Annotated in this window: 178 protein-coding genes, 4 pseudogenes and 1 riboswitch (1 of these 183 running past the window's edge); of the genes and pseudogenes, 94 read left to right on the top strand and 88 right to left on the bottom strand. The window is 70.6% G+C overall.

Annotated features, from left to right (window positions below; all coding sequences use genetic code 11):
* The first annotated feature begins 54 nt into the window (after positions 1-54).
* The 10 genes from ACSMXX_RS08660 (at position 55) to ACSMXX_RS08615 (ending at position 8,594) form a co-directional block, all read left to right on the top strand.
* Positions 55-510, top strand: a complete 456-nt coding sequence (locus tag ACSMXX_RS08660; RefSeq protein WP_473183446.1) for a hypothetical protein — start codon at positions 55-57, stop codon at positions 508-510.
* 285 nt (positions 511-795) lie between these two features.
* Positions 796-1,602 carry a F0F1 ATP synthase subunit A gene (gene atpB / locus ACSMXX_RS08655; protein ID WP_473183445.1) on the top strand — a complete coding sequence of 269 codons (807 nt, stop codon included), beginning with the start codon at positions 796-798 and terminating at the stop codon, positions 1,600-1,602.
* Between the two features lie 87 nt (positions 1,603-1,689).
* Entirely contained in the window at positions 1,690-1,938 is a 249-nt protein-coding gene (atpE, locus tag ACSMXX_RS08650) for an ATP synthase F0 subunit C (protein ID WP_473183444.1), read from the top strand.
* Between the two features lie 41 nt (positions 1,939-1,979).
* Positions 1,980-2,519 carry a F0F1 ATP synthase subunit B gene (locus ACSMXX_RS08645; protein ID WP_473183443.1) on the top strand — a complete coding sequence of 180 codons (540 nt, stop codon included), beginning with the start codon at positions 1,980-1,982 and terminating at the stop codon, positions 2,517-2,519.
* Positions 2,516-3,331 (top strand): F0F1 ATP synthase subunit delta, encoded by an 816-nt coding sequence (locus ACSMXX_RS08640; protein WP_473183442.1) that lies wholly within the window; start codon positions 2,516-2,518, stop codon positions 3,329-3,331. The genes ACSMXX_RS08645 and ACSMXX_RS08640 overlap by 4 nt, the downstream gene beginning before the upstream one ends.
* A 105-nt stretch (positions 3,332-3,436) precedes the next feature.
* Complete coding sequence (gene atpA / locus ACSMXX_RS08635) at positions 3,437-5,008, top strand: F0F1 ATP synthase subunit alpha (protein WP_473183441.1); 1,572 nt, start codon at positions 3,437-3,439, stop codon at positions 5,006-5,008.
* A gap of 3 nt (positions 5,009-5,011) precedes the next feature.
* Positions 5,012-5,956, top strand: coding sequence for a F0F1 ATP synthase subunit gamma (locus ACSMXX_RS08630; protein ID WP_473183440.1), 945 nt, complete (start codon positions 5,012-5,014; stop codon positions 5,954-5,956).
* 2 nt (positions 5,957-5,958) lie between these two features.
* Positions 5,959-7,401, top strand: coding sequence for a F0F1 ATP synthase subunit beta (gene atpD, locus ACSMXX_RS08625; protein WP_473183439.1), 1,443 nt, complete (start codon positions 5,959-5,961; stop codon positions 7,399-7,401).
* Positions 7,402-7,507: 106 nt separating this feature from the next.
* Entirely contained in the window at positions 7,508-7,888 is a 381-nt protein-coding gene (locus tag ACSMXX_RS08620; RefSeq protein ID WP_473183438.1) for a F0F1 ATP synthase subunit epsilon, read from the top strand.
* Positions 7,889-8,078: 190 nt separating this feature from the next.
* On the top strand, positions 8,079-8,594 hold the full coding sequence (locus tag ACSMXX_RS08615; protein ID WP_473184700.1) for a DUF2550 domain-containing protein: 516 nt from the start codon (positions 8,079-8,081) through the stop codon (positions 8,592-8,594).
* Here ACSMXX_RS08615 and ACSMXX_RS08610 read toward each other — a convergent pair.
* Positions 8,533-9,501, bottom strand: a complete 969-nt coding sequence (locus ACSMXX_RS08610) for an EamA family transporter (RefSeq protein ID WP_473183437.1) — start codon at positions 9,499-9,501, stop codon at positions 8,533-8,535. The two genes, ACSMXX_RS08615 and ACSMXX_RS08610, sit on opposite strands and share 62 nt — an antisense overlap.
* A gap of 74 nt (positions 9,502-9,575) precedes the next feature.
* On the opposite strand from ACSMXX_RS08610, the gene ACSMXX_RS08605 reads away from it, so the two are divergent.
* Positions 9,576-10,478 carry a LysR family transcriptional regulator gene (locus tag ACSMXX_RS08605; protein WP_473183436.1) on the top strand — a complete coding sequence of 301 codons (903 nt, stop codon included), beginning with the start codon at positions 9,576-9,578 and terminating at the stop codon, positions 10,476-10,478.
* Here the strand turns inward: ACSMXX_RS08605 and ACSMXX_RS08600 are convergent, their stop codons facing one another.
* From ACSMXX_RS08600 to ACSMXX_RS08590, 3 genes are all read right to left on the bottom strand, one after another.
* Positions 10,479-11,402 carry an AEC family transporter gene (locus tag ACSMXX_RS08600; protein WP_473184699.1) on the bottom strand — a complete coding sequence of 308 codons (924 nt, stop codon included), beginning with the start codon at positions 11,400-11,402 and terminating at the stop codon, positions 10,479-10,481.
* Positions 11,403-11,582: 180 nt separating this feature from the next.
* Positions 11,583-12,245: a response regulator gene (locus ACSMXX_RS08595; RefSeq protein ID WP_473184698.1), complete on the bottom strand. Its 663-nt coding sequence runs from the start codon at positions 12,243-12,245 to the stop codon at positions 11,583-11,585.
* A gap of 158 nt (positions 12,246-12,403) precedes the next feature.
* Positions 12,404-13,699, bottom strand: a complete 1,296-nt coding sequence (locus ACSMXX_RS08590; protein WP_473183435.1) for a sensor histidine kinase — start codon at positions 13,697-13,699, stop codon at positions 12,404-12,406.
* Positions 13,700-13,873: 174 nt separating this feature from the next.
* On the opposite strand from ACSMXX_RS08590, the gene ACSMXX_RS08585 reads away from it, so the two are divergent.
* Positions 13,874-14,593 (top strand): hypothetical protein, encoded by a 720-nt coding sequence (locus ACSMXX_RS08585; RefSeq protein WP_473183434.1) that lies wholly within the window; start codon positions 13,874-13,876, stop codon positions 14,591-14,593.
* 113 nt (positions 14,594-14,706) lie between these two features.
* Here ACSMXX_RS08585 and ACSMXX_RS08580 read toward each other — a convergent pair whose 3' ends face one another.
* From ACSMXX_RS08580 to ACSMXX_RS08560, 5 genes are all read right to left on the bottom strand, one after another.
* Positions 14,707-14,910: a hypothetical protein gene (locus tag ACSMXX_RS08580; RefSeq protein ID WP_473183433.1), complete on the bottom strand. Its 204-nt coding sequence runs from the start codon at positions 14,908-14,910 to the stop codon at positions 14,707-14,709.
* A 186-nt stretch (positions 14,911-15,096) separates the two neighbouring features.
* Positions 15,097-16,158: a hypothetical protein gene (locus ACSMXX_RS08575; protein WP_473183432.1), complete on the bottom strand. Its 1,062-nt coding sequence runs from the start codon at positions 16,156-16,158 to the stop codon at positions 15,097-15,099.
* A gap of 180 nt (positions 16,159-16,338) precedes the next feature.
* Entirely contained in the window at positions 16,339-16,959 is a 621-nt protein-coding gene (locus ACSMXX_RS08570; RefSeq protein WP_473183431.1) for a hypothetical protein, read from the bottom strand.
* A 179-nt stretch (positions 16,960-17,138) separates the two neighbouring features.
* On the bottom strand, positions 17,139-17,759 hold the full coding sequence (locus ACSMXX_RS08565) for a hypothetical protein (protein WP_473183430.1): 621 nt from the start codon (positions 17,757-17,759) through the stop codon (positions 17,139-17,141).
* Between the two features lie 65 nt (positions 17,760-17,824).
* Entirely contained in the window at positions 17,825-18,445 is a 621-nt protein-coding gene (locus ACSMXX_RS08560; RefSeq protein ID WP_473183429.1) for a hypothetical protein, read from the bottom strand.
* Between the two features lie 840 nt (positions 18,446-19,285).
* On the opposite strand from ACSMXX_RS08560, the gene ACSMXX_RS08555 reads away from it, so the two are divergent.
* A complete protein-coding gene (locus ACSMXX_RS08555; RefSeq protein ID WP_473183428.1) occupies positions 19,286-20,482 on the top strand; it encodes a glycoside hydrolase family 3 N-terminal domain-containing protein in 1,197 nt (398 codons plus the stop codon).
* Between the two features lie 67 nt (positions 20,483-20,549).
* On the opposite strand, the gene ACSMXX_RS08550 is transcribed toward ACSMXX_RS08555, so the two are convergent.
* Together ACSMXX_RS08550 and ACSMXX_RS08545 are read right to left on the bottom strand one after the other, a co-directional pair.
* Entirely contained in the window at positions 20,550-21,122 is a 573-nt protein-coding gene (locus ACSMXX_RS08550) for a cob(I)yrinic acid a,c-diamide adenosyltransferase (RefSeq protein WP_473183427.1), read from the bottom strand.
* 226 nt (positions 21,123-21,348) lie between these two features.
* Positions 21,349-23,061 (bottom strand): APC family permease, encoded by a 1,713-nt coding sequence (locus ACSMXX_RS08545; RefSeq protein ID WP_473183426.1) that lies wholly within the window; start codon positions 23,059-23,061, stop codon positions 21,349-21,351.
* A 953-nt stretch (positions 23,062-24,014) separates the two neighbouring features.
* Here ACSMXX_RS08545 and ACSMXX_RS08540 point away from each other — a divergent pair.
* The 3 genes from ACSMXX_RS08540 to ACSMXX_RS08530 all read left to right on the top strand — a co-directional run bounded on the left by ACSMXX_RS08540 (position 24,015) and on the right by ACSMXX_RS08530 (position 28,358).
* Positions 24,015-24,863, top strand: coding sequence for a 3-hydroxyacyl-CoA dehydrogenase family protein (locus ACSMXX_RS08540; RefSeq protein WP_473183425.1), 849 nt, complete (start codon positions 24,015-24,017; stop codon positions 24,861-24,863).
* A 190-nt stretch (positions 24,864-25,053) separates the two neighbouring features.
* The gene (locus ACSMXX_RS08535) at positions 25,054-25,386 is read left to right on the top strand and encodes an STAS domain-containing protein (RefSeq protein ID WP_070010883.1); all 333 of its coding nucleotides are present in this window, start codon (positions 25,054-25,056) and stop codon (positions 25,384-25,386) included.
* A gap of 197 nt (positions 25,387-25,583) precedes the next feature.
* Positions 25,584-28,358 carry an ATP-binding protein gene (locus tag ACSMXX_RS08530; protein WP_473183424.1) on the top strand — a complete coding sequence of 925 codons (2,775 nt, stop codon included), beginning with the start codon at positions 25,584-25,586 and terminating at the stop codon, positions 28,356-28,358.
* A gap of 97 nt (positions 28,359-28,455) precedes the next feature.
* On the opposite strand, the gene ACSMXX_RS08525 is transcribed toward ACSMXX_RS08530, so the two are convergent.
* Both ACSMXX_RS08525 and nucS read right to left on the bottom strand, forming a co-directional pair.
* A complete protein-coding gene (locus ACSMXX_RS08525; RefSeq protein ID WP_473183423.1) occupies positions 28,456-30,255 on the bottom strand; it encodes a hydrogenase maturation protein in 1,800 nt (599 codons plus the stop codon).
* A gap of 209 nt (positions 30,256-30,464) precedes the next feature.
* Positions 30,465-31,136 (bottom strand): endonuclease NucS, encoded by a 672-nt coding sequence (gene nucS / locus ACSMXX_RS08520; RefSeq protein WP_473183422.1) that lies wholly within the window; start codon positions 31,134-31,136, stop codon positions 30,465-30,467.
* Between the two features lie 231 nt (positions 31,137-31,367).
* Here nucS and ACSMXX_RS08515 point away from each other — a divergent pair, with 231 nt between their 5' ends.
* Positions 31,368-31,760 carry an SCO5389 family protein gene (locus ACSMXX_RS08515; protein ID WP_473183421.1) on the top strand — a complete coding sequence of 131 codons (393 nt, stop codon included), beginning with the start codon at positions 31,368-31,370 and terminating at the stop codon, positions 31,758-31,760.
* Positions 31,761-31,873: 113 nt separating this feature from the next.
* Here the strand turns inward: ACSMXX_RS08515 and ACSMXX_RS08510 are convergent, their stop codons facing one another.
* Positions 31,874-32,953: an LLM class flavin-dependent oxidoreductase gene (locus tag ACSMXX_RS08510; protein ID WP_473183420.1), complete on the bottom strand. Its 1,080-nt coding sequence runs from the start codon at positions 32,951-32,953 to the stop codon at positions 31,874-31,876.
* Between the two features lie 214 nt (positions 32,954-33,167).
* Here ACSMXX_RS08510 and ACSMXX_RS08505 point away from each other — a divergent pair, with 214 nt between their 5' ends.
* The gene (locus ACSMXX_RS08505; protein WP_473183419.1) at positions 33,168-33,497 is read left to right on the top strand and encodes an ATP/GTP-binding protein; all 330 of its coding nucleotides are present in this window, start codon (positions 33,168-33,170) and stop codon (positions 33,495-33,497) included.
* Positions 33,498-33,792: 295 nt separating this feature from the next.
* A pseudogene (locus ACSMXX_RS08500) lies at positions 33,793-35,471 on the top strand (ATP-binding cassette domain-containing protein).
* A gap of 584 nt (positions 35,472-36,055) precedes the next feature.
* Here ACSMXX_RS08500 and nrfD read toward each other — a convergent pair.
* The 10 genes from nrfD to mce all read right to left on the bottom strand — a co-directional run bounded on the left by nrfD (position 36,056) and on the right by mce (position 51,915).
* The gene (gene nrfD / locus ACSMXX_RS08495) at positions 36,056-37,048 is read right to left on the bottom strand and encodes an NrfD/PsrC family molybdoenzyme membrane anchor subunit (protein ID WP_473184697.1); all 993 of its coding nucleotides are present in this window, start codon (positions 37,046-37,048) and stop codon (positions 36,056-36,058) included.
* A gap of 311 nt (positions 37,049-37,359) precedes the next feature.
* Positions 37,360-38,445: a 4Fe-4S dicluster domain-containing protein gene (locus ACSMXX_RS08490; RefSeq protein ID WP_473183418.1), complete on the bottom strand. Its 1,086-nt coding sequence runs from the start codon at positions 38,443-38,445 to the stop codon at positions 37,360-37,362.
* Positions 38,442-41,711: a formate dehydrogenase gene (fdh, locus tag ACSMXX_RS08485; RefSeq protein ID WP_473183417.1), complete on the bottom strand. Its 3,270-nt coding sequence runs from the start codon at positions 41,709-41,711 to the stop codon at positions 38,442-38,444. The genes ACSMXX_RS08490 and fdh overlap by 4 nt, the downstream gene beginning before the upstream one ends.
* Positions 41,712-41,941: 230 nt before the next feature.
* A complete protein-coding gene (locus tag ACSMXX_RS08480; RefSeq protein WP_473183416.1) occupies positions 41,942-42,991 on the bottom strand; it encodes an ABC transporter permease in 1,050 nt (349 codons plus the stop codon).
* Positions 42,988-44,286, bottom strand: coding sequence for an ATP-binding cassette domain-containing protein (locus ACSMXX_RS08475; protein WP_473183415.1), 1,299 nt, complete (start codon positions 44,284-44,286; stop codon positions 42,988-42,990). The genes ACSMXX_RS08480 and ACSMXX_RS08475 overlap by 4 nt, the downstream gene beginning before the upstream one ends.
* A gap of 580 nt (positions 44,287-44,866) precedes the next feature.
* Positions 44,867-45,637: an ABC transporter permease gene (locus ACSMXX_RS08470; protein WP_473183414.1), complete on the bottom strand. Its 771-nt coding sequence runs from the start codon at positions 45,635-45,637 to the stop codon at positions 44,867-44,869.
* Positions 45,638-45,640: 3 nt separating this feature from the next.
* Positions 45,641-46,654, bottom strand: coding sequence for an ABC transporter ATP-binding protein (locus ACSMXX_RS08465; RefSeq protein ID WP_473183413.1), 1,014 nt, complete (start codon positions 46,652-46,654; stop codon positions 45,641-45,643).
* A 192-nt stretch (positions 46,655-46,846) separates the two neighbouring features.
* On the bottom strand, positions 46,847-47,806 hold the full coding sequence (locus tag ACSMXX_RS08460) for a coiled-coil domain-containing protein (protein WP_070010873.1): 960 nt from the start codon (positions 47,804-47,806) through the stop codon (positions 46,847-46,849).
* Between the two features lie 124 nt (positions 47,807-47,930).
* Positions 47,931-51,284 carry a polarized growth protein Scy gene (scy, locus tag ACSMXX_RS08455; protein WP_473183412.1) on the bottom strand — a complete coding sequence of 1,118 codons (3,354 nt, stop codon included), beginning with the start codon at positions 51,282-51,284 and terminating at the stop codon, positions 47,931-47,933.
* A gap of 169 nt (positions 51,285-51,453) precedes the next feature.
* Positions 51,454-51,915, bottom strand: a complete 462-nt coding sequence (mce, locus tag ACSMXX_RS08450; RefSeq protein WP_473183411.1) for a methylmalonyl-CoA epimerase — start codon at positions 51,913-51,915, stop codon at positions 51,454-51,456.
* A gap of 246 nt (positions 51,916-52,161) precedes the next feature.
* Between mce and ACSMXX_RS08445 the strand changes: the two genes are divergently transcribed.
* Both ACSMXX_RS08445 and meaB read left to right on the top strand, forming a co-directional pair.
* A complete protein-coding gene (locus ACSMXX_RS08445) occupies positions 52,162-53,352 on the top strand; it encodes an acetyl-CoA C-acetyltransferase (RefSeq protein ID WP_473184696.1) in 1,191 nt (396 codons plus the stop codon).
* Between the two features lie 199 nt (positions 53,353-53,551).
* A complete protein-coding gene (gene meaB, locus ACSMXX_RS08440; protein WP_473183410.1) occupies positions 53,552-54,511 on the top strand; it encodes a methylmalonyl Co-A mutase-associated GTPase MeaB in 960 nt (319 codons plus the stop codon).
* A gap of 98 nt (positions 54,512-54,609) precedes the next feature.
* On the opposite strand, the gene ACSMXX_RS08435 is transcribed toward meaB, so the two are convergent.
* Positions 54,610-55,164 (bottom strand): PepSY domain-containing protein, encoded by a 555-nt coding sequence (locus tag ACSMXX_RS08435; protein ID WP_473183409.1) that lies wholly within the window; start codon positions 55,162-55,164, stop codon positions 54,610-54,612.
* A 121-nt stretch (positions 55,165-55,285) separates the two neighbouring features.
* On the opposite strand from ACSMXX_RS08435, the gene ACSMXX_RS08430 reads away from it, so the two are divergent.
* On the top strand, positions 55,286-55,951 hold the full coding sequence (locus tag ACSMXX_RS08430) for a response regulator transcription factor (RefSeq protein ID WP_473183408.1): 666 nt from the start codon (positions 55,286-55,288) through the stop codon (positions 55,949-55,951).
* A complete protein-coding gene (locus tag ACSMXX_RS08425; protein WP_473183407.1) occupies positions 55,944-57,500 on the top strand; it encodes a sensor histidine kinase in 1,557 nt (518 codons plus the stop codon). Before ACSMXX_RS08430 ends, ACSMXX_RS08425 begins: the two co-directional genes overlap by 8 nt.
* Positions 57,501-57,638: 138 nt before the next feature.
* On the opposite strand, the gene ACSMXX_RS08420 is transcribed toward ACSMXX_RS08425, so the two are convergent.
* The 4 genes from ACSMXX_RS08420 to ACSMXX_RS08405 are packed head-to-tail and all read right to left on the bottom strand — an operon-like array spanning position 57,639 to position 60,234.
* Positions 57,639-58,124 (bottom strand): MarR family winged helix-turn-helix transcriptional regulator, encoded by a 486-nt coding sequence (locus ACSMXX_RS08420; RefSeq protein ID WP_473183406.1) that lies wholly within the window; start codon positions 58,122-58,124, stop codon positions 57,639-57,641.
* 48 nt (positions 58,125-58,172) lie between these two features.
* Positions 58,173-58,949: an AIM24 family protein gene (locus ACSMXX_RS08415; protein WP_473183405.1), complete on the bottom strand. Its 777-nt coding sequence runs from the start codon at positions 58,947-58,949 to the stop codon at positions 58,173-58,175.
* Positions 58,946-59,596 (bottom strand): AIM24 family protein, encoded by a 651-nt coding sequence (locus tag ACSMXX_RS08410; protein ID WP_473183404.1) that lies wholly within the window; start codon positions 59,594-59,596, stop codon positions 58,946-58,948. Before ACSMXX_RS08410 ends, ACSMXX_RS08415 begins: the two co-directional genes overlap by 4 nt.
* Entirely contained in the window at positions 59,596-60,234 is a 639-nt protein-coding gene (locus tag ACSMXX_RS08405; RefSeq protein WP_473183403.1) for an AIM24 family protein, read from the bottom strand. Before ACSMXX_RS08405 ends, ACSMXX_RS08410 begins: the two co-directional genes overlap by 1 nt.
* A gap of 92 nt (positions 60,235-60,326) precedes the next feature.
* Between ACSMXX_RS08405 and ACSMXX_RS08400 the strand changes: the two genes are divergently transcribed.
* Positions 60,327-60,716 carry a DUF3817 domain-containing protein gene (locus ACSMXX_RS08400; RefSeq protein ID WP_473183402.1) on the top strand — a complete coding sequence of 130 codons (390 nt, stop codon included), beginning with the start codon at positions 60,327-60,329 and terminating at the stop codon, positions 60,714-60,716.
* Entirely contained in the window at positions 60,713-61,012 is a 300-nt protein-coding gene (locus ACSMXX_RS08395; protein ID WP_473183401.1) for an MTH1187 family thiamine-binding protein, read from the top strand. The genes ACSMXX_RS08400 and ACSMXX_RS08395 overlap by 4 nt, the downstream gene beginning before the upstream one ends.
* 10 nt (positions 61,013-61,022) lie before the next feature.
* Here ACSMXX_RS08395 and ACSMXX_RS08390 read toward each other — a convergent pair whose 3' ends face one another.
* On the bottom strand, positions 61,023-62,039 hold the full coding sequence (locus ACSMXX_RS08390) for an ArsR/SmtB family transcription factor (RefSeq protein ID WP_473183400.1): 1,017 nt from the start codon (positions 62,037-62,039) through the stop codon (positions 61,023-61,025).
* A 73-nt stretch (positions 62,040-62,112) separates the two neighbouring features.
* On the opposite strand from ACSMXX_RS08390, the gene ACSMXX_RS08385 reads away from it, so the two are divergent.
* From ACSMXX_RS08385 to ACSMXX_RS08365, 5 genes are all read left to right on the top strand, one after another.
* Positions 62,113-63,384 carry an MFS transporter gene (locus ACSMXX_RS08385; RefSeq protein ID WP_473183399.1) on the top strand — a complete coding sequence of 424 codons (1,272 nt, stop codon included), beginning with the start codon at positions 62,113-62,115 and terminating at the stop codon, positions 63,382-63,384.
* A 21-nt stretch (positions 63,385-63,405) separates the two neighbouring features.
* Positions 63,406-63,924, top strand: a complete 519-nt coding sequence (locus tag ACSMXX_RS08380; RefSeq protein WP_473183398.1) for a MarR family winged helix-turn-helix transcriptional regulator — start codon at positions 63,406-63,408, stop codon at positions 63,922-63,924.
* Between the two features lie 34 nt (positions 63,925-63,958).
* Positions 63,959-64,291 (top strand): DUF3817 domain-containing protein, encoded by a 333-nt coding sequence (locus ACSMXX_RS08375; RefSeq protein ID WP_473183397.1) that lies wholly within the window; start codon positions 63,959-63,961, stop codon positions 64,289-64,291.
* Positions 64,292-64,387: 96 nt separating this feature from the next.
* Positions 64,388-66,088 (top strand): acyl-CoA mutase large subunit family protein, encoded by a 1,701-nt coding sequence (locus tag ACSMXX_RS08370; protein ID WP_473183396.1) that lies wholly within the window; start codon positions 64,388-64,390, stop codon positions 66,086-66,088.
* 179 nt (positions 66,089-66,267) lie between these two features.
* Positions 66,268-67,491: an APC family permease gene (locus ACSMXX_RS08365; protein WP_473184695.1), complete on the top strand. Its 1,224-nt coding sequence runs from the start codon at positions 66,268-66,270 to the stop codon at positions 67,489-67,491.
* 346 nt (positions 67,492-67,837) lie between these two features.
* Here the strand turns inward: ACSMXX_RS08365 and ACSMXX_RS08360 are convergent, their stop codons facing one another.
* On the bottom strand, positions 67,838-68,467 hold the full coding sequence (locus tag ACSMXX_RS08360) for a TetR/AcrR family transcriptional regulator (RefSeq protein WP_473183395.1): 630 nt from the start codon (positions 68,465-68,467) through the stop codon (positions 67,838-67,840).
* 318 nt (positions 68,468-68,785) lie between these two features.
* Here ACSMXX_RS08360 and ACSMXX_RS08355 point away from each other — a divergent pair, with 318 nt between their 5' ends.
* From ACSMXX_RS08355 to ACSMXX_RS08340, 4 genes are all read left to right on the top strand, one after another.
* Complete coding sequence (locus ACSMXX_RS08355; protein WP_473183394.1) at positions 68,786-69,748, top strand: tetratricopeptide repeat protein; 963 nt, start codon at positions 68,786-68,788, stop codon at positions 69,746-69,748.
* 643 nt (positions 69,749-70,391) lie between these two features.
* Positions 70,392-71,009 (top strand): DUF6230 family protein, encoded by a 618-nt coding sequence (locus ACSMXX_RS08350; protein WP_473183393.1) that lies wholly within the window; start codon positions 70,392-70,394, stop codon positions 71,007-71,009.
* Between the two features lie 111 nt (positions 71,010-71,120).
* Complete coding sequence (locus ACSMXX_RS08345; protein WP_473183392.1) at positions 71,121-71,747, top strand: DUF6114 domain-containing protein; 627 nt, start codon at positions 71,121-71,123, stop codon at positions 71,745-71,747.
* Positions 71,748-71,892: 145 nt separating this feature from the next.
* The gene (locus ACSMXX_RS08340) at positions 71,893-73,038 is read left to right on the top strand and encodes a hypothetical protein (protein ID WP_473183391.1); all 1,146 of its coding nucleotides are present in this window, start codon (positions 71,893-71,895) and stop codon (positions 73,036-73,038) included.
* A gap of 180 nt (positions 73,039-73,218) precedes the next feature.
* Here ACSMXX_RS08340 and pyk read toward each other — a convergent pair whose 3' ends face one another.
* From pyk to pta, 3 genes are all read right to left on the bottom strand, one after another.
* Positions 73,219-74,646, bottom strand: coding sequence for a pyruvate kinase (pyk, locus tag ACSMXX_RS08335; RefSeq protein WP_070035350.1), 1,428 nt, complete (start codon positions 74,644-74,646; stop codon positions 73,219-73,221).
* A gap of 62 nt (positions 74,647-74,708) precedes the next feature.
* Positions 74,709-75,950, bottom strand: a complete 1,242-nt coding sequence (locus ACSMXX_RS08330; protein WP_473183390.1) for an acetate kinase — start codon at positions 75,948-75,950, stop codon at positions 74,709-74,711.
* 404 nt (positions 75,951-76,354) lie between these two features.
* Positions 76,355-78,490 carry a phosphate acetyltransferase gene (gene pta, locus ACSMXX_RS08325; RefSeq protein WP_473183389.1) on the bottom strand — a complete coding sequence of 712 codons (2,136 nt, stop codon included), beginning with the start codon at positions 78,488-78,490 and terminating at the stop codon, positions 76,355-76,357.
* A gap of 366 nt (positions 78,491-78,856) precedes the next feature.
* Between pta and ACSMXX_RS08320 the strand changes: the two genes are divergently transcribed.
* On the top strand, positions 78,857-79,882 hold the full coding sequence (locus ACSMXX_RS08320) for an ATP-dependent 6-phosphofructokinase (protein WP_473183388.1): 1,026 nt from the start codon (positions 78,857-78,859) through the stop codon (positions 79,880-79,882).
* A 43-nt stretch (positions 79,883-79,925) separates the two neighbouring features.
* Here the strand turns inward: ACSMXX_RS08320 and ACSMXX_RS08315 are convergent, their stop codons facing one another.
* The 7 genes from ACSMXX_RS08315 to ACSMXX_RS08285 all read right to left on the bottom strand — a co-directional run bounded on the left by ACSMXX_RS08315 (position 79,926) and on the right by ACSMXX_RS08285 (position 87,829).
* Complete coding sequence (locus tag ACSMXX_RS08315; protein ID WP_473183387.1) at positions 79,926-80,264, bottom strand: hypothetical protein; 339 nt, start codon at positions 80,262-80,264, stop codon at positions 79,926-79,928.
* An 85-nt stretch (positions 80,265-80,349) separates the two neighbouring features.
* The gene (locus ACSMXX_RS08310; RefSeq protein ID WP_473183386.1) at positions 80,350-81,288 is read right to left on the bottom strand and encodes a carbohydrate ABC transporter permease; all 939 of its coding nucleotides are present in this window, start codon (positions 81,286-81,288) and stop codon (positions 80,350-80,352) included.
* Positions 81,289-81,294: 6 nt separating this feature from the next.
* Positions 81,295-82,128, bottom strand: coding sequence for a carbohydrate ABC transporter permease (locus ACSMXX_RS08305; RefSeq protein ID WP_473184694.1), 834 nt, complete (start codon positions 82,126-82,128; stop codon positions 81,295-81,297).
* A 98-nt stretch (positions 82,129-82,226) separates the two neighbouring features.
* Positions 82,227-83,609: an extracellular solute-binding protein gene (locus ACSMXX_RS08300; protein WP_473183385.1), complete on the bottom strand. Its 1,383-nt coding sequence runs from the start codon at positions 83,607-83,609 to the stop codon at positions 82,227-82,229.
* A gap of 197 nt (positions 83,610-83,806) precedes the next feature.
* On the bottom strand, positions 83,807-84,844 hold the full coding sequence (locus ACSMXX_RS08295) for a chitinase (RefSeq protein ID WP_473183384.1): 1,038 nt from the start codon (positions 84,842-84,844) through the stop codon (positions 83,807-83,809).
* A gap of 607 nt (positions 84,845-85,451) precedes the next feature.
* Positions 85,452-86,183 (bottom strand): response regulator, encoded by a 732-nt coding sequence (locus tag ACSMXX_RS08290; protein WP_473183383.1) that lies wholly within the window; start codon positions 86,181-86,183, stop codon positions 85,452-85,454.
* Complete coding sequence (locus ACSMXX_RS08285) at positions 86,180-87,829, bottom strand: sensor histidine kinase (RefSeq protein WP_473183382.1); 1,650 nt, start codon at positions 87,827-87,829, stop codon at positions 86,180-86,182. Before ACSMXX_RS08285 ends, ACSMXX_RS08290 begins: the two co-directional genes overlap by 4 nt.
* Before the next feature lie 344 nt (positions 87,830-88,173).
* On the opposite strand from ACSMXX_RS08285, the gene ACSMXX_RS08280 reads away from it, so the two are divergent.
* Positions 88,174-89,595 carry a cation:dicarboxylate symporter family transporter gene (locus ACSMXX_RS08280; RefSeq protein WP_473183381.1) on the top strand — a complete coding sequence of 474 codons (1,422 nt, stop codon included), beginning with the start codon at positions 88,174-88,176 and terminating at the stop codon, positions 89,593-89,595.
* 151 nt (positions 89,596-89,746) lie between these two features.
* Here the strand turns inward: ACSMXX_RS08280 and glgB are convergent, their stop codons facing one another.
* From glgB to ACSMXX_RS08250, 6 genes are all read right to left on the bottom strand, one after another.
* Complete coding sequence (gene glgB / locus ACSMXX_RS08275; protein ID WP_473183380.1) at positions 89,747-92,446, bottom strand: 1,4-alpha-glucan branching protein GlgB; 2,700 nt, start codon at positions 92,444-92,446, stop codon at positions 89,747-89,749.
* Positions 92,447-92,512: 66 nt separating this feature from the next.
* Entirely contained in the window at positions 92,513-94,099 is a 1,587-nt protein-coding gene (locus tag ACSMXX_RS08270) for a maltokinase N-terminal cap-like domain-containing protein (RefSeq protein WP_473183379.1), read from the bottom strand.
* 277 nt (positions 94,100-94,376) lie between these two features.
* Entirely contained in the window at positions 94,377-96,089 is a 1,713-nt protein-coding gene (treS, locus tag ACSMXX_RS08265) for a maltose alpha-D-glucosyltransferase (protein ID WP_473183378.1), read from the bottom strand.
* Positions 96,086-98,173, bottom strand: coding sequence for an alpha-1,4-glucan--maltose-1-phosphate maltosyltransferase (locus tag ACSMXX_RS08260; RefSeq protein ID WP_473183377.1), 2,088 nt, complete (start codon positions 98,171-98,173; stop codon positions 96,086-96,088). Before ACSMXX_RS08260 ends, treS begins: the two co-directional genes overlap by 4 nt.
* 409 nt (positions 98,174-98,582) lie before the next feature.
* The gene (locus tag ACSMXX_RS08255; RefSeq protein WP_473183376.1) at positions 98,583-99,839 is read right to left on the bottom strand and encodes a cytochrome P450 family protein; all 1,257 of its coding nucleotides are present in this window, start codon (positions 99,837-99,839) and stop codon (positions 98,583-98,585) included.
* Positions 99,836-101,101, bottom strand: coding sequence for a cytochrome P450 (locus ACSMXX_RS08250; protein WP_473184693.1), 1,266 nt, complete (start codon positions 101,099-101,101; stop codon positions 99,836-99,838). Before ACSMXX_RS08250 ends, ACSMXX_RS08255 begins: the two co-directional genes overlap by 4 nt.
* Positions 101,102-101,718: 617 nt before the next feature.
* Here ACSMXX_RS08250 and glgP point away from each other — a divergent pair.
* The gene (glgP, locus tag ACSMXX_RS08245) at positions 101,719-104,421 is read left to right on the top strand and encodes an alpha-glucan family phosphorylase (RefSeq protein WP_473183375.1); all 2,703 of its coding nucleotides are present in this window, start codon (positions 101,719-101,721) and stop codon (positions 104,419-104,421) included.
* Positions 104,422-104,533: 112 nt separating this feature from the next.
* Here the strand turns inward: glgP and ACSMXX_RS08240 are convergent, their stop codons facing one another.
* From ACSMXX_RS08240 to ACSMXX_RS08230, 3 genes are all read right to left on the bottom strand, one after another.
* Positions 104,534-106,141 (bottom strand): M4 family metallopeptidase, encoded by a 1,608-nt coding sequence (locus tag ACSMXX_RS08240; protein ID WP_473184692.1) that lies wholly within the window; start codon positions 106,139-106,141, stop codon positions 104,534-104,536.
* A 350-nt stretch (positions 106,142-106,491) separates the two neighbouring features.
* Positions 106,492-108,330 carry an ABC transporter ATP-binding protein gene (locus ACSMXX_RS08235; RefSeq protein WP_473184691.1) on the bottom strand — a complete coding sequence of 613 codons (1,839 nt, stop codon included), beginning with the start codon at positions 108,328-108,330 and terminating at the stop codon, positions 106,492-106,494.
* Positions 108,331-108,566: 236 nt separating this feature from the next.
* Complete coding sequence (locus tag ACSMXX_RS08230) at positions 108,567-110,603, bottom strand: ABC transporter ATP-binding protein (RefSeq protein ID WP_473183374.1); 2,037 nt, start codon at positions 110,601-110,603, stop codon at positions 108,567-108,569.
* Between the two features lie 277 nt (positions 110,604-110,880).
* On the opposite strand from ACSMXX_RS08230, the gene ACSMXX_RS08225 reads away from it, so the two are divergent.
* From ACSMXX_RS08225 to ACSMXX_RS08210, 4 genes are all read left to right on the top strand, one after another.
* The gene (locus ACSMXX_RS08225; protein ID WP_473183373.1) at positions 110,881-112,065 is read left to right on the top strand and encodes a L,D-transpeptidase; all 1,185 of its coding nucleotides are present in this window, start codon (positions 110,881-110,883) and stop codon (positions 112,063-112,065) included.
* Between the two features lie 167 nt (positions 112,066-112,232).
* Positions 112,233-113,537, top strand: a complete 1,305-nt coding sequence (locus ACSMXX_RS08220; protein ID WP_473183372.1) for a L,D-transpeptidase — start codon at positions 112,233-112,235, stop codon at positions 113,535-113,537.
* 121 nt (positions 113,538-113,658) lie between these two features.
* Positions 113,659-114,426, top strand: a complete 768-nt coding sequence (locus ACSMXX_RS08215) for an enoyl-CoA hydratase/isomerase family protein (RefSeq protein ID WP_473183371.1) — start codon at positions 113,659-113,661, stop codon at positions 114,424-114,426.
* A gap of 407 nt (positions 114,427-114,833) precedes the next feature.
* Positions 114,834-115,286, top strand: coding sequence for an ATP-binding protein (locus tag ACSMXX_RS08210; RefSeq protein WP_473184690.1), 453 nt, complete (start codon positions 114,834-114,836; stop codon positions 115,284-115,286).
* Between the two features lie 55 nt (positions 115,287-115,341).
* Here the strand turns inward: ACSMXX_RS08210 and ACSMXX_RS08205 are convergent, their stop codons facing one another.
* The 4 genes from ACSMXX_RS08205 to ACSMXX_RS08190 all read right to left on the bottom strand — a co-directional run bounded on the left by ACSMXX_RS08205 (position 115,342) and on the right by ACSMXX_RS08190 (position 119,545).
* Positions 115,342-116,403 carry a LacI family DNA-binding transcriptional regulator gene (locus ACSMXX_RS08205; protein WP_473183370.1) on the bottom strand — a complete coding sequence of 354 codons (1,062 nt, stop codon included), beginning with the start codon at positions 116,401-116,403 and terminating at the stop codon, positions 115,342-115,344.
* Between the two features lie 40 nt (positions 116,404-116,443).
* The gene (locus ACSMXX_RS08200) at positions 116,444-117,214 is read right to left on the bottom strand and encodes a carbohydrate ABC transporter permease (protein ID WP_473184689.1); all 771 of its coding nucleotides are present in this window, start codon (positions 117,212-117,214) and stop codon (positions 116,444-116,446) included.
* Positions 117,215-117,353: 139 nt separating this feature from the next.
* Positions 117,354-118,286 (bottom strand): carbohydrate ABC transporter permease, encoded by a 933-nt coding sequence (locus tag ACSMXX_RS08195; protein WP_473183369.1) that lies wholly within the window; start codon positions 118,284-118,286, stop codon positions 117,354-117,356.
* Between the two features lie 14 nt (positions 118,287-118,300).
* A complete protein-coding gene (locus ACSMXX_RS08190; RefSeq protein ID WP_473183368.1) occupies positions 118,301-119,545 on the bottom strand; it encodes an ABC transporter substrate-binding protein in 1,245 nt (414 codons plus the stop codon).
* Positions 119,546-119,786: 241 nt separating this feature from the next.
* On the opposite strand from ACSMXX_RS08190, the gene ACSMXX_RS08185 reads away from it, so the two are divergent.
* Together ACSMXX_RS08185 and manD are read left to right on the top strand one after the other, a co-directional pair.
* Positions 119,787-121,736 carry a glycoside hydrolase 5 family protein gene (locus ACSMXX_RS08185; protein ID WP_473183367.1) on the top strand — a complete coding sequence of 650 codons (1,950 nt, stop codon included), beginning with the start codon at positions 119,787-119,789 and terminating at the stop codon, positions 121,734-121,736.
* 104 nt (positions 121,737-121,840) lie between these two features.
* Positions 121,841-123,082, top strand: a complete 1,242-nt coding sequence (gene manD, locus ACSMXX_RS08180) for a D-mannonate dehydratase ManD (RefSeq protein ID WP_473183366.1) — start codon at positions 121,841-121,843, stop codon at positions 123,080-123,082.
* A 31-nt stretch (positions 123,083-123,113) separates the two neighbouring features.
* Here the strand turns inward: manD and ACSMXX_RS08175 are convergent, their stop codons facing one another.
* The 3 genes and pseudogenes from ACSMXX_RS08175 to ACSMXX_RS08165 form a co-directional block, all read right to left on the bottom strand.
* Positions 123,114-124,442, bottom strand: coding sequence for an ABC transporter substrate-binding protein (locus ACSMXX_RS08175; RefSeq protein ID WP_473183365.1), 1,329 nt, complete (start codon positions 124,440-124,442; stop codon positions 123,114-123,116).
* Positions 124,443-124,930: 488 nt separating this feature from the next.
* Complete coding sequence (locus ACSMXX_RS08170; RefSeq protein WP_473183364.1) at positions 124,931-125,596, bottom strand: class I SAM-dependent methyltransferase; 666 nt, start codon at positions 125,594-125,596, stop codon at positions 124,931-124,933.
* 487 nt (positions 125,597-126,083) lie between these two features.
* Positions 126,084-126,197, bottom strand: a pseudogene (locus tag ACSMXX_RS08165) (transcriptional regulator); the annotation flags it as partial.
* Here ACSMXX_RS08165 and ACSMXX_RS08160 point away from each other — a divergent pair.
* A pseudogene (locus tag ACSMXX_RS08160) lies at positions 126,192-126,691 on the top strand (zinc-binding dehydrogenase); the annotation flags it as partial. The pseudogenes ACSMXX_RS08165 and ACSMXX_RS08160 sit on opposite strands and share 6 nt — an antisense overlap.
* 216 nt (positions 126,692-126,907) lie before the next feature.
* Here the strand turns inward: ACSMXX_RS08160 and ACSMXX_RS08155 are convergent.
* The 5 genes from ACSMXX_RS08155 to gcvT form a co-directional block, all read right to left on the bottom strand.
* Positions 126,908-127,639 carry a DUF899 domain-containing protein gene (locus ACSMXX_RS08155; protein WP_473183363.1) on the bottom strand — a complete coding sequence of 244 codons (732 nt, stop codon included), beginning with the start codon at positions 127,637-127,639 and terminating at the stop codon, positions 126,908-126,910.
* 300 nt (positions 127,640-127,939) lie between these two features.
* Positions 127,940-129,334, bottom strand: coding sequence for an L-serine ammonia-lyase (locus tag ACSMXX_RS08150; protein WP_473183362.1), 1,395 nt, complete (start codon positions 129,332-129,334; stop codon positions 127,940-127,942).
* A gap of 176 nt (positions 129,335-129,510) precedes the next feature.
* On the bottom strand, positions 129,511-130,785 hold the full coding sequence (locus ACSMXX_RS08145) for a serine hydroxymethyltransferase (RefSeq protein WP_473183361.1): 1,275 nt from the start codon (positions 130,783-130,785) through the stop codon (positions 129,511-129,513).
* 135 nt (positions 130,786-130,920) lie between these two features.
* Positions 130,921-131,301 carry a glycine cleavage system protein GcvH gene (gcvH, locus tag ACSMXX_RS08140; protein WP_473183360.1) on the bottom strand — a complete coding sequence of 127 codons (381 nt, stop codon included), beginning with the start codon at positions 131,299-131,301 and terminating at the stop codon, positions 130,921-130,923.
* 136 nt (positions 131,302-131,437) lie between these two features.
* Positions 131,438-132,613: a glycine cleavage system aminomethyltransferase GcvT gene (gene gcvT, locus ACSMXX_RS08135; protein WP_473183359.1), complete on the bottom strand. Its 1,176-nt coding sequence runs from the start codon at positions 132,611-132,613 to the stop codon at positions 131,438-131,440.
* A 144-nt stretch (positions 132,614-132,757) separates the two neighbouring features.
* Positions 132,758-132,866: riboswitch (glycine riboswitch) on the bottom strand.
* Positions 132,867-133,230: 364 nt separating this feature from the next.
* Here gcvT and ACSMXX_RS08130 point away from each other — a divergent pair.
* From ACSMXX_RS08130 to ACSMXX_RS08095, 8 genes are all read left to right on the top strand, one after another.
* Positions 133,231-133,923 (top strand): AAA family ATPase, encoded by a 693-nt coding sequence (locus ACSMXX_RS08130; protein WP_473184688.1) that lies wholly within the window; start codon positions 133,231-133,233, stop codon positions 133,921-133,923.
* 114 nt (positions 133,924-134,037) lie between these two features.
* On the top strand, positions 134,038-134,808 hold the full coding sequence (locus ACSMXX_RS08125; protein WP_473183358.1) for an enhanced serine sensitivity protein SseB: 771 nt from the start codon (positions 134,038-134,040) through the stop codon (positions 134,806-134,808).
* Positions 134,809-135,197: 389 nt separating this feature from the next.
* Positions 135,198-135,956 (top strand): enhanced serine sensitivity protein SseB C-terminal domain-containing protein, encoded by a 759-nt coding sequence (locus ACSMXX_RS08120; RefSeq protein WP_473183357.1) that lies wholly within the window; start codon positions 135,198-135,200, stop codon positions 135,954-135,956.
* Between the two features lie 312 nt (positions 135,957-136,268).
* Positions 136,269-137,270 (top strand): ABC transporter permease, encoded by a 1,002-nt coding sequence (locus tag ACSMXX_RS08115; protein WP_473183356.1) that lies wholly within the window; start codon positions 136,269-136,271, stop codon positions 137,268-137,270.
* 86 nt (positions 137,271-137,356) lie between these two features.
* Positions 137,357-139,126, top strand: coding sequence for an ABC transporter substrate-binding protein (locus ACSMXX_RS08110; RefSeq protein ID WP_473183355.1), 1,770 nt, complete (start codon positions 137,357-137,359; stop codon positions 139,124-139,126).
* Between the two features lie 127 nt (positions 139,127-139,253).
* Positions 139,254-140,252, top strand: coding sequence for an ABC transporter permease (locus tag ACSMXX_RS08105; protein ID WP_473183354.1), 999 nt, complete (start codon positions 139,254-139,256; stop codon positions 140,250-140,252).
* Entirely contained in the window at positions 140,249-141,346 is a 1,098-nt protein-coding gene (locus ACSMXX_RS08100) for an ABC transporter ATP-binding protein (protein WP_473183353.1), read from the top strand. The genes ACSMXX_RS08105 and ACSMXX_RS08100 overlap by 4 nt, the downstream gene beginning before the upstream one ends.
* A 14-nt stretch (positions 141,347-141,360) precedes the next feature.
* Entirely contained in the window at positions 141,361-142,461 is a 1,101-nt protein-coding gene (locus ACSMXX_RS08095) for an ABC transporter ATP-binding protein (protein ID WP_473183352.1), read from the top strand.
* A gap of 178 nt (positions 142,462-142,639) precedes the next feature.
* Here ACSMXX_RS08095 and ACSMXX_RS08090 read toward each other — a convergent pair whose 3' ends face one another.
* Positions 142,640-143,407 (bottom strand): transglycosylase SLT domain-containing protein, encoded by a 768-nt coding sequence (locus tag ACSMXX_RS08090; RefSeq protein WP_473183351.1) that lies wholly within the window; start codon positions 143,405-143,407, stop codon positions 142,640-142,642.
* A 481-nt stretch (positions 143,408-143,888) separates the two neighbouring features.
* On the opposite strand from ACSMXX_RS08090, the gene ACSMXX_RS08085 reads away from it, so the two are divergent.
* On the top strand, positions 143,889-144,566 hold the full coding sequence (locus ACSMXX_RS08085) for a trimeric intracellular cation channel family protein (protein ID WP_473183350.1): 678 nt from the start codon (positions 143,889-143,891) through the stop codon (positions 144,564-144,566).
* 79 nt (positions 144,567-144,645) lie between these two features.
* Complete coding sequence (locus ACSMXX_RS08080; protein ID WP_473183349.1) at positions 144,646-145,500, top strand: thioesterase family protein; 855 nt, start codon at positions 144,646-144,648, stop codon at positions 145,498-145,500.
* Positions 145,501-145,572: 72 nt separating this feature from the next.
* On the opposite strand, the gene ACSMXX_RS08075 is transcribed toward ACSMXX_RS08080, so the two are convergent.
* From ACSMXX_RS08075 to ACSMXX_RS08065, 3 genes are all read right to left on the bottom strand, one after another.
* Complete coding sequence (locus ACSMXX_RS08075; protein ID WP_473183348.1) at positions 145,573-146,784, bottom strand: MFS transporter; 1,212 nt, start codon at positions 146,782-146,784, stop codon at positions 145,573-145,575.
* Between the two features lie 268 nt (positions 146,785-147,052).
* On the bottom strand, positions 147,053-148,360 hold the full coding sequence (locus tag ACSMXX_RS08070) for an acyltransferase family protein (RefSeq protein ID WP_473183347.1): 1,308 nt from the start codon (positions 148,358-148,360) through the stop codon (positions 147,053-147,055).
* Positions 148,361-148,609: 249 nt separating this feature from the next.
* Positions 148,610-149,497 carry an alpha/beta fold hydrolase gene (locus tag ACSMXX_RS08065; protein WP_473183346.1) on the bottom strand — a complete coding sequence of 296 codons (888 nt, stop codon included), beginning with the start codon at positions 149,495-149,497 and terminating at the stop codon, positions 148,610-148,612.
* A 192-nt stretch (positions 149,498-149,689) separates the two neighbouring features.
* Here ACSMXX_RS08065 and ACSMXX_RS08060 point away from each other — a divergent pair, with 192 nt between their 5' ends.
* On the top strand, positions 149,690-150,166 hold the full coding sequence (locus ACSMXX_RS08060) for a Dps family protein (RefSeq protein WP_473183345.1): 477 nt from the start codon (positions 149,690-149,692) through the stop codon (positions 150,164-150,166).
* Positions 150,167-150,301: 135 nt separating this feature from the next.
* On the opposite strand, the gene ACSMXX_RS08055 is transcribed toward ACSMXX_RS08060, so the two are convergent.
* Positions 150,302-151,156, bottom strand: a complete 855-nt coding sequence (locus ACSMXX_RS08055) for a M23 family metallopeptidase (protein WP_473183344.1) — start codon at positions 151,154-151,156, stop codon at positions 150,302-150,304.
* A 52-nt stretch (positions 151,157-151,208) separates the two neighbouring features.
* Entirely contained in the window at positions 151,209-151,988 is a 780-nt protein-coding gene (locus ACSMXX_RS08050) for a prepilin peptidase (protein WP_473183343.1), read from the bottom strand.
* Between the two features lie 536 nt (positions 151,989-152,524).
* On the opposite strand from ACSMXX_RS08050, the gene ACSMXX_RS08045 reads away from it, so the two are divergent.
* The gene (locus ACSMXX_RS08045; protein ID WP_473183342.1) at positions 152,525-153,946 is read left to right on the top strand and encodes an ATP-binding protein; all 1,422 of its coding nucleotides are present in this window, start codon (positions 152,525-152,527) and stop codon (positions 153,944-153,946) included.
* A gap of 78 nt (positions 153,947-154,024) precedes the next feature.
* Positions 154,025-154,762 carry a Clp protease N-terminal domain-containing protein gene (locus ACSMXX_RS08040; protein WP_473183341.1) on the top strand — a complete coding sequence of 246 codons (738 nt, stop codon included), beginning with the start codon at positions 154,025-154,027 and terminating at the stop codon, positions 154,760-154,762.
* A gap of 25 nt (positions 154,763-154,787) precedes the next feature.
* Here the strand turns inward: ACSMXX_RS08040 and ACSMXX_RS08035 are convergent, their stop codons facing one another.
* Entirely contained in the window at positions 154,788-156,179 is a 1,392-nt protein-coding gene (locus ACSMXX_RS08035) for a hypothetical protein (RefSeq protein WP_473183340.1), read from the bottom strand.
* A gap of 229 nt (positions 156,180-156,408) precedes the next feature.
* Between ACSMXX_RS08035 and ACSMXX_RS08030 the strand changes: the two genes are divergently transcribed.
* The 4 genes from ACSMXX_RS08030 to ACSMXX_RS08015 all read left to right on the top strand — a co-directional run bounded on the left by ACSMXX_RS08030 (position 156,409) and on the right by ACSMXX_RS08015 (position 163,753).
* Positions 156,409-157,587 (top strand): cysteine desulfurase family protein, encoded by a 1,179-nt coding sequence (locus ACSMXX_RS08030; RefSeq protein ID WP_473183339.1) that lies wholly within the window; start codon positions 156,409-156,411, stop codon positions 157,585-157,587.
* Between the two features lie 160 nt (positions 157,588-157,747).
* Positions 157,748-159,148, top strand: coding sequence for an MFS transporter (locus ACSMXX_RS08025; protein ID WP_473183338.1), 1,401 nt, complete (start codon positions 157,748-157,750; stop codon positions 159,146-159,148).
* The gene (locus ACSMXX_RS08020) at positions 159,138-160,640 is read left to right on the top strand and encodes a pyridoxal phosphate-dependent decarboxylase family protein (protein WP_473183337.1); all 1,503 of its coding nucleotides are present in this window, start codon (positions 159,138-159,140) and stop codon (positions 160,638-160,640) included. Before ACSMXX_RS08025 ends, ACSMXX_RS08020 begins: the two co-directional genes overlap by 11 nt.
* A gap of 254 nt (positions 160,641-160,894) precedes the next feature.
* A complete protein-coding gene (locus ACSMXX_RS08015) occupies positions 160,895-163,753 on the top strand; it encodes a penicillin acylase family protein (RefSeq protein WP_473184687.1) in 2,859 nt (952 codons plus the stop codon).
* A gap of 24 nt (positions 163,754-163,777) precedes the next feature.
* Here the strand turns inward: ACSMXX_RS08015 and ACSMXX_RS08010 are convergent, their stop codons facing one another.
* Positions 163,778-164,431, bottom strand: a complete 654-nt coding sequence (locus ACSMXX_RS08010; protein WP_473183336.1) for an N-acetylmuramoyl-L-alanine amidase — start codon at positions 164,429-164,431, stop codon at positions 163,778-163,780.
* Positions 164,432-164,518: 87 nt separating this feature from the next.
* Here ACSMXX_RS08010 and mnmA point away from each other — a divergent pair, with 87 nt between their 5' ends.
* Positions 164,519-165,718 (top strand): tRNA 2-thiouridine(34) synthase MnmA, encoded by a 1,200-nt coding sequence (gene mnmA, locus ACSMXX_RS08005; RefSeq protein WP_473183335.1) that lies wholly within the window; start codon positions 164,519-164,521, stop codon positions 165,716-165,718.
* A gap of 299 nt (positions 165,719-166,017) precedes the next feature.
* Here mnmA and mreB read toward each other — a convergent pair whose 3' ends face one another.
* A complete protein-coding gene (gene mreB, locus ACSMXX_RS08000; RefSeq protein WP_473183334.1) occupies positions 166,018-167,031 on the bottom strand; it encodes a rod shape-determining protein MreB in 1,014 nt (337 codons plus the stop codon).
* Between the two features lie 224 nt (positions 167,032-167,255).
* On the opposite strand from mreB, the gene ACSMXX_RS07995 reads away from it, so the two are divergent.
* Positions 167,256-168,992 carry a glycine/sarcosine N-methyltransferase gene (locus ACSMXX_RS07995; protein ID WP_473183333.1) on the top strand — a complete coding sequence of 579 codons (1,737 nt, stop codon included), beginning with the start codon at positions 167,256-167,258 and terminating at the stop codon, positions 168,990-168,992.
* 142 nt (positions 168,993-169,134) lie between these two features.
* Here the strand turns inward: ACSMXX_RS07995 and ACSMXX_RS07990 are convergent, their stop codons facing one another.
* Positions 169,135-171,306 carry an NAD-binding protein gene (locus ACSMXX_RS07990; protein ID WP_473183332.1) on the bottom strand — a complete coding sequence of 724 codons (2,172 nt, stop codon included), beginning with the start codon at positions 171,304-171,306 and terminating at the stop codon, positions 169,135-169,137.
* A gap of 22 nt (positions 171,307-171,328) precedes the next feature.
* Between ACSMXX_RS07990 and ACSMXX_RS07985 the strand changes: the two genes are divergently transcribed.
* Together ACSMXX_RS07985 and ACSMXX_RS07980 are read left to right on the top strand one after the other, a co-directional pair.
* Positions 171,329-171,853 carry an LOG family protein gene (locus ACSMXX_RS07985; protein ID WP_473184686.1) on the top strand — a complete coding sequence of 175 codons (525 nt, stop codon included), beginning with the start codon at positions 171,329-171,331 and terminating at the stop codon, positions 171,851-171,853.
* A 152-nt stretch (positions 171,854-172,005) separates the two neighbouring features.
* Positions 172,006-173,289 carry an RNA-guided endonuclease InsQ/TnpB family protein gene (locus tag ACSMXX_RS07980; protein WP_473183331.1) on the top strand — a complete coding sequence of 428 codons (1,284 nt, stop codon included), beginning with the start codon at positions 172,006-172,008 and terminating at the stop codon, positions 173,287-173,289.
* A 36-nt stretch (positions 173,290-173,325) separates the two neighbouring features.
* Here ACSMXX_RS07980 and ACSMXX_RS07975 read toward each other — a convergent pair whose 3' ends face one another.
* Positions 173,326-174,186 (bottom strand): ABC transporter permease, encoded by an 861-nt coding sequence (locus tag ACSMXX_RS07975; protein WP_473183330.1) that lies wholly within the window; start codon positions 174,184-174,186, stop codon positions 173,326-173,328.
* Positions 174,183-175,328, bottom strand: a complete 1,146-nt coding sequence (locus ACSMXX_RS07970; RefSeq protein WP_473183329.1) for an ATP-binding cassette domain-containing protein — start codon at positions 175,326-175,328, stop codon at positions 174,183-174,185. The genes ACSMXX_RS07975 and ACSMXX_RS07970 overlap by 4 nt, the downstream gene beginning before the upstream one ends.
* Positions 175,329-175,484: 156 nt before the next feature.
* On the opposite strand from ACSMXX_RS07970, the gene ACSMXX_RS07965 reads away from it, so the two are divergent.
* The 5 genes from ACSMXX_RS07965 (at position 175,485) to ACSMXX_RS07945 (ending at position 182,606) form a co-directional block, all read left to right on the top strand.
* On the top strand, positions 175,485-176,174 hold the full coding sequence (locus ACSMXX_RS07965) for an SDR family oxidoreductase (RefSeq protein ID WP_473183328.1): 690 nt from the start codon (positions 175,485-175,487) through the stop codon (positions 176,172-176,174).
* A complete protein-coding gene (locus ACSMXX_RS07960; RefSeq protein ID WP_473183327.1) occupies positions 176,171-177,205 on the top strand; it encodes a methionine synthase in 1,035 nt (344 codons plus the stop codon). The genes ACSMXX_RS07965 and ACSMXX_RS07960 overlap by 4 nt, the downstream gene beginning before the upstream one ends.
* Before the next feature lie 15 nt (positions 177,206-177,220).
* Positions 177,221-179,416, top strand: a complete 2,196-nt coding sequence (gene ligA / locus ACSMXX_RS07955; protein WP_473183326.1) for an NAD-dependent DNA ligase LigA — start codon at positions 177,221-177,223, stop codon at positions 179,414-179,416.
* A 241-nt stretch (positions 179,417-179,657) separates the two neighbouring features.
* The gene (locus ACSMXX_RS07950; RefSeq protein ID WP_473183325.1) at positions 179,658-181,946 is read left to right on the top strand and encodes a putative bifunctional diguanylate cyclase/phosphodiesterase; all 2,289 of its coding nucleotides are present in this window, start codon (positions 179,658-179,660) and stop codon (positions 181,944-181,946) included.
* A 273-nt stretch (positions 181,947-182,219) separates the two neighbouring features.
* The gene (locus tag ACSMXX_RS07945) at positions 182,220-182,606 is read left to right on the top strand and encodes a hypothetical protein (RefSeq protein ID WP_473183324.1); all 387 of its coding nucleotides are present in this window, start codon (positions 182,220-182,222) and stop codon (positions 182,604-182,606) included.
* A gap of 41 nt (positions 182,607-182,647) precedes the next feature.
* Here ACSMXX_RS07945 and dnaK read toward each other — a convergent pair whose 3' ends face one another.
* Positions 182,648-184,570, bottom strand: coding sequence for a molecular chaperone DnaK (gene dnaK / locus ACSMXX_RS07940; RefSeq protein WP_473183323.1), 1,923 nt, complete (start codon positions 184,568-184,570; stop codon positions 182,648-182,650).
* A 293-nt stretch (positions 184,571-184,863) separates the two neighbouring features.
* On the opposite strand from dnaK, the gene ACSMXX_RS07935 reads away from it, so the two are divergent.
* The 9 genes from ACSMXX_RS07935 to ACSMXX_RS07895 all read left to right on the top strand — a co-directional run bounded on the left by ACSMXX_RS07935 (position 184,864) and on the right by ACSMXX_RS07895 (position 196,768).
* Positions 184,864-185,229: a PH domain-containing protein gene (locus ACSMXX_RS07935; RefSeq protein ID WP_473183322.1), complete on the top strand. Its 366-nt coding sequence runs from the start codon at positions 184,864-184,866 to the stop codon at positions 185,227-185,229.
* A gap of 468 nt (positions 185,230-185,697) precedes the next feature.
* Positions 185,698-185,994 (top strand): Asp-tRNA(Asn)/Glu-tRNA(Gln) amidotransferase subunit GatC, encoded by a 297-nt coding sequence (gatC, locus tag ACSMXX_RS07930; RefSeq protein WP_241061675.1) that lies wholly within the window; start codon positions 185,698-185,700, stop codon positions 185,992-185,994.
* A 3-nt stretch (positions 185,995-185,997) separates the two neighbouring features.
* On the top strand, positions 185,998-187,491 hold the full coding sequence (gatA, locus tag ACSMXX_RS07925; protein ID WP_473183321.1) for an Asp-tRNA(Asn)/Glu-tRNA(Gln) amidotransferase subunit GatA: 1,494 nt from the start codon (positions 185,998-186,000) through the stop codon (positions 187,489-187,491).
* Positions 187,488-187,733: a hypothetical protein gene (locus tag ACSMXX_RS07920; protein ID WP_070010789.1), complete on the top strand. Its 246-nt coding sequence runs from the start codon at positions 187,488-187,490 to the stop codon at positions 187,731-187,733. Before gatA ends, ACSMXX_RS07920 begins: the two co-directional genes overlap by 4 nt.
* 14 nt (positions 187,734-187,747) lie before the next feature.
* The gene (gene gatB, locus ACSMXX_RS07915) at positions 187,748-189,256 is read left to right on the top strand and encodes an Asp-tRNA(Asn)/Glu-tRNA(Gln) amidotransferase subunit GatB (protein ID WP_473183320.1); all 1,509 of its coding nucleotides are present in this window, start codon (positions 187,748-187,750) and stop codon (positions 189,254-189,256) included.
* A 698-nt stretch (positions 189,257-189,954) separates the two neighbouring features.
* Positions 189,955-192,405 (top strand): MMPL family transporter, encoded by a 2,451-nt coding sequence (locus tag ACSMXX_RS07910; RefSeq protein ID WP_473183319.1) that lies wholly within the window; start codon positions 189,955-189,957, stop codon positions 192,403-192,405.
* Complete coding sequence (locus tag ACSMXX_RS07905; RefSeq protein WP_473183318.1) at positions 192,386-193,015, top strand: hypothetical protein; 630 nt, start codon at positions 192,386-192,388, stop codon at positions 193,013-193,015. Before ACSMXX_RS07910 ends, ACSMXX_RS07905 begins: the two co-directional genes overlap by 20 nt.
* 355 nt (positions 193,016-193,370) lie before the next feature.
* Positions 193,371-193,535 carry a hypothetical protein gene (locus ACSMXX_RS07900; protein ID WP_473183317.1) on the top strand — a complete coding sequence of 55 codons (165 nt, stop codon included), beginning with the start codon at positions 193,371-193,373 and terminating at the stop codon, positions 193,533-193,535.
* A gap of 83 nt (positions 193,536-193,618) precedes the next feature.
* The gene (locus ACSMXX_RS07895; RefSeq protein ID WP_473184685.1) at positions 193,619-196,768 is read left to right on the top strand and encodes a helix-turn-helix transcriptional regulator; all 3,150 of its coding nucleotides are present in this window, start codon (positions 193,619-193,621) and stop codon (positions 196,766-196,768) included.
* An 83-nt stretch (positions 196,769-196,851) separates the two neighbouring features.
* On the opposite strand, the gene ACSMXX_RS07890 is transcribed toward ACSMXX_RS07895, so the two are convergent.
* From ACSMXX_RS07890 to ACSMXX_RS07875, 4 genes are all read right to left on the bottom strand, one after another.
* The gene (locus ACSMXX_RS07890) at positions 196,852-197,112 is read right to left on the bottom strand and encodes a DUF6191 domain-containing protein (RefSeq protein ID WP_473183316.1); all 261 of its coding nucleotides are present in this window, start codon (positions 197,110-197,112) and stop codon (positions 196,852-196,854) included.
* Entirely contained in the window at positions 197,103-197,309 is a 207-nt protein-coding gene (locus ACSMXX_RS07885) for a DUF6191 domain-containing protein (protein ID WP_473183315.1), read from the bottom strand. The genes ACSMXX_RS07890 and ACSMXX_RS07885 overlap by 10 nt, the downstream gene beginning before the upstream one ends.
* Positions 197,310-197,348: 39 nt before the next feature.
* Positions 197,349-198,548 (bottom strand): PQQ-dependent sugar dehydrogenase, encoded by a 1,200-nt coding sequence (locus tag ACSMXX_RS07880; RefSeq protein ID WP_473183314.1) that lies wholly within the window; start codon positions 198,546-198,548, stop codon positions 197,349-197,351.
* Between the two features lie 111 nt (positions 198,549-198,659).
* Positions 198,660-199,670, bottom strand: coding sequence for an aldo/keto reductase (locus ACSMXX_RS07875; RefSeq protein ID WP_473183313.1), 1,011 nt, complete (start codon positions 199,668-199,670; stop codon positions 198,660-198,662).
* Positions 199,671-199,774: 104 nt separating this feature from the next.
* Between ACSMXX_RS07875 and ACSMXX_RS07870 the strand changes: the two genes are divergently transcribed.
* From ACSMXX_RS07870 to ACSMXX_RS07845, 6 genes are all read left to right on the top strand, one after another.
* Complete coding sequence (locus tag ACSMXX_RS07870; protein WP_473183312.1) at positions 199,775-200,752, top strand: 2-hydroxyacid dehydrogenase; 978 nt, start codon at positions 199,775-199,777, stop codon at positions 200,750-200,752.
* A 489-nt stretch (positions 200,753-201,241) separates the two neighbouring features.
* On the top strand, positions 201,242-204,727 hold the full coding sequence (locus ACSMXX_RS07865; RefSeq protein WP_473183311.1) for a putative bifunctional diguanylate cyclase/phosphodiesterase: 3,486 nt from the start codon (positions 201,242-201,244) through the stop codon (positions 204,725-204,727).
* A gap of 237 nt (positions 204,728-204,964) precedes the next feature.
* Positions 204,965-206,833, top strand: coding sequence for an acetolactate synthase large subunit (locus ACSMXX_RS07860; RefSeq protein ID WP_473183310.1), 1,869 nt, complete (start codon positions 204,965-204,967; stop codon positions 206,831-206,833).
* A 102-nt stretch (positions 206,834-206,935) separates the two neighbouring features.
* Entirely contained in the window at positions 206,936-207,460 is a 525-nt protein-coding gene (gene ilvN / locus ACSMXX_RS07855; protein ID WP_473183309.1) for an acetolactate synthase small subunit, read from the top strand.
* 145 nt (positions 207,461-207,605) lie between these two features.
* Positions 207,606-208,604 (top strand): ketol-acid reductoisomerase, encoded by a 999-nt coding sequence (gene ilvC, locus ACSMXX_RS07850; protein ID WP_473183308.1) that lies wholly within the window; start codon positions 207,606-207,608, stop codon positions 208,602-208,604.
* 164 nt (positions 208,605-208,768) lie between these two features.
* On the top strand, positions 208,769-209,392 hold the full coding sequence (locus tag ACSMXX_RS07845) for a histidine phosphatase family protein (protein ID WP_473183307.1): 624 nt from the start codon (positions 208,769-208,771) through the stop codon (positions 209,390-209,392).
* Positions 209,393-209,428: 36 nt separating this feature from the next.
* Here the strand turns inward: ACSMXX_RS07845 and ACSMXX_RS07840 are convergent, their stop codons facing one another.
* Positions 209,429-210,055 (bottom strand): DJ-1/PfpI family protein, encoded by a 627-nt coding sequence (locus ACSMXX_RS07840; protein WP_473183306.1) that lies wholly within the window; start codon positions 210,053-210,055, stop codon positions 209,429-209,431.
* 111 nt (positions 210,056-210,166) lie between these two features.
* Positions 210,167-211,177 carry a GlxA family transcriptional regulator gene (locus ACSMXX_RS07835; protein WP_473183305.1) on the bottom strand — a complete coding sequence of 337 codons (1,011 nt, stop codon included), beginning with the start codon at positions 211,175-211,177 and terminating at the stop codon, positions 210,167-210,169.
* 178 nt (positions 211,178-211,355) lie between these two features.
* Here ACSMXX_RS07835 and ACSMXX_RS07830 point away from each other — a divergent pair, with 178 nt between their 5' ends.
* The 3 genes from ACSMXX_RS07830 (at position 211,356) to ACSMXX_RS07820 (ending at position 216,603) form a co-directional block, all read left to right on the top strand.
* Positions 211,356-214,124 (top strand): beta-glucosidase, encoded by a 2,769-nt coding sequence (locus ACSMXX_RS07830; protein ID WP_473183304.1) that lies wholly within the window; start codon positions 211,356-211,358, stop codon positions 214,122-214,124.
* Positions 214,125-214,387: 263 nt separating this feature from the next.
* Positions 214,388-215,977, top strand: coding sequence for a phosphoglycerate dehydrogenase (gene serA, locus ACSMXX_RS07825; protein WP_473183303.1), 1,590 nt, complete (start codon positions 214,388-214,390; stop codon positions 215,975-215,977).
* 119 nt (positions 215,978-216,096) lie between these two features.
* Complete coding sequence (locus ACSMXX_RS07820) at positions 216,097-216,603, top strand: DinB family protein (protein WP_473183302.1); 507 nt, start codon at positions 216,097-216,099, stop codon at positions 216,601-216,603.
* Between the two features lie 340 nt (positions 216,604-216,943).
* Here ACSMXX_RS07820 and ACSMXX_RS07815 read toward each other — a convergent pair whose 3' ends face one another.
* Entirely contained in the window at positions 216,944-217,813 is an 870-nt protein-coding gene (locus tag ACSMXX_RS07815; RefSeq protein WP_473183301.1) for a LysR family transcriptional regulator, read from the bottom strand.
* 149 nt (positions 217,814-217,962) lie between these two features.
* On the opposite strand from ACSMXX_RS07815, the gene ACSMXX_RS07810 reads away from it, so the two are divergent.
* Positions 217,963-218,928: an EamA family transporter gene (locus tag ACSMXX_RS07810; protein WP_473184684.1), complete on the top strand. Its 966-nt coding sequence runs from the start codon at positions 217,963-217,965 to the stop codon at positions 218,926-218,928.
* Here ACSMXX_RS07810 and ACSMXX_RS07805 read toward each other — a convergent pair.
* Positions 218,877-219,644: a hypothetical protein gene (locus ACSMXX_RS07805; RefSeq protein ID WP_473183300.1), complete on the bottom strand. Its 768-nt coding sequence runs from the start codon at positions 219,642-219,644 to the stop codon at positions 218,877-218,879. The genes ACSMXX_RS07810 and ACSMXX_RS07805 overlap by 52 nt on opposite strands.
* 289 nt (positions 219,645-219,933) lie before the next feature.
* Here ACSMXX_RS07805 and ACSMXX_RS07800 point away from each other — a divergent pair, with 289 nt between their 5' ends.
* On the top strand, positions 219,934-221,328 hold the full coding sequence (locus ACSMXX_RS07800; protein WP_473183299.1) for a hypothetical protein: 1,395 nt from the start codon (positions 219,934-219,936) through the stop codon (positions 221,326-221,328).
* A 219-nt stretch (positions 221,329-221,547) separates the two neighbouring features.
* Positions 221,548-221,667: pseudogene (locus ACSMXX_RS07795) on the top strand (DNA-binding response regulator); the annotation flags it as partial.
* Positions 221,668-221,805: 138 nt separating this feature from the next.
* Here ACSMXX_RS07795 and ACSMXX_RS07790 read toward each other — a convergent pair.
* Entirely contained in the window at positions 221,806-222,582 is a 777-nt protein-coding gene (locus ACSMXX_RS07790; protein ID WP_473183298.1) for an SDR family NAD(P)-dependent oxidoreductase, read from the bottom strand.
* Positions 222,583-223,055: 473 nt separating this feature from the next.
* Here ACSMXX_RS07790 and ACSMXX_RS07785 point away from each other — a divergent pair, with 473 nt between their 5' ends.
* Positions 223,056-224,360: a phospholipase D-like domain-containing protein gene (locus ACSMXX_RS07785; protein WP_473183297.1), complete on the top strand. Its 1,305-nt coding sequence runs from the start codon at positions 223,056-223,058 to the stop codon at positions 224,358-224,360.
* Positions 224,361-224,683: 323 nt separating this feature from the next.
* On the opposite strand, the gene ACSMXX_RS07780 is transcribed toward ACSMXX_RS07785, so the two are convergent.
* Together ACSMXX_RS07780 and ACSMXX_RS07775 are read right to left on the bottom strand one after the other, a co-directional pair.
* A complete protein-coding gene (locus ACSMXX_RS07780; RefSeq protein ID WP_473183296.1) occupies positions 224,684-225,433 on the bottom strand; it encodes an SDR family oxidoreductase in 750 nt (249 codons plus the stop codon).
* Positions 225,434-225,604: 171 nt separating this feature from the next.
* Positions 225,605-226,510 carry an AraC family transcriptional regulator gene (locus ACSMXX_RS07775; RefSeq protein ID WP_473183295.1) on the bottom strand — a complete coding sequence of 302 codons (906 nt, stop codon included), beginning with the start codon at positions 226,508-226,510 and terminating at the stop codon, positions 225,605-225,607.
* A 422-nt stretch (positions 226,511-226,932) separates the two neighbouring features.
* On the opposite strand from ACSMXX_RS07775, the gene ACSMXX_RS07770 reads away from it, so the two are divergent.
* Entirely contained in the window at positions 226,933-227,835 is a 903-nt protein-coding gene (locus ACSMXX_RS07770) for a S1 family peptidase (RefSeq protein WP_473183294.1), read from the top strand.
* Between the two features lie 131 nt (positions 227,836-227,966).
* Here the strand turns inward: ACSMXX_RS07770 and ACSMXX_RS07765 are convergent, their stop codons facing one another.
* On the bottom strand, positions 227,967-228,482 hold the full coding sequence (locus tag ACSMXX_RS07765; RefSeq protein WP_473183293.1) for a hypothetical protein: 516 nt from the start codon (positions 228,480-228,482) through the stop codon (positions 227,967-227,969).
* A gap of 405 nt (positions 228,483-228,887) precedes the next feature.
* Positions 228,888-230,180: a helix-turn-helix domain-containing protein gene (locus tag ACSMXX_RS07760; protein ID WP_473183292.1), complete on the bottom strand. Its 1,293-nt coding sequence runs from the start codon at positions 230,178-230,180 to the stop codon at positions 228,888-228,890.
* A 274-nt stretch (positions 230,181-230,454) separates the two neighbouring features.
* Between ACSMXX_RS07760 and ACSMXX_RS07755 the strand changes: the two genes are divergently transcribed.
* On the top strand, positions 230,455-230,686 hold the 5' portion of the coding sequence (locus tag ACSMXX_RS07755; protein ID WP_473183291.1) for a proline dehydrogenase family protein. The gene runs 698 nt beyond the window's last position; the window shows 232 of its 930 coding nt (coding positions 1-232); its start codon is at positions 230,455-230,457; its stop codon lies off the right edge, out of view.

Below are 230,686 nucleotides of genomic sequence, written 5' to 3'. Positions count from 1 at the left end.
TGTGGCCCGTCAAGGCGAGCATCACCCGCCCCCGACCTCGCCGGAGCTGCCCTCATGCAGTCCAACGATGCCCGGATCCTCCGGGGCGCCGCGGTCTTCGCCGCCCCAGTGGGAGCCGTCGCCACCGTTGTCAGTGCGCTGACGGCCGGGGGGAAGGGCCTCATCGGCGCGCTCGTGGCGCTGACGGTCGTAGCCGTCTTCTTCGGACTTGGGTTCGCCGCGCTCATGCGCATCACCCAGGACAAGCCGCAAGTGACGATGATGGCCGGGATGTTGGTCTACACGGTGCAGATGCTGCTCATCGGCGTCTTCATCATCGTCTTCAACGGGACCGCGCTGTTCAACAGCCGGGCCTTCGCCCTCACTCTGCTCGTCACCGCCCTGGCCTGGGTCGGCGGGCAGGTCCGTCACAGCCTCACGAGCAAGATGCTCTACGTCGATCCCGTACCGTCGGCACCGGCCAAGGAGCCTGCCCACACGGCGAAGTCGGAGTCGCGGGATGAGACGTGAGGGGAGGCGGAAGGGGCTTGATCCGGATCTGCTATCGTCCGGAAACGCATCCGGCCGTGTGGGGCCCGCTCGCCAGAGGAGCGCAGTGCCCCGGCGGCCTGCGGTGTACTCGGATCCGGAGCTGTGGCCGCAGCGTGGATCCAGGATGCCCGGTCCTCGGTGCACGCTCCGAGTTGACCACAGTGGCACCGCCACACTCTGTCCCCCGTGCCGACAAGCGGTCTCACCAGCCGCGCTGACACACAAGGTTGCCGTCACTTATGCGTCACGACGAAGGAGTCACGGGTGAGCGCCCTAACGCTGCTGGCTAAGACTGACTGCCACATCAATGCCGACTGCGCCTTTCCCGCGCCGGGCCTCCACTCGTTCCAGTTCAAGCCGATCTTCACCGTCGGCGGCGTCGAGTTCACCAAGCCGATGCTGCTCACGATCATCTGCATGGTGATCGTCGTCGGGTTCTTCTGGTCCGCGTTCAGCAAGCCGAAGCTGGTCCCGGGGAAGCTGCAACTGGTCGGCGAGATCGGCTACAACTTCATCGCGAAGAGCATCGCCGGCGATGTGATCGGCAAGAAGGGGAAGCAGTACGTCCCCTTCCTGATGTCGATCTTCTTCTTCGTATGGCTCATGAACATCATGGCCATCATCCCGCTGGCGAACTTCCCGTCGACGTCACGCTTCGCCTACCCCGTGGCACTGGCGCTGCTGGTGTTCGTGACGTACATGTTCCTGACGTTCAAGACCCACGGCTTCAAGGGCGGCGTCAAGAACCTGGTGTGGATCGAGGGCCTGCCCAAGGGCCTCGTGCCGCTGATCGTGCTCCTGGAGTTCATCCAGAACGTGATCACCCGGCCGTTCACCCTCGCGGTGCGGCTGTGGGCCAACATGTTCGCCGGCCACATGCTGATCGTGATGTTCAGCGCCGCCGCCTGGTATCTCGTGACCCCGTCGTTCCTGGCCGCCGTCGCGGGTGGATCCTTCCTCCTGGCGGTCGGTATGACGGCGTTCGAGGTTCTGATCCAGTTCCTCCAGGCGTATATCTTCACGCTGCTCGCCGCGATCTACATCAGTGGAGCGCTCGAAGAGGCCCACTGATCCGCCTGATCCGACCGATCTCCCCTCGTACCAACGGAACTTCGCTGGGAAGGCCCCCAGCGGACCGCATCACACAGGAAGAAGAAGATGTCTGCCGAGCTTGTCAACATCGCTGCCACGAACATCGACATCAAGGGCAACCTGGGTGCCATCGCCTACGGTCTCGCCGCCATCGGCCCCGGTGTCGGTATCGGCGTGGTCTTCGGCCACTCGATCGAGGCCATGGCCCGCCAGCCCGAGGCCATGGGCATCATCCGGACCAACATGTTCCTCGGCTTCGCGCTCTGTGAGGTCCTCGCGCTCCTCGGTCTGGTCGTCCCCTTCATCTTCTCTTGAGCCGGGACGGCCGGTAGCCAAACCCGACGAAAGGTTCGGACATGATGACTTTCCTGGCTCAGGAGGGGGCGCAGAACCCTCTGATCCCTGAGACCGTCGAGCTGGTCGTCGGCCTGATCGCCTTCTTCATCGTCTTCGGCGTCCTCGGTAAGAAGCTGCTGCCCACCATCCAGAAGACCCTGGACGAGCGGCAGGACGCGATCGAGGGTGGCCTGGAGCGAGCGCAGGAGGCTCAGACCGAGGCCAACCAGACTCTTGAGGAGTACAAGGCCCAGCTCGCCGAGGCCCGTCACGAGGCGGCCCGGATCACCGAGCAGGCGCGTGAGCAGGGCGCTGCGATCATCGCGGAGATGCGCGAGGAGGGGCAGCGCCAGCGCGACACCATCATCGCCGCGGGCCACACGCAGACGGAGGCGGACCGCCGCCAGGTGACGGTCGCGCTGCGCCAGGAAGTCGGCCGCATGGCCACCGACCTGGCCGGCCGAGTCGTCGGCGAGTCCCTTGAGGACGCCGCACGGCAGAGCCGCGTCATCGACCGGTTCCTCGAGGAGCTCGAGGAGAAGGCAGAGGCCGCCCGATGATCGGCGCGAGCCGTGCCGCACTCGCCGCCGCTCGCGAGAGCCTGACGGCGCTGACCGACAGCACGTCGGCCGACCCGAAGGTGCTCGCGGACGAGCTGGCCGCGGTGACGGTGCTTCTGGACCGCGAGGTCTCGCTGCGCCGCGTCCTGGCCGACCCGTCGCGCAGCGGCGAACGCAAGGCCGAGCTGGTCGCGACGGTGCTCGGCGAGCAGGTGGGCGGTTCGGCCGTCGACCTGGTCTCCGGCATGGTGCGCTCCCGCTGGTCCGCCCCGCGCGACCTGGTGGACGCGACCGAGGAGCTGGCGGACACCGCGGAGCTCATCGCCGCGGAGCGTGACGGCACGCTGGACGAGACCGAGGACGAACTCTTCCGGTTCTCCCGTACGGTCGCGTCCGCACCCGACCTGCGGGCGGCACTGGCCAGCGACACGGCCGCGCCCTCGGCGAAGGTGCAGCTGCTGCACACGCTGCTCGGCGGCAAGTCCAGGCCGGCCACGGAGCGTCTCGTCACGCGACTCGTGGCCCAGCCGCGGGGACGTAGCCTGGAAGGCGGGCTGGAGGCCCTCTCCCGGCTGGCAGCGGAGCGGCGCGGCCGCTCGGTGGCCGTCGTCACCTCCGCGGTGCCGCTGAGTGACCAGCAGCGGCAGCGTCTCGGTTCGGCGCTGGCGAAGCTGTACGGACGCCAGATGCACCTGAATCTCGACGTGGACCCGGAGATCCTCGGCGGGATCAGGGTGCGTGTCGGTGACGAGGTCATCAACGGCTCCGTCGCGGACCGCCTCAGCGAGGCCGAACGGCGCCTGACCGGCTGACATCACACGGCGGTCGCGTCACACCAACTCAACAGCATCACTTAGCGGCCCGAGTTGGGCCGTAGAAGATCGATACGGTCCCAACAAGGAGAGCAGGGAACCCAGATGGCGGAGCTCACGATCCGGCCGGAGGAGATCCGGGACGCGCTGGAGAATTTCGTCCAGTCGTACGAGCCGGACGCGGCCTCGCGCGAAGAGGTCGGGACGGTCAGCGTTGCCGGTGACGGCATCGCGAAGGTCGAGGGTCTTCCCTCGGCCATGGCTAACGAGCTGCTGAAGTTCGAGGACGGCACCCTCGGCCTCGCCCTCAACCTCGAGGAGCGCGAGGTCGGTGCGGTTGTCCTCGGTGAGTTCAGCGGCATCGAGGAGGGCCAGCAGGTGCGCCGCACCGGCGAGGTCCTGTCGGTTCCGGTCGGCGACGGCTACCTCGGCCGCGTCGTGGACCCGCTGGGCGCCCCGGTGGACGGCCTCGGTGACATCGAGGCCGAGGGCCGCCGCGCCCTCGAGCTGCAGGCACCCTCGGTCATGGACCGCAAGTCGGTCCACGAGGCGATGGAGACGGGCTACAAGGCCGTCGACACCATGACCCCGATCGGCCGCGGCCAGCGTCAGCTGATCATCGGCGACCGGCAGACCGGCAAGACCGCGCTCTGCGTCGACACGATCATCAACCAGCGCGACAACTGGCGCTCCGGCGACCCGGACAAGCAGGTCCGCTGCATCTACGTCGCCGTCGGCCAGAAGGGCTCCACCATCGCCTCCGTGCGAGGCGCTCTGGAGGAGGCCGGTGCGCTGGAGTACACGACGATCGTGGCGGCCCCGGCGTCCGACCCGGCCGGCTTCAAGTACATCGCCCCGTACACCGGTAGCTCCATCGGGCAGCACTGGATGTACCAGGGCAAGCACGTCCTCGTCGTCTTCGACGACCTGACCAAGCAGGCGGACGCCTACCGCGCCGTGTCCCTGCTGCTGCGCCGCCCGCCGGGGCGTGAGGCCTACCCGGGCGACGTCTTCTACCTCCACTCCCGTCTGCTGGAGCGGTGCGCCAAGCTCTCCGACGACATGGGCAAGGGCTCGATGACGGGTCTGCCGATCGTCGAGACCAAGGCCAACGACGTGTCGGCGTTCATTCCGACCAACGTCATCTCCATCACCGACGGCCAGTGCTTCCTGGAGTCCGACCTTTTCAACGCCGGCCAGCGGCCCGCGCTGAACGTCGGCATCTCCGTCTCCCGTGTCGGCGGTTCCGCGCAGCACAAGGCGATCAGGCAGATCACCGGTTCGCTCCGTGTGGACCTCGCCCAGTACCGCGAGCTCGAGGCGTTCGCCGCTTTCGGCTCCGACCTGGACGACGCCTCGAAGGGCGCCCTGGAGCGCGGCAAGCGGATGACTGAGCTGCTCAAGCAGCCGCAGTACAACCCGTACTCGACCGAGGACCAGGTCGTCTCCGTCTGGTCCGGCACCAACGGCAAGATGGACAACGTGCCTGTCGAGGACATCCGCCGCTTCGAGCGCGAGCTGCTGGAGCACATGCACCGTGAGCACAAGGGGCTTCTGACCAGCATCGTCGAGGGCGGCAAGATGTCCGACGACACGCTGCAGGAACTCGGCGAAGCGGTGGACAACTTCAAGAAGCAGTTCCAGACCGCGGACGGCAAGCTGCTGGGCGAGGACTGAGCGATGGGTGCTCAGACCAGGGTCTACAAGCGGCGGATCAAGTCCGTCACGGCGACCAAGAAGATCACCAGGGCGATGGAGATGATCGCCGCGTCGCGCATCATCAAGGCGCAGCGCCGGGTGGCGGCCTCCGAGCCGTACGCCACGGAGCTGACCAACGCCGTGCGCGCGGTCGCCACCGGCTCGAACGTGAAGCACGCTCTCACCACGGAGATCGAGCGCCCGACGCGGGCCGCGGTCCTGCTCATCGTGAGCGACCGCGGTCTGGCGGGCGGCTACAACTCCAACGCCATCAAGGCGGCCGACCGGCTGACCAACCGGCTGATCGGCGAGGGCAAGGAAGTCGTCAACTACATCGTGGGCACCCGCGGTGTGACGTACTACCGCTTCCGTGAGCGTGCGATCAGGGAGTCCTGGAGCGGATTCACCGACAACCCGACGTACGCCGACGCCAAGGCGGTGGCCGCTCCGCTGATCGAAGCGATCACCGCGGACACGGGCGCGGAGAACGGCGTGGACGAACTCCACATCGTCTACACGGAGTTCATCTCCATGATGACGCAGACGCCGGTCGACGACCGGATGCTGCCGCTCACCCTGAAGGAGACCGCGGAGGAGTCCGCCGGGGTCATCCAGGACAACATCAAGCGAGGCCCGGAGGTCCGTCCGCTCTTCGACTTCGAGCCGTCGGCCGAGCAGGTCCTCGACGCGCTGCTTCCGCGGTACGTCGAGAGCCGCGTCTACAACGCGCTGCTGCAGGCCGCAGCCTCCAAGCACGCCGCCACGCGCCGTGCGATGAAGTCGGCGACGGACAACGCCGAAGACCTCATCAAGTCGCTCACGCGGCTTGCCAACGCGGCCCGCCAGGCCGACATCACCCAGGAAATCAGCGAGATCGTCGGTGGCGCGAGCGCGCTGGCTGACGCTTCTGCGGGGAGTGACCGCTAACCATGACCGAAACTCTTGAGAAGGCCACGGCGGCGGGCCGCGTCGCACGCGTCATCGGCCCGGTGGTCGACGTGGAGTTCCCCGTCGACCAGATGCCGGAGATCTACAACGCCCTGACCGTCGAGGTCGCCGACCCTGCTCAGGCAGGGAAGAAGAAGACCCTCACCCTCGAGGTCGCGCAGCACCTCGGTGAGGGCATCGTCAAGGCCATTTCCATGGAGCCCACCGACGGTCTGGTCCGCCAGGCCGAGGTGACCGACACCGGCGCGGGCATCACCGTGCCCGTGGGCGACGTCACCAAGGGCCGGGTGTTCAACACCCTGGGCAAGATCCTCAACGAGCCCGAGGCCGAGTCCGAGGTCACCGAGCGGTGGTCCATCCACCGCAAGGCCCCGGCCTTCGACCAGCTCGAGTCCAAGACCGAGATGTTCGAGACGGGCCTGAAGGTCGTCGACCTGCTGACCCCGTACGTCAAGGGCGGAAAGATCGGCCTGTTCGGCGGCGCCGGCGTCGGCAAGACCGTTCTCATCCAGGAAATGATCATGCGTGTGGCGAAGCTGCACGAGGGTGTTTCCGTCTTCGCGGGTGTCGGCGAGCGCACGCGTGAGGGCAACGACCTCATCGACGAGATGACCGAGTCGGGCGTCCTCCCGCAGACCGCGCTGGTATTCGGGCAGATGGACGAGCCGCCGGGCACCCGTCTCCGGGTCGCCCTGGCCGGTCTGACCATGGCGGAGTACTTCCGCGATGTGCAGAAGCAGGACGTGCTGTTCTTCATCGACAACATCTTCCGCTTCACCCAGGCCGGTTCCGAGGTCTCCACGCTGCTCGGCCGGATGCCCTCCGCGGTGGGCTACCAGCCGAACCTGGCGGACGAGATGGGTGTGCTCCAGGAGCGCATCACCTCGACCCGTGGTCACTCCATCACCTCGATGCAGGCGATCTACGTGCCCGCGGACGACCTCACCGACCCGGCCCCGGCGACCACGTTCGCGCACCTCGACGCGACGACGGTGCTCTCGCGGCCGATCTCGGAGAAGGGCATCTACCCGGCGGTGGACCCGCTGGACTCGACGTCCCGGATCCTGGACCCGCGCTACATCTCGCAGGACCACTACGACTGCGCGAACCGCGTGATCGGAATCCTGCAGAAGTACAAGGACCTCCAGGACATCATCTCGATTCTCGGCATCGACGAGCTGTCCGAAGAGGACAAGCTCACCGTCAGCCGGGCCCGCCGTATCGAGCGCTTCCTGTCGCAGAACACCCACGCGGCGAAGCAGTTCACGGGCCTGGACGGATCGGACGTCCCGCTGGACGAGTCGATCTCGGCCTTCAACGCGATCGCCGACGGTGACTTCGACCACTATCCGGAGCAGGCGTTCTTCATGTGCGGTGGCCTGGACGACCTCAAGGCAGCGGCCAAGCGCCTCGGCGTCTCCTGACGCCCGGGTCCGGCGCCGGGCGGGGCCGGACCGAGGGGGCACAGCCCTCCGGTCCGTCCCCGTCTCCGCACCCCTTATCCTTTTCCTAACCTACGAAGGAGCCACAGTGGCTGAGCTGCACGTCGAGTTGGTCGCCGCGGACCGCAAGGTCTGGTCCGGCGAGGCCGGCCTGGTCGTCGCGCGAACCACGTCCGGCGACATCGGCGTCATGCCCGGTCACCAGCCGCTTCTCGGTGTGCTGGAGCCGGGCGCGGTCGTGATCCGCACGGCCGGCGAGACCGGCGAGGGCACCGTCTCCGCCGCGGTGCACGGCGGCTTCATCACCTTCGCGGAGGACAAGCTGTCGCTGGTGGCGGAGATCGCCGAGCTGTCCGAGGACATCGACGTCGACCGTGCCCAGCGGGCGCTGGACCGGGCGAAGTCGGAGGCCGACGAAGCCGCCGAACGGCGTGCCGAGGTCCGTATGCGAGCGGTGGCGGTCCGCTGAGGAGGCGGCCGACGCCGGGCGCGGAGCCTGGCACGACATGTACGAAGCTCAGCCGCGGGCTGTTCCGGGTACCCCCGGAGCAACCCGCGGCTGAGCCCATACAGAGGGGGACGTGGGGTCCACGAGACCTCACGGCTCCGCGAGCACCGCGCCATGCGTGGTACGAGAGAGTGCGAGGAGGTCGGTGATGATGGTCCTCGTTCTGTCCCTGTGCGGCGCGGCCCTGCTGCTGGCGCTGGCGGGTCTGTTCGCCTTCGGTCTGCGGCGCCGCCTGCTGCAGCGCTCGGGCGGCACCTTCGACTGCAACCTGCGCTGGAATGCTCCGGCGCCGCCCGCCGAGTACGCCGACGAGGCGAGGCCCGACGAGCACTCCGGCAGCCCCGGCACCGGCGGTCGCCCTGCGGGCGGCGGCGGCAAAGGCTGGGCGTACGGCGTCGCGCGCTACAACGGTGACCAGATCGAGTGGTTCCGGGTCTTCTCGTACGCGCCCCGCCCCCGCCGTTTTCTGGAGCGCAGCCGCATCGAGGTGCTCCAGCGGCGCGACCCCGAGGGCGAGGAGGAGCTGGCCCTGCTCTCCGACGCCGTGGTCCTCGCCTGCTCCTTGTACGGAACCCGAGTCGAGCTGGCCATGAGCGAGGACGCGCTCACCGGTTTCCTGGCCTGGCTGGAGGCGGCTCCTCCGGGCCAGCGCGTGAACGTGGCGTAGCGGGAAGTCCCCCCGGGCGGCGAAGAGGCGAGCGCGGACTTGCGCCGCGCAGCCGCCCGCCGCTCCGGCCCGCGGACAGCACGGCGCCTGCGCTCGCCGCTCCCACACAGCCGAGCGCCAGCCACTGCACGAGGCGCAGGTCCTCGCCGAGCACGAGGATGCCTGCCGCCCCGGCCGCGGCCGGTTCGAGACTCTGCAGCACCCCGACCGTACGAAGGGGAAGGCGCCGCAGCGCTGCGAGTTCGAGGGAGTACGGCAGCGCCGCGGACACCACGGCGACCAGGAGGCCGCCGAGCAGAAGGTCCGGCTCCAGCAGCGCGGTGCCGCTGTCCGCGACTCCGAACGGTGCCGTGAGGAGAGCCGCCCACACGAGCGCCGAAGCGAGCGGTGCCCCGCCCGAAGCCCTGGCGCCCGCGCGCCTGCTGAGCAGCAGATACGCGGCCATCGCCACGCCCGCCGCCAGGGCAGGCAGCACGCCCTGCGCCGGGTGGTGAGCACCGTCGTGTACGTGGAACAGCCATACGCCCGCACCCGCCAGCACCGCTGTCAGCACGTCCCGGGGTCTCCGCGAGGTGAGCACCGCGAGCGAGACCGGGCCCAGGAGCTGGAGCGAGACGGCGAGCCCCAGCGGCAGGTGCTGCATCGCCGGGTAGATCAGGTTCATCCCGGCTATCGCGGTGCCGAAGGCCATTGCGGGCCGGGCCTCTGCCCAGGAACGCGGCAGCGGGGGCCGGTGTACGAGTACGAGGACCAGAGCCGCCAGCCCGAGCCGCAGGGTGACGACGCCGCCGGGACCGACCGACAAGGCGAGCTGCTTGCCGAGGGCCTGCCCGAACTGGACGCTGACGACGGCACCGAGCACCAGAAGCGGTGCGGGCGCCGGGGTGCGTACTGCTGCTGTGGCCATGACGCCAGCGTTCAGCCCTGCGCTCGTGCACGTCCATCGAATGTTTTCGGGGAGAACCCTTTAGGGTTCACTGCATGATTGACCTCCGCCGTCTGGGGGTGCTGCGGGCGCTGGCCGAGCACGGGACCGTCACCGCCGCCGCTGCCGCCCTTCATCTGACGCCCTCGGCGGTCTCGCAGCAGCTGCGGCTCCTGGCCCGGGACGTCGACGCCGAGTTCCTGCGCCACGAGGGCCGCCTCGTACGGCTGACACCGGCGGCGCGCATCCTCCTCCGGCACTCCGAATCGCTGTACGCGCAGTGGGAGTCGGCGCAGGCCGAGATCGCGGCGGGCAGCGGGCGGGTCACGGGGACCCTGCGGCTGTGCGGTGTCTCCTCGGCGATCGCGGCGCTCGCCGCGCCCACGGTGGAACGTCTCCGCCGCACGCATCCGGATCTCGGCCTGAGGGTGCGGGAGGAAGAGAGCCGCGACTGCTATTCGCTGCTGCTGACCGAGGAGAGCGACCTGGCGGTCGTACTGCCCACTCCGGACGCGCCTCCGGTCACCGACGAGCGCTTCTCCTCGTACCCGCTGCTGGAGGACCCGCAGGATCTGCTGGTGCGGGAAGGACACCCCCTCTCCCGCGCGGAAGGAGTCGAGCTGGCCGAGGCGGCGGGCGAGGAGTGGATCGTCAAGCGGCATCTGAACGACACGTACGCGCTGCTGACCGTCGCCTGCGCGGCGGCCGGTTTCACACCGCGCATCACTCATGAGGTGAAGGAGTGGTTCGCGGTCTCGGCACTGGTGGCGCAGGGACTCGGGGTCTGCCTGCTGCCGCGCATCGTGCCCCTCCCGGCCGGTCATCCCGTGGTGCGCGTGCCGTTGCGGGGCCGGACGGTGCCGCACCGGCGGATCGTCGCCTGCGTGCGCCGCGGCAGTGCGGAGCACCCCGCTGTCGCCGCCGGGCTTTCGGCGCTGCGCGAGTCCGCGGCAGCCTGATCAGCCCAGCAGCGCGGCGATCAGGACGAGCACCGGCGCGGCCACCAGCGTCGAGAGGAGGATCGATTCGCGGGCGACGCGTGTGCCCGTCCCGTAGCGCGAGGCATACGTGAACAGGTTCTGCGCCGAGGGCAGCGCGGACGTCACGACCACAGCGAACAGTGCCGCGGACGGCAGCCGGAAGACGCCGTAGCCCAGTGCCCACGCCACCGCCGGCTGCGCCACCACCTTGCACGCGACCGCCAGCAGCACCGGAAGCCGGTCGTGCTCCCGTGCGAGTACGGCGCTGCCGCGCAACGACATCCCGAAGGCGAGCAGCACCGCGGGCACCGACATCGCCCCCACGAGGTGGAACGGTTCGAGCACGGGGCCGGGGAGGGTCCGTCCCGTCGCCGCCACCGCGACGCCGCTCAGCGAGCCGATGACGACCGGGTTGCGGAAGGGCGTGGTCAGCAGCCGCAGCGGGCCGCTGCGTTCGGCGGGAGCGGAGAAGAGGTCGAGCGCGGTCAGCGCGACCGGGGAGACCACCAGCTGCTGGAAGAGGATCACGGGCGCGACGAGGGAGGCGTCGCCGAGAACGTACGCCGCGATGGGGATCCCGAGGTTGCCCGCGTTGACGTAGCTCGCGCACATGGCGCCGACGGTGCTCTCGCCGGCAGGCCACCGCCGCAGCGCGGCCACCGCGCAGTAGAGCGCCGCGACGGCCAAGGTGCTCAGCGCCGTGATCAGAAGCTGCCCCGAGACGAGCACGCTGAGGTCCGCCCTGGCCATCGTCTCGAACAGCAGCGCGGGTGTGGCCACGTGGAAGGCGAGCCTGGTGAGGATCTCGGGGCCGTTGCTGCCGAGCAACCCGTGTCTGCCGAGCACGTATCCGGTGGCTATGACGCACGTGATGACGGCGAAGCCGGCTATCACCCCGCCCATGGCGGGCCGTTCACGGGCTCGTTGCACGCCCGCGTCGTATCGACTGTCACGGATCGATTGTCCGCGGGCGTCCGCAACCGCTTGCGGCCGGGTACGGGCGGGCGCGCGTGGGCTCTCCTGGGCCCGGCCGGCGTGGGCCCGGAGGCGGGTGCGGGGTCCGGGTCCGGACCCGGGGGCGTGTCAGATTCCGGTGAGGCCCGACTCCTGTGCCAGCACCGCCGCCTGCGTACGGCTGCGCAGTCCCAGCTTTCCCAGCAGGCGGCTGACGTGTGTCTTCACCGTCGCCTCCGCCATGCCTAGGCGCTGTGCGGTCTCCGCGTTGGACAGGCCCTGCCCCAGGCAGCGCAGCACGTCGCCTTCCCGGGGGGTCAGCTCGTCGAGCCCGGGGACGCCGGCCGTGCCCGTGCCGGGCAGCGGCGGCCGTCCGGTGCCGCCCGGGCGTGCGAACTCCGCGATCAGGCGCCGCGTCACCGAGGGAGCGATCATGCCGTCGCCACGCGCCACCGTCCGTACCGCGTCGACGACTTGAGACGCCTCGCTGTCCTTGAGCAGGAACCCGGAGGCCCCGGCGCGCAGCGCCCCGAACACGTACTCGTCGAGGTCGAAGGTGGTCAGCACCAGCACGTCCGCCAGCCCCTCCTCCGTGATGCGCGCGGTCGCGGAGACGCCGTCGAGGCGCGGCATCTGGACGTCCATCAGCACGATGTCCGGCCGCAGTTCCCGGGCGAGGCGCACCGCTTCCTCTCCGTCGCCGGCCTCGCCTGCCACCTCGATTCCGGGGGCGCCGCGAAGGATGAGGACGAGCCCCGCCCGTACGGCCCGCTGGTCCTCGGCGACGAGCACCCGGACCGGGGACGAGGCCTGGTCCTGGGCCCCGCCCCGGGCCTGGTCCTGGGCGAGGCCTTGGTCCTGGGCCGCGCCTTGGTCCTGGGCCCGCGTCCGGGTCTCGGCCCGCGCCCGGGTCCCGGATTCGGCTTCCGGCGCCGCGTCCTTGTCCGCCGTCACCGGGAACTCCCTTCCTCGACGGGCAGTTCGGCCCGTACTTCCCAGATCCGCGTGCCCCTGTCCGAGCCGTCCGCCGGGCCGGCGCGCAGCACTCCGCCGAGCAGCTCGACGCGCTCGCGCATGCCGATCAGCCCCGCGCCGGAGCCCGGGGCGCGCGGAGCGGGGAACCGGTCCGTACCGCCGGAGTCACGGGTGTCGCGGAGCGGGCTCGTGACGCGGACCGTGAGCGGCCCGGGCCTGCGGGCGCTTCCCCAGACTCCGTCCGGGGGGACCCCCAGCAGCTCGACGGTGACGGTGCCCGGAGCGGAGTGCTTGAGCGCGTTCGTCACGGACTCCTGTACGACGCGGTACGCCGCAAGTTCGACGGGCGCGGGCAGCGAGGAGGCTGCCCCGTGCTCGTAATGAAGCGAGAACTTGAGCCCGGGGTTGCCGGCGCCGGAGCGTGCGCGCTCCAGCAGGGCGTCGAGGCCGGCCAGGGTCGGGGAGGCCGTGGGCTCCGCCGTACCGTCGCCGCCGGCGGCGTCGCGGAGCAGTCCGATGAGACGGCGCATCTCCGCGAGGCCCTGCACGCTGTTCTCGCGGATCACGGTGAGCGAGTCCCGGGTGGCCGTTCCGTCGGGGGACTCGAGCGAGAGCGCGGCCGTGGAGTGGATGGCGATGGCGGACAGGTGGTTGGCGACCACGTCGTGCAACTCCCGTGCCATGCGGCCCCGTTCGGCGGTCACTGCCTGGACGCGGTCCATCTCCGCGAGCAGCGCGGTCTGTTCGGCGCGCAGCCGCTCGGCAGCTGCGACGTTGCGGTGGTCGCGGATGACGACTCCCGTCCAGGCGGGCGCGATCGTGATGCCCCCGCAGAACACGCCGAGCAGCAGCGTCGCGGGACTGCGGAGCACGGCCATCAGCCCCAGTGTCACCGCTACCGTCACGGCGACGCTCGCGGGCAGCAGCGCGCGGGCCAGGCGCGACGGTCCGTACAGCACGGCCGAGTAGACGATGTCGGTGAAGACGATGATGGTCGCCAGCAGCGAGCCCATCGCGATGTCCGCCGCGAGCGCTGCGCACGCGACCACCAGCGCCCAGGGCTGCGCGGATCTGCGGCCGAGCGCGGTCAGGCACATGACGGCGAGGGGGAGCAGCAGCCATGCGCCGTAACTCCTGCCGACCCGCGGGTTGTTGTAGAGGCCGAACCACCAAAGGATCAGCCCGCCGGTGAGACCGGCGAGCGCGATGAGCACGCCGTCGCGGTGCGGGCGCACCGACGGCGGCGGGAGGAGTGGCAGGCGGCGTCGCATGGGTCCATCTCAGCACGCCCGCCGGGCGGAGTCGTCGGCTCCGGGGACCAGCCTGCGGGCCCGCGTACTACATCGAAGGATGCAGCCGCCTACGTACGGATCATCGCTGGTGAGGACGTGCGCGAGGCGTCCGCCTGTGAACGTGGAGGGAACACCGAGAGCAAGGGGGCAGGCGTGATCGTCACGCTGATCATCATCTGCGAGGTCGCCTTCTGGGTGCTGCTGGCGGGCGGTCTCGCGCTGCGCTATGTGGCGCGGATGCCGCGCACGGGGGCCGCGGTCCTGCTGTGCGAGCCACTGCTGGAGGTGGTCCTGCTGATCGTCACGGCCATCGATCTGCGAGGGGGCGCCGAGCCCGACTGGAAGCACGGCCTGGCCGCCGTCTACATCGGTTTCACCGCCACCCACGGCCACTACATGATCAAGTGGGCCGACGGTCACTTCCTGCACCGCTTCGGGGGCGGGCCGCGGCCCGTCAAGCCGCCGCGGTACGGCATGCCACGCGCCGTGCACGAGTGGAAGATGAGCGGACGTGCCATCGGCGCGGCGGCGATCGCGGCGGCGCTGCTGCAGCTCGCGAGCTGGTATGTGGACGACGCGGGCCAGAGCGAGTCGCTGCGGATGTGGCAGGGGCGGATGGGCCTGGTCGCGGGCATCAGCCTGATCGTCGCGCTCAGCTACACGATCTGGCCGAAGCGGGGCCCGGAGACGGACGGCGCGCGGGCTGACCGCGATCCGGCGGGCTCGGGGGCGGGGTCCGGGTCGGGGCCCGCCTCGGGACCGGGGTCGGGACCCGCCTCGGGGTCCGGGTCGGGCGCGGCTTCCGGCGCCTCGGGGTCCGCGTCCGGACCCCCGTACGGGCCCGCGTCCGATCCCGTCAGCGGACCGCGCTGACCAGCCAGGCGGTACTGCGCAACCGGACGCCGTGGGGCGTCTCGAAGAGCCGGGCCACCGCGGTGAGCGCACTGGGGACGGGGCGAGAGGAGCGCTGCGGGGCGGTGGCGCTGCTACGGCCGGTCTCCGCTGCCGGGCTCCCGGAGCGGGGTCTCCGGGGCGTCCTGGTCTTCCGGTTCGTCCCCGTTCCGGTCGTCCCGGGCGTCCCCGTCCCGGTCCCGGTCCGGGTCGTCCCCGTCCCGGTCCCGGTCGTCCCCGTCCTGTCGGTTCTCCGGGGCCTCGGTGGGGCGGAGCGCCGTGGCCAGGCGGTAGTCCACACGTACGTCGCGGTAGTCGACGCCGGCCTCGACCGGCTCGGGGAGGTTCGTACGGTCGGAGCCCGAGGACGACTCGCGCCCCGGGGAGCCGTGGAAGCGGACCTCGGTCTCCGGAGGGCTCCTGAAGCGGAGCTGATCGGCCCCGAACGCGCTGCTCAGCTCGATGTCAGGCCTGCCCGTGCCGTTTCATGGCGGCTCTTCGCGTTCGCGCCTGCGCGCGGTACGGCGCTTGGGGCGCTCCTCGGAGCCGCCGGACCGGCCTGGACGGCCTGAGCGGCCGGAGCCGTCCCCGGCCGTTCTCTTCGCAGTACGGGTGGCGGTCGTCCCGGCCTCCCGTACCGTACGGCCGGACTCGTCGATCGTCTTGCCCGCGCTCTCCCCGACGTCCCGGGTCGTCTCCGCGGCCTCTTCTCCGACGTCCTCGACGGCCTTGCCCGCGCCCTTGCCGACTTCCTTGGCGGTCTCTCCGGCGCCTTCTCCGACGTCCTCGACGGCCTTGCCCGCGCCCTTGCCGACTTCCTTGGCGGTCTCTCCGGCGCCTTCTCCGACGTCCTCGACTGCTCCGCCGGCGCCCTCACCGACCTCCTCGACGGCCTTCCCGGCGCTCTTGCCGACGTCCTGGACCGCTCCGCCCGCGCCCTCGCCGACCTCCTCGACCGCGGAGCTCGCTCCCCGCCCGAGCTCGCCGACCGCTTCGCCCGCACCACTGCCCAGCTCGCGCGTCGCGGAGCCGAGGCCTGCGGTGATCTGTTCCAGGATCTGGGGGTTGCGGTCGATCGTCGTCAGTACCCGGCCGATGACCTGGGCGACATTGTCGAGGCGCACCTTCAGCAGCGCCTGTGCGTCCACGCCCTTGATTTCCAGCTGGACTCTGCCCAGGGCGACGTCCGCGCCCACGTTGAGCTTGAGTATGTCCAGGACCTCCGCCTGCAGCGACACCCGTGCCCGCAGGTCGTCGACCTCCAGGCTGATCTCGTCGACGTGCAGCTGCGGGACGTCGAGCAGGACGTCGGGGTCCTCGCCCCTGGAGACCGCGGGCAGCGCCTCGGCGCCGTACTCCCCGCCGGTCTCGCCGCGGTCGTCCCCACCGCCGCTGCTCTCAGCGTCGTACGGCTCCTCGTACGGCTCGTCGTACGGCTCCTCGTACTCCGCGTCGGAACCGCCGTCGTGCTCGTCGTCGTACCCCTCGCCGTACTCCTCGTACTCCTCCGGTTCCCCCTGCTCGGAACCCCTGCCCTTGTCGTTCATGCCGCTCCCTCAGGGGTGTGAATACGTACAGAACCCTTCTTTTCACCATAGGACGGGTCCCCGGTGTCCGCCCGGCCGCGCATGGAACGGCCCGGCCTCGCGTGCAGGGGAACGCGGGGCCGGGCCGATCTACGTGGGGGGTGGCGACCCGGGGGAGCCGGAGGGAGTCCGCGGGAGGGGTCAGCCGCAGTGTTCCTTCTTCTCCTTCTTGGTCATCTTCCGGGTGTGCTGGGTCTTGGTGCTGGGTGCGTCGGCCTTGGGGCCTTTGGCGGTGAAGGGGACGTACCAGATGTGGTGGCCGTAGAACTTGTCCTCGAAGTGCATCTCGTAGGTGCCCTGGACTTCTTCCATGGCTGCTTCGCGGGTGATCCAGCCGACTTCGCCGGGCTTGACCTCGACGTTGGTCTGCTCCTGCTCGGTGTGCGAGCTCTCCCAGCTGTGGCTGTAGCTCGCCTCGATGGTCACGCTGAACAGCTTGGTGAAGCCGTACTGGGCCTTCATGGAGACGCCGACGGTGTTGGTCTCTCCGGTGGTGTCGGACCATCCGACGGTCGAACGCTGAAGGTCTTTGGTGCAGTTGAAGGCGCTGTCACCGACCTGGTGGGGTTCGCCCATGGAGTCGACGGGCGCGCCTGAGGGGTGGAAGACGCACTTGTCGGTGCCGTTGTCGCACTGTTCGAGCAGTTCTCTGGTGGTGGGCTGCTCTTCGTCGTCCGCTTGTGCGGCGGACGGGGCCATCGCTGTGGCGCCCAGGGTGGCGAGGGCGACCACCAGCATCGACAGCTTGTTGCGGCGGTTCATGATGCCTCCGACGAGGGTGGGGGTAAGGCAGTTGTTGCTGGGAGCGTCTCCGCGCGCGCTGCGCCTCAGCCGAAGCCGACGGGCTGCGCCCGGTCGTCCGTCACGTTGCCGACTTTCGGTTGGCTCATCGAAGGACCTGGCGGGCGGGGTGGCTGCCTTGAGGAACGTGGACTGGGGCGTCAGCCGCAGTGTTCCTTCTTCTCCTTCTTGGTCATCTTCCGGGTGTGCTGGGTCTTGGTGCTGGGTGCGTCGGCCTTGGGGCCTTTGGCGGTGAAGGGGACGTACCAGATGTGGTGGCCGTAGAACTTGTCCTCGAAGTGCATCTCGTAGGTGCCCTGGATCTCTTCCATGGCTGCTTCGCGGGTGATCCAGCCGACTTCGCCGGGCTTGACCTCGACGTTGGTCTGCTGCTCCTCGGTGTGCGAGCTCTGCCAGGAGTGCTCGTAGCTCGCGGTGATGGTCACCTTGAACAGCTCGGTGAAGCCGTACTCGGCGCTCATGGAGACGCCGACGGTGTTGGTCTCTCCGGTGGTGTCGGACCATCCGACGGTCGAACGCTGAAGGTCTTTGGTGCAGTTGAAGGCGCTGTCACCGACCTGGTGGGGTTCGCCCATGGAGTCGACGGGCGCGCCTGAGGGGTGGAAGACGCACTTGTCGGTGCCGTTGTCGCACTGTTCGAGCAGTTCTCTGGTGGTGGGCTGCTCTTCGTCGTCCGCTTGTGCGGCGGACGGGGCCATCGCTGTGGCGCCCAGGGTGGCGAGGGCGACCACCAGCATCGACAGCTTGTTGCGGCGGTTCATGATGCCTCCGACGAGGGTGGGGGTAAGGCGGATGACGCTCGCGCGGTCTCTGTGTGCACTGCCGATCAGCTGAAGCTGATCGACTTCGTGCGGTTGTCCATCACGTCACCGAGGTTCGGCGTCAGCTCGGCGAAGGGCCCGTCGCGCTCACCCTCTTTTCCTGCCTCGGAGTACAGGTTGAGCGTGCAGTTGCCCCAGGGCTGGATGGACGAGATCTTGTCCTTCCACTCGTCGCTCAGGTCGATCTCGAAGTCGACGTCGTCGGCATCGCCGTCGCACAGCGCGGTGTTGGTGATCGTCAGCGAGGCGCCGCCGTACCTGGTGTCCTCGAAGACGGTCGCGCCGATGATGTTGCTCTCCTCGCCCTCGCCGTCCTTCGTCGAGACTCCGGACGACGCGACGGGCGCCTCTCCCGCTCGGGTCTCGCCGGCCGCCTTCGCCTTGCCTGTCGACGCGTCGAGGAGGCGCTGGCTGCCCGGGATGCCGGTCGCCGCGTCGAGGCTCTCGAAGCACTGCGTCTTGCCGCTCTTGGCGTTCAGCGTGCAGTGGTTCCCCTGCCCCTTGGCGTCCGCGCCTCCCTCGTCGCCGGAGACCGCGCCGTTCGCTACCGGTACGGCAACGATGCCCGCCAGCAGCGCCGCGGCCGCGACGGTGATGCGCATGCGCCTTCTTGTGTCGGTGGCCATGAACAACTCCAACCCCTCATGCCTGACCAGCACTTTTTTGGTCCAGGCCTTGTACGAGTGATGGTACTCACAGAAAGCAGAATGGAAAGGGAATCCGGAAATCGTCCGCTGCCCGACGGACGCTACGCGTGAAAACCACGAGGTCGCCCACTGTGAATGTGGTGTACCTCTCACCTGGGCGTACGAGGCAACCATGGAAGGGAAATGCCGTACGTCCGGATTCGGCCCCTTCCATCCGGCGGGCGGTGTTTTGCAGAAACTGTCGATGCAATGCGGATTGCGGGCAAGAATGCGCTCTGACCAGGGGGTTCGTGTGAGTCAAAGACTGGAGCCGGGGTAATTCCTGGAGAAACCTCAGCGCAGCCTCAAATTATTCTTAAGGGAGTCTTAAGAAGGGAAGTGCGCGCCGTCGGACGGAGAAAGCAGCCGCCTCGGCAGACCGGTCGGGAAAAGTTCTGCCCATTCGGCTTCCCGCGTATGCGGAGGCGTGCCCGCGGAACTCCGGAACGTAACAGAAACGGGCACCGGGCGGGCCTCGACGGGCCTCATCGGGCGGGTACCACCCGGCCTCAACGGGCGGAGACCACCGGGCCTCACCGAGCGGGCCCTCATTGGGCGTACCGGTGACCCGGCCGGGCACGGTCCGGTCACGCGACGGGCTCTCGCCCCGCCCTGCTGCGCGGGCGGCCGCCGGACCCCTACGGTGCTGCGTGCCGCATGCGCGTCTCCCGGCACTTCGGTACGGGCCCCGCCGCGCCGGCCGCCGCCGTGCGCTCCCCGTCCGGCCCGATCCCGTTCCCCGACCGCGTTCCCCGATCCCGGCCAGGAGGCCCCCGGAAGATGCTGAAGAAGCCGAATGTCCGCGTCTGCGCGGTCACCGCGGTCGCTGCCGGAACCGCCGCCCTCGCCGCCGTCCTTCCGCCGGCGCTGTCCGCCGACGCCTCCCCGGCCGACGCCCCGCCCTCGGACGCCAACGGGCGGGCGTCCGCACCGGCGTGCGCCGCACGGCAGTTGGCGGAGATGAGTCTGGAACAGAAGACGGGTCAGCTCTTCATCAGCGGGGTCGACGCCGACGAGCCCGCGGACGCCGAGATCGCCGCCGTATCGGACCTCCACCTCGGCGGCGTCATCCTCACCGGCGGCAGCAGCGCCGGTACGGAGACGACGCGGCAGGTCAGCGACCGCGCACAGGCCGCCGCGACGACGGACGGCGTGCCGCTGTGGGTCTCCGCGGACCAGGAGGGCGGCAAGGTCCAGCACTTGAAGGGTCCCGGCTTCGACGCGATGCCCACGGCGGTGGAGCAGGGCAAGCTCGGTGCGGACGAGCTCCGCTCGCGGGCGAAGGGCTGGGGCGGGCAGCTGAGGACGGCGGGCGTCAACGTCAACCTCGCGCCCGTACTGGACACCGTCCCCGCGGAACTGGGCAGTGACAACAAGCCCATCGGCTTCCTCGAACGCAACTACGGCACGACACCCGGGGCGGTCGCCACCCACGGCACCGCCTACCAGGCGGGCATGACGGACGCGGGTGTGACGGCGGCGGTCAAGCACTTCCCGGGTCTGGGCCGGGTGCTGGGGAACACCGACGACACCAAGGACGTGAAGGACGAGGTCACGACGCGGGACGACGCCTACCTCGAACCGTTCCGTACGGCCGTCGCCGCCCGGAAGGCGCCGCTCGTGATGATCTCCAGCGCCCGATACACCCGGATCGACCCGGACAACATGGCCGCCTTCTCCCCGACGGTACTCACCGGGATGCTCCGCGAGGACCTCGGCTTCGACGGCGTCATCGTCTCCGACGACCTCGGTGCGGCCGCCGCCGTCGAGGACGTCCCCGTCGGCGAGCGGGCGCTGCGCTTCCGCACGGCGGGCGGGACCGTCGTGCTCAGCGTCGATGCCGGGAAGCTGCCCGCGATGGTCGACGCGGTGCTCCAACGGGCCCGTTCCGACGAGCAGTTCCGCGCACGGGTGGAGGCGGACGCGGAGCGTGTGGTCGAGGCGAAGGGCGCCGCGGGCCTTCTCCGGTGCGGGTAGGCGCGCGCCGGCTCAGCGGCTCGTACAGGCCCGCACCGGGTGGCTCGCCCCCGGCGCCCGCGCCGCCTCAGCGGTTCTCGCCGGGCACCCACATCACGTCGCCGACCTCCTTGTTGGCGGAACGCGCCAGGATGAAGAGCAGGTCGGAGAGGCGGTTGAGATACGTGGCCGTCAGCGAGTTCATGATCTCGCCGTGCTCGTCCAGGGCGGCCCATGTGGAGCGCTCGGCCCGGCGTACGACGGTGCACGCCTGGTGCAGCAGCGCGGCGCCCGCTGAGCCTCCGGGGAGGATGAAGCTGCGCAGCTTCTCCAGGTCCTGCAGGAAGGCGTCGCAGTCGGCCTCCAGCTTGTCGATGTAGCTCTGTTCGACGCGCAAGGGCGGGAACTCCGGGTCCTCCACGACGGGGGTGGCCAGGTCGGCGCCGACGTCGAAGAGGTCGTTCTGTACGCGGACGAGTACCGTCGTGATCTCCTGCGGCAGCTCCCCGAGTGCGAGTGCCACCCCGATCGCCGCGTTGGCCTCGTTGGCGTCGGCGTAGGCCGCGATGCGCGTGTCGGTCTTGGCGGTGCGGCTCATGTCGCCGAGGGCGGTGGTGCCGGAGTCGCCGGTACGGGTGTAGATGCGCGTCAGATTGACCATGCCCCGAGAGTACGGCGTACCGGCGGACCCCGGAGCGACGGGCGGCCTCCCGTCCGGGCACAGGTGAGCCGGCGTCAGGGCGACGGCGGTGTCACGGCGACTGACGGCATCACGGTGACGACGGGCATCAGGGGCGACTGCGACATCCCTGTGACAACGGCGAAGGGCGGGCCCGCGGCGCGTGTACGCCGTGGGCCCGCCCCGGGGCGACTGAGCAGCGTGCTGGTCAGTGCTGCTTCGGCGGTGCGTCCTCCTCCTCGCCGGCGTCCTGCTGGTCGAGGATTTCCTGCACGCGCACGGTCGGCAGGGCGTAGCGGAGCGCCAGCCAGATCACGATCGCGGTGAGGCCGAGGCAGGCCACGGCGCCGAGGTTGAAGTCGAGGACTCCGAGATTTCCGGCCTTCTCCTTCTGCTCCGGGTAGTCGCCCAGGTAGCTGATGACCGCCAGTCCGGCGTACCACACCAGGAGCCACCAGCCGTGCTTGAAGTCGAGCGGTGGCGTCTTCTGCTTGGCGACCGAGTAGTAGACGCCCATCAGGACGTAACCCAGGACGATCGCGAGGAAGAGCTTCCAGTTGGTGTCCCAGCCCGTCCAGTAGACGATCAGGTTCGTCGACCACAGGGCGAGGAAGCCGATGATCCACACCCACTTGTCGCCGAGCTTGAACGGCCGCGGGTGCTCCGGCATCTGCTTGCGCATGGCCAGCAGGACCAGCGGCCCGCAGCCGAATGAGAGGACGGTGGAGTTGGTGACGAACTCGACCAGCTTGCTCCAGCCGGGGAACGGCAGGAAGAAGAAGCATCCGACGATGAAGGCCAGGACCAGGCTGACCCATGGGACGCCGGCGCTGTTCACCTTGGCGAGGCCGGCGGGCGCGTTGCGGTTGCGGCCCATCGCGTACGAGATGCGGGCCGTGACACCGGCGTAGATCATGCCGGTGTCTCCGGGGGAGATGATCGCGTCCGCGTAGAGGACGCCGGCCAGCCACACGGCGCCGAGGATGCCCGCGATGGCGGCGAGCGGGCCGAAGGTGGCCAGCACGTCGCCGTGGGAGCTGAAGTGCGCACCGACGGCCTGCCAGCCCTCGGCCTTGATGGCGCTGCTCGGCACGGCACCGAGGAAGGCGATCTGCAGACCGATGTAGATGATGCCGCAGATGACGACGGAGCCGATGAGCGTCAGCGGGACATTGCGCTTGGGATTGTCCGTCTCACCGGCGAGTTCGACGCCCTGGCGGAATCCGAAGAACGAGAAGGCGATGCCCGCCGTGGCGACCGCCGAGAAGACACCTTGCGAGCCGTACGGGGCGAAGCCGCCGAATTCGGGGGACGTGATGTGGTCCGGATTGAAGCTCAACGCGAAGAACACCGCGATGACCACCACGATTACGGCGAGTTTCCACCACACCAGGATGTTGTTGAGGCGGGCGAACCACCGCACACCGAAGAAGTTGACGAGGACGAAGACCGCCATCAGCACGACCGATACGACGGTGCCTTCCGGGGTGAGGACTGCTTCCCCGCTCTTGATCTCCTGCAGCCACGGAACCCAGTTCGTGGAGTACTGGACGACTGCCAGTACTTCCACGGGCGCTACGGCCGCGGCCGCGATCCAGGTGACCCACCCGATGGAGAAGCTGGTGAAGGAGCCGAACGAATAGTGCGGGTACCGCGCGACACCTCCCGAGTGCGGGAACATCGTGCCGAGTTCCGAGTACGTCATACCGATGATGACGAACATGACGCAGCCGATGGCCCAGGATATTATTGCCGCCGGTCCGGCGAGTTGGGCCGCATCCAGTGCCCCGAAGAGCCAGCCCGAGCCGATGATCGAGCCGACTGCCGTGAACAGCAGCCCGATGGTGCCGAATTCGCGTTTGAGTTTCTTGTCGTCGCCGCCCTCGTGGAGTGGTGCTTCGGGGCTGCTTTCCACGGCCATGTAACGGCCTCCTCCTGATTCCGTGTCGTACTTGCCGGCGGAACCGCGATCGGGTGGACGGCCCGGCGGAACCACAGCAGCCTGCGCGCATTACCCCATATCTGTCCAGCACGAAGTGTGTTCCGTGGAAAATCCCGGGCGCACCGGTCTGGATTTTCGGGCGAATTCCGACGATGGCGTGATGAAAAGAGCGGCCGGAGTTGTGAGAGTCATGCGCCCGCACGGCGGAAGAAATGTGTGCCGAATGTCATGGCAATCCGCGCATGCGGAATCGCGACCGGCGCCCGAGCGCGCCTTTCCGTCCCCGTAATCCCCGGCGAAGGCAGTCCGCACGGCGTCCACGGGAAACCGGGACCGCACACAGCGCGAGACGGCGTCGAGCCACCCCGGCGCCAGGGTCATGGGCAGCAGGATCCCGGGGAGCGGAATCGCGGGAAGGCTGAACGGCTTGGTTGCCGGCAGAGCCGGCCCAGCGCACCGCCGACCGTCTCGCGTGCACGCTGCGTGAGGAGATCCGGCGCGCCCCCGGGTACTCCGCGTCCCGATCGGTGGCCGGCCAGTTCGTGCACTTCAGCAACGCCCTTTTCCGTGCCACGACGGTGGCCGTCTGCCGGGGGTGGCCCCGGAGCAGGCCGTACGGGAGGCGCTGCACCGGATCGCCGTCCTCGAGTCCTCGTCTCGGACGAACTCCTCAACTACGCGGAGCGGCCCGCCGAATGAGACGGCATGCCCTGGTGTGGCGGGGCGTGGCGGAGGTGTGCGGCCGCCGGGTGGGCCTGCCGAGGCGGTGCCGGACCGGGCCAAGCCGTGCGGATCGGACAGCCCCGGTGTGATGTCCGCCATGTGAGACGTGACGCGTGTCTCTTCGCCGCCACAAGGTTGTCGCGAAGCGCTAATGTCCGCCCAACAGGCGTTCACGCAAAGCAAAGGGCAGGTAGGGCCAGGTGGCAGTCGTGGGGAAGAAGCTCGCCGTCGTCGGTGCCGGTCTCATGGGGTCCGGCATCGCTCAGGTCTCGGCTCAGGCGGGGTGGGACGTGACCCTCCGCGACGTGACCGGCGAAGCGCTCACCCGTGGCACGGACGGTATCAAGGCGTCGTATGAGAAGTTCGTGAGCAAGGGCAAGCTGGAGGCCTCCGCGGCGGAGGCCGCGCTCTCGCGCATCACCACCACCACCGATCTGGACGCGGCCGCCGAGGCGGACGTGGTCGTCGAGGCGGTCTTCGAGAGGATCGAGGTCAAGCGTGAGATCTTCGGCAGGCTCGACACGCTGGTGAAGGACGGCGCGGTTCTCGCGTCCAACACCTCGGCGATTCCGATCACCAAGATCGCCGCCGCGACGTCGCGTCCCGAACGGGTCGTCGGCACACACTTCTTCTCGCCCGTGCCGATGATGGCGCTGTGCGAGCTCGTACGCGGACACCGCACCAGCGACGAAACCCTCGCCGCCGCACGCGAGTTCGCCGAGTCCGTCGGCAAGACCTGCGTCGTCGTCAACCGTGACGTGGCCGGCTTCGTCACCACACGGCTCATCTCCGCGCTCGTGGTGGAGGCGGCGAAGCTGCACGAGTCCGGCGTGGCCACTGCCGAAGACATCGACACGGCCTGCAAGCTGGGGTTCGGGCACGCGATGGGGCCGTTGGCCACCGCCGACCTCACCGGAGTCGACATCCTGCTTCATGCCAGCGAGAACATCTACACCGAGTCGCGGGACCCGAAGTTCGCGCCGCCGGAATCGATGCGGAGGATGGTCGACGCGGGCGACATCGGCCGCAAGAGCGGCCGCGGTTACTACGACCACTGATACACACACGCAAAGACGACGGACCGACTACCGCTCCACGGGGGCGCGTTCGAGAGGGCATCGCCCGCGAGGGTGATTTCCGTATCGGTTCGAGCACGGACGGCAACCAGGTTGCGGTAATCGCAGTCAGTTGTAGTGAGACATTCAGACGTGAAGGTACGCGCAGCAGAGACACATCCGGGGAGCGGTTATGCAGATCAGGGGCGACCACGCCGAGCTGGCCGTCGGGGGTCGCCTCGACGTCCGGAGCGCGGCGGACGCCCGTACGGTCCTTCACTCCGCCGTCGACTCCGGCGACGGCGACCTGGTGCTGGATCTGGCCGGACTCGACTCCTGGGACGCGACCGGCCTCGGCGTGATCATGGGCGCGCACCGAAGGGCGGGCCGCTGCGGCCGCAGGCTCGTGCTGCGTGACGTTCCGCCGCAGATGCAGCGGCTGTTGGTGGCCACCCGTCTGCACCGCATTCTTGCGATCGAGGGTGGTTTGACTGCCTCCGAGGCGCAGATTCTCACCAAGCCTTGACGTGCACGGCGGTTCAGCCTGAGCCCTCGCGGTAATACTGTGCCGGAAGCAGCGCCCGGTGCTGCCGTTCGCGCCGACCTGCGACGGGAGATGCCGATGGTGCCGTGACCGGCAATGTTTGCGCGACAGGGCAAAGCTTGCCGGGAGGGGTACTGGGCGGGGCGTGCTCGTACCGGAGTATCTGGGGGCATTCCACCATGGTTCAGCACGGCAACACTCAGCACGGCGGTGAGTACGAGGGCAGCGACACGGGCGCGGGGCCGGACGGCCGGCGTCCGCTGAAGCTCGTCGTCGGCAGACAGCTGCTGACGGTGAACCCGGTCGACGGCAGCGAAGTCGAGCCGTGTCCGCCCACCGAACTTCCCCGTGAGCCACGAAGACTGACCCACCGCGAAAGAGCGGTGCACGAGCGTGGCACGGCAGCGGCCACGCAGCGGGAAGGGCCCGCCTCCGAGACTTCGGGCGGTGCGGCGTCGGGCTCGCCCGGCGCGCCGGGCAGACGCGTCATACCCATGCTGGAGCGGGACGAGGAGCGCGAGCGGCTGGCCGGGCAGCTCGCCTGCGGGCGTTCCATACGACTGACCGGACTCCCCGGCTCCGGGCGCACCACACTCCTCGACGCCGTCGCGGCGGACGTCGCGGACCTCGCCCCCGACGGCGTGGTGCGGCTGAACGGATACCGCCGCACCTCCTCGGATCTTCTGCAGGAACTTTTCGCCGCAGTTCACGAGGCGCCCCGCCACCGTCCCGGCGACGAGGAGATACGCGCGGCGCTGCAAGGCGTCGGCGCCGTCGTCATCGTCGACGACCTCGGGTTCGGCGGAGAAGCCCTCGACCAACTCCTCGACGCCACGCCCGAATGCGCCTTCCTGCTCGCCGTCACCCCGGACGTCGCCCCTCCCTCCGGCGACGTACACGTGGAGGAGTTCAGGCTCACCGGCCTCAGCCGCACCGCCTGTCTGGAACTGCTCGAACATGCCGTGCGAAGGCCACTCACGAACGAGGAGACGGACGCCGCGCAGGACATGTGGTTCGCCTCGGAGGAGTCCTCCGGAGGGCTGCCGCTCCGCTTCGTACAGGCGGGTGCTCTGCTGCGCTACGGCGGCCGCGCAGGCGAACTGAGCGGCAGCCGAAGCAGCGCCATGAGCGCCCGCGTCGCCGAGCGGCTCTCGTCCGCCGCACGTGACGCGCTGCGCTTCGCGCTCTCCCTCGGCGGCGAACTCCCGCATCACACGCAGCTGCCCGCGCTCATCGGCGATCCGCGTGCCGACGAGGCGGAGGGCGAGCTCGCACGCGCCGGGCTCGTCACCGCCGCGGGCGGGCACTACAAGCTGGCGGCCGGCGTCGCCGACGCCCTGTCCTCCGCGGGCTTCGCGGAGGGCACGGACGGACGTGCTCTGATGGCGGCGCATCACTACGGCTGGTGGGTCGACCACCAGTCCGTCACCCCCGCACGGGTGGCCGCCGAGGCGGACGTGGTGCTCGCCGCCCTCCACGGCGCACACCGCGGCGGACAGGCGAGCGCGGCGGTGCTGCTGGCCCGCTCGGCGGCGCCGGTGCTGGCCGGCTCGCTGCGCTGGAGTGCCTGGGACAAGGTGCTGCGCGGCGGCCTGGAAGCGGCGCGCATCTCGGGTGAGGTTGCCCAAGAGGCGTATTTCCACCACGAGTTGGGGGTGCTCGCTCTCTGTACCGAGCAGCTTCCGCGCGCGGTCGCGGAACTGGAGGCGTCCATCGCGCTGCGCGGCGCGCTCGCGGACCAGCAGGGCACGCTCACCGGACGCCGGGCGCTCGCGCTCGCCACGGATCTCCTCGTCGCGCAGCATCCGGCCGCCTCCGCCGGGCCCCGGGAACCGGGCGGGCCGGACCGGCCGGACGGGCAGCCGGTGCAGCCTGCACAGCCCGGGCAGCCTGCACAGCCGGGGAAGCCCGTTCCCGGTGCCGCCCCCGCTGTCCCCGCCGCCGCGGCCGTCGCGCCCGGTGCGCACGCGGGCGCGGAAGTCGCGGCGTACGAGAGCAGCGACAAGCCCACGCGTTCACTGGCCGCTTCCCTCCGGGGCCACAGGCGTGGCGAACAGCGCGACGGCGGCGCGGATTCCGCGCGTACGGTCGCCGCGTCGCTCGCCAACCCGACGGCAGGCGCGGCGGGCGGCGGCGTGGACACCACGCCCACGCTCATCCATCCCGCTCATGGCTCGGTGGCCTACGGCGCCCGCCGGAATCTGGCCGCGGCGGGAGCGGGCGCGGTGCTGATCGCCGTGCTCGCGACGATCGTGGGGCTCGGACGTATGCCGGACGACGGCTCCGGGCCGCTGGACCGCGGCAAGCCGGGGTCCAGCTCGCAGCGGGACGATCACAGCGACGTCAACGCCGAGGATCCGGAAAGCCGCAGCCCCAGGACCGGCGAGAGCAGCAAGTCGGGCAGCCCGAGCGAGTCCAGCAAGTCCCCGGACGCCTCGGACAGCGCAAGCAAGGAGTCGCCGAGCGAGAGCAGCTCGCAGCCGGACGAGGACCCCTCCAGCAGCGAGCCCGGCGACGCGGGCGGCTCCGGAGGCTCACCGACCGGCAGCCCTGGCAACAGCGGCGGCTCGGACAGCGGCGGCACCGACACCGGCGGCACCGACGACGGCGGCACCGACGACGGCGGCACCGACACCGGTGGCACCGACGACGGCGGTACGGACAACGGTGGCACTGACGACGGCGGTACGGACAACGGTGGCACTGACGACGGCGGTACGGACAACGGCGGTACCGACGACGGCGGTACGGACACCGGCGGTACGGACACCGGCGGTACGGACACCGGAGGCACGGATACCGGAGGGACCGACACCGGGGGTACGGACACCGGTGGCACGGACAACGGAGGCAACGACAGCGGCGGCGGCGAAAGCGGAGGGATACTCGGCGGGACGGTCCTCGGCGCCGTGGGCCTCGCACCGTCGACGGATCCGACGTCGTTCGTCGTCTGACTTCCCCGTCTGATCCCGGCGTCCGACCCGTCGTCCGGCCGTGGCGAACGGCCCTGGCGCACCGGGCCCGGACCGTCCCGGACCCGGTGGGCTGCTCTCAGCCGCCCGCGCCGCAAGCGCGGCGGCCGCCCGCACCCCTCGTTCCGCCTGCTCCGTCCGCCTTCCGCACCGGCTCTTTGCGTACGAACGCCCTGCGCAGCGCGTGGTATGGCTCGTGCCGCCCGGAGAACTGGCGATACATCCGTGCCAGTTCCTCCCTGCGGTAGTCCGCCAGCGGCTTCGCCGCCTCGTCGCGGACGCGAGTCGCGGCCTTGCCGGCCACCCGATCCGCCGGCCCCGGTGCGTGTGCCAGCTCCGCCGCCATCCGGGACGTCTCTCCCGCGAAGTCCCCGGGCGCGGCGGCCACCAGACGGTCCACCAGTCCGGCATCGGCAGCGGCCGCCGCACTCATCGGGAGCGCCTCGCGCATGAGGCACTCCGCCGCCTCCGGGCCGACGCGGCGGGGGAGCGTGTACGTCCAGTACTCCGACCCGTACAGGCCCATGAGCCGGTAGTGCGGGTTCAGCACCGCTCCCGTTCTGCACCACACCTCGTCCGCCGCGAGTGCGAGCATCACGCCGCCGGCTGCGGCGTTGCCGCCGAGGGCGGCGACCACCAGCCGGTCCGTGGTGCGCAGTACGGCCTCGACCAGGTCGTCCATGGCGTCGATGTTGGCCCGGGACTCCTCGGCCGGATCGGCTGCGGCTTCGATGACGCCGAGATGGATGCCGTTGGAGAAGAAGTCGCGACGGCTGCCGAACACGAGCACCGGAGTGGGCCGGGACAGCGCGTGCCGGTACGCCGCCAGCAGCCGGCGGCAGTGGTCCGTGCTCATCGCGCCGCCCGGGAAGGAGAACCAGATGAACCCGGCCCCGCCCCGCTGTTCGTAGCGGATGTCGCTCCAGCCCCCGCCCCCGCCTTCGTCCCCACTGCCGTCCTCGCCCTCGCCCCCGCCGCCGTCCCCACCACCGGATTCCGCTGCGGACGGTGCCGGCCGTGCGGGCACCTCCGGCACGGAACCGGGCAGGCGTGCGCCCAGCGCGTCCACCGCCGGCATCTTGAACGTGACCGGCCCGCCCGGCTTCCGGCGCGGCCGCAGCTCGGGAATCCACACGGCCCCGTCGCGGGTCGCACGGCACACGGCGCCCGCCCGGGTCGCCACGATCTCGCCGGGTGCGGCACGCGGGCGCAGCACGTCCTCGGAACGTCCGCCGTGCAGGAACCACTCGGCGCCGAGCAGTTCGTCGAGCACGCCCGGCTGGGAGTCGGCCGCGCGCAGCTTGCGCAGCACGGTCCCAGTGGAGTCCGCGGCCCAGTCGATGCGGCGCAGTTCCTGACGGAAGTACGGGCGCGTGCACGGCTCGGCGGCGATGTCCTCCTGGCGCTGCGGCTTCCAGTCGCCCGAGGCGAAGCGGGCGACGGCGAGTCTCACGGCTGCGGTCGCGGCGTCTGCTGCCTCGTTGCGGTACACGTCGCTCTTCCCGGCCGCCTCCGGCACGGCGAAGGGGACCGTGGCCCAGACGTCCCCGGCGTCCATCTCGGCTTCCGCCTGAAGCACCGTCACCGCCCAGTGGCGGGCGCCGGCGGAGATCGCCCAGTCCAGGGAGGAGGGGCCGCGGTCGCCCGGGGGACCGGGATGGACGATGAGGCAGACGTACCGCGACCACACGTCTTCGGGGATCGCCCTCCGGAGCATCGGCGCGATGATCAGCTCGGGCCCGTGCCTGCGGACCGCCTCCCGTACGGCGTCGTCGCCCGCACCGCACACCGTGTCCAACTCGTGGCCGAGGTCGGTCAGTTCGGCGTACACGCGCTGGGTGAGACTGTTGAACGCACTGGCCACGAGCAGGATACGCACAGCACTCTCCCGGGTCCGAGGGCTGCGCCGGGAGGTCACCGGCGCAGGCAGCCTCGGACGCTATCCGGGGACACCGGAGCCCTCCGTGAACCCTGAGGTGTGTGGCAGGTACACGACCCGTACGGACGTGGGCTTTTCAGAAGAACGGATCAATCCTCAGGGAGGGCCGCACGGACCGCCCTCTCTCAGAGCCGCTGGAGCTGACGTCCTCAGAAGAGCCGGAGCTTGTCGTCCTCGATGCCGCGCAGCGAGTCGTAGTCGAGCGTGACGCAGCCGATGCCGCGGTCGGACGCGAGCACACGGGCCTGCGGCTTGATCTCCTGCGCGGCGAACACGCCCTTGACCGGGGCGAGACGGGGATCGCGGTTGAGCAGGTCGAGATAGCGGGTCAGCTGCTCGACTCCGTCGATCTCGCCGCGGCGCTTGATCTCGACGGCCACCGTGGTGCCCGCCTCGTCACGGCCGAGGATGTCGACGGGACCGATGGCCGTCGGATACTCGCGGCGGATCAGCGTCCAGCCCTCGCCCAGGGTCTCCATGCGGTCGGCGAGCAGTTCCTGGAGATGTGCCTCGACGCCGTCCTTGATGAGCCCGGGGTCAGTGCCGAGTTCGTGCGAGGAGTCATGGAGGATCTCCTCCATGGTGATGATCAATTTCTCGCCCGCCTTGTTCTGCACCGTCCAGACCGGACTTGGGCCCTCCGCGGACTCCTTGACCGTGCACGGCGGCGACATCCAGTTCAGGGGCTTGTAGGCACGGTCGTCCGCGTGCACGGAGACCGACCCGTCGGCCTTGACCAGGATCAGCCGTGGAGCCAGGGGGAGATGAGCGGTGAGCCTGCCGGCGTAGTCGACGGAGCACCGGGCGATGACGAGACGCATGAGCGGTCACGCTACTGGACGCTCCGCCGCGATGCGATTCGCCCCCGATGGCCCTGTTCGACTGTGGCCGGATAGATGCCCATTCGCATGGTGCGGTCACCGTCCGCCCCTTAACGTTAACGATGGGGGGTGTCGCCGTACGGAGTCGTATGATCACCCGGCGCCGAGCGGTTCCCTTCCAATCCATCCGGAAGACCCCTGTAATCCCCTGGGGTCGCGAGAGGAGAACCCATGTCGCTCGACGTCTCACCGGCCCTGCTGGCTCAGGCAGAACGGGGCGAAGTCGACGAGCGTGACTTCGTCGACTGCGTCCGTACGTCCCTGCCCTACGCATGGGAGATGGTCAGCACGCTGGTGGCCCGGCTCAAGGTTGACGGCGGCGAGTTCGCCGACAACCAGACGCCGCCGCCGGACGAGCAGGCCCGGGGCCAGCTTCTGCGGGCTCTGGCCAGCGACGCGATACGCGGCTCGCTGGAACGTCACTTCGGAGTACGGCTCGCTTTCCAGAACTGTCACCGTGTCGCCGTCTTCCCGCTGGACGACGTGGTGGACGAGAGGCTGGCGCGCTTCACCTCCGTCCGCGGCCAGCTGCTCAACCAGTCGCCGACGCTTCGCGACTGCTGACGCCGGCGCCGTTCATCTGTGCCACGCTGCCGCTGCTCCAGTGGGTGGCGGCAGCGTGCCGTGCGTGGACGGCGGGGTCCGCGAACGGCGGGGTTCGCGAACAGCGGGGAGGCTCAAGGGAGTTCACTGCCCTCGGGGAGCAGCGGCAGGACTTCCTCACCCAGCCGGTGCACGTTCCGTTCCGTCGCCGCGAGGTCGCCCGTGCCCTCGACGAGGAGGGCGAAGCGGCCGATGCCCGTGCGCTCGCGCGTCGCCGCGAGCCGGTCCGCGCACAGCCGGGGCGTCCCAACGGGGTGCAGCCGGCACAGCAGTTCGGTGTAGCCGAGCGGGTCGCGCATCGTACGGCGGCGGTCGTCCACCGTGCGGTGGGCACCGAGCCCTTCGCGGAACCAGCCGGGCATCGCCTTCATCAGTGACTCCACCGCTTCCCGGGTGCTGTCGCCGACCTGAGCCACCCCGGCGGAGACGTGCAGTGCTGCCGCCGTCTCGATCGCCTGCGGATCGTTGCCGGCCTCCTGCGCCTCGCGGCGCCACATGGCGACGACCTCCGCCTTCTCCTCGTCGTCGCAGTGCATGCCGAGAAGCATCGGCAGACAGCGCCGCGCCGCGAGCCGCACAGAGCCCGGCGAGGTGCAGGCGACGACCACCACGGGACGGCTGGGAACCGGCCCGTCCGAGGCATCCCGCGCCGGGACGAAGGGCTCCTCGCACCGCGGGACCACCTCGACCTCGCGGAACTGGTAACGCTCGCCGTCGCTGCCGACGCGGGGCTCCCGCAGCCAGCGCAGCAGCAGATCCAGGGACTCCGGGAAGCCGTGCTCGAACGCGTCGAGCCCGCCGCCCAGCACCTCGAGGTCGACCCAGGGCCCTCCCCGTCCGACGCCGAGCGTGAAGCGGCCGCCGGACGTGAGGTGCAGCAGCGCGGCCTGCTCGCCGAGGGCGACGGGATGGGCGTTGGGCAGCACCGAGACCGCTGTGCCGACGCCGATGCGGCTCGTGCGCCCCAGCAGCATCGCGGCGAACGTCACCGCCGACGGGCAGACGCCGTAGGGAACGAAATGGTGCTCGGCGAGCCAGACGGAATCGAGCCCCGACTCCTCCGCCGTCTCCGCTGTACGGACCGCGCGGTGCAGCGGCTCTCTCTGACCCTGCCCGGGGAACTGTGCGGCCAGCACGAATGCTCCAACTCGCATGCTGCTCCGTCCTCTTGAGCTTCCCGTCCCCTGCAGGCAATAACGGCTGACACGTGCCAAAGGCACGGCCTCGGGGTCACCGATTCTTCCGATGAACGGCACGTGACAACAGGCTGTGGACTCGATCGGTCTGTTCGTACGCCGGGCCGAGTGCATAAGGGTCCTCTGTGGCTACTGTGGGAACATTCCGCCTTCCGAACTCCCGAGGTGTTCCGTGTCGCCGCGTCGTAACCGCCCCCGCAGCGGTGCAGCCAAGCCCTCCGACGGCAACCGCGAGGAGGGGTCCGGTACGCGCTACGGGCTCGAGCGCACCGAGGAGTGGCGCGGCGAGGAGTGGGCCGTACGGCAGATCGGGGGCACGACGGGCAAGCGGTACCGCTGCCCGGGCTGCGACCAGGAGATCCCTTCGGGGGTGCCGCACGTGGTGGCGTGGCCGCGGATGGGCGACGTGGAGGACCGGCGCCACTGGCACAAGGCCTGCTGGAACGCGCGTGACCGGCGCGGGGCGCGGGTGCAGCGCTCGCGCAACGCTCCCCGCTACTGAGACCGCCGTAGCGCGGTACAGTTCAAGGGTCCTGTCGTCTCCGATAGAGGTGGACGTTGCGCATCTGAGGTCCGCGATCACCGCGCGCTACGGAATTGTCCGTAGGACCGTCACGCCGAGCCGGCCTTCTCTGCCGCCCGTGACCTCGCGTGGATGCGACCTCGGCATGAGCCGTCCCGCTCCCCGCCCCCTCAGGGCCGGGAGCGCACCCCCTTTCCGGTGCGCACGGTTCCGCAGCCGCGTGGTGCTCGCACACGAAGCCCGCCGACCACCACGCACGCGACTGCGAGACACCATGACCTACGCCGATCACACCCGGCAAAGCCCCAACACGCCCGGTTCCTCCGTGACTTGCTCCGCCCTGTCCTTCCGGTGGCCCGACGGCACCGTCGTCTTCGACGGGCTCTCGCTCACCGTCGGCCGTGGCCGCACCGGACTCGTCGGCGCCAACGGCTCCGGCAAGTCGACCCTGCTGGGGCTGCTGACCGGCCGGCTGCGCCCCGCTCAGGGGTCGGTGACCGTCGGCGGCACCCTCGCCCACCTCCCGCAGAACGTCACCCTCGACACGGGGCTCCGCGTCGACGAAGCGCTCGGCATCGCCCGGCGGCGCCGTGCGCTGCGCGCCATCGAGGCGGGTGACGTGAGCGAGGAGCACTTCGAGACCGTCGGCGACGACTGGGACGTCGAGGAGCGGGCCCTGGCGACCCTGAGCTCACTCGGCCTCGCGGACGCGGGACTGGACCGTACCGTCGGCGAGTTGTCCGGAGGCGAGACCGTACTGCTGCGGCTGGCGGCGCTGCTGCTGGAGCGTCCCGACGTGCTGCTGCTGGACGAGCCGACCAACAACCTCGACCTGTTCGCCCGCCGCCGGCTCTACGAGGCCGTGGACTCCTGGCGCTCCGGCGTCCTCGTCGTGGTCAGCCACGACCGTGAACTGCTGGAGCGCGTCGACCGCATCGCAGAGCTGCGCTCCGGTTCGGTGAGCTGGTACGGGGGCGGCTGGTCCGCGTACCAGGAGGTGCTGGCGACCCAGCAGGAGGCGGCGGGACGGATGCTGCGCGCCGCCGACGCGGACGTACGCCGGCAGAAGCGCGAGCTGGAGGAGACGCAGATCAAGCTGGCACGCCGGCAGCGCAACAGCCGGAAGATGGACGCTCAGGGGGGCGTACCGAAGATCGTCGCGGGGGCGCGCAAGCGGTCGGCGCAGGAGTCGGCGGGCAAGCTGCGCGGCCTGCACGAGGACCGCCTCGACGAGGCGCGCGAGAGGCGCGAGGAGGCGGAGCAGGCCGTGCGCGACGACGCGGAGATCCGGGTCGACCTTCCCCGTACCGCGCTGCCCGCGGGCCGCAGAGTCCTGAGCCTGCGCGAACTGCGTCCCCGGTACGGGAAGCTGCGCGAGGCGGACCTCCACGTGCACGGGCCCGAACGGATCGCGCTCGTCGGGCGGAACGGAGCGGGCAAGACCACGCTGCTGCGCACTCTCGCCGGTCAGGCCGAACCGCGCTCCGGGCAGGCCGAGGTGTTCGTACCGCTGCGGTTCCTGCCGCAGCGCCTGGACGTGCTGGACGAGGAACTCAGCGTCGCCGCGAACGTGGCCCGGGTCGCTCCCGGGGTGACGGACAACCACATCCGCGCACAGCTGGCGCGGTTCCTGTTCAAGGGGGCGCTCGCCGAACAGCCGGCCGGGACCCTCTCCGGCGGAGAACGCCTGCGGGCGACCCTGGCCGCGATGCTGCTCGCCGCACCGGCGCCGCAGCTGCTGCTGCTGGACGAGCGACCAACAACCTCGATGTCGCCGGTGTACGGCAGCTCACGAGCGCACTCGCCTCGTACGAGGGTGCGCTGCTGGTCGCGGGTCACGACCTGCCCTTCCTCGAATCGGTGGGGATCACGCGCTGGCTGCTCGTCGGGGAGGAGCTGCGGGAGATCCCCGCGGACGAGGTCCGGGACGAGTTGGCCGTGTCCGGACGATAAGCCGAACGTGTCGGCCGCGGCCGTCTCCGGGCCGCCGGACTCTCGCCGTGGGTTTGCGTGGGGCCAGATGCGGCGAACGAGGTCTGCCGCAACGGCACTCGGCACTTCCCGCGAGGGTCCGGCAGCATGGTCGGCTGCCGCGCGGGTGGCCCGGTCCCGGCGTTCGGTTCGGACGTGCAGGCGGTGGTCGCCTTCCTCGCGTCGGAGTCCCGCCGTTGTCGTCGCCCGCCGTGGCTGGGGGGCTCCTCCCTGGAGCCTCTGGGGCAGGCAGGGCATGGCACGTTTTCGCGGACGGTGGCCCTGAGGCCAGATGCGGCGAACGAGGTCTGCCGCAACGGCACTCGGCTGCTTCTCGCGAGGGTCCGGCAGCATGGTCGGCTGCCCAAGCGAGCAGCCGCTGTCCGGGGTCCGGGTGGGGCGCGCTGCCGGTGGTCGTCTTCGGGCCGCCCGGTTCTCGCCGTCACGGGTTGCCCGCCGTTGCGGCGCAACGGGGGCTGCGGACACGGCGCGCGGCCACGGTGCGAGGGTCCCGTGGCATGGCCGCTTCCCCCTGGGCCGCGGGGCCCAGGGGAACGGCGGTCGGCTCATCGGCCGGACACGGCGTCCTCGCGGCGCAGGCGTTCCCGCTGAGGGAGGACCGTGTACTTCGGGTCCCTGGACGACTCCATCCCCGCGTGGAAGACGCCCAGCCGCGTGCATGCCGAGGCGGCGAGCAGGGCCAGCCCGCTCGCGCCCGCGGCGACGCGGCTGCGCCCCGCGAGCAGCGCCGCCCCGGCCGCGCCCGCGGCCGACAGCACCTCGGCGGCGCGCATCCAGCGCCCGCCGGGTCCGCTGCGGTAGACCTCGGCGACGAGTCCGAGCCTGCGTTCCATGGCCTTCGCCGCGGCGTTCTCGAGCGCGGTCCCGGCGAGTGCGGCGCTGCGTGCCGGGCCGTTCTCGGCGGTCGGTGACATCGCAAGTGCCATGCCGGAGGCGGCCGTTGCCGCTGACCCGACGAAGAGGAAGGGAAGCTCGCGGTAGCCGTCGTGCCAGCCCGGCACCGCCGTGTCCGCCGCGATCACCGCCGTGTACGCGGCGACCGCCGGTCCGAGCAGTGCCGCCCCGGCGGTCGCGGCACGGCCCACGCGCGGCAGCCGCCCGGCGAGGGCGGACAGCGCCGCCGCGCCCGAGACCGGTCCGTACACCGCGAGCACCCACGATCCGATACTCATGGGCGAGGTCGGCTTGAACACCCGGAGCATGTTGACGAACCGTCCGGGACGGCCGAGGTCGTGAATGAGGGCCGCTGCCGAACCCGCGACGGCGAGGGCCGAAGAGGTCTTCAGCGCACGGGCCATGACGGGGCGTCCGGTCAGCTCGGCACCCGCCGCGAGCACCGAGCCGGCACCCGCAAGACCCCCGAGGAAGAAGTAGCCGGCGATGTTCAGCGGTTGCCATGCGGGCTGGTTGAGCACGGGCCTGCCGTAGTACGAGGTGAACTCGGCCTCCGGCACCACCGTCTGCTCGCCCTTGCGGCCGCGCCGGCTGCCGCCGCGGTGCCTGCCCTTGGGCTTGCTCCTGCCCGTGATCGCGGCGATGTCACGGACCTCGATGTCACGGACCTCGATGTCACGGGCCTGGCCGTCGCTGTCTCCGTGTCCGTCGGTGAGGTCGTGGCCGCCTACGAGTGCGGCACGTCCGGGGCGTACGCCGCGCAGTCCTTCCTTCGTGACGTCCGCGATGCTGCCGGACTCCCGCTCCTCGGCGGGATTTCCGTACACCTGGCCGGGCTTGTAGCCGTTCCCGCGCCCGTTCCCGCGCCCATGGCCGTCGCCGCCTGCGCGGTCTTCTCCGCTTGGGCGGCCTTCTCCGCTTGGGCGGTCTTCCCCGCTGCCGCCGGTCTCGCCGCTCATCGCCGGAACCTCCTCGCCGGTGCGCTGGTGCGGCCGTGCGCCGCGAATACGGCCGCGAGCCCGCCGAGCAGCGCGAGCGCGGCCGCCCCGGCGTGCCGCCACATGTCGGGCAGGTCGCGGGTGGTGACGACGGGGTCCGGCGGCAGCCCGTACACCTCGGGCTCGTCCAGCAGCAGGAAGAACGCTCCGTCGCCGCCGACGCCGTCCTCCGGGTCGTGCCCGTACAGGCGCGCGTCGCTGACCCCTGCCTCGCGCAGCTGGTCGACGCGCTCCTGCGCCCGCACTCGCAGCTCGTCCAGCGGCCCGAACTGGATGGACTCGGTGGGGCACGCTTTCGCGCACGCCGGTTCCTGGCCGGCGCCGAGCCGGTCGTAGCACATCGTGCACTTGAACGCCCGGCCGTCGTGCGGCCGTTGCTCGATGACGCCGTACGGGCAGGCCGGTACGCAGTAGCCGCAGCCGTTGCAGATGTCCTCCTGCACGACGACGGTGCCGAACTCGGTGCGGAAGAGCGACCCGGTGGGGCACACGTCGAGGCAGGCGGCGTGCGTGCAGTGCTTGCAGACGTCGGAGGACATCAGCCAGCGGAACTCGCCGCGGGCCTGACCGTCGGCGCCGTGCGTCCCGTCCGCTCCGCCGGGCGAGGGCGAGGGCGCGGGCCCGGGCGAGGGCGTGGTCGGCGTCATCGCGGCGGCGGCGCCCTCAGCGGGTGACGTGCCCGAGCCCTGAGCCGCGAGCGCGAGTACATCGACGTCGCCGTGAGCGCCGTCCGCGTGTGCGTGCCCGAGGGGCTTGCTCTGCTCGATGAAGGCGACGTGCCGCCACGTCGAGGCGCCCAGGCCCCCGGAGTTGTCGTAACTCATGCCGGTGAGGTCGAGGCCGTCCTCCGGGATGGCGTTCCACTCCTTGCAGGCCACTTCGCACGCCTTGCAGCCGATGCAGACGGAGGTGTCGGTGAAGAAGCCCACGCGCGGCGGGTGTTCACCGGGAGTGCCGTGAGCGCCGGGAGCTCCGTGTCCGGCGTCGCCGGCGGGATCCGGCTCCGCCCCCGCCAGCAGATTGCGCCCGATGAGCGAGCTCATCCCCGCACCTCCATACCCGTCGCCTCGCCGATGCCGCCGCGTTCGCGGTAGTCCTCCACCAGCCGGAGCAGGTCCGGGCCGCGGGGCCTGCGCCCCGGACGGATGTCGGCGGTGAGGGCCTTGACCTCCTGGATGTGCACGTTCGGGTCGAGGGCGATGGACGTCAGCTCGTTCGCGGAATCGCCCGTCGCGTAGCCGTTCCGGCCCCAGTGGTAGGGCAGGCCGATCTGGTGGACGGTGCGGCCGCCCGCCCGTACCGGAGACATGCGCTCCGTCACCAGCACCCGTGCCTCCACCGCGCCGCGTGCCGTGACGACCGTCGCCCAGCCCGCGTGCTCCAGGCCCCGCTCGGCGGCAAGCTGCGGCGAGACCTCGCAGAAGAACTCCGGCTGCAGCTCCGCCAGATACGGGGACCAGCGGGTCATGCCGCCCGCGGTGAAGTGCTCTGTGAGGCGGTACGTCGTGACCACGTACGGAAAGACGTCCGAGCCCGCCTCCGCCCCGCTGGGGTGGTAGCGGTTGCGCCCGTCCGCGAAGATCTGCCGCACCGGGCTGCGCTGCTGCCCGTAGAGGGGGTTGGCGACGGGGGAGTCCTGCGGCTCGTAGTGCGTGGGCATCGGCCCGTCGAGGAGTCCGGCCGGCGCGTAGAGCCAGCCCTTGCCGTCGGCCTGCATGATGAAGGGATCGACGCCGCTGAGCGCGTCGGGTCCCGTGGCGCCCGGCTCCGGGCGGAAGGACGGCGGCCGGTCCGCGATGAAGTCGGGGATGTCGTGCCCGGTCCAGCGGCGCTGCTCCTCGTCCCACCACACCAGCGCCTTGCGGTCGCTCCAGGGGTTGCCGTCCGGGTCGGCGGAGGCGCGGTTGTAGAGGATGCGGCGGTTGGCAGGCCAGGACCAGGCCCACTCGGCCGCGATCCAGTTCTGTTCGGTGTGCGGCTTCCGGCGTGCCGCCTGGTTGACGCCGTCCGCGTAGACGCCGCAGTAGATCCAGCAGCCGCAGGACGTCGAGCCGTCGTCCTTCAGCTGCTGGTAGCGGGAGAGGGGACGGCCGTCCGCGCCGTGGCCGTTGATCTCGGCGAGCACCGCCTCGGCGCTCGGCTCCCGGAGCGGGCCCTCGGTCGGGTAGTCCCAGTTGAGGTCGAGCAGCGGACGGTCGACCGGGTCGGTGGAGGCCTTGAGCCGCTCCCGGATGCGCCTGCCGAGGTGGTAGACGAACCACAGGTCGCTGCGGGCCTCGCCGTCGGGTTCCTTCGCCGCGTGGTGCCACTGGAGCATGCGGTTGGTGTTGGTGAAGGAGCCCGCCTTCTCGGTGTGGGAGGCGGCGGGGAAGAAGAAGACCTCGGTGCCGATGTCCTCGGTGCGCAGTTCCCCGCTCTCGATCTCGGGGCCGTCCTTCCACCACGTGGCCGACTCGATGAGCGAGAAGTCCCGTACGACCTGCCATTCGAGCTCGGCCATCCCCAGGCGCTGCATACGGGAGTTGGCCGAGCCGACGGCCGGGTTCTCCCCCATGAGGAAGTAGCCCTTGCACACGCCTTCGAGCTGCTTGAGCACGGTGTCGTACGTGCTGTGCGAGCCGGTGAGCCGGGGCAGGTGGTCGAAGCAGTAGTCGTTCCGCTCCGTGGCCGCCTCGCCCCAGTAGGACTTCATCAGGCTGACGAAGTAGGAGCGCATGTTGCCCCAGTAGCCCTTGTCGGCCCGTACCGCCTCGATGAACTTCTCCAGGTCCTCGTTCTCGTGCGCGTGCGGCATCGGGATGTAGCCCGGCAGCAGGTTGAAGAGGGTGGGGATGTCGCTGGAGCCCTGGATGCTGGCGTGGCCGCGCAGGGCCTGGATGCCGCCGCCGGGCCGGCCGATGTTGCCGAGCAGCAGCTGCAGGATGCAGGCCGTACGGATGTACTGGGCGCCGACGGTGTGCTGCGTCCAGCCGACGGCGTAGCAGAACTCGCTGGTGCGGTCCGGGCCGGAGTTCTCGACCAGGGTGCGGCACACCTCCAGGAAGGTCTCCCGGGGGATGCCGCAGGTCTCCTCCACCATCTCGGGGGTGTAGCGGGAGAAGTGGCGCTTGAGGATCTGGTAGACGCAGCGCGGGTCCTGGAGCGTGCGGTCCTGCCGGGACTCCGACTCGCCCGCGAGGGGCGGACCGCCGGAGCCGTAGGTCTCGGCCGTCCCGTAGCCCGCCGGTTCCCCGGAGCCCTGGACGCGCGCGTCGTACAGCGCGTCACGCTCCCCGGAGGCGGCCTGCACGGTGCCGCCGCCTTCGTACTGCCAGTCCTCCATCGCGTAGCGGCGGGTGTCCGGGTTGAAGCCGGAGAAGAGGCCGTCGAGGTCCTCGGTGTCCTGGAAGTCCTCGCCCACGATGGTCGCGGCGTTGGTGTATTCGAGGACGTACTCGCGGAATTCGGAGCCGGTGCTGAGCACGTGGTTGACGATGCCGCCGAGGAACGCGATGTCGGTTCCGGCCCGGATCGGCACATGCAGATCGGCCAGCGCACTCGTACGCGTGAAGCGCGGATCGACGTGGATCACCTTGGCCCCGCGCGCCTTCGCCTCCATCACCCACTGGAACCCGACGGGGTGCGCCTCGGCGAAGTTGGAGCCCTCGATGACGATGCAGTCGGAGTTCTGAAGGTCCTGCAGGAAGGTGGTGGCGCCGCCCCGCCCGAAGGACGTGCCGAGGCCGGCGACCGTCGAACTGTGGCAGACCCGTGCCTGGTTCTCGACCTGGACCACGCCCAGAGCGGTGAAGAGCTTCTTGATCAGATAGTTCTCTTCGTTGTCGAGCGCGGCACCGCCCAGCGTCGCCAGACCGAGGGTGCGGTTGACGCGCAGCCCCTCGTGTTCCTGCTCCCAGGTCTCCCGGCGCGTACGGATCACCCGTTCCGCCACCATGTCCATGGCGGTCTCCAGGTCCAGGCGTTCCCAGTCGGTGCCGTACGGGCGCCTGTAGAGCACCTCGTGGCGGCGGGCGTCGCCGGTGGTGAGCTGGAGCGTCGCCGCGCCTTTGGGGCAGAGCCGGCCGCGGCTGACGGGGGAGTCGGGGTCGCCCTCGATCTGGACGACCTCGCCGTCCTTGACGTAGACGTTCTGCCCGCAGCCCACGGCGCAGTACGGGCAGACCGACTTCACGACCTCGTCGGCGTCCTCGGTGCGGGGCCGCAGCCCGCGTGTGTACGCAGAGGACGCCGCGGCGCCGCGCCCCAGCGGATCGTCCCCGGTGAGCTGCCGGTACACGGGCCAGCTCTCGAGCCAGGTGCGCACACCCATCGCCGTCCTCCGTCCGCGCGCGCGTCCATGTGATCGCGCGGGACCAGTGCCCCTCTCGCCCTGGTTTACGCCTGAGGGGCCGGCAGAAGGCACGGAGGAGCGGCGGTCGTTGTGCGGGTGCGCGTACGAGGCGTCGCGCGGGCCCGGCGCGGGTACGAGAGGTTCAGCACCCGTCGCGCGTACGAACCCGTGTGCGTACGCGCGACGGCGTCACACGTCCCGCGGTCGAGTCACACGTCCCGGCGGTTGAGCAGCGTGTAGGCGGCGACGAGCGCGGCCGCCGTCACCGCGGCGAGGATGCCCAGCAGCGGCCAGCCCGTGGCGGTCTGGTCCTCGGACATGGGGATCCGGTAGAGCGAGGCGAGACCGTTCAGCGGCGAGTACTCCATGAGGACCTCGCGCACCTTCTCCAGCGTCTCGCCCACCATGAACAGTGCGAGAACCAGGGGCAGCAGCACGAGTCCCATCATCATCGTGATCGCCCCGGCCGAGTGCCTCAGCAGGGCGCCGGCCGCCAGCGCCAGAAGGCCCAGCAGCGCGACGTACAGACCGGCCCCGACGGTGGCACCGAGCCACTGGCTGCTGCTCGCGACCAGTTCGCCGTTCTCCACGGAGCCCTTGAGCGCCTCCGCCTTCTCCGCGAACGGGGGGACCTGCTGGCCGCTGAGCATCGTGGAGTTGATGAGCGCGGTGACCGAGCAGGCGACCGTCGTCATGACGAACGCGAGCAGGAAGAAGATCAGCGACTTCGCGATCAGCACGCGTCCGCGCTTGGGGCAGGCCGTCATGGTGGTGCGGATCATGCCGGTGCCGTACTCGGAGGTGACGACCAGCACGCCCAGGGTGATGATGCAGATCTGTCCGAGCATCAGCCCGAAGAGGCCCGGGGCGAGTAGCGGCATCCCCACGAATTCGCTGCCCTGCAGACCGAGTGCCGTGAGGAGCCCGATGCCGACGACGAGGACGAACATGACGCCGAGGGTCCACACCGTGGAGCGGACCGAGCGGATCTTCGTCCACTCCGAGACGATCGCGTGTCCGAGGTGGGTGCGCGTGACGGGGATCGGGGAGGCGTAGCCGCCGCCGGGCGGAGGGCCGCCCTGGGGGCCGCCGTGCCCCTGCGGGGCAACGTGCGGTGGCGGTGCCGTGGCGGTGGCGCCGGCCGCCGCGGCCTGCGGGGTGCCGGGCTGCTGCTGGTACTCCTGGGCCTGGTACGGCTGTTGATGCTGCTGGGCCTGGTACGGCTGCTGCGGCGGGGGCTGGTGGTTCGGCGTGCTCATCGGGCGTCGTCCTCGCTGTCGGGCCGGGAAGCGTCGGAGGGGGCGGCGGGCGGCGCGGGCGCCGCGGGTGCGCCGGGCGTCGGCGGCACCGGCGGCGCGCCGCCCTGCGGCTGCTGGGCGGCGACGTGCGCGTACGGGTCCGGTGCGGCGCCGTCGGGCGCGGGCGGCGGTCCGTAGCCGGGTGCGCCTCCGTACGGTCCGCCCTGCGGCATGGGGGCACCACCCGGCGGAGGTCCCCATGCGCCGCCCGGTGCTCCGTGTGCTCCGGGTGCTCCCGGTCCTCCCGGTACTCCCGGCGCTCCCGGTCCCATGGGCACTCCGAGCTGCGCCGCCGCCATCTGCTGTTGCTGCTGGTGCTGCAGGCCCGCGCGCTGGTCGGCAGTGGAGCGGAAGTCCACCGCGCCCTGCGTCAGCCGCATGTACGCCTCTTCCAGGGACGCCTGATGCGGCGACAGCTCCCACAGCCGTACGTCCGCGTTGTGCGCCAGTTCGCTGATCTGCGGCAGCGGCAGGCCGACGACGCGCAGCGCGCCGTCCTGCTCAGGCTGCACCTGGCCGCCGGCCTCGGCCACCGCCGACGTCAGCTTCTCCTGCTGCCCCGGGTCGCCCTCGGGCGTACGGACCCGGGCGAAGCCCACCGAGTTCTGTGCGATGAACTCCTTCACCGAGGTGTCCGCCATCAACTGCCCGCGCCCGATGACGATCAGATGCTCGGCCGTCAGCGCCATCTCGCTCATCAGATGGGACGAGACGAAGACGGTGCGGCCCTCGCCCGCCAACTGCTTCATCAGATTGCGGACCCAGAGGATGCCTTCGGGGTCGAGGCCGTTGACCGGCTCGTCGAAGAGCAGCACTTGCGGGTCGCCGAGCAGCGCCGCGGCGATGCCGAGCCGCTGGCCCATGCCGAGCGAGAAGCCCTGGGACCGCTTCTTGGCCACCTGCTGAAGCCCGACGACGCCCAGCACCTCGTCCACCCGGCGGGCCGGGATGCCCGAGAGCTGCGCCAGCGACAGCAGGTGGTTGCGCGCGGACCGCCCGCCGTGCACCGCCTTGGCGTCCAGCAGGGCGCCGACCTGGCGCGGGGCGTTGGGCAGGTTGCGGAACGGGTGGCCGCTGATGGTGACCTGACCTGCCGTCGGGGTGTCCAGGCCCAGAATCATCCGCATCGTCGTCGACTTGCCGGAGCCGTTGGGCCCCAGAAAGCCGGTGACCGTTCCCGGCCGCACCTGGAAGGACAGGTTGTAGACGGCCGTCTTGGCGCCGTAGCGCTTCGTCAGGCCGTACGCCTCGATCATCCGTTTGTCCCTGGACGAAGTTCGGGGCTCGCTCGCCCCCGGACATGGCCTAGGAGGTTACAAGGCCGCTGTTCGGTTCCATTCGATGGCTTCTACAAGCGCACCGGTCCGCCCCGGGCGGGCCGGTGAGGCGCTCGCGGACGAGCCAGGGCCGGGCGCGGGCCAACCCGTACGCGCCCGGTCCGGCGGCTGCGGGTGCCGGAAGCCGGCGTCCGCGCCGAGTTGCCCGCCCGCCCCGGCGGACGGACGGCGTTGCGAGGCGTGACCGTCCCGCCCGCGCCGTTCCGTACCTCAACCCGTCCGGGGTGCGCCTGGGTTGATGGTGTGTGCGTGACGAACGCTGAGGCTCCGCGTCGGGCCATGCCGGTCGCCGGTCGCCGAGGTCCGCTGCGGGGCCCGCTGCTGCCGGCAGCCGGGCCGGGGAGGCCGCTCGGGCGGCGGCAGCGCCCGGGGTGCGGGTCCGGCTGCGTGGCCGGGTCCTTCCGGCGGGCGACGGGGCCGGGGTACGGGTCGCGCAGCGGGCCCGTAAGCGCCCGGCGCACCCGTTCCCCGTACGCGACCGGTGCCCGCCCGGCGGGGGCTACGCGTCGCGGCGCTTGAGGACGACCCAGCCCGCGATCAGCGTCGCCACCGTCCAGCCCACCATGATCAGCAGCCCCTCGTAGGGCCCGTACGGACGGTTCAGCGACTCCGGCACCACCGCGATGATCGTCTTGCCCGCCTGGTCCGGCAGATACTGCGCGTACTCCTTCGTCGCGCTGACCGTGCCGAGGATGTTCGAGATGAGGAAGAAGAACGGCATCAGGATCGCGAAGGCCAGCAGCGGGCTGCGCAGCACGAAGCTCAGACCCATGGAGAAGAGAGCGATCAGCGCCATGTAGACCCCGCCGCCCACGACGGCGCGCAGCACGCCCTCGTCCTGGATCGAGACTCCGCGTTCGCCGAGCAGCGCCTGCCCGACGAAGAAGGCGAGGAAGCTCGTGGCCATCCCGACCACCAGTACGAGCGACGTGGCCACGAAGATCTTGGCGGACAGAAAGACGGTGCGCTGCGGCACTGCCGCCAGTGAGCTGCGGATCATGCCGGTGCTGTACTCGCTGGAGACGACCATCACGCCGAACGCGATCATCGCGAGCTGTCCGAGTTCGATGCCCGAAAAGCTCGTCTGCGTCGCGTCGAAGGTGAGCTGCTCCCGCTTGCCCAGCTTGTCGAACTGGGAAGCGGCGACGGCGCAGATGACGGCGGAGAGCCCGACCGTCACCACCAGCGCCGTGGCCAGCGTCCACAGGGTGGAGCGCACGGAGCGGATCTTGGTCCACTCGGAGCGGAGAACCCGCGTGGTGTGCGGCATGGTCTATCGCCTCTTCCTGGACGGCTTGGCGCCCTGGTCCGGCTGCCAGGCGCCCGGCTGCGAGGGGCCCGTCGCTCGCGCGCCCGGCTGGGGCGCGCCCTGCTGGGATGCCTGATCGTGCGCGTGATACTCGACGGACTCCGCAGTCAGCTGCATGAACGCCTCCTCCAGCGAGGCCTTCTGCGGACTGAGCTCGTGCAGCACGACCTGGTACCAGGCCGCGAGTTCGCCGATACGGGCGGGCTCGATGCCCTCGACCTGCATCCCGCCGTCCTGCTCGAAGACCGGCATCACGCCGACGCTGCCCAGCACGTCCCGCATCCGCTCGGGCTGCGGGGTGCGCACACGTACGAACGTCCGCGAGTTCTTGGCGATGAAGTCCGCCATCGACGTGTCCGCCAGCAGCTTGCCCCGCCCGATCACCACCAAGTGCTCGGCGGTCAGCGCCATTTCACTCATCAGATGGGACGAGACGAAGACGGTGCGGCCCTCGGACGCGAGATGCTTCATCAGGTTGCGGATCCAGTGGATGCCTTCGGGGTCGAGGCCGTTGACGGGCTCGTCGAACATCAGGATCTTCGGGTCGCCGAGCAGCGCCGCGGCGATGCCGAGCCGCTGGCCCATGCCGAGCGAGAACCCCTTCGGGCGCTTCTTGGCGACGTCGCTGAGCCCGACCAGGTCCAGCACGGTGCTGATCCGCTTCCTCGGGATGTTGTTGGACTGCGCCATGCAGAGCAGATGGTTGTAGGCGGTGCGCCCGCCGTGCACGGCCTTGGCCTCCAGCAGCGCCCCGATGTAGTTGAGCGGGTCGCGGAGCTGGTCGTAGTGCTTGCCGTCGATACGCACGTCGCCGCTGGTGGGACTGTCGAGACCGAGCATCATCCGCATCGTCGTGGACTTGCCCGCCCCGTTGGGGCCGAGGAAGCCGGTGACCATGCCGGGTTGCACGCTGAAAGTGAGATGGTCGACGGCCGTCTTGTCGCCGTACCGCTTGGTCAGCCCGCGCAGCTCAATCATGCACCGACGCTATGCGTGCACCGGCTGCGATGCCAGTGGGTGCGCGGGCTCGACTCACATGCGTGCGCAAGGCGTCGCCGCTGTTCCCGGCGCTTTCACGCGATTGCACACATGCCGGGCCCCGGACGCACGGCGGGCCCGGCACGAGATGTGCCGGGCCCGTACGCGCCTGCGCGTCGGTCGTGCCGAGCGTCAGCGGGACTGCTGTGCGGGAACGCTGCGCGCCGCCGACTCCTCGTCGGCCGCGGCCTCCCCTTCCTCGCCGCCCTGGCCGGCGGCCGCGACCGCCGCACCCGTGAGCGTCGCCAGCATCTCGCGCACGTTGGTCAGCTGCGCGTTGATGCTGTCGCGGCGGTTGGTGAGGGCCGCCAGCTCGCGCTCCGACTCGCTGCGGACGCGGTCCGCCTTGGCGTTGGCGTCGGCCACGATGTCCTCGGCCTGGCGCTGAGCCGTCTCCACCGTCTGACGGGCGCGGCGCTCCGCGTCCGTACGCAGCTTCTCGGCCTCGAGCCGCAGCTGCTCCGCGCGGTGCTCGATCTCGGCGAGGCGCTTCTCCGCCTTCGCCTGACGGGAGGCGAGGTCACGCTCGGACTGCTCGCGGCGCTTGGCGAGGTTGGTCTCGAAGTCCGCGGCGGCCTGGGCGGCCTTGGCGCGGGTGTCCTCGAAGAGGGAGTCGGCCTCCTCGCGCTTGGACTGGGCGTCCTTCTCCGCTTCCGTACGCAGGACGGTGGCCTCGCCCTTGGCCTTCTCGACGATGCTCGCGCCCTCGTCCTCGGCCTTGGACTTGCGCTCGGCGGCGAACGCCTCCGCGTCGTTACGCACCTGCTGCGCGGCGCCCTCGGCCAGCTCGCGGTGCTGTTCCGCGGCCCGGCGGGCCTCGTCCCGCAGGTCCTTGGCCTCCTCCTCGGCGAGGCGGAGGATCTTCTCGACCCGCGCACCGAGCCCCGCGTAGGACGGCTCGGAGTCGTTGACCTGGGCCTGGGCGTTCTGCGTCTCGAGGTGAAGCTCCTCGATGCGCTTTTCCAGCGAGGTGATGCGGGACAGTGCGCTGTCACGGTCGGCGACGAGCTTCGTGATGCGGTCGTCCACCTGCCCGCGGTCGTAGCCACGCCGCACGAGCTCGAAGCCGAAGGGGGAGGAAGTGTCGCTCATGGGGTTCCTGTCGAGTCAGACGGGTTATCAGACGGGGGAGTGATAGGGGAATCCTAGGGGCCAAGACGGCGTGTCATCGAGCCATTGCGGGTTTGATCTGGAGAATGTGCGCTCGTTCGAGTGGCTAACTTCCGGACTCCTTGCCAGCGGACCGAGTCGTACCTGCACCAACTCCCGCGGCAACGCCATTGGTTGACCCGGTGTCGGCGCTGCCCTTCTTACCGCTTCCGCTCTCCGGGCCGCCGCCGGATCCGGGAGTTTCGAAGGATTCCAGTGCTTCCAGTACATCCTGCACGCGCGAGATCTCGGCGTTGATGTCCTCCTGGCGGCGCTCCAGCACCTCCAGTTCACGCTGCCCGGCCTCGACGGTCGTCTCCGCCTCGGCCCTGGCCTCGTCCCTGATCTGCTGGGCCTCGCGTACGAGTTCGGCCTTGCGCTGCTCGGCGTCCTTGAGCAGGCCCTCGGCCTTCTTGACCGCAGAGACACGGACGTTGCTCGCCTCGTTGTCGGCCTCGCGTACGAGGCGTGCGGCCTTCTCCTCGGCGTCACGCAGCTGTTCCTGCGCCGCCTTCACGAGCTTGTCGCAGCGCTCTCCCGCGGCCTGCATGGCCTCGGAGGACTCCCTGCGGGCCCGCTCGTGCAGCTTCTCGATCTCGCGCTCGACACGGGTGCGCTGCTCCTGCGTACGCTCCCGGATCGCGGCGGAGTCGCTTCGGGCCTCCTCCAGCATGGTGTTGGAGTCGTCGCGGGCCTTCTCCACCACCTGGCGGCTGTCCTCGCGGGCCTCGCTGACCAGACGGTCGGACTCCCTGCGGGCCGCGCCCACCATGCTGTCGGCCTGTTCCTCCGCCGTCGTCTGGGTGCGGCGGGCCTCCTCGCGAGCCTCGGCGAGCAGCCGGTCGGCCTGCTCGGCGGCGTCGTTGCGCCGGCGGGCGGCCTCCTCGCGGGCCTCGTCGAGGACGCGCTCCGACTCGGTGCGGTTCCTGTCGGCCTCTTCCAGGGCCTCCGAAACCGTCGTCTCCGCCATCGACTTGGCGGCCTCGGACTCCTCCTGCGCCTCGCGTCGCAGCTCCGCCGCCGCCTTCTCGGCCGCGGCCCGCCGGTGCGTGATCTCTTCCTCGGCGCGCTCGTGGAGGCCCGTGACCGAGTCGCGTACCTGCTGGGCGGTCTCCTCCGCGGCGCTGACCATGTCGGCAGCGCGGCGCTCCGCCTCCTCGACGAGCCGGGCCGCCTCGCTCTGCGCGTCCTCCACCCGCTGCCGGGCGGTGGCCAGGAGTTCGTCGCTCTGCTCGCGTGCGTCGGTGCGCTCCCGGTGCGCCTCCTCGCGGGCGCCGGCCAGCAACTCCTCGGCCTCGCGCCGCCGTCGGTCGGCCTCCTCGCGGGCGGCTTCGAGCGCCTCGGCGGCCTCCGCGTTCACGCGCTCCGCGGCGGCGTTGGCCTCCGACCTGATCCGGTCGGCGGTGTCCTGGGCCTCGTTGCGCAGCCGTTCCGCCTCGGAAGCGGCGTCGCTGCGCAGCTGTACGGCCAGCGCCTCGCCCTCTGCGCGGGACTGGGAGGCGTCCGAGTGCGCCTCGCTGCGCAGCCGTTCGGCTTCCTCCTCGGCCTGCTGCTGGAGGGTGCGCAGCCGTTCGGCCGACTCCGTGCGCAGCCGCTCGGTCTCGGCGCGGGCCTCTTCACGCAGCCGCTCCGACTCGCTGTGCGCCTCGCTGAGTTCGCGTTCGGCCGCCGTGAGCTTCGTCTCCGCCTCCGTGTGGAGCCGTTCCAGCTCCTCGGCGGCCTCCGCCTTGCGGTCCTTGGCGGCCTGCTCGGCCTCCTCACGGATGCGCCTGCCGGCCTCGTCGGCGTCGGCGCGGGTCTGCCCCGCCTGCTGCTCGGCGGTCGAACGCAGTTCTTCCGCCTCGGTGTTGGCCCGCTCCAGCGTCTCCTCGGACTGGCGGCGCAGCGCCGTGGCCCGCTCGATGGCCTCCGTGCGTACGCGTTCGCTCTCGTTGCCCGCCTCGGTGCGGGTGTCCTCCGCGTCCGCCTTGGCCTTGACCAGGAGTTCCTCGGCGTGGTTGGCCGCCTCCTCGATCTGCTGGACGGCGTCGCGGCGGGCCTCGCCGCGGATCCGCTCGCCCTCCTCGACCGCCTCCGCGCGCAGCTGCTCGGCCTCTCCGCGCAGCCGCCGGGCCTCCTCCTGGAACTCGACGGTCTTCTCGCGGTACTGCTGCGTGTCGTCCTTGGCGGCGCCTTCGAGCTCCTCGACGAGCCGCTGGGCCTCGCTGCGCAGCCGCTCGGCCTCGTCCTCCGCCTCCCGGCGGATCCGTTCGGCCTCTTCACCGGCCTTGCGCGTGGTGGCCTTGGCGTCCTCGGACGCCTTGTCGAGGGCGTCCTCCGCCGTCCGCGCCGCCTCGGCGAGCTGGTTCGCGGACTCCTCGGCCGAGCGGGAGCGGGCCTCGGCCTTCGCTTCCTCGATCAGCTGCTCCGCGGCGGCCTTGGCCTCCTCGCGAAGCTGCTCCGCCTCGGCCTTGATGGCCTCGGACTCCTTGGTGGCCTCGCCGACCATGCGGGCCACTTCGTTCTTGGCCGTACGGAGGCGCTGCTCGTTGTCCGATTCGGCGTCCGAGAGCAGCTTCTCCGCCGACTCGGTCGCCTTCGACAGCTTCTGCTCGGCCTCGGAGCGGGCCTCGCGCAGCGCGGCCTCGGCCTCCTGCATCCGCTCGCCGGCCCGGCGTACCAGGTCGGCGGCCTCGCGACGGGAGGACTCGGACTCGGAGGTGGAGGAGGTACGAAGCTGCTCCGCGTGCTCGGTGGCCTCCTGCGCCTGGGTCGAAGCGGAATTGATCATCCGCTCCGCCTCGGCGCGCGCCCGCCGCAGGATCGCGTCGGCCTCGGCGCGGGCCTTGTCGGCCTCCGAGGTCATCCGGCTGCGGGTGTCGTCCGCGTGCCGCTCGGCCTCTTCGCGGGCCTGCGCCAGTGAGCGCTCGGTCTCGGCGCGCGTCTCCTCCATGAGGCGCTGCGCCTGCTGTTCCGTACGGGCGCGCAGCTGTTCGGCCCAGGCGACGTTCTCGTTGACGTGGGACTCGACGGTGGAGCGGCGCTCGGCCAGCTCCTGGTCGAGCTGCTGGCGGCGGCGTACGGCCTCGGCGTGCAGCTCCGACTCCAGCCGGGACTGCTGCTCGGCCCGCTCCTGGAGCAGCCGCTGCGTCTCCATGCGGGCGTCGCGCAGCTCGCGCTCGGCGTCGGCCCGCATCTGGTCGGCCTGGAGCTGGGCGTTGCGAAGCAGCGACTCGGCCTGCTGGGAGAGGTTGTCGTAGCCGGCCGGACGCGTGGCGACTGCGCGGCGCGCCTCGTGCAGCTTGGCGCGCAGCACTTCGACCTGATAGCCGAGGTCGTCGGCATGGTCGACGGCCTTCTCCCGGTCCTTCTTCAGCCGCTCCATCTCGGCCTCGAACTGCGAGAGGTGGTCGTCAGCCTCGTAGCGGTCGTAGCCCCGCACTGCGCGGTCCCATCCGTCCCCTGGTCGTGGTGGTGAACTGACTCCTCGTGGCGAGCGTGTCAGATCATCGGCAGAACTCCGGGCCGGACCCCCAGCCCGGACCCTCCTCGGGATGGTGCGGAGGCCCGCCCCGGCCGAGTGGCCACTCTACCGGGCCGAAAGGCAGGCGTCAGTGGCTCGTTGTTGCCGATGAGTAATCAGAGGTGTGCGAGGCCGCCGCGGTGACCAACTCCGTGAGGACTCCGTGGCAGTCCTTGGGGTGGAGGAAGGTGATTCGCGAGTCCATCGAACCCCTGCGCGGCTCGTCGTAGAGAACGCGCACACCGTGGCCGCGGATCTCTTCCGAGTCGGTGTCCACGTCGGCGGTTCCGAAGGCGATGTGGTGGACGCCCTCACCGCGGTCGGCCAGCCATTTGGCGACTGCGGAGTCCTCGCGCACGGGCTCCAGGAGCTGGATGTACGAGGCGCCGCCGTCGTCCGTGCCGTTGATACGGAGCATGGCCTCGCGGACCCCCTGCTCCTCGTTGACCTCCGTGTGGAAGACCTCGAAGCCGTACGTGGCACGGTAGAAGTCGACGGTCTTCTCCAGGTCGAAACAGGCGATCCCGATGTGGTCGATACGCGTCAGCATTGCCCCAGTGCAGCGCCTCGGCGCTCGGTTACGCAACGTGCGCACGGTCACACCCGCTGACCGGTGACCCGGTGCCGTACCGCTCAGTACATTGGCGGCAGCCCCCTTAACCCTCGTTAACTTCCAGCCCCGTCCCCCGTGCCCGGGTGGACCCACCTCCGAGCCCTGCGGCCCGGGGGACCCTCAGGAAGGGATCTGAACCTGATGACTGGTACGTCAGCCCGTACGTCCGTCAACGGCAACTCGGTGATCGTCTCCGGCGCCCGTACGCCCATGGGGCGGCTGCTCGGCTCGCTCAAGTCCTTCTCCGGGGCCGACCTCGGCGGCTTCGCGATCAAGGCCGCACTGGAACGGGCGGGGATCGGTGGCGACCAGGTCGAGTACGTGATCATGGGGCAGGTGCTCCAGGCCGGCGCCGGCCAGATCCCGGCCCGTCAGGCGGCCGTCAAGGCCGGCATCCCTATGAACGTCCCGGCCCTGACGGTCAACAAGGTCTGCCTCTCCGGGCTCGACGCGATCGCGCTGGCCGACCAGCTCGTGCGGGCGGGCGAGTTCGACATCGTCGTCGCGGGCGGACAGGAGTCGATGACGAACGCGCCGCACCTGCTCCCCAAGTCCCGCGACGGCTACAAGTACGGCGCCGTCGAGATGCTCGACGCGATGGCCCACGACGGGCTGACCGACTCCTTCGAGAACATCGCCATGGGCGCGTCCACGGAGAAGCACAACACCCGGCTCGGCATCGCACGCCCCGAGCAGGACGAGGTCGCGGCGCGCTCCCATCAGCGAGCCGCCGCAGCGCAGAAGAACGGCCTCTTCGAGACCGAGATCACGCCGGTCGAGATCCCGCAGCGCAAGGGCGACCCCGTCGTCTTCAGCGAGGACGAGGGCATCCGCGGCGAGACCACCGCCGAGTCGCTGGGCAAGCTGAAGCCCGCCTTCGCCAAGGACGGGACCATCACCGCCGGTTCTGCCTCCCAGATCTCCGACGGTGCGGCGGCCGTCGTCGTGATGAGCCGGGCCAAGGCCGAGGAGCTGGGCGTCGAGTGGCTCGCGGAGATCGGGGCGCACGGCAACGTGGCCGGGCCGGACAACTCGCTCCAGTCGCAGCCCTCCCGTGCGATCGAGCACGCGCTGGCGAAGGACGGAGGCGGGATCCGGGCCGCGGACCTCGATCTCATCGAGATCAACGAGGCGTTCGCCGCCGTCGCCGTGCAGTCAACGAACGATCTCGGCGTCGGCCCCGAAAAGGTGAACGTCAACGGCGGTGCCATCGCGCTCGGGCATCCGATCGGGATGTCCGGAGCGCGTATCGTCCTCCACCTCGCCCTGGAGCTGCGGCGCAGGGGCGGCGGCACCGGCGCGGCCGCGCTCTGCGGCGGCGGCGGACAGGGCGACGCACTGCTGCTGCGGGTTCCGGGGAAGGCGGACGGGTAAGTCACGCCGTTACGGAGCGGTTCGGCCGGCCCTGGTGAGCAGGCGGGGCCGGCGGGCCGTGGCGGGACGGCCGGGAAGGCCGCCGGCCGGGACCGGGACCGGGAACCGGGAAGACCGCCGTGCAGATGCGGTCGTGCAGACCGTGCCGTCGCAGACGGTCGTGGTGACAGCGAACTGAGGACAGGGGAGCGCAGCAGGCATGGCGGTGGACGTCTCCGAGCTGGTCGAGCAGGCGAGAGAGGGCCGGCCGAGGGCCGTGGCCCGGCTCATCTCTCTCGTGGAGGGGGCGTCGCCGCAGCTGCGCGAGGTCATGGCGGCGCTCGCACCGCGCTGCGGCAACGCGTACGTGGTGGGCCTGACCGGTTCGCCGGGCGTCGGCAAGTCCACCTCCACCTCGGCGCTGGTGACCGCGTACCGGCGTGCGGGCAAGCGGGTGGGCATCCTCGCCGTCGACCCGTCCTCGCCCTTCTCCGGCGGTGCGCTGCTGGGCGACCGGGTGCGGATGGGCGAGCACGCCTCCGATCCCGGCGTCTACATTCGCTCGATGGCGACGCGCGGCCACCTGGGCGGCCTGGCATGGGCCGCTCCGCAGGCGATCCGCGTGCTGGACGCCGCGGGCTGCGACGTGGTGCTCGTCGAGACGGTCGGCGTGGGACAGAGCGAGGTCGAGATCGCGGCGCAGGCCGATACCAGCGTCGTGCTGCTGGCCCCTGGGATGGGCGACGGCATTCAGGCGGCGAAGGCGGGGATCCTCGAGATCGGCGATGTGTACGTCGTCAACAAGGCGGACCGGGACGGAGCCGACGCGACCGTCCGCGAGCTCAACCACATGCTGGGGCTCGGCGAGGCCCGGTCGCCGGGTGACTGGCGGCCGCCCATCGTCAAGACCGTCGCCATGCGGAGCGAGGGCGTCGAAGAGGTCATGGAGGCGCTGGAGAAGCACCGCGCGTGGATGGAGGAGCACGGCGTGCTCGCCGAGCGGCGTGCGCGCCGCGCCGCCCGGGAGATCGAGACGATCGCCGTGACGGCGCTGCGCGAGCGGATGGGGGAGCTGCGCGGCGGGAAGCGGCTGGACGCGCTGGCCGAGAAGGTCGTCGGGGGGTCTCTCGACCCGTACGCGGCGGCGGACGAACTGATCGCGGGCGTCACGGAGCAGTAGCCCGGCTAGGCCCGTGAATACGGGCGAGAAGTGCGAACACATGCGAACACAAGTGCGGCGGGACCGGATTCCGGTCCCGCCGCCCTTCGCGGTCGGGGTCAGCCGTCGTCGCGGCCGTCGTCCTCCCGGTCGTCGTCGCTGTCGCGGCCCTTGTCGTCGTCCTTGTCGTCCTTGTCGTCCCGGTCATCACGGTCGTCGGCGCGGTCGTCGTCGGAACGCGCGTCATCGCGGTCGTCGTCCGCGGTCTGCCGGGTGAGCTCGCCCGAGTCGGCGTCGACGAGGAACTCCTGCTGCTTGCCGTTCTTGTCGGTCGTCTCGACCTCCCAGGCGCGGTTGTTCCTGTCGTCATCCAGGTCGATCGATGTGACCGTGCCCTCGGAGGCGGCCTTGCTTGCCGCGTCGGCAGCGGAGATCTTCAGGCCGGCGGGAGCAGCGTCGTCGTCGCGGCCGTCGTCGTCGCCCTTGCCCTCCCTGGCGTCCTCGGCCCGGTCGTCCTTGTCGTCGCGGTCGTCGCGGTCGTCAGCGGAGTACGGCGCGCTCGCGACCTGTGCGCTCTTCTGGGCGCCGTCGTCCGCCATGGCCACGGCGGAGACGGTGCCGGTGCCGATGAGTGCCGCGGCCGTGACGGTCGCGATGGCCAGCTTGCGCTTCATGGGTTCCTCCCGAGTGGGTTGCTGCGTCTTTCTCAGTGCGCCCAACCGTGGCCGGAGGATGCTGAAGGCAGCCTGAAGCCACCTGAAGATCCCTTCAGGTGCGATGCGGGAGAGTGGACCCATGCGTCTGCTGATCGTGGAGGACGAGCGCCGGCTCGCCCTCTCGCTCGCCCGGGGGCTGAGCGCCGAGGGATTCGCCGTCGATGTCGTGCACGACGGCAAAGAGGGGCTGCACCGGGCGAGCGAGGGCACGTACGACCTGATCGTGCTCGACATCATGCTGCCCGGCATGAACGGCTACCGGGTGTGCGGCGCCCTGCGCGCGGCAGGCGACGAGACGCCCGTACTGATGCTGACCGCGAAGGACGGCGAGTACGACGAGGCCGAGGGTCTGGACACCGGTGCCGACGACTATCTGACCAAGCCGTTCTCGTACGTCGTGCTGCTCGCCAGGGTCCGGGCGCTGCTGCGGCGGCGTACGCGGGGCGCACGCACCGTGCTGCGGCTGGGCGAGCTCAACGTCGACCCGGGGACCCGCCGGGTGAGCGTGGGGGAGCGCGATGTGGAGGTGACGGCGAAGGAGTTCGCGGTGCTGGAGCATCTCGCGGTACGGGCCGGGGACGTCGTCTCCAAGTCGGAAATCCTCGAACACGTCTGGGACTTCGCATACGAGGGCGACGTCAACATCGTCGAGGTCTACGTCAGCGCGCTGCGCCGCAAGCTCGGGGCGGGCTGGATCGCCACCGTGCGCGGCGCCGGATACCGGCTGGTGGACGCCGGTGCGTAGGGGATCGGTCCGGACGCGCGCCGCGCTGGGCGCCGCCCTCGTGGTGGCGGTCGCACTGGTGGCCGCCGGGTTCGCCGTCGTCGCGGTGCTGCGGGACGGACTCGCCGGCAACGCCCGGCTCCAGGCGGAGTCGGCGGCCCGCTCGGTCGCCGCGGAGGTCTCGGACGTGGACGCCCGCGGTGTGCGGGAGCTGGACGGCCTCGACACCGACGAGGACGAGCCCGCACAGGTCGTCGGCCCCGGCGGGAAGGTGCTCGGCGCTGGCGGAACCCTGCGCGGACAGGGCCCGGTCGCCGGCTTCAACCGCCCGGACGAGGACGAGGACAAGTCCGGCGACGGCGCGGGCGACGAGCACAAGGACCGCAACCGGGACAGGAGCCGCGGCGACGACGCCACCGATGACGCCGGCGAGGACAGCGACGACGCCACCGACGACGCCACAGAGGACACTGGCGAGGACGCCGGCGAAGAGGCGGACGAGGACGGGGGCGCGGCCGCCGCGGCCGGGGCCGCAGCCGGAGCCGAGGTCGACCGGGACGCCGAGGAGCGGACCGTCGATCTGGACGGCCAGGACTTCACCGTCGTCGGCGTGCAGAGCCGCACCCGCGACGGCACCCCCGTGACCGTCTACGCGGGCGCGTCGCTCAAGGACCAGCAGGAGGCCGTCTCGTCGGTGACGCAGGCGATGCTCGCCGGACTGCCGGTGATGCTGCTGGTCGTCGGGGGCGTGACGTGGCTGGTGACGCGGCGTGCGCTGCGGCCGGTGGAGGGCATCCGCAGCGAGATGGCCGGGATCATGGCCAGCACCGACCTGTCGCGGCGCGTGCCCGAGCCGGACGCTCGGGACGAGGTGGCGCGGCTCGCGCGTACGACGAACGACACACTGGCCGCGCTCGAGTCCTCCGTCGAACGTCAGCGGCGCTTCGTCGCTGACGTCTCGCACGAGCTGCGCAGCCCCATTGCCTCCCTGCGCACACAGCTGGAGGTGGGTGCCGCGCACCCGGACCTGCTGGACGTGGAGGGCGCGGTGCAGGACACGGTGCGGCTGCAGCAGCTGGCGACCGACCTGCTGCTGCTCGCCCGCCTGGACGCCGGCGAGCGGCCCGGCGACGGCCGGGTGGCGCTGGGTGCGCTCGTACGGGAGGAGCTGGCGCAGCAGCAGCCGCAGCCGCACCCCGTACGGCTCGGTGAGATGACGGACGGCGAAGTGACCGGATCGAGGGCGCAGTTGGCGCGCGTGGTGATCAATCTGCTGCAGAACGCGCAGCGGCACGCGGCCTCGCAGGTGCTCGTGTCCGTACGGGAGATCCGGGAGGCGGACGGCCGGTGGGTGGAGCTGGAGGTCGACGACGACGGGCCCGGCGTGCCGGAGGCGGAGCGGGAGCGGATCTTCGAGCGTTTCGTACGGCTCGACGACGCCCGAAGCCGCGACGAGGGCGGTGCGGGGCTCGGCCTGGCCATCGCCCGCGATGTGGCGACGCGGCATGGGGGGACGCTGACGGTTCCGGGCGGCTCCCGCTTCGTACTGCGGCTGCCGGCGGCGGTCTGACGGCGGGTGTGACCTCAGGCGTGCACGGTACGGCCCGCCGTCGCCGTCCGAGTCCGTATCCGTGCGGGTGTGCGCGGGGCCGAACCGTCGTGCCCGCGTCAGGTCAACCCGCGGGATCTGCTCTCGCTGCGGGCAGCCCTAGAACCGGCCGCGCTCGGCCCGCAGCTTCTCGGCCACCGGCAGAAGCGTCTCGCGCAGGTGGCCGAGGTCCTCCGGTGCCATGCGGTCGATGAAGTGGCGCCGTACGGAGTCGACATGGTGGGGCGCGACACCGCGCATCGTCTCCCACCCCTCCTCCGTCAGTACGGCGAAGAGTCCGCGCTTGTCGGACTCGCAGTTCTCGCGGCGGACCAGGCCCGCCTTCTCCATGCGCGTGATCTGGTGCGAAAGGCGGCTCTTGGACTGAAGCGTGGAGGCCGCGAGGTCGCTCATCCGCATCCGGTGCTCCTCGGACTCGGAGAGGTTGACCAGGATCTCGTAGTCGTTCATGGTCAGGCCGAACGGCTGGAGGTCGCGCTCCAGCTGGTACATGAGCAGCCTGTTGACGTCCAGGTGGATGCGCCAGGCTCTCTGCTCGTCAGCGGTGAGCCAACGGGTGCCGTTGGTGCCGTTGTCGGTGTCCATGTACGAGACCTTACATAGCGCCCGTACAGATGTACTCCCGTCCCGCACTCACAACCCGAACCTGCGCTGCAGGCCTCCGAGCTGGCCCGGGAGCTGCGGCGTCTGCTGCCCGCCGCGCTGCCCGCCCTGCCCGCCGCCGGGGACGCCTGTCTCGTGCGGCACGGCGCCGGTCGCCTTCTCCGCCATGAGCGTCTCGCTGGACTGGATCAGGACGGTGCCGGACCCCACGAACTCGAACTGGTGCTCCTCGCCCGACGCTCCGCCGATCCCCGTCAGGGCGCGGATGCCGCCCAGCACGCCCTTGAGGTAGCCGTGGTCGTAGTGGTGGCAGGGCGAGGGGCAGTCCGCCCAGCCCACCAGGGCCTGCGGGTCGACGCGTACGGGCGGCTCCACGAAGTGCACCGCCCCGTTGGACGCCGCGACGAACTTGCCGGTGCCGATGAGCGTGAGGAACCCGGGGATGATCGACTGCTTGAGAGACAGCGACGGCTCGAAGGCCAGCAGATTCCCGGAGCGCACCGTGAGGTTGCCGTCCTCCAGGTCGTAGGAGTTGACGTCGAAGGCCCGGTCGGCGAGCAGCATCTTGCCGCTGCCCTCGGCGACGACCCAGTCGGCCGCGTGCAGCGGGGAGTGGAAGCTGGTGGCGACGAGACCGTCGAGGTGGCCGTGGCCGACTCCGCTGAAGTCGATCTGCCCGTAGTAGGCGATCATCTTGCCCTTCTGCAGGAACCACTGCCCGTTGAGCTCCACGCAGAAGGTGTAGGGGTCGACGTTGTCGGTGGACGGAAGCGTCGTGACGTCCAGGACGCGCGGGGCGGTGCTCACAGCTTCTCCTCACTTGCCTGTACGAACACGGCTCCGTTCCCGGACAGTTCGAGCTGGAAGCCCTCGCCGGAGCCGCGTCCGACCATGTCGCGCCAGCCGAGTGCCGTGGAGAGCTTGTTGCGTACGTCGCCGTGGTGCGCCACGTACGCCTGCGGGTCCACGTGCACGGGACGGTCGGGGGTTACCGGGAGCTGGATGATCCCGCCGTGCGCCATCACCGCGACGGCGCCCCTGCCCTTGAGCGTGGTGGTGAACAGGCCCTGGCCGGTGACCTGGCCGCGGACCATGCCCATCACGCCGCCGTCCGAGCCGAGGAAGAGCGTGCCCTGCTCCAGCGTCCCGTCGAAGGCGAGCAGCCGGTCGGCCTCGACGCAGAGGGTGTCGCCGTCGAGTTCGATCACCTCGACGTGGTGGCCGCCGTGGCCGAACATCACGGTGCCCTGCCCCTCGACGGTCATCAGGGGCGTCGCCTCGTTCGCCACGCGCCGCCCGATCATGGACATCACGCCGCCCTGTCCGCCCTGCATGCTGGGCGTGAAACGGACGTCGCCCTTGTACGCGATCATGGCGCCGCGCTGGCTGAACAGCCGCTGCCCGGGCTGCACCTGGGCCTCGATCATCTTGGCGTTGATCTCGCGGAACGGCATCAGACCTCGCCCCCGACCGTGTTGCGCTCGCTGGGCTGCACATAGACGAGCCCGTCACCTTCGAAGCGGATCTGGAAGGACTCGCCGGACCCTTCGCCCATGATCGTGCGGAAGTTGACCCCGGACTGGAAGTGCTGCTGGAGGTTGCCCTGATGCGCGATGTACGCCCCCGGGTCGACCTGGAGCGGCATGCCCGGCGCGACGCGCAGCAGCACCGCGGGCCCGTCGGACATCAGCGCGGCCTGCCCGGTGCCCTCGACGGTGGTGGTGAACAGCCCGTTGCCCTGGGAGGCGCCGCGCAGCCCCGTGAACGTCGTACCGGTGCGCAGCCCGGAGTCCGTGCAGAGCAGGTTGCTCGCCTCGACGTGGAGCGTCTCGCCGTTCAGCTGGACGAGGTTGACGTCGCTGGCGCGGTCGGCGAAGTAGCACGTGCCGTGCCCCTTCACCTCCATGACCGTCATCTGCTCGCCGGTCAGCCGCCGGGTCACCATCCCGCGCAGGCCGTCGCCGCCGCCTGACATCTTCTTGAACGCCATCTCGCCGTCGTAGGCGACCATGGAACCGTTCTTCGCCTTGACGGCGTCGCCGCTCACCGTGACCGCGAGCACTTTCGCACTGTGAAGTCGGAACTGAGGCACATGGGAAACCTACCCTGGGCTGGGCGAGGAGGGGCAAGGCTGCAAGAATGGGCAGCGCTTGTGCATCACTTCACAAACGATCGAGGTCTCCCGTGTCCATCCTGGAAACCCCGACCGGCCTGCCGCCGAAGTCGGTCTCCGCTCTGCGCCGCCTCCGTCTGGTCTCGACCCCAGAGGCGATCTCGTTCCTCCTGCTGCTGGGCTGCTCGGTACTGAAGCGGACCAGCGACTTCAACGCGGTGCCCGTGATGGGCGCCGTGCACGGTGCGCTCTTCGTCCTCTACGTGCTCTTCTGGGCCGACGCCTGGAACCGCGTGCGCTGGCCGATCGGCCGCGCCGCCCTGATCTTCGTCCTGGCCGTGCTGCCGGCCGGCGGCTTCTTCGCCGACAGGCTGCTGCGCCGCGAGGAGGAGGCCGGCGTGATCGCCGCCCGCGCCCGCAAGGAGCAGGACGTCCGGCGCGCGAACGCGGAGAAGCAGTGATCGTCGCCTTCTCCGTCACGCCGCTCGGCGTGGGCGAGGACGTCGGCGAACACGTCGCTGAGGCGGTGCGGGTCGTCCGCGAGTCGGGGCTGCCGAACCGCACCGACGCCATGTTCACGTCGCTGGAAGGCGAATGGGACGAGTGCATGGAGGTCGTGCGCAGGGCCGTCGCCGCCGTCGAGGAGCGGGCTCCGCGCGTCTCGCTCGTCCTCAAGGCCGACATCAGACAGGGCGTGACGGACGGGCTCACCTCGAAGGTCGAGTCGGTGGAGCAGCAGCTCTCCGGCCAGGGCTGAGCGCCGGCGGTCAGGGCACGGGCACGTCGCCGCCGCCGGCGAGCAGCGCGATGCCCAACGGCGTGCGCTCGTAGAGCACTTGGTGATGCACGCGCCGTGAGGTCAGCAGACCGGCGTCCCGCAGCACCGACAGGTGGACGGACACCGAGGACGGCGCGAGCCCCAGCCGTGCGGCGAGCGAGGTCGTCGACGCCGGCTCCTCCAACTCACCCAGCACGGCAGCCCTGTTGGCGCCCAGCAGACGAGCCAGAGCCTGCGCCGAGTCCGGCGTGGGCCGCTGCCACAGCCCGCCGACGCCGCGTGCCGGATAGATCACGGTGGGCTGCCAGGGCGGTGCGAAGCCGCTCACCACATCCGGCCACACGAACGCGCTCGGCATCAGCAGCACACCGCGGCCGCTCAGCTCCTGCACCATCGCGCCCCGGTACTTGGTCCGTACGGAGAGCGTGCCCTCGCTCCAGGACAGCCCCGGATGCAGATCCGCGAACAGCCGCTCCAGACCCGCCTCCGCCAGCTGCCGTGAGCGGTGGGCGACATCGGCCTCCAGCAGATCCCGCAGCCGGGGCCAGTCGGTGGCCAGCAGCGCGTCCCAGGCGCACTGCGTCAGGTCCGCCAGCTCCTGCACGGCGCGCGCCGGATCCGCCAGCATCGCCCGGCCACGGGGCGACTCGGCGGCGCCGGGGGTGGACGCAAGGGAGAGGGCGATCTCGTCGCGGGCGAGAGCCGGATCGGTGCGGCGCACCTGCTCCAGCTCGTCGCCGAAGGCGGCGGGCGGGCCGCCACTGGTCGACGGCGGCGGTCCGAGGAAGTCCGGTGTGTAGCCGCTGGGTTGCGGCATCAACAGCCACAGGGGTGCCAGGTCGAGCCCTGCGACCGCGCCGTGGATCCTGCGCAGCCACGGCAGGTGGTAGCTGTGCCGCTCGGTGCGGCGCAGCGTGCGTACGGCCTCGTGGGTCTCGCACAGCGGAGAGAAGGCGAAGCGGCATCGCAGCAAGTCCTTGGCGCCGAACCGCAGATGATGAGGCATGGCGCCCTCCTCCCGGATTCGTGCTGTGCCGAAAGACTAGAGAGCGCGGGCGGCCCGCGACAGGCTTCCGGCCATGCCTTCTCCTGCCGCGCAGCGCAACGGTTACCGGGCAGTCTTCCGGGTGCGGGAGTTCCGCTTCGTCTTCGCGGCGCATGTGCTTTCGCTGCTGGGCACCGTCGTCTCGCACGTCGCGCTGCCCGTGCTGGTCTACGCCCGGACCGCCTCGCCCTTCATGTCCGCCCTCACCTTCGGCCTGGGCTTCATGCCGCAGGCGCTGGGCGGCGCCCTGCTCGCGCCCGTCGCCGAGCGGTGCGAGGGACGCCGGGTGCTGGTGGGCTGCGACCTGGTTTGCGCCGTGGGCGTCGCGGCCATGACGGTGCCGGGCATGCCGCTTGCGGCGCTGCTGGCGCTCCGCGCGGTGACCGCCTTCGTGCAGCCGCTGTTCGGCGGCGTACGGGCGGCCGGGATGGGCGAGTTCCTGCACGGGGACGCGTTCGTACTGGGGCGCTCGCTGATCCGGATCTCCGCGCAGGCGGCGCAGATCGCGGGCTTCGCGGCCACGGGGCTCCTGCTGCTGGCGATGTCGCCGCGCGGCGCGCTGCTGCTCACGGTCGCCGGATTCCTCGCCTCCGCCGTGCTGCTGCGCACCGGCACCGCGGCACGTCCTCCGGCGGCCGCGGAGCGCGCCCGAGGCGGCACCCGAGGCGGTACCCGCGCCCTCTTCGCCGACCGGCGCATACGTGCGCTCCTCGTGCTCAACTGGCTGCCTCCGGCCTTCCTCGTCGTACCGGAGGGGCTGGCCGCGCCGTACTCGGCCGAGATCGGTGCCGGGTCCGTCGGCGTGGGCCTGCTGCTGGCGGCGATGCCGGTGGGAGGTGTCGCGGCCGAGCTGGCCGCGGGCGCGCTGCTGCGGCCCGGCACCCGGGAGCGGCTGGTGCTGCCGCTCGCGGGCTGTCTGCTGCTGCCTTTCCTGCTCTTCGCCTGGCGGCCCGGTCTGCCGCTAGCGCTGACCGCGCTGCTCGTCGCGGGTTCGGGCATCGCTTACACACTCGGCCTCGACCGCTGGTTCTTCGACGCCGTCCCGGAGGAGCTGCGGGCCCGCGCCATGACGGTGATGACGGCGGGCCTGATGACGGTGCAGGGCATGGGCATGGCGGCGGGCGGCCTCGCCGCGGAGTTCATGCCGCCGCACTGGGCGGTCGTGGCGGCCGGAGCGGCGGGCACGGCATGTGTGCTCGCGGCGGTGGGCGCGGTACGGGCGGTCCGCGCCGGACCGGCCGCGCGTACGGGCACCCGCGAGGGCGCCGGAGGACCGGTCCCTGAGACGCCTGTGTCCGACGTGTGAGCGCCCACTAGGGTTTACGGCGTGCCGAAGCCGCTCAGTCTGACGTTCGACCCCATCGCCCGCGCCGACGAGCTCTGGAAGCAGCGGTGGGGAGCGGTGCCGTCCATGGCCGCGATCACCTCGATCATGAGAGCCCAGCAGATCCTGCTGGCCCAGGTCGACGCGGTGGTCAAGCCTTACGGCCTGACCTTCGCGCGGTACGAGGCGCTCGTGCTGCTCACCTTCTCGCGGGCCGGCGAGCTGCCGATGTCGAAGATCGGCGAGCGTCTGATGGTGCACCCGACGTCGGTCACGAACACCGTCGACCGGCTCCAGAAGTCCGGGCTCGTCGACAAGCGCCCCAACCCCGAGGACGGCCGCGGCACTCTCGCGTCCATCACCGACAAGGGCCGCGAGGTGTGCGAGGCGGCGACACGGGAACTGATGGCCGTGGAATTCGGGATGGGCGCGTACGACGCGGAGGAGTGCGGGGAGATCTTCGCGATGCTCCGTCCCCTGCGCGTCTCCGCTCAGGACTTCTCGGAGGAGCAGGGCGCCTGAAGGCCCCGCGGAACGGCCCGTTACGCTCGTCCCCATGAAGAAGTCCGTACTGACCCGGTACCGGGTGATGGCCTACGTCACCGCTGTGATGCTGCTGGTGCTGTGCACCTGCATGATCTTCAAGTACGGATTCGGCACGGGCGAGGATCTGACCTTCGTGGTCTCCCAGGCCCACGGCCTGCTCTACATGGTCTACCTGGTCGTCGCCTTCGACCTGGGGCAGAAGGCCCGCTGGCCGTTCGGCAAGGTGCTGTGGATCCTGCTCTCCGGGACGATTCCGACGGCCGCCTTCTTCGTCGAGCGCAAGGTCGTGGCCGAGGTCGCGCCGCTGGTCGAGGACGGGGAGACCGCTCCCGCCAAGGCGTAACAGCCGCCCCGTCCGTATCTGTAACCCTCTGCCGTCGACCGGCTTCACCGAACGATCGGTCGACAATTACTTGGACGTCCAAGTAAATTCGGGAGTATGGACGCACACGCGATTGAAGAGGGCCGCCGCCGCTGGCAGGCCCGGTACGACGCCGCCCGCAAGCGCGATGCCGACTTCACGACACTCAGCGGCGACCCCGTCGCGCCCGTCTACGGCCCGCGCTCCGGAGACACGGTCGAGGGCTTCGAGCGCATCGGCTGGCCCGGCGAGTATCCGTTCACGCGTGGCCTCCACCCCACCGGATACCGCGGCCGGACGTGGACGATCCGCCAGTTCGCGGGCTTCGGCAACGCCCAGCAGACCAACGAGCGCTACAAGATGATCCTGGAGTCCGGCGGCGGCGGGCTGTCCGTGGCGTTCGACATGCCGACGCTGATGGGCCGGGACTCCGACGACCCCCGCTCGCTGGGCGAGGTCGGGCACTGCGGCGTCGCCATCGACTCCGCCGCCGACATGGAGGTCCTCTTCTCCGGCATCCCCCTCGGCGACGTCACGACCTCGATGACGATCTCCGGCCCCGCGGTGCCGGTCTTCTGCATGTACCTGGTGGCGGCTGAGCGGCAGGGCGTGGATCCGGGCGTCCTGAACGGCACGCTCCAGACGGACATCTTCAAGGAGTACATCGCCCAGAAGGAGTGGCTCTTCCAGCCGGAGCCCCATCTTCGGCTCATCGGCGACCTGATGGAGCACTGCAGCCGCGGCATCCCCGCCTACAAGCCGCTCTCCGTCTCCGGCTACCACATCCGGGAAGCGGGCTCCACGGCTGCGCAGGAGCTGGCGTACACGCTCGCCGACGGCTTCGGCTACGTCGAACTGGGCCTGAGCCGCGGCCTCGACGTCGACGCCTTCGCGCCGGGCCTGTCCTTCTTCTTCGACGCGCACGTCGACTTCTTCGAGGAGATCGCCAAGTTCCGTGCCGCGCGCAGGATCTGGGCCCGCTGGATGCGCGAGGAGTACGGGGCACGGAGCGAGAAGGCGCAGTGGCTGCGCTTCCACACTCAGACGGCGGGCGTCTCGCTCACCGCTCAGCAGCCGTACAACAACGTCGTACGTACCGCTGTGGAAGCGCTCGCGGCCGTGCTCGGCGGCACCAACTCCCTGCACACCAACGCCCTGGACGAGACACTCGCGCTGCCCAGCGAGCAGGCGGCGGAGATCGCGCTGCGCACGCAGCAGGTACTGATGGAGGAGACCGGCGTCACCAACGTCGCGGACCCGCTGGGCGGTTCCTGGTACATCGAGGCGCTCACCGACCGCATCGAGGCCGACGCGGAGAAGATCTTCGAGCAGATCAAGGAGCGCGGCCGCCGCGCCGTACCCGAGGGGAACCACCCCATCGGCCCGATCACTTCGGGCATTCTGCGCGGCATCGAGGACGGCTGGTTCACCGGTGAGATCGCCGAGGCCGCCTTCACCTACCAGCGGGCGCTGGAGAAGGACGAGAAGAAGGTCGTCGGCGTCAACTGCCACACCTCCTCGGTCACCGGCGACCTGGAGATCCTGCGGGTCAGCCACGAGGTCGAGCACGAGCAGGTGCGGGCGCTCGGTGAGCGCCGCAAGGAGCGGGACGATGCGGCCGTCACCGCGGCTCTGGCCACGATGATGGAGGCCGCCCGCGGCGACGCGAACATGATCGAGCCGATGCTCGACGCCGTACGAGCGGAGGCCACCCTCGGCGAGATCTGCGACGCGCTGCGGGACGAGTGGGGCGTCTACACGGAGCCGCCGGTCTTCTGACCGGCGGGAGCCGCGGTCACGCCGCCGCGGGCGTATGGATGGGGGAGGGCACGGCTCCGTAGCATGTACGGCCGAGCCGTCCAGGAGCCGTGGAGCCGTACGTGAACAGACCACCGGGGCCGGGCGCGGCCGGTCCGCCGTCGTCGGGTCCCCCGTCGCCGGGCCCGCCGTCGGGGCGGATGCGCCGCCGGCTCGGGGTTTTCGACGCGGTGGCCGTCGGGCTGGGCTCGATGCTCGGCGCCGGGATCTTCGCCGCGCTCGCACCGGCGGCGCGGGCCGCCGGATCGGGGCTGCTCGCCGGCCTCGCGCTCGCGGCCGTCGTGGCGTACTGCAATGCGACCGCTTCGTCCCGGCTGGCCGCCCGCTACCCGGATTCCGGGGGCACCTACGTCTACGGACGTGAGCGGCTCGGGGACTTCTGGGGCCACCTCGCCGGATGGGCCTTCGTGACCGGCAAGACCGCGTCGTGTGCGGCGATGGCGCTGACGGCGGGCTTCTACGCGTGGCCGGAGCAGGCGCACGCCGTGGCCGTCGCGGCAGTGGTCGCGATGACGGCGGTGAACCACGCCGGGGTGCAGAAGTCGGCCTGGGTCACCCGCGCCGTGGTCGGTCTCGTCCTGGCGGTGCTCGCCGCGCTGGTGACCGCGCTCCTCACCGCGCACGGAACGGACGCGGCCCGGCTGGAACCGGGCGCGGACCTCACCGTTCCCGGGGTGCTCCAGGCGGCGGGACTGCTGTTCTTCGCCTTCGCGGGATACGCGCGCATCGCCACCCTCGGCGAGGAGGTGCGCGACCCCGCGCGCGTCATTCCACGCGCCGTGCTGATCTCCCTGGCCGTCGCGCTGGCCGTCTACGCGGCGGTCGCGGTCGCCGTGCTGTCCGTACTGGGCGGCGGGGGACTGGCGGACGCGGCCGCCCCGCTGACCCAGGCCGCGCGCGCGGCGGGAATCCCGGGGCTGGAGCAGGCCGTACGGGCCGCGGCGGTGGTCGCCGCGCTGGGCGCACTGCTGACCCTCGTCCTCGGCGTCTCCCGGACCGTGCTGGCGATGGCCCGCGACCGTCACCTTCCGCACGCTCTGGCAGCGGTCCATCCGCGCTTCGAGGTGCCGCACCGCGCCGGCCTCGCGGTGGGCGCCGTCGTCGCGGTCCTGGCCGCCACGGCGGACGTGCGCGGCGCGATCGGGTTCTCGTCCTTCGGAGTGCTCGTCTACTACGCGATCGCCAACGCGTCCGCGTGGACGCTCACTTCGGCCGGTGGCGGCCGTCGCCGAATCGTCCCGGCGACCGGCCTGGCCGGCTGCCTGGCCTTGGCGTTCGCCCTCCCCGTCTCCTCGGTCCTCGCCGGCGCGGCGGCCCTGGCAGTGGGCGCGGCGTCCTTCGCACTGCGCCGCGCTTCGCGCTGACGCGCGGGCCTCGTCCTCTTTCCGCGTTCCGCGCCACGGGGCCGCGCTGTGCGGGATGCCGCCGCATTCTGCGCCGCGATGACCATCGCCGCGCGCTACGCGGCCGTCGCTTCGGCGCACGCGCGGAGCCCTGACAACGCAGGGCTGCGTCCGCTGCCCCGGCGGGCGGTGCCCGGTGCGCCGGGCGGCTTGCCCGCCGTCAGCGGGGCGAGACGCCGTCGTGAGGCCGTGCGGGCGGTGCTGGATCGGTTGTCTGCGGTGGCAGTTGGTGCGCGGGCCGGCGCAGCCGGCAGGTGCGCGGGAGCCTTCCGCACGGTCCCCGGTGAGCCCGGCGGCCTGCCCGCCGTCAGCGGGGTGACGCCGCCGCGAGGCCGTGGAGGATCAGCGTCGTGAAGCGGGACGCCCACTCCGGGTCCACCGGTTCGGCGCTGACCAGTGTGCGGTGCACCACGGCTCCGGCGATGACGTCGAAGATCAGGTCGACCAGCCGCGCGTCCTCCCCCGGGTCCGCCGCGTCGGGCGGCAACTCGCCGCGGGCCTGCGCGCGTTCGCGGCCCTGCAGTACCAGCCGCTTCTGCCGTTCGACGATGGCGTTCCGGATGTGCTCCCGCAGTACGGGATCGTGCGTGGACTCGGCGACGACCGCCATCAGTGAGGCGTTGGTGCCGGGCCGCTGGAGGAGGTCGGCGAAGGCCAGCACCACGCATTCGATGTCGGCCTGCAGACTCCCGCAGTCCGGCAGTTCGAGCTCGTCGAAGAGCGACGCGACCGCGTGGACGACGAGTTCGCCCTTGTTCGACCAGCGCCGGTAGAGGGTGGTCTTGGCAACGCCCGCACGTGCGGCGACGTGTCCCACTGTGAGCTTGCTCCAGCCCACCTCGACCAGCGCCGCACGCGTGGCGTCCATGATCGCGGCGTCGGCCTCGGTGCTGCGCGGCCTGCCGGCGCGGCGGGGCGAGGGGGCGGGAGAGGGCATGGCGCCAGACCATACCGGGCGGTCTGCCGCACCGGGCGGGCAGATCCGGCCAACGACTTCGTGTCCCCGGCACACGGGGGTTGCGCGAAGGACCCCCTCACAAGTTACGCTACGAACCGTATCGGAAACGGAACGCTCTCCGGTGCGACGACCACGCGCAAGACCACGAGCACGACCCCGGCCAACACCTTGATCACGACCACGATCACGACCACGGGCACGGCCGGGCACGACCACGGGCACTAGCCGCAGCCCGGCCACAGCCGGATGGGGACCGGCGGGGCACACACCACGGCGGAAAGGGGGGAGACTGGACTCATGCAGCCACGCAATATGTCCATGAGCGGAGTGGTCGACCTCTCCGCGGTGAAGGCGGCCGGTGAGGCCAAGCAGAAGGCGGAGGAGGCCCGGGCCCGCTCCGCCGAGCAGGGCGGGGGCGGAGCCCCCGTGAGCCTGGTGATCGATGTCGACGAGGCGGGCTTCGAGGAGCAGGTCCTCCAGCGCTCCGCCGAGGTGCCCGTCGTCATCGACTTCTGGGCCGAGTGGTGCGAGCCGTGCAAGCAGCTGTCGCCCGTACTCGAGCGCCTGACGCGCGAGTACGGCGGACGTGTGATGCTTGCCAAGATCGACGCCGACAGCAACCAGATGCTGATGCAGCAGTTCGGCGTCCAGGGGATCCCGGCGGTGTTCGCCGTCGTGGCCGGCCAGGCGCTGCCGCTCTTCCAGGGCGCGGCTCCCGAGGCGCAGATCCGGCAGACGCTCGACCAGTTGATCCAGGTCTCCGAGGAGCGGTTCGGCATCACGGGCCTGCAGGGCGCCGTGGCCGAAGAGGGCGCCGAAGAGGCGCCGCAGGCGCCCGAGGAGCCGGAGGACCCGGCGCTCGCGGCGGCCCAGCAGGCCCTGGACGCGGGCGACTTGAACGGTGCGGTGCAGGCTTACAAGAACGTCCTGTCGGACGACCCCGGCAGCACCGAGGCCCGCGTCGGCCTCGCGATGGCCGAACTGCTCAGCCGCGTGCAGGGTCTGGACGCCCAGCAGGTGCGCAAGGACGCCGCGGACGATCCGGCCGCCGTGGAGGCCCAACTCCGGGCGGCGGACCTGGACATGGCCGGTGGTCATGTCGAGGACGCGTTCGGACGTCTTGTGGAGACGGTGAAAAGGTCCGCGGGGGACGACAGGGAGACTGCCCGCCTGAGGCTTCTGGAACTCTTCGAAGTGATTGGCGCGGAGGATCCACGGGTAGTCACCGCGCGTAGTGCCCTGGCTCGCGTGCTGTTCTGACAAGCGCGTACGGCTCCGTACGCACGGTCACGACAGATGGTTTTAGCGACATCAGCGGCTGTGTTTTGCCAAAACTTGGTAATCGCAGCCGCTGTTACTCGTAGTAAATGACCTCGCGCGCTTTCTTCTTGGATGTCCGGTTGGTTCCCTGCCTGCCGCCCCGGGGGTGACGACCCTGTGTGTCTGCCCTATGCTGATCGGCCGCCGACCAGTTATCTGGCCGTTACTCCCCGGTAACGCACCCCCTTGTGCGCAGCCTTCGGATGGACCACGATCGGCCAAGCTCGGTCCATTGCCCGCAGCCCGGCAACCATTCGGCGCCCAGCAGGTATTGGATCCCCACCGAGCAGACCGGCACGCAAGCTTCAGCCCCACCCAGCACCACCGCCGGTCTTCCGGACAGGGGGGTCTCTGCCGAACAGGCAGGGCCTGTCCGAACAAAGCAGGTTGCGCGAGAGCGTGGCCAGTGGTTGTCGCTCGGGGGTGATCGCCGACAGCTCGGACGTGACGTATCCGTACGTCTGTCGATGACGGCGCTCTCCTTCCCGAGGACGTAGCACTTCTCCCATCCCAGGTCAGGGAGCGGGCCGTTCAGGAGCGGTTCGTCCAGGCCGGAGATGTACGTCCGAGAAGGAGGAAAGTCATGGAGTCCCTGGCTCGTGGCGGGACCAGATGGAAGCGGTTCGCCGTCGTCATGGTGCCGAGTGTCGCTGCCACCGCAGCGATAGGTGTGGCACTTTCGCAGGGTGCGCTGGCGGCGTCGTTCAGCGTCTCCGGCCAGCAGTTCAAGGTCACCGCCGACCGTCTGGACGGCAAGGGCTTCGTCCAGTACGGGGCCGTCGACTCGACCAAGGCCGGCAACAAGCCCGTTGCGGTGGTCGGCTTCAACGAGGCGAAGATCAGGAATCTTTGCCAGTCCGTCGTAGTGCCGGTTCCGGCGTTCGGCGACGTGACGATGAAGCTCACTGCGGGTGCCGACGCGGCGCGACCGGTCGAGGCCAAGAAGCTCTACATCGATGCTGACGACCTTGGCGCGAACGCCACGTTCAACAACATCGACATCGGCGTCGCGGCTGACAGCACCTCGAAGGGCCCCGGTCCGAACAAGGGCGACAAGTACTCGGGCAGTTCATTCGCCCAGCAGGCAGACAGCGCGACGTTCACGGACGTCAAGCAGCGCGCCTGGGCGACCACCGCCGGTACTTTCAAGCTCAGCGGCCTTCACATGGCCGTGAAGAAAGGCAAGAACGAGTGCTACTGACACGCACTCACTGACCGGACGGGTGTGGCGCGGCTGCTCCTTGCCGCCCCGCACCCGTCCGGTCTGCTCCACCAACGCAAGCTTTGTGCCAGTCCCGAGGAGCTGTACGACATGAGCGCCGAGACGCGACAAAGGCTGACGACCGGATTCGGCCAGAAGCGCAGTTCGTTCCGGGACTGGCGTGGACAGCGCCCGTTCACGGGCGGGCTGCTGACGCTGCTCGCCGGTATTCCCATCATGTACGTCCCGTACCACAACCTCACGTTGGGTTCCCTGACGATCCGGATGTCGACGACCGCGGGTGCAGGCTCGCTGATCATCGGTGTCCTGCTGGTCGTACTCGGGCTCACGATGTGGTTCCAGCCCCATTCACGGGTCTTCGCCGGTATCGCGGCGATTCTGCTGGTCCTGGTCGCCTTGGTCGTCTCGAACTTCGGCGGCTACATGATCGGTTTCCTGCTGGGGCTGATCGGTGGTGCGCTCGGCGTCGCATGGGCTCCTGGGAAGCCGCTGACGAAGAGTGAGGCCGATGCCGACGAGCCCGAGGACGCCGGCAACGCGTCCGCCGGCAGGGCGACTTCGAGCCCCACGTACTCCTCGTCGCCCGCAGAAGCGGACAGGGACTCGGGCAGCGGACGTCTGACGGGTACGGCCCAGGACGACCTTTCAGTCTTTGGAACGGCTTCGTCGACCGGAGCCGATGCGAACCACGGGAACGGGAGGCACCGTGCCGGGTGACGAGGTTCATGAGGAGGCGGTGCCGTCGGCGCAAGAAGCGTCCGACGCCGGCCGTGGAAGAATCGGTCCGCGCCACGCGGCACCGAGGAAGCCACTGCTGAACCGCCTGCATGTCCCCGCGGGCAAGGCGATTGCCCTCGCGGCCATGCCCTCTGCGGTCCTGATGGGGATGGGGTTCACGCCTCAGCTGGCCAACGCCAAGCCGTTGCCCAAGAACCCCTTCAAGGGCGGCGCCTGCGTGTCTCAGCCCGACAAGGACGAGAACGCGGAGGAGAAGGCCAGGGAGAAGGCGGAGAAGGAGAAGGAAGAGGCAGCCAAGGAGAAGGCCGAGGAGGAGAAGGAGCAGGACGGGTCCAAGCCCGGTTCCGGTTCCTCCAAGCCCGAGCCCAGCCCGTCGGACCCGTCCGGCGGCAGTGGCGGCAGCGGCGGCGGGTCCGAGGACCCGGAGCCCAGCCCGTCCCCGTCCGAGCCCGGCGAGGACGAGGAGGAGGACGAGGACGACGGCGGCCTCCTGGGCGGTGTCGGCGACGCGATCGGCGACATCCTCACCCCCGAGGAGAAGAAGGCGAAGGAAGCCGAGGAGAAGGAGGAAGAGGAGAAGGCCTCTTCCGGCTCTTCGGACTCCGGATCCACCGGCTCGTCGGAGCCCTCCGCCACGGCGGACAAGCCTGCCGGGGACGCCCTCGGCAAGGTCGGCGACGGCCTCAAGGACACCACCGACAAGCTCGGCAAGAAGGCCGAGCGGGTCGGCAAGGGTGCAGACGAGCTGGTGCCCGAGGAGGAGAGCGGCAAGTCCACCGCCCGCAAGGACGGCAAGGACTTCCCCTGCGTCGAGGAGAAGAAGTCCGCCGGAAAGGACGAGCAGACTCCGAACACGCTGCCCAACGACCCGTGGACGCTGAAGGCCAGCTCCCTCGGTCTGCACGGCCTGGACTACAAGGGTGTCGTCAACATCCGTACCGCGGACGGGAAGACGAAGCAGGCCCTGAAGTTCACGGCGAGCAGCGTGGACATCGGCGACCTGCACCAGATCGTGGACGGCCCGAACGGCACCCAGTACCACGTACGGGCCGCCAAGGGCTCCACGTCCACCGTCAAGGGCGGCCAGGTCACCATGTACACGGAGAAGCTCAAGGGCAACCTGTTCGGGCTGATCCCGATCGTCTTCGACCCCGAGCACCCGCCGCCGCTGAACATTCCCGAGGCCTACTTCACCAACGTCGAGGTGACTCAGGCCGGGCAGTTCGGCGGCAACCTGACCGTGCCGGGGCTGCGCAACACCATCGAGTGAGGCCACCGCCGCATTCATATCCGGGAGCCGAAACATCCGGGAGCCGCGCACACAGCAGGGCCCGCGACCTCAAGGAGGCCGCGGGCCCTGCTCGTTGTCCGCGCTCGTTGTCCGCGTGCCCTTCGTCCGCGAGTGTGCCGTCCGCCCAGCCGGCTGCCCTGATCGCCCGCCGGCCGCGGGTCAGCCCTGGGTGCCGCCCAGATGGTGCACCCGCACCATGTTCGTGGTGCCGGGGACGCCGGGCGGGGAGCCCGCTGTGATGAGCATCGTGTCGCCCGCGTCGTAGCGCTGGAGCTTCAGCAGCTCCGCGTCCACGAGTTCGACCATCTCGTCGGTGTGCTGCACGTGCGGCACGACGTACGTCTCCACGCCCCAGCTCAGGGTGAGCTGGTTGCGCGTCTCCGGCTCTGTCGTGAAGGCGAGGATCGGCTGGCAGGCGCGGTAGCGGGAGAGCCGCCGTGCCGTGTCGCCGGACTTGGTGAAGGCCACGAGTGCCTTGCCGTCCAGGAAGTCCGCCATCTCGGCTGCCGCGCGTGCCACCGAACCGCCTTGCGTACGGGGCTTCTTGCCCGGCACCAGCGGCTGCAGGCCGCGGCTGAGCAGCTCCTCCTCGGCCGCCTCGACGATCTTCGACATCGTCTTGACCGTCTCGACCGGGTACTGCCCGACGGACGACTCCGCGGAGAGCATCACCGCGTCCGCGCCGTCGAGGATCGCGTTGGCGACGTCGGAGGCCTCGGCGCGCGTGGGGCGGGAGTTGGTGATCATCGACTCCATCATCTGCGTCGCGACGATCACCGGCTTGGCGTTCCGGCGGCACATCTCGATCAGGCGCTTCTGCACCATCGGCACCCGCTCAAGCGGATACTCGACGGCCAGGTCGCCGCGGGCCACCATCACGCCGTCGAAGGCCATGACCACGTCTTCCATGTTCGCCACGGCCTGCGGCTTCTCGACCTTGGCGATCAGCGGGACGCGGCGGCCGACCTCGTCCATGATCCGGTGCACGTCGCGTACGTCGGACGCGTCCCGTACGAAGGACAGCGCCACCATGTCGCAGCCCATGCGCAGGGCGAAGCGCAGATCCTCGACGTCCTTGTCCGACAGCGCCGGCACGTTGACCGCGGCGCCCGGAAGATTGATGCCCTTGTGATCGGAGATCACGCCGCCCTCGATCACGATGGTGCGCACCCGGGGGCCGTCCACCTCGGTGACCTGGAGGGCGACGTTGCCGTCGTTGATGAGTACGGAGTCGCCCTTGGTGACGTCGCCCGGCAGGCCCTTGTAGGTGGTGCCGCAGACCGTCTTGTCGCCCGCGACGTCCTCGGTGGTGATGGTGAACTCCTCGCCCCGCACCAGCTCCACGGGCCCCTCGGCGAAGGTCTCCAGGCGGATCTTGGGGCCCTGGAGGTCGGCGAGCACACCGACCGCACGGCCCGTGTCCTCGGCTGCCTTGCGGACGCGCTCGTACCGCTCCTGGTGCTCGGGCTGGCTGCCGTGGCTCATGTTGAAACGGGCCACGTTCATGCCGGCCTCGATCAGCGTCTTCAGCTGCTCGTAGGAGTCGACGGCTGGGCCCAGGGTGCAGACGATTTTGGAACGGCGCATGAGGACGATCCTAACGGTTTGTTCAAAGGCGGAACGTATCGGGGGTGAAGTGGATCACGGGGTCAGCTGTGAGCCGCGGAGCCCGCCTCGCTGACCAGCTCATAGGTCTGCCGTGCGATCTCCAGTTCCTCATCGGTCGGTACGACGGCCACCGTGACGGGGGCCCCGTCGGGCGAGACGATCCTGGCCTCGGCGGGCGCCGTGTCCTCCGGTTCCGCTTCGTTTCTCGCGTCGTCGACGGACAGGCCCAGCGCTTCCAGGCCCTCCAGCGCGGCCCGCCGTACCGGAGCGGAATTCTCGCCCACCCCGGCGGTGAAGGCCACGGCGTCGACGCCGCCCAGAACCGCGTAGTAGGCGCCGATGTACTTCTTGAGGCGGTGGATGTAGATGTCGAAGGCGAGCGTCGCCGCCTCGTCCCCTTCCTCGACGCGACGGCGGATCTCCCGCATGTCGTTGTCACCGCACAGGCCCACCAGCCCGCTCCGCTTGTTCAGCAGCTCGTCGACCCCGTCCACCGACATGCCCCCGACCCGCGTGAGATGGAAGACGACGCCGGGGTCCACGTCGCCGGAACGGGTACCCATCACCAGGCCCTCAAGCGGGGTCAGGCCCATCGAGGTGTCCACGCAGCGGCCCGCACGCACGGCGGAGGCGGAGGCTCCGTTGCCGAGGTGCAGCACGATCACGTCGACCTCGGACGGGTCCTTGCCGAGCAGCTCGGCGGTCTTCCGGGAGACGTACGCGTGCGACGTGCCGTGGAAGCCGTAGCGGCGTACGCGGTGCTCGTCGGCGGTCGCGGTGTCGATCGCGTAGCGGGCCACGTGCTCCGGCATCGTCGTGTGGAAGGTGGTGTCGAAGACCGCGACCTGCGGGAGATCGGGGTTGAGCGACTGAGCGGTGGTGATGCCCGTCAGATTGGCCGGGTTGTGCAGCGGTGCCACGGGGATGAGCCGTTCGATCTCCGCGAGCACGGCGTCGTCGACGACCGTCGGCCGTGTGAAGGTCTGCCCGCCGTGCACCACGCGGTGCCCGATCGCGGCCAGCCTGGGGTCCTCCAGACCGAAGCCGTCCGCCTCCAGCTCCTGCGAGACCGCCCTCAGCGCGGCGTCGTGATCCGCGAACTCCTCGACGCGCTCCCGGCGTTCACCTTCTGAAGCCAGTGGGGAATGCACGAGACGGGACTGCTTCTCGCCGATGCGCTCCACGATTCCGGCGGCCAGCCGCGAGCCGTCCGCCATCTCCAGCAGCTGGTACTTGACCGAGGAGGAGCCTGAGTTGAGTACGAGGACGTGGGTGGCGCTCAAGGGCTGCTCGGCTTTCTGCGAGGTCCTGCGGGGACGAGCCGGCGGGACCGGCGTGGCACGCGCACGACGATAGCGCCGCGGTGCGCGAGACCGCGCGCGGTGGTGGTGCCCGGTTCCGGGCCGGCTGGTTCGGGTCGGTTCCGGGCCGGCCGGTGCGGGCCCGTTCCGGTCGCCGCGCCCCGCGCCGGCCGGACCGCTCGGCCCGGATGCCGCGTACGTTGCGGTGCCGCCGTCGCCGGGCGCGCACCTGCGGCCGGGGCCGGGGCCGGGCCACGAGCGACCCCAACGGACCCTGTACCGGAGCCGATCGGCTCCCGCCGCCCCTCGCCGGCAGGGGATGATCCGCGAAATCGCCTTGTCCGGCGGACCCGGCGGACCCGTCGGACCCGGCGCCCGCCGCCGGTTCACCCGGGCGCGGGGCCGCCCGTGCCGTCACCCTGGGCCTGGATCGCGGTGATCGCGACCGTGTTGATGATGTCGGAGACCAGCGCACCCCGCGACAGGTCGTTGACGGGCTTGCGCAGGCCCTGGAGCACCGGCCCCACAGCGACCGCTCCCGCCGAACGCTGCACCGCCTTGTAGGTGTTGTTGCCGGTGTTGAGGTCCGGGAAGATCAGCACGGTCGCCCGGCCCGCCACCTTCGACTCGGGCAGTTTCGTCGCCGCGACCGAGGGCTCGACCGCCGCGTCGTACTGGATGGGCCCCTCGACCAGCAGGTCGGGCCTGCGCTCCCGTACGAGTTCCGTCGCCTCGCGCACCTTGTCGACGTCAGCACCCGATCCGGAGGTCCCCGTCGAGTACGACAGCATGGCGATGCGCGGCTCGACACCGAAGCGGGCGGCCGTCGCCGCCGACTGGACGGCGATGTCGGCGAGTTGCTGCGCGTCGGGGTCGGGGTTGACCGCGCAGTCGCCGTAGACGAGGACGCGGTCGGCCAGGCACATGAAGAACACCGACGAGACGATCGAGGCGTCCGGGCTCGTCCTGATCACCTCGAAGGCGGGGCGGACGGTCGCCGCGGTGGAGTGCGCGGCGCCGGAGACCATTCCGTCGGCGAGGCCTTCGCGCACCATCAGCGTCCCGAAATAGGAGACGTCCGCGACGACGTCGTAGGCGAGTTCGAAGGTGACGCCCTTGTGGGAGCGCAGCTTCGCGTACGTCTCGGCGAAGCGCTCACGCAGCGGAGAGGTCTGCGGGTCCACGATCCGTGCGGACGCCTGTGCGGTGGAGGGCAGTTCGTCCTCGGCGAGGAGCGCGAGGTCGATGCCGAGCTCCGCCGCCCGCCTGCGTACGGCCGTGTGCTCGCCCAGCAGCGTCAGATCGCAGATGTTGCGGCGCAGCAGCACCTCCGCTGCGCGCAGCACCCGCTCCTCGGCACCCTCCGGCAGCACGATGTGCCGGCGGTCGGCGCGGGAACGCTCGACGAGCTGGTGCTCGAACATCATCGGTGTGACGCGTTCGCCCCGTACGACCGCGAGCCGGTCCGCCAACTGCCGCGTGTCGACGTGGTGTTCGAAGAGGCCGAGGGCCACTTCGGCCTTGCGCGGCGTGGCCGCCGTCAGCCTGCCCTCCAGCGCCAGCAGCTCCGCCGCCGTGGGGAACGAGCCGCCGGACACCCCCAGGACCGGCGTGCCCGGCGCGAGCCGGGTGGCGAGCGCCATCGTCTCCGGCCCGGGCCGCTCGCCGAGGGTGAGGACGACCCCGGCGATGGCGGGGGAGCCGGCGGCGTGCGAGGCGAGGGCCCCCACGACCAGGTCGGCACGGTCCCCGGGGGTGATCACCATGCAGCCCTCGGTCAGGGCGGGCAGGAAGACGGGCAGATGCGCTCCGCCGAAGACGAAGTCCCGCACGTCGCGGGCGAGGGCCGCCGGCTCGCCCAGCAGCATCTCGGCGCCGAGCTTGTCCCGTACCTGCGCGACGGTCGGCGCGGAGAGCGCGGGCTCCTCCGGCAGTACGTAGACCGGCTCGGGGAGCCCGGTGCCGGCGAGCAGGCGCGCGGCCTCGTCACGCTCGGTGCCGCGCACGCGGTTCGCGGCCATCGCCACGACGTCGCAGCCGAGCGAGGTGAAGGCGTGGTGTGCGTTGCGCACCTCCGAGGCGACGGATTCGGCGCTCTGGTCCCTTCCGGAGACCACGGGCAGCACCGACGCCCCGAATTCGTTGGCCAGACGGGCGTTGAGCGCCAACTCGGCGGGGAGCTGGGTGCCGGCGTAGTCGGTGCCCAGGACGAGTACGGCGTCGTAGCCGGCCGCCGCGGAGTGGAAGCGCTCCACGAGGGCCGAGACCAGTTCGTCCTCGCCGCGGTCCGCCTGGAGCGCCGCCGCCTGCTCGTAGTGCATGCCGAAGGCGCTGTCCGTCGGCTGCGTGAGGCGGTAGCGGCTGCGCAGCAGCTCGTGGAGGCGGTCCGGGCCGTCGTGGACGAGCGGACGGAACACCCCGACGCGGTCCACCCGCCGGGTCAGGAGCTCCATGACTCCCAGCTCGACGACCTGGCGGCCGTCGCCGCGGCCGATTCCCGTCACGTAGACACTGCGGGGCACGGGTGTTCTTCCTCTCGTCGCCGAGCGGACGGTCCGGTCGTCCGGCCGTGGAATAGTTGGTGATCGGGGGGATTCGCCTGATATCCGCAAGCGCGGAACCCCGCAGAACCCCCACGTCCTTGACCGTACCCGCGGAGCGATGTGAGCGGGCCCGTCGAGCGGGCAGGAGAGCGGGAGGACATCGGCAGGAGGGGTCCGGTGGGCGGACGGGCGGTGCGGGGTGCGTTCAACACATGAAACACTCGGCACGGCTCGATTCGTCTGCGGACGGTTCACCGCCAGGACCAGCAGAGCAGCAAGGCCAGCAGAGCAGTAAGGAGCGCCCGCACGGTGCGGGCCGAGAGACGACCAGGAGAGCGAACCCCCATGCGCATCGGAGTCCTCACGGCAGGCGGCGACTGCCCCGGTCTGAACGCCGTGATCCGTTCCGTGGTCCACCGCGCCGTTCACGACCGGAACGACGAAGTGATCGGTTTCGAGGACGGATTCACGGGGCTCCTCGACGGGCGCTACCGCCCGCTCGACACCAACGACGTCGCCGGCATCCTGGCCCGCGGCGGCACCATCCTGGGGTCCGCCCGCCTGGAGCGCGACCGGCTGCGCGAGGCATGCGACAACTCCGAGGAGCTCATCGACCGCCTCGGCCTCGACGCCCTGATCCCCATCGGCGGCGAGGGCACCCTGACCGCCGCCCGGATGCTCGCGGACGCGGGTCTTCCGGTCGTCGGCGTTCCCAAGACGATCGACAACGACATCTCCGCCACCGACCGCACCTTCGGCTTCGACACCGCCGTGGGTGTCGCCACCGAGGCCATGGACCGCCTCAAGACCACCGCGGAGTCGCACCAGCGCGTCATGGTCGTCGAGGTCATGGGGCGGCACGCCGGCTGGATCGCCCTGGAGGCCGGCATGGCCGCGGGTGCGCACGGCATCTGCATCCCGGAGCGGCCCTTCGAGGTGGACGACCTGGTGAAGATGGTCGAGGAGCGCTTCTCCCGCGAGAAGAAGTTCGCCCTGATCTGCGTCGCCGAGGGCGCGCACCCGGCCGCGGGCTCGATGCCGTACGAGAAGGGCGTCATCGACCAGTACGGCCACGAGCGCTTCGTCGGCATCGGCAACCGGCTCGCGAGCGAGCTGGAGTACCGGCTGGGCAAGGAGGCCAAGCCGGTCATCCTCGGTCATGTGCAGCGCGGCGGCACACCCACCGCGTACGACCGCGTGCTCGCCACCCGATTCGGCTGGCACGCGGTGGAGGCGGCACACCGGGGCGACTTCGGCCGGATGACGGCGCTGCGCGGCACCGAGATCGTCATGACGCCGCTGGCGAACGCGGTGACCGAGCTGAAGCGCGTACCGCAGGACCGCATGGACGAGGCGGAATCGGTCTACTGACCGGGGCCGGGCCGGTGCGTTCCGTACAAGCCGGTGCCGCTCGTCACACTTCCTTGACGAGCCGCGCCGCTGCGGACAGCGGCAGCTGCGGATACTGCTTCTTCAGGCTCCGTACCGCTGCCGCCACACCCTCCTCGGCTCGCAGTCGGCGCACGGCATCGACGTCGACCGACCGGCGAAAGTCCTCGAAGGTTCCGAACTCCGAGGCGAACTGGTCGTTCTGCCTCTTGCGGTCGGCGTACACCTCGGCCGCTCCGGGAGCGGTGAGGGCGAGGACCAGGCAGGCGATTCCGGGTGCGAGCATTCCGGCGGAGAGAAAGACGACGGTGAGCGCGAACCCTGCGATTCCTGCAAGCCACAGGAACACTCGCGGCGTGTACATGGCCGGTACCTTCCGTAGCGCTACGGCTGCCGCGGTCGCGGCCCGCGCCGGCGGGCGACCACGTCAGCCGTAGCGTAGACGGGCCTCAGCCCTTGACCGCCCCGCCCAGCGTGAAGCCGCCCCCCAGCCGCTTCGCGATGAGGATGTACAGCAGCAGGACGGGCGTGGAGTAGAGGATCGAGAACGCCGCGAGTTCGCCGAAGGCGATGGACCCGAGGTTGCCGAAGAAGGTGAAGATGCTGACGGACGCCGGGAGTTGCTCCGGGCTGATGAGCAGCATGAAGGGGACGAAGAAGTTCCCCCACATCTGGATGAAGCTGTAGACGGTCACCACGGCGAAGCCCGGGCCCATCAGCGGCAGGATCACCTTGGTGAGCGCTTGGAACCAGCTCGCGCCGTCCGTCCACGCCGCCTCTTCGAGCGCGATCGGCACGCCGTCCATGAAGTTCTTCATCAGCCAGACCGCGAAGGGCAGTTGGGACGTGGCGAGGAAGAAGGACGTGCCGTGCATCGTGTCGATCAGGTTGATCTGCACGAAGAGCCCGTAGACCGGCACCATCACGGCCGTGATCGGCAGGCACGTGCTGAAGAGGATCGTCAGCAGGTACGGGCGTGAGAACCGGGCCTTGTAACGGGAGAGCGGATAGGCCGCCAGGGCCGCCGCCGTGACCGTCATCAAAGTCGCACTGCCGCACAGCAGCAGGCTGTTCATCATCGGCGTGAAGGTGATCTCGTCCGTCAGTACGTTCGAGAAGTTGTCCGTCGTGAGGCCCGACGGGGGAGCGACCTTCATCGACGGGTCCGTGTCGACCGACGCGAAGAGGAGCCACACCAGGGGCAGGATGAACGCCCCTACGACGACGAGGAGTCCGAGGTCGGCGGCGAGCCGCTGACGCGTGGTGCGGCTGAGGGAGCGGCCCGGGCGCAGCGGACGCCGCGGCACGGCCGGTGCCTTCGCCGCGCCCGTGCCTGCGCCCGTACCGCTGCCGGCGCCCGCGCCGGTCGTGCTGGGGATCGCGGTCATGTGTCCTCAGACCTCCTCGCGCATCAGGCGCAGATAGACGACCGAGAACAGCGCACCGACCACCAGCAGAAGCAGCGCCACCGCCGTGCCGTAGCCGATGAGGGACTTGTTGAACGCCTGGTCGTACATGAAGATCGGCAGCGTCTGGCTGCGGTTGCCCGGCCCGCCGCGGGTCATCGCCCAGATCAGCCCGAAGACGGAGAGCGTCTGGAGGGTGTTGAGCATCAGGTTCGTGCCGATGGAACGGCGGATCATGGGCAGCGTGATGTGCCACAGCCGCTGCCACGAGCCGGCGCCGTCGACTTCCGCGGACTCGGTGACCTCCTTGGGGATCTCCGAGAGCGCCGCCGAGTAGACCAGCATCGAGAAGGCCGTGCCGCGCCACACGTTGGCGAAGGAGACCGCGATGATCGGCAGCGTGAACAGCCAGTTCTGGGACGGCAGATGGAGCCAGGCCAGAATCTCGTTGAGCGTGCCCTCCTTGCTGAAGAAGGTGTAGAGCAGAAAGCCCGCCACGATCTCCGGCAGCACCCAGGCACTGATCACGACGGCGCCGGTGATCGACCGGATGGCCTTGGTCGAGCGCGCCATCAGGGAGGCCAGCGCCAGGCCCAGGGTGTTCTGGCCGAGGATGGAGGAGATGAGCGTGAAGACCAGTGTGAGCAGTACGGAGTTGCGGAAGTTCTCGTCGCCGAAGGCCTTCGTGAAGTTCTCGAAGCCGACGAACGACGCCTCGGCCTGGCCTGTCAGCTGCATGTCGGTGAAGGCGATGTACGCGCAGTAGGCGATGGGCCCGGCGAGGAAGAGCAGCAGCAGGACGGTCGCGGGGGCGATGGGCATCCAGCGCCACGGGTTCTGCCGCCGTACGTGGCGCTGGTCCCGGGGCTGTCCTCCGCGCCCCGGGACCTCCTTGCCGACGGCGGCGAGGTCGGTGGCGCTCACTTCTTGACGACAGCTCCGTTCGTGATCGACTCGAGTTGCTCGTCATAGGACTTGGCGGCTTCGCCGACCGACGAGTCCCCGGTCGTCACCGACTCCATGGCTTCGGTGATGGCGGTGGAGACCTGGGGATAGACCGGCAGCGTGGGACGGTACTCGGTGTGCTCGACCCGCTTGGTGAAGAACTTGATGCCCGGCATCGAGTTCAGGTACTTCGGGTCCGCGGCGACGTCCTTGCGTACGGCGATCTGCGCACCGCGCACGCACCACTCGACCGCGTTCTTCTGGCTCTGCATGTGCTGGATCATCTTCCAGGCCAGTTCCGGGTTCTTGGACTTCTGGGGGATCGACCATGTCCAGCCGCCGGACATGCTGGTCTCGCCCGGTGCCTCACCGTTCTGGGTGGGCATCGGGGCCATCCCCATCGTCTCGTCCCACTCGGGCCAGGGGCTGCCGCCCGTCTTGATCCACTGCTGTCCGAGCCAGGAACCGTCGATCGCGATCGCCAGCTTCTCCTTCGGGAGGAGGTCGGTGACCACCTTGGTCTGGATGGTGGGGCTGAGGGCCTGGTCGACTTCGGGACCGAGGTCGTCGCCGTAGACGGTCTTGACGAAGTCGAGGCTGTCCTTGAAGCCCTTGCTGCCCTTGACCCACTTCTTCGACTTCGGGTCGTAGAGCGGGTCTTTCCCGGTGCCGTAGAGCAGCATCTCGAAGCCCTGCATCGCCGCGGCTTCGCCGACCGCCTTGCCCGTGAAGACGTTGAGCGGGATCTTGTCCGGGGCCTTCTTCTTGACCGTACGGGCGGCATCGAGCACGTCGTCCCAGGTCTTGGGCTTCCAGTCCTCGGGCAGCCCGGCCTTCTTGAAGATCTTCTTGTTGAACCACAGCGCCCGGGTGTCCGTGCCGTCGGGGACGCCGTAGATCTTGCCGTCCTGCGCCTTGGCGGCCGTCTTGGCCGTGGAGTCGAACTGCTTCCAGTCGTCCCACTTGCCGATGTAGTCGTCCAGCGGGCGCAGATAGCCGCTCTTGATGTCGGAGTTGATGAGGAAGGTGTCCTCGTAGACCAGGTCGGGTGCGGTCTTCGGGGAGCGCATCATCTGCTGCAGCTTGGTGACGTAGTCCTGCGCGGAGGCCTGGATCGGGATGATCTTGACCTTCTTGCCCTTGTTCTTCTTCTCGAACTCCTTCGCCATGTCTTTGACGTAGTTGTCCCGGACGGTGACCTTGTTGTCCGTGTCCTTCGGGAAGGCGATCTTGATCGTGTCGGGGTCGCTGCCGGTGCCCCCGCCGCAGGCGGTGAGCGTGCCTGCGGCGAGGACGGCGGCGATACTGAGGACCAGCGGGCTGGTGTGGCGCACGGGCATGACGGGCATGGCGGGCATGACCTCCTCGGGCCTCGGCCGGGGCGCCACCAAGGGGCCGCAGGCCGCGCGGGGCTGCTTTGTCCGTACAATCTCCCGGTCCGCCGTGTTCAGGTCAATGGCCGTGCAGACGCGCAGTTCAAGACCGTGACAACGTTGTTATCAACGCCATGGAACGGCTGTTCACCGCGCGCGGGCAGCGAGGTCCTCGCCGGTTCTCAACCCGTGTACCCAGCAAGGATCTTGGAGAATTCCCAGGGCTGCTGGTCCACGCCGCTGCACGAATCGGCGCCCCCGCCGTCGCAGGGCCGGTCGCGGTTGACGGACCAGAAGCTCGCCCGTGCCAGGCCGCGTTCCTTGGCGTAGTCGACCATCTCCTGGAAGTCGGACGGCGATACGGACTCGCCCTCCACGTCCGTCTTGCCGTTCATCGAGGAGAAGCCGACCTTGCCGTAGGCCTCGTCGGTGGAGATTCCGTACGCCTCGCCCACCGTCTTGGCCAGGCCGTCCACGGCGGACTTGGTGGCCGCGGCCAGGTCGGTGGTGCCGTCGCTGAAGTCGAAGGGCATGACCGTCCAGCCGTCCACGTCGAGACCGGCTTCGGCGCCCTTCTGGATGAGGTCCTTGCCGTTGGCGTTGGGGCCCTGCGGGGTCGTGCCGAAGGTCAGATAGACCTTGATGCCCGAGTTCTTCTCCTTGACGATCTTCAGTGCGTCGATGACGCGCTGCCGGACCTCCGCGTTCTCGACCTCGGTCGACTCGATGTCGACGTCGACCGACTTCAGTCCGTACGCGTCGATGACCTTCTGGTACGCACCGGCCAGGTCCTCCGCGTTCGAGCACACCTCGCCCAGCTTGCTGCCGCTCCAGCCGCCGATCGACGGGGTGATGTCGCCGCCGGCGTCCTGGACCGCCTTGATGGTCTGCGCGTCCTGGCCGCCCTCCAGCGGCCTGCTGCCGTCCCAGGCGGGCGAACAGCCGCCGTCGGAGAGGATGAAGGCCATCGTGAGCTGGGTCAGGCCGGTCTCCTTCATGAGGTCGGCGGCGTTCGGCGGGTTGCCCCAACCGAGGTAGAGATACGGGCCGTTGAGGCCGCTCGGGGCGGCCGCGGCCGGTGCCGAGGCGGGTGCCGCGGCCTTCTTGCCGTCGCTCTCGTCCGGTGTGGCGTAGACGTTGGCCGCGAGGGCGGCCGAGCCGGTGAGGGCCGCGGCGAGCGCGAGCGCGAGCCGCTTGCGCGGCGCGAGGTGGGGGCGCACGTCAAACTCCCGTCGTGGGTGGGGGATTGGGAAGGATGAATCGTCCGGGGCGGCCGGTGCCGCCGCGGATGCGTGGTGCGGAGCCGCACGCTAGCGCGCTAGCATTGGTCCAGACAATAGAAAGGTAAGGAAAGCTTCCAGTCGATCTCGCGGCGTACGCAGGCGAGTCGGGCGGCCCGGCGCGCGAGCCGCCCCAAGTGGCGCCGTACGAGGGGGAGTACGGGCCGCAGCTCCGCAGCTCCGTTTGCGTGTCGATGTGGACGGTGCGGTGCGGCGGCACGCACGCGCCCGTGCGGGCCGGGCGTCAGCCGGGCGTCAGCTCAGGGCCTGGGGCTCAGAGGCTGCTGCTCATGCGCGCGGGCCCGCAGGCATCCGTGATGCCCGCCGGCCCGCAGCCGCGCCTCGGCCGGTTGTCAGGCGGCGGCTGTCAACTGCCGCTTGCCGGCTACCGGTTGTCCGTTCACCGGTTGTCCGCCGCGCCCGCCGAGCGCCATTCGTTGCAGGCGGCGGAGCCGCCCTCGGTCTCGCGTAACGCGACGCGCACACTTCCAACGGAAGACACGTCCGCCGGAGGGCGGGGGCCGGGGCTGCCACCGGCACAGCCGGGTCAGCCGCGCCAGCGGTAGCACAGCTCCGGGCGCCCGACCTGCCCGTACTGCGGGGCGCACGAGGCGCTCCCGTCCTCGACGAGGTGCTCCAGATAGCGCCGCGCCGTGATCCTGTTGACGCCGAGCGCCTCCGCCGCGGCCGCCGCCGAGAGCCCGGCCTCGCCGGCTCCGCGCAGCTCCCGCGTCACCGCTTCGAGCGTCGCCGCGCTCAGCCCTTTGGGCAGAGCGGTCGGCCCGGGTGCCGCCCGCAGCCCCGACAGGGCCCTGTCCACCTCGGCCTGGCTGACCGCCGCACCGCCCGACGCCGCCGTCTTGCTGCGGAACTCCGCGTAGCGCAGCAGCCGTTCACGCAGTGTCGGAAAGGTGAAGGGCTTCAGCACATGCTGTACGACGCCGAGCGAGACGCCCTCCCTGACTACGGTCAGATCGCGGGCCGAAGTCACCGCGAAGACGTCGGTCGTACGTCCGGCGGCGCGCAACGACCGCAGCAGCGCGAGACCGTGGCCGTCCGGCAGATACAGATCCAGCAGGATCAGGTCGACGTGCGAGCGTTCCAGGGCACGCAGCGCCTCGGCCCGCGAGTGCGCCACGCCCGCGACGGCGAAGCCAGGGACGCGGGAGACATAGAGCGCGTGCGCGTCGGCGGTCACCGGATCGTCCTCGACGACCAGGACCTGGACCGGCGGCGGCCCCTGCGGCGGTCCCTGCGCGGGACCTCCCGGCCCGCTCACTGCTCCGCCTTCTGCAGCGGAAGCCGCACGGCGAACTCGGCCCCGCCTTCCGGGGATTCGCCCACCTCCAGCGTGCCGCCGTGACGGTGTACGGCCTGCCGCACCAGCGCCAGTCCGAGGCCGCGGCCGCCGGCCCTGCCGCGGGGGGAGGCCTTGGTGGACCAGCCGCGCTCGAAGACCGACTCGGCGTCCTCCGGCGCTATGCCGGGCCCGCTGTCGGCGACCCTCAGCAGCAGCGCCGTACCGCCGTCCGCGCCGCGTTCGCCCCGCACGCTCACTCCGACCCGGGAGCCGTTGTGCTCCGTGCCAGGCCCGGCCGCGGCGTCGACCGCGTTGTCGATCAGATTGCCCAGCACGGTGACGACATCGCGGTGCGGCAGACAGGACGGCAGCAGACCGTCGTCGATGTGGCTGTCGGGGCTCAGCGAGAGTTCGACGCCGCGCTCGTTGGCCTGCGCGGCCTTGCCCAGCAGCAGCGCGGCGAGCACCGGTTCCGCGACGGCCGCGACCACCTCGTCCGTGAGCGCCTGGGCCAGCTCCAGCTCCTCGGTGGCGAACTGCACGGCCTCGTCCGTACGTCCCAGCTCGATCAGCGAGATCACGGTGTGCAGCCGGTTCGCGGACTCGTGCGCCTGCGACCGCAGCGCCTCCGCGAAGCCGCGCACCGAATCCAACTCGCCGGTCAGCGACTGCAGTTCGGTGTGGTCCCGCAGGGTCACCACCGTGCCGCGCTGCTCACCGCCGTCCACCGGCGAGGTGTTGACGACGACCACGCGCTCGTCGGTGAGGTGCACCTCGTCCACGCGCGGCTCGGAGGCCATGAGCGCACCGGTCAGCGCGCGCGGCAGACCCAGTTCCGCGACGCTGCGGCCCACCACCTCGGTGGTGCCGAGCAGCCCCAGCAGCTCCCGGGCACCGTCGTTGACGAGGGCGACCTGCTTCTGCCCGTCCAGCATCAGTAGCCCTTCACGCACCGCGTGCAGTGTCGCCTGGTGGTAGTCGTGCATGCGGCTGAGCTCCGCCGCGTTCATGCCGTGAGTGTGGCGCCGCAGCCGCGCGTTGATCACGTACGTACCGATCCCGCCGAGCGCCAGCGCACCGCCCGCGACCCCGAGCAGCAGCATCACCTCGCGGCGCAGCTCCTCGGTGATCGTCTCCACGGCGATACCGGCACTGACCAGGCCCACCACCCGGCCGCCGTCCCATATCGGCGTCACCACGCGCACCGAGGGGCCGAGCGTCCCGGTGTACGTCTCATGGAAGCTGTGGCCCTCGACCGCCCGGCCGATGTGGCCCAGGAAGCGCCCGCCGATCCGCTCGGGATCCGGGTGGGTCCAGCGGACGCCCTCGGTGTTCATGATGGTGATGAAGGTGACACCGGTGTCGCGGCGGACCTTCTCCGCATACGGCTGCAGCTCCTCGCTCGGGCTGGGTGTGCGGATCGCCTCCCGTACGGACGGGGAGCGGGCGATCGCGCCGGCCGTCGCGGACGAGCGGTGGCGGGCCGACTCCTCCGCCTGGATACGGTCGGTGACATAGGCGAACACCGCGCACCCGGCCACCACCACCGCCACCAGCACGACCTGCATCGCGAAGAGCTGGCCGGCCAGGCTGCGGGGCGGCCGCGGTGTACGGGGAGTGCGCATGGGGCCAGTCTGCCCCGTGGAATTTCCGTGCACGTAATGCACGCAACCGTGACGGGCGTCACTCCGGCATGCATAGTCGCCGGGACTCGGACCGCGGCCTTCCGGCCACGGAAACCGAGCTAGTGCCGTGACCGGCAATGTTTGCCCGTAGAGGAGCGTCGTCCGGTGCGTGCGATCGCAAGGCGGCCGGAAGTCCTTTGGGGTCCCCCATGGCGAAGCCCAGGGGAGGAGCTACCAGGGCTTTTGGCCAACGCAGCGAGGGTGCGTGCAGGGCGGCGCGACAGGGCAGAGCTTGCCGGGAGGGGCACTAGGAGCCGCAACCACGCAGAGCGAGGAGCCCCGACGTGTCCCAGCAGACACCGCCGACATCAGCGGCGGCGCCCCGGCGGACCAGGCAGGACCGCACTCATTACCTCTACCTGGCCGTGATCGCTGCAGTCGTGCTCGGAGTGGCCTTCGGCTTCGTCGCGCCCGACACGGCCAAGGAACTGAAGCCGCTCGGTGAGGGCTTCGTCTCCCTCATCACCATGATGATCTCGCCGGTCATCTTCGTCACGATCGTGCTGGGCGTCGGCTCGGTGCGCAAGGCGGCGAAGGTCGGCGCCGTGGGCGGTCTGGCGCTGGGCTACTTCCTGGCGATGTCCGTGGTCGCCCTCGCCATCGGCCTTGTCGTCGGGAACGTCCTCGACCCGGGCAGCGGCCTGCAGCTGACCGACGAGGCGCGCAGCGCCGGCGCCGCCGAGGCCAAGGGCGCCAGCGAGAGCACGGTGGACTTCCTGCTCGGGGTCATCCCCACCTCGATGTTCTCCGCGTTCACCGAGGGCGAGGTGCTGCAGACGCTGCTCATCGCGCTGTTCGTCGGCTTCGCGCTGCAGGCGATGGGCTCGTCCGGTGAGCCGATTCTGCGGGGCATCGGACATCTGCAGCGGCTGGTCTTCCGGGTGCTCGCGATGGTCATGTGGGCGGCTCCCGTAGGTGCCTTCGGCGCCATCGCCGCGGTCGTCGGAGAGACCGGCCTCGACGCTCTGAAGTCGCTCGCGATCATCATGATCGGCTTCTACGTCACCTGTGTCGTCTTCATCTTCGGCGTGCTCGGGCTGCTGCTGAAGCTGGTCACCGGGATCAACATCCTCTCGTTGTTCAGGTACCTGGCCCGCGAGTTCCTGCTGATCCTCTCCACTTCGTCCTCGGAGTCCGCGCTGCCGCGGCTCATCGCGAAGATGGAACACCTGGGGGTCAGCAGGCCGGTCGTCGGCATCACCGTGCCGACCGGCTACTCCTTCAACCTCGACGGCACGATGATCTACCTGACGATGGCTTCGATCTTCGTCGCCGAGGCCATGGGGGACCCGCTCACGCTCGGACAGCAGATCTCCCTGCTGATCTTCATGTTCGTCGCCTCCAAGGGCGCGGCCGGCGTGACCGGCGCCGGGCTGGCCACCCTCGCCGGCGGCCTCCAGTCCCACCGCCCCGAACTGGTCGACGGCGTCGGGCTGATCGTCGGCATCGACCGCTTCATGAGCGAGGCCCGCGCCCTGACGAACTTCGCGGGCAACTCCGTGGCCACGGTGCTGGTCGGCACCTGGACCAAGGAGATCGACAAGGAGCGGGTCAAGCGGGTGCTCGCGGGCGACGTGCCGTTCGACGAGTCGACGCTCCTGGAAGCCGATCATGACGCGGCAGGCGGCGGCGACGGCGACCAGGTGCCCGCGTCGCGCGACGGCCGTCAGGAGGCGCCGCTCTCCACCTCGAAGAGCGACGGCTGAACGAGGCTGAACGACCGCTGAGCCACGGCGGGATGGACACGTCCCGCTCGGCTCACCGCGCACAAGGGCCCGCCCGGTATCCGTCCCCGTACCGGGCGGGCCCTGTCGTGTCCGGGCCGGCGGTCGTGTCCGGCCGCCGGCCGGCCGGCTGTCAGGCGGGACGGAACCAGAGCGTCGACAGCGCGGGCAGGGCCGGCGTCACGGACGCGGGGTATCCGTGTGCCGGGTGCGATTCCGCCGTCAGCGTCCCGTGGCCGCCCGTACCGCTGCCGCCGTAGCGCACGTCGTCCGTGTCGAGCACCTGGCGCCAGACCCCGCCGCCCGCGGCGGCGGGCGGCACGCCCAGCCGGTACGAACTGACCTGCCCGGCCGAGAAGTTGCTCACCGCCAGCAGCGGATCTCCGGCGGCGTCGAAACGCAGGAACGCGAAGACGCACTCCCCGGCGGCACCGGCGGCGCCGCTGCTGCCGTCCTCCACCCAGGAGAAGCCCGCCGGGTCGGTGTCCAGTTGCCACAGCGCCGGAGTGCTCGTGTAACGCGAGTTGAGGTCACGCACCAGGTCCCGCACTCCGCGGTGCCCGCCGCCGGCGCCCCCGTCGCCGTCCGCGCCGGCGGAGCCGAGCAGCCGCCAGTCCGGGCCGCGTTCGTCGGACCACTCGGTGTCCTGCGCGAACTCCTGCCCCATGAAGAGAAGTTGCTTGCCCGGGTGCGCCCACATGAAGCCGAGGAACGCCCGGTGGTTCGCCCGCTGCTGCCACGCGTCGCCCGGCATCTTCCCGACGAGCGGACGCTTTCCGTGCACGACCTCGTCGTGCGAGACGGGCAGGATGAAGTTCTCGGCGTAGGCGTAGGTCATCGCCCGTGCCAGCTGCCCGCCCTGATACGTGCGTTCCGCCGGCTCCTGCTGCACGTACCCGAGCGAGTCGTGCATCCAGCCCATGTTCCATTTGAAGTCGAAGCCGAGGCCGCCGAAGCCGCACTCCCCGGTGTGGTCGGTGGCCCGCGTCACCCCGTCCCAGGTCGTCGACTCCTCCGCCGCCGTGATGACGCCAGGGCACCGGCGGTGGAGCGTGGCGTTCATCTCCTGCAGCAGCGCCACGGCGTCCGGATTCTCGCGCCCGCCACGGGAGTTGGGCGTCCACGCGCCCGGCTCGCGCGAGTAGTCGAGATAGAGCATGGAGGCGACGGCGTCCACGCGGAGGCCGTCGATGTGGAACTCCTCGCACCAGTGGACGGCGCTGGAGACGAGGAAGTTGCGCACCTCGCGGCGCCCGAAGTCGAACTCCAGCGTCCCCCAGTCGGGGTGCTCGGCGCGTGACGGGTCCGGGTGCTCGTACAGGGAGGGGCCGTCGAAGCGTGCGAGCGCCCATTCGTCCTTCGGGAAGTGCGCGGGCACCCAGTCCATGAGCACGCCGATGCCCGCCCGGTGCAGCGAGTCGACCAGGAACTTGAAGTCGTCCGGGCCGCCGAGCCGCGCGGTCGGCGCGTAGAAGCCGGTGACCTGGTAGCCCCACGAGCCGCCGAACGGATGCTCGGCGCACGGCATCAGCTCGACGTGCGTGAAGCCCATGTCCCTGACGTACGCGGGGAGTTGAACGGCGAGTTCGCGGTACGTCAGGCCGGGGCGCCACGAGGGCAGATGGACCTCGTAGACGGACAGCGGCGCCGCGTGCGGACTGCCCGCGGCGCGCCGGTCGAGCCAGTCGCCGTCGCCCCATCTGTAGCCGGAGGTGTGGACGACCGAGGCGTTGCCGGGCGGCACCTCCGCCGCGCGAGCCATCGGGTCGGCATGCAGCACACGGGACCCGTCGTCCCGTACGACCTCGAACTTGTACAGCGCGCCGTCCCCGACCTCGGGCAGGAACAGCTCCCACACCCCTGCTGTGCCGAGCGAACGCATCGGGAAGGCCGTGCCGTCCCAGTTGTTGAAGTCGCCGGCGACGCGCACGCCTCGGGCGTTCGGTGCCCACACGGTGAACCGCGTCCCGGCCACGCCCCGGTGCGTCATCGTGCGGGCGCCCAGCGCCCGCCACAGCACCTCGTGTCTGCCCTCGCCGAACAGCCGCAGGTCCAACTCGCCGACGGCGGGCGGGAATCCGTACGGGTCGACGAAGGCCTCGCCCTCCTCGCCGGGCCCGCTCCCGTACTTCACCAGCAGCCGGTACTCGGGGATCTCCCCGTCCGGTGCGAGCGGCCCGCCGGGCGGCGTCACCTCGCCGGCGAAGAAGCCGTCGCCCTCGTCCCGCAGCCGGGTCCGCCGCTCACCGTCGCCGTCCGGGACGAGGACGGTCACGGAGCGCGCGTACGGGCGCAGGGCCCGGAAGCGGACGGCGCCCCCGGGCGTGGTGCGGGCGCCGAGGTGTGCGTGCGGGTCACGGTGGGCGCCCGCGAGCAGCCGCTCGCGGTCCTCGGAGGGAAGGGCGGCCGCGGCGCGGGCACTCGGAACTCCGAGGTCCGGTTCGGGGCCCGGCTCGGGGAGCGAGTCGGAGCCCAGCCCCGGGAGCGGCTCGGGGTGCCAGCCTGTGCGCTCTTCCGGGTGCCGGCGGGGGCGTGGTTCCGGACCCGGACCGGTGCGGGCCGCGCCAGGCCGTGCCGGCGCGGACTCCGCCGGAAGTCCGGGCCAGGCGGCCGGCTGCGGCAGTCGCGCCGCCTTCCGCCGGCCCTTGCTGGGCGCGTTCGGCCCGAGTGCGGCGAGCGCGGCGGGCGGGTTGGCCCAGGGCCCGGTCAGCGCTGCGAGCGACCAGCCCGAACGGGCACGGCCGGCCGGGCCGCCTGCCCGGCCGGGCAGGAAGGTGGCAGGCACGTACGGCTGAACGTTCCCCGTGGGGTCGGGCGGCTGAGGGACGGTCACTGTCAGAACCTCCTGATTGCGTCGGCGGCTGGCACATCGGGCACGGAAGGCGGACGGTGCCGCCGCCTACCGGTGCACGGGCGCAGCCGCCAGGCGGCGGATCGCGGACATCGGGACGTGCAGCCAGGTGGGCCGGTGCCGGGCCTCGTAGAGCACTTCGTAGACCGTCTTGTCGGTCTCGTACGCGCGTAGCAGCGTGGCCTCGTCGCGCGGGTCGCAGCCGGAGGCGTCGGCGTAGCCGGCGCAGAAGGCGTCCCGGTTGGCGTCGGCCCAGCGCCGCGCGAACGCGTCCCCCGAGCCCGGGTCCCGGCCCGAGTCCGAGCCCGCTGCCGAGCCGGCACCGGTCCCGGTACCCGCACCGGAGTCCGTCCCCGCGGCCCGCTGCTGGCAGGCCGCGTAGTCGAAGGAGCGCAGCATCCCCGCGATGTCGCGCACGACCGGCTGCGGCACGCGCCGCTCGGCGAGCGGACGCGCCGGTTCCCCCTCGAAGTCGATGAGCGACCACCGGCCGCCGGGCGCCCACAGCACCTGCCCCAGGTGCAGATCGCCGTGCACGCGCTGCGCCGGACAGCTGTGGCCGAGGCGGCCCAGCGCCGCGAGCGCGCGGAACGCCTCCCGCAGTCCCGGCCGGTACGGGCGCAGTTCGGGCACCGCACGGCCCGCCGCCTCCAGCCGTTCCGTCATGGCTGCCGCAGCGCTCTCCAGTTCGTCCCGCCCGAGTACGCAGGTGGGCAGCGCCCTGGCGAGGCCGGTATGGACCTCGGCGGTCGCGCGTCCGAGGGCGCGGGCTTCCGTGGTGAAGTCGCGCCGTTCGGCGAGGGCGTTCAGCGCGAGCTGCCAGCCGTCCCGGCAGCCGGGCAGGAACGGCTGCAGTACGCCGAGCGTCATCGGGGCCGCGGCTTCGCTCTCCGTCCCCGGCTCGGCCTCGAACCACGCCGTGGGCGCGGGAACCCGCAGCGAGCCGTGCCGGGCGAGCGCGAGCGGAAGCTCCAGATCGGGATTGACTCCGGGCTCGACGCGACGGAAGAGCTTGAGGATGTACCGATTGCCGTAGATCACCGAGGAGTTGGACTGCTCAGCGGCGAGCGGTCGCGGCGGAAGCCCCCTGGGCACCGCGGAGTCCGGCTCGCGCCGGAAGCGCAGCGGCCCGGACCGTCCTGGCGAGGCGAGTCTCTCCAGCAGTCGCCCCGCGAGCAGCGGATCGTGGAGGGCGTCGTAGACGAAGCGGCCTTGGAGCGGTCCCGCGGCTGGACGTCCGATCAGCGCCGTGCCGAGTTCCGGCGTCAGGGGGTACGAGGCGTTCCGCACGCCCAGTAGCAGTTGGTAGCAGTCGGCGGACTCCGCGGCCGGTTCCGGCGCCGGATCCCACGCCGGATCCCACGCCGGATCCCCCGCTGGGTCCGCGGCCGTCGAGGCCTGCCGTGCCCGCAGCAGCAGATGAATCATCCCGGGCGCGTGACCAGCGCCGTCGCAGGGCAGCAGTTCTGTCGCGGTGACGAGTTCGAACCCGCTGACCGGACGGCCTTTGCCGGCGAACCAGCGCTGCCGGGGCAGCCATTCGGCGAGCGGCCCGGCGAGGGAGCGAAGCAGGTCTGTGCCGACGGGGACGGTGTCCGTCCGAAGAGCTGTGCGGGACAAGGAACTTTCCGACATGACGTCTGGCGTCCTTTCCCCGGGTACACGGAAAGCACGCAGATTGTGTCTAAATGTGGTGTTCTGTGTCCGGCTGTGCGGGCCGTGTCGGAGATCTTCACCCGCCGGCGAGGGGACCCCCTCCCGGGGGCCGGGCACCCCCGGCGGCCCGCTCAGCCGTACGCCGGGGTTCTGCAACGCCGCTGCGGGGCTCGACTTCTGCGAAACCGGTGCCGTGCATGCCGTGGGGGAGTGCGCCGGAAGCGCACTCCCCCTCGGCTGCGATCTCAAGGAGCCGTCAGGTCTGCCTGCGCATGCGGAACCAGTAGAAGCCGTGGCCGCCCAGCGTCAGCAGGTAGGGGAGTTCACCGATCGGCGGGAAGTGCACGCCGCCGATCAGCTCCACCGGCACGCGCTCGCGCAGGAACTGCAGATCGAGTTCGGTCGGCTGCGGGAAGCGGGAGAAGTTGTTCACGCACATCACCAGGTCGTCGCCGCCGTCCGGCATCCGCACCTCGCGCAGGAATGCGAGCACCGCCGGGTTGGACGAGGAGAGTTCGGTGTACGTCCCCAGTCCGAACGCCGGGTTCTGCTTGCGGATCTCCACCATCCGCCGGGTCCAGTGCAGAAGTGAGCTCGGCGAACTCATCGCCGCCTCCACATTGGTGACCTGGTAGCCGTGCACCGGGTCCATGATCGTGGGCAGGAACAGCCGTCCCGGGTCGCAGGAGGAGAACCCGGCGTTGCGGTCCGGGGTCCACTGCATCGGCGTGCGCACGGCGTCCCGGTCGCCGAGCCAGATGTTGTCGCCCATGCCGATCTCGTCGCCGTAGTACAGGATCGGCGAGCCGGGAAGCGACAGCAGCAGGGCCGTGAACAGCTCGATCTGGTCGCGGTCGTTGTCCAGCAGGGTGGCCAGGCGGCGGCGGATGCCGATGTTGGCGCGCATGCGCGGGTCCTTGGCGTACTCCGCGTACATGTAGTCGCGCTCTTCGTCGGTGACCATCTCCAGCGTCAGCTCGTCGTGGTTGCGCAGGAAGATGCCCCACTGGCAGCCGGACGGGATCTGGGGGGTCTTGGCGAGGATCTCGGAGACGGGGTAGCGCGATTCGCGGCGTACGGCCATGAAGATGCGCGGCATGACCGGGAAGTGGAAGGCCATGTGACACTCGTCGCCGCCCTTTTCGTAGTCGCCGAAGTAGTCGACGACGTCCTCCGGCCACTGGTTCGCCTCGGCCAGCAGCACGGTGTCGGGGTAGAGGGCGTCGATCTCCGCGCGCACGCGCTTGAGGAAGCCGTGCGAGCGGGGCAGGTTCTCGCAGTTGGTGCCCTCCTCCGCGTACAGGTACGGCACCGCGTCCAGCCGGAAGCCGTCGACGCCGAGGTCCAGCCAGAAGCGGAGGGCCGAGATCATCTCCTCCTGCACGGCCGGGTTCTCGTAGTTGAGGTCGGGCTGATGCGAGAAGAAGCGGTGGAAGAAGTACTGCTTGCGCACCGGGTCGAACGTCCAGTTGGACGCCTCGGTGTCGACGAAGATGATCCGCGCGCCGGCGTACCGGGTGTCCTCGTCGTCCCATACGTAGTAGTCGCCGTAGGGACCGTCGGGGTTGTGCCGGGACTCCTGGAACCACGGGTGCTGGTCGCTGGTGTGGTTCATGACCATGTCGATGATGACGCGCATGCCGCGCTGGTGCGCGGAGTCCGTGAACTCCACGAAGTCCGCCAGATCCCCGAACTCGGGCAGCACGGAGGTGTAGTCGGAGACGTCGTAACCCCCGTCGCGCAGCGGCGACTTGAAGAAGGGCGGCAGCCACAGGCAGTCGACGCCGAGCCACTGGAGATAGTCGAGCTTCGCGGTGAGACCCCTCAGGTCTCCGATGCCGTCGCCGTTGCTGTCGTGGAAGGAGCGGACCAGCACTTCGTAGAAGACCGCCCGCTTGAACCACTCCGGGTCCCGGTCCCCGGCGGGCGTGTCCTCGAACGTGTCGTGTACGGGTTGGTTCACGGTCATGGATGGGTGCCCTTCGGGTCGGCGTGGTCGGTGGGGTCGTCTGGCCGCAGGGTGAGAATGTGCGCCGCGGCGGGGGAGTCGCCTCCCGATGCCAGGCGCACGTAGTTCTTCGTGCTCCAGTCGTACGTCCGCCCGGTGAGCTCGTCGCGTACCGGGAAGGTCTCCCTCCCGCCGGCCTGCGCGGCGTTGAGGCCGAACCGGCGCAGGTCGTCCTCGCCGAGGGTCACCGTCGCTTCCTGCGTGCGGTTCGGGTCGAGGCTGACCACGACGATGACGGTGTCGCTCTCCGGCGGCTCGGTGCTCCCGGGCTGCGTCCCAGGCGGGGTGGAGTGCTTGGAGAAGGCGATGACCTGCTCGTTGTCGCAGTGGTGGAAGGTGAGCGAGCGCAGCCGGCGCAGCGCGGGGCGGCTCCGGCGCAGCCGGTTGAGCTGTCCGATCAGCGGTGCGATCGTCTGCCCCGTCTCCTCGGCGGCGGCCCAGTCACGCGGACGCAGCTGGTATTTCTCCGAGTCCAGGTACTCCTCGCTGCCGGGCCGGACCGCCTTCGCCTCGCACAGCTCGTAACCCGCGTACATGCCCCAGGACGGGGAGAGCGTCGCGGCGAGCACGGCCCGCGTCTCGAAGACGGGACGTCCGCCCTCCTGGAGGCTCGCGTGCAGGATGTCCGGGGTGTTGACGAAGAAGTTGGGACGCATGTACGAGGCGGCGTCGCCGGACAGCTCCGTCAGATACTCCGTCAGCTCCTGCTTCGTGTTGCGCCACGTGAAGTAGGTGTAGGACTGCTGGAAGCCGGCCTTGGCGAGCGTGTGCATCATCGCGGGCCTGGTGAACGCCTCGGCCAGGAAGACGACATCGGGATCGGAGCGGTTGATGTCCCCGATGACCTTCTCCCAGAAGCCCACCGGCTTGGTGTGCGGATTGTCGACGCGGAAGATGCGCACACCCCGTGCCATCCACAGCCGCAGCAGCCGCAGCGTCTCGGCCACGAGCGACGAATAGGCCGACGGGTCGGTGTCGAAGGCGAGCGGGACGATGTCCTGGTACTTCTTCGGCGGGTTCTCGGCGTGGGCGATCGTGCCGTCCGGGCGGTGCCGGAACCACTCGGGATGTTCCTTGATCCAGGGGTGGTCGGGCGAGCACTGCAGTGCGAAGTCCAGCGCGGTCTCCATGCCAAGGGACCGGGCGCGTTCCACGAAGTACTCGAAGTCCTCGACCGTCCCCAGGTCCGGGTGCACCGCTTCGTGCCCGCCCGCCGCCGAACCGACGGCCCACGGTGAGCCGACGTCGTGCGGACCGGCGGAGAGCGCGTTGTTGGGGCCCTTGCGGAAGGCGTCGCCGATGGGATGCACGGGGGGCAGGTAGACGACGTCGAAGCCCATGGCGGCGACGGCCTCCAGCCGCTCCGCCGCGGTCCGGAACGTACCGTGGACCTGGGGCTCGCCCTCCTTCTCGGGGAGCACCGCGCCCTCGGAGCGCGGGAACAGCTCGTACCACGAGCCGAACTGGGCGCGTTCGCGCTCCACTTGGAGCGGAAGCGGACGCGTCGAGGTGACCAGTTCACGCAGCGGGTAACGCGCCAGCACGGCCGTCACCTGCGGTGTCAGCGCCGCCGCGAGACGTGCGGCGACGCCGCGGCTCCGGCTGCGCAGCGCGTCGGCCACGGCCAGTACGCCGTCCCTGCCCTCGCTTCGGGGCACGTCGGCGGCGGCCCGTTCGTGCAGCACCGCGCCCTCCTCCAGCACCGCTTCGGTGTCGGTGCCGGCCGGGACCTTCAGCTTCGCCTGGCGCCGCCAGGTGGTGATCGGGTCGCTCCACGCCTCGATCGAGTAGGTCCATCTCCCCTCGCTGTCCGGGGTGATGTCCGCTCCCCAGCGGTCGGTTCCGGGCGCCAGTTCGCGCATGGGGGTCCAGGGGCCGCGGCGGCCGGTGGCGTCGCGGAGCACGACGTTGGCGCCGAGAGCGTCGTGGCCCTCACGGAAGACGGTGGCCGAGACCTGGAACGTCTCGCCCGGTACGGCCTTTGCGGGGTGGCGCCCGCAGTCGACGAGGGGCCGGACGTCGAGGACGGGAATGCGACCGATCATTGCTTCACCTTGGTGCGGAGTGGAACAGGCGGACGGTTTGTGATCTTCCGCCTGTTCTATCTGCTTCACCTGGTGCCTCGGTGCCGCGTGCATGGGGGCAGCGCGCGTTCACCCGCCCGGCGGGTCCGGGTCCGACGGCCCGCTGAGCCCTTGCCGTGGCGGCCGCGTCCGCCCGGCAGTGCCGCCAACGGGCGCGTCCCGCGGGGGTTCGTCCGGTGCGGCCCGCCGGTTCCGGTGCCCTCCCACGAGGCAGCCGGAACGGCGGTGGCCATGCCAAGTGCGCCCTGCTAGGCGCGCCTTGCCAAGTGCGCAGGGGTTCCAGGGCTTTGTCCCGGAGGCGTGGGCTCGTCCCGCACCCATCGCGACGTCCCGTGGCGGCCGTCCGCCCGGCACGGCGCCCCCGCCCCCTTCAATGGCCGTGCAGCTGCACGGGGAAGGACTGGAGGTCGTTCTGGGTGAGCACCGGCTGGTTGACGATCTCCTCGACCGGGACCGCGAACCGGATGCCGGGGAAACGGGCGAAGAGCGCCGGCAGCGCGATGCCCGCCTCCAGCCGCGACAGCGCCGCACCCGGGCAGATGTGCGGGCCGTGACCGAAGGTCATGTGGCGGTTCGGCGAGGGCCGTGCGATGTTGAACTCGTCGGCGTCCGGCCCGTGTTGCCCGGTGTCCCAGCCGATCGCGCGGTAGGAGATGACGACGCCCTCGCCCTCGCGTATGACACCGCCGCCGACCTCGATGTCCTCGGTGGCGAAGCGCATCAGCAGATGCGTCGTCGGGGTGTCCCAGCGCAGGGTCTCCTCGACCACCGCGTCCCAGCCGGCCTCGCCTGAGAGCACCATGCGCAGCTGGTCGGGGTGGGTGAGCAGCGCCCGTACGGCGTTGAGGATCAGGCCGATCGTCGTCTCGTGACCCGCGGCGACCATCGCCTTGAGATTGCCGACGACCTCCTCCTCGGTGAGGGGTTCGCCGCCCTCGTCCGCGAGGATCAGCGCACTGGTCAGGTCGTCCTGCGGCTCGGCGGTACGGGCCCTGACCATGCCGGTGAAGATGCCGTCGAGTTCGTCGATCACCGCGAGCCGCTCGTCCTGCGGCGTCAGCATCGAGAAGAAGGCCTTGTAGAGCGTGTGCAGCCGCGGATGGAGGGCCGGGTCCACACCCATGAGCACGCTGATCACCGACATGGGCAGCGGCAGCGCGAATACCGACTTCAGGTCGACGGGGCCGTGGGCCCCCTGCGCCTCCAGATCGTCCAGCAGCCGGTGCGTGATGCTCTCGATCACCGGGCGCAGGTTCTCCAGGCGGCGCGGCGTGATGGCCTGGGCCGTCTTGGTGCGCAGCCGCCGGTGCTCGGCGCCGTCCACCGTGAACATCGAACGCCCCGCGTCGATCATGCCGATCAGCGGCCACTCGTGCGTGACCTCGCCCGTACGCCACAACGTCCACCGGTCGATGTCCTTCACCAGCCGGTGGTCCGTCAGCAGCCGCCTGGCCTCCGCGTGACGGGTGATGGACCACGCCGGCACACCGAGCAGTTCGATGCGGGTGAGGGTGCCGGCGTCCCGCAGGCGGCGGGTCTCCCCGTCGAGGTCGCGCACCATCGGGTCGATGACGATGGGGCACCCGTCCTGCGCGGCGGAGGAGGAGCTGGCGGCGGGGAGGCTCATGATGCGCCTTCGATGGGGGGCGTGGGGGCGAAGTGGACGGGCAGAGCGGTCATCCCGCGCAGGAACGCGGAAGGCCGCCGCGCCAGGGCGCCGGCCGGTACGGCCAGATCGATCTCGGGCAGCCGGTCGAGGAGGATCTCGATCCCGACGCGGGCGATTGTCTCCGCAATCTCCTGCGCCTGGAAGGGGCACTGGAACTCGCCGTGGCTGAAGGCGAAATGGGCGCTGTTGCCTCCGCGCAGCCCGGTGTCGGCGCCCGCCGTCGTGACGTGCACCTTCGGGTCCGCGTTGGCGCCGGCGAGGCCGAGCAGCAGCATGTCGCCCGAGCGGATGCGCTGTCCGCCGAGCCAGGTGTCCGAGGCGGCCCAGCGTCCCGCGAGGATCTGCGTGGGGGTGTCCTCCCAGAGCACCTCGTTCATCGCTTCGGGGATGCTGCGCCGGTTTCCGGTGAGGGAGGCGGCGAAGCGGTCGTCGGTGAGCATCAGGCGTATGGAGTTGCCGATCCAGTCGGCGGTCGGCAGATGTCCCGCAGCCGTGATGGCCATCAGGTCCAGCGCGTACTCCTCGTCCGTGAAGGGTTCGGGGTACGCGAGCATCCACGACGTGAGGTCGGCACCCGCGGACGCGCGCTTGTTCGCCACCAGCTCGTGGATCTTGGCGCCGAAGTGCTGGAAGCCTTCCAGGGCTTCGGCACCGCCGTCGGCCAGGTCGCTCATCGCCTTGATGAGACCCGGGCCGTCGGAGTCGGGGAACCCCAGGAGCCTGGCGAGCACGAGGACGGGCAGCGGCTTGGCGTACTCGGTGATGATGTCCGCCTCGCCGCGCGCGCAGAACGCGTCGAGGAGCTGGTCGGCCAACTCCTCGCAGTGCTTGCGCAGTTCGAGGGGGCTGATGTTCTCCATGGCCGACTGCACCATCTCCAGGTGCCTCCGGTGCTCCGCGCCGACCGTGTAGTAGATGGACGGCTGCCGCTCGCCGATCATGGGCCGCAGCGGCCAGTCCTCCGGCAGCGTCTCCCACTGGTTCCACAGCCCGGAGTCGCGCGGGAAGAGCCGTGAGTCGGTGGTGACCTGGTACATCTCCTGATAGCCGATCACCAGCCACGCCGGCACGTCGCCGGGCAGCAGCACCGGTACGACGGGGCCGTGTTCCGCCCGCATCTCGCGGTAGTGGCCCGCCGGGTCGGTGTGGAAGCGGGGGCCGCTGAGCGGCACGACGTTCTCCGCGGCGTGTGCCGGGCACTGGGGCGGCGGCGCCGGCATCCCCCACTCGTCCCACTCGTACCCTTGATCCCCCTGATGGGCGTGTTGATACGCCGTCACGATGCAAAACCTTCCGTGTGATGGATCGCGACCGATTTGCGTACGCGGGAGCTGGAACGCGCGGCCAGACCGGGAACGGTTCCAGCGGCGCAGGCGGTCTTCGGGAACTGGTCAGGAACCCACCGCTTGACTGCGCCGTCACACTTCACCCCGACGGGGAGCGAGCGTGCCCAGGGCCGCTCTTTGCGGCCCGCGCCGTTGCTCTCCGCTCACCTCCGTGCTCTGTGTCCCGACCCGCGCCCGCTGCGTGGAGAGCCGCAGGTGGAACGTGCAGAAGTCGTGCCCCCTGTACTGAGGTCACGAAGCTTAGGAGCACAGGCCGAGCGTGGTCGAGAGGGTGGAGCTGCGCATTCCGGCGCGGGCCTGTGACGAGCGGAATTGCCGCACGGATGTGACGGATGTGACGGGTGCGAAGCCGAATCGCCCTCGCGGTCTGCGGGTTGGCGCCTTCGGACCGGCACGTGGACAGTGCCGCGGCGGCACACCGTCAGGGTGGACATCCCACCCCAAGTGGATCATTGCCGTGATGCACGCTTATGCCCCGTTACGGTCGGGGTGTGAAGGCCATTCGTCGTTTCTCCGTGCATCCCGTACTTCCCGAACCTCTCCGCCCGCTGAGCGAACTGGCGCACAATCTGCGCTGGTCCTGGCATCCCCCGACCCGCCGGTTCTTCCACGAACTGGACCCGGACGCCTGGCGGCTCGCGGGCGGCGACCCGCTGCGCATGCTCTGCGCCCTGCCGCCGTCCAGGCTCGCGCAGCTGGCCTCGGACAGACCCTTCCTGCGGAAGCTCGCCGTCGCCGCAGGCGATCTGCACGACGCGCTGAGCGAGCCGCGCTGGTACCAGCAGGAGGCCGCCTCCGGTGATCTCCCGTGCGCCATGGCGTACTTCTCCCCGGAGTTCGGACTCACCGGGGCGCTGCCGCAGTACTCCGGCGGCCTCGGCATCCTCGCCGGCGACCATCTCAAGGCCGCCGGGGACCTGGGCGTCCCGCTGATCGGCGTCGGGCTGCTCTACCGGCAGGGCTACTTCCGGCAGAGCCTGAGCGCCGACGGCAGGCAGCAGGAGCACTACCCCGTGCTGGACCCGGCGGAGCTGCCGCTGCGGCTGCTGCGCGAGGAGGACGGCCTGCCGGTACGCATCACGCTGCGCCTGCCCGGCGGACGGTCGCTGCACGCACACGTGTGGCAGGCGCGGGTGGGACGCGTACCGTTGCTGCTGCTCGACTCGGACACCGGGGCGAACGAGCGTCCCGAACGCGACGTCACCGACCGGCTCTACGGCGGCGGGGGCGAGCACCGGCTGCTCCAGGAGATGCTGCTGGGCATCGGCGGTGTGCGGGCCGTGCGCGCGTACTGCCGGCGCACCGGTCACCCCGCGCCCGAGGTCTTCCACACCAACGAGGGCCACGCCGGCTTCCTCGGTCTGGAGCGAATCCGCGAACTGGGGGAGCAGGGGCTGGAGTTCGGTGCCGCCCTGGAAACCGTACGCGCGGGCAATCTCTTCACGACGCACACACCCGTCCCCGCCGGCATCGACCGCTTCGACGCCGCCCTCGTCGCCGACCACTTCGGTGAGCACGGCGAACTGGAGGGCGTCGCCGCCGACGACGTGCTGCGCCTCGGTGCGGAGAGCTACCCCGGAGGCGACCCCGGACTGTTCAACATGGCGGTCATGGGCCTGCGGCTGGCGCAGCGCGCCAATGGCGTGAGCACCCTGCACGGCGAGGTCAGCCGCACCATGTTCGCCGGGCTGTGGCCGGGCTTCGACCCGGCGGAGGTGCCCATCACCTCCGTCACCAACGGAGTGCATGCACCCACCTGGCGCTCGCCCGATATGCCCGCCGACGCCGCGGAACTGCCGGACGAGCGGCTGTGGGCGCTGCGCCGCACGCTGCGCGAACAGCTCGTGCACGACGTACGGGCACGGCTGCGGGCCTCCTGGCGCGAGCGCGGAGCCGCGGACGCCGAACTCGCCTGGACGGACGGCGTGTTCGACCCGGACGTGCTGACGATCGGGTTCGCCCGCCGCGTGCCGTCGTACAAGCGGCTCACGCTCATGTTGCGCGACCCCGAGCGGCTCACCCGGCTGCTGCTGCACCCGGAGCGCCCCGTGCAGATCGTCGTGGCCGGCAAGGCGCATCCGGCGGACGACGGCGGCAAGGAGCTGATCCAGGAGCTGGTGCGCTTCGCGGACGATCCGCGGGTACGCCACCGCATCGTCTTCCTTCCCGACTACGGGATGCACATGGCGCAGGCGCTCTACCCCGGATGCGACGTGTGGCTCAACAACCCGCTGCGCCCCCTGGAGGCGTGCGGCACGAGCGGCATGAAGGCCGCGCTCAACGGCTGCCTCAACCTCTCGGTACTGGACGGCTGGTGGGACGAGTGGTTCGAGGCGGACTTCGGCTGGGCGGTGCCCAGCGTGGACGGTGCGGCCGCGGCGGACGCCGACCGCCGGGACGGTGCGGAGGCGGCCGCGCTCTACGGGCTGATCGAGGATCACGTCGCGCCGTGCTTCTACGACCGGGGCGACGGGGAGGGGCGCGGCAGGCCCGGCGGGTCCGGCGGGGGTGCCGTACCGGCCCGCTGGGTGGAGATGGTGCGCCGTACGCTCACCGGGCTCGGCCCGAAGGTCCAGGCGGAGCGCATGGTCCGCGAGTACGTCGAGCGGCTGTACGGTCCCGCTGCCCGCGCGCAGCGCGAGCTGGGCGCGGACCGCGCGCGCGAACTGGCCGCCTGGAAGGCACGGGTGCGGGAGGAGTGGCCGTCGGTAGCCGTCGGCCGCGTCGAGCACGCCGGCCCCCCCGACCAGGAGCAGGGGCCCGACCACGAGCCGGGCTCGGACCACCGGCAAGGGCCCGGCGGCGCCCCGGGTCTTGGCCTCGGCTCGTGCCTGACACTGCGGGCACGGGTAGCTCTCGGGAGGCTGTCCCCGGAGGACGTCGAGGTGCAGGCCGTGGCCGGACGGGTCGACGCCGGCACGGGCCGCATCGCCGGTGGCGACGCGGTGAAGGTGCCGCTCAAGCCCGTCACTTCGGCGGGCGGCGGCGGGGGCGTGGACCTCGACGGGCGGTGGACCTACGAGGGGACCGTCACGCCCGGCCGGACGGGCCCCTTCGGATACACGGTGCGTGTGCTGCCCGCGCACCGGCTGCTGGCCTCGGGCGCCGAACTGGGCCTGGCGGCCGCACCCCCGGACGCGGACGGGGACGGCGACGGGGAGCGGAACGGGGACGGCGAGGCCGCCGGGGTCTGAACACAGCGACGGGGCGGGCGCCGCGCGCGAACTGCGCACGGTGCCCGCCCCGTCCGTTCAGCTGTGCTCTCCGGCTAGCCGACTGTGCTCTCCGCCGGCAGGCCGGACCTGGTCACTTGACCGCCACTGCCGTCCAGGCCGCCTCGACCGCCTTGGTCTCGGCACTGTCGGCGCCGAAGAGGTCGTTGGAAGCCTTGACCGTCGCCTCGCGGGCTGCCTTGTAGTCCGTGTTGGCGGTCATGTTCTCGGTCAGGGCCTTGAACCAGATCTCCTGGGCCTTGGTGATGCCGATGCCCTTGATGGTCGAGCCGTCGGAGGTCGGCGAGTCGTACTTCACACCGTTCTTCTCGGACTTGCCGCTGCCCATGGACATCAGGAAGAACCAGTGGTTGGCGATGCCGGACGAGAAGTGCACGTCGACGTCGCCGGCCTTGTCGCTCCACTCGTCGAGCGAGTCGCCGTCCTTGCTGGGCTTGTCCATGTAGCGCAGCGGGGTGCCGTCGCCGTTGATGTCGATCTCCTCGCCGACGTGGAAGTCGGCGACGTCTTCCTTGTTCTCGGGCGCGTGGAACTCCGTGGCCGCAGCGAAGATGTCCGAGGTGGCCTCGTTCAGGCCGCCGGACTCGCCCGCGTAGACCAGCTTCGCGGTGGTCGAGGTGACGCCGTGCGACATCTCGTGGGCCGCGACGTCCAGCGACGTGAGCGGGGCCTTGTTGCCCTCGCCGTCGCCGTAGGTCATGCAGAAGCAGCTGTCGTCCCAGAAGGCGTTGACGTAGTTGTCGCCGTAGTGGACGCGGCTGGGCGCACCCTTGCCGTCACCGGCGATGCCTTCGCGCTTGAAGGTGTCCTTGAAGAAGTCCCAGGTCTGCATGCTGCCGTAGTGAGCGTCGACAGCGGCGGTCTGGGCGTCCTCGGGCTTGCCGGTGCCCCACTTGTTGTCCTCGTCGGTGAACTCCTTGCCGTCACCGCTCTCGCCGTTCTCGAGGTTCGTGGTCTTGTTGCCGCCACGGGACTTGTCGCTCAGCGTGAACTTGCCGTCCGCGCCGTCGGTGCTCAGCTTGACCTCGCCGCTGTACATGCTGGCGCCGGTGCCGTCGGCCTCCTGGACACCCTGGTACTCGAAGAGCTTCTTGCCGCTCTTGGCGTCGGTGATGACGTGCATCTCGCTCGGCGCGCCGGACTTCTGGGTGCCGCCCTCGACGGTCTCCCAGGCCACTACGGGCTTGCCGGTCAACGCGAAGACGACCTGGCGCGGGGCCTTGCTGCCCTTCGCCTTGGGCGTGGCCGGCTTCTCGGCCTTGCTGACGCCCTTGGTGGAGACCGCGGAGATGTCGGCCTTCGTGGACTTGGTGACGCTGGTGTGCTTGCCCGACTTGGACTTGTGCACGACCATGTCGCCGCCGAGGACCGGCATGCCGTCGAGCGTCCGCTCGTAACGGACGTGTGTCGCGCCGTCGTTGTTCTTGATGACGTCGCTGACTTCGAGCTTCTCCTTGGAGCCGAGGCCCAGGGCCCTGGCGTCCGCGGCCTTGGCCGAGGCGGAGTCGGCCTTCTTGATGGCCTGGGTCTTCTGGGCCGCACTCATGGGGGCGGCCTTGGCGCCGGCCTTCGCGGACGACTCCGTCTCGGAGGGCCCGGCGGTGGCCGTAGTGGCGGTCACGCCTGCCACGACGAGCGCGGCGCTGGCCGCGAGTGCGGATATCCGCTGCTTCTTGCTCATGGATCTCACTCGGTGGCTCCTTCTGCCGTGGGGGCCGGGCGGCCGTCTGAGGTCGCCCGTGCAGAACTGTGGAACAGGAATGCGAGTTGCCGTGCCCCTGTGCGAAAGCACGACCGCCGGTCAGACTACTGTCGGGTACGCGCGGCTGTCACCGCTTCCGGCACACGGTGCTCACGGCTTGACCAGAATTTGTCCGTTGCCGGGTGTCAATTCCCCGGATAACGGACGCCGCTGCGGCGGCCGTTGGGCCTTTGCGCAGGTCGCGGGCCGGGTGCCGGGTGCGGAAGCGGCGAGGGCGTGCCGTACACCGCGGTCCAGGCGGGATTTGTCAGCCACCCCTCAGACACCCCCTAGACCAGGCTGTCGCGCCAGGCGCTGTGCAGTCCCGCGAATCTTCCCGCGCCGGCGATCAGTTGGCCGGGGGAGCCGTCCTCCACGAGCCGCCCGCGCTCCATCACCAGCACCCGGTCCGCGATCTCCACCGTCGAGAGCCGGTGGGCGACGACAACCGCCGTACGGCCCCGAAGCACCGTCATCATCGCCCGCTGGACGGCCTGTTCGCCCGGAATGTCCAGGGAGGACGTCGCCTCGTCCAGGATCAGCACGGCCGGGTCCGCGAGCAGGGCGCGGGCGAACGCCACAAGTTGACGCTGTCCGGCCGAGATCCGGCCGCCCCGCTTGCGTACGTCCGTGTCGTACCCCTCGGGCAGTGCGGTGATGAAGTCGTGCGCGCCCAGGGCCTTCGCGGCGCTCTCGATCTCCGCACGCGTGGCGTCGGGGCGTCCGATGGCGATGTTCTCCGCGACGGTGCCGGAGAAGAGGAACGCCTCCTGGGTGACCATGACGACGCTGCGCCGCAGTTCGGCGCCCGCGACCTCGCGCAGGTCGACGCCGTCGAGCAGCACCCGTCCGCCGGTCGGGTCGTAGAAGCGGGCGAGCAGCTTCACCAGCGTGGACTTGCCCGCACCGGTGGCGCCCACCAGCGCCACCGTCCGGCCCGCTCGGAGCGTCAGTCCGAAGGAGGGCAGCACTTCGCCGCCCGTGCGGTAGCCGAAGGAGACCGAGTCGAAGACGACCTCTCGGCCGCTCCCGGCCGCGCTCCCGGCCCCGCTCCGTGCTCCGCTCCCGGCGCCGATCTCGCCGCGGGTGCCCCCGCCGAGTGGTGGCAGGGCGCGCGGTTCTGCCGGCTCCGGCACGGCAGGGCGCTGGGCCAGGAGCCCTGCGATCTTCTCCAGTGAAGCGGCCGCCGCCTGGTAGGAGTTGAGGAACATCCCGAGGTGGTCGATGGGCTCGTACAGCCTGCGCAGATAGAGCGCCGCGGCGGCGAGCACGCCGAGCGCCAGGTCCCCGTCGGCGACGCGGTAGGCGCCCCACAGCACGATGCCTGCGACGGCGGTGTTCGCGGTGAGCCGTGAGTTGACGACGTAACGCGCCATCTCCAGGAGCGAGTCGCCGTTCACCTTCAGATGGCGGCCGTTGCGCCGTGCGAACTCCTCGTCGTTCGCGCGCTCGCGCCGGAAGGCCTGCACGGCCCGGATTCCGCCGGCCGTCTCGGTGAACTTCACGATCACGGCCGCCATCGCCGTCGAGCGGCTGCGGTACACGCGCTCGGAGCGGTGCTGGAAGTTCCGTACGAGCAGTGCCAGCGGGACGAAGCTCGCCAGCGCGGCCGCACCGAGCCCCGGATCCAGCCAGAGGAGCATCGCGAGGATGTAGAGGACGGAGACGACGACGGCCAGCAGCTCCTGCAGCCCCTCGTCGAGGAGTTCGCGCAGCGATCCGACGTCCGTGGTGGAGCGGGAGATGAGGCGGCCGGAGGTGTAGCGGTCGTGGAAGTCGACGTCGAGGGCCTGGGCGTGGCGGTAGATCCGTCCGCGCAGCTCCAGCAGCACCCGCTGGTTGATGCGGGCGGCGGCGACGATGAACGCGTACTGGAGCCCACCGGCGGCGACCGCGCAGACGAGATAGGCGAGGCCCACGGCGACGAGCGGACCGTGTTCGGGCGCGCCTCCACCCTCCCCGCGCAGCGCCGGTACGGCGTGGTCGATGGCGAAGGCGACGAGGAGCGGCCCCGCCTGCACCGCGGCCTGCTGGAGCAGAAGCAGCACGGCGGTGGCCGCGACGCCCAGCCGGTGCGGGCGCAGCAGCGAGCCGAGCAGGGTGCGTGCGGCGTGCGGCGGAGCGGGCAGGACGTCGCCGTCGAACGGGTCGGGTGCGGGGGGCTGTTCGCGCCCGGGCGAGGTGGGCGAGCCGGGCGAGGTGGATGAGCCGGGTGAGTGCGTCGGGTCGGGCGACCGCGTCGGGTCGGATGACTGCGTCGAGCCGGGCGTGCCCGCCGCCCCCGATGCGCCCCACGCCGCCCCGGATGTGCCCGCCGTACCGGGCTGTCGGCCGCCGCCTCCGCCGGCCGTTTCGGCGGTGCTGGTCAACTCCGTTCCCCCTCACCCTCGTTGCTCTCGCCGGACATCAGACGGCGGTACTCCGCGCTGCCGTGCAGCAGCTCGTGGTGCGTGCCTACGGCCGCGATGCGTCCGCCCGACAGCAGCGCCACCCGGTCCGCCAGCAGCACGGTCGACGGCCGGTGTGCGACGACGAGAGCCGTGGTGGAGGCCAGCACCTCGCGCAGTGCCGCCTCGACCGCCGCCTCCGTGTGCACATCGAGGGCGGAGAGCGGATCGTCCAGTACGAGGAACGGCGGCCGCCCGACCACGGCACGGGCCAGGGCGAGACGCTGCCGCTGCCCGCCGGACAGGCTCAGCCCCTGCTCCCCGACCTGAGTGGCGGAGCCCTGCGGGAGCGCGGCGACGAAGGCGTCCGCCTGCGAGACACGCAGCGCCCTGTCGAGCCGGGCCTGCTCCGGGGCACCGTCTCCGTTGCCGTCGGCGGCGTCCCGGGTGCCGTCGGCGGCGTCGCGACCGGCGCCGAGGGCATCCCCGTTGCCGTCGGCGGGGGCTCGCGGGACCGGCAGAGGTGCCCCGCCCGGGGACGGCTTCCCGACGGACGCCGCATCGTCCGCGCCCATCAGTACGTTCTCCGCGACGCTCGCCGAGAAGAGCGTCGGCTCCTCGAAGGCCACGGCGACCCGCGCGCGCAGCTCGGCCCGGGTGAGCGCCCCGATGTCGTCGCCGTCCAGGGTGATGCGGCCCGCCGTCAGCTCGTGCAACCGGGGCACGAGCGAGGTGAGGGTCGTCTTGCCGCTTCCCGTCGCGCCGACGAGGGCCATCGTCTCGCCGGACAGTACGTGCAGATCGACCCCGTCCAGCACGGGCGCGGTCTCTTCCGGGGCGTCGGAATGACGGAAGACGACGCCGCTGAAGCGCAGCCCGCCACCGGCGTGCGTCCCGCCCGCGGCGGGCCCGCCGGTGCGCGCTCCGCCTTCGCCGCGTGCGCTGGACGCCGGTGCCGTCCTCCGGAGGACGTCCGCCGGAAGCGGCTCGTCGAGGACCTCGAAGAAGCGGTCGGTCGCCGTCGCCGCCTCGTTGCTCAGGGCGAGCAGGAAGCCGGTCGACTCCACCGGCCACCGCAGAGCCAGCGCCGTGGAGAGGAACGCCACGAGCGTGCCCGCCGAGAGCCTGCCGTCCGCCACCTGGATCGCACCGAGTACGAGTGCGGCCCCGACGGCGACCTCCGGCAGCAGCATGATCACCGCCCAGATCCGGGCCAGCAGCCGCGCCTTCGCCAGCTCCGTACCCAGCAGCCGCTCCGAGAGCGCGCGGAACGCCCGCGCCTGGCTGCGGTGCTGTCCGAAGCCCTTGATGACGCGGATGCCCAGGACGGCCTCCTCGACCAGCGTCGTCAGGTCCCCGATCTGGTCCTGCGCACGGCGCGCGGCCCGCGAGTACCGGTGCTCGAACACCGCACAGAGCCACACCAGCGGCACGAACGGGCCCAGCACGACGAGCCCGAGCGTCCACTCCTGGGACAGCAGAATGACGCCGCCGACCACCACCGTCACCGCGTTGACCAGGAGAAAGGTGACGCCGAACGAGAGGAATCTGCGCAGCAGTTCGAGGTCCGTCGTCGCTCGCGAGAGCAGCTGCCCGCTGGGCCAGCGGTCGTGGAAGGAGACCGGCAGCCGCTGCAGATGCCGGTAGACGTCCGCCCTCATGGCCGCCTCCACCCCGGCCAGCGGGCGCGCGCTCAGCCAGCGCCGCAGCGCGAAGAGCCCTGCCTCCAGGACCCCGACGCCCAGCAGCAGCGCCCCGCCCGCCCACACTCCCGCGGTGTCACGGGCGGCGACCGGACCGTCGACGATCCACTTGAGCACGAGCGGGATCACCAGACCGGTGCACGAGGCGAGCACGGCCACGAGCGCGGCGGCGAACACCCGCACCCGCACCGGCCGCACGTACGGCCACAGCCGCAGCAGCGAACGCACCACCGAACGGCCGCCGCCGGCCGCCCCGTTGCCCGTACTGCTACTGCTGTCCGCCCCGCTGGTCGTCCCCGCCCCCGCCGTCACCGGGCTGAGACTACGGGCGGATGCATGGCTCCTTCATCTGCTTTTTTCCGGCCGAGTCGGTGCTCGCACGCGGATGGTCCGCCCGGGATGCTTCCCCTACGGGACATCTCGTCCGCCGTGCACAGGTCATCTCGTCCACCGTGCGGCATGTCCGATTCGTTTCCCCTCCGGCGGCGGGTCGTTGGTCTCCGTACGGACGAGCTTCACGGGGAGTGCGGACATGGAACGGGCGGGGCGGACAGGACAGTCGGGACAGTCGGGCTGGAAGGGTCTGCTGATGAGGACCACGCTGCTGAAGTGCTCGCCTCTGGCTCTGTGCGCGATGGGCACCCTTCTGGCGGGCTGCGGTGCGATGGTCGAACCCCAGACCCCCGCACAGCTGATCGAGGTGACGCCGCGGGACGGGTCCGAGGACGTGACCGCGAAGGGCACCCTGCGCGTCACGGCGACGGAGGGCCGCCTGGACAAGGTGCGGGTCGAGCGCCGCAGCCGCGGCGCGGCGCACTCGGTGCCCGGCAGCATCTCGTCCGACGGGCGCACCTGGCGGCCCTCGGAGGCGGACCGCAAGCTCAAGCTGGGCAGCAAGTACACGGTCGACGTCGTCGCGCTCGACGACGAAGGGCGCCGGGCCGCACGGCACACCACCTTCACCACCAAGGCCCAGCCGCGTCGCTTCATCGGCTTCTTCACGCCGGAGCACCGGCAGACCGTCGGCACCGGCATGATCCTCTCGATCAGGTTCAACCGCCCGATCACGGAGCGCGAGGCCGTCGAGCGCGGCATCCGCGTCACCGCGAGCCCGCCCGTGAAGGTGGCACCGCACTGGTTCGGCGCCTCGCGCCTGGACTTCCGGCCCGAGGAACACTGGAAGCCGGGCACCCGCGTCACGCTGGCTCTGCGGCTGCGCGGTGTGCGCGGCGCTCCGGACGTGTACGGGGTGCAGCGCAAGACCGTGCACTTCACGGTCGGCCGCGACCAGCGCACCGTGGTGGACGCCCGGCGTCACACGATGACGGTGCACCGCAACGGCGAGGTGGTCCGCCGGGTGCCCGTCACGACCGGGTCGGAGAAGAACCCGACGTACACGGGGGACATGGTCATCAGCGAGAAGTTCGAGGTGACCCGGATGAACGCACGGACCGTCGGCTTCGGGGGCGAGTACGACATCGAGGACGTGCCGCACGCGATGCGCCTGACCGACAGCGGCACCTTTCTGCACGGCAACTACTGGGCTCCCAAGCGCACGTTCGGCAAGGCGAACGTCAGCCACGGCTGCATCGGACTGCGTGACAAGAAGGGCGGGGACCCGGGCAGCCCGGCCGGGGCCTTCTTCCGCGAGTCCCTCACGGGGGACGTGGTGACGGTGAAGAACTCCGGTGAGCGCACGGTCGCACCCGGCAACGGCCTCGGCGGCTGGAACATGCCCTGGTCGTCCTGGACGGACGGCTCGGCGTTGGACTGACGCCCCGCACGGATGGGCATGCCGTAGAGAGAAATCGCGACGGAACGGTGACACTCTCGGGGATTTCTTCTCCATCTCGGTGTGATTATCTAGCGCGTGCACAGTCGTGTTTTCGGTTCGGGGGCCGCACGATCAAGCCGGCAGCCGTGCGAGGGGAGTAGCCCGCTGTGGATTTGAAGACCGTCGCCAGGGAAGTGAAGGAAAAGCTCAGCCCGGAGGCGATACGGGGGGCGATGCAGGGGGACAGCAGGACCCAGGTGATAGGCGGGTCCGCCGTGGGTCTCGTCGTGCTCGCCGTCGTGCTGCTGCTGACGCTGACGACCTGCGGCGGCGCGGGCGGAGGAACCGCCGGCGGCCAGGCCGGCGGGGACGACAAGCCGGAGAAGTCCCGCGCGGTCGTCGAGATATCCCCCAAGGACGGCGCGGACGGCGTCGGCACCCAGGACGCCCTGAAGGTGACGGCCGACAAGGGCAAGCTCGTCAAGGTGGACGTCAAGGACGAAGACGGCAAACCGGTCGAGGGAGAGCTCGCCGAGGGCCGCAAGACGTGGACGCCGGCGACCCACCTGACGACGAAGACGAAGTACACGGTCGAGGCACACGCCAAGGACTCCGAGGGCCGCAAGGCGACGGAGAAGGCACGGTTCACCACGCTCACCCCCGACAGCACCTTCATAGGCCGCTTCAACCCGGACGACGGTGCCAAGGTGGGCGTGGGCATGCCCGTCTCCATCAACTTCAACCACGCCATCAAGGACCGTGCGGCCGTCGAGAAGGCGATCTCCGTCACCGCGGACCCCGAAGTCGACGTGGAGGGCCACTGGTTCGGGAACAACCGCCTCGACTTCCGGCCGGAGGAGTACTGGAAGGCCGGCACGAAGGTCGAACTCGACCTCAACCTCGACGGCGTTGAGGGCTACGACGGTGTCTACGGCGAGCAGGACAAGGCCGTGAACTTCACCATCGGGCGGAGCCAGGTCAGCGTCGTCGACGCGAAGTCCAAGAAGATGACCGTGACGCGCGACGGCAAGGAGCTGAAGAAGATCGACATCAGCTCCGGAAGCCCGAAGCACCCCACGTACAACGGCCGCATGGTGATCAGCGAGCGCCACAAGGTGACGCGGATGGACGGCGACACCGTCGGCTTCGGCCGCAACGAGGAAGCGGGCGGGTACGACATCAAGGACGTGCCGCACGCCATGCGTCTGTCGACCTCCGGGACCTTCATCCACGGCAACTACTGGCTGACGCAGGGGCAGTTCGGCTCGGTCAACGCCAGCCACGGCTGCGTCGGGCTCTTCGACAAGAAGGGCGGCAACGACAAGGACACGCCGGGCGCCTGGTTCTACGGCGAGTCGATCATCGGCGACGTCGTGGAGATCAAGAACTCCAAGGACAAGACGATCCAGCCCGACAACGGCCTCAACGGCTGGAACATGGACTGGGACGAGTGGAAGGCCCCGCAGGAGTAGCAGCGATTCCGCAGGCGCTTCCGCGCAAGCAGCGCTGCGGGCCCGGGGTTCCCGGGATGGTGCGGCCGGAGCGTGTGGCCGCACCATCGGCCTCACGCGTAACGGCCGTTAACCTTCCCCCATGACTGTGAATCTCGAAGTCGCCGAGGGCGTCGGCACGATCCGCATCGACCGTCCCCCGATGAACGCGCTCGACATCGCCACGCAGGACAGGCTGCGTGAACTCGCCGAGGAGGCGACCGTACGCGACGACGTGCGGGCCGTCGTGATCCACGGCGGGGAGAAGGTCTTCGCCGCGGGCGCGGACATCAAGGAGATGCAGGCCATGGAGCACGCGGACATGGTCAAGCGTTCCAAGGCGCTGCAGGACTCCTTCACCGCCGTCGCCCGCATCCCCAAGCCCGTCGTCGCCGCCGTCACCGGCTACGCGCTGGGCGGGGGCTGCGAGCTGGCGCTCTGCGCGGACATCCGCGTCGCCGGGGAGCGGGCCAAGCTCGGGCAGCCGGAGATCCTGCTCGGGCTCATCCCCGGTGCGGGCGGCACCCAGCGGCTCGCCCGGCTCGTCGGACCGTCCAAGGCCAAGGACCTCATCTTCACCGGGCGCCAGGTCAAGGCTGCGGAGGCGCTGCAGATGGGGCTCGTCGACCGGGTGGTGCCGGACGAGGAGGTCTACGAGCAGGCGCGGGCCTGGGCCGCGCAGCTGGCCAGGGGCCCGGCGATCGCGCTTCGCGCCGCCAAGGAGTCGGTCGACGTCGGCCTGGAGACGGACATCGACTCCGGGCTCGCCGTCGAACGGAACTGGTTCGCGGGGCTGTTCGCCACGGAGGACCGCGCGACGGGCATGCGCAGCTTCGTCGAAGAGGGCCCCGGGAAGGCGAAGTTCAGCTGACCCGGCGTCTCCCCGGTTGCCGGCCCGGAGTCTTGCCGCATGACGGTGCGTCCGCTGTGCTCGGAAGCACCGTCATGCGTGACGACACTCCCGTACGGGGTGGGGTGGCTGGGGGTGGCGCGCAGCGCCGTCCGAGTGCGCCCACCTTGTGGGGGAACGGGACGGAATCCGGCAGGGTCCTGCGTACGGCACCTTCACGGCCTTGCGTGTCCGGCGTCCGGCGGTGAGTCGTTCCAGGTCACAGCCGTGTGCATCCTTCTGGACCGATGCCCGCACCGAACGGGCCGATGTGCGGAGGGAGTTGTTCCGGAAAGTGGGATCTGGTTGAACCGCCCCACAACTCCCCTGCTCCCGCCATGATGGTGGCCATGGCGGGACAGGGAGAAGTGGCGAACGTGAGCGAGCGGATGCCAGAAGTCCCGGGTGAACCGACGAGCGACGGCCTCTCCGGCGGTGTTCTCGATCTCGTCGGTGACCCGACGATCGGTGAAGTGCGGCTGCCCAACCGTCCCGAGTCGGCGAGATGCGCCCGCCGGCTCGCCCGTACCGTTCTCGAATCGCACTGGTCGCTGCCGGAGCCCGTTACAGACGACGCCGTCCTGCTCGTGTCCGAACTCGTGGGCAACGCGGTGCGCCACACCGGCGCACTCGTCTTCGGGCTGCAGATGATGCGCCGCCGCGGCTGGATCCGCGTCGAGGTGCGTGACCCCTCCCGCGGGCTGCCGTGTCTGCTGCCTGTGCACGGCCTGGACACCAGCGGGCGCGGCCTCTTCCTCGTCGACACGCTCTCCGACCGCTGGGGGGTCGATCTGCTGCCGCGCGGCAAGACGACCTGGTTCGAGATGCGCGTCGTCGCCTGATGTGACGTCGTGCTTGATGTGACCGACCGGGCCCATCACGCGCAGCCCGGCTCCGTCAGAGAGCCGGCGCCGGTCCCGTCGATTCGCGGACGACGAGCCGCGGCGGCTGCGGCGCGGCCACCTCGCCCGCCCGGCTCTCCTCCAGCTGGTTCAGCAGCTCACCCGCGGCGGCCCGCCCGAGCTGCTCGATGTCCTGGTTCACCGTGGTCAGCCGGGGATAGACGATCTCGCCGAGCGGCAGGTCGTCGTAACCGATCACGGACAGGTCCCGCGGTACGTCGAGCCCCGTCCTGCGCGCGGCGTTGATGCCGGCGACGGCCATGGTGTCGTTGCCGAACAGGATCGCGGTGGGCCGCTCGGAGGCCGGTTCCGCCATGCGCGCGACAGCCGCCGTCGCGTCCTGCGCGGTGAACTCGCCCACGACGATGTGGCTGGCGCGCAGCCCGTGTTCGGCGAGGCAGGACTCCACGACCTGCCGCCGGAAGGTCGTGTGCACCCGGTCCTCCGGCCCGGAGACGTACGCGATGCGGCGGTGCCCCAGCTCCACCAGGTGCCCGATCGCCTCCCGCAGCCCCGCGTCCTGCCCGGGGGCCTGTACGTGGGGGACCGGGTCCTCCTGCCAGGGCCGTCCCACCAGCACCGCGGGCAGCCTGAGCCGGCGCACCAGATCGAAGCGCGGGTCGCCGATCCGGCTCTCGGTGAGGATCACCCCGTCCACGCGCCGCTCCTCGGCGAGCCTGCGGTACGCCCGTACCTCCGCCTCGGGCTCCTCACCCACGATGTGCAGCAGCAACCCGTAGTCCAGCGGGGCGAGTTCGCGCTCGATGCCGGAGATGAGGAGCGCGAAGTGCGGGTCGGCCGTCAGCAGGTCCGCCGCGCGGCCGACGACCATGCCCAGCGCGCGCGTACGGGCGCCGCGCAGCGCGACGGCTGCGGCGGACGGCGACCACTGGAGCTTGTCGGCCGCGGCGAGCACACGCTGACGCGTCGGCTCCGAAATGCCGCCCTTGCCGTTGATCACTTTCGAGACGGCGGCGACGGAGACCCCCGCGACCGCCGCCACATCGGTGATGGTCGCCTTTCCGGAGCTCTTCCTCCCCCGGGCCGCACCGGCCATCCCGTCTCCTCGCACCCCGTGACGCACCTTGATCGCTTGCTCAGATCTTGACCGCGCTGCCGATCATGGCGCCTTCCATGCGGCGCTGGAGGAACGCGTAGGCGACGTAGACGGGCAGAAGGGTCACCACGGTACCAGCAGCGAGAATGCCGAAATCGGTCTCCAGCGGCGAGCGCAGCGTGGGCACGGCGACCTGGATGGTGCGCTGCGCCTGGTCGGGGCCGATGAGCACGAGGGAGTAGAGGTACTCGTTCCAGTACGTCAGGAAGCTGAGGATGCCGACCGTCGCGACCCCCGGCACGACCATGGGCAGATAGACCCGGACGAGGATGGTGAGGCTGCCCGCGCCGTCCATGCGCGCCGCCTCCTCCACCTCCTGCGGCACGGTGCGCATGAACTGCGTCAGCAGGACGACCGCCAGCGGCAGGGAGGTCGCCGGAAGGAAGAGGATCACGAAAGTACGGGTGTGGAAGAGGTCCAGCTGCGCGGCGAGCAGGAACGTCGGCACCAGCGCGGCGAAGGTCGGGATGAGGAAGCCGAGCGAGAAGGCCCGTTCGATGAGGGCGGACGTCCGGCCCGCAGCGCGAGCGAGGGCGTACGAGGCGGGCAGCGCCAGCAGCAGCACGACGACGAGCGAAGAGACCGTGACGATCAGGGAGTTGAGGATCGCCAGATCCAGGCGTGCGTCGCTGACCGCCGCGGCGAACTTCTCGAAGGAGAGCGAAGTGGGCGGGCTCAGCGGCGAGGCGAAGATCTGCGCGTTCGTCTTGAACGACGAGACCAGCAGGTAGTACAGCGGCAGCAGCAGCATCAACGCGTAGAGCCAGGCGCACAGTTGGGCCGCGGTGCGGCCGGTGCGCCGTACGGGGGAGCGGGCTGAGGAGGAACGGGCGGCGGGTGAGGTCATGGCAAGTCCCTTGGGGCCGTGGGCGGTCGGGGCCTGAAGGAGTTCAGTACGACTGCCGGAAGACGCGGCGGATGACGAGCATGCCGATCAGCCCGAAGACGAAGAGCAGCACGCCGGCGGCCTGGCTGTAGCCGAGGTCGGACTGGAGGAAGGCCTTCTGGTAGACGAGGAAGGAGAGGTTCGTCGACGCGTTCCCGGGCCCGCCCTGCGTCAGCAGCAGCACGTTCTGCGCGGATGTGAAGAGCGTCCACAGGAACTGGAGCATCACCGTCACGCCGACGTAGTCCTTGACCATGGGGAAGGCGATTCCCCACATCCGGCGCCAGTGCCCGGCGCCGTCCAGCTCGGCCGCCTCGTACACCGACTCGGGTACGGCCGAGAGACGCGCGGCGTACAGCGTCGCCGTGTAGCCGATCCCGGCCCAGACGTCGATGGCGATGATGCAGCCGAACGCCGTGGAGGTGTCGGCGAGCCAGGTGTGGGTGAGCCCGTCCAGACCGGCGGACGAGAGCAGGTGGTTGATCATGCCGCGCGGCGCGAAGAGCCCGTAGAAGATCATCGCCTTCGCGGAGGCCGAGATGAGGGCCGGCGTGAAGACGACGACCCGCAGCACCTGGTGGCCCCGCGGCCGGGTCGAGATGTGATAGCCGAGCATGAACGCGCCGACGATCATCACCGGTACGGCGACGGCGAGTTGAACCGCGCTGTTCTGCACCGCCGACCAGAAGAGGCTGTCGGAGAGGACCGCCCTGTAGTTGTCCAGGCCGGCGAAGCCGACGCGGGCGAGCATCCCGGGCCAGCTCAGCACCGAGATGACGAAGATCGCGCCGATCGGGCCGATCATGAAGACCGCGTACCAGACCAGCGCGGGCACGGCCAGCACGGTGGTGCGCGGAGCGCGGGAAGTGCCGGGAGCGCGCGGAATGCGGGAAGGGCGCGAAGTGCGCGGCGTGCTAGGAGTCGTGGTCGTCGCCATGGTCACGGTTCCCCTCAGCTTCGGTACGCGACGTCGAGGGCCCGGCAGATCCGCTGCGGGCTCGCGCCGGGGGAGAAGGCGATGGAGGTGGCCCTGTTCAGCGGGGCCGAGGCGGCGGCGGGCACGAGGCTGTCGGGCATCACCACACGCTCGACGTCGTCGCTGAAGGAGACCCGCGTCGACTCGGTGACCAGGGGGAACTTGGTCGAACCGCGCTGGCCGCGCAGGCCCATGGTGAAGCCGCTGTCGTCGACGAAGCGCTGCACGTTGTCCTTGCGGTAGAGGAACTTCACGAGCTTCTCGACCATGCCGATCTTCTTCCGTCCGTTGGGCGTGATCCAGATGCCGGTCGAGGTGGCGCCGGTGTAGACGGACGGCTTGCCGTACACGCCGTCCTCGGGCATCGGGAAGCCGCCGGCTTCGGTGTGGCCTGCGACGTCCTTCGGGACCGCGGCGATGGTGGAGGTCAGCGCCGACATCATCGCGGCGCGCTCGCTGAAGTACTCGGCGTTCATCTCGTCGGCGGTGAAGCCCTGCGCGCCCTTGCCGAACAGGCCGGTGTCGCGGAGCTGCGCGAAGTGCTTCAGGCCGCGTACGGCCTGCGGCTCCGCGCAGAAGCCCGCCTTGGCGAACACCCGCCTGGCGACGGGGGGTTCCATGAAGCCCTGCATGATCTGCATGAGCAGCTTCTGGCCGGACCAGTCGTTGCCGCCGACGGCCATGGGCGTGATGTTCTCCGCCCGCAGTGCCTTCACGGCCTCGCGCAGCGCGGGCAGGGTCTGCGGTATCTCCTCGACGCCGGCCTCGGCCAGCAGCTTCGTGTTGAACAGCACGGGCCAGGTGAAGCCGGACCAGGGGAAGCCGCGCACCCTGCCCTCGCTGTCGGTCCAGGCCTTGAGCGCCCCCGGCTGGACGCGGTCCTTCAGGTGCCACTCCTTCATGTACTCGTTCACAGGGAGCGTGGCGCCGAGCTCGGTCCAGGAGAAGGACTTGTCGTAGAGGTTCACGAGCATGACGTCGGCCTCCTTGTCCGCCAGCCGCGCCGTCTCGAAGACGTTGAAGATGTCGTCCGCGCTGTAGACGTTCTTGACCTCGGTCCCGGGGTTCTCACGCTCGAACTCCCGTATGGCGGCTCCGTACACGTCGGCTCCGGAGGTGCCGGGCGCGAATCTGCTGTGGACGACGAGGGTGTCCGGGTCGTCCGTCTTCGGGTCGAGCGGTCCTCCGCAGCCGGACAGCAGCCCTGAAACAAGTGCCATCACGGCCGCGCCTCCGCACGCCGTCCACCGCAAGCTCATCGGCCTTCCCCTTCCGTCCCGGCCGGCTCCGGCCGAGTTAAACGTTCTACAAGGGATGGCAGCGGACCGTAGCAGCGTCTCGGAAGCTCCCACAATGGGTCGACAGCAACGAAGTTAAACGATATACCGGTGAGTGGCTGCGGCGGTGCACACGCGGCCGAGGCAGCACGAGCCGGCAGTACGAGGAAGGGCAGGACAGGGCATGCAGCGCAACTCCGCGAAACTCACCGACCCCGAGGGCGACCCGCTGATGTGGGTCGGAGTCAACTACTGGTCCCGCACCGGCGGCCCTCTGATGTGGCGCAACTACGACGCCGCGGTGGTCGATGAGGAGCTGCGCACCATGCGCGACCACGGCATCACCCTCACCCGCAGCTTCCTGTACTGGCCGGACTTCATGCCGCAGGAGAACACCCTCGACCCGGTGATGCTCGAACGTTACGACGACTTCCTGGAGCGGCACGCGGCGCTCGGCATGCAGACCGTCCCCACCTTCCTCGTGGGCCACATGTCCGGGCAGAACTGGGACCCGGCCTGGCGCGACGGCCGCGACGTGTTCGGCGACGCCTCCTTCGTCGCCCAGCAGGAGTGGTACGTACGCGAGACGACCGCACGCTGGAAGGACCACTCCGCCGTCGCGGGCTGGCTGCTGACGAACGAGATTCCCATCTACGCGGACTGGCCCTCGCGCGGCATCGGCACGCTCGACGCGGAAACCGTCACCGCCTGGGCGAAGACCCTTACCGGCGCGGTGCGTTCGGCGGGCGCGACCCAGCCCGTCTCCATCGGCGACGGAGCCTGGGGCGTGGAGACCTCCGGCGCCGACAACGGTTTCCGCATCCGCGACCTCGCGGAGCTGGTCGACTTCCACGGCCCGCACGTCTACCGCATGGAGACCGACGCCGTACGCCAGCACCTTGGCGCCGCATTTGTCTGCGAACTCCTCGACATCGGCGGAAAGCCCGTGGTCATGGAGGAGTTCGGGCTCACCTCCGACTACGTCTCCGAGGAGAACGCGGCCCACTACTACCGGCAGATCCTGCACAGCACGCTGCTCGCCGGCGCGACCGGCTGGATGCCCTGGAACAACACCGACTACGACGCGCTGGAAGACCAGGAGCCCTACAGCCACCACCCGTTCGAGATGCACTTCGGCATCACCGACTGCGAGGGCCGCCCGAAGGAGCAGCTGCGCGAGGTCCATCGCTTCACCGAGGTGCTGAGGCGCACCGACGCACCCCGGCTGAGCCGCCCCGACGCACGCGCCGCCATCGTCGTCTCCTCCTTCCTGGAGAGGATGTATCCCTTCACCCAGCCCGGCGACCGCACCAGCGTCCTCGCCAACACCCGCCAGGCGTACGTCGCCGCGCGCGAGGCGGACCTGGGCGTGGGAGTGGCGAGGGAGGCCGACGGGCTTCCCGGCGACTGCTCGCTGTATCTGCTGCCGTCGGCGAAGCAGCTCACGGCGCCCGGCTGGTCCCGGCTGCGGCGGCTCGCGGAGTCGGGCGCGACCGTGTACGCCTCGTACTTCCTCGGCGAGCACATGAACCAGCGCGGCCCGTGGTGGCCCGGGCTCGACGAGACCTTCGGCGTCCGGAAGAAGCTGCGCTACGGCCTGGCCGACCCCATCGAGGACGACGAGCTGCGCATGGTCTTCCAGCGCGGCTTCGGCGGCATCGCCGAGGGCGAGGAGCTGGTCTTTCCCGTCGCCGGCACGGAGAACTCCCGCTCGTACCTGCCCGTCGAGCCGGACGGGGCGGAGGTCCTGGCGACCGACGCACACGGCCGCCCCGCGCTGCTGCGCCGCAGCACCGGGAAGGGCGCGCTGGTGCTGTGCACGTACCCCGTCGAGCACATGGCGGCGGTCACTCCGCGCGTCAATCCGGAGCCGACCTGGCGGCTGTACGCGGCGCTGGCCGCCGAGGCGGGGGCGGCACCGGAGGTGTCCGTCGCCGACCCGCGGGTGATGACGGGGCTGATGGAGCACGAGGACGGACGGAGCTTCGTGTGGTTCATCAGCCAGCACGACGAACCGCTGACCGCGGAGCCGGGGCTCCCCGCCGGCGCGGCGCTCCGCAGCCTCGACGGCGGTCCGCTGAGCGAGGTCGGGCTGCCCCCGTTCGGCGTCGTCGTCGCCGAGATGACACGGTGAGCACGGCAGGCCGCGGGTGAGGAGAGACCGCAGGCTGGAGAGGCCGCCTGCGGAAGAGGCCGCCGACGGGGAGAAACCGCCGACGAGGAGAGGAACACGGCAGCATGAGGATCGAGTCCGCCGAGACGGTCGTCACCAGCCCCGGGCGCAACTTCGTCACGCTGCGCCTGGTGACCTCGGACGGCATCACCGGCCTGGGCGACGCCACGCTCAACGGCCGTGAGCTGTCCGTCGCCTCCTACCTCCGGGACCATGTGGCGCCGCTGCTGAAGGGCCGGGACGCCCGGAACATCGAGGACACCTGGCAGTACCTCTACCGAGGGGCCTACTGGCGGCGCGGCCCGGTCACGATGGCCGCCATCGCGGCCGTCGACACCGCCCTGTGGGACATCAAGGCCAAGGCGGCGGGCATGCCGCTGTACCAGCTCCTGGGCGGAGCCAGCCGCCGCGGCGCCCTCGCCTACGGTCACGCCTCCGGGCGCGACATCCCCGAACTGCTCGACTCCGTACGGGCGCACCTGGCCGACGGCTACCGCGCGATCCGCGTACAGACGGGCATCCCGGGGCTCGACTCGGTGTACGGCGTCGCCGCCTCCGGAGCCGGCTCGGGCGAGCGCTACGACTACGAGCCGGCCCGCCGCAGCGCCTCGGGCCCGGCCCTGCCGGTGGAGGAGACCTGGGACACCCGGGCCTATCTGCGTCATGTGCCGCGCGTGTTCGAGGCCGTACGCGAGGAGTTCGGGCCGGAGATGCCGCTGCTGCACGACGGGCACCACAGGATGACGCCCATCCAGGCGGCGAAGCTCGGCAAGTCCCTTGAGCCGTATGACCTGTTCTGGCTGGAGGACGTCACTCCGGGCGAAGACCAGGCCGCGCTGCGCCTGATCCGCCAGCACACCACCACGCCGCTGGCGATCGGCGAGGTGTTCAACTCGGTGCACGACTACACCACTCTGCTCAGCGAGCGGCTGATCGACTACGTGCGCTCCGCGGTCACCCACACCGGCGGTGTCACCGCCATGAAGAAGCTGCTCGACCTCGCGGCGGTCTACGGCGTCCGCTCCGGGATGCACGGCCCGACCGACATCTCACCGGTGGGCATGGCGGCGGCGCTCCATCTCGGCCTGGCGGTACACAACTTCGGCATCCAGGAGTACATGCGGCACTCCGCCGACACCCTGGAGGTCTTCCGTACGTCGTACACCTTCGAGGAGGGTCTGCTGCATCCGTCCGGGACTCCGGGACTCGGCGTCGAGCTCGACACGGACGCCGCTGCCCGCTTCCCGTACGAGCCCGCCTACCTGCCCGTCAACCGCCTCGCCGACGGGACCGTCCACGACTGGTGAGCCGTGGGCGGCCCCTGCCGGGAGGCGCCGGTCAGGGCTGCTTGCGGTATTGCGCGCCGACCTTCCGTGCCTCGGTCTGCGACTTGCGCAGCGCCGCTGCCACGGACTGTTCCCCCTCGATGGCGGCGCTCAACTCCTGCGAGACGCTGTCACCGAGGCCTGTGAACTCGGGAATGCCGACGAACTGGATTCCGAGGGTGGGCCGCCTCTGCACGCCCGGCTTGCGCGGATCGGCCTCCCGGATCGCCTTCTCCGTCGCGTCGCCGAAGGCGCTCGCGGCCTTCCTGTACTGCGGCCGGTCGAAGGTCGACTCCCGCTTCCCGGCGGGCACGTTCTCCCAGCCGATCTCGCGGCCGACCAGCTTCTCGTACTCCTTGCTCGACGCCCACGAGATGAACTCCCAAGCCGAACGGGGCTGTTCGGACGACTTCTGCAGGCCCCACGCCCAGGTGTAGAGCCACCCTGAGGACTTGGTCTCCTCGATCGGCGCCGGTACGTAGCCGATCTTGTCCTTGACGGGTGATCCGTCGGCCTCCAGGGAACCGGCCCCGGCGGTCGCGTCGTACCACATCGCGGACTTGCCGTTCTTCATGTTGCGCAGGCAGCCGGCGTAGCCGGACTTCGCGGCGTTCTCCTCCCCGTGTTCGCGTACGAGGTCGACGTAGAACTGCGCCGCGTCGGCGAAGCCGGGGTCGGTGAGCTTCGCCTTCCAGCGCTGGTCGAACCAGGTGCCGCCGAAGGTGTTGACGACCGTCGTCAGCGGAGCGGCCATCTCCCCCCAGCCCGGCTGACCGCGCAGACATATGCCGCTCATGCCCTTCTCCGGGCGGTCGGCCTCCTCGGCCAGCGCCGCGACCTGCCCCCATGTGGGCTTCTCGGGCATCTCCAGGCCGAGCTTGTCGAAGACGTCCTTGCGGTACATCAGGAACGAGGACTCGCCGTAGAAGGGCTCCGCGTACACCTTTCCGTCCGCTCCGCTGAGGGAGAGCTGGATCGGCAGCAGGATGTCGCTCTGGTCGAAGCCGCGGTCCTTGGTGATGAACGAGTCCAGCGGCCTCAGCCAGCCGCGGCGGGCGTAGTCCCGCGTCTCGAAGTTGCTGATGGTGGCGACGTCGTAGCGCCCCGACTGGGCGGAGAAGTCCTTGTGGACCTGCTGGCGGACCTCGTTCTCGGGCACCGCGGTGAAGTCGACCCTGATGCCTGTCTTCTTCGTGAAGTGCTCGGCTGTGAGCTTCTTCAGCTCCAGCATCTGCGGGTTGTCGACCATCAGCACTTTGATGGACTTCTTCTCCGGCGGAGCCGTTTCCTGCGAGCTGCACGCCGTGAGCAGACTGGCCGTGACGGCCCCCGCCGCCACCATGCTTACCGTCCTTCCTCTGTATCCGGACCTTCTCCGGGAGTTGAACACAGACTCTCCTAGGGGTGGTTCCTGTGCGCGTCCCGCGAGGAGGTGTCCGGCAGCACCCGGGCCTTCCTCGGGGACACTGCCTCCGTGACACCTCGACGCAGCGTGACGCCGTTCGTGCGGAGAGTTCTACATGCCCGTGATAGCTGGAAAACAGTCCGAATGGCTTTCAATCCTGCCTGCTTTTGCCTGAGTTGAATCCTGCTTCGAATCCGCTGACCTGCGAAAGGAGGGAAACGGGCGGGTTCGGTCTGCCCGTTTCCCGCTTTGGGGGTGCCCGTTCCGCTTCCGATGGCCTAGGCCAAGTGCCGCCGCTACGCGGGTAGTTGACGACGAAGGGCACGACGAGGGGTCTTCACGGACCCCTCGTCGTGCCCTCTCGATTTCCTCACAGGCTGTCAGGCGGCGCGGCGACGACCGGCCGAGCGGCCGTCGCCGGCTGCTCAGCTCACCGACTTCGCGTCGGAGACGCTCCCCGGGTAGCGGCGCGACGGCACCACGGCCATTCCATGGGCAGCCGGTGTCCGCGGGCGCCTCGCGTGGTAGACGAGCGCGGGCGGCAGGTTCCGCCACACCGTGCGGCCCGGCACCACCTCTTCGAAGGTGGTGTGGAGCAGCTGCCGGAAACGCAGAGCCGACGCGAGTCGCAGGGCATGGACGTATCCGAAGGTCGTGAACGCTCCGTCCGGCGCGAGCACACGGCTCACCGCCGAGAGGATCTGGCGCTGCACGTCATGGGAGAAGGAGGCCCAGGGCAGGCCGCTGACGACCACGTCCGCCTTGTCCAGGCCCCGCTCGTCGAGGAGCTGCGGCAGCGTCGAGGCGTCGGCGTCGATCACCTCCACCTTCCGGCAGCGCCAGCGCAGCTGATCGGCCAGCCGCGGATTCGTCTCGATGGCCAACTGGTGTCCGCGACCGCTCAGTTGCTCTTCGATGATGGTGGTGACCGCCCCTGTCCCGGGGCCGAGCTCGACCACGACCGGGTCGCCGAGTTCGGGTACGGGGGCGGTGATCGCCTCGGCGAGTCTGGGGGAACTGGGTGCGACTGCGCCGATGTCGGCGGGTGATCGGAGGAACTCGCGCAGCATCGTGCCGGTCTCGCTCGTCAACGCTCTTTGCCTCTCGGGGACGTCAAGGGCTCGAGACCGGCCAGGAACGCAGCGCCTTCAGGTGGCTGACGGAGGGGCTGCGACGGGGGCGGCACGACCTCGCGGGAACAACCGTACCCATGGATTGCCGGATCACGGCCACGCCCGGGAAGCTAATGGTCGGTAACGTGCCTCACCTGCGGATTCCTATTCCGTGGCGGGGGTCCCGTATGTGGAGCATCCCCTCGAACCGGCCGCGCGGAGGCCGAAGCCGCAGCTGCGGGCGGAGCGGACGAAACGGGTTGTTACGGGCGGGCGAGGCTGTAATTCCGGCCACAGTCTCACGGCCTCGGGTCACGACCCGGGTCACGGCCCCGGGTCACATGGCCTCACGCGCTCGGTCACGGCCCCTGCCGCCGGACCGTCAGCACTCGATGACGTCGACCGCGAGGCCGCCGCGCGCTTCCCGCGCGGAGAGGGCCGTCCACGCTGGGGACTTCGCCCGCTGTCAGTCGGCCTTCTGCTCCGCGGGCAAGCCGACGTCCTGGGTGGCTGCCCAGGACGCGAGCGGCCGCAGTCCCTCTTCGGAGGGAGAGCCTGGTTCGGCGGTGCAGACGGTGAGGGCCTGTGCGCGGTGATCGCCGCCAAGGAGATGGGGGCCGAGCGGATCATCGCCATGTCCCGCCACGAGCCCCGCCAGAAGCCGGCCCGTGAGTTCGGCGCCACGGAGATCGTCACCGGGCGCGGCGATGAGGGCGTGGCCCGGATCAAGGAGCTGACCGGCGGGATCGGCGCCGACAGCGTGCTGGAATGCGTCGGCACGGACCAGGCCATGGAGCAGGCCTGCACTCCGCACGGCCGGGCGGCAACGTCGGTTTCGTCGGCGTGCCCCACGACGTGGCGGTGGACGGGCAGGAGCTGTTCTTCTCCCACGTCGGCCTGCGCGGCGGCCCCGCCCCCGTGCGCCGCTCCTTGCCCGACCTGATCGACCTCGTCTTCGAGGGCCGGATCGAACCGGGCAAGGTCTTCGACCTCACCCTGCCCCTGGACCAGGTCGCCGAGGGCTACCGGGCGATGGACGAGCGCGGCGCCATCAATGCCCTCCTCAAGCCCTGACCCTGCCACTCGCCGCTCACCGGGACGGACTGGGGACCGCCATGAACCCCACGTATCACTTCACCGGCCAAGTCGCCTTCGTCACCGGCGCCAGCTCCGGCATGGGCTTGACCGTGCGTTGCTAACGCAAGAGCCGGCACTTCGCCGCGCCTCGCCCTTGCAGCCACCCTGATCCGCTGCAAGGCGCTCACCGAACTCACCACGTGAGATGACGTCTCAGAGACCAGCGGATCTCGCGGGCGTCGCTGTGGCGTCGCCATTCGGGCCGTAGAGCCGGGCGACGTCGGGAGAGTCGAGCCAGTTGGAATAGGTGGGCGACTTCGGCCAACCGTCGGGTGAATCCTGCCATTCCTCCTGGCGGCCCCACGGCAGGATGTCGATCAACGCGAAGGTGTAGCTGAGCTGTTCGGTACCGCGGCCGTCGGTGTGCCAAGTGCGGTAGACATTCTGGCCGTCACGGAGGAACACGTTCACCGCGAATCCCGCGCCGGGTGGCGCGCCCACGTCGGCGCCGAACGAGCTCTCCGACGACGAGTACCAGTCCATCTTGTTGCCGACTTTGGCCTTGTAGGCCAGCGCTTCTCCGATGGGCCCGTTGGTGACGATGACGAAGCGGGCGTCATAGTTTTCGAGGAAGTCCAGCCGGACGTACTGCGACGTCAGCCCTGTGCAGCCGCCGCACTGCCACTCCGCGCCATCGGACCACATGTGGTTGTAGACGATGAGTTGGGAGCGCCCGTCGAATACGTCGACCAGCCGGGTGGGGCCGTCCGGACCGATCAGCGTGTAGTCCGGGAGCTCGACCATCGGCAGTCGGCGGCGTTGTGCAGCGATCGCGTCGAGTTCACGGGTGGCGGCCTTCTCTCGCACACGCAGATCGTCGAGCGCGGCCTGCCAGGTCTGCCGGTCGACCACTGGTGGTAGGGCGCCGGCTTTCTGCTCAGTCACGGTTCCTCCCGGGCTCGGATGAATCTGCTCCGATGTACTGACCGGAGACGACGGCGGAAATCATCGCGCCCAACGAGTGCGGGCCGGGTCACGGGACGCCGACACGCGCGCTACCGCGCAGCGCGAGCGGCCACACCTGGACTACTCCTCTGCCCAGCCCCTCCGTGGACAGGGAAACCTCAGGGATTCTTCAGGGACTCTCAGCTCCGTCACGGGGCCTTCCGAGGGCCTTCCGTCGTACGGACAGGGAAGCCGCGACAGCGCTGAAAGGCGCGAACCACCTGGTCAGAGGTGGTTCGCTCAGCACTCGATGACGTTGACCGCGAGGCCGCCCCGGGCCGTCTCCTTGTACTTGACCTTCATGTCGGCGCCGGTGTCCTTCATCGTCTTGATCGCCTTGTCCAGCGAGACGTGGTGCCGGCCGTCGCCCCGCAGGGCCATGCGCGCGGCGGTGACGGCCTTCACCGCGGCCATCCCGTTGCGTTCGATGCAGGGGATCTGGACGAGCCCGCCGATCGGGTCGCAGGTCAGCCCCAGGTTGTGCTCGATCCCGATCTCCGCCGCGTTCTCCACCTTCTCCGGACCGCCGCCCAGGACCTCGGCCAGACCGCCCGCCGCCATGGAGCACGCCGAGCCGACCTCGCCCTGGCAGCCGACCTCGGCGCCGGAGATCGAGGCGTTCTCCTTGAAGAGCAGTCCGACGGCGCCGGCGGCCAGCAGGAAGCGGACGATGCCGTCCTCGTCGGCGCCCGGCACGAACTCGGTGTAGTAGTGCAGCACCGCCGGGATGATGCCCGCGGCGCCGTTCGTGGGGGCGGTGACGACGCGGCCGCCCGCCGCGTTCTCCTCGTTCACCGCCATCGCGTGGAGCGTCAGCCACTCCGTCGCGTGCGCCTCGCGGTTGCCTTCGGCCCGGAGCTGGCGGGCGGCCGTCGCGGCCCTGCGGCGTACCTTCAGACCGCCCGGCAGGATGCCCTCCCGGGTCAGCCCGCGTGCGACGCAGGCGCGCATCACCTCCCAGATCTCCAGCAGCCCGGCGCGGATCTCCTCCTCCGAGCGCCAGGCCTTCTCGTTCTGGAGCATCAGCTCCGAGACGGACAGCCCGGTCTCGCGGGTGAGCCGCAGCAGTTCGTCGCCGGTGCGGAAGGAGTGCGTGAGCACGGTGTCGTCGGGCTTGATGGGGGAGCCGGCGCCCCCCTCGTCGAGCACGGCCTCGTCGACGACGAAGCCGCCGCCCACCGAGTAGTACGTCTTCTCCAGCAGCGTGCTGCCGGCGGCGTCGTAGGCGAAGAGCGTCATGCCGTTCGCGTGGTACGGCAGTGAGCGGCGCCGGTGCAGGACGAGCTGCGACTGCTCGTCGAAGGCGATCTCGTGGGCGTCCCCTATCTCCGCGGCCAGCAGCCGCAGCCGCTTCGACGAACGGATGCTCTCGACCCGTTCGTCGGCCCCTTCGACGTCCACGGACCGGGGCGACTCGCCCTCCAGCCCCAGCAGTACGGCCTTGGCGGTGCCGTGCCCGTGGCCCGTGGCGCCCAGCGACCCGTACAGCTCCGCACGTACGGACGCAGTGTGGGCCAGCACACCCTCGTTCTTCAGACGCCCGGCGAACATGCGGGCGGCGCGCATCGGGCCGACCGTGTGGGAACTGGACGGGCCGATGCCGATCGAGAAGAGGTCGAAGACGGAGACCGCCATGGCGGGCGCCTCCTTTCCGTGCGGGGCCTTACTGGTGGGCCTCGGGTCCGGTGGTGGCCGGACGGGGAACGGCCGGACGGCCGGGTGGCCGCGTGCCTGGTGCCGGGGTCGTCCGGTCGGCCGGATGGGGGCCGGTGCCGCGGAGCGGACGTCCGCACCGCGGCACCAGAGGCCTGTTACCTGCCCAGGCCGGGGTAGAGCGGGTGCTTCTCGGTGAGCGCCGTGACGCGGGCGCTCAGCGACTTCGCCTTGTCCTCGTCGAAGCCGGGCAGCAGCGCCTCGGCGAGGATGTCGGCGACCTCGCGGAAATCCTCCTCCTGGAAGCCGCGGGTGGCCAGCGCGGGCGTGCCGATGCGCAGGCCGGAGGTGACCATGGGAGGCCGCGGGTCGTTCGGGACCGCGTTGCGGTTGACGGTGATGCCGATCTCGTGGAGCCGGTCCTCGGCCTGCTGGCCGTCCAAGTCGCTGTTGCGCAGGTCGACGAGGATCAGATGGACGTCGGTCCCGCCGGAGAGGACGGAGACGCCCGCGTCCACCGCGTCCTGCTTCAGCAGCCGGTCGGCCAGCAGCCGTGCGCCGGTGACGGTGCGCTGCTGGCGCTCCTTGAACTCCTCCGAGGCCGCGATCTTGAAGGACACCGCCTTCGCCGCGATGACGTGCTCCAGCGGGCCGCCCTGCTGGCCCGGGAACACCGCGGAGTTGATCTTCTTGGCGTACTCCTTCTTCGAGAGGATCACGCCGCCGCGCGGGCCGCCGAGCGTCTTGTGGGTCGTGGTGGTCACGACGTCCGCGTACGGCACGGGCGAGGGGTGCAGACCGGCCGCCACCAGGCCCGCGAAGTGCGCCATGTCGACCATGAGCAGGGCGCCGACCTCGTCCGCGACGCGGCGGAACGCCGCGAAGTCGAGCTGCCGCGGATACGCGGACCAGCCGGCGATGATCATCTGCGGCCGGTGCTCGCGCGCCAGCCGCTCGACCTCCTCCATGTCGACCTGGCTGGTCTTCTCGTCCACGTGGTAGGCGACGACGTTGTAGAGCTTGCCGGAGAAGTTGATCTTCATGCCGTGCGTGAGGTGCCCGCCGTGCGCCAGGTCCAGGCCCATGATCGTGTCGCCCGGCTTGAGCAGCGCGAACATCGCGGCGGCGTTGGCGGAGGCACCGGAGTGCGGCTGCACGTTGGCGGCTTCCGCTCCGAACAGGGCCTTGATGCGCTCGCGTGCGATGTCCTCGATGACGTCGACGTGTTCGCAGCCGCCGTAGTAGCGGCGGCCCGGATAGCCCTCCGCGTACTTGTTGGTGAGGACGGAACCCTGGGCCTCCAGGGAGGCGACGGGAGCGAAGTTCTCCGACGCGATCATCTCGAGGGTGGACTGCTGGCGGTGGAGTTCGGCGTCGACGGCGGCGGCGACGTCCGGGTCCACCTCATGGAGAGAACTGTTCAGAAGCGACATGGAACCATCCCTGGTGGCAGGCCGGTCGGGCACATTGGCGGACATACGGGCGGCGTTGGGTCGTTGTGGGCCGGTTAGAGGGCCGGTTGCGTGGCCGCCTGCGGGCGGCCGTACGTGCGGGCGCGGAGCCGGGCGTCAGCTCCCGGCGGTGAACGAGGCGTACTCGTCGGCCGACAGCAGACCCGCCGGCTCGTCCGAGATACGCACCTTGAACAGCCAGCCGCCCTCGAACGGGGCGGAGTTGACCAGCGCCGGGTCGTCCACGACGTCCTGGTTGATCTCCGTGATCTCACCGGAGACCGGCGCGTAGAGGTCGCTGACCGACTTCGTCGACTCCAGTTCGCCGCAGGGCTCGCCCGCGGTGACGCTGTCCCCGGTCTCGGGGAGCTGGACGAAGACGACGTCGCCGAGCGCGTCGGCGGCGTGCGCCGTGATGCCGACCGTCGAGACGCCGTCCTCGGCGTCCGACAGCCACTCGTGCTCCTTGCTGTAGCGCAGCTGCTGCGGGTTGCTCATGTTGCGATTCTCCTGGATGAGAAGGGGACGGAGGGAATCAGTCTTGGCCAGTGGGACGCGGGACACCTCCAGGGGCACGGGTGTCGGCGCGCCACGGTCATGGGGTGTCCCTGCTCGAAGAGCACGGGGAGGGCCGTCAGCGCTGCCGCTTGTAGAAGGGGAGCGCCACGACCTCGTACGGCTCGTGCTTGCCGCGGATGTCCACCGCGACGCCCTCGGTGCCGGGCTCCGCGGACGCGGGATCGACGTACGCCATGGCGACCGGCTTGCCGAGGGTCGGTGACGGCGCACCCGAGGTCACCTCGCCGATCACCGAACCGTCCGCCGCGGAGACCACCTCGTAGCCCGCGCGCGGCACCCTCCGGCCCTCCGCGATCAGACCGACGAGCTTGCGCGGTGGCGCCTTCTCGGCCTGGGCCGCGGCGGCCTCCAGCGGCTTGCGCCCGACGAAGTCGCCGTCGTTCGTGGTCTTCTCGAACTTCACGATCCGGCCCATGCCCGCGTCGAACGGCGTTGTACGCGTGGTCAGTTCGTGCCCGTACAGCGGCATGCCCGCCTCGAGGCGCAGGGTGTCGCGGCAGCTCAGTCCGCACGGCACGAGACCGGCGGGCGCGCCCGCCTCGGTGAGCGCCTCCCATACGGCGACGGCGTCGGCGGGCGACACGAACAGCTCGAAGCCGTCCTCGCCGGTGTATCCCGTACGGGCGATGAGGGCGTCGCGTCCTGCGACGGTGCCCGGCAGGCCCGCGTAGTACTTCAGCCCGTCCAGATCGGCGTCCGTGAGGGCCTTGAGGCCGTGCCCTCCGGAGAGAATGGCTGCGGCCTCCGGGCCTTGCACGGCGATCAGCGCGTACGCGTCGCGGTCGTCGCGGACCTCGGCGGCGAAGCCGGTGCCGCGCTCGCTCAGCGCGTCCAGCACGGTCTGCGCGTTCGAGGCGTTGGCGACGACCATGTACGTCTCTTCGCCGGTGCGGTAGACGATCAGGTCGTCGAGGATGCCGCCGGAGGCGTCGCACAGCATCGTGTAGCGGGCGCGGCCGACGGCCAGCCGGGAGAGGTTGCCGACCAGGGCGTAGTCCAGCAGCTCGCCGGCCTGGCGGCCGGTGACGGTGATCTCGCCCATGTGGGAGAGGTCGAAGAGTCCCGCGCGCGTGCGCACCGCGACGTGCTCGTCCCGCTCGCTGCCGTAGCGCAGCGGCATGTCCCAGCCTGCGAAGTCGGTCATCGTGGCGCCGAGCGCGCGGTGTACGGCATCAAGGGCCGTGGTGCGCGGGGCCGGGGTGCCGGCGGTCCCGCTGTCGGTGTCGTTCATGTCAGGCTCCCGTGACTCGGTGACGCGGATGTCCTCCCCATCTGTCATCGGAACCTGAGAGGTTCGCCACGAGCCCTCGTGCACGGGCGGCGGCTTGCACCGTGGGTGGAGCCGCCCGTGGGCGGCCCGCTTTTCAGATCTGCCTCATCCTGCGCGGTATCGGTGCCTGAGAGATTCAAGGGAGGACTTGCTCCTTCGGCGCCCCGGTGACCCGCACACTGTGCGCGGCCGGGGACTCTCCCGCGTGGATTCGAACGGCCGGTATGCAGTTGACTGGCCCGCTCATCATGGCACGGCGGAGCAGGGGCGTCGACGGTGCGTGCCTCGCCTCGGGAGCGGTGCGTGCGTCCCTGCCGGAGAGCGGTGCGGTGCCTCGCCGCAAGAGCGGTGCGTGCGTCCCTGCCGGGGCGGTGCGTGCCTTTCGCGGCAGTCCCGCAGCGGTAAGGCCGCCTTGCTGCACATTACTGTTTCTTGACACTCTCGGAGGCGGACCGCCGACCGGCGGTCACCAGCCGGGGAGGGGCGATCAGGTGGGCAGCCTGCGCAGTGCGTACGCGACGGTGACCGGCTGGGGGTATTCATCCGCCGGGCAGCGCAGAGACGCCGGCGGCGCTCCGGTGGCGGCACCTGCGGCCGTCGAGACTCCGGCCCCGGCCGGCCCGTCCGCCGGGGCCGCCACGGCTGCCGCGGTCGGACCGGCCGTTCCGGCGCCTCCGGCTCCGTCCGCGGTCGCCGCCACCCTTCACGATCTGCGCGGCACGGAGATCCGCCGTACGCTCCGCTTCCCCGCCGGCGACAGGGTCGTGGTCTCGGGGCTCCCCGGCAGCGGCAAGTCGACGCTGATCCGCCGTGCCGTCGCCGTACAGGACACCGTCCGCCGCATCGACTCCCAGGACGTGCGCGAACGGTGGGCGGCCGCTCTCCCGCGCTGGCTGCCGTACGCCGTCTACCGGCCCCTCGTACGCCTCGCGCACTACGCCGGGCTGCGGCGCGCGCTCGCCTCCGGGGCGAGCGTCGTCGTGCACGACTGCGGCAGCCAGGCCTGGGTGCGCAACTGGCTCGGCCGGGACGCCCTCCGCCGCGGCCGCGCGCTCCACCTCGTACTCCTCGACGTACCGCCCTCGACGGCGCTGCGCAGCCAGGCCGAGCGGGGGCGGACCGTCTCCGACTACGCATTCATGCGCCACCGCCGTGCGGTACGGCGGCTCATCGCGGACGCGGAGGCCGGGCGGCTGCCCCGCGGATGCGAATCCGTGGTGCTCCTGGACCGGGGCGCTGCGGGGAGGCTCCCGGGCATGGCCTTCGACTGACGCGGGACGGACGGCCGACGGACGGCATGACTGACGGCGGGTGGGCGGCACGCGCACGCCCGCGCACCGGGACCGCCCGCACCCCGCCGTGACCACCGCACTAGGGTTTCCGCCATGACCATTCCTCAGCAGTACGGACCGGGCCACGGCGGAGGCTGGCCCGGCAACGAACTGGAGGAGGCCCTCGCCGCCTCCCTGCAGGTGCCCGGCGCGGGTGCCCGGCTGCTGGAGGTGCTCGGACGCAGCAGCGTCTGGGTCCCGTTGCCCGAGGGCGGCGGCCCGAACAGCCCCGACCTGGATCTGCCCACAGTCGAGCTCGACGGGGCCGCGTATGTCCCGGTCTTCAGCTCGGAGCAGCAGTTCCTGCAAGTCGTGGGCGGCCACATGTCCTTCACCGTCGCGCCGGCCCGCGAGTTCGCCCGCGGACTGCCGCCGCAGGTCGGCATCGCCGTCAATCCGGAGGGCACCGTCGGCATGCCGCTGCCGCCGGAGGCCGTCGCGGAACTCTGCGCCAACACCCCCGGCGAGCAGGCGGCGTGGGGCGTGGCGCGGGGCGCGCGCGTACGGCTCTTCGAACCGGACTGGCAGGACGAGCCGGTGGACTTCCTCGCCGCCGTGGCCGGTGAGTTCTCCACTCTGCCGTTGATGCGCACCGCCCGCCGCGCCCTGGCCAGTTCGGAGGGCGATCCGCCCGCGCTGTTCATCGGGATCGAGCTGGACCAGCTCGACCCCGACATCCGCCAGGCCGCGCACGACGCGCTGGCGCGCGCGCTGGGCCGCGTCCCGGTCAAGTGGCTCGTGCAGCTCGTGCTGATGGACGCCGCGCAGGACCCGGTCGTGGACTGGATGCGGCACTGCGTGCGCCCCTTCTACTCGCGGGACTGATCCCTGGCCCCGACGCGGGGACCGACGCCCGGCCCGGCACCCGGGCCCCGCACCCGAGCCCGGCATCCATTACCGGCACCCGGGGCCGGCATCCGCCACCCCGTCCGGGACCAGGGTCGGGGGCGCCCGCCCCCGCTCCGCCCCAGGACGTAGCGCTTCAGTACGACGCCCCGTGTCGGTCGCGGCTCGTAAGCTGGTTTGATGACGGGGACAACGGGGAGGGCCGCGTTCGCGGACCCGGTACAGATCATGGTGAAAGACCGCTTCCCTGCCGGCCGTGCTGCTTGGGGGCACTCCCCCTCGCTGCACTGGGGGGACCCCCACCCAGGCCGGAAGGCTCTGGGGGAGGCGGGCAGGCGAGAGAGCGGTTCCGTAAGAAGGGCGGCCAGGTGAGCGCGGTGGCAGGTGTCGAGCAGCTGCTGGGGCAGGTGTCGCCGGGGAGGTACGACACCTATGAGGCGTTGCTCGATGCGCTCACCGACAGCGAAGTGTGGATGCTGCTCTGGAACGGCCGTCCGGGCACGCCCGACGCACAGTACGGAAACATGGAGGTGGGCGGGTACGGCTACGCCCCCTGCGTGACCTCCGCCCAGGAGCTGGCGGCCTCCGGCTGGGACCGTTCGCACGAGATCGTCTCCGGCCGCGAGATCGCCTCCGCCCTCTTCCCGGAGCGCTGGGGGATCTGGCTCAACCCGCACGCCCCGGGCGGCGGGGTCGGCGTCCCCTGGCTCGATCTGCGGCGCATCGCGCTGGGCCTGGACCAGCTGCCCGCCGGTCCGCTGCGCATCAGCGAACCGAGCCTGGACATCGCGCAGTTCTACGCACTGCTCAGCCAGAACGCACACCGCACGCCCGCCGTGCGGTCCCTGCGCCGCGCCTGGGTGCAGCCCGCGCTGGGCGCCGGCTATCTCGCGATCGGCATGGATCTGTACGACTCGGGCCGGCAGGCCGTCGAGTCGGCGCAGCAGATGATGCGTCAGTCGGTGACCGCGGTGCCGGACGGGCTGCCCGTCTCCAGCGTCGCCATGTCGGACGACTACGACCCCGTGGCGATGTGGCTGCGCCGCAATTCGCGTCCTTTCTTCGACCGTGACGTGCCGACGGCCGACGCCGCTCCGCGGCACGGTTACGGATATCCGCTCTCCTGACGCCCGTACGGGCGGTCGGTGCCCAACTCCTCCTCCGCTCAAGAGTCCTGCGCACGGAAGTGCTGGTGGGCGGTTGTCCACGCGCATTGATCGGTTTCCGATAGTCGCCAGCTTCCGTTCGTATAACGGAACCTGACGCCGCACATCACAGTTAGGCATCCTTTCCCCAGGGGGACTGGCGGGTGATCGCGAGGCGGATGAGACTCCCGAGCGTTGAGGCCTTCGGCCTTTTGTGAACGCGTTACTTGCGAACTGGCCGCTACAGCGGCGGGCGTGGCTGGTCACCCCCGGCCGAGAGAGGGTTCCCCCACGATGACGGCACCACTGCACGACACGTCCGCGGAGACCGCTCCTGCCGATCCCGCTCTCGTTGACGGCGCAGGTGGCAAGTCCATCGAAGGACGCTCTCTCGGACGTATCGCGTGGAACCGTCTCAAGCGCGACAAGGTGGCGCTCACCGGCGGCTGCGTCGTCCTCCTGCTGATCGTGGTGGCCGTGTTCGCGCCGCTCATCGTGAGCGTCCTGGGGCATCCGCCGGACCAGCACCACGAGGACGCGATCGACCCGCTGTTCCAGACGCCGAAGGGCGCGCTCGGCGGCATCAGCGCCGAGCATCTCCTCGGTGTCGAACCCGGCAACGGACGGGACCTCTTCAGCCGCGTCGTCTACGGCGCACGCGTCTCGTTGCTCGTCGGTTTCCTCTCCGCCGTGGTCGCCGTCGTCGTCGGAACCGTACTGGGCGCTCTCGCGGGCTACTTCGGCGGCTGGCTGGACGCGGCCATCAGCCGCGTGATGGACATGCTGCTCGCCTTCCCGCAGCTGCTGTTCATCATCTCGCTGATCTCCGTGCTGCCGAGCGAGATGTTCGGGCTGACGGGCACAGGCGTCCGGATGACCGTGATGATCCTGGTGATCGGCTTCTTCGGCTGGCCGTACATCGGCCGCATCGTGCGCGGTCAGACCCTCTCCCTGCGTGAGCGGGAGTACGTGGAGGCGGCCCGCAGCCTCGGTGCCGGGCGGCGCTACATCCTGTACAAGGAGCTGCTGCCGAACCTGATCGCGCCGATCACCGTCTACACCACCCTGATGATTCCCACCAACATCCTCACCGAGGCGGCGCTCAGCTTCCTCGGCGTGGGAGTCAAGCCGCCGACTGCTTCCTGGGGGCAGATGCTCTCCCAGGCCACGCGCTACTACGAGGCGGATCCGATGTTCATGGTGGTGCCGGGTGTGGCCATCTTCATCACCGTCCTCGCCTTCAACCTCTTCGGCGACGGCGTGCGCGACGCGCTCGATCCCAAGGGGTCCCGTTGACACCCCAGCGCCAGGCACGGCCTGGCTCTGGACCCCCGGCCCGGCGCAGCCGTGCGGGCCGTGACCTACACCGGAGGATGCAGATCGTGACAACCCAACGCTCATCGAGGCGCAGGATCGCCGCGTCGGCCGTCGCGGTCGCGGCCCTCCTCGTCACCGCCGGATGCGGTGGCGGCGGCAGTGACGGCGAAGGCGACGGCAAGGCGCCCGGATTCAACGCGGCCAACGGCAAGACGGCGAACGCGTCCGACAAGAAGGGCGGGACGCTGAAGTTCATCGGTACCCAGGACGCCGACTCCTGGGACACCACGCGTGGCTACTACGGCTTCGCCTGGGACTTCATGCGCTACTACAGCCGCACCCTGATCACCAGCAAGCCCGTCGCGGGCAAGGAGAGCTCGGAGCTGGTCCCGGACCTGGCCAAGGCCAAGGCGAAGATCTCGGACGGCGGCAAGACGTATTCGTACGAGCTTCGCGACGGCATCACCTGGGAGGACGGCAAGCCCGTCACCTCCAAGGACATCAAGTACGGCATCGAGCGGCAGTGGGCGCAGGACGTGCTGTCCGGCGGCCCCATCTATCTCAAGGACACGCTCGACCCGGACGGCAAGTACAAGGGCCCCTACAAGGACAAGGCCAAGGACAAGCTCGGTCTGGACGCCATCGAGACGCCGACCGACAACAAGATCGTCTTCAAACTGCCCAAGCGCAACGGTGACTTCGAGCAGATGCTCGCGATGCCGTCGGCCTCGCCGGTGCGCCAGGACAAGGACACCAAGTCGAAGTACGGCCTGAAGCCGTTCTCCAACGGCCCGTACAAGTTCGAGTCGTACACGCCGAACAAGTCGCTGAAGCTCGTCCGCAACCCCGAGTGGAAGAAGTCCTCGGACAACATCCGCAAGGCGCTCCCGGACAAGATCACCCTCACGCTGATCACCAACTCCGACGAGATGGACAAGCGCCTCATCAACGGCGACTACGACCTGGACATCAACGCCACCGGCATGGAGGCGGCAGGCCGTCAGACGGCCCTCAAGGAGCACAAGGGCAACATCGACAACCCGAGCACGGGTTACATCCGTTACGCGGTCTTCCCGCAGACGGTGAAGCCCTTCGACGACATCCACTGCCGCAAGGCGATGATCTACGGCTCGGACCACAAGTCGATCCAGAACGCCCGCGGCGGCCCGCTCGCCGGCGGCGACATCGGCACCAACATGCTGCCGAAGCTCGTCCCGGGCTCCGACCTGAAGTTCGACCCGTACGGCATCGCCAAGAACGACGGCAAGGCCGACGTGGCCAAGGCCAAGGCCGAGCTGAAGAAGTGCGGCAAGCCGAACGGCTTCAAGACGACGATCGCGGTCCGCAACAACAAGCAGGTCGAGATCGCCTCCGCCGAGGCCATGCAGGCCTCGCTGAAGAAGATCGGCATCGAGGCCGAGGTCGACCAGTACGACGGCGCCCAGACCACGGGCATCATCGGCAACCCCGACTACGTCAAGAAGAAGAACTACGGGATCATCATCATGGGCTGGGGCCCGGACTTCCCGTCCGGCCAGGGTTACGGCATGCCGCTGTGGCACAGCAAGTACATCCTGGACAACGGCAACAACAACTACGCCATGATCGACGACCCGAAGATCGACAAGATGTTCGCCGGCGCGATCGCCGAACTCGACAAGAAGAAGGCGGCCGAGAAGTACGCGGCCATCAACGCCGAGGTCATGAAGGGTGCGTACTACCTGCCCTTCACGTTCGAGAAGAACATCATCTGGCGTTCCAGCAGGCTGACCAACGTCGGTACGACCGACGCCTACAGCGGTCGCTACGACTACGCCGTGCTCGGCGTCAAGTGACCGTCCGACCCCGCCGGCGCACCCGCCGCTAGGCACGAAGGGCAGGTGAGGGCCGCCCAGCGGCGGCCCGGTGAACTCCCCGAAGAACCGGGAGAGTTCACCGGGCCGCCGACCGGCCCGTAAGGCAGTGCTCACTTATCTCATCAGGCGGCTGTTCGCCGTCGTCGTGATGCTCGTCGTCGTCATGCTGGCGGTGTTCGGCATCTTCTTCCTGATCCCGAAGTGGACCGGGGTCGACCCCGCCACGATGTTCGCCGGCAAGCAGGCCGATGCCCAGGCGCTCGAGGGAATCCGGCAGAAGCTCGGCCTGGACGACCCGATCCTCGTCCAGCTCTTCGACTTCTTCAGGGGCATCCTCGTCGGCCGCGACTACAGCAGTGCCGGGGACAGCTACCACTGCGAAGCGCCGTGCTTCGGCTACTCGTTCAAGACCGAGCAGGCCGTGTGGCCGATCCTCGCCGACCGGCTGCCCGTCACCCTGGGCCTGGCCGTCGGTGCCGCGATCATCTGGCTGGTCATCGGGCTCTCCGCCGGCGTCGTCTCGGCGCTGCGCCGCGGCTCCATCTGGGACCGCGCGGCCATGGGCATGGCTCTCAGCGGCGTCTCGCTGCCGATCTACTTCACCGGCCTGCTGTCGCTGGCGATCTTCTCCTACGGGCTGGGGTTGGTGAGCAACGAGTACACACCCCTCGAGGAGAGCTTCCCCCAGTGGTTCAGCGGAATGATCCTCCCCTGGCTGACCCTGGCGTTCCTCTTCGGCGCCATGTATGCCCGGCTCACCCGCGCCACGATGCTCGAAGTGATGGGCGAGGACTACATCCGCACCGCCCGCGCCAAGGGCGTACGGGAGCCGGTCGTCATCCGCAAGCACGCGATGCGCTCCACGATGACCCCCATCATCACGCTCCTCGGAGTGGACCTCGGCGCCCTCATGGGCGGCGCGATCCTCACCGAGACCACCTTCAGCCTCCCCGGCCTCGGCCAGGCGGTTCTGAAGGCGATCGGTGAGAAGGACCTGCCGCTGATCCTCGGCGTCACGCTGATCACCGCCTCCGCGGTCGTCGTGGCGAACCTCATCGTGGACCTGCTGTACGGCGTGATCGACCCCCGAGTGAGGCTCGCATGACGGAATCGCACAAGACGGGCGTCTCGGCGGTCGGCGAGTCCGCCACCGCCTCCCCGGCCCGTTCCTTCCTCGAAGTGCGCGATCTGCATGTGCACTTCCCCACGGAGGACGGCCTGGTGAAGTCCGTCGACGGGCTCTCCTTCCGGCTCGAGAAGGGCAAGACCCTCGGCATCGTCGGCGAATCCGGTTCTGGGAAGTCCGTCACCTCGCTCGGCGTCATGGGCCTGCACACCGTGGGGCAGTACGGGCGGCAGAAGGCCCGCCTCTCCGGCGAGATCTGGCTCGACGGGCAGGAGTTGCTCTCGGCCGACCCGGATTCGGTGCGCAGGCTGCGCGGCCGTGAGATGGCGATGATCTTCCAGGATCCGCTCTCCGCGCTCCACCCGTACTTCACCATCGGGCACCAGATCATCGAGGCGTACCGCGTACACCACGACGTGGACAAGAAGACGGCCCTCAAGCGCGCCGTCGAACTCCTCGACCGCGTGGGCATCCCGCAGCCCGACCAGCGCGTGAACAGCTACCCGCACGAGTTCTCCGGCGGCATGCGGCAGCGCGCGATGATCGCCATGTCGCTGGTGAACAACCCCGAGTTGCTCATCGCCGACGAGCCGACGACCGCGCTGGACGTCACCGTGCAGGCGCAGATCCTCGACCTGATACGGGATCTGCAGAAGGAGTTCGGCTCCGCGGTCATCATCATCACCCACGACCTCGGCGTCGTCGCCGAGCTCGCCGACGACATCCTGGTGATGTACGGGGGCCGCTGCGTCGAGTACGGCACCGCCGAGCAGGTCTTCTACGAGCCCCAGCACCCCTACACCTGGGGCCTGTTGGGCTCGATGCCGCGCGTGGACCGCGCGCAGAGCGAACGCCTCATCCCCGTGAAGGGCTCACCGCCCAGCCTGATCAACATCCCCGACGGCTGCGCCTTCAACCCGCGCTGCCCGTACGCCGATGTGCCCAAGGGCAATGTCACGCGCACCGAACGGCCCGAGTTGAGGGAGGTGGGCGACGGTCATCTGTCCGCCTGCCACATGGACCGCGGCGACCGGGACCGGATCTGGAACGAAGAGATTGCCCCGAAGCTGTGAGTGAGGACGAGCAGATGACGATCCCGTCCCAGCGTGTGACGGACGCCGTGCAGACCAAGGCCGACCCGGAGCCCGGCGAGTCGCTGCTGCGGGTGGGCGGCCTGACGAAGCACTTCCCGATCACCAAGGGCATCCTCAAGCGGCAGGTCGGCGCGGTCAAAGCGGTAGACGGCATCGACTTCGACGTACGGGCGGGGGAGACCCTGGGCGTCGTCGGCGAGTCCGGATGCGGCAAGTCCACGATGGGCCGCCTGATCACGCGGCTGCTCGAACCGACGGCGGGCACGGTCGAGTTCGAGGGCCGGGACATCACCCACCTCGGTGTGGCCGGTATGCGTCCGCTGCGGCGCGACGTCCAGATGATCTTCCAGGACCCGTACTCGTCGCTGAACCCCCGGCACACCGTCGGCGCCATCGTCAGCGCCCCCTTCAAGCTCCAGGGCGTCACGCCCGAGGGCGGTGTGAAGAAGGAGGTGCAGCGGCTGCTGGACCTGGTGGGGCTCAACCCCGAGCACTACAACCGCTATCCGCACGAATTCTCCGGCGGGCAGCGGCAGCGCATCGGCATCGCACGCGCACTCGCCCTCAACCCGAAGCTCGTCGTCGCCGACGAGCCGGTCTCGGCGCTGGACGTCTCGATCCAGGCGCAGGTCATCAACCTGCTGGACGACCTGCAGGACGAGCTCGGTCTCACCTACGTGATCATCGCCCACGACCTGTCGGTGATCCGGCACGTGTCGGACCGGATCGCGGTGATGTACCTCGGCAAGATCGTGGAGCTGACCGACCGGCAGTCTCTGTACGAGTCGCCCATGCACCCGTACACGCGTGCGCTGCTCTCCGCCGTGCCGGTCCCCGACCCGCGGCGCAAGGCGCAGGGCGGACGCGACCGCATCCTGCTCCAGGGCGACGTCCCCTCGCCGATCAAGCCGCCCAGCGGCTGCCGCTTCCACACCAGGTGCTGGAAGGCCACCCAGGTCTGCTCGACGACCGAGCCGCCGCTGGTCTCCCTGGCCCCCGGACACGAGGCGGCCTGCCACCACCCGGAGAACGCCCCCGACCAGCACCCCGAGGACAGCACGCCGCTGGCGGACCGGTCGCCGCAGGCCGACTAGGGGGTGTCGGCGGACTTCGCGCGGCGCGGGCCGGCGGACTTCGGGCAGCCAGGACCGGCCCCGAACGTGCGGAAGGGCGGCCGCGCACCGCGACCGCCCTTCCTGTGCTGTTGTCTCTGCTGTTGTCCGAATCACTTGTCTGTCCTGTTGTCGATCTGTGTGCGGCTGCGGCGCCGGATCAGTACGCGGAGTTCACGTTGTCCATGGAGCCGTACTTGTCGGCCGCGTAGTTGCAGGCGGCGACGATGTTGGCCACCGGGTCGGTCAGGTCGTTCTTGGTGCCCTCGACGTGGTACGCGTCGAAGGTCGGCTGGATGGTCTGCAGCAGACCCTTCGAGGGCGTGCCCTTCTGGGCGTTGACGTCCCAGTCGTTCATGGCGTTCGGGTCGCCGCCCGACTCACGCATGATGTTCTTCTTGATGCCCTGGTGCGAGCCCGGGATGCCCTCTTCCTTCATGACCGCGCGGGCCTGCTTGATCCAGCCGTCCAGGTTGTCGCCGCGGGTCGAGCGGTCGGCCTTCTGGCCGGTGCCGGCACGTGCCTCCTTGGCCTTCTCCGCCTGCTTGGCCTTGGCGGCCTTCTCGGCCTTCTCGGCCTTGGCGGCCTTGGCGGCCTCGTCGGCCTTGTCGGCCGGCTTGGAGGCGGACACCTGCTTCGTCTCCTCACCCTTCACGGGGGACGTGGAGTGGGCCGGTGCGTGGCTGCGCGTGTTGTCGGTGGCGTGATCGCCCGTCGCGGCCTTGGCGGCCTTCGTCGACGGATGGTCGGCCACGTTCACCGAGTGGCCGGCAACCTGCTTGGCCTTGGCTCCTCGGTCCTGGTGGGCGTCCGAGTTCGCAGCGGGCGCTGCTCCGGCGGTCAGGGCCACGACTCCTGCGGCGGCCGCAAGGCCGGCAGCGGCGGACTTCTGGGTCTTGGTCAGTCGGCTGATGGCGGTAATGCGCATGGAAAAGCAGGAACCTTTCGATTGCTTCGTCGCGTAGGAGCCGGATCGGCGTGGGCGCCGAGTTCGGTTCCCGGCGCAAGCGACGCTGCCCATTGGTAAAGGCTCGCGATGCGGGGCCCAAATATGTGACGTACTAAGCGAGCACGGAGTGAAATGCCGGTACAGAATCGGACATCTGGGTTCGAACCTTCGAAATGCCGCAGGACCGGGATCGGCGTCGCCGGTAACCGACTAAGCGGTTTCGTATGTGACGTGCGTCTTATGCGCCGCCTCACATGCGCGAGGTTCCGGATCGACGCTTCGTGATTCCGGAAACACATACCGGTATCGCGGTGGCACCCTTTGTCAGAATTCGTCGCTTTCTGCCATCGGGCCAGCTCGGAAGGGGTTCCGAGGCGTCCCGTCCGGCCGCCTTTCCGTCCCGGGGTCCCGGCCGTCTCCCGTCCGTGCAGGTCTCGTGCACGGGAGGCGCCGGGGAAGAATGGGCCGCGTGAATCAGCACCTGCTCGATCCGGCCGTGCAGCACTGGCTCGACATCGCCGGCATCTTCGTCTTCGCGATATCCGGTGCGCTCCTCGCCGTACGCAAGAACTTCGACGTTTTCGGCATGGCGGTGCTGGCGGAGGTCACGGGGCTCGGCGGCGGGCTTTTCCGCGACGTCGTCATCGGGGCCGTGCCGCCGGCCGCATTCACCGACGCCGGATATTTCCACGCCCCGCTGATCGCCACCGCCCTCGTCTTCTTCCTGCATCCGCACGTGGAACGGATCAACAAGGCGATCAACATCTTCGACGCCGCCGGCCTCGGGCTCTTCTGCGTCGTCGGTACGGTCAAGGCCCACGAGTACGGGCTCGGACTCTTCGCCTCCGCCGTACTCGGTCTCGCCACGGCAGCGGGTGGCGGCGTACTGCGGGACGTGCTCGCCAACGAGGTGCCCTCGCTGCTGCGCTGGGACCGGGACCTCTACGCCGTACCCGCCATCGTCGGCGCCACCGTGACGGCCCTGCTGCTGGACGCCGGCGCGCTCAACGCCGTGACGATGCTGTGCGCCGCCGCCCTGGCGTTCCTGATCAGGCTGCTGGCGCTGCGGTTCGGATGGCGCGCCCCGCGCGCCTGGCACCGTCGCTCAACGGTGGAGGATGCGGAGCCGGGTTCCTGAGCCGGAGCCGGAGCCGGGGCCGGGGCCGAGCCGGGACCGGTGACTACCTGCCGGTAACATATCCGTGTACGGTGCTCATATGTCCGAGACAATCTCCGAGGCCATCTCCGGGAACACCCTCAGCGAGTTCGACCGCGACACCGCCGTACGGCAGCGGGAGCCGGGTGTCCACGACGTGCGGCTCTCCCCGGGCTGGGCCATCGGCCACGCACTCAACGGCGGCTATCTGCTGGCGACCGTCGGCCGAGCCCTCGGCGAGACGCTTCCGCATCCCGACCCGTTCACGGTCACCGCGCACTATCTTTCGGCCAGCACACCCGGCCCGGCCGTGATCCGCAGCGAGACGGTGCGCACTGGCCGCACCCTCTCCACCGGCACCGCGGGCCTCTTCCAGGCCGGCGCGGACGGCCACGAGACCGAGCGCATCCGCGTCCTCGCCTCGTACGGCGATCTGGACACCGTCACGGACGACATCCGTACGAGCGCGAAACCGCCCGCCATGCCGCCCCTCGACCAGTGCTTCAGCGCCCGGGACAACCCCGCCGGGCCGGACGCCGGCCCCGAGATGGGCAAGCGCCTCGACCTGCGGCTCGACCCGGCCACCTGCGGATGGGCGGTCGGGGCGCCGAGCGGGCGCGGCGAGATGCGCGCCTGGTTCGGCCTGGCCGACGGCCGCGACGCCGACCCGTTCTCCCTGCTGATGGCGGTGGACGCGCTCCCGCCCACCGCGTTCGAGCTGGGCCTGAGCGGCTGGGTGCCGACCGTGGAACTCACCGTCCACGTCCGGGCCCGCCCGGCCCCGGGGCCGCTGCGCGTTTCCGTCTCGACCGTCAACCTCGCCGGGGGCTTCCTGGAGGAGGACGTGGAGATCTGGGACAGCGCGGACCGGCTCGTCAGCCAGTCCCGGCAGCTCGCCCGGGCGAAGGTGAACTGAGGCGCCTCCCCGTCGCAGGCACGGTCGGCGTGGTCCGGGGCCGAGAGCGCCGTGGCCGGCACAACCGCTTCGTTACCGGACACTTCGTACGAACATCACGAGCACTGCGCCGACGGCCGCGACGATGCCGGCGCCCCAGAACAGGGCCGGATAGTTGTCGGTGGCGCCGGAGGTTCCGAGGGTGAGCAGGAACAGACCGGCGCCACTGGCCAGCGACTGCGGCAGCGCGTTCGCGATGTTGAACACGCCGAGATCCTTCGCGGCCTCGTCCGGATCGGGCAGCACGTCGATGACCAGTGCCATGTCCACACCGACGTAGACCCCGAAGGCGATGCCCATGACCGCCTCCACGACGTAGAACTGGCCGATCGTCGTGACGGACGCGAGCGCGACGAGGCCCGCCGCGAAGAGGACGGTCGCCACGGCGACGAAGACCCGCCGGCGGCCGAGCCGGTCGGACAGCAGGCCGCCCACGTAGCTGGCTGCGACCAGGCCGACGGTGTAGATGAGCACTCCGTTCGCGAGCACGGCGGCCGCCCTGGCGGCGCTCATGCCCACCTCCTCCTGGAGGAAGTAGAGGCGGAAGGTGATGAACATGAACGAGGCGAGCGTGATCAGGAACCGCCCCAGCCACACCAGCGCGAAGTCCGGGTGCTTGCGAGGGCTCACCCAGAACGAGCGCACGAAATAGGCGAAGCCGAGCCGGGGCGGCGCGGTCTCGATCGGATGGTCCGGCAGTACGAGTACGCAGGCCAGCACCGAAAGCGCCGCGATCACCCCCGGGACCAGGAACAGCAGCGCCATGTCCTCGGTGAAGAGCGGGGCGAGATAGGCGCCGGCCAGCGGCGCCGCGTTCGCCATGGCACCGAGTACGCCCGAGACCTTGCCGCGCTGCGCGAGCGGCACCTGGTCGGCCATGCTCGCCATCAGCGCCGCGAACGAGCAGCTGACGCACAGCTGGCAGAACGCCCACGAGACGAGCACGACCGGAACCGACGGCCCCCACGCGACTCCGGCCAGCCCGGCCAGGAACGCGAGGGCGCCGCCGAGCAGCCACGGCCGCCGGCGCCCGAAGCGCGAGGTCGTGCGGTCGCTGATCCGCCCGAACACCGGGCTGCCGACCATCGCGACGATCGCGCCCACCGACAGCACCGCGGCCAGTGAGGACGCCGAAGCCTGGGCGCTGCCCGAGAACAGCGCCTGCATCTTGATCGCCATGCTCACCGTGACCGGCGCGAGCACTCCGACGAACAGGCCGAGCTGCGCCACTGCGAGACCGGCCACGACTTTCCCGGGGACACGTGTTCCGTCAGGTGTTCCGTCACCGGACGCCGAGCTCCCGTGTCCGACGAGGGGTTCTGTCACGGTCACCTCCGTGTCACCGCGGCGGCCCGGTACGGGGCCGGGCCGGCGAAGTCGAACGTGCCGGACCGGACCCTCGGTGCCGTGGGAGGACGCCAAGCCTTCCCGACCACGGGACCAGAAGCCCTCGTCTCGTTCAACCACCCCAACTGCCTGACATCCGTGGCCTGTTGCCCGGCCGGGGGCTGATTCAGGAGCTCCAGGTTCCGCCACGGGCGGCGGTGTCGGGGACGCCTCCTCCGTCGGCCGGAGACTGCCGTGACGCGGGCGCCGGCGGCAGCTCCAGCACACGCGCGGCCGGAGCGGGCGGCAGCTGGGGCGCGTTCACCGCCGGTGCTTCCGCGGCCGGCGTGCCCGCGGCTGCCGCGTCCCGTGCCGCCGTGTCCCGTGCCACGGCGTCGTCCCGTACCGCGGAGTCCGGGGCCGCCGCGTCCGCCGCCGGACCCGGAGCGTTCGCCCGCGGGGAGAAGAACCACCGCATCCGCGGCTCCAGCACGAAGCGCAGAGCTCGCCGCACGGGCGCCGTACAGAGCAGGGTCATCATCATCACGGCGAGCACCGTGATGGCGAAGCGGTCGAGCGGATGCCTCGCCCCCTCCTCCTCGAACCAGCCCAACTCCTTGGCGTACGCGATCGGGTACACGTGCAGCAGATACGCGCCGAGCGTTCCCGCCCCGAGCGAGGTGAACCACATGTGCCGCCGCGGCACCCAGGCCAGGAAGCACACCGTCATCACCAGCGCACAGCCGAACGCCGTCAGCGTCATCGCCGCTCCCAGCCACGACGGAAGTCCCAGCCCCTGTGCGTCCTTATCGTGCAGGAACGGAGCCGCGGAGATGTACGGCACGGCCGCGTACGACACCACGAGCGCTCCGGCGGCGACCGGCACGGCGAGTATCCGGACGACGCGGCGCTGCACCATCTCGAAGTGATGGCGCCGCAGTCGGAGCCCCAGTACGAAGAACGGCAGGAACTGCGCGACCCGCATGAGCCCCAGGTCGTTGCTGACGGAGGGCGTCACACTGGCGGCGACCGCGACCGCGACGGCCACGGTGAGCGGCCACCGCAGAAGCTTCCAGACCGGGGTCGTGAGCCGCCACAGACACAGCGCCATCAGGAACCAGAGCGCGAACGCCGGTTCCTGGTAACTGAATTCGCGGTCCGGGTCGTCTGCAGCCCACCGCATGAAGAGGGTGTAGAGCGTCTGGAAGACGAGGTACGGGACGACGAGGCCCGTCAGCAGCCGTCTGATCTGCCGCGGCCTGCACTCGAAGCTGCGCGAGAGGTAGCCGGAGACGATGATGAAGGCCGGCATGTGGAACGAGTAGAGGAAGTAGTAGAGCGCGCTCGTCGTGCGGCTGTCGGTGGTGAGCGGCGCCCACGCGTGTCCGACGGCGACAAGCACGATGGTCAGGTACTTCGCGTTGTCCAGGTATGCGTCCCGCTCCGGGCGCTCGCCCCGACCTGCCTGCTCCTCCTCCACTCCAGCTGCCGCCACCGCCGGTAACGCGCCGGCAGGGGAGGCGGGTTCAGCGCGGAGCGGGGGAAGCGGCGCCCGTTCGATACCGGCCTGCAGCATCTGCCGCACGCTAGAACCGGAAGTGGATGTTCGAAGTTTTTCTGTACGATGCAGCGATTTCGCGAAGGGGGAGAGGGAGTTGAGGGTACCTTCTGCCGTCTGCGGGCCCCTGCCAGGTCCCCTCCCACGGCCCCTCCCACGGCCCTTGCTGCCGCCCCGCCCGTGCGGTCAGCCCGTGCCCTGCAGGAAGTCCCCGAGCGCGGCGGTCAGTTGGGCCGGTGCGTCCTCCTGTACGAGGTGACCGGCGCCCTCGATGAGCCGGAGCCCCGCACCGGGGATCAGGCCGGCGAGCCGGTGCGCTCGGTCGACGGGGATCCAGGTGTCCGCCGTGCCCCAGCAGATCAGGACCGGCGGTTCGATCCCGCCGTAGCGTCCCTCGATCTCGTCCGTGAACCGCTGGTCGTTCTGCTGGATCTGCCGGTAGAACGCGTCCTGCCCCGCCTCGCCCAGCCAGGGAGCCGCCAGAGCGTCCAGCACCCGCGGATGCAGCCCGTGCGCGCTCGCCGAGCTGACGTACTCACGCACCAGCGCCTCGTGCAACGCGGGCGGCAACTGTCCGAACACCTCCGCATGTCCGCCCAGCAGCCGGTAGGCGGGCGACCCCCACGGGGCGAGCGCCACCGGGTCGACGAGCGCCAGGCGCCCGTACCGGGCGCCGTGCAGCAGATGTGCGCGCAGGGCGACACAGCCGCCGAAGTCGTGTGCCAGTACGGCTGGTTGGTGCGCCGCGCCCGCTCCCAGCCCCCAGTGGCCGAGGAGTTCGGCGAAGATCTGCCCCTGCGCGGCGAGCGACACGTCCTGCCCCTCGTACATCGCGGACGTGCCGTATCCGGGCATGTCCCAGACGTGGACACGGAAGCGCTGCGAGAGGGCCCTCGCGATGCCCCGCCACGTGTACGACGACCACGGCGTCCCGTGCAGCAGCACCACGGGAGCCCCGTCCGCGGGGCCGAGCCGGCCCCACCGGACCGCGCCGGACGAGCTCTCGTACGTCTGGTCCAGGGTGTCCGCCCAGCTCTCCCGGTCTCCCGGGGCATCGGCCTGCCGCTGTGTCATCCGGCCAGTCTCCGCGAGGAGGGCGGGACCTGCACATGGGTTTCCCGACGACGGTGTGACTGTGCGCAATTGCCCCATTCCAGTGCGTGACAACACGGGGCGGCCGGTCCCGTCGCGTATGAATTCCGGTGGCTCATCCGGTTACCCGGGCGGTGCGAAATACAGGGCCGGCCGAGAGAAAGCGAGAAGGTTGTGACCTACGCAGTGAAGAGCACACTCCCGGACGACGACCTGAAGACCGTCGGCGAGGCCTTGCAGGGTGCGCTCGTGGACCTGGTCGATCTCTCCCTCGTGGCGAAGCAGATCCACTGGAACGTGATCGGCCCCCGGTTCCGCTCCATCCACCTCCAGCTGGACGACGTCGTCGCCACCGCACGTTCCTACTCGGACACCGTGGCGGAACGGGCCTCCGCGCTCGGTCTGCCCCCGGACGGACGCTCCGCGACCGTGTCGGCGACGAGCGGGATCGAGAAGGCGAAGGAGGGCTGGCAGAAGGACACGGACGCCGTACGGACGATGGTCCACGCCCTGGAGTCGCTCATCGGCCGCTCCCGCGAACGCATGGCCTCGGTGAGCGAACCGGATCCGGTGACCGAGGACATCTTCATCCAGCTCACCGGCGACCTCGAGAAGCACCACTGGATGTTCCAGGCAGAGAACGGCAGTTGAGGTCCGGCTTCGAAACGGACCGGCCGAACGGGAGGTCGCTGTTCCCCGAGTTCTCCCGGGAGTGAACGGTCCCGGCTGTCCGCTGAAGTTCCGGGCAACCGGGACCCACCGCTGCGGTACCGGCGTGCCGATCCCTCAGGAGGGAGGCGCCGGAACGGCCGGGACGAAGCTGCTGAAGTTCGCCGGAACGCCCGTGTGTTCGCTTCCGTCATCGTCGCTGTAGCGCCATTCGAACGGCAGACCGTGCGCGCTCATCACATCCGGGCCGTCCATCAGCTGGAAGTGCAGATGGGGGTCGGAGGAGTTGCCGGAGTTGCCGCACTCGGCGAGCTGCTGACCTGTGGTGACCCGGTCGCCCGGGCTCACCCGCAGGGAGCCCCGGCGCAGGTGCGCGAAGACCGCGTGGACACCTCCGCCGATGTCCAGCACAACGTGGTTGCCGAGCAGATGGCGCGGCCATCCCAGGCCGCGCACATACCCCTCCAGGTAGAGGAAGAGCAGGCCCGGCACTGACATACGGGTCAGGTGGTCCCGCTGCCGGCCCGCGGTCGCCACGACCACTCCGTCAGCCGGGGCGAGAAGTGGGCGGCCGAAGGAGGGGTAGGACTGCGGACGCCGCGCCAGGGGCCAGAACCACGTGACAGGCGGAGTGGCCGGAACCTCCGGGTCGTCCTCGCCGCCTTCCGGGCGCGGATCGTATTTCACGTCGATCGCGTAGGTCTGGGCGTGGCTGTGAGTGTGGCTGGGGACCTTCGTCCCCGGGCTGTTGAACGCCGTCCAGCGCCCGGTGACGGGCACTGGGATCAGCATGGGCCTCCGATTCGCGCGCGGGCGCTGCCGGAGATTCAGGGCACCGGCCATGAGCAGCCCCGCCAGGATCAGCGCGACGCCAGTGAACCAAAGCGGCCCGAGACCTTGCCTGTTGACCAGAACACACACGGCTCCGGCCGCGAAGACGAGGCCGTGCCGCTTCCAGACAGCCAGCAGCATTCGTACCCCCCCGGTGCTTGCGAGTGAGCACGCGGACACCGGCCGTCAGGCGTCACACGGCGAACCCGCCGAGCAGAATTCCGCCCAGCGTACCCAGCACCATGAACGGGCCGAACGGTATGGCCGATTTGCGGCCGGCGCGCCTGGTGAGGAGCAGTGCCGAGCCGTATGCGGCGGCCAGGAGGAAGCTGAGGAAGGTTCCGGCGAAGAGCACGTCCCAGCCGTACCAGCCGAGCGCCGCACCCAAGGTGAGTGCCAGCTTGACGTCGCCGAAGCCCATTCCGCGAGGGTTCACGAGGAAGAGGACGAAGTGTCCGCAGGCGAGGACGGCCGCGCCCAGCAGCGCCCGTGTCCAGCTGCCGCCCGCCTGCGGCAGCAGCGCCGCCAGCCCGAGCAAAGCGACCGTCGCGGCGGCCAGCGGCAGCGTCAGCACGTCGGGGAGCCGCTTCACCCGCAGATCCACCGCGGCCAGCAGCAGTCCCATCGGGACGGCGAGCAGCCAGACCGCCAACTCCGGTCGTGCGCCCGTGAACAGGGCGATCCCCGCGCACGCCATGGCTCCCGCCGCGACGAAGAAGCGCGCGCCGGGACCGTACGGGCCCGCTGACGGCGCGCATCCCGGGCAGCGCGCAGGCCCGAGCCATCCGCCGGCCGGGCCCGTGAGGGGGTGTCCCGCCGGGCACTGCCCCTGCCGGGGTACCTCGGGGGGTACGGCGAAGCGGTAGACGGCGCGTGGCAGCAGCGAGCCGGCTGCCGCGCCGTAGCAGGCGGCGCCCACGGCGAGCATCGGCGTGACTCCCTCAGACGCCCACTGCACGTGTGTCCTCCCCATGCCGGTGTCGAGTCAGGATGGCAGCACCCGAGCCGCGGTCTCCGCATGGCTGGGCGACCGATGCGAGTTGGTCAGGCTCGCATGAAGAAGTCTTCCGAGGAGGACGCTCGTTCTCAGTCTTTCGCGGGCGGCATGGAATCTCAAACCCTTGCCGGGAAACGGATGTTGGACGCGCAAGCCTGTGTGCGGCGACCTTCCCCAACGGCTCTTCCCGGTCTGCGTCCATGCACGCACTCTCTGTCCTGCTGCATCTCAGGGGCCCTTTTGCTGCACTTCGAGGTGCCGCTCCCGGAGTCGATCATCGACCGAAGGGAGAACTCTGACCTGCGAAAATGGCGAGCACTTGCGAAGTAAGGCAGGCGAACCCGGCTCCGAACATCCGAACCCCTACCCGCCATGGCCCAGGGCACCGGTCACGCATCTTCCTCGATCGCTGGCCAGCTGAAGCTATCATTTGCGCAAGTTGCATTGATGAAAGTATCTTACGGGCAAGCATGGAACGTGCCCCGAGCCGAGTCGAGCCAGGAGAGGCCACCGTGAACGGATTCGTTGGACGCAGCACCGAACTCGGCCTGCTGGACGACCTGTTGACGCCCTTGCGGACCGGCGGGCGTGGCGGACGGAGAGGCCGGGCCGTACTCATTCGGGGGCGTCGGCGCGTAGGCAAATCCAGGCTGGTGGAGGAGTTTCTGGAGCGCACCGGGCTGCCGCACGTCTTCTTCACCGCCGTCGGCGGATCGAGGGAGGAGGACCTGGCCGTCTTCGCCGAGGAGCTGGCCGCCTCCACCCTCCCTGACGCTTCCCGCTTCGCGGACTTCGCCACACCACAGTCCTGGGACGCGGCGCTGAGCCTGCTCGCCGGCGCGCTGCCCACCGATATGCCGAGTGTCGTCGTACTCGATGAGATGCCCTACCTCGTACGCGAGGACCCCAGCTTCGAGGGCGCACTGCAGAAGGCTTTCGACCGGACGCTGTCCAAGCTCCCCGTGCTGGTCGTCCTCATCGGCTCCGACCTGACCATGATGGAGCAGCTGAACACCTACGGACGCCCCTTCTACCAGCGCGGGACCGAGATGGTCGTCCCCCCGCTCAATCCGGCCGAAGTCGCTGCCATGCTGGACCTGCCACCGGCGGACGCCTTCGACGCGTATCTGGTCACCGGCGGACTCCCGCTGACCCTCGAGGAGTGGCCGCATGGAGCCGGATTGTGGGACTACCTCGAGCAGGCCCTGCGCCGCCCGACCTCGGCCCTGCTCGTCAGTGGCGAGCGTGCCCTGGCCGCCGAATTCCCCACGGAGGCCCAAGCTCGCACCGTACTGGGAGCCATCGGGCACGGGGAGCGCACCTTCACACTGATCGGCCGCGCCGCCGGCGGCCTCAACCCCGGTTCGGTCAAGCGCTCCCTGGAACTCCTCACCGCACGTCGCATCGTCGCGGCCGACATTCCCTTGTCCACCCGGCCGAGCCGTGAGACGCGCTACCGGATCGATGACCCCTACCTGCGCTTCTGGTTCTCCTTCCTCGGCCCTGGATTTCCGAAGATCGAGCGCGGACGCGGCGACCGCGTGCTCAGGTCGATCCGTACCGGCTGGACGAGCTGGCGCGGCCGCGCCATCGAGCCCGTGATCCGCGACGCCCTGTGGCGCCTCGCCGACGACCGCCTCCCGGAAGACACCGACGCCGTCGGCGGCTACTGGACCCGGACCAACGACCCCGAGATCGACATCGTCGGAGCCGACCGATCCCCGATCGCGAAGAAGATCACGGTCGTCGGCTCGGTGAAGTGGCTGGAGAACAAGCCGTTCGACCCCCGCGATCTCGCCCGTCTCATCACTCACCGCTCGCAGCTGCCCGGCGCCGACGAGACCACCCCCCTGCTCGCCGTGGCCCGCAGCGGCTGCACCGCCGAAGGCATCCAGCACCTCACCCCGGCGGACCTCATCGCAGCCTGGTCGTAGGCCACGTCTGGGCGGCACCTGCCAAGTGTGTGTCAACCGAAGGTTGACGAGTAGGGACTGTCAACCTAAGGTTGCCCCATGACTGATCCAGTTCCCATGGCCGGTCAGGTCCGGCTCGACGACCTGATCGAGGCAATCAAGAACGTCCACTCCGACGCACTCGAACAGCTTCAGGACGCCGTGCTCGCCGCGGATCACCTCGGTGACGTCGCGGACCATCTCATCGGCCACTTCGTCGATCAGGCCCGCCGCTCGGGCGCCTCATGGACGGACATCGGCAAGAGCATGGGGGTCACGAGGCAGGCCGCACAGAAGCGCTTCGTGCCCAAGGCACCGGCGTCCGGCGAGGGTTCGGACCTCGACCCGTCCCAGGGCTTCGGCCGCTTCACCCCGCGGGCGCGGAGCGTCGTCGTGGCCGCCCAGAACGAGGCCCGTAAGGCGGGCAACCATGAGATCTCCGACGGTCACCTGATCCTCGGGCTCCTCCGCGAACCCGAGGGAATCGGGGCGAAGGTGCTCGTCGACCTGGGGGTGTCGCTCGAATCGGTGCGCGAGGCCGTGAGCGGGACGCTGCCCCCGGCTGCCGAGGGGGTGCCGGAGCTGATCCCGTTCGACGCACGGGCGAAGAAGGCGCTGGAGCTGACCTTCCGGGAGGCCCTGCGCCTGGGCCACAACTTCATCGGTACGGAGCACATCCTCCTCGCGCTCCTGGAGCTCGAGGACGGGGACGGCACGCTCACGGTGCTCGGCATCGAGAAGCCGGCAGCCGAAGCGGAGGTCATCAGGGCCCTCGAAGCCACGCTCGCGGGCGGCTGACGGACCGGGCCCGCCGCCGGCCGGGTCAGTACGCCGGCGGCGGCCCGAACGTGCCGCCCGTACCGCCCGTGCTGCCCGCGCCGCCCTGCGACGGCGGCGCGGCCGGAGGCGGCGGCGTGCCAGGCGGTGCGCCCGGCGGCGGTCCGGCGGGCGGCGGTCCCGCCGGCTGCGCCGGGGGATACGCGTAGCCGGGGCCCGCTTGACCCGGCCCCGGCTGCGGCGGGAAGTACGGCTGCGGCCCGGCCTGCCCCGGCTGCGCGCCGAAAGGCGCGGCGGCGCCCGGTACCGGTACCGGTACCGGTGCCGGGCCGGGCTGGGCCGGGACGCCGGGTCGCATCGTCAGCACGACCAGCGTCACCGCACCCGCCAGCGTGATCAGCAGCTGCAGGCGGCCGAAGGCATCGGACACCGGTGCCGCCTCAGCCACCTCGAAGAGCGTGCCGGAGTCGACGTAGGACCACAGGGCGATCACGGCCCCCGGCAGCAGCGCGATGGCGAGCCCCAGCGAGAAGCCGCGGGCGGAGAGCGCACGGGTCATGGCCAGCACCGCGCCTGCGCCGCCCGCGAGGATCAGCGTGAGCCAGACCCACCCCTGAGAGACGTCGAGCAGGGAGACGACCGTGCCTTCGCCGGTGAGAATCCGGAGCCAGTAGTCGCCTCCGCCCAGCGAGGCGGCCTGGATGCTCCAGCCGACGCTGAACAGCGCCACCAAGCCGAGGAAGACCGCCGCCACGACCGCGTGCGCTCCGGTCGGGTGTTGCGGCGACTCACTGGGCAGCGGCGGCTCGTACGGCTGATTCGGCTGCGGTGACATCAGGACTTGCGGGGGCTGCGGTGGCATCGGCTGCCCGTAGGCCTGCCCATGGGCCTGCCCGTACGGCTGCGGAGGCTGCCCGTAGGGCTGTGCCGCCTGTGCGGGCTGTTCCGGCCACCGCCGGTTTCCCGCCATCAGCACGATCGCGAGCGGCACGCAGAAGATCACCGTCCACACGCAGCTCGTCCAAGCGGCGTCCACGGCGGGGTCGTTGAAGAATCCGCCCAGCGCGTAGTACGGCGAGGACTCCGAGTGCAGGCCCGCGTGCCAGATCACGGGCAGCCGGTAGGAGAGGGTCAGCACCGTGGTGACGGTCAGCAGGCCGCCTGCCGTCCACGCCCGGGTGAAGGCGGCGAAGGCAGCCGCGATCTGGAGCAGGCCGAGGCCGATGTCGTCGGGGGTGGTGGCGGGGATGTCCGTCAGGTCGTCGGCGTCAGTGCCGTTGCTGAACGCTCCGGTCCACACCCCCCACGTGGTGGCGAAGTCCAGCTCCAGGATGTCGCGCAGCACCCAGATCCAGGTGTGCAGCGCGAAGAGGAGACAGAAGATCCCCCCGGTGATCCGTGCGCCCTTGCCCAGCACCCGCACCTGTGGCATCGCCATGCCCCCCTGCCCCGGTTCTCCCGTGCCCCTGTGCTCCTGTGGAATACGGCCGCACACGCGGACGTTGGTACGGGCTGTGCCCAGGCTCGTCGTCCAGGTGGCGGTGCCTGGAACATTAACAGTCAGACGGGTGCGGACCGATGCCGCCCGCGGCCCCGACCGCACCCGTGCCCGCGCGCACTCACCGACGTACGCAGGCGTAGCCGCACGTACGTAGAATCGGGGAATCATGGCTCGCTCCGCCTACCTCGATCACGCCGCCACGACGCCCATGTTTCCCGAGGCGGTGCAGGCGATGACCGCCCAGCTCGCCGTCACCGGCAACGCCTCCTCCCTGCACGGGTCCGGCCGCCGTGCGCGGCGCACCGTGGAGGAGGCGAGAGAGGCGCTCGCCGCGTCGCTCGGGGCGAGGCCCAGCGAGGTCGTCTTCACGGCGGGCGGCACCGAGGCCGACAACCTCGCGGTCAAGGGCCTGTACTGGTCGCGCAGGGACGCCGAGCCCGCCCGTACGCGCATTCTGGCCAGCCCCGTCGAGCATCACGCCGTCCTCGACACGGTCCACTGGCTGGCCGAGCACGAGGGCGCGGACGTGGAGTGGCTGCCCGTCGACGCGTACGGGCGCGTGCACGCGCAGGCGTTGCGCGACGCGATCGCGCACGACCCCGGCAGCGTCGCCCTGGCCACCGTGATGTGGGCGAACAACGAGATCGGCACCACCATGCCGGTGGCCGAACTGGCGGATGCCGCCGCGGAGTTCGACGTCCCGCTGCATGCGGACGCGGTGCAGGCCGTCGGTCAGGCCGAGGTGGATTTCGCCGCGTCGCGGCTGGCGGCGCTGACCCTGACCGGGCACAAGATCGGCGGCCCGTACGGCGTGGGCGCCCTGCTGCTGCGGCGTGAGCAGACGCCCGTACCGCTGCTGCACGGCGGGGGCCAGGAGCGGGACGTGCGTTCCGGGACGCTGGACGTTCCGGCCGTCGCCGCCTTCGCGACCGCCGCAGAACTGGCCGCCGAGCGGCGCCCCGACTTCGTACGCGACGTGGGGGCGTTGCGGGACAAGCTGATCGAGCGGGTCCGCAAGGAAGTGCCCGACGCTGTGCTCAACGGCGATCCCGGCCCCGAGGGCCGGCTCCCCGGGAACGCGCACTTCTCCTTCCCGGGCTGCGAGGGCGACTCGCTGCTGCTCCTCCTCGACGCGCAGGGCATCGAGTGCTCGACGGGCTCCGCGTGTACGGCCGGGGTCGCCCAGCCGAGCCATGTGCTCCTCGCCGCGGGTTCCGATCCGGATCTCGCGCGGGGCACGCTGCGCTTCTCGCTGGGACACACGTCCACCGAGGCGGATGTGGAGGCGCTCGCCACGGCCATCGGCCCGGCGGTCGAGCGGGCCCGCGGCGCGGGTCTGAGCTGAGCCGGACCTCTGGCGCGGGCCCGGGGCGAGCCGGGCCCGGGCCGCGAGCGGGCCCGGTGAGCCAGGAGCGTTCCCGGATCAAGGTATGGACGGCCGGCCTGGTTGTGCCGTTGACTGATGCGCCGCGAGCACCGCTCGACGAGCGCGAAGGAGACGTGCAGTGGGCGAAGGCGGTCGGCTCCACCCCCGGGCGCCTCACGCACTCCCCGCGTCGGTGCGGGTCGGGTACGCGCTGGGATCGCTGTGCACGGGGACGTTCGCCACGGTTCCCGGCCTGCTGCTGCTCTACTACCTCACCAACGTCATGGCCGTGCCGGCGGCCGCCGCCGGCGTCGCCCTCTTCATCCCCAAGGTGTGGGACGTACTGATCAACCCGGTGGTCGGAGTGATCTGCGATCGCAGCCGGCTCAGCGGCGGGCCGCGCCGCCCGTTCCTGCTGATGGGCGCGTGCACGCTCCCACCGCTGTTCGCGCTCGTCTTCGCGGCGCCCGCGCTGCGCGGGACGGCGGCGGCCGTCTATGTTGCCGTGCTCTTCATGCTGGCCGCCACCGCCTACGCCGTCTTCCAGGTCCCCTACGTGGCGATGCCGGCGGAGATGACGGACGACACGGCCGAGCGCGGAAGGATGCTGGCCTGGCGCGTGGGGTTCCTGGGCCTGGCGATCCTGCTGTCCGGGGCGGTGGCTCCGGTGATCGCCCACGCGGGCGGCGACACTGCGGGAAGTTACCGGTTGATGGGTGCCGCCGTGGCGCTCCTGCTGGCCTGCGGGATGTTCGCGGCATGGTCGGGCACGCGCAAGGCTTCGGCCGTCGCCTACACCACGGCCGAGCCGTCGCTGCGGGCCCAGCTCACCGCGGCCCGCACCAACAAGCCCTTCGTATACCTGGCGGGAATGTGGACCGCGCAGGCACTCGCGGTCGGGGTGATGCTGGCGGGCGTGCAGTATTTCGCCACGTACGTTCTCGGCTCGGCGAACGCCGTGACGCCCCTGTTCGTCTGTCTGATCGGCCCGTTGGCGCTCGTGATGCCGGTGTGGAACCGGCTCGCCCGCGCGCGTGGCGTCAAGTACGCCCAGTTCTGCGCCTCTTGGCTGTTCCTCGCGGCGACGGTGGTGCTCGTCCTCACGCCGTGGGGCGGCGCCTGGCCGGCGTACGCGACGGTCGCCCTGGTCGGAGTCGCCTACGGCGGGCTGCAGTTGCTGCCGCTGCGGATGCTCGCGGACAACCTCGCAGCGGACGCCGTCCGTACGGGGCGCCAGCGCGCCGCGACGTTCACCGGGCTGTGGACCGCGGCGGAGACGCTGGCCTTCGCACTGGGCGCGGGTGCCTTCGCCGCCGTGCTGGCCGTCAGCGGCTTCCGGTCCTCCGACGCGGCGCACGCGGTGGAGCAGCCGGGCTCGGCGCTGACCGGAATCACCCTCGGCATGAGCGTGCTGCCCGCGGCCTTCGCGCTCGTGAGCCTCTGGCTGCTGCACCGATACCGCGAGGACCCGCCGCCCACCGCCCCGGCCGTCGGGGAGCACCCCGGACTTCTGGAGGACGAGACCCGCCGTGACCGCTGAATCCGCAGTCCCTCCTCCCGAGGGCCGTCTCCCCGAGGGCCGGCCCGCCGGCGACGTACTCGCCGAACTGCGCGCGTTGCGCGAAGCCGACGCACCCACGCGTGGCGGACGCACCTTCGCGTACGTCTACGACGCCGGCCTGGAGGGGCTCGACGAGCTCGCGGCCGCGGCCTATTCGGCGTACGCGACCGTCAACGGTCTCGACATGACGGTCTTCCCGAGCGTCGCCCGCCTGGAGAACGACATCGTGCGCGGCGCCGCCGCACTGCTCGGAGCGCCCGGCACGCAGGGCACCTTCACCAGCGGAGGCACCGAGAGCATCCTGCTCGCGGTCAAGACGGCACGCGACCATGCGCGGGCGGTACGCGGTGTGCGTGAGCCGCGCATGGTGCTGCCCTCCACCGCGCACGCCGCGTTCCACAAGGCGGCGGCGTACCTCGGGGTGGAGCCGGTGGTCGTGCCGGTGGATCCCCGTACGTACCGGGCCGACGCCGCGGCCATGGAGGCGGCGACCGACGAGCGGACCGTGCTGGTGGTCGCCTCGGCACCCTCCTACGCGCACGGCGTGATCGACCCCGTCGAGCAGATCGCCGCCGCGGCGGCCGGACGAGACGTGCTGTGCCACGTCGACGCCTGCATCGGCGGGTGGCTGCTGCCCTATCTGCGCCGCGCGGGGCGCGAAGTGCCGCCGTTCGAGATGACGTTGCCCGGGGTCACCTCGGTCTCGGTCGACCTGCACAAGTACGGATACGCGGACAAGGGCGCGTCCGTCGTGCTCTACCGGGACGGGGAACTGCGCCGGCACCAGTACTTCGCGCACACCGCATGGCCGGGCTACCCCGTCGTCAATCCGACCGTGCAGGGCACGAAGCCGGCGGGGCTGCTCGCCCAGGCGTGGGCGGTGCTGCGGCACGTCGGCGAGGACGGCTACACGGAACTGGCGCGGCAGGTGGCCGCCGCCTCGGACCGGCTGCTGGCCGGGCTCGGCGGCATCGGGGGCGTACGGGTACTGGGGCGGCCCGCGAGCGGACTGGTCGCGTTCACGGTGGACGGAGACGACGGCTCACGCACCGAACCCGCCGCCTCCGGGGGCGACTTGAGTCTTGTGCTGCACCTCGCCGACGAGATGCGCATACGCGGCTGGTACCTGCAGCCGCAGCTCGGATTCGACGGCATGCCGCCCAACCTGCACCTGACTCTGACCCCGGCCACCGTCGGCCAGGTCGGCACGCTGCTCGCAGACATGGGCGACGCGCTGACCGCGGCCCGCGCGCTCGCTCCCGTACGCGCCGACCCCGAACTCGCCCGGCTCGCCGCCGGTCTCGACCCGGAGACCCTGGGACCCGACGAGGCCGCTGCCGTGCTCGCCCACGCCGGAACCGGCGGCGAGGACGGGCGGATGGCGCGCGTACTCGTCATGCTGGACGCCCTTCCCGCGCCGCTCAAGGAGCGGCTGCTGACGGAGTACGTCGGGGCGGTCTTCCGTATCTGACGCCGTAACCGGCCGTGGCGAGCCGCTCGTTGGTGCGGGCGTGACAACTGGCCGCCGGGCCTCTACCCAGGGGTAGTAACGAGCATTAACGTTCGTCGCACGCTGGCGCATCTCACCCCACCTCAGGAGATCCGGTGTCCGACTCCCGTGCTTCGTCCGGCAGATGGCGCATTCCGAAGAAATCGAGCACAGCGAAACGGCGAACAGCGAATCGGCGAGCAGCGAATCGGCGGACAACGAACCGGCGCGCCGGGATTCCGCGCGCCGTACTCGCCGCCGTCGCCGCGGCCGCACTCCTCGCTCCGCTCGTCGGCAGCACACCGGCTCTCGCCGCCGGGTCCCAGAAACCCGCGGCGGTACGAGCAGCCGACGCGGGCCCCGAGGCGGCTCCCGACCCGGCCGCCGACCCGTGCCAAGGCCAGTGCCGCGACATCCTCCCGGCCGGGCAGAACGGCCATGCGTCCCTCGCGGAGATCCTGCTGCACAAGGCCGTCGGCATCCGCCCGAAGCACTCCGCCGACCAACTCGGCCCGTACGACAAGCTGTTGCACGAGTACTCGGGCCTGAGCGACGACAAGCTCTCCGACTACTTCAACGACGCCTCCTTCGGCGTGCCCGAGGACGAGGTGGAGAGCGTCGTCTCGCCGCGTTCCGACGTCACCATCACCCGTGACAAGGCGACCGGCACGCCGCACATCAAGGGCACGACCCGCTCGGGGACCGAGTTCGGCGCCGGATACGCGGCCGGGCAGGACCGGTTGTGGCTGATCGACGTCCTCCGGCACGTCGGGCGCGGCGAGTTGTCGTCCTTCGCGGGCGGCGCGGAGGGCAACCGCGAGCTGGAGCAGAGCCTCTGGGCCGTCGCCCCGTACACCGAGGACGATCTGAAGCGGCAGGTCGAGCGGATACGCGGCTCCGGCGAGCGGGGCGCCCAGGCGTACAAGGACATCCAGGACTACGTCGGCGGCCTCAACGCCTACATCGACGACACCACGGGCCTGCTCGACAGGCCCGGCGAGTACTTCCTGACCGGCAACGGTTCGAGGACCGAGGACTTCACGGTCACGGACGTCGTCGCCATCGCCTCCGTCATCGGTGCGATCTTCGGCAACGGAGGCGGCGGCGAAGTGGGCAACGCCCTCGCCGAGCTGGCCTTCAAGAAGCAGTACGGAGAGGCGAAGGGCGAGAAGGCGTACACGGCGTGGCGCGCCCAGAACGACACCGAGGCCACAACGACCGTGCACGGCAAGGACTTTCCGTACGCGGAGTCGCCGAAGAATCCGCGAGGTGTGGCCACGCCCGAGAGCGGATCGGTCACCGCATTCGACCACTCGCAGAACGAGGAGGGCACGGGCGAGGAGACGAAGCGCACGGGCGGCGGTACGAGCGCCAAGGCGAGCGGCAAGACGAAGGGGGCGGGCAGGGGCGTGCTGCCCGGAGACCTCATCACCGCCGGGAAAGGCATGTCCAACGCCCTGATGGTCTCCGGGAAGCACACCGCGTCCGGCAACCCGGTCGCCGTGTACGGGCCGCAGACCGGCTACTACTCGCCGCAGATCATGATGGTGCAGGAGCTGGACGGACCCGGGCTGCGCTCACGCGGCGCCTCGTTCCCGGGGCTCAGCTTCTACGTGGAACTCGGCCGGGGCCTCGACTACTCCTGGAGCGCCACCTCCGCGAGCCAGGACATCACGGACACCTTCGCCGTCGAACTCTGCGAGGAGTCGGGCGCCGAGCCCACGACCGGCTCCAAGAGCTACATGCTGCGCGGGAAGTGCACGCCCTTCGAGTGGCTCTCCAAGCACAACGAGTGGAAGCCGACCCTCGCGGACGGCACCAAGGCCGGCTCGTACGATGTGGTGAGCCTGCGCTCGGCGTACGGGCTGGTCAGCCACACCGGAAAGGTGGACGGGAAGCCGGTCGCCTTCACCGCGCTGCGCTCGACCTATCACCACGACGCCGACTCGGTGATCGGCTTCCAGAAGTTCAACGACCCGTCGGCGATCACCTCCGCGCGCAGCTTCCAGCGGGCCGCGCAGGACATCGGCTACACCTTCAACTGGTTCTACGCCGACGCCGGACAGACCGCGTACTACAACTCCGGTGACAACCCGGTACGTGCGAAGAACACCGACCCCGACAAGCCGATTCGGGCGGGCAAGGCGCAGGAGTGGAAGGACTGGGACCCGGAGGCCAACACCTCCGCCGTCACGCCTCCCTCCGAACATCCGCAGTCCGTCGGCCAGGGCTACTTCGTCAACTGGAACAACAAGCAGGCCGAGCGCTTCTCCGCCGGCTGGGGCAACGGCTCGGTCCACAGGGGCGATCTGCTGGACACCCGGGTCGCCGCGCTGGTGAAGAACGGCTCCGTGACGCGTGCGAAGCTCGTCCAGGCGATGGAGGAGGCGGCAGCGGCCGACCTGCGCGCGGAGAAAGTGCTGCCCGAACTCCTCGACGTCATAGGCACATCGGAGGTGACCGACCCCGGACTCGCCGCGAAGATCAAGGAGTTGCGTGCCTGGGTGGAGTCGGGTTCCCAGCGGCGCGAGGCCGCGAAGGACGACGGGAAGTACGAACACGCCGAAGCCGCAAGGGTGCTGGACGCCTGGTGGCCGCTGCTCGTGGAGGGCCAGTTCGAACCGGAGCTGGGTGCGGAGCTGTACAAGTCGCTCACCGCGCTCGCGCCGGTCAACGAGTCGCCGTCCGGCGGCCAGAACGGCGGCGGCGGTTCGGGCGGCGGCGTCGGAGCAAGTCAACCGCACAAGGGCTCGGCGCTTCAGCACGGCTGGTGGTCGTTCGTCGAGAAGGACCTGCGGAACGTGCAGGGCGAGGACGTCGCCTCGCCGCTCGACAGGCCGTACTGCGGCAGCGGTTCGCTCGCGAAGTGCCGGAAGATGCTGCTGACGACGCTGGCCGAGGCCGCGGCAACACCGGCCGCGGAGACCTACCCCGGGGACGACGAGTGCGACGCCGGGGACCAGGTGTGCGCCGACTCGATCGTGCACCGGGCCATGGGCGGGATCACCGTTCCGCGGATCGCCTGGCAGAACCGGCCCACCTACCAGCAGGTCGTGGAGTTCCCCGCGCGCCGCAAGGGGGCGTCCGCGCGGTAGTGCGGCCGCCGCTCGCGGGGCGGCTCACTGCCCGGCGGCGGAGCCGCCCCGCGCCTCCCGTACGTAGCGCAGGTAGCGCTTCCAGTCCCAGTGCCGGCCCGGGTCGGTGTGGTCGGCGCCGGGCACCTCGTTGTGCCCGACGATGTGCTCGCGGTCGACGGGGATGCCGTACTGCTTGCATATCCGGGCCGTCAGGCGCGCCGAGGAGCGGTACATGGTCTCCGTGAAGTTCTGCGGCCGGTCCACGAAGCCCTCGTGCTCGATGCCTATGCTGCGCTCGTTGTAGCCGCGGTTGCCCGCGTGATAGGCGACGTCCAGGTCGCGCACCATCTGCACGATCTTCCCGTCGCTCGCCCGCACCAGGTAGTGCGCCGCAGCCGCGTGCAGCGGATCGCGGAAGACCTTCACGGCCGTACGGAAGTCGCTCTGGGTCACATGGATCACGACCCGGTCGATGACGTAGTCGGCGGGCCGGTCGGCGAATCTCAGATTCGCCTCCGAGGCCGCGATCCAGCGCACACCCGGCTGATCGACCTCGCCCTCCTTGCGCTGCTTGTCCACCCCCGGCACCCGCCACCACAGACGCGAGGTCTGGTCCCAGGTCAGAGCACCCGCGGTGGCCAGCGCCACACCGGTGCCGCCGCCGATCAGAAGCAGGCGCCGAGAGATCGATTCCATGTCTGTGCAAACGCGTGCGGGCACCGCCCCGGTTCCGCGTCCGCCGCTTACGGCCGGGCGGCCGGTTCCGTCTACCCTGGACGGGTTATGACTGACGCTTCCAGCAGCCCGCCGCCCGCTGTCTCCGGCACCCCCGCCCAGCCTTCGGCCGGGGGCGCCCCCAGGCTGCGTGTCCTGGCCGCGATGTCCGGCGGCGTGGACTCCGCCGTCGCCGCAGCACGCGCCGCGGAGGCGGGTCACGACGTCACCGGGGTACACCTGGCCCTCTCCGCGAACCCGAAGTCGTTCCGTACGGGCGCCCGCGGCTGCTGCACGATCGAGGACTCGCACGACGCGCGCCGCGCCGCCGACGTCATCGGGATCCCCTTCTACGTCTGGGATCTGGCGGAGCGCTTCCGCGAGGACGTGGTCGAGGACTTCGTCGCCGAGTACGAGGCGGGCCGTACCCCCAACCCCTGCCTGCGCTGCAACGAGAAGATCAAGTTCGCCGCGCTGCTGGACAAGGCGCTCGCACTCGGCTTCGACGCGGTGTGCACGGGCCACTACGCCACGGTCGTCACCCGCGAGGACGGCACCCGCGAACTGCACCGCGCGAGCGACGCCGCCAAGGACCAGAGCTATGTGCTGGGCGTGCTGGACGCCCGCCAGCTCGCGCACGCCATGTTTCCCCTCGGCGACACGCTCACCAGCAAGGACGAGATCCGGGAAGAGGCGGAGCGGCGCGGTCTGGCCGTCGCGAAGAAGCCCGACAGCCACGACATCTGCTTCATCGCCGACGGCGACACCCAGGGCTTCCTCGCCGGCCGCCTCGGCACGTCCGAGGGCGACATCGTCGACGAAGGCGGCCAGAAGCTCGGCACCCACGAGGGCGCGTACGGCTTCACCATCGGCCAGCGCAAGGGCCTGCGCATCGGTCACCCGGCACCGGATGGCAAACCGCGGTACGTGCTGGACATCTCGCCCGTTGACAACACGGTCACCGTCGGCCCGGCCGCCTCACTCGACGTCGCCGGACTGACGGCCGTCAAGCCGCGCTGGTGCGGCGCGGCACCGGCCGGGCCGGGCACGTACACGGCCCAACTGCGCGCGCACGGCGGCGAGACGGAGGTCAGCGCCGAACCGGCCGCGGACGGTGCCGAGTTGAGGATCCGCTTCACCGACCCGATGCGCGGCGTGGCCCCGGGCCAGGCGATCGTTCTGTACGACGGCACGCGCGTCATCGGCTCCGCGACGATCGCCACGACGGAGCGTGCTCGGCCTGCCGGCGCGGGCGTCGACGGCGGCTGAGGGGCTCCGAGTTCGCCGCGAGGCGGCGCAACCGACCCGCGGCGGCCGGGTCACGCCGTGCGCCCGTCGAGGCGCGCACGGCCGCCGCCGCGCTTCACCAGCCGGCGCGCCGGCCGACGGCCGACGTCCGGACGGATGGCACGCGCGTCATCGGCTCCGCGTTTCCATCGCGATGACAGAGCGTGCGCGGCGGGGCCCCTCCCAGGCCGGAGGCTCTGGGGGCGCGGGGGCGTCAACCCCGCCTGACACGTCCCGCGTCGGGGCTTCGCCCTTGCGACCCGGCTGCGCGCGAATGCCGGTTACGCCCCGTGCACCGTGCCGCTGAAGACCTTCTCCAGCTTGTCGAACTCCTCAAGACAGCGGCCCGTGCCCACCGCCACGCAGCTCAGCGGCTCCTCGGCGACGAACACCGGCATGCCCGTCTCCTTCGCCAGCCGTTCGTCCAGCCCGTGCAGCAGTGCTCCGCCGCCGGTCAGCACGATGCCGCGCTCCATGATGTCGCCGTAGAGCTCCGGGGGGCAGGCGTCGAACGCGGTGCGCACGGCGTGGACGATCGCCGCCACGGGCTTCTCCGTCGCCTCGTGGATCGCTTCCTCGCTCAGCTCCACCGTCTTGGGCATGCCGGTCTCCTTGTCCCGGCCGCGCACCGGGGTCGGGACGCCGCTGCCCAGCGACACCTTGACGTCCTCCGCGGTCCGTTCACCCACCGCCATGGCGAAGTTCTGCTCGATGTACGACGCGATCGCCGCGTCCAGAGCGTCGCCCGCGACGCGTGCGGAGTGCGTGACGACGGTGCCGCCGAGGGAGATGATCGCGACCTCCGTGCTGCCGCCGCCGATGTCGACGACCATCGAACCGCGCGCCTCGTGCACGGGCAGCCCCGCCCCGATCGCGGCCGCCATCGGCTCTTCGATGAGATGCACGGAACGCGCTCCGGCCCTCGCGGCGGTCTGCAGAACCGCGCGGCGTTCGACGCCCGTCACACCGCTGGGCACGCACACGACGACCCTGGGGCCTCTGCCGCGGCCGACTCTCGCCGCGCGGATGAAATGCCGCAGCATTCCCTCGGTGGCTTCGAAATCGGTGATGACGCCGCCCTTGAGGGGGCGCGTGGCGGTGATGGAACCCGGAGTACGGCCCACTGCCTGTTTCGCTTCGGTGCCCACAGCGAGAACTTTCCCGGTGCGCGACTCGACCGCCACGACGGACGGTTCGTTGAGGATGATGCCGCGTCCGCGCGCATACACCAGCGTGTTGGCAGTGCCAAGGTCTATGCCGATGTCACGCGTGCTGAACGAGGTGCTCTTTGCCATGTGGTCGTCTCGCCGTGTTCGGTGCAGGGTGTGCCGAATTGTCTCGCTGGGCTTGCAGCATACCCAACTGTCCTGGTTTCGGGGCAACTCGGCCTCCGGAAACCTCAGATCGCAAAGCCGCTGGTCGGAGCGCGGTTCACGGTCGAACAAGGAGCCGACTGTTCGGTTCGGTGGCATAGGCCCGGGCAGGGGTGGATAGGTATGCGCTGGAGTCCGAGCGCGCGGTGCCCGTGACTGAAGCCTTGGCGTCCCGGGTCGGCCGCGCCGTAGGCCACCCTCTCAGCAATCGGAGGTACCCCATTACCGCGCGACCGACGCAGGAATTCGGAGAGAACCCCGTCGACGTCCGGGAAACCGGTCACTACACGGAAGAATACGTCCCCAGCTTCGTCGACAAGTGGGACTCTCTCATTGACTGGGAAAAGCGCTCACACAGTGAGGGCAATTTCTTCATCGACCTGCTGCGCAAGCGGGGCGTGAAGAGTGTGCTCGACGTCGCCACAGGGACCGGGTTCCACTCGGTGCGACTGCTCGAAGCAGGATTCGACGCCGTCAGCGCTGACGGCAGTGCGGACATGCTGTCGAAGGCATTCAAGAACGGAATGGAGAACGGAAGTCACATACTCCGCGTCGTCCAGGCGGACTGGCGCTGGCTCAACAGGGACGTGCACGGGGAGTACGACGCCATCGTCTGCCTCGGCAACTCCTTCACGCACCTGTTCTCGGAGCGTGACCGCCGCAAGGCGCTCGCTGAGTTCTACGCGATGCTGAAGCACGACGGGGTGCTCATCCTGGACCAGCGCAACTACGACGCGATGCTGGACCGCGGATTCTCCAGCAAGCACACGTTCTACTACTGCGGCGAGGACGTCGCGGTCGAACCGGAGTATCTGGACGAGGGATTGTGCCGCATGCGGTACAACTTCTCCGACAACTCCGAGTACCACCTCAACATGTTCCCGCTGCGGAAGGACTACACCCGCCGGCTCATGTCCGAGGTGGGCTTCCAGCACATAGAAACGTACGGCGACTTCCAGCACACCTACCGTGAGGAACAGCCGGACTTCTTTGTGCATGTCGCGGAGAAGGAGTACCGCATGGACGAGGAGGGAGAGGGCGCATACTCCGCCGCCGTCAGCACGGCCCGTACGTACTACAACTCGGCGGACGCAGACGAGTTCTACGCCTCCGTCTGGGGCGGCGAGGACATCCACATCGGTCTCTACGAGAGCTCCGAGGAGCCCATCGCCGACGCGAGCCGCCGCACGGTGCAGCGGATGGCGGAGAAGCTCGACCTGGACCAGTCGTGGACCGTGCTCGACCTCGGCGCCGGCTACGGCGGATCCGCCCGCTACGTGGCCGAGACGTACGGCTGCAGCGTCATCGCGCTCAACCTCAGCGAGGTCGAGAACGAGCGGAACCGCGAGATGAACGCACAGCGCGGACTCACCGACAAGATCGAGGTGCTGGACGGCTCGTTCGAGAGCATCCCCTGCCCCGACGACAGCGTCGACGTCGTCTGGTCGCAGGACGCCTTCCTGCACAGCGGCAACCGCACGCGCGTGCTGGAAGAGGTCACACGGGTACTGCGGCCGGGCGGACAGCTCATCTTCACCGATCCGATGGCCGCCGACGGCACTTCCACGGCCGTACTCAAGCCGATCCTGGAGCGCATCCACCTGGACACGATGGGCTCGCCCGCCTTCTACCGGCGTGAGCTGGCGCGGCTCGGGTTCAGTGCGGCCAGCAGCGGCGGCTTCGAGGAGCACCGCGAGCAACTCGTCAACCACTACGGGCGCGTGCTGCAGGAGACCGAGCGGCAGGAGGCCGAGGGGAAGGACGGGATCGCCGGCAGGGTGAGCTCGGAGTACCTCGCCAACATGAAGAAGGGACTCGGACACTGGGTCAACGGCGGCAGCGAGCGTCAACTCACCTGGGGGATCTTCCACTTCAGGCTTTGAGAAACGATTTTGCTGTCCGGCCCTGCCCCGTGTGGGCGGGGCACGGTCCCCCTCGCAACCGCGCGGGGGACCCCCTCCGGGGGTGATCTCCTCCGGGCGCGCGTCAGGGCGTACGGGAGTGCGTGCGTCAGACGGGCGCGCGTCAGGGCGTACGGGGGCCCGGCATCGGGTGCTCGCCGGTGCCCGTGACGCGAGGCCGGCCCGGCGCGGGCCGCGGAATCAGCAGCCTGCTCAGGCCCCTGCGGGTCGAGGCGACCACGACGCGGTCGCCCGCCTGCAGCACGTACCCCGGGTGCAGACGCCACTGCAGTTCGCCGGCGCCCGTGGACGTCACGGATGACAGGTCCTGCTGCCGCTCGTCCTCCGACGCGGTGTCAAGGGCGACCACCCGCCAGGCCTCGGGCTGGAACGCCTGCTCGACGGTGCGGCCCTCCAGCAGCGGGTTGTTCCGTACGTCGACGGCGGCGAAGACCAGCACTCGGCGTCCCACCGAGATCGCGCCGAGCACCCGCCGGCCCATCATCGCCCCGGCGAACGCCGGAGCCGCGAGCGCCGAGACGCTGCGGCTGCGCGTCTGCGCGGCGGGATAGGTGTCGCGGAGGGTGCGGTAGACCGTGGCGGCGAAGGCGTCGTCGAACAGCCGCATCACGACGCGCAGTTCGGGTTTGATCTGACGGGCGTTGAGCGATGCCTCCAGATTGATGCCGTCGGTGCTGGTGAGGGCGAGCAGCGCGCGGCTGCGTTTGATCTTCGCCTCCTCCAGGACGCCGTCGTCGGTGACGTCCGCGATCAGCGTGGGCACCCGTCGTCTGCGGGCGAGGGCGATGCCGCGCGCCTCGTCGTTCTGCTCGATGCACACGACGGGGACGTTCAGCTCCAGCAGCCGCTCCAGTACGTGCTTGCCGACCTTCCCGAGGCCCACCAGCACGACATGTCCGGACATCCCGCGAGGCGGAGTGGGCAGGGCCGTCGCCTTGCGGAAGGAGCCGTAGCTCTCCAGGACCACTGCCAGCAGCAGCGGCAGCAGCATCATCCCGGCCAGCCCGGCGAGGAGTTGCAGCACCTGCTCGGCCGGAGGCTCCAGCAGATTGGGTTCGTTGATGGCGAAGAGGTCGAGGAGCGTCACATAGCCGGCATGCAGCGGGGGTTCGTCACTGATCACCCAGTGCACGGTCGCGAGGGCGAGCACGACGAGGGTCATGGCGATCAGCGAGTACCGCAGGCGGCGTGAGAAGAGCTCCTTGAAGGCGAACATCCGCGGAAGCCGCCGGGCGCGCGCGGCGGCCGGGGGGTCGGTTCTGCGGGTGACGGCCTCCAGGACGACGGCTTCGCGCCGCGGCGGCAGGCCGCTGAGGTCTTCTTCGCTCGGCAGCAGCACGGGGCCGCGGCCGGAGCGGCCGCCCGCGTCGCTCCGGACGCCCCGACCGGTCTGACCGCCCGGGCCGGCCTGACCGCCCCGGCGTCCTTGTGCGGCCTGGCCGCCGGGCGCTGTGCTGCCGGGGGCTGTGCCGCCGGAGGCTGTGCGGCGGGCGCCGTCGCTGCTGTCGTCGCTGGTGCCGTCGCCCGCCTCGCCGTTCGTCTCCCCGTTCGCCTCGCCGCTCGTCCCGCCGCTGTCGTCGCCGCTCTCGTCCTCACTGTCGTCGGAGTCGCCCTCGCCGTTCTCCGTGTCCTCGGTCGCGGGCATCAGCGCGAGCGTGCACAGGGGGTTGCGGCGGTCGACGTGGCGCAGGGTGCGTTCCTTGGCGCGCAGCAGCAGCCCGTCCGCGTACATCACCTTGTCGCTGCCGACGACGGCGGCGGCGACGATCGACGGCGCGGCGGTGTCGGAGTCCGAGAGCACCGTCGTGGTGGCGTCCGCCGCCTCGCCCGCCGCTCCGCCGCCGTCCGGCTGCCGCGTGCCGCCCAGCCGCGCGGCCCGGTCCAGCAGGTCGGCCAGGTACTGCCCGAGGTTGCGGTTGAACATCCGGATGACCAGGCGCACCCGGGGGTTGAGCCGGCGGGCCCGCAGCGCGGTGTAGATGTTCATCTGGTCGTCGCCGGAAGTGAGCGCCAGGGCGCCGGCCCGCTCGATGCCGGCCCGTAGGAGCGCGTCGTCGTCGGGGACGCGCGCCTCGACCGCCTCCACCGACAGCCCCCGCCTGCTGGTGAGTCCGGCGATCTGCGGGCCGTGGCTGCCGCCGCGCAGGGAGGGCAGTACGACCGTCACGTGCTGTGAGTAGACCGTGGCCAGCTCTCTGGTGATCCGCTGCGCGAGTGCGTTGTCCCCGCAGACCACCATGTGCTCTCGAAGGCCGCGCCCTAGGCTGCTGTCCATGGTCTCCAAGGACAGTACCCCCCTGAACATCTGCGTCTTCTGCTCCGCTGCCGAACTCGCCGATGTGTACACGGAGTCGGCGCGCGAATTCGCAGAGCTTATCGGTAGCCGCGGACACTCCCTGGTGTGGGGCGGGTCGGATGTCGGGCTGATGAAGGTCGTGGCCGACGGCGTCCAGGGGGCCGGCGGACGGCTGGTGGGGATCTCCGTGGACTTCCTGCAGAACGTGGCGCGTACGGACGCCGACGAGATGGTCATCACCGCGACGCTGGCCGAGCGCAAGGCGCAACTGCTGGAGCGCGCCGACGCGTTCGTGATCATGGTGGGCGGCACGGGCACCCTGGACGAGGCCACGGAGATCCTCGAACTGAAGAAGCACGGGCTGCACGCCAAACCCGTGGTGCTGCTGAACACGGCGGGCTATTACGACGGGCTGCGGCAGCAGCTCGCACGCATGCAGACCGAGGGCTTCCTGCCGCTGCCGCTGTCCGAACTGGTCGCCTTCGCGGACGACGGCCCGGGCGCGCTGCGGCTGCTGGAGGCGTGAGAGCGACTGTGCCCGAACGGCGTTACGGCAGCGGCTGTTTGGCCACGGCGACTATTCGCGGTGCTCCGTTCTTTGGGGGACGGAAGTGAGTCCGAGAGTTCCTTTGGCCTGGTTGGGTGTGCGTGTCAGTGGGGCTGGTTACGGTCAGCCTTGTGAAGGCAGACATGGGGCGCATGTACCGGTTGTACCCGACCCGGGGCCACGAAGGGGTGCTGATCGGGTGGGGTCACACCGTGCGCGCCCTGTGGAACCTAGCCCTTGAGCAGCGTAGGTACGTGTGGGATCAGCGGAGGCACACGCTGCGGTCCGCCGAGCAGTGCAAGCATCTGACGGCCGCCCGCGCCGATTTGGACTGGATGGGGGATCTTCCAGCGCAGGCGGGGCAGCAGATTCTCCGTCACCTTGACCGGGCCTACGACAATTTCTGGAATCCCGAGCATCCGGCCAGGTTCCCGGCCAGGAAGAGGCGCGGACACCGATTGTCGATCCCGTTCCCGGGCCAGGCCGTAGAAGTCCGCAAGCTCAACCGGCACTGGGCCGAAGTGAGGTTGCCGAAGATCGGGTGGGTGCGGTTCCGGCTGTCCCGCGCGTTGCGTGGGACGATCCGGAACGCAACAGTCTCCCGCGACGGCAATGGCTGGCACATCAGCTTCGGTGTCCATACCGTCGCCACCGCTGCTGCGCCGAACGGGAAGCCGGGCTGCGGGGTGGACTTCGGCGTCGCCGCGTCCGCATACGTGTCCGACGAGAACGCGCCGCGCCTCATGCCGCCCTCGCTCACCAAGAACGAGAAGGCCAGGCTCAAGGCGCTTGAGCAGCGTAAAGCCCGGCAGCTCACGTACGCGAGGAAGCACCAGGGAGGCAAGTACAGCCGTCGCCTGCGGCACACGATCGCGGCCATCGGAAAACTCAGGACCCGGCAGGCCAATCGGCGTCAGGAATTCACGCACCAGCTCACCACCGACCTTGCCCAAAACCACGGCGTGATCGGTATTGAGGACCTGCGCGTGACGAGTATGACCGCCTCCGCCAAGGGCACCGCCGAAGCACCGGGCAGGAACGTCCGTCAAAAGGCAGGACTCAACAGGTCGATTCTTGACAACACCCCCGGCGAACGGCGCCGCCAACTTGAGTACAAGACCAGGCTGTACGGCTCCGTACTGGTCGCGGTGCCAGCGTTCCACACCTCCCAGACCTGCGCCGCCTGCGGCAAGGCCGATCCCGAATCCCGCAAGGGATACGGCAGGTTGTTCGCCTGTGCCCACTGTGGACACGAGGACGACGCCGACCACAACGCCTCGATCGAGATCGAGACCCGAGCCCGCCGAACGGGCGGCTCGGACATCAACAGCACGCGCAGCACCGCCAAGGTGCGAGTCCCGGCCACGAGCCGGAGGCGGACGCGTGAAACCCCGAAGCCCGCCAACGCGGACTGAAGGGAATCTCCCTGCTTTTCACAGGGAGAGGAATCGTCAATTGTTGTTGTACAGCCGCATCGTGAGCGTGCCGAACACCGCGATCAGCACCGCCGACGCGACGAGCGTCCAGCTGATCTCGGACGCGGGCCACTCGCCCTCCATCAGCCCTCGTACGGCCGCTACGAGATGGGTGACCGGGTTGACGTCGACGAACGCCTGCAGCCACCCGGGCATCGTCCTCGGCTCGACGAGGATGTTGCTGAGGAAGGTGAGCGGGAAGAGCACCATCATGCTGACGCCCATCACGGACTTCTCAGTGCGCAGCAGCAGCCCGAACATCGTCCACAGCCAGGAGAAGGCGAAGGAGAACGCCACCAGCAGTGCGATCCCCGCCAGTACGCCTGCCACGCCGCCGGCCGGGCGGAAACCGAGCACCAGTCCCACGGCCAGGATCACCAGCGAGGCCATGGTGTAGCGGAAGGCGTCACCGAGCAGATAGCCGACCATCGGCGCGGGCCGCCAGATCGGCAGCGTACGGAAACGGTCGAACACCCCTTTCTCGATGTCGGTGTTGACCGAGACGCCCGTGTACATGGTGGTCATCACGACGCTCATCACCATGATCCCCGGCAGCAGGAACTGCAGGTACTCGCTCGTCGAGCCCGCCAGCGCACCGCCGAAGAGGTACGTGAACATCAGCGTCATCATGATCGGGAACGCGGTGACGTCGAAGAGCTGCTCGGGCACGTGCTTGATCTTCAGCATCGCCCGCCAGCCGAAGGTCATGCAGACGGACAGCGCGCTCGGACGGGGCGGCCGCTCACCGGCGAGCAGCGCGGCCGGCAACCCGGCGGGCGGGGCCGCCAGGGGCGTGCCGCGGGCGGGTGTACGGGGCTGGGCGGGCGCGGTGCTCATCGTGTCGTCTCCTCGGCCGGGGCTGCTGCTCTGTTCCCGTCGTGCGCGGCGTCCTGCTCTGCGCCCCGCTGTGCGTCCTGCTCTGCGCCCCGCTGTGCGTCCTGCGCTGCGCCCTGCCTTGCGCCCTGCGCGGTGTCGTGTGCGGGGTGGTCGGTCAGGGCCAGGAAGACCTCGTCCAGGCTGGGCTGGCCCAGCGAGAAGTGGTCGACGGCGACCCCCGAACGCGTGAGTTCGGCCAGCGCGCGTGCGGCCTGCTCGGCCGCTCCGCGCTCCGTGCCGTCGCCCGGTACACGTGCGGTGAGCGCCACCGGGTCGCTGTCCGGCTGCACTTGGGCCGCCAGAGACTGCGAGAGGACCTTCCGTGCCTCCTCGCGCTGTCCGGCGTCACGCAGCCGCAGATGCACCGAGCCCGCGCCGACGGACGACTTCAACTGGCCCGGTGTGCCTTCGGCGATGACCCTGCCGTGGTCGATGACCGCGATACGGCCCGCGAGCTGGTCGGCCTCGTCCAGGTACTGCGTGGTCAGCAGCACCGTCGTCCCCTGTGCGACGACGGCGCGGACGATGTCCCAGACCTGGTTGCGGCTCCTCGGGTCCAGCCCGGTCGTCGGCTCGTCGAGGAAGAGCAGATCGGGGGTGTTGAGGATGCTCGCGGCGATGTCGATGCGCCGGCGCATGCCGCCCGAGTACTGCTTGACCTGACGCCGCGCCGCGTCGGCGAGCCCGAAGGCCTCCAGCAGCTGATCCGCCCGCTTGCGCGCGGCCGGCTTGGAGTGGCCGAGCAGGCGGGCCAGCAGCACGAGGTTCTCCGTGCCGGTCAGGTCCTCGTCGACGGATGCGTACTGCCCGGTGAGACTGACCCGGGCCCGTACGGCCTCCGCCTCGCGCACCACGTCGTGCCCGAAGACCCGGGCCTGCCCGCCGTCCGGACGCAGCAGCGTGGCCAGCATCTTCACGGCGGTGGTCTTGCCCGCGCCGTTCGGGCCGAGCACCCCGTAGACCGAACCGGCAGGGACGCGCAGGTCGATGCCGTCCACGGCCCGGTTGTCGCCGAAGACCTTCACCAGGCCCGACGTCTCGACCGCCGGGGTACCGGTGCCCTGCGGGCCGGTGGCCGGGGAGCCCGTCCTGTCTGCCGGCATCGCTGCCCTCCCGTTTCCGCGTCTCTCCCGGACGCCGCCCGTACGCGGGTGCCTCCGGCTCACAGCGATCAGACCGGGCCGGTGGCGGAAACTCATCGGTGGCGGGCGCGGACGGCCGGTTCACCGGGCCCGGTGCGACTGGGGGACGATGGGTGCATGGCAACGCATCTGATCACCGGTGCCGGCTCGGGCATCGGCGCCGCCGTCACGCGGCGGCTTCTCGACCGTGGCGACGAACTGTGGCTGCTGGCCCGCGACGCCGGACGCGCCGGCGAGCTGAGGGCCCGCTTCGAGGGCGCCCGCACGGTAGTCGGCGACCTCGGCGAACCGGAGCGGCTCTCGTGGGCCCTGAGCCAGCAGGACCTGCCGGACCGGCTGGACTCGCTGCAGCACATCGCGGGCGTCGTCGAGCTGGGCGAAGTCGGCGAACTGAGCGCCAAGGTCTGGAACCACACCCTGGCCGCCAACCTCGTAGCGCCCGTCGAGCTGACGCGTCTGCTGCTGCCCCAGCTGCGGCTCGCCCGCGGGCACGTCCTCTTCGTCAACTCCGGCGCGGGGCTGCGGGCCAACCCGCAGTGGTCCGCGTACGCCGCGAGCAAGCACGGGCTGAAGGCCCTCGCGGACGCCCTGCGCGCCGAGGAGAGCGGCAACGGTCTGCGCGTCACGTCGGTCTACCCCGGGCGGACGGCGACGCCCATGCAGGAGAAGGTGCACCGGCAGGAGGGCAAGGAGTACGACCCCGGCAAGTGGATCAGCCCCGAGGCCGTCGCGACGACGCTGCTGACGGCGCTGGACATGCCGCGTGACGCGGAGGTCACCGATCTGACGGTCAGGCCGGGCGCATGAGCGCGGCGCGCGCCGTGTGGGGCCCGGCCGCCGCCACCGGCATCGGTTCGATGCCCGGTGAGGACGCGCGCGAGGCGGCTCGTACGGTCACCGGCACCCTGGAGGCCTTCCCCTTCCTCGCGGAGCTGCCCGCACGCGGCCCCGGCGCGGACATGACGGGACGCACCGTAGGTCTGCTGGCCGAGCTGTACGCGCATCTGGAGCCCAGCGGCTGGCGGATCAGCGACCGGCCGGGCCGCGACACCAGGCGTGCGCGGTCGTGGCTGGGCGAAGACCTGGACGCGATGGAGGAGTTCACGCAGGGGGACGCGGGCGGCCTGCGCGCCCTGAAGGTCTCCGCGGTCGGGCCCTGGACGCTGGCCGCGACCCTGGAGCGGCGCAACGGCGAGGCGGTGCTCGGCGACGCCGGCGCGTGCCGGGACGTCACGGCGTCCCTCACCGAGGGCCTGCGGGCCCACCTCGCGGACGTACGGCGCAGGGTGCCCGGCGCCCGTCCCGTACTGCAGCTCGACGAGCCGCTGTTGACGGCCGTGCTGCTCGGCCGGGTGCCGACCGCCAGCGGCTACCGCAGTCACGGCGCCGTCGACCGGGCGGTCGCCGAGGGGGCGCTGCGGGAGATCACCGAGGCGTGCCGGGCGGAAGAGGTGCCCGTGATCGTGCACTCGTGCGCGCCGCGGCCGCCCTTCGGGCTGCTGCGCCGGGCGGGCGTCGCCGGCGTCTCGTTCGACGCGCGTCTGCTCACCGAGGGTGAGGACGAAGCGATCGGCGAGGCCGTCGAGGCAGGCACGGTGCTCTTCGCCGGTGTCGTGCCGGGAGCCGGGCCGGACGGGGGCGGACTGTCGGACCCTGCCGGTAGCGTCAGTGGTGTCAGGTCGCTGTGGCGCAGGCTCGGGCTGTCCCCGGCCCTCCTCACGGAGTCGGTCGTGGTCACCCCGGCCTGCGGTATGGCGGGCGCCTCGCCCGCGTATGCGCGTGAAGCGCTCGCCCACTGCGTCCGGGCGGCGAGATCCCTCGCCGACGACCCTGAGTGACGGGAGGACGAGACGGTGGCCCGCAATGAGCGAAGGCCGGCGCCCGCCGATGCGCGCGAGCAGCATCAGCGCCTGGCCGAGCAGATCGAGGAGCACCGCTTCCGCTACTACGTGCGGGACGCACCGGTCGTCAGCGACGCCGAATTCGACCGGCTGCTGCGTGAGCTGGAGGGCCTGGAGGCGGAGCATCCGGACCTGGTCACGCCCGATTCGCCGACGCAGAAGGTCGCCGGGCAGTACGAGACGGAGTTCACCGAAGTCGCCCACCGCGAGCGGATGCTGTCCCTGGACAACGCCTTCGACGACGGGGAGCTGGAGGAGTGGGCGGAGCGCATCGCGCGTGAACTGGAGGGCGTGGAGTACCACTTCCTGTGCGAGCTGAAGATCGACGGCCTGGCGGTCAATCTGACGTACGAGCACGGCAGGCTCACCCGCGCGGCCACCCGCGGCGACGGGCGCACGGGCGAGGACATCACGCCCAACATCCGCACGATCGCCGACATCCCCGAGCGTCTGAGCGGCAGTCGCGTCCCGGAGCTGGTCGAGGTCCGCGGTGAGGTCTTCTTCCCGATGGAGCGTTTCGAGGAGCTCAACGCCCGCCTGGTCGAGGGAGGCGACAAGCCGTTCGCCAACCCGCGGAACGCCGCCGCGGGTTCGCTGCGCCAGAAGGACCCGAAGGTGACGGCCACCCGTCCGCTGCGGATGGTGGTGCACGGAATCGGCGCCCGCGAGGGCTTCGACACCCCGAGCCTCAGCCATGCCTACGGGCTGCTGCGCGAGTGGGGCCTGCCCACCTCGCAGTACCCGAAGGTGGTGGAAGGGCTCGCGGGCGTCCGCGAGTTCATCGCCTATTACGGCGAGCACCGCCACTCCGTGGCGCACGAGATCGACGGCGTCGTGGTGAAGCTGGACGAGGTGCGGCTGCAGGGGCGCCTGGGCTCCACTTCGCGTGCGCCGCGCTGGGCCATCGCGTGGAAGTACGCCCCGGAGGAGGTGAACACGAAGCTGGCCGACATCCGCGTCGGCGTCGGCCGTACGGGCCGAGTCACGCCGTACGCGGTGGTGGAGCCGGTGACCGTGGCCGGCTCCGAGGTCGAGTTCGCCACGCTGCACAACCAGGAGGTCGTCAGGTCCAAGGGCGTCCTCATCGGGGACACGGTCGTGCTGCGCAAGGCGGGCGACGTCATCCCGGAGATCCTGGGGCCGGTCGCCGATCTTCGGGACGGCAGCGAGCGCGAGTTCGAGATGCCCGCGCACTGCCCCGACTGCGGTACGGCACTGCGCCCCATGAAGGAGGGCGACATCGATCTGCGCTGTCCCAACGCGCGTTCGTGTCCTGCCCAGTTGAGGGAGCGGCTGTTCTATCTGGCGGGCCGCAAGTGCCTGGACGTCGAGCACTTCGGCTATGTGGTGGCCACGGCGCTGACCCAGCCGCTGGAGCCGGCCGAGCCGCCGTTGAAGGACGAGGGCGGCCTCTTCGACCTGAAGGTCGAGGATCTGCTGCCCATCAAGTCCTTCGTCCTGGACACCGACAGCGGTCTGGCCAAGCGCGATCCCGAGACCGGCGAGGAGAAGGTCGTCACCCTCTTCGCCAACCAGAAGGGCGAGCCGCGCAAGAACACGCTGGCGATGCTGGAGAACATCCAGGCCGCCAAGGGGCGTCCGCTCGCAAGGATCATCACCGGGCTGTCCATCCGGCATGTGGGGCCGGTGGCCGCAGAGGCGCTGGCCCGCGAGTTCCGGTCCCTGGACCGGATCGCCGAGGCCGGTGAGGAGGAGCTGGCGGCGACCGAGGGCGTCGGGCCGACCATCGCCGCCTCGCTGAAGGCGTGGTTCGCGGAGGACTGGCACCGCGAGATCGTCGACCGGTGGCGTGCCGCGGGCGTACGGATGGAGGAGGAGGGCTCCGCCGATTCGGGCCCGAGACCGCTGGAAGGGATCACCGTCGTGGTCACCGGGACGCTCGCGACGCTCACAAGGGACAGCGCGAAAGAGGCCCTCCAGGAACGGGGCGCGAAAGTGACCGGATCTGTTTCGAAGAAGACCGGGTTCGTGGTGGTGGGAGAGAGCCCTGGGTCCAAATACGACAAGGCCGTCCAGTTGAAGGTGCCTATTTTGGACGATGACGGCCTCGCCGTTCTTCTGGAGCAAGGCCCGGACGCCGCGCGCGAAGTGGCCGAAAAGCACCCCGAACAGGGCACTGAGGGCTAGTCAAGTCATCCCAGTTTTCCCGCTGTTGTGTGCCCGTCACAGGTGTCCCATGCGTTTACGCCCGGGTATGCACTCAGAAGCCGCACTGTTATCGGCTGTTGTGCGCGAAAGGGGCTGGATCAGCCGGGTCGCGCACAGCCAACCCCGGCCGATCGCTGCCCTGGAGGCGGTGTGCGGCCTACTGTTGATGTGTGTGCCTGATTTGGGGAAGCAGGCACGGACGGCCGGCGGAGGGACGGGCATGCAGGAATTTCCTGGGGGCCACGGCCCCCCGTACTCCAGCCTGCCCGACGGCACGAGCGGCAGTACGGGGTCCACGGGCGGAGCGGAGGACGTTCCGTGGGTGCAGCGCCTGGCAGCGCTGCGGGTGCCCGGACTGCCGTCGCTCGTCGTCGTCGGAGCGGGCCTCGCTCTCGGTTCGGGCATCTTCCGGGTCGTGACGGACGGCAGAGCCCTCTTCCCGGACGCGGTCACGGGCTGGTCGCTCGCGGTGCTCACGGGCCTGATCGTCGGTCACCTCATCGCGCTCGGACGTGACCGCTGGTGGAGCGGCACCGGCTCGGGTGCCGCGCTGACTCTGGCCATCCTGCTGCTCTACGGCTGGGCGCCGGCCGTGCTGGTCAGCCTCGCCGTGGTGGTGCTGGTGGGTGCCGTGCGCCGGCACCGCTGGAGGCAGGCGGTGGTGCAGGGCGCCGTCGACATCCTCGGCATCGGGGCGGCGGCGCTGTCCCTGGCCGCCGTGGGCGTGCGCCCGTCCGTCGCGAATCCCTGGAAGCCCGCCGACTGGGGCTACTTCGCGCTCCCAGAGGTCGTCCTGGCGGCCTTCGCCTATCTCCTGGTCACACGCGTCCTGCTGTGGTTCTCGCACGCCCCGCGCAAGACGGGGCTGCCCACCGCGCTGCGCAGGGCACTGATGCGGCAGGGGCTCGTGGCCGTCGCGCTGCTGGGCATATCACCGCTGATAACGGTGGTCGCCGCGTATCGCCCGATACTGCTGCCGCTGTTCGCGGTGCCGCTCATCGCTGTGGACTCGACGCTGTGGATCGCCCGCGTCCGCGCCGAGGAGGCGCTGCGCGACCCGCTGACGGGTCTGCCCAACCGGCAGTGGCTGCTGGAGCGCACCTGGTCGGCGCTGGACGAGGCCGAACGTACCGAGGCCCGCTCCGCGCTGGTCCTCATCGACCTCGACCGCTTCCGTTCCGTCAACGACACCCTCGGCCATCTCGCGGGCGACAGGCTGCTGTTGAAGATCGCAGAACGGCTGCGCGCGGAGCTGCCGCGCGGTGCGGAGGCGGCCCGGCTCGGCGGCGACGAGTTCGCCGTGCTGATTCCGCTGGCCGACTCCACCACCAGCGCGATGCGCGCCGCCCGCACCCTGGTCTCCGCGCTGGGCTCGCCACTGGACCTGGACGGGCTGACGCTCGTCCTGGAGGCCAGCGCGGGCGTCGCCGTCTTCCCGGAGCACGCACGCGAGGCGGAAGGGCTGCTGCGCCGCGCGGACGTGGCGATGTACGAGGCGAAGCGCGACCGTACGGGCGTCGAGGTCTACGAGGCGACGCGCGACGGCAACACCCCCGACAGGCTCGGCCTGCTGGCGGACCTGCGCCGCGCACTCGACGCGGGCGAGGTCGAGCTGCACTACCAGCCCAAGGTCGGCTTCGACGGCGTCGTCTCCGGCCTGGAGGCGCTGGTGCGGTGGGTCCATCCCGAGCGCGGGCGCGTCCCCCCGGACGAGTTCATCGCGATAGCCGAGACGTCTGGGCTGATGCCACGGCTCACGGAGTACGTGCTGGAGACGGCCCTCGCGCAGGTCTCCCGCTGGCGCTCCGACGGGCTCATGGTGCCGGTCGCCGTCAACGTCTCGCCCCGCGACGTCCACGCACCCGGCTTCGCGGGCGCCGTCGCCGGACGCCTCGCCCGGCACGGAGTCCCCGCCGGCGCGCTCCAGTTGGAGATCACCGAGCACGTGCTGCTGGAGGACCCGCACCGCGCCGCCGACACGCTCGCCGCGCTGGCCGGGCACGGCGTGAAGATGTCCCTGGACGACTTCGGCACCGGCTACTCCTCGCTCGTACACCTGCGGCGGCTGCCGGTGAGCGAGCTGAAGATCGACCGCTCCTTCGTCGCCAGGCTCGCGGTCGACGCGGAGGACGCGGAGATCGTGCGCTGCACCGTCGATCTGGCGCATTCGCTGGGCCTGCTGGTCGTGGCCGAGGGCGTGGAGGACGACGAGACCTGGGAGCGGCTGCGCGACCTGGGCTGCGACGCGGTGCAGGGGTGGCTGGTGGCGGCCGCGATGCCGCCCGACGAGACGACGGCGTGGCTGCGGGCGCGGGACGGTGTCCCGCACTCCCTGGAACGCGCCCGTCCGCAGCCGCAGTTGGAATGCGGCCCGTCTGCCTCGACCGCGGCCTCGACCCGCCAGCACCCCGGCTCCGGGGGCGGCACCTCCCGCACCTCGGGCCCGCCGACCAAACCGACCCAGTCCCACGACGCGAATCGCCCTACGGGGTGGCAGCCGGTCCAGTAACGGCCTCCCTCCCGGCCGCGTGCAGCTCCGGGGCGTGCCCTCCGGGCAGCGGTGCGCGGCCCCGCGGGGGGATGCCGGGGTGCCGCGGGCGGTATGCCGGGGTGCCGTGCCGGCGGCCGTCTCCGGAGGCCCGGACGCTCCCCCACCTTCAGTGGGACAGCCATGCCGAGCCCCCAGCCGAGAAGGCTGCCCGGCTCCTCATGAGGTGGGCCGGCGCGTGCGTGGGCACCCGGCATCGCAGACGACCACCGGAGCCGGGATGGAGGAACTGGCATGGCAAGGCTGCAGGCCGAGGACGAGGACTTGATCGTCCGGCTGTCATGGTGGGAGAAGGCCGCCGCGCGGCACGGCAATGTCAAGGTGCCGCTCGCAGAGATACGCCGGGTGGTGGTCGAGCGCGATTGGTGGCGTGCGCTGCGCGGAGTGGCCTCCCGAGGGGTTTCGGTCCCTGGCGGACTGTACGTGGGGACCCGCCGGCACGACCGTGAGTGGGAATTCGTAGCCCTCAGACGCCACGAGCCGTCCGTCCGCGTCGAGCTTTGGCCGGAGTCGCCGTTCAGCCTCATCGCCGTGTCCGCGGCCGACCCCGAGGCCACAGCGGAGTGGCTGAGCGGTCTTGCCCCTGACCTCGACGCTGCTCACGCGGTGACCAGGCGGTAGCGGGTGGTTGCAGGCCTTCAGGCCGCCTCCACACCGCCTGCTCAGGCAGTTCCTCCGCGGTCCTGACCCTCGTCGTCCCGGCCCTTGTCGTCCTGGCCCTCGCCGTCCTCGTCCACGATCTCGGCCTCGACGACATCTTCCCGGTCCGCGTCCTCCCGGCTCTCGTCCCGCTCGGTGCCGGCGGCGGATGTGCCGGTTCCGGATGCCCCCGGGGTGGCAGTCGACGCGTAGATCGCCTGGCCCAGCTTCTGGCTGACCGTGGCCGCCTTCTCGGTCGCGGTGCGGACGGCCTCGGTGTCCTCGCCCTTCAGGCTCTCCTTCACCTCCGCCAGGGCCGTCTCGACGTCGTCCTTGACGTCCGCCGGGACCTTGTCCCCGCTGTCCCTGAGGAGCTGCTCGGTCTGATAGGTCAGCTGCTCGGCCTGGTTGCGGGTCTCCGCGTCCTCGCGGCGCTCGTGGTCCTCCTGCGCGTACTGCTCGGCGTCGCGCACCATGCGGTCGATGTCTTCCTTCGCCAGCGAGGAGCCCCCGGTGACGGTCATCTTCTGCTCCTTGTCGGTGCCGAGGTCCTTGGCGGAGACGTGGATGATGCCGTTGGCGTCGATGTCGAAGGTGACCTCGATCTGCGGCATCCCGCGGGGTGCGGGCGGCAGGCCGGTGAGCTCGAACATGCCGAGCTTCTTGTTGGACGCCGCCATCTCGCGCTCGCCCTGGTAGGCCTGCACGCTGACCGACGGCTGGTTGTCGGCTGCCGTGGTGAAGACTTCCGAGCGACGGGTGGGAACGGTGGTGTTCCGCTCGATGAGCTTGGTCATGATGCCGCCCTTGGTCTCTATGCCAAGGGACAGCGGGGTGACGTCCAGCAGCAGGACGTCCTTGACCTCGCCCTTCAGCACTCCGGCCTGGAGGGAGGCGCCGATCGCCACGACCTCGTCCGGGTTGACGCCCTTGTGCGGGTCCTTGGTGGTCACTTCCTTGACCAGCTCGGTCACGGCGGGCATCCGGGTGCAGCCGCCGACCAGGATCACGTGGTCGACGTCGGAGACCTTGATCCCTGCATCCTCCACGGCCTGGTGGAACGGGCCCTTGCAGCGTTCCAGGAGGTCGCTCGTCAGCTGCTGGAACTGGGCGCGGGTGAGCTTCTCGTCCATGTGCAGCGGCCCCTCGGCGGATGCCGTGAGGTAGGGCAGGTTGACGGCCGTCTCCGTCGCCGCGGACAGTTCGATCTTGGCCTTCTCCGCGGCCTCGCGCAGCCGCTGAACGGCCATCTTGTCCTTGGACAGGTCGATGCCGTATCCGTCCTTGAACCGCTTGACCAGGTGATCGACGATGCGCTGGTCCCAGTCGTCGCCGCCCAGGCGGGTGTCTCCGGACGTGGACTTCACCTCCACGATTCCCTCGCCGATCTCCAGCAGCGACACGTCGAAGGTGCCGCCCCCGAGGTCGAAGACCAGAACCGTCTGGTCGTTCTCCTTGTCCAGCCCGTAGGCCAGGGCGGCGGAGGTGGGTTCGTTGATGATCCGCAGTACGTTCAGGCCGGCGATCTCGCCTGCTTCCTTGGTGGCGGTCCGCTGGGCGTCGTTGAAGTAGGCGGGCACCGTGACGACGGCATCGCTCACCTCCTCGCCGAGAAAGGCCTCCGCGTCGCCCTTGAGCTTCTGCAGCACCCGCGCGGAGATCTCCTGTGCGGTGTACTGCTTGCCGTCGATCCCGCCTGTCTCCGGGAAACGCCAGTCCGCCTCTCCCACATGGCGTTTGACCGACCGGGCGGTGCGCTCGGTGTTGGTGACGGCCTGCCGCTTGGCAGGCTCGCCGACCAGCACCTCGCCGCTCTTGGCGAAGGCCACGACCGACGGCGTGGTGCGGGAGCCCTCGTTGTTGGCGATGACCGTGGGCTCCCCGCCCTCCAGAACAGAGACCACCGAGTTCGTCGTACCGAGGTCGATACCGACTACGCGTCCCATCGCTGACCTCCTCATCGGTCCTGCAGGCACAGCGGCCATGTCCTGGTTGCCTCACTTACTGGCATAAAACCCGATTGGGGCAGAGTCAAGACGCGAGCCGCCTGCCTGCGGCTTCCAGGTGAGCGCCCGGATCGCGCAGGGCGGACGCCGCCGGCTGCGGACCCGGCCCCGGTCCGCTGGAGATGACCGTACGAGCCCGGCCGGGCGGGCGGACCTCCTCCCGCCGGACGACGCGGCGCAGAACGGGCCGTGGATACCCTGCGGGCGAGGGACGACGACAACTGGGGGCTTACGTGGCGCTGTTCGGGAACGCACACACCATCGATCCGGGGAAGGCGCAGCAGGAGTACGGGCGTCTGCTCGGGCGGACCGAGCAGGTGCACGCCGCGTTCATGCTGATACGCGACACCATCCTCTTCACCGACCGGCGGCTGATCCTCGTCGACAAACAGGGCATGACCGGCAAGAAGGTGGAGTACCACTCCGTTCCGTACAGGAGCATCTCGCACTTCTCGGTGGAGACGGCAGGGACCTTCGATCTCGACGCGGAGCTGAAGATCTGGATCTCCGGCGATCCCACTCCTGTCCAGAAGACCTTCACCAAGGGCGTCGACATCTACGAAGTGCAGGCCGTGCTCACGGAGTTCGTGGCGCGCTGACCCCTACGCCTTCGGCTGGCGCCTGTACGGCCTTCCCCCTGGAAGCCAGTTTCGGAACCAGCACTCAACAGGCCGTGGTTCAGGGGTGGTTGGAGTGCTCGTACTGGGGCAGCCGGACCCGATGACCACGATGGGGGAGTCGCCGAACCGGCGGGGACGGGGTGGGACGCGCAGGCGGTGGTTCCGGGAAACTAAAGCGTGATTTGTGGCCGACACAGGCCTCAAGGAGTGTGTTCCGTGTGGTCGGCCGTAAATCATGCCTTCCCGGAGCCGCCGCCGGAGCGGCACGCCCCCGGCACCAGCACGGACGTGCGCGCGCCCGCACCCCCAAGGCGAACCGCACCCGCACCCCCGGAGGCGAACCGCACCCGCACCCCCGGAGGCGGAAACCGCCCGCGGCACGGCCCCGGCCGCAAGAGCCATAGGATTGGGCTCGGAAAATCCAACACTCACCCAGAGGACCGCTGCATGCCTGGCATCTCGCGCGAGGAGGTCGCCCACCTCGCCCGGCTGGCGCGCCTGGAGCTGAAGGACGAAGAGCTGGATCACTTCGCCGGTCAGCTCGACGACATCATCGGTGCTGTCGCCACCGTCTCCGACGTCGCCAACGAGGACGTACCGCCGACCTCTCACCCGCTGCCGCTCACCAACGTCATGCGCCCGGACGTCGTGCGTCCCGGCTTGACCCCCGAGCAGGCGCTCTCGGGCGCCCCCGCACAGGAACAGCAGCGTTTCAAGGTGCCGCAGATCCTGGGGGAGGACTGAACCATGGCCGATCTGACCAGACTGACCGCGGCGCAGACCGCGGAGAGGATCGCGAACGGCGAGGTCACCGCCGTCGAGGTCGCCGAGGCACATCTCGCCCGTATCGACGCCGTGGACGAGAAGGTGCACGCCTTCCTGCACGTCGACCGGGAGCGCGCGCTCGCCCAGGCCCGCGAGGTCGACGAGAAGCGCGCACGCGGTGAGCGGCTCGGCCCGCTGGCCGGTGTGCCGGTGGCCGTGAAGGACCTCTTCACCACCGAGGGCGTGCCCACGACGGTCGGTTCGAAGATCCTCGAAGGCTGGATCCCGCCGTACGACGCGACTGTCGTGCGGAAGCTGAAGGAGGCGGACCTCGTCATCCTCGGCAAGACCAACATGGACGAGTTCGCCATGGGGTCCTCCACCGAGAACAGCGCGTACGGACCGTCCGGCAACCCCTGGGACCTGACCCGCGTTCCGGGCGGCTCCGGCGGCGGTTCCTCCGCGGCGATCACCGCGTACGAGGCGCCGCTGGCCATCGGCACCGACACCGGCGGTTCCATCCGCCAGCCGGCCGCCGTCACGGGCACCGTGGGTGTGAAGCCGACCTACGGCGGGGTCTCCCGCTACGGCATGGTCGCCTTCTCTTCCTCCCTCGACCAGGCGGGCCCCTGCGCCCGTACGGTCCTGGACGCGGCGCTGCTGCATGCCGTCATCGCGGGCCACGACGAGCTGGACTCCACCTCCATCGACCAGCCCGTCCCGGACGTGGTCACGGCCGCCCGCAACGGCGACGTGGCCGGCCTGCGGATCGGCGTCGTCAAGGAGTTCCGCGGCGAGGGCTACCAGGCGGGCGTGCTCCAGCGCGTCGACGAGACCGTGGAGCTGCTGCGTGAGCTGGGCGCCGAGGTCGTCGAGGTCTCCTGCCCGTCCTTCACGAAGGCGCTGGCGGCGTACTACCTGATCGCGCCCTCCGAGTGCTCCTCCAACCTCGCCCGCTTCGATGCGATGCGCTACGGCCTGCGGGTGGGCGACGACGGCACGCACTCCGCCGAGGAAGTCACCGCCCTGACCCGGGAGGAGGGCTTCGGCGACGAGGTCAAGCGCCGCGTCATGCTGGGCACTTACGCGCTCAGCTCCGGCTACTACGACGCGTACTACGGCTCGGCCCAGAAGGTCCGCACGCTCATCACCCGTGACTTCGAGCGTGCCTTCGGCGAGGTGGACGTGCTGGTCTCGCCGACGACCCCGACCACGGCCTTCCCGATCGGCGAGCGCGCCGACGACCCGATGGCCATGTACCTGGCCGACCTGTGCACCATCCCGTCCAACCTGGCCGGGAACGCCGCCATGTCCGTACCGTGCGGCCTCGCCGGCGAGGACGGCCTCCCCGTGGGGCTGCAGATCATCGCCCCGGCCATGGCCGATGACCGTCTCTATCGTGTCGGAGCGGCCCTGGAAGCCGCTCACCAGGCACGTTGGGGGCACCCGCTGCTTGAGGAGGCACCGTCGCTGTGAGTGGAAAGCTGCAGAAGGCCAAGGGGTTCAAGAAGTCCCGTACCGGGATGTACGTGTCCATCGCGGCCTCCCTCTTCGGGGTGGTCGGCACCGTCAAGCGCGGCAGGGAGGCCCGCCGCGAGGGCGACACGCTCCAGCTGATCGACGTAGCCGTCTCGGCGGCGGGCATCGTCACGGGCGTCGCACTGCTCGTACGGGAGCTGCGGCGCGGCGAGCTCCACGATGTCCTCGCGGACGACTGAGAGGCGAAATTTCCGTGACCGTCACTGAACTGGTGCCGTACGAGGACGCGTTGGCGGCCTATGACCCCGTCATGGGGCTGGAGGTGCACGTCGAACTCGGTACCGCGACGAAGATGTTCTGCGGCTGTTCCACGACGCTCGGCGCGGACGCCAACAGCCAGACCTGCCCGACCTGTCTGGGGCTGCCCGGCGCCCTGCCCGTCGTCAACGCGACGGGCGTCGAGTCCGCCGTCCGTATCGGTCTCGCGCTCAACTGCGAGATCGCGGAGTGGTGCCGCTTCGCGCGGAAGAACTACTTCTACCCGGACATGCCGAAGAACTTCCAGACCTCCCAGTACGACGAGCCGATCGCCTTCGACGGCTATCTCGACGTACAGCTGGAGGACGGCGAGGTCTTCCGCGTCGAGATCGAGCGCGCGCACATGGAGGAGGACACCGGCAAGTCGACGCACATCGGCGGCGCCACGGGCCGCATCCACGGCGCCTCCCACTCGCTGCTCGACTACAACCGCGCCGGGATCCCGCTCATCGAGATCGTCACCAAGCCGATCGAGGGCGCGGGGGAGCGCGCGCCCGAGGTCGCGAAGGCGTACGTCGCCGAACTGCGGGAGCTCATCAAGGCGTTGGGGGTCTCAGAGGCCCGCATGGAGATGGGCCAGATGCGCTGCGACGTCAACCTGTCGCTGCGTCCCAAGGGTGAGAAGGCCTTCGGCACGCGCAGCGAGACGAAGAACGTCAACTCGCTGCGCAGCGTGGAGCGTGCGGCCCGGTTCGAGGTCCAGCGCCACGCGGCCGTGCTGGACGCCGGCGGAAAGATCGTCCAGGAGACGCGGCACTTCCACGAGGACGACGGCAGCACGACCTCCGGCCGGGTCAAGGAGGAGGCGGAGGACTACCGCTACTTCCCGGAGCCGGACCTGGTGCCGGTGGCGCCCTCGCGCGAGTGGGTCGAGGAGCTGCGTGCCGGGCTGCCCGAACTGCCGCGTCTGCGCCGCAACCGGCTGCGGGAGGAGTGGGGCATCTCACAGCACGAGATGCAGTCCGTTCTGAACGCGGGGGCCGTCGGTCTCATCGTCGCGACGGTCGACGCGGGCGCCCCCGCCGACCAGGCCCGCAAGTGGTGGATGGGCGAACTGGCCCGCCGCGCCAACGAGTCGGGCACCGAACTCGCGGACCTGCCCATCGGCCCGGAGGACGTCGCCCGGGTCTGCGCGCTCGTCGAGGAGGGCTCGCTCAACGACAAGCTCGCGCGGCAGACCATCGAGGGTGTGCTGGACGGCGAGGGCACGCCGGACGAGGTCGTCGAGAGGCGCGGCTTGAAGGTCGTCTCGGACGAGGGCGCGCTCGGAGCCGCGGTGGACGAGGCCATCGCCGGCAACGCCGACATCGCGGAGAAGATCCGCGGCGGGAAGGTGCAGGCCGCCGGCGCACTGGTCGGTGCGGTCATGAAGGCCACGCGCGGCCAGGCGGACGCGGCGCGCGTGCGCGAGCTGATCCTGGAGAAGCTCGGCGTCGAGGGCTGAGCGTGGGCGCGCCTGGCGCGCAGGAGTCCCGGGCAACGGCAACGGGGGCGGCCCGCACGGGCCGCCCCCGTTACCGTTGCACCGCGCCGCCGTTGCGCGCGGCGGCGGCGGCGACGGGTCCGCGCTCGTCGGGCTCGTGCCTCGTCGTCGGCCGACAGCCCTCTGGGGACGCGGCGCCGCCGTTGCGCGCCCGCGACGAATCGATGCGTTGAGCGCGGCCGAGGACCGCTGCGGTGGCTCCGACGCGGCCGGGATGTCGCCAGGCGTACGTCGTCGGGGCGCCGTTCGGCAGGGTTCGGCGCGGACGTTTCCGCGGCGCGGAGCCCGCGGGTTGCCAGGGGTGCTGCTCCGTCGGCGGCGGGGTGCAGGGGCTGAGCCCTGCCGGGGTGCGGGCGGAGCCCCCGGCACGCACATTCTTCGCGCCCGCACACGGTCCCGCGCCCGGTAGCCGTACGGGATGACCTGCCGTAACGCCAGGGTGGAGGCCCGTTTGTGGCCATGAACACAAAGGTGGCAAAGGATCTTCTTCCGGTGTCACTCTGCCAGGACGGAACATCACGACATCATCACGATGTGTCCCCTCGGCCTAGCAGCCTGGGGACCCCCACACCCCGCTCGCCCGCTCGGCACCGTACGGAACGCCCGACCCGGGGAGACCGCCCAACGCCCCATCTCACCGGGAAGAGGTCGAAGCACCTATGACGGCTATCGCTCGCTGGTGCCTGCGCCGCCGTCTTGCCGTGATCCTTCTCTGGTGCGCCGTCCTGGTGGGCGTCGGCGCCTCCGCCCTCTTCTCCGGTTCGGCGTTCTCGAACCAGTACGACGTACCGGGCACCGAGTCCGGGCGCGCCAACACGCTGATCAGCGAGAGCTTCCCCGGCCGTGACGGCGACAGCGACACCGTCGTCTGGCACACCGGCAAGGGCACCGACGCGTCCACGGACAAGGTCCGGGACACGCAGGTCGAGAAGACCATGGACCGGACCCTGAAGGACATCGCGGATCTGCCCGGGGTCGCATCCGTCCAGAGTCCCTACGGCAGTCCCGGCGCCGGCGACCGCGGCGAGCAGCAGGACCGCATCAGCCGCGACGGCCGCACCGCCTACGCCACGGTGACCTTCGACGCCGCCGTCGAGAAGCTCGACAAGAAGGACGTGGAACGCGTCGTCGAGACCGCGCAGGGCGCGGGCGAGGACGTGCCGGGCATGGACGTAGAACTCGGCGGTCCCGGCATCGCGGTGACCGAGAAGCAGGAAGGCCATCTCAGCGAGGCCGTCGGCATCGCCGTGGCGGCCGTCGTGCTGCTGATCGCATTCGGCTCGCTGGCGGCGATGCTGCTGCCCCTTGTGACGGCGCTGGTCAGCGTCGGCACGGCCATCCTCGGCATCGGGCTGCTCAGCCATGTGATGACGGTGGCCGACTTCGCGCCGATGCTCGGCACGCTCATCGGGCTCGGCGTCGGGATCGACTACGCCCTCTTCATCGTCACCAGACACCGCCGCGGCCTGAAGGAGGGCATGCCCGTCGAAGAGGCGGCGGAGCGGGCCGTCGCATCGGCGGGCCGGGCCGTCGTGTTCGCGGGAGTGACGGTGTGCATAGCCCTGCTGGGCATGCTGGTGCTGCGGCTGAGCTTCCTGAACGGGGTCGCCGTCGCCGCCTCGCTCACCGTCGTGCTCGCCGTGCTGTCGTCGGTGACGCTCGTGCCGGCGCTGCTGGGCGTCATCGGCAAACGGGCACTCAGCAGGCGGGAGCGGCGCAGGCTCGCCGAGCACGGGCCGGACGTACCCGCCGACCTGCACTCCGAGGAGGACGCCGGCGGGACCACCGGCGGTGCCGGCAGTACCGGCAGTACCGGAAGCAACGACAGCAACGGCAGCACCACCGGAGGCCGCCGTCGCCGTGCCTCTGTGGCTGCGCGCTGGTCGTCCTTCGTGGCGCGTCACCCGCGGCTGCTCGGCGGTATCGCCGCCGTGGTGATGGTCGTGCTGGCGGTGCCCGTGACCGGACTCCAGCTGGGCACGTCCGACCAGGGCAGCAACCCGGGTACGGCCACCACCCGGCAGGCGTACGACCTGCTCTCGGACGGGTTCGGGCCGGGAACCAACGGGCCGCTCACGCTCGTCGGCGAGATCGACGACGCCAAGGCGAAGCTCGAATTCGAGAAGCTGCCCGGCGAGCTGCGCGACGTCCAGGGCGTCGCACACGTCTCCGGAGGGGAGCTGAACGCCGGCGGCAGCACGGGCGTCATCACCGTCGTACCGGAGAGCGGACCGCAGGCCGAGAGCACTTCGCAGCTCGTGGACGACCTGCGCAAGGACGTACTGCCCGAGGCGACCGGCTCCAGCTCGCTCGACATGCAGGTGGGCGGAGTGACCGCCGCGCACGACGACTTCGCCTCCGTGATCCTCGGCAAGCTGCCGCTCTTCGTCGGCGTCGTCGTCTCGCTCGGCTGTGCGCTGCTCCTCGTCGCCTTCCGGAGCATCGGGATTCCGCTCAAGGCGGCGCTGATGAACGTGATGGCGGTGGCCGCCGCCTGCGGAGTCGTCGTCGCCGTCTTCCAGTGGGGATGGGGCAGCGGCCTGATGGGGCTCGGCGGCTCCGGCCCGATAGAACCGTTCCTGCCAGTGATCATGGTCTCCGTGCTCTTCGGCCTGTCGATGGACTACCAGGTCTTCCTCGTCAGCCGGATGTACGAGGAGTGGCGTCTGACGGGCGACAACTGCAGATCCGTACGCGTCGGACTGGCGGAGACGGGACGGGTGATCAACTCCGCCGCCGTGATCATGATCGCGGTCTTCGGAGCGTTCGTGCTCAGCGGCGACAGGATCATCGCGATGTTCGGCATCGGCCTCGCGGCGGCCGTCGCGCTGGACGCGTTCGTGCTGCGCACGCTTCTCGTGCCGGCCCTGATGCACATGCTGGGCAGCGCCAACTGGTGGCTTCCACGGTGGATGGACCGGTGGCTCCCGCGCATCAGCATCGAGCCCGAGGCCGTCCCCGAAACCGTGCCCGAAACGGTGCCCGAAGGGGTGCCGGAACCGGTGGGCGCAGGCGTCGGCGCGACGGTTCCCGCCCAGCGGTTCCGGACTCTCATCGGACTCTCAGAAACGGCCCCTACGGTGACGCCCCATGGCTACCGAGACGACTAAGACCGACAAGACCGAAGCGGCCGGCGCCACGCCGCAGACCGCCTCCGACAAGGACACCACCGACAAGGCCGAGGGCACCGCGGCCGGTACGGCGGCGGACGACACCCGTGCCGAGACCCTCTCGGACGACGGCCTCGACGATGACGCCGCGGACGAGACGGTCCCGGCGACCGCCGTGCGCAGCGGTGGATTCGGCGCCGGCGCCGCCGCCGTCGTCAGCGCCGGGCTGGGCTTCGCCTCCATCTCGGGCACCTCGCTCAGCGAGATGCTGCGCGATCGCAAACAGCTCATCGGGCAGATCGAGAGCAGCGCCCAGGGCCCGCAGGGCGGCGGCGGTGGCGCCGACCAGATCAACGCGCTCTACGGCGCTCCCTGGCATGCCACCGCTCTCGTCAACGGCCTCTTCGCCCTGCTCGCCGTCCTCGTTGGCGGTGTGCTGCTGGCGGTCGTGGCCAAGCGTGCGGACACCCGCTCCTGGGTGAAGGCGGTCTCGCTCGGCGGGGTCGTTCTCGGCGCGATCGGCCTGCTCGTGGCCGGCGGCATGTACTTCGACCTGTTCGCCGCGGCGCCCGAGGTGCCGAGCACGCCCACCGCGCCGCCCGCCCAGTGACCCTCGCTCACTTCTGACGGAACAGCCGGCCGAGGGGGTGTTTCTCGGGTCGTCGCGGGCCCGCGGAGATCCGGGAAACACCCCCGCACCGCCCGCGTACGGGACCTATGTCCCGTGACGGGCGGCTCAGCCGTGCCCGGACGCATGACGGGAAGCCGTACACGTCCCGGCTCCGCCCAACGAATCCGGCTCCGGCATGAGACGTCCCGTCCCGGCCTAAGACGTGCGGACCCGGCGCCTAAGGCCCCCGCTGCCCGGAAGACCGGGCAGATGCCCGATGTGCCGGCCCCCCTTGGAAGACGACTGTGGAGACAGCGAAAAAAGCAGTCGATCGGCACAGACAGGGGAGTCGGAGATGTACTACGGCCACGAGGCAGGGTTCCTGCGCATCGCCGAGATGCGGCAGAAGGCGGCGGCCGAACGCCGCGCCCGCGAGGTCAGCGAGAACGGCCAGCAGCACGGAGAGGTGTCGGCCCGCCAGTCGCGGCGTGCCCGGCGTTTCTGGCTCAGGACCGCGTGAACTCGGCGCCGGCGCCGCCACCCCGCATAGAGCCCGGTGCGGCGCCGGAGGAGAAGGCGCCCGAGGAGAAATCGCCTGCCGCGATGTCGGTGGCAGGTGCCATGCTGGGCGACGTGCCCAGCTCATCCACCATCAGCCCCGTGTTCGTCGGCCGCGAAGGCGAGCTGACGACGCTCACGGACGCGCTCGCCCGCGCCGGCGCGGGCGAGCCGCAGGCATTGCTGCTCGGGGGCGAGGCAGGCGTCGGCAAGAGCCGTCTGCTGGAGGAGTTCCTGAGCGCCGCACGAGCCGCCGGAGCCGTCACCGCTGTCGGCGGCTGTCTCGAACTGGGCGCGGACGGGCTGCCGTTCGCGCCCTTCGCCACAGCTCTGCGCCGTATCCACCGCGCCGTGGGCGAGGCCGAGCTGGCCGCTGCCGCCGCCGGCAGGGAGGCCGAGCTGTCGCGTCTGCTCCCGGACCTGGCCTCCGCGCCGGCACCGGGCAGCCGGGGAGCCGCGCGCGACAAGTCGTACGACGAGGAGGACGGCCGCGCCCGCCTCTTCGAGCTGACGGCCCAGCTCCTGGAGCGCCTGGCCACCGACCGTACGGTCGTGATCGCGTTGGAGGACCTGCACTGGGCGGACCGCTCCACCCGTGAACTCCTCGGTTATCTCTACCGCTCGGTGCAGACGTCACGGCTGATCCTGCTGGCGACGTACCGCTCGGACGACATCCACCGCCGCCATCCGCTGCGTCCCTTCCTGGCCGAGCTGGACAGGCTGCGCAGCGTCCGCCGCATCGAGCTGCCCCGGCTGAGCCGCGTGGAGGTGCACGCGCAGATAGCCGGAATCCAGGGCGTGCCCGAGCCCGATCCCGAGCTGGCCCGCGTCGTCTTCGAACGCTCCGACGGCAACCCGTTCTTCGTCGAGGAGCTCATAGCGAACTGCGCCACCTGCGGCATCAGCGACTCCCTGCGTGACCTGTTGCTGGTGCGGGTCGAGGCGCTTCCCGAGCCCGTGCAGCAGGTGCTGCGCACCGCCGCCCAGGGCGGCTCCGCCGTCGAGCACGCCCTGCTGGCCGCCGTCTGCGAACTGCCCGGGTCCGAGCTGCTGGACGCGCTGCGCGTGGCCGTGGGCGCCCAGGTGCTGCTGCCCACCGACGACGGCGACGGCTACCGCTTCCGGCACGCCCTGCTGCGCGAGGCCGTCGGCGAGGATCTGCTGCCGGGCGAGGCCGCCGCCCTCAACCGCCGCTACGCGAAGGCACTGGAGACCGACCCCTCGCTCGTACGGTCGGAGCAGTGCACGACGCGCCTGGCGTACTACTGGTACCACGGCCGCGACGCCGCCAAGGCGCTGCCCGCAGTGCTCGCGGCGGCCGTCGAGGCCCGCCGAAGGCATGCCTTCGCAGAGCAGCACCAGCTGCTGGAGCGCGCCATCGAGCTGTGGCACGAGGTCCCGGAGGAGGTACGCGAGCGGCTGCGTCCCATGGACGAGGCCGAGGTCTATCCCCGCCCCGCGGACTGCCCCGAGGCTCCCTCCCCCGGGGCTCCCGGCTCCGAAGACCTGGCCGCGGAGTCGCTGTCGTTCATGGACCTGCTGGCCGAGGCCGTCGTCGCCGCGCGCACAGGCGGGGAGGTCGAGCGTGCCCTCGCCCTGACCAGACGCGCCCTCGACCTGCTCGACGAGCGTACGGACCCGCTGCGTGCCGCCTGGTTCTGGGTCAGCCGCTCCAAGAGCGTCGAGGCCCTGGGCCGCGGCGACGGCTGGGACGAGATCGGCCGTGCGCAGGAGCTGGTGCGCGGTCTGCCGCCGTCGGCCGTCCATGCGGACGTGCTGGCCTGCGCCGCCGCCTGGGGCGTGATGCACCGCCCGGGCCCCGACGCCATGAGCACCGCGGTACGGGCAGTCGAGCTGGCCCGCGTCGTCGGCGCGACCACGATCGAGCTGCAGGCGCGCGTCACCCTGGGCATCCTCATGGCCCAGTCGGGAAGCCTGGACGCGGGCATCGGCGAGATGACCAAGGCACGCGAACAGGCCCTGGAGGCGGGCGCGTTCGGAGTCGTCGGCCGGGCCGACATCAACCTCGCCACCGAGCTGGAGTCCATGGGCCGCTCCAGTGAAGCCGTCGCCGCCGCCGTCCGCGCCGTGGACACGGCGGTGACGCACGGACGCCCCGACCTGTGCGGCTTCGCGCTGGGCAACCAGGCGGAGTCGCTGTACGCGATGGGGGAGTGGGCGGAGGCCGCAAGGATCACCGAGGAGGCGTCGGCCGCCGCACGCTCCGCGGAGACAAGGGGCTTCGCCGCCCTGATGAAGGCCCATCTCCAGCTCGGCCGGGGCGACTTGGCGGCCCTGGAGTCGGCGGCGGAGGCCGCGCGTGAAGTGATGGGCAGCTATGCCACTGCGGCGTACGCCGCGGTCCAGCTCCGGCATTTCGCACTGGAGGTGGCCGCCGGGCGCGGTGATTTCGCCCGTGTACGGGCGGAGTTGAGGGCCGCGCTCGCCGCGGGCTTCTCGCCGGGCACGCACCGCTACGCCTGGCCGCTGCTGCACGCGGCCGCCGTGCACGAGGCCGGCCTGCGCGGCCTGCCCGCCGCCGAGGACGGGCGTGCCGAAGTGCTCGAGGAGCTGCGTACGGCCGTACGCCGGCTGCCCCACCCGGCGCGCGTCTGGGAGGCTCACTCGGCGCTGGCCGCCGCGGAGATCAGCCGGGCGGAAGGACGTTCGTCGCCCGGGGAGTGGCAGGCGGTGACGGAGGCCTTCGAGACGCTGGAGCGCCCGTACCACCTCGCTCTGGCGCGTCAGCGCTTGGCGGAGGCGCTGCTGGAGGACGCGGCCGCCGGCCGTGAGGCGCGGGAACACGCGAACGAGCTGCTGGCGGCGGCGCACGAGGTCGCCGCACGGCTCGGTGCCCAGCCGCTGCGCACCGAGATCGAACAGCTCTCGCTGCGGGCGCGGCTGCCCGCCGCCCCGGCCGCGTCCCCGAACGGACGGGACGCCTCCGCGCAGCCCGAGGAGCCGGCCGACACCTTCGGGCTGACGCAGCGTGAGCGGGACGTGCTCCGCCTCGTGGCGGACGGGCGCAGCAACAGGCAGATAGCGGAGCAGCTGTTCATCTCGCCCAAGACGGCGAGCGTCCACGTGTCCAACATCCTGGCGAAGCTGGGCGTCGGCGGACGAGGCGAGGCGGCGGCGATGGCGCACCGCCTGCGGCTGCTCCCGGACGCGGACACACGTCCGGCCGCTGGCTGAACGGGAGTTGGGGCCGGAGGGCCGGAGCCGCGGTGACCGACGGGCGACGACGGGCGGCGGCCCGGAACCGGATCCGGGACGCCTCAGGGGAGGTCCGGCGGGCCGCCGTCACCGCCGGTGTCGTCGCCGTCGGACTCCTCTTCGAGCTTCGGCCGCGCCGGAAGGATCGCGTGCTGCTCCTGGAGCGCGATGACGATCCTGCCGGAGCCGAGGTCGACGGGACCGCAGCCGCGCTGGTTGCTGCCGTCGGCCGCGCCTTCCATGACGTACGTGTGATCCAGCCGCTGCTTCTCGTGCTGCATGTGCTGCTGGCTCGGGAAGAACAGGTCGTCCGCTATGCCCATGGCCGGCTCCCGCCGTCGTCCTCGTCCGTGTCCCGCTGTTCCGGGGGCCGGATCAGCACGCGTCCCGAGGAGAGATCGATCGGACCGTGCCCCGGATCGGTGCTGCCCTCTTCGACCCGTGTGTGCTCCAGCCGCCGGCGTTCGTCGTCGGTGTGCCGTCGGCTCGGGGAGAAGAGCTCCTCGATCAGGTTGAACATCGGTCCTCCGCTCGACCGTCCTCCGACGGAGCGGGCTGGCTAGCTCACCTTCAGCTTCAGGATACGGTCATCGCCGCGTTGCGGGCTGCCGCGTCCGTCCCTCTCGCTCGTCATGAGCCACAGGCCGCCGCTGCCGTCGGCGACGACGGTGCGCAGCCGCCCGTACTTGCCGTCCAGGAACGACTGCGGGTCCGCCGCCGAAGTCGTGCCCTTCAGCGGGATGCGCCACAGCCGTTCGCCGCGCAGGCCCGCCATCCACACCGAGCCCTTGACGATCGCGATGCCGCTCGGGGACGCCTCAGCCGTACGCCACTGCTCGACCGGGTCGACGAAGCCGGACTCCCCGGCCCGTCCCTCGGCCTCCGGCCAGCCGTAGTTCTTGCCGCTGCTGATGACGTTCAGCTCGTCCCAGGTGTTCTGCCCGAATTCGCTCGCCCAGAGCCGCTTCTCCGCGTCCCAGGCGATGCCCTGCACATTGCGGTGGCCGTAGGTGTAGTAGACGGAGTCGGACTCCGGGTTGCCCTGGCCGGGAGGTTCGCCCTCGGGCGTCATACGGAGGATCTTGCCGCCGAGCGACTTCTTGTCCTGGGCTAGGCCGCCCTGGCCTGATTCGCCCGTACCTGCGTAGAGCATCTTGTCGGGGCCGAATGCGATCCGGCCGCCGTTGTGGATCTCGCCCTTGGGGATGCCCTTGAGGACGGTGTCGGGCGCGCCGAGCTGGTCGCCGGGGGACTTCTCCGGGTCGTAGTTCATGCGGACGATGCGGTTGTCGGACGCCGTCGTCAGATACGCATAGACCATCTTGGCGTTGTCGGGCGGCACGGCGATGCCGAGCAGCCCGCCCTCGCCGCTCGCCTGCACGCCCGGAACCGTACCGAGCACGGTCTTCTTGCCGTTCCGCTCGTCGACGCGGACGATTCTTCCGTCGTCGCGCTGGGAGACGAGCAGGCCGTTGCCGGGCAGCGGCGCCAGCCCCCAGGGTGTCTTGAGCCGCGTCGTGATGGTGCGTTCCACCTTCACCGAGCCCTTCGCGGGAGCTGCCGACGCCGTCGCGTTGGGGCCCGTCTCCGCCGTGGGAGAGGCAGACGTGGACTTCTCCTCGGAGGGGCCGCCGGAGTCGTCGGAGCAGCCCGCCGTCAGCAGCGCCAGGGCGGCGAGCCCCGCGGCGGCGGCTCGAACGGACGGCAGATTGCGGCTTCGCACGGTCAGCGCCTCCCGGTGTCGGTGTGCTCCGGTCACAGTGTGAGCGGTGAACTCAGCACACCACATCCGTAACGGCGCCGTCGGGCACAGCGGAAGTTCCCGTACGGATGCACGTACGCGGCCGTCGTCGCGGGTCTGCCGGAGGAGCTACTCCCACGAACCCTGTGCGTCGGGAAGCGCGTCCAGTTCGGCCAGGTCGGCGGGGGTGAGTTCCAGGTCCGCCGCGGCGGCGTTCTCGGTCACCCAGCGCTCCTTCTTCGTGCCGGGCAGCGGGACCACCTCCCGGCCCTGCGCCAGCAGCCAGGCGAGCGCCACCTGAGCGGGCGTCACCTCTCCGTGCCGCTCCGCGACCCGGCGCAGGCCCGCCACGACGGGCTGGTTGGCGGCCATCATCTCGGCGGTGAAGCGCGGGTGCCGGGCACGTACGTCGTCCGTCTCGAAGCCGCCTCCCGGGGTGAGGGTGCCGGTCAAGTAGCCGTTGCCCAGCGGCATCGCGGCCATGAACCCCACACCGTGCGAGACGCACCACGGCAGCAGCGAGTCCAGCGCCTCCCGCGACCAGACGGCGAGCTCGGCCTGCACGCCGCTGACGGGGAAGACGCCCTGCACCCGCTCCAGTTGGCGGACCGTCGCGGCGTGTATGCCCGAACCCGCCGTCACCGGCCGGTTCCTGTGGTCAGCGCGCGCGCCGACGGCGCTGAATCCCAGCGCCCGTACCTTGCCCTCGGTGACCAGCTCGGCCATCGCACCCCAGGTCTCCTCGACGGGCACCTCGGGGTCGGCACGGTGCAGCTGATAGAGATCGATGAAGTCCGTCTGCAGCCGGCGCAGCGACGCGTCGCAAGCCCGTTTCACATAGCCGGGGCGGCCGTTGGCGACGATGTGCTGCTCGCCCACGAGCAGCCCGCACTTGGTGGAGACGAAAGCGTCCGCGCGGCGCTCCTTGAGGACCCGCCCGATCAGCAGTTCGTTGGTGAACGGCCCGTACATGTCCGCCGTGTCCAGCAGCGTCATGCCGCGGTCGAGTGCGGCATGGACCGTACGGAGCGACTCCTCGCCGCTCTGCTCCGACGTGGAGTACGCCCAGCTCATCGGCATGCAGCCGAGGCCGATCGCACCCACTCCGAGCGCTGCCGCGCCGATCGTCCTGCGCTCCACCTGGACCGACTCCCCTCTGCCGGCCCCCAAACTAACGCCTGCCTGCGACGGTGTCCGACGAGGCTCCGTCCCTCACTCCTCCGGACAGGGCCTACCCTCTGACCATGGCACCATCACCGGCACCGCAGGACTCCGGGGCACCGGACGCCACAGACGTCTGGCTGCCGATTCCGCCCGCCCAGATCGAAGGGCTCCCCGAGGGCTTCACGTACCACTTCTGGGACGGCGACGAGGAGTTCCCCGCCGACCCGGCCGACTGCTGCTTCTACGTCGTCCCGTACATGAAGGGCCAGGCCGTGTCCGTGCGCCCGCTGCCGGAGATGCGGCGGCTGCGCGTGGTGCAGACGCTGACGGCGGGGATAGACCACGTGGCGGGCGCAGTGCGGGACCTTCCGCCCGGGACGCTGCTGTGCAACGCCCGGGGTGTGCACGACGCTTCCACCGCCGAACTCGCGCTCGCTCTCACGCTGGCGGCGCTGCGCCGGCTGCCTTCGTTCGTACGGGCTCAGGACGCCGAGGAGTGGAGCCCCGGCGTGTACGACGCGCTCGCCGACAAGTCCGTGCTCATCGTCGGCTACGGCGCGATCGGTTCGGCCGTGGAGGAGCGGCTCGTCCCCTTCGAGGTCGAGGAGGTGACGAGGGTGGCGCGTACGCCGCGTGAGGCGCCGCGCGGGCCGGTGCACGCGATGGACGCTCTCCCCGGACTGCTGCCGCACGCCGACGTGGTGATCCTCTGCACGCCCCTGACCGAGGAGACGAGGGGCCTGGCCGGAGCCGGTTTCCTCGCCCGCATGAAGGACGGCGCGCTGCTGGTCAACGTCGCGCGCGGGGGAGTGGTGGACACCAAGTCCCTGCTGGCGGAGGTGGATTCGGGCCGGCTGCGCGCCGCGCTCGACGTGACCGATCCCGAGCCGCTGCCGGCGGGGCACCCTCTCTGGCACGCTCCGGGCGTGCTCATCACCCCGCACGTCGGCGGTCCGACGACCGCGTTCCTGCCGCGTGCCAAGCGGCTGCTGCGCGCTCAGCTCGGCCGCTGGGCCCGGGGTGAACCGCTGGAGCACACGGTGGCCGTCGCCGAGTGACCCGGGGCGCGGGGGAGTTGGCCCGGAGGGCGCCCCGTAGACCGTCCGCGAGTGCGCCCAGGCGACCCTCTGCGAGGGCGCCCCGGAGACCTCCGCGAGGGCGTCCCGAAGGTGTCGCGGAGGTGTTCCCGAGGCGTCCGGCAGGAGCTCCCGAAGCGCTCCAACACCCCTGAAAAATACGCTCCGGAGGCGTACGAACGCTCGCCGTGTCCGCAACGTGCCTGGTCGTCACGTTCTGTATCGGGACTATGTCCCTCTGTGACGGTTCTGGTGTATCGTCCAAGAGGGGGGCGAACCCGGACACGAGGGGGGCGACGGGCGAATGCGCGGTCAATGGACGAACTGCCGGTGGACGAAGCGTCTTACACCACGGACACCCTGCCGTCGGCCGGTCCCGCAGCGGGACCGGAGCGCGGAAGTGCCCGTGTGCCAGTGCCCCGTCCGCGCGCACCGGAGGTCCGAGAGGCCCCGGTCCCGCAGGGGGACACGATGACGGCCGGAGGCGCGGCCACGCGCCAGGGCATCGTAAGGACCCCGGCCGGTGCGCCGGCCTTCGCTCCGCCCTCCACGCAGCCGGGCGCTCCGCACGCCGGTGAGGTGCCGTCGGGCGGCAGGCCGGGGGGAGTTGCGGCACCGGCGGTGAGCGGCGCACTCGCCCGTGACGGGGCCGCGCTGCGCGGAAGCGCCGCTGCCCCGTCGGGCGCCTCGCGGACGGTGAGCGTGCTGCCGCAGCTGCTGCTCGTCGTCCTGTGCTGCGGCTATGCGGCAGGCGCCGCGGTGGGATGGGGTTCCGAGCAAGTGTCGCTGGTCATGGGCGACTTCGGGCTGAGCGCCGCCGGACTGCTCGCCGCCGCCTCGTGCGTACGGTATGCGCGCGCACACCGCGGCACCCAACTGGGCCCCGCCTGGATGCTGTTCGGCCTCTCCTCGCTGATGGCGGCCGTCGGCAACGCGGTCTGGGGGTGGTACGAGGTGGTGCTGCACCTGCCAGTGCCGCGTCCCTCCGCCGCCGACTTCTGCTTCCTGCTCTTCGCTCCGCCCGCGATCATCGGCCTGCTGGTGCTCGCCAAGAGGCCCGTCACCCGGGCCGGATGGGTCTGCCTGGGCCTCGACTCGTGGCTGATCGGCGGTTCGCTGCTCACGATCTCCTGGTCGCTGGCGCTCGTCCACACGGCGTACTGGGAGGGTGACTCGGTGGCGCGAGCGGCGCTCAGCCTCGCCTATCCGCTGCTCGACATCGTGCTGGTGAGCATGGTGCTGGTGCTGCACTTCAGGCGCTCCGCCGCACACCGTTCGGCGATCAACACGGCCATCGGCGCCCTCGCGCTGACGGTGCTGTGCGATGCGCTGTTCACCTCGCCGCTGCTCCGTGAGCACTACACCTCGGGGCAGTTGCTGGACGCCGGGTGGTTCGCGGGCTCGCTGCTGCTCGCGTACGCGCCGTGGGTCAAGGGCGAACGGGAGGCCGCGCAGGGCGGCAAGGTCCGCAACGGGGGGGCCGCCGGTCCGGGCGCGCCCGCCGGTGCCGGTGCCGTCGGGGTGCAGGAGCGGGAGACCGCCCCGGACGGCGTCAGCCCCAGCCGCCCGATCGCGGGGTCGCTGACCGCGCTCACGCCGTATCTGGCCGCCGCCGTCTGCACGTTGGGGATCCTCTACAACGCGGTCTCGGGGCGCGAGATCGACCGCGTGGTGCTCTTCACCGCCTGCACGGTCGTGCTCGCCCTGGTCGTTCGGCAGGGCATCATGCTGCTGGACAACATCAGCCTCACCCAGGAACTGGCGCAGAAGGAGAACCACTTCCGCTCGCTGGTCCAGGGGTCGAGCGACGTCATCATGATCGCTTCGCCCACCGGGATGCTCCGCTACGTGTCTCCCGCGGCGGCCGGGGTCTACGGACGGGACGGCGACGCCCTCATCGGCTCGGAGCTCGCCGCGCTGATCCATCCCGAGGATCTCGCCCGTGTGCTGCACGAGTTGCGCCGTTTCCTCGCGACGCCCCCGCAGCAGGAGCCGTCGACGCGGATCGAGTGCCGCTTCAGGCACGGCCGCGGCCACTGGCTGAACGTCGAGTCCACGGTCAACCGCTACCGCAGCGGCCTCATCTTCAACAGCCGGGACGTGACCGAACGCGTCCGTCTCCAGGCCCAGTTGCAGCACAACGCGTCGCACGACCCGCTCACCGACCTGCCCAACCGGGCCCTGTTCACCGAGCGCGTGCGCAAGGCCCTCGTCGGACGACGGGGCGGGGACAGCGAGCACGCCGTCCTCTTCATCGACCTCGACGGTTTCAAGGCGGTCAACGACAGCGTCGGCCACCAGGGCGGCGACGAACTGCTCGTGGCGGCGGCCCGCCGGCTCCAGGAGTCCGTCCGGGCCGGAGACACCGCTGCCCGCCTCGGAGGTGACGAGTTCGCTGTGCTCATCCTCGGCGACGGCAACCCGATCACCCACTCCGACGCCGAACGTGAGCAGCGCATCCACGAGATCGCCGACCGGCTGCGCATGACGCTCTCCGAGCCGTACAGCGTGGAGGGCCGGGAGGTGCGGATCGCCGCGTCCATCGGCATCGCCTTCGCCGAGCCCGGCATCTCGCCCACCACGCTCATGCGCAACGCGGATCTGGCGATGTACCGCGCGAAGCAGGCGGGCAAGGCCAGGGTCGAGCTGTACGCGCCACGGTTGCAGGACGGCACACCCGGCAAGTCCGGCGCGCACACGGCCGGTGTGCCTGGGTCGGCGGGCGTGACCCGCGAGGACCACGAGGCGGGCCGTGAGAACCACGAGCCCGCCCGCGAGGGCCGTGGGCCGGGCCACCGGCCTGGCGACACCGCGAAAAGGCCAGCGAGGGCCGCGGCCGCGCAGCCCGGCAGCGAGTTCATGCTGCTGCACCAGCCCGTCGTCGAACTGACGGGCGGCAAGATCACGGCGGTCACGGCCCATCCACGGAAGCGCTCCGCACAGGGCGTCCTGTTCACCCCGGCCGAGTTCCTGCGTCCGGGAGGCGGGGCGGTGGGCGGGGGCGGCGGCAAGAGCGACGGGAGCAGCGGAGTCCGGTCCGGCGCGGCGGCCGAGTCCGGGCACCGGCTGCTGGAGGAGGCCGTGCGGCAGGCGGTGGCACGGCACGGCGCGGGGTTCCCGGTGCCCGTCTCCGTACGGCTGCCCGCCTTTTGCCTCACCGAGCCGGCACCCGGCAGCCGCACCGTCGAAGCGGTGCTCGCGCCCCGGGAGGAGCTGCCGCCGGGGTCGCTGATCCTGGAGCTGACGGGCGCCGACACACGCATGGCCCTGGACGAGCTGGAAGCGAGACTGAGCGCGCTGCACCGCCTCGGCGTCCGTATCGCCCTGGACGGCTTCGGCAGCGGGCCGCTCGCGGTGTCGGCCTTGCGGCGGCTGCCCGTGGACGTCGTGAGACTCGAACGCACCCTCGTCGAGGGCGTGGTGGACTCCGTCCGGCAGCGCAAGATCACCAAGGGCCTGCTGCGCATCGCGGACGACCTCGGACTGACGTCCGTCGCCGAAGGCCTCGACCTGCCCGAACAGGCGGTCAGACTGCGGGAGATGGGCTGCACCCACGGCCAGGGCGCGGTCTTCTCGGGGCCGCTCGACGAGCACCGCTTACGTCACGCGCTCTCCCGCGGGGTGCTGCCGGTGCCCGAGGAACGCACGCCCGCGCGCGGAGCCCCCGCGTGCGGGCGCCCGGCGGGTTCGGCGGGTGGCCCCTCACCGGGAGGCCCCACGCCGGGTGGCCCTTCGCCGGGAGGCTCGGCGACGGGCGGCCGGAGCGGCCACGCTCCGTCCGGCCGTGGCGGCGGCCGCTCGGTCGTGGTCGCAGGCGCCCTGCCCGTAAGGTTGCAGGAACGGCGCGAGAGCATGCCGCCGTGGCTGGTGTCGGGGGACAGCCGGGAGCAAGTGGAACCGGTCACAAAGGCGCCCTCCCCGTGCCCGCATGCTGAGACGCGTGTCCCACCCACTTGACACGGAAAGTGCGCCGGGGGAGGGTCTGTGCCATGCGCACCCGAATTCTCGTACTTGGAAAGCGCGTCGACTGACCGGGTCCACACCACCGACCCGCGATCCCAGCGACGCGCTCCCCTCGCTTGCCTCACGGCACGAGGGGTTTTTTGTTGCACAAGCGCCGGAGACAAGCTCCACCACTCAGCACCAACCGCACAAATCGAGCGTCAACCCTCACTCTCCGAGAAGAGATCACCGATGACCGAGCAGTCCACCGCGGCACCGAAACCCCAGCCGCGGGCCCGCACCGTCGGACAGCAGAAGGCCGCGCCGGCCGTGATGACGGGCGCCCAGTCCCTCATCCGTTCTCTCGAGGAGGTCGGCGCCGACACCGTATTCGGCATTCCGGGCGGGGCGATCCTTCCGGCGTACGACCCGATGATGGACTCCGCCCGCGTCCGCCACGTCCTGGTGCGGCACGAACAGGGCGCCGGCCACGCGGCCACCGGTTACGCGCAGGCCACGGGCAAGGTCGGGGTCTGCATGGCCACCTCGGGCCCGGGTGCCACCAACCTGGTCACGCCCATCGCCGACGCGCACATGGACTCGGTGCCGCTGGTCGCGATCACCGGGCAGGTCGCCTCCGGCGCGATCGGGACGGACGCCTTCCAGGAGGCGGACATCTGCGGTATCTCCATGCCCGTCACCAAGCACAACTTCCTGGTCACCGACCCGGACGAGATCCCGCGCACGATCGCCGAGGCATTCCACATCGCCTCGACCGGCAGGCCCGGGCCCGTCGTCGTCGACATCGCCAAGGACGCGCTGCAGGGCCGTACGGTCTTCAACTGGCCGCCCGTGCACGACCTGCCCGGATACCGCCCGGTGACCAAGCCGCACGCCAAGCAGATCCGCGAGGCCGCGAAGCTGATCGCCGAGGCCCGCCGTCCCGTCCTGTATGTCGGCGGCGGTGTGATGAAGGCGCAGGCGACCGGCGAGCTGAAGATCCTCGCGGAGCTGACCAAGGCGCCCGTGACGACCACGCTGATGGCTCTCGGATCCTTCCCGGACAGCCACCCGCAGCACCTGGGCATGCCCGGCATGCACGGCAGTGTGGCGGCCGTCACGTCGCTGCAGAAGGCCGACCTGATCGTCGCGCTCGGCGCCCGTTTCGACGACCGGGTGACCGGCAAGCTCGACTCGTTCGCGCCGCTCGCCAAGATCGTGCACGCCGACATCGACCCCGCAGAGATCGGCAAGAACCGCGCCGCCGACGTGCCGATCGTCGGTGACGCCCGCGAGGTCATCGCCGACCTGGTGGTGGCCGTGCAGGCCGAGCTGGGTGAGGCGCCCGCCGGCAGCGCTGCCTCAGCCGGGTACGAGGACTGGTGGAAGCAGCTCGACCGCTGGCGCGAGACGTACCCGCTGGGATACGACCTGCCCGAGGACGGCAGCCTCTCCCCGCAGCAGGTCATCGAGCGCATCGGCGAACTGGCCCCGGACGACACCGTCTACGCGGCGGGCGTCGGCCAGCACCAGATGTGGGCCGCCCACTACATCGGCTACGAGCGGCCGGCGACCTGGCTGAACTCCGGCGGCCTGGGCACGATGGGGTACGCCGTCCCGGCCGCTCTGGGCGCCAAGGTCGGCAGGCCGCAGAGCACCGTCTGGGCCATCGACGGCGACGGCTGCTTCCAGATGACCAACCAGGAGCTGGCCACCGCCGCGATGAACGGCGTGCCGATCAAGGTCGCGATCATCAACAACGGTGCGCTGGGCATGGTCCGCCAGTGGCAGACGCTCTTCTACAACCAGCGCTACTCCAACACGAAGCTGCACACCGGCCCCGGCGAGGATGATCCGCAGCAGCCCAACAAGGGCACGCGCTGCCCCGACTTCGTGAAGCTGGCCGAGGCGATGGGCTGCGTCGGCATCCGCTGCGAGGACCCGGACGAGCTGGACTCGGTGATCGAGAAGGCCAACGCGATCAACGACCGTCCGGTCGTGGTCGACTTCATCGTCCACGAGGACGCGATGGTCTGGCCGATGGTGGCCGCAGGCACCTCCAACGACGAGGTCATGGCGGCGCGGGGCGTCCGTCCCGACTTCGGCGACGACGAAGAGTGAGCACGGAAGCAGTGCCGTGACCGGCAACTTTGCCCGACAGGGCAAAGGTTGCCGGGAGGGGCACTAGGCAGGCTCATGGCAGCTCAGGAGAAGGAACGACGAATGTCCAAGCACACGCTCTCCGTCCTGGTGGAGAACACCCCGGGCATCCTGGCCCGGATCGCCGCGCTGTTCTCCCGCCGCGGCTTCAACATCGACTCGCTCGCCGTCGGCGTCACCGAGCACCCGGAGATCTCCCGCATCACGATCGTCGTGAACGTGGAGGATCTGCCGCTGGAGCAGGTGACCAAGCAGCTCAACAAACTCGTCAACGTTCTCAAGATCGTTGAGCTGGACCCGGCATCGGCCGTCCAGCGTGAACTCGTTCTGGTGAAGGTCCGTGCCGACAACGAGTCACGCTCCCAGATCATCGAGATCGTCTCGCTCTTCCGCGCCAAGACCGTGGATGTCTCGCCGGAGGCCGTCACCATCGAAGCCACCGGCAGTAGCGACAAGCTCGACGCCATGCTCAAGATGCTGGAGCCGTACGGCATCAAGGAGCTGGTGCAGTCAGGGACCATCGCCGTCGGGCGCGGCGCCCGCTCCATCACAGACCGGAGCCTGCGCGCGCTGGACCGGTCCGCATAGGGGGCGTAGCCCCGCGGCACCGGTCGGTGACCCCTCGCCGTCCGCGCCGCCCGGCCGTCGTAGGTTGGGCGGTCCAACCCCTTCGAGAACCCTGAAGAACGACCCCGGGGGAGCCCCCCGGACCCCGAAAGAGGAGATTTCCCAAGTGGCCGAGCTGTTCTACGACGACGACGCCGACCTGTCCATCATCCAGGGCCGCAAGGTGGCGGTTCTCGGCTTCGGCAGCCAGGGCCACGCCCACGCGCTGTCCCTGCGCGACTCCGGGGTCGATGTGCGGGTGGGCCTGCACGAGGGCTCCAAGTCCCGCGCGAAGGCCGAGGAGCAGGGCCTGAAGGTGACGACGCCGGCGGAGGCCTCGGCCGAGGCCGACGTGATCATGATCCTGGTCCCGGACCCCATCCAGGCCAGGGTCTACCAGGAGTCCGTCGCCCCGAACCTGAAGGACGGCGACGCCATCTTCTTCGGGCACGGCCTGAACATCCGCTACGACTTCATCAAGCCCCCGGCCGGTATCGACGTGTGCATGGTCGCCCCGAAGGGCCCGGGTCACCTGGTGCGCCGCCAGTTCGAGGAGGGCCGCGGCGTGCCGTGCATCGCCGCCGTCGAACAGGACGCGACGGGGCGGGCGTTCGAGCTGACCCTCTCCTACGCCAAGGGCATCGGCGGCACGCGCGCCGGCGTCATCAAGACCACCTTCACCGAGGAGACCGAGACCGACCTCTTCGGTGAGCAGGCCGTGCTGTGCGGCGGTACGTCGGCGCTGGTCAAGGCGGGCTTCGAGACCCTCGTGGAGGCGGGCTACCAGCCGGAGATCGCGTACTTCGAGTGCCTCCACGAGCTGAAGCTGATCGTGGACCTCATGTACGAGGGCGGGCTGGAGAAGATGCGCTGGTCCGTCTCCGAGACCGCCGAGTGGGGCGACTACGTCAGCGGCCCGCGCATCATCAACGACCAGGTCAAGGCCGAGATGCGCAAGCTGCTCGACGACATCCAGGACGGCACGTTCGCCAACAAGTGGATGCAGGAGTACAACGCGGGCCTGCCCAGGTACAACGAATACAAGAAGGCGGCCAACGACCACCTCCTGGAGACCACGGGCCGCAAGCTGCGCAAGCTGATGAGCTGGGTCGACGAGGACGCGTAACCCGCGCCGCACGGCGCAGACCTGCCGCCGTGCCAGGGCCCGCCGCCGCGTGCCCCGTCCAGCCGCCGTCCGGCGGGGGCGGGGCACGCGTGCGCGGAGCGGGCCCGGCGCGCAGCGCAGCCGACGTACCTCGACGTGCCGAGCCGTACAGGGGGATGCCGAACATGACCGGTACTGCCGTCCGTTACCTCTACCTCGCGCGGCACGGAGAGGCCTCACCGGACGACGGACGGCTGACCGAGGCGGGCCGCCGTCAGGCCGTACTGCTGGGTGAGCGGCTCAGCCGCAGCCCCCTCTCCGTGATCCTTCACGGGCCGCTTCCGCGTGCGGAGGAGACCGCACGGCTGGTCCACGGCCGGCTCCGCGGCGTTCCGCTGAAGTCCTCGGAGACTGCCGGGGATTACGTGCCGCACGTGCCGGAGAGGGACGAACTCCCCGCGGAATCGGCGGACTTCGTGCTCGACCGGCTTGCGGGGCTGCCCGCCGGGGAGTTCGACGGCGGCCCGGAGCAGGCACGCCGGGCGCTGACGGCGTTCGCCGGACCGGCCGAGGGCGGCGAACCGCGCCACGAACTCGTCGTCACCCACACCTTCCTCATCGGCTGGCTGGTCCGTGACGCCCTCGACGCACCCGAGTGGCGCTGGATGGGTCTCAACCACGCCAACGCCGCGCTGACCGTGATCCGTTACGCGCCCGGACGGCCCGCCTCGCTGCTGCTCTTCAACGACACCGGGCATCTGCCGCCCGAGCTGCGGTGGACGGGCCGGCCACGCGAGATCGACGTCTGAGGCCACATCCGGGAAGCCGCCCGGGGACGCGCTCCCTCAGGGCCCGGGAACCGGTGCCCCGCTGATGAGCTCCACCAGCGCTGCGGGGGCCTTCTCCGGCGACCCGGCGTCGTACGGCGGCTGGGGGTCGTACTCGATCATCAGCTGTACGGCCTGTGCGTGCTCGTCGCCGGCGATCCTGCCGGCGAGCGTGAGCCCCATGTCGATACCGGCGGACACTCCGGCGGCCGTCACGTATTTGCCGTCGAAGACGACCCGCTCCCGCGACGGCTCTGCCCCGAATTCCGTCAGCCGTTCCAGGGTCGTCCAGTGGGACGTGGCCCGGCGGCCGTCCAGCAGTCCGGCGGCCGCGAGCAGCAGCGAGCCGGTGCACACCGAGACCGTCCAGGTGGAGGCCGCGTCGACCGTGCGCAGCCAGTCGAGCACCGCCTCGTTCCGCACGTCCGGATCGGGGCCGCCCGGGACGATCACGATGTCGGGACGTGTCACGTCAGCCAGGGGCTTCGCGGCCACCAGCGAGAGGCTGCGGTTGTCGTCGAGTACGGGACCGGCCTGTTCGGCGACGAAGACGGTCTCAGCGCCCGGCAGGGGGCCGAGCGTCTGATAGGGGCCCACGGCGTCGAGGACCGTGCAGTTGTCGTAGAGGAGGATCGCGATCTGCATGATGTTCCCTTCGATGGGTCGGATCGGCAGTGCCGGATTGGCAGGGTCGATTGGCAGGGTCGGATCGGATGGTCGGGTTCGGACAGTCGGTTCGGAGCGCCGGTCTCCCGCTCAGGCCCCGCCCGTTGTGAGGTGCTCGCGTGTGCCGCCCGTGTGCCGGAAGCGGCGCCGGTATTCGGCCGGTGCCGACCCCAGCACCCGGACGAAGGCGCGGCGCAGGGCCTCCGGGGTGCCGTATCCGCAGGCGCGCGATATCTCGGCGACGCTGCCGGTGCTCTCCTCCAGGAGCCTGCGGGCCTGTTCGAGCCGTACCCGGTCGACGTAGCGGCCGGGAGTCATGCCGGTCTCGGCGAGGAAGGCGCGGGCGAAGTGCCGCGGCGAGAGCCGTGCCCGCTCGGCGAGTGCCGCGACGGACAGATCGCCGTCCGTGTGCTCGCTGATCCACTGCTGGACCTCTCGCAGCGGTTCCCGCCGAGCGCTCTGCGCGGACAACTGGGTGCTGAACTGCGCCTGGTTTCCCGGGCGGTGCAGGAAGACGACGAGATGGCGCGCGACGTCGAGTGCGACATCGCGGCCCAGATCCTCCTCGACGAGCGAGAGCGCGAGATCGATCCCCGCCGTCACGCCGGCGGAGGTGGCGACATGACCGTCGCGAATGTAGATGGGGCCGGCGTCCACCTCCGTGTCCGGATGGCGGCGGGCGAGCGTATCGCTGTACGCCCAGTGGGTCGTCGCCCGGCGGCCGCGCAGCAGCCCCGCCTCGGCGAGCAGCATCGCGCCGGTGCAGACGGAGACCAGGCGCCGGGCGGAGGGAGCTTCGTCGCGCAGCCAGTCGATCAGGCGTCCGTCGGGTGCACGGGTGCCGTCACCGCCCGGCACCAGCAGCGTGTCCGGCACGGGGGCGTCGGCGAGAGCGAGGTCCGGGACGAGAGTGAGACCGCTGGAGGTGCGGACCGGTCCGCCGTCGGGCGAGGCCGTCCGCAGACGGTACGCACCTGGGTCGCCGGCGGACAGGCAGGCGCCGGCGAAGACCTCGACCGGGCCTGTGACATCGAGGCTCTGGACGTCGTCGAAGACGACGACCAGCACGTCTTCACCGCTTCTTCGGGGTCGCCCGTACATGGACCCGATTCTTCAGCTCATCCCGGATGTCAGCAATGACTAAGTTCCCACCTTTACTGCCATGCGCGGCTGCCATGCACCGCTGCCACGCGTCCCTGCCTCGCGCTGCTGCCACGCGTCCCTGCCACGCAGTCCGTGACCGCGGTTCGGAAGGGCACTCCTGGGGAGGATGGCTGCGGTGAGGCGGCCGGGCAGCCGCAACGACGTACACCGGGAGCCGTTGATGACCCTCGCGGGCAGGCCCGATCCGTCCGGGCAGCCGACCGATGACCGACTCGACGCGCTGGTGGGCGGGTCGAGCCTCGAAGAGCGCGTGCGTGTGCTCACCGGTGAGACCACGTGGACGCTGTATCCGCTGCCGTCCGCCGGGTTGCGGGCCCTGACCGTCTCCGACGGGCCGATCGGTGTGCGGGGCAGGGGACTTGAGCCCACGACGTCGGCGCAGATGCCGGCGCCCTCGGCTCTGGCCGCCACCTGGGACGAGGCGCTGGCAGGGGAGTTGGGCACGCTCGCGGCCGCGGAGGCGCGCGCGAAGAGCGCGGACGTCGTGCTGGCGCCCGTGGTCAATCTGCAGCGGACACCGGTCGCCGGACGTCACTTCGAGTGCTTCTCGGAGGATCCGCTGCTCAGCGGCCGCATGGCGGTCCCGTACGTCGCCGCGGTCCAGCGTGCGGGCGTGGGCGCGTGCGTCAAGCACTTCGTCGCCAACGACTCCGAGACCGAACGCACCGTCTACCGCTCGCGGTTGAGCGTCCGCGCCCTGCGCGAGGTGTATCTGGCGCCCTTCGAGAGGGTCGTGAAGGACGCCGGGGTGTGGATGGTCATGGCCGCCTACAACGGCCTCGAGATGGGGTTCCCCTGGACCCGCCAGGGTCCAGGGGAAGGGTCTCCCCGACCCCGCCGGGGACCGGGGGAGGGCACGGGGGAGGCGGCGCCCGCCACCGAGCACCGCGGGCTGCTGCGCGAACTGCTCAAGGAGGAATGGGAGTTCGACGGCGTCGTGGTCAGCGACTGGCTCGCGACGAAGAGCACCGTCGCCGCCGCACGCAACGGGCTCGACCTCGTGATGCCTGGCCCAGGCGGCCCCTGGTCCGACTCCGACGCCCTGCTCGAAGCCGTACGCGCCGGCGAGGTGCCCGAGGAGGACATCGACGACAAGGTGCGCCGCATCCTGCGGCTCGCCGCCCGCGTCGGCGCGCTGCCGGACCTTGCGGAGGGAGCCGGGGACCCCGGCCCCGGCCCGGATCCGGCCCCCGGCGCGGACTTGCCGAAGGAGGTGCCGTCCGGGCACCAGCCCGCCACGCGGGCCCTGCTGCGCCGCGCCGCCGCCCGCGCCACGGTCGTACTGCGCAACGAGGACGGCCTGCTGCCGCTGCCGCAGGACACCGCCGGCATCGCGCTGATCGGGGCCAACGCCCTCGACCCCTTCGTACAGGGCGGCGGCAGCGCGCACGTCACGCCGCCGCATCTCAGCCGCCCGCTCGACGCGCTGCGCGAAGCGTTCCCGTCGGCTGTAGTCACCGCCCACCGGGGCGGACGCACACTGCGTCACGCGCCGCTGGTGGAGGCGTCCGCGCTGGACGGCGGCTCCGTACAGCTCACGGTGCACTCCGCCGACGGCCGGCAGCTCTGCGCCCTGACCCGCACCGCCCCCTGGGACGGCGCTCTGCGCGAACTGCCCGCGGACGCCGAGTCCGTGCGGATCCAGGCACGGCTGCGGCTCGACGAGCCCGGTGAGCACCTGCTGGAGGCGGCCCCGGTCGGCGCTCACCGCGTCGAGATCGACGGCACTCTGCTCAGCGAGAGCACCCACCACGTGGCCGAGGAGGTCCTGCTCGACCAGTCCGCGGGCCACCCGGAGGGCCATGTGCGCCGCGTCGCCGTCGAGGAGCCCGGACTGGAGCTGACGGTGTCGGCGACGGTGCAGGTCGTCGACCTCGGAGCGTTCGGCCGCTTCGCGCGGATGGAACTGCGCCACCTGCCGCCGGAGCCCGGCCCCGGCGAGGAGATCGCCGAGGCCGTGGAGGCGGCCCGGCGGGCGGAGACCGCGGTCGTCGTCGTGGGCACCAATCCGGAGGCGGAGTCCGAGGGCTGGGACCGCAAGGGGCTCGGACTGCCCGGCCGGCAGGACGAGTTGGTGCGCCGCGTGGCCGAGGTCAACCCGCGTACGGTCGTGGTGGTCAACGCCGGCGCGCCCGTACTGCTGCCATGGCTGGACGAGGGCGCGGTACGGGCGGCGCTGTGGTGGTGGCTGCCGGGCCAGGAGGCCGGCGGCTCGCTCGCCGACGTGCTGACCGGCGCGTGCGAACCGTCCGGGCGGCTGCCCTGGACGCTTCCGGCGGCCGCCGGCGACGTACCGGTGCCCGACGGCGTCCCCCGCGACGGCGTGATCGACTACACCGAGGACGTGGACGTCGGCCACCGCGGCTGGGACCGTCTCGGACGCGAGCCCGCCCGTGACTTCGGCCACGGCCTCGGCTATGCCGACTGGTCCTACGGAGAGCCGTCCGCCGGCCCTTGGCGCGAGGGTCAGGCGCTGGAGGTGACGGTGCCCGTGCGGAACACCGGCGACCGCCGCTCCCGCGAGGTCGTGCAGGTCTATCTGGAACCGCCGCGTGGCTCCGCGGGGGGAGAGCAGCCGGAGCACCACCGGCCGCTGCGCCTGCTCGCGGGCTTCACCGTTGTGGAGGCGGCGCCGGGCGAGACCGTACGGGCCGCGGTCACCGTCGAGCCGCGCGCCTTCGAGGTGTGGGACGAGGCCCCGCACGCCTGGATCACCCCGGCCGGCGAATACCGCCTGCTCGCGGCGCACTCCAGCCGCGACGTGCGGGGCGCGGTGAACCTGCCCGCGGGCGGCGGCTCCGCTTCCGAGGAGGGGCCTGCCCCCGCATCCGGCACCGATCCGGGCGGCCCTGCCCCCGGCCCCGGCGCGCACCAGCGCACATGACCGGTACCGTGCACCGGTCCGTAGCTGATCGTTTACGGGGAGGGGCAGCCCGCACCGCGCGTACGTAGCTACACTGCACGAACAAGCCGAGCGCGCCACAGGCTCACAGCGTCGTGCGTCTGCCCGCCGCCGCCCCGCGGGGATACCCCCTCACCGTCTACGGTCGCCGGGACGCGGCCGTTGCCTCCCCGCCGCTGCCTGCAGCGAGGACGATCCTCCCCCTGGGCCTTCGGCCTGGGAGGTGCCCCCAAACTGGAGACCACGTGAGCAAACCCGTAGTACTGATCGCCGAAGAGCTCTCGCCCGCCACCGTCGACGCCCTCGGGCCGGACTTCGAGATCCGGCAGTGCAACGGCGCCGACCGGGCCGAACTCCTCACCGCCATCGCCGACGTCGACGCGATCCTCGTGCGCTCCGCGACGAAGGTCGACGCCGAAGCGGTGGCGGCCGCACGGAAACTCAAGGTCGTCGCCCGCGCCGGCGTCGGGCTCGACAACGTCGACGTACCGGCCGCGACGAAGGCCGGCGTGATGGTGGTGAACGCCCCCACCTCGAACATCGTCACCGCCGCCGAGCTCGCCTGCGGTCTGCTGATCGCCAGCGCCCGCAACATCCCGCAGGCCAACACCGCGCTGAAGAACGGCGAGTGGAAGCGCAGCAAGTACACCGGCGTGGAGCTGAGCGAGAAGACCCTCGGCGTCGTCGGCCTCGGCCGCATCGGCGTGCTGGTGGCACAGCGGATGTCGGCGTTCGGGATGAAGGTCGTCGCCTACGACCCGTTCGTGCAGCCCGCCCGGGCCGCGCAGATGGGCGTCAAGCTGCTCTCCCTGGACGAGCTGCTGGAGGTCTCGGACTTCATCACCGTCCATCTCCCCAAGACGCCGGAGACGCTCGGTCTGATCGGCGACGACGCGCTGCACAAGGTGAAGCCGAGCGTCCGCCTCGTCAACGCCGCCCGTGGCGGAATCGTCGACGAGGCCGCGCTGGCCTCCGCCCTCAAGGAGGGCCGCGTCGCGGGCGCGGGCCTGGACGTCTACGCGAGCGAGCCGTGCACGGACTCGCCGCTCTTCGAGTTCGACCAGGTCGTGTGCACCCCGCACCTGGGCGCCTCCACCGGCGAGGCCCAGGAGAAGGCGGGCATCGCGGTCGCCAAGTCGGTGCGTCTGGCGCTGGCGGGCGAGCTCGTACCCGACGCCGTCAACGTCCAGGGCGGCGTCATCGCCGAGGACGTACGTCCCGCGCTGCCGCTTGCCGAGGGCCTGGGCCGCATCTTCACCGCGCTCTCCGGCGAGGTCGCGGTCCGGCTCGACGTCGAGGTGTACGGCGAGATCACGCAGCACGACGTCAAGGTGCTCGAACTCTCCGCCCTCAAGGGAGTCTTCGAGGACGTCGTCGACGAGACCGTGAGCTACGTCAACGCCCCGCTCTTCGCGCAGGAGCGCGGCGTCGAGGTGCGCCTGACGACCTCCAGCGAGTCCGTGGAGCACCGCAACATGGTGACCGTGCGCGGCACGCTCGGCAGCGGCGAGGAGGTCTCGGTCTCCGGCACCCTGACCGGGCCCAAGCACCAGCAGAAGATCGTCGCCGTCGGCGAGCACGACGTCGATCTGCCGCTCGCCGAGCACATGGCCTTCTTCCGCTACGCCGACCGTCCCGGCATGGTCGGCACCGTCGGCCGCATCCTCGGCGAGGCGGGCATCAACATCGCCGGCATGCAGGTGGCGCGCGCCACCGCGGGCGGCGAGGCGCTGGTGGCACTCACCGTCGACGACGACATCCCGGCTCCGGTCCTGGCCGAGATCAAGGGCGAGATCGGGGCGACGTCCGCCCGCAGCGTCGATCTCTCCGACTGAGGCCGGCGCCTCACCCGTTGCGCGCCCGGACCGTGGGCACACGGTCCGGGCGCGCGCACGTCGGCCCGCCGCCCGAGCGGCCGTACGTCACCGCAGAACCGTCGAACGAGGGGAGCACAGTGACCACGGAACGCACATTCCCGCCGCTGACCGGAGGAGAGCGAGAGACGCTGCGGGCCTTCCTCGGCTTCCACCGCGAGACCCTCGCCATGAAGTGCGAGGGCCTGAGCGACGAACAGCTGCGCCGCGCCGCGTCACCGCCGTCCACACTCACGCTGCTCGGCCTGGTGCGGCACATGGCGGAGGTGGAGCGCGTCTGGTTCCGGCGCGTGATCAACGGCGAGGACGTCCCGCTGGTGTGGTCGGACGAGGGGGACTTCCAGATGGCGTACGACGCGAGCGACTCCACCCGGGCAGAGGCATTCGCCGCCTGGCAGGCGGAGATCGCGCACGCGGACCGCATCGTGGAGGAGGCCGCGTCGCTGGAGGTCACCGGCCGCCGGCCGGGGTCGGGCGACGAGGTCTCGCTGCGGCTCGTGATGCTGCACCTCATCCACGAGTACGCACGCCACAACGGCCACGCCGACTTCCTCCGCGAGGCGATCGACGGCACGACCGGAACCTGAGCGCGCCCGGCGAAACGGTCGCGCCGGCGGACGATCAGGGCGTCCAGGGCGGCACCGCGCAGCGACGTGTCCCGCGGCCCGAAGACGAAGCCCCGGAAGCCGCCGAGGGCACGCACGAGCGGCCCGTCCTGCTCACAGGTCACCCCGGCTGACGGCCGTGGGGGTGCTCCCCGCATCAACTCGTCGTACGCGGCGAGCAGTTCGGCGTCCCGGTCGTCGTCGTCCGTCACGACGCCGACGCTACGCACCGGAACCGGCCCGAACGGCCGTTTCCGCCACCGGGGGCCAGCGGCTGTGCCATGAGCCGGCTGGTGTGTCCGCCGCCCCGAACCCCCGGGTGTCAGGCGGCTTCGCGGTAGAGATCGGTGAGCAGGGCGACGGCGGCGTGGGTGGCGGGATGAGGGTCGTGCCGCCGCCAGATGAGGTGTACGGGGACGGGCCCGGCGTCCCGCAGGGGGCGGTAGGCGATGCCGTCGCGGCGGTACTGGGTGGCGGTGGCCTGCGGGGTGACGCCGACGCAGCGGCCGGTGGCGATGGCGGCGAGCCAGTCGTCGATGTCGTGGGTGTACTCCACGGCGGGGCGGGCGCCTTCGGGCCACAGGTCCAAGGTGGTGGTGCCGGTGCGGCGGTCCACCACGAGAGTGCGCTCGCGAATCTCTTCCAGGCGGATGCTGCGGCGCCTGGACCATGGGTCGTCCGAGGCGAGGGCGAGACAGCGGCGCTCATGGCCGACGAGGGCGTGGGCGTAGTGGCGGGCGCTGACGGGGGTGCGGAGGACGGCCATGTCGCACAGGCCCTCGGCGACGCCCCCGGTGGAGGTGTTGTGGCGGATCAGATGGAGTTCGACGTCCGGGTAGCGGTCGTGCCAGCGGCGCTGGAACTCGGCCGTGTGGCGGCCCATCGCGGACCAGGCGTGCCCGATACGGAGCCGGGTGTGGCCGGTGGTGGCCTGGTGGACCAGTTCGTCGGCCTCGGCCAGCAAGTGGCGGGCGCGGGCGAGAACCTGGACACCGGCGGTGGTGGCGATCACGGTGCGGCTGGTCCGGTGCAGCAGCCGCACACCGAGGATCCGTTCCAGCGCGAGAAGGTTCCGCGAGACCGCGGCCTGGGAGAGGCCCAGTTCGATCGCGGCGTCGGTGAAGCTGCCGGTGTCGACGATCGCCACCAGGCAGCGCAGGTGCCGCAGCTCCAGATCGGGACGAGCTCGCATGCGTCCAGGGTATAGATGGAGCGTCCGATGCATTTTGCGCATGCGCCGGCGCGGCCGATCGTCGTGCCATGGCAATCGAAGCTTCCGTGGACACGACGCCGGCCGCCGCGTCGCAGGAGGTGCGGCCCCGGTGGCCGGGGGTGGCGCTGATGGTGGGCAGCGGGCTGTCGAACCAGGCCGGAGCATCGGTCGCCGCGCTCGCCTTCCCCGTTCTCGGGCCCGTCGGGGTGGTGGCGGTACGCCAGTGGGTGGCCGCCGTGGTGCTGCTGAGCGCCGGGCGTCCGCGGCTGCGTTCGTTCTCCGCCGCGCAGTGGTTTCCGGTCCTCGGCCTCTCCGCGGTCTTCGCGACCATGAACCTGACGCTGTATGCGGCGATCGACCGGATCGGGCTCGGCCTCGCGGTCACACTGGAGTTCCTCGGCCCGCTCACCGTGGCCCTGGCGAGCTCCCGCCGCCGCATCGATCTGGCATGCGCGCTCGCCGCAGCGGCGGCCGTCGTGATCCTCACCCGTCCCCGGCCCAGCACCGACTACGCCGGTATCGGCCTGGCCCTGCTCGCCGCCGTCTGCTGGGGCTGCTACATCCTGCTCAACCGCACCGTGGGCGAACGCCTTCCGGGACTTGAGGGTTCGGCCGCCGCCGCGGCCGTCTCCGGCTTGATCTACGTACCCGTCGGCACCGCCGTCCTGTGGCTTCACCGGCCGACGCCCGGCGCCCTGTTGTGCGCGCTGGCCGCGGGTGTGCTGTCCTCCGCGGTGCCGTTCCTCACCGACCTGCTCGCGCTGCGCCGGGTCCCCGCGCGCTTCTTCGGGATCTTCATGAGCGTGAATCCGGTGTTCGCCGCCCTGGCCGGGGCGGTCGTCCTCGGCCAGCATCTCGACCCGGCATCGTGGCTGGCCGTTGCCGTGATCGTCGGCGCCAACTCCGTAGCCATGGGCACCACCGCCAACCACCGCACCAAGGGGAAGACCAACCGCTCGCGGTGGACCCGTTCCGGGCCTGGTCTCGGCGGTGGTGCAGACCGGCGGCCTGCTCAAGGACCAGGGCGAGCGCGTCGCAGACGTCAGTGGCTGGGGCCGTCGAGCGGCAACGGCTCGAACGATGACCTCGTATAAGACCCATAGGGGTCCAGGAACGTGATCAGCTCCCCGAGCGCGTTGTGTAACCGGATCAGTCGGAGTCTGCCGGCGTTCCGGTCGGCGGCGAAGCGCCCGAAGTCGTCGATCAGCGGCGCGAACCACCGTACGAAGTCGGGGTTCTCACGGATCTCGTGATGGAACCGCAGGGCGGAGATGATTCGGTTGGCGTCTCCTGGTGAGGAGTCCGGGTCGATCATCAGGTCTCCCAGCACCCAGGTCTCCCCGGTCCACAGCTGGAATGTCCAGTCCTCGGCCTCCACGGAGGCCGCTTCGGACACTGCCCCGATACGCCGCATCAGTTCACGGTTGCGCTCCTGGCTGCCCACGTCCAGATAGCGCGGCTCCTGGTGCAGCACCCGCGACCATCCGAGATAGCAGCCGATGCGGTAGAGGGTGTCGTAGAGGTAGTAGTCGACGTCCCGTTGGTGCCGGTGCCGGTTGGCAGCCCCTTCGGCAGGCTCCTTCAGCAGGCCGCCCAGGTCCCTCTCAACCGCGTACGCGAGCCGTAGTCGGAGTGCTGTCGCGGCCTGCAACAGCGGCTCGGCGTACCGGCCGACCTTCTCGCGACGGGCTTCCTCGCGGAGCGCACGCTGCCGTCGTTGCTCGAACAACGCACCCAGCACCACAGTCGCCACGGCGCTCGCAAGGGACACCCCGGCTGCCGCCCACGCCGCGACATCCGTCCCGCTCAACCCAGCTCCCAACACGGCGTGCGCATGCCTCCATTGTGGCGCCCGGTGTGCAGCTTTGGCTGCCGGTCGGGTTCTCCGGACAGGCCTGCCATGGCGCCCCTGTCCGCCGGGCGAGCTGACGCTGGTCATCGCCGTCGCTACCGGCATGCATGGGACACGACGGTCCGGAGCGCTTTGTCGCGTCGGGACAAGTATCCGCCGGAAGACTTGGAAGGTGGGTGACCGGGCAGTAGCTTTTGCCGGTCCACCCCCCACGGGCCGCGTGCCCGCGCGAGCGAAGAGGTTCCGCGTGAAGCGTGTTACTAGCCGCGCCTGGTTCTCCGTGATCTGCATATCCGGCTTGCTGGTCGCGGGAATGGCGGTTCCGAGCGCGTTCGGCACCACCACCGAGGCCGCCGGTCCGAACGGATCCTTCGCGGACGACGACCGAAGACCCGGCCCCGAACTCACCGTCGCATCAGGCCGGTCCGAGTCCGCGACGATCAGCCGTCCCTCGGACAGCCGGGGACCCAACACACTCAAGGACGCGAACGTCGCGCTCTCCTCCTACGACGCCGAGGCCGGCCGGGCCGTTCTCAGCCGGCAGGACCGGGACACCGGCACCGGAAGCATCGACGTCCGCAAAGGCGACGTGATCGCCAGCCCGCCCTCGAAGGCAGCCCCCGCGGGCGCACTCGTCAAGGTCAGGGACGTGCGCACCGATGAGGGCGGGAAGGCCGAACTCCGCACGTCCCGGGCCAACCTCGCGGAGGTCCTCGGCGGTGCGAAGGCCGACGGGAAGATCCCCGTTTCGGCCTCGGCCTGGAAGGTCGACCCGCAGATCAAGGGACTCGACGTGGCACGAGGCGCCGCGAAGAGCTCTCGCGGAACACCGGCCGGGAAGGCATCCGGCAGCGCGGGCACCAAGAGCAGCAACCTGCACTTCGACTTCGACACCGAACTGCCCGGCTCCGGAGACGATCCGGGCCAGGAGCCCGGGACCGCGCTGGGAGGGTTCCTGGAGATCTCACCCAAGGTGGACGTCTCCTACGACGGGCACGGCTCGGACGACCCCGCGGACGCGACCGCATCCATCGGCATCGGCGGGGACTACAAGGCCAGTTGGCGCGTACGAGGCACCGTCGAACCCGATTTCGCGCAGCGCATCCCCCTGGCCGAGGCGACCGCGCATCCCGTGATCATGGTCGGTCCGGTGCCGGTCGTCGTCACGGTGAAGCTCACTCTGGCGCTGAAGGTGCGAGCGAACGGCCGCATACAGGTGGACGTGGACCAGGCCGCGACCGGGTCGGTAAAGGTCGGCACGCGGTACGCGAAGGAGTCGGGCTGGGAGCCGGACACCCAAGCCGACGGCGAGACCCTTCCCGGCGGCAGGGCCGAAGTCTCCGGTGAGGGCGAACTGCGCACAGCGCTCGGCCCCGAGGCGAACGTCAGCCTCTACGACACGGTGGGCGTGGTCGCCTTCTTCGGCCCGTACCTGCGGGCGACCGGCCAGTACGCGGACTCGGGGCCGGACACCCAGGGACGCGGCGCGTGGAAGCTGTACGGGGGCCTGACCCTCGAGAGCTCCCTGTTTGCGCAACTGCCGTTCGTGATCATCGGCAACCGTCCATCGAAACACATCGACTTCCCACCCGTCAACCGCGAGTGGTTCATCACCGAGGGGCAGTTCCCGGCACCCTCCTGATACCGGGAGGAGCGCGGGGGTCGATCTCACCCGCGAACGACGAGGGCCCGGGTCACCGACCTGGCCCTGGCACGTCCAGAGGCACTGACGACGAGTGCTCGACTCTCGGTTGGGGGAGGAACTGGCTCGCGCACTCACCGGGCACAGCGACGGCACGCGGCAGAGGCAGGGGGCGGCGCACGCGCAGCTTCCTGTGGCGGGCAGCGTGCAGGTGTCCCGATGGTGGTCACCGAGCGCGCTGTGCACAAGCATGTCGGGAACATCTTCGCCAAGCTCGATCTGCCCGCCGAGGACAGCGGCCACCGGCGCGTGCTGGCCGTGCTCGCGTACCTGAGCTGAGCCCCTTGCCGGGTGCACTCGCCGCGACGGCCGATACGGCACGCCGACCGCGCGGCCCCCTCTGCTCGGATGCGGGCTGACAGCCGTCGCGGGGACATCGTTCTCCATCGAGTCGTCGCGGTGGTCCGTTGCGGTGCGTCAGTTCTTGGGTGTCCGGGAGCGCGCCATCCGGGCCGCCACGGCGCGCGGGACGTGACGCACCGCGAAGGCGTACGCCTTGTACTGCCAGCCGGCGACACTGACCGGCTTGCCCCGGTGGAGGTCGCGCAGTGCCTGACGTACGACGGTGTCGACGTCGAGCCACGCCCAGCCGGGCAGGCTGGTGAGGTCCATCCCGGCGCGCTCCTGGAACTCGGTGCGGGTGAACCCGGGGCACATGGCGAGGACTTTGACGTTGTGCGGGGCGAGGTCCACGCGCAGCGATTCGCTGAACGCGGTGAGCCATGCCTTGGCGGCGCCGTAGGTACCGGTGGGCAGGAGCCCGGCGACGGAGGAGACATTGATGACGGCGCCGCGCCTGCGCGCGGTCATGCCTGGGGTGGCGGCGTGGGTGAGCCGCATCGGCACCCGGGCGAGGAGGTCAAGCATCCGCTCCTCGTCCTCGATGGCGCTGTGCGGGAAGGGCGCGGGCAGGCCGAACCCGGCGTTGTTGACGAGGACGTCGACTGGGGAGACGGAAGCGTCCGCGGTGACGGCGAGACGGGCCTCGACCCGTGCGCAGCCGTCCCGATCGAGGAGATCGGCGACGAGCACCTCGGCTTCGACGCCGTAACGGGAGCGCAGCTCGTCGGCGGCGGCCCTGAGGCGGGTCTCGTCGCGGGCGACGAGGACGAGATCGGCTCCGCGGGCCGCGAGCCGACGGGCGAAGCAGGCTCCTAGGCCGGAGCTGGCTCCGGTGATCAATACCGTGGTCATCGGTTCCCAGGGGTGAGGTGTGTGCCGGACAACAGCCCCGCTACCGGGCCTCCGTACGGAGAACTCGTTGCCGTCGGGGTCGAGCATCGCGCCACGCCCTCCCCGCGAGCGCAGCCTAGGAGCGGCTGTGCGGCACCCGCATCCGGGTTTCCGTCGCGGGGGTCCGGTCCCCACAAGATGCACTGGAAGCGAGCAACGCTCCTGCAGCACGTCAAGAGGCGTACGCATCAGGCAAATTGACAGGCTGTCATATTGCGGGTGCAAGTGCTGTGTCACGGTTCAGACCGTCCTGCAACCATTCGAAGTTCTCACATGTCGCAAGTTGGTACATGAGCCCAACAACTTGATGTCGTGGGAGCTTCCTTGTCGTTCCGCCTCAACCCGACACCTTTCTTGCCTGAGTTCCCGCAGTTCCGTCGGCCTCCAGCGGCGACCCGGCTCTTCATCATCGACAGCCCAGCGAAAGGCCGCCCATGAAGCGAACGGTCACGTTGATCATCGCGCTGGTCGTCACCATGCTGCCGCTGACACCGGCGCACGCCGCGGTCAAGAAGGCCAAGCCCCCGCTCAGTTGCGAGCATCGGACCTTCACCTCCAGCCCGGGCCCGCGCTTCAACGACCCGGAGGACCCGACCTCCCAGATGAAGATCATGGGCCCGCTCATCGAGTCGATCAACAGCGCCGGCTGCGGGCAGACCATACGCGTCGCCATGTACTCGATCAGCAACGCACAGCCGGGCCCGGACTTCGCCAACGCCCTGATAGCCGCGCACCAGCGCGGCGTCATCGTCAAAGCGCTGATGGACGCCCACAGCGACAATGCGATCTGGCAGTCGATGGTCACCGAGCTGGGCAACGACCCGCGAGCCTCCAGCTTCGCCGCGCTGTGCCCGGGCGGCTGCCTGACCCACTACGCCGGCTCCTCCCTGCACGCGAAGTACTACATGTTCAGCGGCGGGCAGGATGCGAACAGGACAGTGACCGTCAGCAGCGCCAACCCCACCTCCGCCCAGGCCAGGACCGCGTGGAACAGCAGCGCCACCGTCAAGGGCAACGTCGCCCTGTACAACTCCTACGTCAGCTTCTTCACCGCCATGGCCAAGGGGGCGCTCAACGGCCCGGGCCCGCTGGCGCCCGACTACTACAACTCGACCAGCGCCACGGCCGCCAGGAAGCTGTCCCCGCCCACCTACCAGTGGCCCAAGGCGCGCTCCAAGAGCGACACCTGGGTCGACTTCCTGAACAACATCAAGGCACCGGCGACGATCAACATCGCCATGTTCCAGTGGACCTCGCACGGGAAGCCGGGCGAGCGGAACTATCTGGAGCTGCCGAAGAAGCTGGTGAGCCTGGCAAAGGCCGGCGTCAAGATCCACATTCTGATCACCGCGGGAATGGTCGATGACAGCGTGCAGAACTACCTGAAGGACCGGCCGAACATCTACGTGCACGACACCACCCGCGAAACCGACGCGAACGGCTACGCCAAGCATTACACGCACGACAAGTACATGATGGTCAGCGGCAATTACGCAGGGACGGCCAACTCCAAGCTCGTCTTCGTCGGTTCCTCGAACTGGACGAGCAACGGCGTCTGGCACAACGACGAGTCGGACCTGAAGCTGACCGGCCGGGCCGGCTACGACACGTTCATGGCGGACTGGCAGAACCAGTACGACCGTTGCTGCGGGACGGCGGGGCGGCAGTCGATCGCCGAGGAGCGCGGCGAGAGTACGGCGCGAGAGATTCCGATCGATCCGAGCCAGGCCCGGGAATAGACATTCTCGGTCCCGGACAGCGACAGCGAGCAGGTGTCCGGACGTGAAGAAGCTCCTGATGGACGGCAAGAGCAAGATCGCCTGTCCACCAGGAGCTTCGGCGTGCTTGCTGCCCGGCCGGCGTCGATCCGTGCACCTCGGCTCTGCGCTTCCTCGCCTGTGAGCTCGCCGCACGTCGCTGCGAACAGGGCACGCGCTGGCGCCGGCTGTCCGCATGGGCTCGATGCGGGGGCCCTTGAACGCGTAGGTGGTCCGGCCGGTTGCACATATGGAGGTGACCGGCGCCGGAAACAGCATCAGTACAGCGTCAGCCTGCTGGTTGATCACTTCGCCTGGGCGAGCCCGATTGCGTCGGGGCCGGCCGGGAACCGCAGCTGGCCGGTCGTGTCGTGCACGGCACGCCACACGGTTTCGGCGACGTCGCTCTCCTTGGTGAACAGATCCTGGTTCATGAAACCGCTCATGACCTTCTCCGCCCACGGAAGGTAGGGCTCCGGGACGGCCTCTTCCAAGGAGTCGCCGTCCAGGGCGGTTTCGCCGAAGTTCGTGGTCAGGCAGGCGCCTGGCTCGACGGTCTTCGCCTGCACTCCGAAGGCCGCGAGTTCGAGTGCGAGGGATGCGGTGAAGCCCTCGATGGCCATCTTGCTCGCCTTGTAGACGGCGGTGAGCGGCATGTGGCCCAGCACCACGCTGGACGTCACGTTGACGACCACGCCGGAGCCGCGCTCACGGAACTGGGGCAGCACGGCCTGGGTCGTCGCCATCACGCCGAACGTGTTGGTCTCGAAGACCTCCCGCACCCTGGCCATGGGTGTCCCTTCGAAGACACCGATCGAGGGGACGCCCGCGTTGTTGACGAGGACGTCGACGGGCCCCGCCGCCTCCAGTGCCCCTTCGATGGTCTCGGGCTTCGTCACGTCGAGTTCGAGGACGCGGAGCCGGTCCGACTCCGGGAGGACGCCGGGACGCGGTGTGCGCATAGTCGCGATGATGTTCCACCCTTGCTCGTGGAAGTAGCGGGCGGTCTCCCGGCCGTATCCGGACGACGTACCGGTGATCAGAACGGTCTTCATGGTGTGATCCTTGCGTGTGTGGTGGGATCCGCGGAGCGGCATTTTCCTGCTCCGCAGAAGAACTCCTGATCCCAGTAAACCGCTCTGACCTGCGCAGATCCTAGAAGGATCCTCGCCCATCCTTGCACGATCCTCCTTCGAGGCGGGCCGGGCCGGCTTGCCACGCCACGCTCAGGCCAGGACGCCCGCCGGAGTGCGTGCGGTGTTCCGCAGGCGGGCGGCGTCCCGGCTCGGGGGTTCGCCGAACTGGCGGCGGTACTCGCGGCTGAACTGCGAGGGGTTGTCGTAGCCGACACGGTGGCCTACCCCCGTCACGTCGCCCGGGTGGGTGGCGAGCAGCAGCCGCGCCTCCTGGAGCCGGATCTGCTTCTGGAACTGGATGGGGCTCATCGCTGTCACCGCCTGGAAGTTGCGGTAGAAGGCGGAGACGCTCATCCCGGACAGGCGTGCCACGTCCTCGACCCGGAAGGGCTCGGCGTAGTGCTCGCGAATCCACCGCACGGCCCGGGAGACATGACTGAGGCCGCTGTCGGCGAGGCCGAGCTGGCGCACCGTCGCGCCCTGCTCGCCGGTGATCAGGCGCCACAGGATCTCGCGCTTGATCAGAGGGGCCATCACGGCGCGGTCGCGGGGCTCGTCGAGCAGCCGAAGCAGGCGGACCACCGCGTCGAGCAGCGCGGGCGGAGCGTCGCTGACGGCGATCCCCGACGGTGCACCGGTGCCGGTACGGGGGATGTCTCCCGGACCGGCCTGAAGCAGCAACTCGGCGATGACGGACGGTTCCAGCACGAGACCGAAGCCGAGCGCCGGCTGTTCCGGGGCGGCCTGGAGGAACTGCCCGGTGACGGGCAGGTCGACGGAGGCGACCAGGTACTGCCCGGCCCCGTACTCATAGACCCGGTCGCCCAGTGCGAGGTGTTTGGCGCCCTGCGCGATGACCGCAAGCACCGTGCCGGACATGGAGGGCTCCGGCGGGTCCGGCCGGTCGACCTTCGAGATCAGAACGCCGTCGATGGCGGTGGTCCAGTCGGGGCGGACATGCCGGGCCAGCAGCGTGCGGAGTTCTTCGAGGTACATGCCTCCAGTGCAGCAGACATCCGGCCGGTGCTCCCCGCAGTGCGAGCATCGTGCAAGTGGCCGCGAGCATGGTTCCAGCGCCTTGCCAGGTCACAGCGGTTGGACGGAGTCACCCCACTCCACCGGAAGAGCCTCCGGGGCTCCAGCTCGGATAGTGCGGGTTGGTAGTGGCCCTCCACAACCTGATGCTTCATCGCTCTTTCTCACCTCACAACTGCCTTGTCAGAAAACAGCACTACAGAAGGGCGTAGATCCGTCAAAACATGAATCAGTTCGGACAAGCCTCTTGCCTTTCGGTTCAGAGGCGCCGAATACTCCCTTCGGCGCTTGTCATGGGCACGAGGGCCACAGCTCCGCCGTGCCCATGACCGCGCCTCACGGGCCCGAGAAGCGGACCCCCTATTCCCCTCCTGGAGGCATCAGTGAGGATCAGGCGCATCACCCCCACCAAGGGCACCCAGAGACGCACCCGGCTGATCGCCGCCGCGTCCGGACTGGTCGCCGCGGCAGCGCTCACCACGCCTGCCGTTGCTGCCGACGCTCCCACCCCCCGGTTCAGCGCCTCCCAACTGTCCGCAGCGAGCGACGCTGTGCTCGATGCCGACGTCGCCGGCACCGCGTGGCACGTGGACAAGAAGACCAACTCCCTCGTCGTCACGGCCGACAGCACCGTCTCCCGCGCCGAGATAGCCAAGATCAAGAAGGCGACGGGCTCCGGGGCCACGGCTTTGAAGATCGAGCGCACTCCGGGCAAGATCCGCAAGCTGCTCCAGGGCGGCGACGCCATCTACGCCAGCAGCTGGCGCTGCTCGGCGGGCTTCAACGTCCGCAGCGGCAGCACGTACTACATCGTCACCGCCGGGCACTGCACCGACGGCGCGGGCACCTGGTACTCCAACTCCGCCCGCACCTCGGTGATCGGCCCGACGGCCGGATCGAGCTTCCCGGTCAACGACTACGGCCTCGTCCGCTACAGCTCCTCTTCCGCCAGCCACCCGGGCACCGCGGGAGGCACCGACATCACCAGCGCGGCCAACGCCACGGTCGGGATGTCCGTCACCCGGCACGGCAGTACGACAGGCACCCACAGCGGCACCGTCACCGGCCTGAACGCCACCGTGAACTACGGAGGCGGCGACATCGTCTACGGCATGATCAGGACGAACGTGTGCGCGGAGCCCGGCGACAGCGGCGGCTCCCTGCGTTCGGGGAGCAGGGCCATCGGCCTGACCTCGGGCGGCAGCGGAAACTGCTCCTCGGGCGGTACGACGTTCTTCCAGCCCGTCACGGAGGCGCTCAACGCCTACGGCGTCAGCGTGTACTGACGTGAACTGACGGCACCGACACCGTCCCCGTCGGCACGAGCCCGGGTCGAGCGTGACGGCCCGGGCTCTGCCGGCTCCACCCGGCGAAAGCCGGATACGCGGCCGGAACTCCCCGGGGCCCTCCTCGGCGGTCAGCCACCGCCCCGAGTGCGGAAGGTGCGCGACACCTGCCCCAGCACATAGGCGCAGCACGCGGCCCCCGGCACCACAGTCCGCCACGCCTCGTACCAGCCGGGCACCGCTTCCAGTGCGCCCGGAGAGTGCTCCGGGTCGAGCAACTCCCGCTGGAACGGATGCATCGCCCCGGCCCAGGTGAAGGCCGCGACGAGCAGCACACCCAAGGCCCAGGCAGTCAGTCGCCGCCCAGGCCGCCCCTTGAGCGTGGCCGGAATCAGCGCGGCCACGGCAACCCCGGCAACCAGGAGCGGAGATCCCACCCAGGGTGCCCACTGCAGAAATGTCACATCCCACAGCCTGCTGTGGAACCAGACGTCGCCTCGTGTACGAGTCTGGATCACCGCCAGCACGACCGGCCACATCGCGACGTACGCGAGACCGAGCGCACTCGCGAGCCCGAGCAGCCAGGCCGCGGGCACGTTCTTGGTGCGCCGGCCCGCCATGCTCGCTGTGTCCCGCCCGTCTCCCAAGTCCCGTACTCCTCCGCTGTGTTCGCCGCCGCCTCACAGCGGCCACGCGGTGGACGAGACGTGCGGAGCGCGGCGGGCGGTTCCTCCGCGCGGCCTCGATGCGGAACAAGGCAGTCGAATGCGCAAGAGAGGGCGATGACGGAGCGACAGTTGCGTCCCGTACTCAACGGCACCCGCCCACCCCGGCACGGCCTGCTGCGAGGCGCTCACACACCACGGGGCGAGGCTGGGACAAGGGAGTGCCGTGCGCGTGGAACACTTCAACTGCGAAGCTGTGCGGTCGCGGAGGCCCGGACCGATCGCAAATGCAATGCCGCCGGCCGCTGTTCGCGCTTCGCCGTTTCCCTCGGAACCCTCCCGGCGGCGTCCGTCCTGGTGCATCGCGAACAGCATCTGCTGGCTGTTTCACAGCCGCGCCGCCTTCAGGGCCAGGTGCAGCAGCAGACGGGAGGCGCCCTCGTCGAGGTCGAGTCCGGTGAGGGCCTCGATGCGGGAGAGCCGGTAGTAGAGGGTCTGCCGGTGGATGCCGAGTGCCGCCGCGGTGCGGCCCGCCTGGCCCGCGTGGTCGAGGAACGCCTCGGCGGTGCGGGCCAGTTCGGCGTGGGCGGGGCGCAGCAGCGCCGCCGCGGCCGGGTCGCCGGCGGCGCCCGCGGGCAGCGCGGTCAGCAGCCGGTACGGGCCGATGCCGTCCCACTCCGCGGCCGGGCCCAGCCGCTCCGGCTCCGCCCTGGCGGCACGTGCCGCGGCGAGCGCCTCCCGCCAGGCGGCCGCTGCCCCGGACAGCCCGCGCCGGGGGGAGCCGATGCCCGCGACGGCGGGGGAGCGCGGCACGCGGAGCAGCCGCCCCGCCGCCGTACGGGCCGGATCCAGGGCCTCGGCCGAACGCAGCCGCACCAGGGCGGCGAGCACCGGCTGCACTGCCGCCGTCCCTGCCGTCGTCCCGGCCGCGGCCCTGGCCGCCGTCCCGGCACCCGTTCCTGCCGCCGTCCCGGTGGCCGGGAGCACGCACCGGGCCATCACATGCGGTACGGGCCCGCCCGTACCGCCGTACGGAGCGCCGCCGGTGCCGCCCCCGGCAGCACCGCCGCCCGCGGCACCACCACCCCCGCCGCTTCCGTGCTCCGCCCCCCAGGGCAGCACCGCCAGCAGCACCAGCGGCCCGGACGCCGCCGGGCCGAGAAGTTCGCCCAGCTCGGCGGCCGCCTCCTCGCCTCCGCCCCGGTCGTCCGCGGTCAGCACGGTCCGCAGCAGCTCGCCCGTACGCGCCTCGGCCCCCGTCTCCGCCGCCAGCAGCGTCCCGATCCGCGAGGCCACCGCCATGGCCGAGGCCAGCCGCGGATCGGCCAGGTCGAGCGCGCCGTCGTCCATCAGCCAGATGTATCCGTGCACGACTCCCGCGTTCCGCACGGGCAGACAGATCCGGCCGTGCTCGACGCCGGCCGACGGTTCGGGGTCGATACGGACAGGCCCCGTCGCCCTGGTGATGCCGAAGCTCTCGAACCACCTGCGCACCTCGGTGCTGGAGCGGCGGCCCAGGATGGAACGCCTGCGTACCGGGTCCAGCGCGGGCTCCGCGCCTTCTCCGTCGCCCTCGTGGGCGCCGAATGCGATCAGCGCGAAGTCGCGGCCTTCCAGGGTCGCGGGCGTGCCCAGCAGTGCGCAGACCTCGTCGATGAGTGCCTGATAGTCCTCGCGCATGATCGTCCCGCTGTTCCGCTCGGTGCTGCCCGCGTCGTCCCCGCCGTGCCCCCGGCCGCTGCCGTACGGGCGTCGGCACCCCCATTCTCGTACAGATGTCTGAGATCTGGGACACGGATGCGTGACAGCTGTCGATGGCCGCGGGATGGCGCGATCCTTAGATTCAGGGTGGCTTCCGACGCCGTGGCGCTCCGTCCTGCCGTCTTCCCTTTCCGGCTGAACGGCCCGCCACAGGATGTCTGGAGCGCGAAGAAGAACCCCAGTGGAGGTGCCCGTGTTCGGACCAGTGCTCCTGGCCGCCGCGCGCAGTGACGGCATCCGCCGTCTTGTATCGTCCGCGCCGGTCACCCGCCCCGTCGTGAACCGCTTCGTGGCGGGCGAGCGGCTCGCGCCGTGCCTGGAGGCCGTACGGTCGCTGACCGCCCGCGGCCTCGACGTCACGCTCGATCACCTCGGTGAGGACACCACCGACCGCGCCGAGGCGACGCGCAACCGGGACGCCTATC

The organism is Streptomyces sp. DSM 116795, assembly GCF_055792905.1.
This window is presented reverse-complemented; position numbering and strand designations above follow the sequence as displayed.

Excerpts from the sequence above, each read along its gene's own strand:
- ACSMXX_RS08660 (WP_473183446.1), top strand. The coding sequence starts at position 55 with ATGCAGTCCAACGATGCCCGGATCCTCCGGGGCGCCGCGGTCTTCGCC.
- atpE (WP_473183444.1), top strand. The coding sequence starts at position 1,690 with ATGTCTGCCGAGCTTGTCAACATCGCTGCCACGAACATCGACATCAAG.
- ACSMXX_RS08645 (WP_473183443.1), top strand. The coding sequence starts at position 1,980 with ATGATGACTTTCCTGGCTCAGGAGGGGGCGCAGAACCCTCTGATCCCT.
- ACSMXX_RS08640 (WP_473183442.1), top strand. The coding sequence starts at position 2,516 with ATGATCGGCGCGAGCCGTGCCGCACTCGCCGCCGCTCGCGAGAGCCTG.
- atpA (WP_473183441.1), top strand. The coding sequence starts at position 3,437 with ATGGCGGAGCTCACGATCCGGCCGGAGGAGATCCGGGACGCGCTGGAG.
- ACSMXX_RS08630 (WP_473183440.1), top strand. The coding sequence starts at position 5,012 with ATGGGTGCTCAGACCAGGGTCTACAAGCGGCGGATCAAGTCCGTCACG.
- atpD (WP_473183439.1), top strand. The coding sequence starts at position 5,959 with ATGACCGAAACTCTTGAGAAGGCCACGGCGGCGGGCCGCGTCGCACGC.
- ACSMXX_RS08615 (WP_473184700.1), top strand. The coding sequence starts at position 8,079 with ATGGTCCTCGTTCTGTCCCTGTGCGGCGCGGCCCTGCTGCTGGCGCTG.
- ACSMXX_RS08610 (WP_473183437.1), bottom strand. The coding sequence starts at position 9,501 with ATGGCCACAGCAGCAGTACGCACCCCGGCGCCCGCACCGCTTCTGGTG.
- ACSMXX_RS08605 (WP_473183436.1), top strand. The coding sequence starts at position 9,576 with ATGATTGACCTCCGCCGTCTGGGGGTGCTGCGGGCGCTGGCCGAGCAC.
- ACSMXX_RS08600 (WP_473184699.1), bottom strand. The coding sequence starts at position 11,402 with ATGGGCGGGGTGATAGCCGGCTTCGCCGTCATCACGTGCGTCATAGCC.
- ACSMXX_RS08590 (WP_473183435.1), bottom strand. The coding sequence starts at position 13,699 with ATGCGACGCCGCCTGCCACTCCTCCCGCCGCCGTCGGTGCGCCCGCAC.
- ACSMXX_RS08575 (WP_473183432.1), bottom strand. The coding sequence starts at position 16,158 with ATGAACGACAAGGGCAGGGGTTCCGAGCAGGGGGAACCGGAGGAGTAC.
- ACSMXX_RS08570 (WP_473183431.1), bottom strand. The coding sequence starts at position 16,959 with ATGAACCGCCGCAACAAGCTGTCGATGCTGGTGGTCGCCCTCGCCACC.
- ACSMXX_RS08565 (WP_473183430.1), bottom strand. The coding sequence starts at position 17,759 with ATGAACCGCCGCAACAAGCTGTCGATGCTGGTGGTCGCCCTCGCCACC.
- ACSMXX_RS08560 (WP_473183429.1), bottom strand. The coding sequence starts at position 18,445 with ATGGCCACCGACACAAGAAGGCGCATGCGCATCACCGTCGCGGCCGCG.
- ACSMXX_RS08555 (WP_473183428.1), top strand. The coding sequence starts at position 19,286 with ATGCTGAAGAAGCCGAATGTCCGCGTCTGCGCGGTCACCGCGGTCGCT.
- ACSMXX_RS08550 (WP_473183427.1), bottom strand. The coding sequence starts at position 21,122 with ATGGTCAATCTGACGCGCATCTACACCCGTACCGGCGACTCCGGCACC.
- ACSMXX_RS08545 (WP_473183426.1), bottom strand. The coding sequence starts at position 23,061 with ATGGCCGTGGAAAGCAGCCCCGAAGCACCACTCCACGAGGGCGGCGAC.
- ACSMXX_RS08535 (WP_070010883.1), top strand. The coding sequence starts at position 25,054 with ATGCAGATCAGGGGCGACCACGCCGAGCTGGCCGTCGGGGGTCGCCTC.
- ACSMXX_RS08530 (WP_473183424.1), top strand. The coding sequence starts at position 25,584 with ATGGTTCAGCACGGCAACACTCAGCACGGCGGTGAGTACGAGGGCAGC.
- nucS (WP_473183422.1), bottom strand. The coding sequence starts at position 31,136 with ATGCGTCTCGTCATCGCCCGGTGCTCCGTCGACTACGCCGGCAGGCTC.
- ACSMXX_RS08515 (WP_473183421.1), top strand. The coding sequence starts at position 31,368 with ATGTCGCTCGACGTCTCACCGGCCCTGCTGGCTCAGGCAGAACGGGGC.
- ACSMXX_RS08510 (WP_473183420.1), bottom strand. The coding sequence starts at position 32,953 with ATGCGAGTTGGAGCATTCGTGCTGGCCGCACAGTTCCCCGGGCAGGGT.
- ACSMXX_RS08490 (WP_473183418.1), bottom strand. The coding sequence starts at position 38,445 with ATGAGCTCGCTCATCGGGCGCAATCTGCTGGCGGGGGCGGAGCCGGAT.
- fdh (WP_473183417.1), bottom strand. The coding sequence starts at position 41,711 with ATGGGTGTGCGCACCTGGCTCGAGAGCTGGCCCGTGTACCGGCAGCTC.
- ACSMXX_RS08480 (WP_473183416.1), bottom strand. The coding sequence starts at position 42,991 with ATGAGCACGCCGAACCACCAGCCCCCGCCGCAGCAGCCGTACCAGGCC.
- ACSMXX_RS08475 (WP_473183415.1), bottom strand. The coding sequence starts at position 44,286 with ATGATCGAGGCGTACGGCCTGACGAAGCGCTACGGCGCCAAGACGGCC.
- ACSMXX_RS08470 (WP_473183414.1), bottom strand. The coding sequence starts at position 45,637 with ATGCCGCACACCACGCGGGTTCTCCGCTCCGAGTGGACCAAGATCCGC.
- ACSMXX_RS08465 (WP_473183413.1), bottom strand. The coding sequence starts at position 46,654 with ATGATTGAGCTGCGCGGGCTGACCAAGCGGTACGGCGACAAGACGGCC.
- ACSMXX_RS08460 (WP_070010873.1), bottom strand. The coding sequence starts at position 47,806 with ATGAGCGACACTTCCTCCCCCTTCGGCTTCGAGCTCGTGCGGCGTGGC.
- mce (WP_473183411.1), bottom strand. The coding sequence starts at position 51,915 with ATGCTGACGCGTATCGACCACATCGGGATCGCCTGTTTCGACCTGGAG.
- meaB (WP_473183410.1), top strand. The coding sequence starts at position 53,552 with ATGGCGGTGGACGTCTCCGAGCTGGTCGAGCAGGCGAGAGAGGGCCGG.
- ACSMXX_RS08435 (WP_473183409.1), bottom strand. The coding sequence starts at position 55,164 with ATGAAGCGCAAGCTGGCCATCGCGACCGTCACGGCCGCGGCACTCATC.
- ACSMXX_RS08430 (WP_473183408.1), top strand. The coding sequence starts at position 55,286 with ATGCGTCTGCTGATCGTGGAGGACGAGCGCCGGCTCGCCCTCTCGCTC.
- ACSMXX_RS08420 (WP_473183406.1), bottom strand. The coding sequence starts at position 58,124 with ATGGACACCGACAACGGCACCAACGGCACCCGTTGGCTCACCGCTGAC.
- ACSMXX_RS08410 (WP_473183404.1), bottom strand. The coding sequence starts at position 59,596 with ATGCCGTTCCGCGAGATCAACGCCAAGATGATCGAGGCCCAGGTGCAG.
- ACSMXX_RS08390 (WP_473183400.1), bottom strand. The coding sequence starts at position 62,039 with ATGCCTCATCATCTGCGGTTCGGCGCCAAGGACTTGCTGCGATGCCGC.
- ACSMXX_RS08385 (WP_473183399.1), top strand. The coding sequence starts at position 62,113 with ATGCCTTCTCCTGCCGCGCAGCGCAACGGTTACCGGGCAGTCTTCCGG.
- ACSMXX_RS08375 (WP_473183397.1), top strand. The coding sequence starts at position 63,959 with ATGAAGAAGTCCGTACTGACCCGGTACCGGGTGATGGCCTACGTCACC.
- ACSMXX_RS08370 (WP_473183396.1), top strand. The coding sequence starts at position 64,388 with ATGGACGCACACGCGATTGAAGAGGGCCGCCGCCGCTGGCAGGCCCGG.
- ACSMXX_RS08365 (WP_473184695.1), top strand. The coding sequence starts at position 66,268 with ATGCGCCGCCGGCTCGGGGTTTTCGACGCGGTGGCCGTCGGGCTGGGC.
- ACSMXX_RS08360 (WP_473183395.1), bottom strand. The coding sequence starts at position 68,467 with ATGCCCTCTCCCGCCCCCTCGCCCCGCCGCGCCGGCAGGCCGCGCAGC.
- ACSMXX_RS08355 (WP_473183394.1), top strand. The coding sequence starts at position 68,786 with ATGCAGCCACGCAATATGTCCATGAGCGGAGTGGTCGACCTCTCCGCG.
- ACSMXX_RS08350 (WP_473183393.1), top strand. The coding sequence starts at position 70,392 with ATGGAGTCCCTGGCTCGTGGCGGGACCAGATGGAAGCGGTTCGCCGTC.
- ACSMXX_RS08345 (WP_473183392.1), top strand. The coding sequence starts at position 71,121 with ATGAGCGCCGAGACGCGACAAAGGCTGACGACCGGATTCGGCCAGAAG.
- ACSMXX_RS08340 (WP_473183391.1), top strand. The coding sequence starts at position 71,893 with ATGCCCTCTGCGGTCCTGATGGGGATGGGGTTCACGCCTCAGCTGGCC.
- pyk (WP_070035350.1), bottom strand. The coding sequence starts at position 74,646 with ATGCGCCGTTCCAAAATCGTCTGCACCCTGGGCCCAGCCGTCGACTCC.
- ACSMXX_RS08320 (WP_473183388.1), top strand. The coding sequence starts at position 78,857 with ATGCGCATCGGAGTCCTCACGGCAGGCGGCGACTGCCCCGGTCTGAAC.
- ACSMXX_RS08315 (WP_473183387.1), bottom strand. The coding sequence starts at position 80,264 with ATGTACACGCCGCGAGTGTTCCTGTGGCTTGCAGGAATCGCAGGGTTC.
- ACSMXX_RS08310 (WP_473183386.1), bottom strand. The coding sequence starts at position 81,288 with ATGACCGCGATCCCCAGCACGACCGGCGCGGGCGCCGGCAGCGGTACG.
- ACSMXX_RS08305 (WP_473184694.1), bottom strand. The coding sequence starts at position 82,128 with ATGCCCATCGCCCCCGCGACCGTCCTGCTGCTGCTCTTCCTCGCCGGG.
- ACSMXX_RS08300 (WP_473183385.1), bottom strand. The coding sequence starts at position 83,609 with ATGCCCGCCATGCCCGTCATGCCCGTGCGCCACACCAGCCCGCTGGTC.
- ACSMXX_RS08285 (WP_473183382.1), bottom strand. The coding sequence starts at position 87,829 with ATGCGCACTCCCCGTACACCGCGGCCGCCCCGCAGCCTGGCCGGCCAG.
- ACSMXX_RS08270 (WP_473183379.1), bottom strand. The coding sequence starts at position 94,099 with ATGTCGGAAAGTTCCTTGTCCCGCACAGCTCTTCGGACGGACACCGTC.
- treS (WP_473183378.1), bottom strand. The coding sequence starts at position 96,089 with ATGACCGTGAACCAACCCGTACACGACACGTTCGAGGACACGCCCGCC.
- ACSMXX_RS08260 (WP_473183377.1), bottom strand. The coding sequence starts at position 98,173 with ATGATCGGTCGCATTCCCGTCCTCGACGTCCGGCCCCTCGTCGACTGC.
- ACSMXX_RS08255 (WP_473183376.1), bottom strand. The coding sequence starts at position 99,839 with ATGAGCCTCCCCGCCGCCAGCTCCTCCTCCGCCGCGCAGGACGGGTGC.
- ACSMXX_RS08250 (WP_473184693.1), bottom strand. The coding sequence starts at position 101,101 with ATGCCGGCGCCGCCGCCCCAGTGCCCGGCACACGCCGCGGAGAACGTC.
- ACSMXX_RS08240 (WP_473184692.1), bottom strand. The coding sequence starts at position 106,141 with ATGAGCAAGAAGCAGCGGATATCCGCACTCGCGGCCAGCGCCGCGCTC.
- ACSMXX_RS08225 (WP_473183373.1), top strand. The coding sequence starts at position 110,881 with ATGAGGACCACGCTGCTGAAGTGCTCGCCTCTGGCTCTGTGCGCGATG.
- ACSMXX_RS08215 (WP_473183371.1), top strand. The coding sequence starts at position 113,659 with ATGACTGTGAATCTCGAAGTCGCCGAGGGCGTCGGCACGATCCGCATC.
- ACSMXX_RS08210 (WP_473184690.1), top strand. The coding sequence starts at position 114,834 with ATGCCAGAAGTCCCGGGTGAACCGACGAGCGACGGCCTCTCCGGCGGT.
- ACSMXX_RS08205 (WP_473183370.1), bottom strand. The coding sequence starts at position 116,403 with ATGGCCGGTGCGGCCCGGGGGAGGAAGAGCTCCGGAAAGGCGACCATC.
- ACSMXX_RS08200 (WP_473184689.1), bottom strand. The coding sequence starts at position 117,214 with ATGCTGCTGCTGCCGCTGTACTACCTGCTGGTCTCGTCGTTCAAGACG.
- ACSMXX_RS08195 (WP_473183369.1), bottom strand. The coding sequence starts at position 118,286 with ATGGCGACGACCACGACTCCTAGCACGCCGCGCACTTCGCGCCCTTCC.
- ACSMXX_RS08190 (WP_473183368.1), bottom strand. The coding sequence starts at position 119,545 with ATGGCACTTGTTTCAGGGCTGCTGTCCGGCTGCGGAGGACCGCTCGAC.
- ACSMXX_RS08185 (WP_473183367.1), top strand. The coding sequence starts at position 119,787 with ATGCAGCGCAACTCCGCGAAACTCACCGACCCCGAGGGCGACCCGCTG.
- manD (WP_473183366.1), top strand. The coding sequence starts at position 121,841 with ATGAGGATCGAGTCCGCCGAGACGGTCGTCACCAGCCCCGGGCGCAAC.
- ACSMXX_RS08175 (WP_473183365.1), bottom strand. The coding sequence starts at position 124,442 with ATGGTGGCGGCGGGGGCCGTCACGGCCAGTCTGCTCACGGCGTGCAGC.
- ACSMXX_RS08150 (WP_473183362.1), bottom strand. The coding sequence starts at position 129,334 with ATGGCGGTCTCCGTCTTCGACCTCTTCTCGATCGGCATCGGCCCGTCC.
- ACSMXX_RS08145 (WP_473183361.1), bottom strand. The coding sequence starts at position 130,785 with ATGTCGCTTCTGAACAGTTCTCTCCATGAGGTGGACCCGGACGTCGCC.
- gcvH (WP_473183360.1), bottom strand. The coding sequence starts at position 131,301 with ATGAGCAACCCGCAGCAGCTGCGCTACAGCAAGGAGCACGAGTGGCTG.
- gcvT (WP_473183359.1), bottom strand. The coding sequence starts at position 132,613 with ATGAACGACACCGACAGCGGGACCGCCGGCACCCCGGCCCCGCGCACC.
- ACSMXX_RS08125 (WP_473183358.1), top strand. The coding sequence starts at position 134,038 with ATGACCATTCCTCAGCAGTACGGACCGGGCCACGGCGGAGGCTGGCCC.
- ACSMXX_RS08115 (WP_473183356.1), top strand. The coding sequence starts at position 136,269 with ATGACGGCACCACTGCACGACACGTCCGCGGAGACCGCTCCTGCCGAT.
- ACSMXX_RS08100 (WP_473183353.1), top strand. The coding sequence starts at position 140,249 with ATGACGGAATCGCACAAGACGGGCGTCTCGGCGGTCGGCGAGTCCGCC.
- ACSMXX_RS08095 (WP_473183352.1), top strand. The coding sequence starts at position 141,361 with ATGACGATCCCGTCCCAGCGTGTGACGGACGCCGTGCAGACCAAGGCC.
- ACSMXX_RS08090 (WP_473183351.1), bottom strand. The coding sequence starts at position 143,407 with ATGCGCATTACCGCCATCAGCCGACTGACCAAGACCCAGAAGTCCGCC.
- ACSMXX_RS08085 (WP_473183350.1), top strand. The coding sequence starts at position 143,889 with ATGGGCCGCGTGAATCAGCACCTGCTCGATCCGGCCGTGCAGCACTGG.
- ACSMXX_RS08080 (WP_473183349.1), top strand. The coding sequence starts at position 144,646 with ATGTCCGAGACAATCTCCGAGGCCATCTCCGGGAACACCCTCAGCGAG.
- ACSMXX_RS08065 (WP_473183346.1), bottom strand. The coding sequence starts at position 149,497 with ATGACACAGCGGCAGGCCGATGCCCCGGGAGACCGGGAGAGCTGGGCG.
- ACSMXX_RS08055 (WP_473183344.1), bottom strand. The coding sequence starts at position 151,156 with ATGCTGCTGGCTGTCTGGAAGCGGCACGGCCTCGTCTTCGCGGCCGGA.
- ACSMXX_RS08050 (WP_473183343.1), bottom strand. The coding sequence starts at position 151,988 with ATGGGGAGGACACACGTGCAGTGGGCGTCTGAGGGAGTCACGCCGATG.
- ACSMXX_RS08040 (WP_473183341.1), top strand. The coding sequence starts at position 154,025 with ATGACTGATCCAGTTCCCATGGCCGGTCAGGTCCGGCTCGACGACCTG.
- ACSMXX_RS08035 (WP_473183340.1), bottom strand. The coding sequence starts at position 156,179 with ATGGCGATGCCACAGGTGCGGGTGCTGGGCAAGGGCGCACGGATCACC.
- ACSMXX_RS08030 (WP_473183339.1), top strand. The coding sequence starts at position 156,409 with ATGGCTCGCTCCGCCTACCTCGATCACGCCGCCACGACGCCCATGTTT.
- ACSMXX_RS08010 (WP_473183336.1), bottom strand. The coding sequence starts at position 164,431 with ATGGAATCGATCTCTCGGCGCCTGCTTCTGATCGGCGGCGGCACCGGT.
- mnmA (WP_473183335.1), top strand. The coding sequence starts at position 164,519 with ATGACTGACGCTTCCAGCAGCCCGCCGCCCGCTGTCTCCGGCACCCCC.
- mreB (WP_473183334.1), bottom strand. The coding sequence starts at position 167,031 with ATGGCAAAGAGCACCTCGTTCAGCACGCGTGACATCGGCATAGACCTT.
- ACSMXX_RS07990 (WP_473183332.1), bottom strand. The coding sequence starts at position 171,306 with ATGGACAGCAGCCTAGGGCGCGGCCTTCGAGAGCACATGGTGGTCTGC.
- ACSMXX_RS07975 (WP_473183330.1), bottom strand. The coding sequence starts at position 174,186 with ATGAGCACCGCGCCCGCCCAGCCCCGTACACCCGCCCGCGGCACGCCC.
- ACSMXX_RS07970 (WP_473183329.1), bottom strand. The coding sequence starts at position 175,328 with ATGCCGGCAGACAGGACGGGCTCCCCGGCCACCGGCCCGCAGGGCACC.
- ACSMXX_RS07965 (WP_473183328.1), top strand. The coding sequence starts at position 175,485 with ATGGCAACGCATCTGATCACCGGTGCCGGCTCGGGCATCGGCGCCGCC.
- ACSMXX_RS07960 (WP_473183327.1), top strand. The coding sequence starts at position 176,171 with ATGAGCGCGGCGCGCGCCGTGTGGGGCCCGGCCGCCGCCACCGGCATC.
- ACSMXX_RS07950 (WP_473183325.1), top strand. The coding sequence starts at position 179,658 with ATGCAGGAATTTCCTGGGGGCCACGGCCCCCCGTACTCCAGCCTGCCC.
- ACSMXX_RS07945 (WP_473183324.1), top strand. The coding sequence starts at position 182,220 with ATGGCAAGGCTGCAGGCCGAGGACGAGGACTTGATCGTCCGGCTGTCA.
- dnaK (WP_473183323.1), bottom strand. The coding sequence starts at position 184,570 with ATGGGACGCGTAGTCGGTATCGACCTCGGTACGACGAACTCGGTGGTC.
- gatC (WP_241061675.1), top strand. The coding sequence starts at position 185,698 with ATGCCTGGCATCTCGCGCGAGGAGGTCGCCCACCTCGCCCGGCTGGCG.
- gatA (WP_473183321.1), top strand. The coding sequence starts at position 185,998 with ATGGCCGATCTGACCAGACTGACCGCGGCGCAGACCGCGGAGAGGATC.
- ACSMXX_RS07910 (WP_473183319.1), top strand. The coding sequence starts at position 189,955 with ATGACGGCTATCGCTCGCTGGTGCCTGCGCCGCCGTCTTGCCGTGATC.
- ACSMXX_RS07905 (WP_473183318.1), top strand. The coding sequence starts at position 192,386 with ATGGCTACCGAGACGACTAAGACCGACAAGACCGAAGCGGCCGGCGCC.
- ACSMXX_RS07900 (WP_473183317.1), top strand. The coding sequence starts at position 193,371 with ATGTACTACGGCCACGAGGCAGGGTTCCTGCGCATCGCCGAGATGCGG.
- ACSMXX_RS07895 (WP_473184685.1), top strand. The coding sequence starts at position 193,619 with ATGTCGGTGGCAGGTGCCATGCTGGGCGACGTGCCCAGCTCATCCACC.
- ACSMXX_RS07890 (WP_473183316.1), bottom strand. The coding sequence starts at position 197,112 with ATGGGCATAGCGGACGACCTGTTCTTCCCGAGCCAGCAGCACATGCAG.
- ACSMXX_RS07885 (WP_473183315.1), bottom strand. The coding sequence starts at position 197,309 with ATGTTCAACCTGATCGAGGAGCTCTTCTCCCCGAGCCGACGGCACACC.
- ACSMXX_RS07870 (WP_473183312.1), top strand. The coding sequence starts at position 199,775 with ATGGCACCATCACCGGCACCGCAGGACTCCGGGGCACCGGACGCCACA.
- ACSMXX_RS07865 (WP_473183311.1), top strand. The coding sequence starts at position 201,242 with ATGACGGCCGGAGGCGCGGCCACGCGCCAGGGCATCGTAAGGACCCCG.
- ACSMXX_RS07860 (WP_473183310.1), top strand. The coding sequence starts at position 204,965 with ATGACCGAGCAGTCCACCGCGGCACCGAAACCCCAGCCGCGGGCCCGC.
- ilvN (WP_473183309.1), top strand. The coding sequence starts at position 206,936 with ATGTCCAAGCACACGCTCTCCGTCCTGGTGGAGAACACCCCGGGCATC.
- ACSMXX_RS07845 (WP_473183307.1), top strand. The coding sequence starts at position 208,769 with ATGACCGGTACTGCCGTCCGTTACCTCTACCTCGCGCGGCACGGAGAG.
- ACSMXX_RS07840 (WP_473183306.1), bottom strand. The coding sequence starts at position 210,055 with ATGCAGATCGCGATCCTCCTCTACGACAACTGCACGGTCCTCGACGCC.
- ACSMXX_RS07835 (WP_473183305.1), bottom strand. The coding sequence starts at position 211,177 with ATGTACGGGCGACCCCGAAGAAGCGGTGAAGACGTGCTGGTCGTCGTC.
- ACSMXX_RS07815 (WP_473183301.1), bottom strand. The coding sequence starts at position 217,813 with ATGCGAGCTCGTCCCGATCTGGAGCTGCGGCACCTGCGCTGCCTGGTG.
- ACSMXX_RS07810 (WP_473184684.1), top strand. The coding sequence starts at position 217,963 with ATGGTGGGCAGCGGGCTGTCGAACCAGGCCGGAGCATCGGTCGCCGCG.
- ACSMXX_RS07790 (WP_473183298.1), bottom strand. The coding sequence starts at position 222,582 with ATGACCACGGTATTGATCACCGGAGCCAGCTCCGGCCTAGGAGCCTGC.
- ACSMXX_RS07785 (WP_473183297.1), top strand. The coding sequence starts at position 223,056 with ATGAAGCGAACGGTCACGTTGATCATCGCGCTGGTCGTCACCATGCTG.
- ACSMXX_RS07780 (WP_473183296.1), bottom strand. The coding sequence starts at position 225,433 with ATGAAGACCGTTCTGATCACCGGTACGTCGTCCGGATACGGCCGGGAG.
- ACSMXX_RS07775 (WP_473183295.1), bottom strand. The coding sequence starts at position 226,510 with ATGTACCTCGAAGAACTCCGCACGCTGCTGGCCCGGCATGTCCGCCCC.
- ACSMXX_RS07760 (WP_473183292.1), bottom strand. The coding sequence starts at position 230,180 with ATGCGCGAGGACTATCAGGCACTCATCGACGAGGTCTGCGCACTGCTG.